185 protein-coding genes, 3 tRNA genes, 1 other RNA gene and 2 pseudogenes (2 of these 191 only partly in view) are annotated in these 230,686 nt (G+C 60.9%); 47 read left to right on the top strand and 144 right to left on the bottom strand.

All coding sequences use genetic code 11. The features are described from left to right. From rlmN to bcor_RS02975, 10 genes are all read right to left on the bottom strand, one after another. Positions 1 to 887, bottom strand: the 5' portion of a protein-coding gene (rlmN, locus tag bcor_RS03020) for a dual-specificity RNA methyltransferase RlmN (RefSeq protein WP_033490000.1). The gene continues 301 nt to the left of window position 1, outside the view; 887 of the gene's 1,188 nt are visible here — the first part of the coding sequence; it begins with the start codon at positions 885 to 887; the stop codon falls past the left edge of the window. A 97-nt stretch (positions 888 to 984) separates the two neighbouring features. Then, positions 985 to 1,974 (bottom strand): phosphatidate cytidylyltransferase, encoded by a 990-nt coding sequence (locus bcor_RS03015; RefSeq protein ID WP_033497090.1) that lies wholly within the window; start codon positions 1,972 to 1,974, stop codon positions 985 to 987. A 24-nt stretch (positions 1,975 to 1,998) separates the two neighbouring features. After that, on the bottom strand, positions 1,999 to 2,553 hold the full coding sequence (frr, locus tag bcor_RS03010) for a ribosome recycling factor (protein ID WP_033489998.1): 555 nt from the start codon (positions 2,551 to 2,553) through the stop codon (positions 1,999 to 2,001). Positions 2,554 to 2,655: 102 nt separating this feature from the next. Continuing rightward, entirely contained in the window at positions 2,656 to 3,468 is an 813-nt protein-coding gene (gene pyrH, locus bcor_RS03005; protein WP_081830771.1) for a UMP kinase, read from the bottom strand. Positions 3,469 to 3,698: 230 nt separating this feature from the next. Beyond that, the gene (tsf, locus tag bcor_RS03000) at positions 3,699 to 4,553 is read right to left on the bottom strand and encodes a translation elongation factor Ts (protein ID WP_033489997.1); all 855 of its coding nucleotides are present in this window, start codon (positions 4,551 to 4,553) and stop codon (positions 3,699 to 3,701) included. A 75-nt stretch (positions 4,554 to 4,628) separates the two neighbouring features. Then, positions 4,629 to 5,453, bottom strand: a complete 825-nt coding sequence (rpsB, locus tag bcor_RS02995) for a 30S ribosomal protein S2 (protein ID WP_033489996.1) — start codon at positions 5,451 to 5,453, stop codon at positions 4,629 to 4,631. Positions 5,454 to 5,686: 233 nt separating this feature from the next. Further along, a complete protein-coding gene (locus bcor_RS02990; RefSeq protein WP_033489995.1) occupies positions 5,687 to 6,169 on the bottom strand; it encodes a peptide deformylase in 483 nt (160 codons plus the stop codon). 5 nt (positions 6,170 to 6,174) lie between these two features. Next, on the bottom strand, positions 6,175 to 8,148 hold the full coding sequence (locus tag bcor_RS02985) for an AMP-dependent synthetase/ligase (protein WP_033497370.1): 1,974 nt from the start codon (positions 8,146 to 8,148) through the stop codon (positions 6,175 to 6,177). A 39-nt stretch (positions 8,149 to 8,187) separates the two neighbouring features. Next, positions 8,188 to 8,751, bottom strand: a complete 564-nt coding sequence (locus bcor_RS02980) for a hypothetical protein (protein ID WP_148303946.1) — start codon at positions 8,749 to 8,751, stop codon at positions 8,188 to 8,190. Positions 8,752 to 9,022: 271 nt separating this feature from the next. Further along, positions 9,023 to 10,147 carry a GuaB3 family IMP dehydrogenase-related protein gene (locus bcor_RS02975; protein ID WP_033497092.1) on the bottom strand — a complete coding sequence of 375 codons (1,125 nt, stop codon included), beginning with the start codon at positions 10,145 to 10,147 and terminating at the stop codon, positions 9,023 to 9,025. Positions 10,148 to 10,336: 189 nt separating this feature from the next. On the opposite strand from bcor_RS02975, the gene bcor_RS02970 reads away from it, so the two are divergent. Next, entirely contained in the window at positions 10,337 to 11,563 is a 1,227-nt protein-coding gene (locus bcor_RS02970) for an NADP-dependent isocitrate dehydrogenase (RefSeq protein WP_033497094.1), read from the top strand. A 192-nt stretch (positions 11,564 to 11,755) separates the two neighbouring features. Then, a complete protein-coding gene (locus tag bcor_RS02965) occupies positions 11,756 to 13,432 on the top strand; it encodes a type 1 periplasmic-binding domain-containing protein (protein WP_238548572.1) in 1,677 nt (558 codons plus the stop codon). Positions 13,433 to 13,479: 47 nt separating this feature from the next. On the opposite strand, the gene bcor_RS07640 is transcribed toward bcor_RS02965, so the two are convergent. From bcor_RS07640 to bcor_RS02895, 14 genes are all read right to left on the bottom strand, one after another. Next, entirely contained in the window at positions 13,480 to 13,803 is a 324-nt protein-coding gene (locus tag bcor_RS07640) for a M23 family metallopeptidase (protein WP_238548571.1), read from the bottom strand. Between the two features lie 697 nt (positions 13,804 to 14,500). After that, a tRNA-Asn gene (locus tag bcor_RS02955) sits at positions 14,501 to 14,573 on the bottom strand. 96 nt (positions 14,574 to 14,669) lie between these two features. Next, complete coding sequence (tsaD, locus tag bcor_RS02950) at positions 14,670 to 15,713, bottom strand: tRNA (adenosine(37)-N6)-threonylcarbamoyltransferase complex transferase subunit TsaD (protein ID WP_033497096.1); 1,044 nt, start codon at positions 15,711 to 15,713, stop codon at positions 14,670 to 14,672. Beyond that, entirely contained in the window at positions 15,706 to 16,197 is a 492-nt protein-coding gene (rimI, locus tag bcor_RS02945) for a ribosomal protein S18-alanine N-acetyltransferase (RefSeq protein WP_238548570.1), read from the bottom strand. Before rimI ends, tsaD begins: the two co-directional genes overlap by 8 nt. A gap of 11 nt (positions 16,198 to 16,208) precedes the next feature. Further along, positions 16,209 to 17,012, bottom strand: a complete 804-nt coding sequence (gene tsaB, locus bcor_RS02940) for a tRNA (adenosine(37)-N6)-threonylcarbamoyltransferase complex dimerization subunit type 1 TsaB (RefSeq protein WP_033497378.1) — start codon at positions 17,010 to 17,012, stop codon at positions 16,209 to 16,211. Between the two features lie 23 nt (positions 17,013 to 17,035). Further along, entirely contained in the window at positions 17,036 to 17,623 is a 588-nt protein-coding gene (gene tsaE, locus bcor_RS02935; protein WP_051875795.1) for a tRNA (adenosine(37)-N6)-threonylcarbamoyltransferase complex ATPase subunit type 1 TsaE, read from the bottom strand. An 11-nt stretch (positions 17,624 to 17,634) separates the two neighbouring features. Continuing rightward, the gene (gene holA / locus bcor_RS02930; protein WP_033497098.1) at positions 17,635 to 18,618 is read right to left on the bottom strand and encodes a DNA polymerase III subunit delta; all 984 of its coding nucleotides are present in this window, start codon (positions 18,616 to 18,618) and stop codon (positions 17,635 to 17,637) included. A gap of 41 nt (positions 18,619 to 18,659) precedes the next feature. Continuing rightward, the gene (locus bcor_RS07230) at positions 18,660 to 20,339 is read right to left on the bottom strand and encodes a ComEC/Rec2 family competence protein (RefSeq protein ID WP_158332623.1); all 1,680 of its coding nucleotides are present in this window, start codon (positions 20,337 to 20,339) and stop codon (positions 18,660 to 18,662) included. Positions 20,340 to 20,611: 272 nt separating this feature from the next. Further along, positions 20,612 to 21,379 (bottom strand): ComEA family DNA-binding protein, encoded by a 768-nt coding sequence (locus tag bcor_RS02920; protein ID WP_051875632.1) that lies wholly within the window; start codon positions 21,377 to 21,379, stop codon positions 20,612 to 20,614. Between the two features lie 117 nt (positions 21,380 to 21,496). Continuing rightward, on the bottom strand, positions 21,497 to 24,466 hold the full coding sequence (gene leuS, locus bcor_RS02915; RefSeq protein ID WP_033497100.1) for a leucine--tRNA ligase: 2,970 nt from the start codon (positions 24,464 to 24,466) through the stop codon (positions 21,497 to 21,499). 171 nt (positions 24,467 to 24,637) lie between these two features. Continuing rightward, positions 24,638 to 25,483, bottom strand: coding sequence for a glutamate ABC transporter substrate-binding protein (locus tag bcor_RS02910; RefSeq protein WP_051875631.1), 846 nt, complete (start codon positions 25,481 to 25,483; stop codon positions 24,638 to 24,640). A 7-nt stretch (positions 25,484 to 25,490) separates the two neighbouring features. Next, positions 25,491 to 26,441, bottom strand: a complete 951-nt coding sequence (locus bcor_RS02905) for a magnesium transporter CorA family protein (protein ID WP_033497102.1) — start codon at positions 26,439 to 26,441, stop codon at positions 25,491 to 25,493. Between the two features lie 185 nt (positions 26,442 to 26,626). Further along, positions 26,627 to 27,400 carry a DUF1287 domain-containing protein gene (locus tag bcor_RS02900; RefSeq protein WP_238548568.1) on the bottom strand — a complete coding sequence of 258 codons (774 nt, stop codon included), beginning with the start codon at positions 27,398 to 27,400 and terminating at the stop codon, positions 26,627 to 26,629. Between the two features lie 53 nt (positions 27,401 to 27,453). Beyond that, complete coding sequence (locus tag bcor_RS02895) at positions 27,454 to 28,455, bottom strand: D-2-hydroxyacid dehydrogenase (protein WP_051875794.1); 1,002 nt, start codon at positions 28,453 to 28,455, stop codon at positions 27,454 to 27,456. Between the two features lie 243 nt (positions 28,456 to 28,698). Between bcor_RS02895 and bcor_RS02890 the strand changes: the two genes are divergently transcribed. Continuing rightward, positions 28,699 to 28,771, top strand: a tRNA-Ala gene (locus bcor_RS02890). Between the two features lie 237 nt (positions 28,772 to 29,008). On the opposite strand, the gene bcor_RS02885 is transcribed toward bcor_RS02890, so the two are convergent. The 12 genes from bcor_RS02885 to bcor_RS02830 form a co-directional block, all read right to left on the bottom strand. Then, positions 29,009 to 30,094 (bottom strand): glycerol dehydrogenase, encoded by a 1,086-nt coding sequence (locus tag bcor_RS02885; RefSeq protein WP_033489980.1) that lies wholly within the window; start codon positions 30,092 to 30,094, stop codon positions 29,009 to 29,011. 131 nt (positions 30,095 to 30,225) lie between these two features. Beyond that, entirely contained in the window at positions 30,226 to 31,227 is a 1,002-nt protein-coding gene (locus tag bcor_RS02880) for a hypothetical protein (RefSeq protein WP_051875629.1), read from the bottom strand. 171 nt (positions 31,228 to 31,398) lie between these two features. Continuing rightward, a complete protein-coding gene (locus tag bcor_RS02875; RefSeq protein WP_033489978.1) occupies positions 31,399 to 32,130 on the bottom strand; it encodes a histidine phosphatase family protein in 732 nt (243 codons plus the stop codon). Further along, positions 32,127 to 32,615 (bottom strand): ribosome silencing factor, encoded by a 489-nt coding sequence (gene rsfS / locus bcor_RS02870; protein WP_033489976.1) that lies wholly within the window; start codon positions 32,613 to 32,615, stop codon positions 32,127 to 32,129. The genes bcor_RS02875 and rsfS overlap by 4 nt, the downstream gene beginning before the upstream one ends. A 135-nt stretch (positions 32,616 to 32,750) precedes the next feature. Next, positions 32,751 to 34,127 carry a bifunctional UDP-N-acetylglucosamine diphosphorylase/glucosamine-1-phosphate N-acetyltransferase GlmU gene (gene glmU, locus bcor_RS02865; protein ID WP_033497394.1) on the bottom strand — a complete coding sequence of 459 codons (1,377 nt, stop codon included), beginning with the start codon at positions 34,125 to 34,127 and terminating at the stop codon, positions 32,751 to 32,753. 14 nt (positions 34,128 to 34,141) lie between these two features. After that, the gene (locus bcor_RS02860; protein WP_033489974.1) at positions 34,142 to 34,939 is read right to left on the bottom strand and encodes an HAD-IIA family hydrolase; all 798 of its coding nucleotides are present in this window, start codon (positions 34,937 to 34,939) and stop codon (positions 34,142 to 34,144) included. A gap of 68 nt (positions 34,940 to 35,007) precedes the next feature. Beyond that, positions 35,008 to 35,078: transfer RNA gene (locus bcor_RS02855), tRNA-Gln, on the bottom strand. Between the two features lie 111 nt (positions 35,079 to 35,189). Further along, entirely contained in the window at positions 35,190 to 36,206 is a 1,017-nt protein-coding gene (locus tag bcor_RS02850; protein ID WP_033489972.1) for a ribose-phosphate diphosphokinase, read from the bottom strand. Positions 36,207 to 36,314: 108 nt separating this feature from the next. Continuing rightward, positions 36,315 to 37,007 carry a nicotinate-nucleotide adenylyltransferase gene (nadD, locus tag bcor_RS02845; protein WP_081870409.1) on the bottom strand — a complete coding sequence of 231 codons (693 nt, stop codon included), beginning with the start codon at positions 37,005 to 37,007 and terminating at the stop codon, positions 36,315 to 36,317. A gap of 29 nt (positions 37,008 to 37,036) precedes the next feature. After that, the gene (locus bcor_RS02840; protein WP_045921228.1) at positions 37,037 to 37,627 is read right to left on the bottom strand and encodes a hypothetical protein; all 591 of its coding nucleotides are present in this window, start codon (positions 37,625 to 37,627) and stop codon (positions 37,037 to 37,039) included. Beyond that, on the bottom strand, positions 37,624 to 38,958 hold the full coding sequence (locus bcor_RS02835; RefSeq protein ID WP_033497105.1) for a glutamate-5-semialdehyde dehydrogenase: 1,335 nt from the start codon (positions 38,956 to 38,958) through the stop codon (positions 37,624 to 37,626). The genes bcor_RS02840 and bcor_RS02835 overlap by 4 nt, the downstream gene beginning before the upstream one ends. 272 nt (positions 38,959 to 39,230) lie before the next feature. Then, positions 39,231 to 40,538 (bottom strand): serine hydroxymethyltransferase, encoded by a 1,308-nt coding sequence (locus bcor_RS02830; protein ID WP_033497107.1) that lies wholly within the window; start codon positions 40,536 to 40,538, stop codon positions 39,231 to 39,233. Positions 40,539 to 40,829: 291 nt separating this feature from the next. Between bcor_RS02830 and thrC the strand changes: the two genes are divergently transcribed. Next, positions 40,830 to 42,320 carry a threonine synthase gene (gene thrC / locus bcor_RS02825; RefSeq protein ID WP_033497400.1) on the top strand — a complete coding sequence of 497 codons (1,491 nt, stop codon included), beginning with the start codon at positions 40,830 to 40,832 and terminating at the stop codon, positions 42,318 to 42,320. Positions 42,321 to 42,360: 40 nt separating this feature from the next. Here the strand turns inward: thrC and bcor_RS02820 are convergent, their stop codons facing one another. The 13 genes from bcor_RS02820 to bcor_RS02760 all read right to left on the bottom strand — a co-directional run bounded on the left by bcor_RS02820 (position 42,361) and on the right by bcor_RS02760 (position 59,519). Beyond that, a complete protein-coding gene (locus bcor_RS02820; protein ID WP_033497109.1) occupies positions 42,361 to 43,026 on the bottom strand; it encodes an HAD family hydrolase in 666 nt (221 codons plus the stop codon). A gap of 171 nt (positions 43,027 to 43,197) precedes the next feature. Continuing rightward, positions 43,198 to 44,976, bottom strand: a complete 1,779-nt coding sequence (locus bcor_RS02815; RefSeq protein WP_033497111.1) for a DNA repair protein RecN — start codon at positions 44,974 to 44,976, stop codon at positions 43,198 to 43,200. Continuing rightward, a complete protein-coding gene (locus bcor_RS02810; RefSeq protein WP_051875628.1) occupies positions 44,976 to 45,899 on the bottom strand; it encodes an NAD kinase in 924 nt (307 codons plus the stop codon). Before bcor_RS02810 ends, bcor_RS02815 begins: the two co-directional genes overlap by 1 nt. A 122-nt stretch (positions 45,900 to 46,021) precedes the next feature. Beyond that, positions 46,022 to 47,383 carry an ATP-dependent Clp protease ATP-binding subunit ClpX gene (gene clpX / locus bcor_RS02805; RefSeq protein ID WP_033490830.1) on the bottom strand — a complete coding sequence of 454 codons (1,362 nt, stop codon included), beginning with the start codon at positions 47,381 to 47,383 and terminating at the stop codon, positions 46,022 to 46,024. A 160-nt stretch (positions 47,384 to 47,543) separates the two neighbouring features. Continuing rightward, complete coding sequence (locus bcor_RS02800; RefSeq protein WP_033497113.1) at positions 47,544 to 48,212, bottom strand: ATP-dependent Clp protease proteolytic subunit; 669 nt, start codon at positions 48,210 to 48,212, stop codon at positions 47,544 to 47,546. A gap of 7 nt (positions 48,213 to 48,219) precedes the next feature. Then, a complete protein-coding gene (locus bcor_RS02795; protein WP_033489959.1) occupies positions 48,220 to 48,837 on the bottom strand; it encodes an ATP-dependent Clp protease proteolytic subunit in 618 nt (205 codons plus the stop codon). A gap of 244 nt (positions 48,838 to 49,081) precedes the next feature. After that, positions 49,082 to 50,488: a trigger factor gene (tig, locus tag bcor_RS02790; protein WP_033497115.1), complete on the bottom strand. Its 1,407-nt coding sequence runs from the start codon at positions 50,486 to 50,488 to the stop codon at positions 49,082 to 49,084. A 49-nt stretch (positions 50,489 to 50,537) separates the two neighbouring features. Next, positions 50,538 to 51,860: an HRDC domain-containing protein gene (locus tag bcor_RS02785; RefSeq protein ID WP_051875792.1), complete on the bottom strand. Its 1,323-nt coding sequence runs from the start codon at positions 51,858 to 51,860 to the stop codon at positions 50,538 to 50,540. Between the two features lie 136 nt (positions 51,861 to 51,996). Beyond that, entirely contained in the window at positions 51,997 to 52,878 is an 882-nt protein-coding gene (gene pflA / locus bcor_RS02780; protein ID WP_033489955.1) for a pyruvate formate-lyase-activating protein, read from the bottom strand. A gap of 94 nt (positions 52,879 to 52,972) precedes the next feature. Continuing rightward, complete coding sequence (gene pflB, locus bcor_RS02775; RefSeq protein WP_033497117.1) at positions 52,973 to 55,348, bottom strand: formate C-acetyltransferase; 2,376 nt, start codon at positions 55,346 to 55,348, stop codon at positions 52,973 to 52,975. Positions 55,349 to 55,641: 293 nt separating this feature from the next. Beyond that, positions 55,642 to 55,854 carry a hypothetical protein gene (locus bcor_RS02770; protein WP_033497119.1) on the bottom strand — a complete coding sequence of 71 codons (213 nt, stop codon included), beginning with the start codon at positions 55,852 to 55,854 and terminating at the stop codon, positions 55,642 to 55,644. Positions 55,855 to 56,039: 185 nt separating this feature from the next. Then, a complete protein-coding gene (locus tag bcor_RS02765) occupies positions 56,040 to 57,722 on the bottom strand; it encodes an NAD+ synthase (RefSeq protein ID WP_051875627.1) in 1,683 nt (560 codons plus the stop codon). An 81-nt stretch (positions 57,723 to 57,803) separates the two neighbouring features. After that, positions 57,804 to 59,519, bottom strand: a complete 1,716-nt coding sequence (locus bcor_RS02760; RefSeq protein WP_051875626.1) for an MFS transporter — start codon at positions 59,517 to 59,519, stop codon at positions 57,804 to 57,806. Positions 59,520 to 59,850: 331 nt separating this feature from the next. Here bcor_RS02760 and bcor_RS07225 point away from each other — a divergent pair, with 331 nt between their 5' ends. The 5 genes from bcor_RS07225 (at position 59,851) to bcor_RS02735 (ending at position 63,211) form a co-directional block, all read left to right on the top strand. Continuing rightward, the gene (locus tag bcor_RS07225) at positions 59,851 to 60,579 is read left to right on the top strand and encodes a TetR/AcrR family transcriptional regulator (RefSeq protein ID WP_051875625.1); all 729 of its coding nucleotides are present in this window, start codon (positions 59,851 to 59,853) and stop codon (positions 60,577 to 60,579) included. Continuing rightward, positions 60,576 to 60,935, top strand: a complete 360-nt coding sequence (locus bcor_RS02750; protein ID WP_033497121.1) for a YccF domain-containing protein — start codon at positions 60,576 to 60,578, stop codon at positions 60,933 to 60,935. The genes bcor_RS07225 and bcor_RS02750 overlap by 4 nt, the downstream gene beginning before the upstream one ends. 192 nt (positions 60,936 to 61,127) lie before the next feature. Continuing rightward, entirely contained in the window at positions 61,128 to 61,667 is a 540-nt protein-coding gene (locus tag bcor_RS02745; RefSeq protein WP_033497123.1) for a peptidylprolyl isomerase, read from the top strand. Between the two features lie 15 nt (positions 61,668 to 61,682). Then, complete coding sequence (locus bcor_RS02740; protein ID WP_033497125.1) at positions 61,683 to 62,162, top strand: very short patch repair endonuclease; 480 nt, start codon at positions 61,683 to 61,685, stop codon at positions 62,160 to 62,162. Between the two features lie 2 nt (positions 62,163 to 62,164). Then, positions 62,165 to 63,211 (top strand): Gfo/Idh/MocA family protein, encoded by a 1,047-nt coding sequence (locus tag bcor_RS02735; RefSeq protein WP_033497127.1) that lies wholly within the window; start codon positions 62,165 to 62,167, stop codon positions 63,209 to 63,211. A gap of 17 nt (positions 63,212 to 63,228) precedes the next feature. On the opposite strand, the gene bcor_RS02730 is transcribed toward bcor_RS02735, so the two are convergent. Beyond that, positions 63,229 to 63,807 (bottom strand): haloacid dehalogenase-like hydrolase, encoded by a 579-nt coding sequence (locus tag bcor_RS02730; RefSeq protein WP_033497129.1) that lies wholly within the window; start codon positions 63,805 to 63,807, stop codon positions 63,229 to 63,231. A gap of 339 nt (positions 63,808 to 64,146) precedes the next feature. Between bcor_RS02730 and bcor_RS02725 the strand changes: the two genes are divergently transcribed. After that, on the top strand, positions 64,147 to 64,587 hold the full coding sequence (locus tag bcor_RS02725) for a MarR family winged helix-turn-helix transcriptional regulator (protein ID WP_045921211.1): 441 nt from the start codon (positions 64,147 to 64,149) through the stop codon (positions 64,585 to 64,587). Between the two features lie 203 nt (positions 64,588 to 64,790). Here bcor_RS02725 and bcor_RS02720 read toward each other — a convergent pair whose 3' ends face one another. Further along, complete coding sequence (locus bcor_RS02720) at positions 64,791 to 66,182, bottom strand: replication-associated recombination protein A (protein WP_033489941.1); 1,392 nt, start codon at positions 66,180 to 66,182, stop codon at positions 64,791 to 64,793. A gap of 328 nt (positions 66,183 to 66,510) precedes the next feature. On the opposite strand from bcor_RS02720, the gene bcor_RS02715 reads away from it, so the two are divergent. Both bcor_RS02715 and bcor_RS02710 read left to right on the top strand, forming a co-directional pair. Continuing rightward, a complete protein-coding gene (locus tag bcor_RS02715) occupies positions 66,511 to 68,019 on the top strand; it encodes an amino acid ABC transporter substrate-binding protein/permease (RefSeq protein WP_033497131.1) in 1,509 nt (502 codons plus the stop codon). Positions 68,020 to 68,063: 44 nt separating this feature from the next. Next, positions 68,064 to 68,858 (top strand): amino acid ABC transporter ATP-binding protein, encoded by a 795-nt coding sequence (locus tag bcor_RS02710; protein ID WP_081870408.1) that lies wholly within the window; start codon positions 68,064 to 68,066, stop codon positions 68,856 to 68,858. Positions 68,859 to 69,072: 214 nt separating this feature from the next. Here bcor_RS02710 and bcor_RS02705 read toward each other — a convergent pair whose 3' ends face one another. The 7 genes from bcor_RS02705 to hisS all read right to left on the bottom strand — a co-directional run bounded on the left by bcor_RS02705 (position 69,073) and on the right by hisS (position 78,887). Further along, complete coding sequence (locus bcor_RS02705) at positions 69,073 to 71,610, bottom strand: DEAD/DEAH box helicase (RefSeq protein WP_051875624.1); 2,538 nt, start codon at positions 71,608 to 71,610, stop codon at positions 69,073 to 69,075. A 203-nt stretch (positions 71,611 to 71,813) separates the two neighbouring features. Then, the gene (locus tag bcor_RS02700) at positions 71,814 to 72,989 is read right to left on the bottom strand and encodes an amino acid ABC transporter permease (RefSeq protein WP_033497133.1); all 1,176 of its coding nucleotides are present in this window, start codon (positions 72,987 to 72,989) and stop codon (positions 71,814 to 71,816) included. A gap of 5 nt (positions 72,990 to 72,994) precedes the next feature. Next, positions 72,995 to 73,672 carry an amino acid ABC transporter permease gene (locus tag bcor_RS02695; RefSeq protein ID WP_033497416.1) on the bottom strand — a complete coding sequence of 226 codons (678 nt, stop codon included), beginning with the start codon at positions 73,670 to 73,672 and terminating at the stop codon, positions 72,995 to 72,997. Between the two features lie 2 nt (positions 73,673 to 73,674). Beyond that, on the bottom strand, positions 73,675 to 74,526 hold the full coding sequence (locus bcor_RS02690) for a glutamate ABC transporter substrate-binding protein (RefSeq protein ID WP_414734081.1): 852 nt from the start codon (positions 74,524 to 74,526) through the stop codon (positions 73,675 to 73,677). 44 nt (positions 74,527 to 74,570) lie between these two features. Further along, positions 74,571 to 75,317 carry an amino acid ABC transporter ATP-binding protein gene (locus bcor_RS02685; protein WP_033489936.1) on the bottom strand — a complete coding sequence of 249 codons (747 nt, stop codon included), beginning with the start codon at positions 75,315 to 75,317 and terminating at the stop codon, positions 74,571 to 74,573. Between the two features lie 340 nt (positions 75,318 to 75,657). Next, complete coding sequence (gene aspS, locus bcor_RS02680; RefSeq protein ID WP_033497135.1) at positions 75,658 to 77,463, bottom strand: aspartate--tRNA ligase; 1,806 nt, start codon at positions 77,461 to 77,463, stop codon at positions 75,658 to 75,660. Between the two features lie 38 nt (positions 77,464 to 77,501). Beyond that, positions 77,502 to 78,887 (bottom strand): histidine--tRNA ligase, encoded by a 1,386-nt coding sequence (gene hisS, locus bcor_RS02675; protein WP_033497137.1) that lies wholly within the window; start codon positions 78,885 to 78,887, stop codon positions 77,502 to 77,504. Positions 78,888 to 79,010: 123 nt separating this feature from the next. Here hisS and bcor_RS02670 point away from each other — a divergent pair, with 123 nt between their 5' ends. Then, positions 79,011 to 80,546 (top strand): DUF349 domain-containing protein, encoded by a 1,536-nt coding sequence (locus tag bcor_RS02670; protein WP_420796644.1) that lies wholly within the window; start codon positions 79,011 to 79,013, stop codon positions 80,544 to 80,546. Positions 80,547 to 80,635: 89 nt separating this feature from the next. Here bcor_RS02670 and bcor_RS02665 read toward each other — a convergent pair whose 3' ends face one another. The 3 genes from bcor_RS02665 to bcor_RS02655 form a co-directional block, all read right to left on the bottom strand. Continuing rightward, positions 80,636 to 82,990: a RelA/SpoT family protein gene (locus bcor_RS02665; protein ID WP_051875789.1), complete on the bottom strand. Its 2,355-nt coding sequence runs from the start codon at positions 82,988 to 82,990 to the stop codon at positions 80,636 to 80,638. Between the two features lie 88 nt (positions 82,991 to 83,078). After that, positions 83,079 to 83,567 (bottom strand): dUTP diphosphatase, encoded by a 489-nt coding sequence (dut, locus tag bcor_RS02660; protein WP_033497141.1) that lies wholly within the window; start codon positions 83,565 to 83,567, stop codon positions 83,079 to 83,081. Beyond that, positions 83,567 to 83,860 (bottom strand): DUF4193 domain-containing protein, encoded by a 294-nt coding sequence (locus bcor_RS02655; protein ID WP_033490817.1) that lies wholly within the window; start codon positions 83,858 to 83,860, stop codon positions 83,567 to 83,569. Before bcor_RS02655 ends, dut begins: the two co-directional genes overlap by 1 nt. Before the next feature lie 152 nt (positions 83,861 to 84,012). On the opposite strand from bcor_RS02655, the gene sepH reads away from it, so the two are divergent. Next, positions 84,013 to 85,287 (top strand): septation protein SepH, encoded by a 1,275-nt coding sequence (gene sepH, locus bcor_RS07220; RefSeq protein WP_051875623.1) that lies wholly within the window; start codon positions 84,013 to 84,015, stop codon positions 85,285 to 85,287. A gap of 63 nt (positions 85,288 to 85,350) precedes the next feature. Here sepH and bcor_RS02645 read toward each other — a convergent pair whose 3' ends face one another. Further along, positions 85,351 to 86,574: an alkaline phosphatase family protein gene (locus tag bcor_RS02645; protein ID WP_033497143.1), complete on the bottom strand. Its 1,224-nt coding sequence runs from the start codon at positions 86,572 to 86,574 to the stop codon at positions 85,351 to 85,353. Positions 86,575 to 86,694: 120 nt separating this feature from the next. Between bcor_RS02645 and bcor_RS02640 the strand changes: the two genes are divergently transcribed. Continuing rightward, complete coding sequence (locus bcor_RS02640; RefSeq protein WP_033497145.1) at positions 86,695 to 89,313, top strand: DNA gyrase/topoisomerase IV subunit A; 2,619 nt, start codon at positions 86,695 to 86,697, stop codon at positions 89,311 to 89,313. Positions 89,314 to 89,540: 227 nt separating this feature from the next. Here bcor_RS02640 and bcor_RS02635 read toward each other — a convergent pair whose 3' ends face one another. The 3 genes from bcor_RS02635 to bcor_RS02625 all read right to left on the bottom strand — a co-directional run bounded on the left by bcor_RS02635 (position 89,541) and on the right by bcor_RS02625 (position 94,527). Next, positions 89,541 to 91,973 (bottom strand): DNA gyrase/topoisomerase IV subunit B, encoded by a 2,433-nt coding sequence (locus tag bcor_RS02635; RefSeq protein ID WP_033497147.1) that lies wholly within the window; start codon positions 91,971 to 91,973, stop codon positions 89,541 to 89,543. Positions 91,974 to 92,120: 147 nt separating this feature from the next. After that, complete coding sequence (locus tag bcor_RS02630) at positions 92,121 to 93,716, bottom strand: RNA polymerase sigma factor (RefSeq protein WP_033497149.1); 1,596 nt, start codon at positions 93,714 to 93,716, stop codon at positions 92,121 to 92,123. Positions 93,717 to 93,828: 112 nt separating this feature from the next. Beyond that, positions 93,829 to 94,527 carry a hypothetical protein gene (locus bcor_RS02625; RefSeq protein WP_051875622.1) on the bottom strand — a complete coding sequence of 233 codons (699 nt, stop codon included), beginning with the start codon at positions 94,525 to 94,527 and terminating at the stop codon, positions 93,829 to 93,831. 207 nt (positions 94,528 to 94,734) lie between these two features. Here bcor_RS02625 and bcor_RS02620 point away from each other — a divergent pair, with 207 nt between their 5' ends. Together bcor_RS02620 and bcor_RS02615 are read left to right on the top strand one after the other, a co-directional pair. Then, positions 94,735 to 95,946 (top strand): polyprenyl synthetase family protein, encoded by a 1,212-nt coding sequence (locus tag bcor_RS02620; RefSeq protein WP_158332622.1) that lies wholly within the window; start codon positions 94,735 to 94,737, stop codon positions 95,944 to 95,946. Between the two features lie 49 nt (positions 95,947 to 95,995). Then, the gene (locus tag bcor_RS02615) at positions 95,996 to 98,245 is read left to right on the top strand and encodes a Stk1 family PASTA domain-containing Ser/Thr kinase (protein WP_033497427.1); all 2,250 of its coding nucleotides are present in this window, start codon (positions 95,996 to 95,998) and stop codon (positions 98,243 to 98,245) included. Between the two features lie 37 nt (positions 98,246 to 98,282). Here the strand turns inward: bcor_RS02615 and bcor_RS02610 are convergent, their stop codons facing one another. Then, positions 98,283 to 98,972 carry a lysophospholipid acyltransferase family protein gene (locus bcor_RS02610; protein ID WP_033497151.1) on the bottom strand — a complete coding sequence of 230 codons (690 nt, stop codon included), beginning with the start codon at positions 98,970 to 98,972 and terminating at the stop codon, positions 98,283 to 98,285. Positions 98,973 to 99,020: 48 nt separating this feature from the next. Here bcor_RS02610 and bcor_RS02605 point away from each other — a divergent pair, with 48 nt between their 5' ends. Further along, positions 99,021 to 99,566, top strand: coding sequence for a hypothetical protein (locus bcor_RS02605; protein WP_051875620.1), 546 nt, complete (start codon positions 99,021 to 99,023; stop codon positions 99,564 to 99,566). Positions 99,567 to 99,588: 22 nt separating this feature from the next. On the opposite strand, the gene trpD is transcribed toward bcor_RS02605, so the two are convergent. The 4 genes and pseudogenes from trpD to hpf form a co-directional block, all read right to left on the bottom strand. Continuing rightward, positions 99,589 to 100,662, bottom strand: a complete 1,074-nt coding sequence (trpD, locus tag bcor_RS02600; protein WP_033497153.1) for an anthranilate phosphoribosyltransferase — start codon at positions 100,660 to 100,662, stop codon at positions 99,589 to 99,591. Positions 100,663 to 100,891: 229 nt separating this feature from the next. After that, positions 100,892 to 101,077 (bottom strand): annotated as a pseudogene (locus bcor_RS07770) (SEC-C metal-binding domain-containing protein); the annotation flags it as partial. A 233-nt stretch (positions 101,078 to 101,310) separates the two neighbouring features. Continuing rightward, positions 101,311 to 103,801, bottom strand: a pseudogene (gene secA / locus bcor_RS02595) (preprotein translocase subunit SecA); the annotation flags it as partial. Between the two features lie 280 nt (positions 103,802 to 104,081). Beyond that, complete coding sequence (gene hpf, locus bcor_RS02590) at positions 104,082 to 104,747, bottom strand: ribosome hibernation-promoting factor, HPF/YfiA family (RefSeq protein ID WP_033497155.1); 666 nt, start codon at positions 104,745 to 104,747, stop codon at positions 104,082 to 104,084. A gap of 249 nt (positions 104,748 to 104,996) precedes the next feature. On the opposite strand from hpf, the gene rnpB reads away from it, so the two are divergent. Beyond that, positions 104,997 to 105,368, top strand: an RNA gene (rnpB, locus tag bcor_RS07355) — RNase P RNA component class A. Between the two features lie 93 nt (positions 105,369 to 105,461). Here the strand turns inward: rnpB and bcor_RS07635 are convergent. From bcor_RS07635 to bcor_RS02555, 7 genes are all read right to left on the bottom strand, one after another. Then, the gene (locus tag bcor_RS07635) at positions 105,462 to 106,184 is read right to left on the bottom strand and encodes a regulatory protein RecX (protein WP_033497157.1); all 723 of its coding nucleotides are present in this window, start codon (positions 106,182 to 106,184) and stop codon (positions 105,462 to 105,464) included. Positions 106,185 to 106,187: 3 nt separating this feature from the next. Next, positions 106,188 to 107,363, bottom strand: a complete 1,176-nt coding sequence (gene recA, locus bcor_RS02580; RefSeq protein ID WP_051875619.1) for a recombinase RecA — start codon at positions 107,361 to 107,363, stop codon at positions 106,188 to 106,190. Positions 107,364 to 107,543: 180 nt separating this feature from the next. Continuing rightward, positions 107,544 to 107,777, bottom strand: a complete 234-nt coding sequence (locus tag bcor_RS02575; RefSeq protein WP_033497432.1) for a DUF3046 domain-containing protein — start codon at positions 107,775 to 107,777, stop codon at positions 107,544 to 107,546. 221 nt (positions 107,778 to 107,998) lie between these two features. Next, positions 107,999 to 108,496 (bottom strand): helix-turn-helix domain-containing protein, encoded by a 498-nt coding sequence (locus bcor_RS07630; RefSeq protein ID WP_033490810.1) that lies wholly within the window; start codon positions 108,494 to 108,496, stop codon positions 107,999 to 108,001. Positions 108,497 to 108,629: 133 nt separating this feature from the next. Further along, positions 108,630 to 109,184, bottom strand: a complete 555-nt coding sequence (locus bcor_RS02565; RefSeq protein ID WP_033497159.1) for a CinA family protein — start codon at positions 109,182 to 109,184, stop codon at positions 108,630 to 108,632. Positions 109,185 to 109,279: 95 nt separating this feature from the next. Continuing rightward, positions 109,280 to 109,915: a CDP-diacylglycerol--glycerol-3-phosphate 3-phosphatidyltransferase gene (gene pgsA, locus bcor_RS02560; protein WP_033489903.1), complete on the bottom strand. Its 636-nt coding sequence runs from the start codon at positions 109,913 to 109,915 to the stop codon at positions 109,280 to 109,282. A gap of 106 nt (positions 109,916 to 110,021) precedes the next feature. Beyond that, positions 110,022 to 112,796, bottom strand: a complete 2,775-nt coding sequence (locus bcor_RS02555) for an FtsK/SpoIIIE family DNA translocase (protein WP_033497161.1) — start codon at positions 112,794 to 112,796, stop codon at positions 110,022 to 110,024. Between the two features lie 119 nt (positions 112,797 to 112,915). Between bcor_RS02555 and bcor_RS02550 the strand changes: the two genes are divergently transcribed. Next, positions 112,916 to 113,629: a Fic/DOC family protein gene (locus bcor_RS02550; protein WP_033497163.1), complete on the top strand. Its 714-nt coding sequence runs from the start codon at positions 112,916 to 112,918 to the stop codon at positions 113,627 to 113,629. A 98-nt stretch (positions 113,630 to 113,727) separates the two neighbouring features. On the opposite strand, the gene bcor_RS02545 is transcribed toward bcor_RS02550, so the two are convergent. Genes bcor_RS02545 through miaB form a run of 4 tightly spaced genes read right to left on the bottom strand, consistent with a single transcriptional unit; the run spans position 113,728 to position 117,829 of the window. After that, on the bottom strand, positions 113,728 to 114,795 hold the full coding sequence (locus tag bcor_RS02545) for an alcohol dehydrogenase catalytic domain-containing protein (protein ID WP_033497165.1): 1,068 nt from the start codon (positions 114,793 to 114,795) through the stop codon (positions 113,728 to 113,730). Next, on the bottom strand, positions 114,792 to 115,331 hold the full coding sequence (locus bcor_RS02540; protein ID WP_081870319.1) for a MerR family transcriptional regulator: 540 nt from the start codon (positions 115,329 to 115,331) through the stop codon (positions 114,792 to 114,794). Before bcor_RS02540 ends, bcor_RS02545 begins: the two co-directional genes overlap by 4 nt. A 46-nt stretch (positions 115,332 to 115,377) precedes the next feature. Then, positions 115,378 to 116,397, bottom strand: coding sequence for a tRNA (adenosine(37)-N6)-dimethylallyltransferase MiaA (gene miaA, locus bcor_RS02535; protein WP_033497436.1), 1,020 nt, complete (start codon positions 116,395 to 116,397; stop codon positions 115,378 to 115,380). A gap of 4 nt (positions 116,398 to 116,401) precedes the next feature. After that, positions 116,402 to 117,829, bottom strand: coding sequence for a tRNA (N6-isopentenyl adenosine(37)-C2)-methylthiotransferase MiaB (miaB, locus tag bcor_RS02530; protein WP_051875618.1), 1,428 nt, complete (start codon positions 117,827 to 117,829; stop codon positions 116,402 to 116,404). 136 nt (positions 117,830 to 117,965) lie between these two features. Between miaB and bcor_RS02525 the strand changes: the two genes are divergently transcribed. Further along, positions 117,966 to 118,715 (top strand): GTP pyrophosphokinase, encoded by a 750-nt coding sequence (locus bcor_RS02525; RefSeq protein ID WP_420796643.1) that lies wholly within the window; start codon positions 117,966 to 117,968, stop codon positions 118,713 to 118,715. Positions 118,716 to 118,811: 96 nt separating this feature from the next. On the opposite strand, the gene bcor_RS02520 is transcribed toward bcor_RS02525, so the two are convergent. Next, positions 118,812 to 119,651, bottom strand: coding sequence for an aldo/keto reductase (locus tag bcor_RS02520; RefSeq protein ID WP_033497169.1), 840 nt, complete (start codon positions 119,649 to 119,651; stop codon positions 118,812 to 118,814). 366 nt (positions 119,652 to 120,017) lie between these two features. Here bcor_RS02520 and bcor_RS02515 point away from each other — a divergent pair, with 366 nt between their 5' ends. The 3 genes from bcor_RS02515 to bcor_RS02505 all read left to right on the top strand — a co-directional run bounded on the left by bcor_RS02515 (position 120,018) and on the right by bcor_RS02505 (position 130,337). Further along, the gene (locus tag bcor_RS02515) at positions 120,018 to 125,345 is read left to right on the top strand and encodes an RCC1 domain-containing protein (RefSeq protein ID WP_033497171.1); all 5,328 of its coding nucleotides are present in this window, start codon (positions 120,018 to 120,020) and stop codon (positions 125,343 to 125,345) included. 210 nt (positions 125,346 to 125,555) lie between these two features. Beyond that, entirely contained in the window at positions 125,556 to 126,548 is a 993-nt protein-coding gene (locus bcor_RS02510) for a Bax inhibitor-1/YccA family protein (RefSeq protein ID WP_238548567.1), read from the top strand. A 276-nt stretch (positions 126,549 to 126,824) separates the two neighbouring features. Beyond that, complete coding sequence (locus bcor_RS02505; RefSeq protein WP_033497173.1) at positions 126,825 to 130,337, top strand: RCC1 domain-containing protein; 3,513 nt, start codon at positions 126,825 to 126,827, stop codon at positions 130,335 to 130,337. A 61-nt stretch (positions 130,338 to 130,398) separates the two neighbouring features. Here bcor_RS02505 and acnA read toward each other — a convergent pair whose 3' ends face one another. From acnA to bcor_RS02445, 12 genes are all read right to left on the bottom strand, one after another. Continuing rightward, positions 130,399 to 133,113 (bottom strand): aconitate hydratase AcnA, encoded by a 2,715-nt coding sequence (gene acnA / locus bcor_RS02500; protein ID WP_033497175.1) that lies wholly within the window; start codon positions 133,111 to 133,113, stop codon positions 130,399 to 130,401. Positions 133,114 to 133,228: 115 nt separating this feature from the next. Beyond that, on the bottom strand, positions 133,229 to 135,718 hold the full coding sequence (locus bcor_RS02495) for an HAD-IC family P-type ATPase (protein ID WP_051875617.1): 2,490 nt from the start codon (positions 135,716 to 135,718) through the stop codon (positions 133,229 to 133,231). A 2-nt stretch (positions 135,719 to 135,720) separates the two neighbouring features. Next, a complete protein-coding gene (locus tag bcor_RS02490; protein WP_148303943.1) occupies positions 135,721 to 136,380 on the bottom strand; it encodes a type 1 periplasmic-binding domain-containing protein in 660 nt (219 codons plus the stop codon). 173 nt (positions 136,381 to 136,553) lie between these two features. Then, positions 136,554 to 137,831 (bottom strand): class I SAM-dependent RNA methyltransferase, encoded by a 1,278-nt coding sequence (locus tag bcor_RS02485; protein WP_033497179.1) that lies wholly within the window; start codon positions 137,829 to 137,831, stop codon positions 136,554 to 136,556. Between the two features lie 44 nt (positions 137,832 to 137,875). Further along, positions 137,876 to 138,655 (bottom strand): DUF3159 domain-containing protein, encoded by a 780-nt coding sequence (locus bcor_RS02480; protein ID WP_238548566.1) that lies wholly within the window; start codon positions 138,653 to 138,655, stop codon positions 137,876 to 137,878. A gap of 4 nt (positions 138,656 to 138,659) precedes the next feature. After that, positions 138,660 to 139,550, bottom strand: coding sequence for a DUF3710 domain-containing protein (locus tag bcor_RS02475; protein ID WP_033497180.1), 891 nt, complete (start codon positions 139,548 to 139,550; stop codon positions 138,660 to 138,662). A 79-nt stretch (positions 139,551 to 139,629) separates the two neighbouring features. Continuing rightward, positions 139,630 to 141,645, bottom strand: coding sequence for a dipeptide ABC transporter ATP-binding protein (locus bcor_RS02470; protein ID WP_033497182.1), 2,016 nt, complete (start codon positions 141,643 to 141,645; stop codon positions 139,630 to 139,632). A gap of 11 nt (positions 141,646 to 141,656) precedes the next feature. Continuing rightward, entirely contained in the window at positions 141,657 to 142,646 is a 990-nt protein-coding gene (locus tag bcor_RS02465; protein WP_238548587.1) for an ABC transporter permease, read from the bottom strand. Between the two features lie 31 nt (positions 142,647 to 142,677). Continuing rightward, positions 142,678 to 143,604: an ABC transporter permease gene (locus tag bcor_RS02460; RefSeq protein WP_033497184.1), complete on the bottom strand. Its 927-nt coding sequence runs from the start codon at positions 143,602 to 143,604 to the stop codon at positions 142,678 to 142,680. A 230-nt stretch (positions 143,605 to 143,834) separates the two neighbouring features. After that, positions 143,835 to 145,490, bottom strand: a complete 1,656-nt coding sequence (locus bcor_RS02455) for a peptide ABC transporter substrate-binding protein (RefSeq protein WP_038459147.1) — start codon at positions 145,488 to 145,490, stop codon at positions 143,835 to 143,837. A gap of 143 nt (positions 145,491 to 145,633) precedes the next feature. Continuing rightward, positions 145,634 to 147,328, bottom strand: coding sequence for a peptide ABC transporter substrate-binding protein (locus tag bcor_RS02450; protein WP_033497187.1), 1,695 nt, complete (start codon positions 147,326 to 147,328; stop codon positions 145,634 to 145,636). A gap of 208 nt (positions 147,329 to 147,536) precedes the next feature. After that, positions 147,537 to 148,478 (bottom strand): tyrosine recombinase XerC, encoded by a 942-nt coding sequence (locus tag bcor_RS02445; protein ID WP_033497189.1) that lies wholly within the window; start codon positions 148,476 to 148,478, stop codon positions 147,537 to 147,539. A 70-nt stretch (positions 148,479 to 148,548) separates the two neighbouring features. Between bcor_RS02445 and bcor_RS02440 the strand changes: the two genes are divergently transcribed. Beyond that, positions 148,549 to 148,866 (top strand): DUF6725 family protein, encoded by a 318-nt coding sequence (locus bcor_RS02440; protein ID WP_231570900.1) that lies wholly within the window; start codon positions 148,549 to 148,551, stop codon positions 148,864 to 148,866. Positions 148,867 to 148,870: 4 nt separating this feature from the next. Here bcor_RS02440 and bcor_RS02435 read toward each other — a convergent pair whose 3' ends face one another. The 18 genes from bcor_RS02435 to msrB all read right to left on the bottom strand — a co-directional run bounded on the left by bcor_RS02435 (position 148,871) and on the right by msrB (position 166,651). After that, entirely contained in the window at positions 148,871 to 149,908 is a 1,038-nt protein-coding gene (locus tag bcor_RS02435; protein WP_033497449.1) for a prephenate dehydrogenase, read from the bottom strand. An 86-nt stretch (positions 149,909 to 149,994) separates the two neighbouring features. Continuing rightward, positions 149,995 to 151,020 (bottom strand): prephenate dehydratase domain-containing protein, encoded by a 1,026-nt coding sequence (locus bcor_RS02430; RefSeq protein WP_033497191.1) that lies wholly within the window; start codon positions 151,018 to 151,020, stop codon positions 149,995 to 149,997. Next, positions 151,017 to 151,568 carry a hypothetical protein gene (locus bcor_RS07210; RefSeq protein WP_051875616.1) on the bottom strand — a complete coding sequence of 184 codons (552 nt, stop codon included), beginning with the start codon at positions 151,566 to 151,568 and terminating at the stop codon, positions 151,017 to 151,019. The genes bcor_RS02430 and bcor_RS07210 overlap by 4 nt, the downstream gene beginning before the upstream one ends. A 54-nt stretch (positions 151,569 to 151,622) precedes the next feature. Beyond that, positions 151,623 to 153,542 carry a translational GTPase TypA gene (gene typA, locus bcor_RS02420; RefSeq protein WP_033497193.1) on the bottom strand — a complete coding sequence of 640 codons (1,920 nt, stop codon included), beginning with the start codon at positions 153,540 to 153,542 and terminating at the stop codon, positions 151,623 to 151,625. Positions 153,543 to 153,662: 120 nt separating this feature from the next. Then, positions 153,663 to 154,391 (bottom strand): SMC-Scp complex subunit ScpB, encoded by a 729-nt coding sequence (scpB, locus tag bcor_RS02415; RefSeq protein WP_081870317.1) that lies wholly within the window; start codon positions 154,389 to 154,391, stop codon positions 153,663 to 153,665. Next, entirely contained in the window at positions 154,388 to 155,215 is an 828-nt protein-coding gene (locus tag bcor_RS02410) for a segregation and condensation protein A (RefSeq protein ID WP_033497453.1), read from the bottom strand. Before bcor_RS02410 ends, scpB begins: the two co-directional genes overlap by 4 nt. A gap of 8 nt (positions 155,216 to 155,223) precedes the next feature. Continuing rightward, entirely contained in the window at positions 155,224 to 156,063 is an 840-nt protein-coding gene (locus bcor_RS02405) for a ParA family protein (protein ID WP_033497194.1), read from the bottom strand. 82 nt (positions 156,064 to 156,145) lie between these two features. Beyond that, positions 156,146 to 157,051, bottom strand: a complete 906-nt coding sequence (gene xerD / locus bcor_RS02400; RefSeq protein WP_033497455.1) for a site-specific tyrosine recombinase XerD — start codon at positions 157,049 to 157,051, stop codon at positions 156,146 to 156,148. A gap of 70 nt (positions 157,052 to 157,121) precedes the next feature. After that, entirely contained in the window at positions 157,122 to 158,543 is a 1,422-nt protein-coding gene (locus bcor_RS02395; protein ID WP_158332621.1) for a sensor histidine kinase, read from the bottom strand. Next, positions 158,534 to 159,193, bottom strand: coding sequence for a response regulator transcription factor (locus tag bcor_RS02390; protein WP_033497457.1), 660 nt, complete (start codon positions 159,191 to 159,193; stop codon positions 158,534 to 158,536). The genes bcor_RS02395 and bcor_RS02390 overlap by 10 nt, the downstream gene beginning before the upstream one ends. A 166-nt stretch (positions 159,194 to 159,359) precedes the next feature. Then, positions 159,360 to 160,136: an ABC transporter permease gene (locus bcor_RS02385; protein WP_033497197.1), complete on the bottom strand. Its 777-nt coding sequence runs from the start codon at positions 160,134 to 160,136 to the stop codon at positions 159,360 to 159,362. Next, on the bottom strand, positions 160,136 to 160,897 hold the full coding sequence (locus tag bcor_RS02380) for a lantibiotic immunity ABC transporter MutE/EpiE family permease subunit (protein ID WP_033497198.1): 762 nt from the start codon (positions 160,895 to 160,897) through the stop codon (positions 160,136 to 160,138). Before bcor_RS02380 ends, bcor_RS02385 begins: the two co-directional genes overlap by 1 nt. Next, a complete protein-coding gene (locus tag bcor_RS02375) occupies positions 160,894 to 161,616 on the bottom strand; it encodes a lantibiotic protection ABC transporter ATP-binding protein (RefSeq protein ID WP_033497199.1) in 723 nt (240 codons plus the stop codon). Before bcor_RS02375 ends, bcor_RS02380 begins: the two co-directional genes overlap by 4 nt. A gap of 259 nt (positions 161,617 to 161,875) precedes the next feature. Next, positions 161,876 to 162,259: a 50S ribosomal protein L20 gene (gene rplT / locus bcor_RS02370; protein WP_033489862.1), complete on the bottom strand. Its 384-nt coding sequence runs from the start codon at positions 162,257 to 162,259 to the stop codon at positions 161,876 to 161,878. A 49-nt stretch (positions 162,260 to 162,308) separates the two neighbouring features. Further along, on the bottom strand, positions 162,309 to 162,503 hold the full coding sequence (rpmI, locus tag bcor_RS02365; protein WP_033489861.1) for a 50S ribosomal protein L35: 195 nt from the start codon (positions 162,501 to 162,503) through the stop codon (positions 162,309 to 162,311). After that, entirely contained in the window at positions 162,484 to 163,245 is a 762-nt protein-coding gene (gene infC, locus bcor_RS02360; RefSeq protein WP_081870315.1) for a translation initiation factor IF-3, read from the bottom strand. Before infC ends, rpmI begins: the two co-directional genes overlap by 20 nt. A 311-nt stretch (positions 163,246 to 163,556) precedes the next feature. Further along, positions 163,557 to 165,446, bottom strand: a complete 1,890-nt coding sequence (asnB, locus tag bcor_RS02355; protein ID WP_033497203.1) for an asparagine synthase (glutamine-hydrolyzing) — start codon at positions 165,444 to 165,446, stop codon at positions 163,557 to 163,559. 134 nt (positions 165,447 to 165,580) lie between these two features. Beyond that, complete coding sequence (msrB, locus tag bcor_RS02350; RefSeq protein ID WP_033497459.1) at positions 165,581 to 166,651, bottom strand: peptide-methionine (R)-S-oxide reductase MsrB; 1,071 nt, start codon at positions 166,649 to 166,651, stop codon at positions 165,581 to 165,583. Between the two features lie 223 nt (positions 166,652 to 166,874). Between msrB and bcor_RS02345 the strand changes: the two genes are divergently transcribed. The 5 genes from bcor_RS02345 to gap all read left to right on the top strand — a co-directional run bounded on the left by bcor_RS02345 (position 166,875) and on the right by gap (position 170,705). Then, entirely contained in the window at positions 166,875 to 167,624 is a 750-nt protein-coding gene (locus bcor_RS02345; protein WP_051875615.1) for an AzlC family ABC transporter permease, read from the top strand. Beyond that, positions 167,621 to 167,980 carry a branched-chain amino acid transporter permease gene (locus bcor_RS02340; protein WP_033497205.1) on the top strand — a complete coding sequence of 120 codons (360 nt, stop codon included), beginning with the start codon at positions 167,621 to 167,623 and terminating at the stop codon, positions 167,978 to 167,980. The genes bcor_RS02345 and bcor_RS02340 overlap by 4 nt, the downstream gene beginning before the upstream one ends. A gap of 53 nt (positions 167,981 to 168,033) precedes the next feature. Beyond that, positions 168,034 to 168,990: a thiamine pyrophosphokinase gene (locus tag bcor_RS07205; RefSeq protein WP_179943881.1), complete on the top strand. Its 957-nt coding sequence runs from the start codon at positions 168,034 to 168,036 to the stop codon at positions 168,988 to 168,990. Positions 168,991 to 169,046: 56 nt separating this feature from the next. Next, positions 169,047 to 169,460 carry an arsenate reductase family protein gene (locus tag bcor_RS02330; protein ID WP_051875613.1) on the top strand — a complete coding sequence of 138 codons (414 nt, stop codon included), beginning with the start codon at positions 169,047 to 169,049 and terminating at the stop codon, positions 169,458 to 169,460. A gap of 189 nt (positions 169,461 to 169,649) precedes the next feature. Then, the gene (gene gap, locus bcor_RS02325) at positions 169,650 to 170,705 is read left to right on the top strand and encodes a type I glyceraldehyde-3-phosphate dehydrogenase (RefSeq protein ID WP_033489855.1); all 1,056 of its coding nucleotides are present in this window, start codon (positions 169,650 to 169,652) and stop codon (positions 170,703 to 170,705) included. Positions 170,706 to 170,788: 83 nt separating this feature from the next. On the opposite strand, the gene bcor_RS02320 is transcribed toward gap, so the two are convergent. Together bcor_RS02320 and bcor_RS02315 are read right to left on the bottom strand one after the other, a co-directional pair. Further along, positions 170,789 to 171,388 carry a DedA family protein gene (locus bcor_RS02320; protein ID WP_033497207.1) on the bottom strand — a complete coding sequence of 200 codons (600 nt, stop codon included), beginning with the start codon at positions 171,386 to 171,388 and terminating at the stop codon, positions 170,789 to 170,791. Positions 171,389 to 171,555: 167 nt separating this feature from the next. After that, positions 171,556 to 172,677 (bottom strand): 4-hydroxy-3-methylbut-2-enyl diphosphate reductase, encoded by a 1,122-nt coding sequence (locus bcor_RS02315; protein ID WP_051875783.1) that lies wholly within the window; start codon positions 172,675 to 172,677, stop codon positions 171,556 to 171,558. Between the two features lie 301 nt (positions 172,678 to 172,978). On the opposite strand from bcor_RS02315, the gene bcor_RS02310 reads away from it, so the two are divergent. Both bcor_RS02310 and bcor_RS07730 read left to right on the top strand, forming a co-directional pair. Continuing rightward, positions 172,979 to 173,929, top strand: a complete 951-nt coding sequence (locus bcor_RS02310; protein WP_033490791.1) for an aldose 1-epimerase family protein — start codon at positions 172,979 to 172,981, stop codon at positions 173,927 to 173,929. Between the two features lie 95 nt (positions 173,930 to 174,024). Further along, positions 174,025 to 174,099, top strand: a complete 75-nt coding sequence (locus bcor_RS07730) for a 50S ribosomal protein bL37 (RefSeq protein WP_099327425.1) — start codon at positions 174,025 to 174,027, stop codon at positions 174,097 to 174,099. A 122-nt stretch (positions 174,100 to 174,221) separates the two neighbouring features. Here the strand turns inward: bcor_RS07730 and bcor_RS07480 are convergent, their stop codons facing one another. Both bcor_RS07480 and bcor_RS02300 read right to left on the bottom strand, forming a co-directional pair. After that, positions 174,222 to 174,512: a hypothetical protein gene (locus tag bcor_RS07480; RefSeq protein WP_232340052.1), complete on the bottom strand. Its 291-nt coding sequence runs from the start codon at positions 174,510 to 174,512 to the stop codon at positions 174,222 to 174,224. A 49-nt stretch (positions 174,513 to 174,561) separates the two neighbouring features. Beyond that, positions 174,562 to 175,197: a sigma-70 family RNA polymerase sigma factor gene (locus tag bcor_RS02300; RefSeq protein WP_033489853.1), complete on the bottom strand. Its 636-nt coding sequence runs from the start codon at positions 175,195 to 175,197 to the stop codon at positions 174,562 to 174,564. Between the two features lie 173 nt (positions 175,198 to 175,370). Here bcor_RS02300 and bcor_RS02295 point away from each other — a divergent pair, with 173 nt between their 5' ends. The 4 genes from bcor_RS02295 (at position 175,371) to bcor_RS02280 (ending at position 179,936) form a co-directional block, all read left to right on the top strand. Beyond that, on the top strand, positions 175,371 to 176,126 hold the full coding sequence (locus bcor_RS02295) for an exonuclease domain-containing protein (protein ID WP_033497209.1): 756 nt from the start codon (positions 175,371 to 175,373) through the stop codon (positions 176,124 to 176,126). A gap of 166 nt (positions 176,127 to 176,292) precedes the next feature. Next, a complete protein-coding gene (locus bcor_RS02290; RefSeq protein WP_033497211.1) occupies positions 176,293 to 177,897 on the top strand; it encodes a UDP-N-acetylmuramoyl-L-alanyl-D-glutamate--2,6-diaminopimelate ligase in 1,605 nt (534 codons plus the stop codon). A 75-nt stretch (positions 177,898 to 177,972) separates the two neighbouring features. Further along, positions 177,973 to 179,217: a carboxylate--amine ligase gene (locus bcor_RS02285; protein WP_033497213.1), complete on the top strand. Its 1,245-nt coding sequence runs from the start codon at positions 177,973 to 177,975 to the stop codon at positions 179,215 to 179,217. Continuing rightward, a complete protein-coding gene (locus bcor_RS02280) occupies positions 179,214 to 179,936 on the top strand; it encodes an aspartate/glutamate racemase family protein (RefSeq protein ID WP_033497215.1) in 723 nt (240 codons plus the stop codon). Before bcor_RS02285 ends, bcor_RS02280 begins: the two co-directional genes overlap by 4 nt. A gap of 181 nt (positions 179,937 to 180,117) precedes the next feature. On the opposite strand, the gene smc is transcribed toward bcor_RS02280, so the two are convergent. Further along, positions 180,118 to 183,762 carry a chromosome segregation protein SMC gene (gene smc, locus bcor_RS02275; protein WP_033497217.1) on the bottom strand — a complete coding sequence of 1,215 codons (3,645 nt, stop codon included), beginning with the start codon at positions 183,760 to 183,762 and terminating at the stop codon, positions 180,118 to 180,120. After that, positions 183,762 to 185,183 (bottom strand): bifunctional folylpolyglutamate synthase/dihydrofolate synthase, encoded by a 1,422-nt coding sequence (locus bcor_RS02270; protein ID WP_033497219.1) that lies wholly within the window; start codon positions 185,181 to 185,183, stop codon positions 183,762 to 183,764. The genes smc and bcor_RS02270 overlap by 1 nt, the downstream gene beginning before the upstream one ends. A 351-nt stretch (positions 185,184 to 185,534) precedes the next feature. Between bcor_RS02270 and bcor_RS02265 the strand changes: the two genes are divergently transcribed. Continuing rightward, a complete protein-coding gene (locus bcor_RS02265; RefSeq protein WP_051875781.1) occupies positions 185,535 to 187,094 on the top strand; it encodes an aminopeptidase P family protein in 1,560 nt (519 codons plus the stop codon). 3 nt (positions 187,095 to 187,097) lie between these two features. Continuing rightward, a complete protein-coding gene (locus tag bcor_RS02260; RefSeq protein WP_033497224.1) occupies positions 187,098 to 187,634 on the top strand; it encodes an NUDIX hydrolase in 537 nt (178 codons plus the stop codon). Positions 187,635 to 187,733: 99 nt separating this feature from the next. Here bcor_RS02260 and bcor_RS02255 read toward each other — a convergent pair whose 3' ends face one another. Continuing rightward, positions 187,734 to 188,969 carry an ROK family transcriptional regulator gene (locus tag bcor_RS02255; RefSeq protein WP_033497226.1) on the bottom strand — a complete coding sequence of 412 codons (1,236 nt, stop codon included), beginning with the start codon at positions 188,967 to 188,969 and terminating at the stop codon, positions 187,734 to 187,736. 248 nt (positions 188,970 to 189,217) lie between these two features. On the opposite strand from bcor_RS02255, the gene bcor_RS02250 reads away from it, so the two are divergent. Further along, a complete protein-coding gene (locus tag bcor_RS02250) occupies positions 189,218 to 190,723 on the top strand; it encodes a xylulokinase (protein WP_033497228.1) in 1,506 nt (501 codons plus the stop codon). A 184-nt stretch (positions 190,724 to 190,907) separates the two neighbouring features. Here bcor_RS02250 and xylA read toward each other — a convergent pair whose 3' ends face one another. After that, entirely contained in the window at positions 190,908 to 192,251 is a 1,344-nt protein-coding gene (xylA, locus tag bcor_RS02245) for a xylose isomerase (protein ID WP_033497230.1), read from the bottom strand. Between the two features lie 299 nt (positions 192,252 to 192,550). Between xylA and bcor_RS02240 the strand changes: the two genes are divergently transcribed. Continuing rightward, positions 192,551 to 193,765 carry an ROK family transcriptional regulator gene (locus bcor_RS02240; protein WP_033497232.1) on the top strand — a complete coding sequence of 405 codons (1,215 nt, stop codon included), beginning with the start codon at positions 192,551 to 192,553 and terminating at the stop codon, positions 193,763 to 193,765. Between the two features lie 154 nt (positions 193,766 to 193,919). Then, a complete protein-coding gene (locus bcor_RS02235; RefSeq protein ID WP_033497234.1) occupies positions 193,920 to 194,819 on the top strand; it encodes a carbohydrate kinase family protein in 900 nt (299 codons plus the stop codon). 182 nt (positions 194,820 to 195,001) lie between these two features. On the opposite strand, the gene bcor_RS02230 is transcribed toward bcor_RS02235, so the two are convergent. Then, positions 195,002 to 195,268, bottom strand: coding sequence for a hypothetical protein (locus tag bcor_RS02230; RefSeq protein ID WP_033497236.1), 267 nt, complete (start codon positions 195,266 to 195,268; stop codon positions 195,002 to 195,004). A 216-nt stretch (positions 195,269 to 195,484) separates the two neighbouring features. On the opposite strand from bcor_RS02230, the gene dtd reads away from it, so the two are divergent. Next, complete coding sequence (gene dtd / locus bcor_RS02225; protein WP_033497237.1) at positions 195,485 to 195,958, top strand: D-aminoacyl-tRNA deacylase; 474 nt, start codon at positions 195,485 to 195,487, stop codon at positions 195,956 to 195,958. A 4-nt stretch (positions 195,959 to 195,962) separates the two neighbouring features. Here the strand turns inward: dtd and bcor_RS02220 are convergent, their stop codons facing one another. The 12 genes from bcor_RS02220 to mraZ form a co-directional block, all read right to left on the bottom strand. Further along, positions 195,963 to 196,991: a cell division protein FtsQ/DivIB gene (locus tag bcor_RS02220; protein WP_238548565.1), complete on the bottom strand. Its 1,029-nt coding sequence runs from the start codon at positions 196,989 to 196,991 to the stop codon at positions 195,963 to 195,965. Beyond that, positions 196,988 to 198,664: a UDP-N-acetylmuramate--L-alanine ligase gene (locus tag bcor_RS02215; RefSeq protein ID WP_033497471.1), complete on the bottom strand. Its 1,677-nt coding sequence runs from the start codon at positions 198,662 to 198,664 to the stop codon at positions 196,988 to 196,990. The genes bcor_RS02220 and bcor_RS02215 overlap by 4 nt, the downstream gene beginning before the upstream one ends. Before the next feature lie 196 nt (positions 198,665 to 198,860). Then, positions 198,861 to 200,081 (bottom strand): UDP-N-acetylglucosamine--N-acetylmuramyl-(pentapeptide) pyrophosphoryl-undecaprenol N-acetylglucosamine transferase, encoded by a 1,221-nt coding sequence (locus bcor_RS02210; RefSeq protein WP_051875612.1) that lies wholly within the window; start codon positions 200,079 to 200,081, stop codon positions 198,861 to 198,863. Between the two features lie 14 nt (positions 200,082 to 200,095). Beyond that, complete coding sequence (locus bcor_RS02205; protein WP_033489838.1) at positions 200,096 to 201,325, bottom strand: FtsW/RodA/SpoVE family cell cycle protein; 1,230 nt, start codon at positions 201,323 to 201,325, stop codon at positions 200,096 to 200,098. Continuing rightward, complete coding sequence (gene murD, locus bcor_RS02200) at positions 201,309 to 202,742, bottom strand: UDP-N-acetylmuramoyl-L-alanine--D-glutamate ligase (RefSeq protein ID WP_033497239.1); 1,434 nt, start codon at positions 202,740 to 202,742, stop codon at positions 201,309 to 201,311. The genes bcor_RS02205 and murD overlap by 17 nt, the downstream gene beginning before the upstream one ends. Before the next feature lie 87 nt (positions 202,743 to 202,829). Further along, positions 202,830 to 203,933: a phospho-N-acetylmuramoyl-pentapeptide-transferase gene (mraY, locus tag bcor_RS02195; RefSeq protein ID WP_033497241.1), complete on the bottom strand. Its 1,104-nt coding sequence runs from the start codon at positions 203,931 to 203,933 to the stop codon at positions 202,830 to 202,832. 74 nt (positions 203,934 to 204,007) lie between these two features. Next, a complete protein-coding gene (locus tag bcor_RS02190) occupies positions 204,008 to 205,522 on the bottom strand; it encodes a UDP-N-acetylmuramoyl-tripeptide--D-alanyl-D-alanine ligase (protein WP_148303942.1) in 1,515 nt (504 codons plus the stop codon). A 9-nt stretch (positions 205,523 to 205,531) separates the two neighbouring features. Beyond that, positions 205,532 to 206,410: a hypothetical protein gene (locus tag bcor_RS02185; protein ID WP_033489835.1), complete on the bottom strand. Its 879-nt coding sequence runs from the start codon at positions 206,408 to 206,410 to the stop codon at positions 205,532 to 205,534. A gap of 47 nt (positions 206,411 to 206,457) precedes the next feature. Then, positions 206,458 to 208,242, bottom strand: coding sequence for a peptidoglycan D,D-transpeptidase FtsI family protein (locus bcor_RS02180; RefSeq protein WP_051875610.1), 1,785 nt, complete (start codon positions 208,240 to 208,242; stop codon positions 206,458 to 206,460). After that, complete coding sequence (gene ftsL / locus bcor_RS02175; RefSeq protein ID WP_033489834.1) at positions 208,239 to 208,706, bottom strand: cell division protein FtsL; 468 nt, start codon at positions 208,704 to 208,706, stop codon at positions 208,239 to 208,241. Before ftsL ends, bcor_RS02180 begins: the two co-directional genes overlap by 4 nt. Next, positions 208,706 to 209,821, bottom strand: coding sequence for a 16S rRNA (cytosine(1402)-N(4))-methyltransferase RsmH (gene rsmH / locus bcor_RS02170; protein WP_051875778.1), 1,116 nt, complete (start codon positions 209,819 to 209,821; stop codon positions 208,706 to 208,708). Before rsmH ends, ftsL begins: the two co-directional genes overlap by 1 nt. Positions 209,822 to 209,850: 29 nt before the next feature. Next, a complete protein-coding gene (gene mraZ / locus bcor_RS02165; RefSeq protein WP_033497245.1) occupies positions 209,851 to 210,393 on the bottom strand; it encodes a division/cell wall cluster transcriptional repressor MraZ in 543 nt (180 codons plus the stop codon). 507 nt (positions 210,394 to 210,900) lie between these two features. On the opposite strand from mraZ, the gene bcor_RS02160 reads away from it, so the two are divergent. Beyond that, complete coding sequence (locus bcor_RS02160) at positions 210,901 to 213,171, top strand: HelD family protein (protein WP_033497247.1); 2,271 nt, start codon at positions 210,901 to 210,903, stop codon at positions 213,169 to 213,171. A 77-nt stretch (positions 213,172 to 213,248) separates the two neighbouring features. On the opposite strand, the gene nrdR is transcribed toward bcor_RS02160, so the two are convergent. Together nrdR and bcor_RS02150 are read right to left on the bottom strand one after the other, a co-directional pair. Next, positions 213,249 to 213,728: a transcriptional regulator NrdR gene (nrdR, locus tag bcor_RS02155; RefSeq protein ID WP_033497249.1), complete on the bottom strand. Its 480-nt coding sequence runs from the start codon at positions 213,726 to 213,728 to the stop codon at positions 213,249 to 213,251. Between the two features lie 258 nt (positions 213,729 to 213,986). Next, on the bottom strand, positions 213,987 to 214,289 hold the full coding sequence (locus bcor_RS02150; RefSeq protein ID WP_045921737.1) for a LysM peptidoglycan-binding domain-containing protein: 303 nt from the start codon (positions 214,287 to 214,289) through the stop codon (positions 213,987 to 213,989). Between the two features lie 283 nt (positions 214,290 to 214,572). Between bcor_RS02150 and lexA the strand changes: the two genes are divergently transcribed. Then, positions 214,573 to 215,319, top strand: coding sequence for a transcriptional repressor LexA (lexA, locus tag bcor_RS02145; protein WP_081870403.1), 747 nt, complete (start codon positions 214,573 to 214,575; stop codon positions 215,317 to 215,319). 115 nt (positions 215,320 to 215,434) lie between these two features. Here lexA and bcor_RS02140 read toward each other — a convergent pair whose 3' ends face one another. The 3 genes from bcor_RS02140 to hflX form a co-directional block, all read right to left on the bottom strand. After that, positions 215,435 to 216,385, bottom strand: coding sequence for a cation diffusion facilitator family transporter (locus bcor_RS02140; RefSeq protein WP_033497251.1), 951 nt, complete (start codon positions 216,383 to 216,385; stop codon positions 215,435 to 215,437). 338 nt (positions 216,386 to 216,723) lie between these two features. After that, positions 216,724 to 217,686, bottom strand: a complete 963-nt coding sequence (locus bcor_RS02135) for an L-lactate dehydrogenase (protein WP_033489828.1) — start codon at positions 217,684 to 217,686, stop codon at positions 216,724 to 216,726. A 215-nt stretch (positions 217,687 to 217,901) separates the two neighbouring features. Then, entirely contained in the window at positions 217,902 to 219,374 is a 1,473-nt protein-coding gene (hflX, locus tag bcor_RS02130; protein ID WP_420796641.1) for a GTPase HflX, read from the bottom strand. Positions 219,375 to 219,653: 279 nt separating this feature from the next. On the opposite strand from hflX, the gene bcor_RS02125 reads away from it, so the two are divergent. The 3 genes from bcor_RS02125 to bcor_RS02115 are packed head-to-tail and all read left to right on the top strand — an operon-like array spanning position 219,654 to position 225,393. Then, positions 219,654 to 220,310, top strand: a complete 657-nt coding sequence (locus bcor_RS02125) for a class I SAM-dependent methyltransferase (protein ID WP_051875777.1) — start codon at positions 219,654 to 219,656, stop codon at positions 220,308 to 220,310. Continuing rightward, positions 220,307 to 224,497, top strand: coding sequence for an ATP-dependent RNA helicase HrpA (gene hrpA / locus bcor_RS02120; protein WP_033497253.1), 4,191 nt, complete (start codon positions 220,307 to 220,309; stop codon positions 224,495 to 224,497). The genes bcor_RS02125 and hrpA overlap by 4 nt, the downstream gene beginning before the upstream one ends. A 2-nt stretch (positions 224,498 to 224,499) precedes the next feature. Then, positions 224,500 to 225,393 carry a hemagglutinin gene (locus bcor_RS02115; protein ID WP_237742960.1) on the top strand — a complete coding sequence of 298 codons (894 nt, stop codon included), beginning with the start codon at positions 224,500 to 224,502 and terminating at the stop codon, positions 225,391 to 225,393. A 26-nt stretch (positions 225,394 to 225,419) separates the two neighbouring features. On the opposite strand, the gene bcor_RS02110 is transcribed toward bcor_RS02115, so the two are convergent. From bcor_RS02110 to bcor_RS02085, 6 genes are all read right to left on the bottom strand, one after another. Next, on the bottom strand, positions 225,420 to 226,757 hold the full coding sequence (locus bcor_RS02110; RefSeq protein WP_033497255.1) for a glutamine synthetase family protein: 1,338 nt from the start codon (positions 226,755 to 226,757) through the stop codon (positions 225,420 to 225,422). A gap of 46 nt (positions 226,758 to 226,803) precedes the next feature. Further along, entirely contained in the window at positions 226,804 to 227,535 is a 732-nt protein-coding gene (gene priA / locus bcor_RS02105) for a bifunctional 1-(5-phosphoribosyl)-5-((5-phosphoribosylamino)methylideneamino)imidazole-4-carboxamide isomerase/phosphoribosylanthranilate isomerase PriA (protein WP_033497257.1), read from the bottom strand. Between the two features lies 1 nt (position 227,536). Beyond that, on the bottom strand, positions 227,537 to 228,286 hold the full coding sequence (hisH, locus tag bcor_RS02100; RefSeq protein ID WP_033497259.1) for an imidazole glycerol phosphate synthase subunit HisH: 750 nt from the start codon (positions 228,284 to 228,286) through the stop codon (positions 227,537 to 227,539). Between the two features lie 31 nt (positions 228,287 to 228,317). Beyond that, on the bottom strand, positions 228,318 to 229,109 hold the full coding sequence (locus bcor_RS02095) for a hypothetical protein (RefSeq protein ID WP_148303941.1): 792 nt from the start codon (positions 229,107 to 229,109) through the stop codon (positions 228,318 to 228,320). Continuing rightward, positions 229,106 to 229,708, bottom strand: coding sequence for an imidazoleglycerol-phosphate dehydratase HisB (gene hisB / locus bcor_RS02090; RefSeq protein ID WP_033489823.1), 603 nt, complete (start codon positions 229,706 to 229,708; stop codon positions 229,106 to 229,108). The genes bcor_RS02095 and hisB overlap by 4 nt, the downstream gene beginning before the upstream one ends. Positions 229,709 to 229,835: 127 nt before the next feature. Next, positions 229,836 to 230,686 carry the 3' portion of a histidinol-phosphate transaminase gene (locus bcor_RS02085; RefSeq protein WP_033497261.1) on the bottom strand. The gene runs 298 nt beyond the window's last position, so only the last 851 of its 1,149 coding nucleotides appear in the window; its start codon lies off the right edge, out of view — the gene reads right to left on this strand; its stop codon occupies positions 229,836 to 229,838.

Genomic DNA, 230,686 nt, shown 5'->3' with positions numbered 1-230,686 from the left:
CTCGCCAGATAGTAATCGTGCGCCGCGTCCAGGACCTGGGCGGTGTTGAAGCGTCGGTTCATGGGAACCAGCTCATCACGAAGCTTGTCGCTGGGAGCATGGAGGGAGACAGCCAGGCGGACCGGAATCCCCTCGTTGATCAGCTTGCGGATACCAGGGACCACACCGACCGTCGAGACGGTGATATTCCTGGCCGAGATGCCGAATCCCTTGGGTGGAAGAGCGCTGATTTGCCTTACTGCAGAAAGGACGGCCTTGTAGTTCCCCATGGGCTCCCCCATCCCCATGAAGACGATGTTGCTCAGACGACCCGGACCACCGGCGACCTGGCCTGACTGCATCATCCGGGAGGCTGCCCTGACCTGCTCGAGGATTTCGCCTGTCGACATGTTCCTGGTCAGTCCCAACTGGCCGGTTGCACAGAAGGGGCAACCCATGCCGCAACCAACCTGGCTGGAGATACACAGGGTGGCCCTGGAGGGATAGCGCATCAGTACCGACTCGATCCGCGAGCCGTCGAAGAGCTCCCAAAGGGTCTTGATGGTCGTTCCCCGATCAGCTTCCTGTACAGTGACCGGGGTAATCAACTCCGGGAAGAAGCGCTGCGCGGCCTCTGCACGGCTTGCGGCCGGGAAATCAGTGAAATCAGCCGGGTCCGTGGAGAGATGATTGAAGTAATGGTTGGCAAGCTGTGAAACGCGGAATTTCGGCAGTCCCATTCCGGTACATACTTCCTGCCGCTCCTGCTCATCCATGTCCGTGAAGTGGCGCGGCGGTTTGCCCCTTCGGGCATGGTCCGCCGCCAGGACGTCTCTGAAGGCACCGTCCCTGCCTCCCGGGGTAATGCCGGTCTCAGGTTCGGTACCGGTCACCTCAAGGTCTGTCATACCTCTACCTCATCAAGTATCTGCTATTTACAAGGGTTGGTGCCGCTCACCCGAAGACACCAGGAGATGCACATGTGAATCGGACCATCTTTCCCGGTCACAGGCCGGTGACCAAAAGGACAAGGGTGATGAAGGGCGCAGACATAAGGATGGAATCCACCCTGTCCAAAACCCCGCCGTGCCCCTTGAGCAGATGGCCCATATCCTTGATGCCGAGGTCACGCTTGATCAGTGATGCACTCAGGTCGCCGACGGTGCCTGTCACTCCCACCATGACACCCATGACCAGAGCCACCCACCATATCCGGCCCCACTGCGCCGAGGGGTAGGTTGACGCAAAGATGACCAAGGCTCCTATCAGACAGCAGAGCATGGAACCGACCAACCCCTCCAAGGACTTGCTCGGTGAGATGCGGGGCGAAATTTTGTGCTTGCCGAAGAGGGATCCAAAGAGGAGACCACCGATGTCGCTCAGAGCCGGCAGGAAAATCACCATGAAGGCGTGCGCGGCAGGGTGCTCTCCTAAGGAGATCGGCAGGGTGATCAAACAGGCCAGAAGGGTGACGTAGACGACGGTCAGGATGGTGACACCCACGTTTGCGACTGTATTTGAGCTCGATGAGACCGTATCGTCATCATATGAGGCATCGGCCATCGTATCGGCATTCTTCCCCGACAACTTGGCATCCACGGCCTTGACCAGACGACCTCCAAGATGATGTTCGCGGGTGGCCGCGAGAGCCCCGACCAGGGCCGTGGTCAGGACACCAGCGGTCATGACTGCGACGTGATCCGATGCGTAGAAAGAGGCCAGCATGGTGGCAGCCGAGCAGACCCACAGCTCAACCACCGGTATGTGTAAGCCGACGGTGGCGAAGTCCACCCTGAGCTCCCACAGACCCAGGGTCATGAAGACGACGATCAGGTAGATGAACGCGTCTATACGAATCAGGATGCAGGCCAGGATGAGAATAACCAGAAGCGCACCCGTGGCCACCGCCTGCGGCATGTTGCGCCCGGTCCGCTTGTTCAGGGATGCGACGGCATCCTGCCCTGCCTTCTCGGCGGAACTTTCCTTAGTGCTCATGAACAGTGGATTCTCCCGAGTGGTTCAGACCTCGAGAATCTCCTTCTCCTTGGCTTCCAGCAGCTGGTCAATCGTGTCGCTTTTCTGCTTGGTGACGGTCTCTAGCTCCTTCTGGAGCCGGTTGCCCTCATCCTCGCCAAGATCCCCATCCTTGACCTTGGCTTCAAGATCCTCCTTGACCTTACGGCGGATATTGCGGACGGCGACCTTGCCTTCCTCCGCCTTGGTCTTGGCGATCTTGACATAGTCGCGGCGACGATCCTCGGTCAGCTCGGGCATGGTCACCCGGATTACGTTTCCGTCACGGTTCGGATTGACGCCCAAATCGGAATCCCTGATGGCCTTCTCCACCGCACCGGCCTGAGAAGCATCAAAGGGGGTCACAGCCAGGGTTCGGGGTTCAGGTACACCGATGGAGGCCAGAGCCTTGATCGGGGTGGGAGCACCGTAATAGTCCACCATGATGTCATTGAGGAAGGAGGGATTGGCCCTTCCGGTCCGTATACCCGCGAAGTTCTCCTTCGTGGCCTCGATGGTCTTGTCCATCTGGTCCTTGGCCTGATCCACCACTGTGGTCATGATCTGCTCCTTGCTGCTGGGTGCATTCCTGCTTATTGCAGGTTCTGCCTATCAACTACTGTAAGGCCTGTGGCCCTGCTGGGCCAAGGCGGCGGCCTGCCGTCAGAGGGCGACGTCCTCCCCGTTCATGACCAACGTGCCAAGCTCCTTACCCTGGAGGGCGCCCGTAACGTTGCCTTCCCCTTCCAGGCCGAAAACACGAATCGGCATAGAGTTGTCCCTGGCCATGGACAGGGCCGAGGCATCCATCACCGCCAGGTTGTCGACCAGGGCGCGCTGGTAGCTCAGGCGTGTGAACATGCTGGCCGAAGAGTCCTTACGGGGGTCGGAGGTGTAGACACCGTCAACGCCGTTCTTGCCCATGAGAACCTCGGAACAGTGAATCTCCAGGGCACGTTGGATGGAGACCGTATCGGTCGAGAAGTATGGAAGTCCGGCACCGGCACCAAAAATCACAACACGGCCCTTTTCCAAGTGCCTGATGGCCTTCAGGGGAATGTAGGGTTCAGCGACCTGGCCCATGGTGATTGCGGTCTGAACACGCGTGGCCTGCCCCTCCTGCTCAAGGAAGTCCTGAAGGGCAAGACAGTTCATGACCGTTCCCAGCATACCCATGTAGTCGCCTCGTGAACGCTCTATGCCTGCCTGGCTGAGTTCTGCACCACGGAAGAAGTTGCCTCCGCCGACCACAATCGCCACCTGGACACCGGTTCTGACGGCCTCAACAATCTCTTTGGCCACACGCTGAACGACTTCGACGTCGATGCCGACCTGTCCGCCGCCAAAGGCCTCACCCGACAGCTTGAGAAGGACCCTCCTGGGGGTTGTATGACCACCACTTTCAACATTGTCTACGATGCACCGCAAAGAACGTCCTCCGAACGATTCGCCTTCAAGTCTGCCAGATCGGGTCATGCAAGAACCATCCTTAATGCTGATATACCAGGCCTATGAACCGTCACTCAGGCTACCTTCAAAGACCGACAACACTGGGACGGACAGGGTTCTGAAGAGGCGGGCCGTAGAACACGGTCAGTAAAGGTCTACAAAACGAGCCCCGCCGGAATACAACAAGGGAGGCGACCACACGGGCCGCCTCCCTTGAGCGGAACATCCTATCGGGCCGAAGAGGCACCGGTCACGACTTACTCCTCGTCGTCACCCGTGCCGACCTCGATGCGGGCAAAGGACAGAGCCTTGCCGCCCGTTTCCTTGAAGAGGTCGCCGACAGTCTTGGAAGAGTCCTTCACATACTGCTGCTCAAGCAGAACACTCTCCTTGAAGAAGGCGTTCAGGCGCCCTTCGACAATCTTGGGGATGATCTGCTCGGGCTTGCCTTCAGCCTGTGACTTCTCAGTGGCCACACGACGCTCGGACTCCACCACATCAGCAGGGACGTCCTCACGGGAGAGCCACCTGGGGCTCATGGCCGAAATCTGCAGGGCAACCTCATGAGCTACCGAGGCGCCGGCCTCATCAGTGGCAATCATGGCCACGATGGACGGGGGCATCTCAGCCGACTTCCGGTGGGCGTAGATCTCGACGTGCGGACCCTCGACCCTGGCGACCTGACCGATCTTCACATGCTCATGGAAGAGGGCACCCGCCTCCTCAACGGTATCGTTGACGGTACCGGCCTTGGAGGGAGCCTTGGAGACCTGGTCGGCATCAGAGGCGTCGGCCTTGGCCACATCCTCGATGATTTCCTTGCCGAAGTCCACGAACTGGGGGGTCTTGGCCACAAAATCGGTCTCGGAATTGAGCTCGACTGCATAGCCGATCTGTCCCTGCCCACCATCAGTGATGGTGGAGGCGATCAGACCCTCCTGGGCCTTGCGACCCTCGCGTGCTCCTGCCGCCTGGATACCGGTGGCGCGGATGATCTCCTTGGCGCGGGCGATGTCACCATCGGCCTCGGTCAGGGCCTTCTTGACGTCCATCATTCCGGCGCCGGTCTGGTCACGCAGCTCCTTGATCAGTGCAGCGGTGATCTTTGCCATAACAACTCCTCACTAAACCGCCCCGACACCCGGTCGGGACGGAAAGAAACAATATGGTGGTTCAGGAAGCCCGTATCACTCGGCTTCGGCGGCAGGAGCAGCCGGGGTCTCCTCGGCAGGCTTATCCTCGCCTTCCTTGTTCTCGAGCAGGTTCTTCTCCCACTCGGCCATGGGCTGATCACCCGTCTCTTCGGCCTTGGCGGCCTTCCCGGAACGCTCCAGAAGACCATCGGCCACGGCATCCGCCATGAGGCTGGTCAGGAGCTCCACGCCGCGGATTGCATCATCGTTGGCGGGAATCGGGTAGTCGACCAGTTCGGGATCCGTGTTGGTGTCGACCAGGGCCACAACCGGAATACCCAGCTTCTTCGCCTCCGCGACCGCCAGGGCCTCCTTGTTGATGTCGACCACAAAGAGCACGGAGGGGGTACGGTTCATGTTGCGGATACCGCCCAGCTGGCGCTCCAGCTTGTCCTTCTCACGACGGAGCAGGAGCAGTTCCTTCTTGGTCAGACCGGAGCCACGGACGTCGTCGAAGTCCATCTCCTCAAGTTCCTTCAAGCGACCGACCCTCTTGGTGACGGTCTGGAAGTTGGTCAGCATGCCGCCCAGCCAACGCTCGGAGACGTAGGGCATGTTCACCCTGGTGGCCTGGGTCTTGATGGCTTCCTGGGCCTGCTTCTTGGTGCCGACGAAGAGGACGGTGCCGTTGTGGGCCACGGTCTCCTTGATGAAGTCGTAAGCCTTGTCGATCATGTCGAGCGACTTGAAGAGGTTGATGATGTGGATTCCGTTACGCTCCACCAGGATGTACTGCTTCATCTTGGGGTTCCAGCGACGGGTCTGATGCCCGAAGTGAACGCCGGCCTTCAACATCTCGCTCATGGTGATCTGTGCCATGTCATTGCCTTTCATTGTCGGTTATTGCCTGGTCATGCGCGCCTGCGTGCAGCTCTTGACAGGGCCGACCGACACAGGGCGTCGCGGACATGACGCGATTTATGCGTGCCTGGGTTGGGTACAGGATTGCGGAAGACCACCCGTGACAGCGACTTCCACCATATGGCACACTCTTTCCAGTGTACCACCCCAGGGCGATTTCAAATCAGGTAACCGACTAGCCGTTCAGACCGTCATCGACCTGAACGAAGTTCGCGCATGGCCTTCCGCCTGGCTTCCTTCTCAAGACGATCGATGTACACGTGCCCATCCAGGTGGTCGCACTCATGCTGAATCATCCTGCCCATGATTCCGCGACCCTCCAGGGTGACGGTCTGCCCATCCAGGTTGATTCCGTGCGCCTTGGCATATTCGGCCCTTCGGGTCGGATACCAGAGATTCGGAAGGGAGAGGCAACCTTCCTCACCGTACTGCTCCCCCTGGGTCTCATCGATGACGGGATTGATGATATACCCCACCTTGCCGCCGATGTTGTAGGAGAAGACTCGCAGACCGACCCCGATCTGGTTGGCCGACAGACCAGCCCTGCCTGGATCATCAACGGTGTCGACCAGGTCCTGCACCAGACTCCTCACGGCCGGTGTAATGGTCTTGACCGGATCGCAGGGGGTGCGCAACACCGGGTCGGGAACCACTCTGATCGTACGAATCGCCACTACTCTTACTCCTTGCTTGTATTCTCGTCCTGATTGTCGGAATCGGTCCTGGTCTCTACGCGGGCTGTGGTCTCACGGAATTTACCCGATACGCTGGCCAGTGAGTCGCTTACGGTTGTCTTCGCCTTGGTCACCAGGGGGTTGGCAGTCGGGGCCTTGCCTGTGCTCCTGGGGGCGTAAAGGACCTTGTCGATCACGTCGGCATACTGCCGAAGGACCTCTGGTCGAACGACTTTCATGCTCGGCGTCAGGGTCTTATCCTCTTCGCTGAAGTCCTTATCGAGGATGACGAACTTCCTGACCGATTCGGCACGGGAGACATCACTGTTGGCCTGGTCCACGTACTGCTGGATGAAGGCTCGGATGGCGTCGTTGCGGCTGGCCTCCTCCATGGTCATGTCGGCATCCAACCCCTGTGATGTCAGCCAGGATTTGAGCATCCCCTCGTCCAGGGTCAACAGGGCACCGATGAAGGGCCTTCCATCGCCGACGACCACAGCCTGTGAGACGATCGGGCAGGTGCAGATGGCATCCTCCATGGGGGCCGGACTCACGTTCTTACCACCTGCAGTGATGATGACATCCTTCTTGCGGCCGGTGATGTAGACGAAGCCCTGGTCGTCTATCTGGGCCAGGTCACCGGTGTGGAGCCAACCGTCCTTGTCCAGAACCGTCTTATTCAGCTCGGGGTTCTTGTAGTACCCCGAAAAGACGCTGGGGCCCTTGACCATGAGTTCGTCATCATCGCTCAACCTGGCCGTGATTCCCGAGCCGGGCCGACCGACCGAACCCACCTTGTTGGCATCCTCGAAATTGACGATGCAGGGGGCTGCCGTTTCGGTCATCCCATATCCCTGAATGAAGGTGATGCCATCGATTCCGTTGAAGAAGTGGGCCAGGTCGGCGTTCATGGGTGCGCCACCGCAGGCCAGGAAGCTTAGGTTGGAACCAAGGGCGGAGTTGATTGTGCTGCCTACCGTCTTGCTATAGAAAGCATGGGCCAGACGGGTGAGCGGCGAATGTCCGCGTCCCTCCTGTTCGTCCTTGGACCACTTGGTGAAATGTTCGGCGGCCTTGGCGAATACCTTGCCGGCCAGTCCGGTGCCGGCCTTCTGCGAGGCGGCGTTGTAGACCTTCTCGAAGACCCTGGGGACGCCCAGAAGGTAGGTGGGACGGAAGGTGCGCAAATCGCTCAGGAGGTGCTTTGATCCGGAGACGTATCCGACCACACCCTGGGCGCCGATGGCGACATATTGAATGTAGCGGGCGAAGCAATGGGCCAGGGGCAGGAAGAGCATCAGGCGGGACGGGGCCGCCAGCATATGGTAAAGCACGTCCCAACCGACGAAGACGATATGCATGAAGTTGCGATTGGTGAGCATGGCCCCCTTGGGCTCACCTGTGGATCCCGATGTATAGACGATGGTGGCCAGGTCGTCGGTCTTGATCTGGGCGATGGCCTGGTCGAGCTGCTCATCCGAGATGGACTGCCCGAAGTCGCTGACCGCGTTCAGGCCGCCCGCCTGGAAGTTGAAGACATACTTGAGCTTGGGTGATGAACCTCTGACCTGTTCCAGTATCTGGGAATGGTCGGAATCGCCCGCGAAGGCCAGGACGCAGTCCACATCCTGAACAATCTTCTGGGCCTGACGGGCTGAATCGGTCTCATAGATGGGAACCGAGACGGCTCCGATGGCGGCGCAGGCAAAGTCGGTCACCCCCCAGTCATAACTGGTCGGGGCGTAGATCACCACGGTGCTTCCCTTGGTTACCCCCAGGGCCAGCATTCCCTTGGCCACGGCGCGGACCCGCTCCGACATCTGCCCTGCTTTGACGTCATGCCAGTTCCTGGTCAGCGGGTCTTGCCACTGGGCTATCAACTCCTCCGGATCCCTGGCCGTACGATTGGCCAGAAGGGAGTAGATGGTGTCTTTGTCGGTCGTGGGATGTTGGATTTCGACCGTATATTCGCGCAACATAGGAACCATCATATGGCGGATACCTGCCAAGATGCTTCATTATCCCAAATCGAGTTCCGTACAGACCCACCGGGAGCCGAGCAATCTCACGACTTCAGTGGCAAGAATCGGCGATTCTCCTACCAAGAAGCCCAAGGTGACGCTGTACTCCCTGGGTGAAGAGCGGTAAATCTCCACAGTCCTGGGAACAAGCGGCAGATGTATCTCGGCTCCTTTGGCACCCACCTCGGCAACGCCCAATTTGGTGGCCCCCAGCAACCCAGCGAAGACACGCAAGCGTTTCCGACAGCCGTATGAGCAGATATGTTCCAAAGGGGCGAGAGGCAGCCGACCACGCAGGAATTCGAATGACCGCATGACCAGGGAACAGAGATTGGACACGAAGGTCTCCATGGTCCGACCTTCGGTGGCTTCTTCGGCACCGAAGTGATTGACGGTTCTGACATTGACGGGAATCTTCGACTCCCCTATCAGAATCGTCTCTTCATAACCACTTAACCTTTGCGGGGGCGTCCCCCACTTGCCCCTGTCGGCTGGTGTTTGGTTTTGCTTGTCTTCCCACACGGGAACAAGATCTATGGCGTTCGGATTTGTATTGAGCATAATAATCATGCGCTTGAGGCGCGGTCCTCCCCCGAGGAACAACTTCGCGGCATGGCCGCCCGGAGGATTCCGGATCGGTCGACAACACGAAACCAACGCTATGAAGGGGAAGAGGAAAAGTGAAGTGTGTGTCAGGTCACATTTACGGGCTTCCGAACAGAAACCTGCACATACCATCGGCGACAACCACGGCGCCAATGAAGTAACCCGTCATGGAAAACCGGCCGGAGCGCGCAAGCCCGGCCGGTTGATATCTGCAATCAGAAACGAATCAGACCTGCAGTCCTGCCGCCACAGCGACCTTGCAGCGCTGGAAGCTCTTCACGTCCACATACCCGGTCGAGGCCATGGCACGACGAAGGGCACCGATCATGTTGAGGCTCCCGTCCGTCCTACTGCTCGGGCCGAAGAGGATGTCATGCAGACTACCAACCCGGTCGACCCGTACACGACGGCCTCTGGGCAGGTCTGGATGGTGCGCCTCGGCACCCCAGTGCATCCCCCGGCCCGGAGCATCCGTCGACTTTGCGAGAGGGGTACCCAGCATGACCGCGTCCGCCCCCATGGCCAATGCCTTGATGAAGGATCCGGATGTACCGGTCTCACCGTCGGCAATGACCTGAACATACCTGCCGCCGGACTCATCCATGTAGTCCCTGCGTGCCTCGGCCACGTTGGCGATGGCCGTTGCCATGGGTGCCTGAATGCCGACGGTGGCACTGTCGGTGGACGAGGCGCCCCCACCGAACCCCACCAGGACGCCTGCTGCACCGGTACGCATCAGATGAAGGGCGGCCTGGTAGGTGGCTGCTCCGCCCACAATGACCGGGACGTCAAGGTCATAGATGAACTGCTTCAGATTGAGGGGCTCATGATTGCTTGACACGTGTTCCGCCGAAACGGCCGTGCCGCGAATCACGAAGAGGTCCACGCCGGCTTCCACCACCGTCGAGTAGAACTCCTGGGTCCGCTGGGGTGACAAGGCACCCGCCACGGTAACCCCGGCTTCCCGAATCTCGTGCAGGCGCCGAGTGATCAGCTCGGGCTTGATGGGTTCCCGGTAGACACTCTGCATGACCTTGGTGGCTTGGTCGGGATCGGCTCCGGCGATGCGCTCGAACTGCGGCCTGGGATCTTCGTATCTTGTCCAGAGACCTTCCAGATCCAGAACACCCAATCCTCCCAACTTGCCGAGCTCAATGGCAGTTTCGGGACTGGTGACCGAATCCATGGGGGCCGCGACAAGGGGGATATCGAATTCGTAGGCATCCACCTGCCAGGACGTGGATACGTCCTGCGGATCGCGGGTCCTCCTCGAAGGGAGGATGGATACGTCGTCGAGGGTATAGGCCACCGTGGCCTTCTTGCCGAGACCGATTTCAATTTCCTGTGTCATAGCCACCAAGGGTAATGCCCCTCTATGACCCCGAAGGCACCACTGTGGTCCTTCCCGACTCTTGCTACGGGCAGATTACGCCACTGTGACCGCGGGAAACAATCGTGGTCTAGATATGACAGGTAATGAGGCGCGTGTCGCGTACCCCGATCGGGTTGACGCCTCGGTTGCTCTGCAGAGGGAGTCTCAATGAAGAAAATCACGGTTAAAGGACGTATTGTCGAGCTGGATGGCGATGAGATGACCCGTGTCATCTGGAAAATGATCAAGGATCAACTGATCAGCCCGTATCTGAATCTGGATCTGGACTACTACGACCTGGGTATCGAAAACAGGGACGCCACCGATGACCGCGTGACCATTGAGGCGGCAAGGGCCATCCAGCGCGAACACGTAGGGGTCAAATGCGCGACGATAACTCCGGACGAGGCCAGGGTCAGGGAGTTCGGCCTGAAGAGGATGTGGAAGTCGCCCAATGGAACCATACGCAACATCCTCGGCGGCACCATCTTTCGTGAGCCGATTGTGATAGACAGGATCCCCCGTCTTGTTCCCGGCTGGACCAAGCCCATCGTCGTAGCCCGCCATGCCTTCGGTGACCAGTACAAGGCGACTGATTTCAGGATTCCAGGCAGGGGAAGCCTGACAGTGACCTTCACCCCGGAAGACTGCGGCCAGCCGATTGAACATCTGGTCTACGACTACCCCGGTGCCGGCGTTGCGCAGGTCCAATACAACCTTGACCAGTCAATCGCCGATTTTGCCCGAGCCTGCCTCAACTACGGCCTCATGCGGCATTATCCCGTATACCTGAGCACCAAGAACACCATCCTCAAGGCCTATGACGGCCGCTTCAAGGACATCTTCGCCCAGATATACCAGGAGGAATACCAGAAGCGGTTCGAGCAGGAGGGACTGACCTACGAGCATCGGCTGATTGACGATATGGTGGCTTCCTCCCTGAAATGGCCTGGGGGCTATATATGGGCCTGCAAGAACTACGACGGCGACGTGCAATCCGACTCGGTGGCACAAGGATTCGGCTCGCTAGGACTGATGACCTCCGTTCTGATGACAGCAGACGGGCGCACCGTCGAGGCGGAAGCTGCCCATGGCACCGTCACACGGCACTACAGACGTTGGGTCAAGGGCGAAGAAACCTCCACCAATCCTATTGCCTCCATCTATGCCTGGACGGGCGGGCTCAGGCAGCGCGCAAAGATGGATCGAACACCCGACGTGGAACGGTTCGCCCAAACCCTCGAGGATGTGGTCATCAGAACGGTAGAGTCGGGGAAAATGACCAAGGACCTGGCGGCACTGGTAGGACCAACCCAGACCTGGCTGAACACAGAGGATTTCATGGATGCCCTGACCCAAGGACTCGCCGTCCGAATCAGTCAGGACCAGGACTGAGTCCCTACCCACCAGCATCGGGGAATGCCCTTTGGGAATGAATGTGAATTGAACTGCTGCTTTTGCCATCCGGCCCTTGCCTACCCATACAATGGGAATCCGAGACCCGGCCCTCGCCAGGTCCGAATTGAATCTTAGGGAGCGGATGTGAAACGGTCGGGCGGTAAAAATCGTGCAATCAGTATCCTGTCATTGCTGGCTTCCCTGGCTCTGGTCCTGGCGGCAGGGGCCTGCAAAGACCAACCGACAGAACAATCGACAGCCACGTCAACCGTCACCAAGGCGGCAGACAGAGGAAACGTTGCCATCTTCACCCCCGCTGACGGAATCACCCTCTCCCAGCACACCCCTCTGAACAAGTGGGCCGCGCTGGTCCCTGAACTCGAAGAAGGGCTGTCCAAACACCACATCGACGGCAAGAAGATCTCAACCTTCACCGATTCCAGTCTTGACGAGCAGAGCAAGAATCTACAAGACTACGTGGTCTCGCATCTGGCAGGAGGCAAAAAAAGCGGAAAGGCCGTCTCTCCTACCACCCTGGTGATTGCCCCATTCACCTCGCCTGACTCCATCACCCGGCAGTACGGCGACTACGTCAGCCAACCTCGGATCGGGACCAAACAGGACGCAGCCAAAACAAAAAAAGCTGGAGAGGCGGATACATCCCAGAACAACTCTTCAAACAACCGATCGGAAAACGGCACGGCGGGCGATTCGGATTCCGCAAACCGAAATAGCGAGGTCAAAGCCCACGACCGGCTGGTTTCATCGATCAGGCTGGCCAAGGAGGCTGGGATGCATGTGGTTCTCCTGGCAAATGACATACCCGAGGTGACACCGGACCTGTTTGTCGATATGTCCAACGCCCGCAGCATCGGTGAACTCCAGGCGACCAAGCTGGCCAGCAAACTGGAACTGGATAAGGCCAGCAAGGAGAACCCCGCCAGAATCGAGGTCCTCCTGCCCAGGATGCCTCCTGACGGTGAAGCGGCAAATGCACAGACCGAGGAAGACGAGGAGGAAGACGAACCGACAACCGTCCCTGATACTGATTCCTTCCCCAGCCAGGCCTTCGCCGGCATCTGGCAGGTCCTGGGCCCTTACTTCAAAGACGGTCGCGCTGTCAGCCCCTCAGGCCTCCTCACTGAAGAGACCACCGAGAAGGACTGGGCAAATGTGGCCTTCGATCCAGGCAAGGATGCGACAGCCACCAAAAAAGAGGTCGCAGCGCGCCTCCACATGGACTCACAGGCAAAGGGCCATACGGCAGTGGACGGAATCCTGGCCATGAACGACTTCATTGTTTCTGGTGTCGTCTCGGAACTGAATGACCTCGGATACTCCGGCTCGGCCGCTGACATCAACCCCGAGATATCAATATCCGGCATTGTGGGATCCATGACAGGCAAGCAGGATCTGCATCGGAAGAGGGTGCCGAGACCGGCCCAGGGCGACGCTTCACGTCAAAGCACAGACCCGACACGGGGCGGAACGGAGTCCTCGGGCCAGCCGACCGATAAGGACGGGAACGCCGCAGAATCGGATGCGGACAGCGCCGACCATCCTGCTTGGCCCATCATCAGCGGTTATGGTGCCTACATCGACAACATCCCCCAGATTGTTGACGGGGAGCAGTGGATGACCGCCATCGAGGACCGGAAAGGTCTTGCCTCAGACCTGGCTACCGCCTGTGCGGGCCTGAACAAGAATGGTGTCCTGCCGGACAACCTCTCCTCCCTGGTGCAGGATGCCGGATCGGAACGCAAGGTGAATCGGCTGACTCGCCCCCTGGTGGCGGTATCGGCATCAAACCTGAAAAGCACCCTGATTGACACTAATTACATCAAGCCGGCCGAAGCCGGTCTATGACGGAATCCAGTCGATAGCCACCGCTTGGAGCAATCCCCACCAAGACCTCAGACCGGCTTCAGGGCGATGCGATGCCGGCCCAGCTTGGACATCGGATTCACATACTCCCTGTCCTTGGTCCGCAACCCCCAGTGCAGGCACCCATCATCACAGTGGTCCGAGTGTCCATGGACCGAGCCCCAGGCCGTGCCGCGTTCCACTCTGTCACCAGGATGCAGATGCGTGACCGCCGGTTCAAAGGTGGAAGTCAGATTTTCCTTGGGTTCATGGCGAATCGAAACCACCGATTTCCCTGCAACCTCGCCTGCAAAGATAATCGTCCCGGTTTCAGGTGCCAGGATATCCGCATCCTGTCCGGCTGCTAAATCCACCCCTCGGTGCCCAGGCAACCAATTATGAGCGGGTCTGTCGAAAGCCCTGAGCGGTTTCGGTGCCCCTCTTTCACCGTCCGTCCTGATCGGCGGTATCCATCCGCCCTGACAGCCCCTGACATCCGAAGACTGAGGTGTTGCGCCGGTGGGGTTTACCGTTGGGCTTGCCCCATGCCGAATAGCGGTTCCAGAATTCATCGTGGCACCTAAGGAATACCCTTCGGTAAGCGCTTTACAGGAAGTGGCCCCACACCGAGCAATCGAAGTGCCCTGAATCACGCCGGACAAGCGACCTTCTGACTCCAGGAAGGGGGCAAGCAGTAGACAGAGAAAGAAACTGACGGCAATCCTCCATGACCGAAGTCCAGCAGCGCATCGGCCGGCAGAGAGGAACCCTACAACCGACTTGATCCATACAGTTTTGATTTGCACAGTGACTCCTCAGCTTGACTATATTCCTATCATTCTGGAGCTCCCATGAAGACCCACCTGTGTCGTACACAAAGTGTGGTCAACTATGCCTTCGACAGATTCGCCAAAATCGGCAACACTCGAAGGAAACACCTGATTGGTCCACTCGTTCTCTCCTCTTGGGTGAAGCGGACCTAGATAGGCGTACAAGGCGATGAAGCAGGAAAACAGGACCGAGTTAGTTGAGAACAAAAGAAAAGCCGCCGGAGAACCGGCGGCCAATGTGCTCCCGCAGCTGGGCTTGAACCAGCGACMTTYCGATTAACAGTCGAACGCTCTGCCAACTGAGCTATGCGGGAATATCCCGTTCAACTCTCGCTGAACACAGTTTCTATATACTAGCCGCGAGGACTGTCCCTAGCAAATTGGCGTGTCGATACAGCCCGGCATGGGACTCACATGACGATTTTGTCCATGGGCATGGCCGAATCTATAGGAAAGTCCGGTGCAGAAGGTCGTATGCCGGCCCGTACCAGGTTGACGCCCAGCATGGCCACCATGGCTCCATTGTCGGTGCAGAGTTCAATCCGGGGAATACGTACCTTAATGCCCTCCCGTTCTCCTGCCTCCCGCAGCCCAGTCCTCAGCTGCGAGTTGGCCGAGAAACCGCCACCGACAATCAGGGTATCCGAATCAAACCGCTCGCATGCCGCCACTGCCTTTCGTGTCAGCACGCTGGACACGGAATCGGCCAGGGAGGCGCATACATCGTCCACGGGAATCTGACGCCCTGCTGCTTCCTGATTTTCGATCCAGCGCGCCACAGCCGTCTTGACTCCAGAGAAGCTGAAGTCATAAGGGTGTTCCGCACCTGCCTTGCCCTTGGTGAGACCCTGGGGCACCCGGATGGCCCCAGGGTTGCCAAGTCGGGCATGGCGGTCGATGTGCGGCCCTCCCGGGTAGGGGAAACCGAGCAGGCGGGCAATCTTGTCGAAGCACTCACCGGCGGCATCATCCAGCGTGGAACCAACTACGTCCACCTGCCTGGCGATATCCCGGACATGCAGGAGGGAAGTATGCCCTCCGGAGACTATCAGGGCAAGGGTATTATCCGGGAAAGGTCCAAATTGAAGCTGGGTGACTGCGATATGCCCAATTACGTGGTTGATGCCGTAGAGGGGCTTCTTTGCTGCCCAAGCCAGGGCCTTGGCACCGGAAACACCGACAGCCAGGCACCCCGCCAGCCCAGGGCCGGCGGACACCGCTATAGCGTCAACCTGCGCAAGGTCCATATCCGCCTCACAAAGGGCACGGGAGACCACAGGCACGAAAGATTCGGCATGTGCACGGGAGGCGATTTCGGGGATGACACCGCCATAGCGGGCATGCTGGTCCATGGATGAGGCCACCACGTTGGAGAGCAAGTTATCACCCTGAATCAAGGCGGCAGCGGTCTCATCGCAGGTCGATTCGATGCCCAATACCACCGGCTCACTCATTGTCCGTCTCGCTTTCCGTTCCCGGGTCATTCCTGTCTCCGCCTACCGGGCCGATACGCTTCGTCAGGTCCTTTACCATCGTATAGGCGTCGACTCCTTCCGGCTGATAGTATCCCCGTCTCAGGCCGATTCGCCGAAAGCCCATATCCCGATACAGATTCAACGCTGGGTCGTTGTCCACACGGACCTCAAGGAACATCCGATTGGCTCCTTGCTTTCGGGCCTGCTTGATGAGCTCCGCAAGGAGGGTCCTGCCCAGTCCCTTGCGGCGGGCCGAAAGAGCCACACCGAGGGTAAGCAGTTCAGCGTCTTCCCCATTGAACCAAAATCCTCCGTAGGCCAGGATATCCCCCTCCTCGTCCCAGGCCAGATAGGTCCGGGCAGAGGCATTCAGTTCCGACTGGAGCACGCCAAGGCTCCAAGCGGACTTGGAAAAGATCTCCTCCTCCATGCGGGCCAGGACCGGCAGGTCCTGTTCTTTCACCTGACGAAGCATCAGGATTTCACCACATGCTTGAGGGGGTTGGGGACGGACACATCCGGCCTCCGCAGATAGAGCGGTTCAACCAAATCACGCCCCGGGTTCGCCGAATCCCGGCTTCTGGCACAATCAACCATGAGGGCCAGCCCGGGAGCACCGCTATCAAGGAAGGACTCCCCCGAAACAAGGGCTTCGGGTAGCCGTGCCCGCCAGTTGTCCTCATACCGCCTTGCTCCGTGACCACTGATGACCACCTGGACCTCTTGTCCTGCGGCCTTCCGATCATCGACAATCCCGGAAACCCGTTCAGCTATCGCATCAGGATAATCGATATCCATCGGAGCAAGCGAACGGACGGAGTCGAACTCCTCACCAAAGTCATCAAAGAGCTGGAAATACAGCTGGTGCCGGCGAGCATCATTGACGGCCAGGGTCAGTATCCGCACCCCTTCACCCATCCGGGCCTGCCCGGACGTTGTTTCACCATATGCGGCAAGGGCCTGCTTATAGGCGAACCTGGCCTGCGGAAGAAGGATGTCCTGTCCCAGCAATTTCGCACCAGTGGCATAGGCCAGGGCCTTGGCCGTTACTATACCGGCCCTGAGACCGGTGAACGGTGCGGGCCCAAGTCCGACCACAACCGTATCCAGGTCGTCGGGAGCCAAGCCCGCATCGGCCATCACTGCGGCGATATTGACCTGAAGATGCTCCACGTGGGATCTGGAATCGGTTTCGACCCTGGGCTCGCGGCCCAGGACACCAACCGTCGAGCCGAACGAAGTATCAATCACCAGGACCGATCCGGTCGCCTCATCCATGGAGTCATGACCCTCCTGGCCACTCATGCCTGAACCGCCTTCCGCAGAGACCTCATTCTGGATTTCCATGACGAGCCTACCCCACGCAAGGTAACTTCACGCTTTCCGAGGCTGGTCGGGGGCTGATCGGGATTTACTCCCCCCTCCAGGGGGCGGTCGATGATGACCTCCAGACGCTGATTCGCCAGCACCGATGCCATCTGCTCCCCCCATTCCATCAGCACAACCGTCTCCTGGCCCGGCTCTTCCAACTCTTCGTCCAACCCCAGGGATTCCAGCTCATCGAGCAACCGATTCACACTGTCCTCCCCGGGGTCGTATCCATCCCCACCGAGACGATAGGCATCCACGTGAATCAGGTTGACCGGTCTGCCATCATTCAGACGGCCGTGGAGTTCGCGAGCAATCGTAAACGTAGGTGAAACCACGGACCCGTCCACCTCAAGGCCCTTGCCCAATCCCTGCGCGAAGGTTGTCTTCCCTGCCCCCAGAGGCCCCGACAGCAGCACAACATCACCGCCTCGAAGGCAGTCGGCCACCATACCGCCGAGCTCCTGCATGTCTGGACTCTCCGGGACGGACAGGCGCATTTCATCGATTTCGGCACCCATCAGTTTCAGACTCATGCCCTTGCCCTCCCCTTGGCGGCAATGAGCTCCACAGCCCGCTCCAACGCATACACAGCGTCACCACCGTTGGTCTTGCACTCTTCATCGGCAGCTGCCAGGGCTTCGAAGCAGGTCGCCAGTCCGTCAGAGGTCCAACCGCGCAGTTGCCTTCGGGCGTCACGCAGCTGCCAGTATGCGGACTTGGCTTCTGCCTGACTGATCGTACCCGCCTGAATAGCCGCTTGTTTGCCCAAAACCCTGAGCTTCAGGGCCAGGACACCTATCAGTGAGATGGGATCGTTGCCCTGCTCGATTGAGGACCGGAGCGCGACCACAGCCTGGGCGCTGCGACCGGCCAGGGCCATGTCGGCTACTGCGAACCCGCTGACGGCAGGATTGTCCGTCAGATATGCGTTCACGGTATCCAGAGTGAGTGGATTCTGGTCAAAATCATCGCATAACTGGGAGCACATGGAAGCCAGCTCGGGGGTCCGCTCCCCCAGGACGTCCACCAGCTGCTGGGCCGCCCGTGGTTCCACCCGTCTTCCGCGTTGTTCGAAGCGGGAAAGCACGAAGTTGACCTTCGCATCGAACTTCTTCAGGTCCGGCACCTGCTCCTTGACAGCTCCACCCTTGGTCATCTGATCAAGCAGACGTCTACCCTTGTTGCCTCCGTCATGGCGGCAGATGAGGATGCTGCTGTCTTGCGGATTCTTGACGGCTTCCTTGCAGAAGGCGATGAGCGTTTCACCCAGGGACTCGTCGGCGAGTTGCATATCGTCCAGAAGAACGACGGCCCGATCACTCAACAGGGAGGGGCTAACCGCCTCATCGAAGGTATAGGAGTCGCAGGTGGAAGCGTTAAGCTCCATGAATTCACAGTCCGGATTTGACTGACAGGCTTTGGCGCAGAGTTCCTTGACACGTTGCCCGTTAAGGAAGGTATCTCCGCCGACAACCATCATGACAGGCGCATTTCCCTGTTGAGCTTTCGTCATGATTCAAATCTCCCCGTATCGCTGGACATTGCGGGAGGTGTTCAGCTCCCCTTGTCGGGATTGCCTCGGGAAGCGAAATGCATCGAGGATACCTGCTCCCGTGTCTGACGAAGCCACCGTTCCGCCTTGAACCAGGTGGAAGGTCTGAACGGTACCCCGACTTCTTCCATGTCACCCTGATCAGGATCCAGCCCAAGCAGCCCGGTGAATCTGATCATGTGTACACAGAGGAGGATGCCAACCTCGACCAGCACCAGGGACAGGATGCCGAGACCACCCGGAGGCCAAGCCAGCGTGCCTATGTTGGATTCTCCCAACCAGGTTGCACCAACCTCCATGACTCCGGTTCCCCATGAGGACACCCAGGCCAGGAGGCGCCCCGCCCCCGGGCAAAACCACGAAATCATCATCCCGGCCAGGCCTGAGATGGTGGCAAAATCCACAACCGGGGCAACAATCAGATTGGCCAGGGGTGAAAAGAGCGATATCTGTTGGGACATGAGAATCTGTATGGGAAGGGTTCCGGCCTCGGCCGCCAAGGTCATTGCCAATGGCCCGGCCAGCAGAGTCGGCATATGGTCCACCAATCGATCCAATATGGCTTCTCCAAGCATGCTGATACCCAATACAGCGGCCGCAGACAAGGCAAATCCGAAACTGGAAGCCATGGAAGGTTTCAACACCAGCGTCAGGATGACGCACCAGGAAAGGGCATTGATGGATTGAGAACGCCTCCTGCATGCCGTGGCCATGGCAGCCATAAGCCCCATGGTCTGGGCCCTGAGCACGGAATCAGAGGGAACCATGATCAAGCCCAGCCCCAGATAGGATCCCACCAGAACCACACCCGTAAGCAAGGGCGGCGAGCGCAGAGCCCGCATCAACCGAGTCAGCCCTGCAGCCAGAAGCATGAAGTGCCCGCCGGATACCGCCATCAGGTGGAGAATGCCTGACCTCCTGAAGTCCTCTTTCAACCTGGCTGCATACACAGGTTCCACCACCTGTGCCGGCCTGCCATCGACCCACTCGTCGAACACTATGCCTTCACTACCCAGCATTCCCATGGTCAACCCGGGTACCAGCACCCTGCCCTGGTCGCTCAGCGGCCGAGTCTGCGCCAGGAAGGACTCCTGCATCCGATTGACCAGTCGGTGCAGGAATCCGGGGCGTTCCAGTTCCTCAGCCTTGGTCCCCTCTTGTACCTCCACCCACAGGGGCTCCTGACCGAACGTGGATGCAACCAGAAGCCCGGATACCCGATACCGTCCAGCCATGGCCATCTGGCATGACTTCCCTCTTGCATAGACGACTGCCTCCTCGGAAGTGGGCGTACCAACACCGTTTATCACGATGAAGTTCATGCCCAACTTCGCCCGACAATCCCATCCCCTTCGTTCCGATACCTTCACCGGCGACACCAGTCGACCTTGAATCTTCGCTTGGGCCTTACCACTCATGACCTGTCTGTATGCAGGTCCTGCCTGTTCGGAGACCTGCGAGACCAGGGTGACCACGGTCATGACCATCATTGCGGCACCGACGACCGCTATTCCAGGAAGGCTGGTCTTGACCCCACTCAGAGACCTGTCCAAATCAATGTTCCGCGCCTCCATAGCGGTGGAACGTGCCTTGTTCCTCCCCTCGGGTGACTTCCGCCTTCGGCCGCATGCGAATAGAAAGAACCCCAGGCTGAGCATGATCGCCAGCAGTAATCCGGTCATGCTCCACCAATATCCGCCCCGCAGGCTCTGGTTGGCGAGTCCGTCCGTTTGAGCAATTCGTGCGCTCTTCGACCCTGGCCTGTCCAGTCCGGGATGGGCTTGACGGAAGAAGGTCCGTACCAGGAGAACCGTTATCCAGGCGGTACAGGCTACTGGGAGGAGTCTCCAATCCCGACTACCTTGCTCCCGCATCCGGTATTCGGTTCCATGTCCTATAAGCGATAATCGGCATACCGAGGAGAAGAGGCCGGCGCTCCGCCCAGGTTGCCGCTTCACTGGACCACCAGGAAGGGTCGCAACTTATCGAGCGTCTTGGGCCCTATCCCCGGTATGTCCAGCAATTGATCCACCGAGGAGAATCGTCCTGTACGGTTGCGGTGCTCAACGATACGTTGAGCCATGACCGGACCTATCCCCTTGATTCCCTGCAACTGGTCGGCAGTTGCCGTATTGACATCAACCCGGCTCCCGGAGACTCCCCCTTGTGAGGTTGGTGTCCCGGCTCCCGGTGCCTCAACGGCATCCGAAGGAGAGACTGGCCCCGGTACGTTTCCAGCCCCCATCGCACCGTTCGCGGTTGCAGCGGGATCAATCCCACCCGCCGGCTCTGAGGCGAGGCCTGAGCCACCTGCCGGGGTCTTGATGCCCTTACCTGACCTCTGGCGCTTCCCACCTACAGGTTTTCCACCCGTCGCCCCGTCCGCAGCTTCGCCTGCCTGCGGTGCCGAACCCGCAAGCGAGATGGACTGCTGGACGAAGAGCGTCAGACTTGTGGCGAGAGCAAGGACCAGAACCAGGATGGCAGCCAGGGCATGACTCGGTTTGAAAATCAGTCTGGGGCGGTCCCTGATGATTCCGGCCGGCTCCGCTTTCGGGAGGGAGGATAGGGGCCGGCCAAGCAGAGGCGGCTCCGGAGGAGGCAGCCGGGGAGGCATATCCTTGGTGTCAGGATTCCCCGACCTGTGTTCACCGTGGACCGGGACCGGAGGAAGACCCCGTCTCCTGGCCCGCCGACCGTCGTATGCAGGATCTGTCTTCATTGGCCCATCCTGGCATGCAAAACCCCCTCCCCGATGTCGGGAAGGGGGATGTGGTCGAAGGTGGACCCGGTCAGGAACCGAGTCCACTCAATCAGGCGCTCCGCTGCCGGGGAATCCTCAGGCCGGAACCACCGATACGATCTTCGGCGCCTTGACGATGACCTTGCGCGGTTCCTTACCCCCCAGACGTTCCTGGATTGCCGGTAGGGCAAGGGCCTTGGCCTGGAGTTCCTCAGCCGAGATGTCGGGGCTGACCTCAAGCTTGCCGCGGACCTTTCCCTTGACCTGGACCACAGCCGTTACGGTGTCCTGCCCAAGATAACGCTCCTCCCAGGTAGGCCAGTCGGCATGGGCGATGGACTCCTGGTGACCAAGTCTGCTCCAGAGCTCCTCGCAGATGTGCGGGGCAATGGGCGAGAGCATGAGAATCAGGGGCTCGACGGCCGCTCGTGGTGTTGCCTCGAGCGATGTCAGATGGTTGTTGAGCACGATCAGCTTGGAAATGGCCGTATTCGGCCTCATTCCCTCCATCTCGATGGTCACATCGTGGATGGTCTGGTTGAGCAGCTTCAACGTCTTTTCATCCAGCTCGCCCTCCTCCACATGCACCTGACCTGTCGCCTCATCAACGACGTTGCGCCAGAGCCTCTGCAGGAACCTCATACCGCCCACGACGTTCCTGGTGTTCCAGGGGCGCGACTCGTCCAAGGGCCCCATGCTCATCTCATAGAGCCGGAAGGTATCGGCCCCATAGGTGCGGTACATGTCGTCCGGGGTGATGATGTTCTTCAGGCTCTTGCCCATCTTGCCGAACTCACGGTTGACCCGCTGTCCCTGCCAGGTATAGATGGTTTCCCCATCTTCCTCGCTCTCCTCCACCTCGGCGGCCGGGATGTACTGTCCGCGCTGATCGGTGAAGGCGTATGCCTGGATCATGCCCTGGTTGAAGAGTCTGTGGAACGGCTCCTTGGACGAGACGAAGCCCAGATCGTAGAGCACCTTGTGCCAGAAGCGGGCATAGAGCAGGTGGAGAACGGCGTGCTCGACGCCTCCCACGTAGAGGTCCACGCCACCTGATTCTCCGGCCGTGTCGTTGTGATTGGGCCCCAGCCAGTAGTCGAATTCATCGGATTCCACCATATGCTGGGCATCATGCGGGTCGATGTACCTCATGTAGTACCAGCAGGAACCAGCCCAGTTGGGCATGGTGTTGGTGTCCCGATGATAAACCTTGGGGCCATCGCCCAGGTCCAGGGTCACGTCGACCCAGTCCTGGTTTCGGCTGAGCGGAGCCTCGGGATTCGACTCAGAATCCTCCGGATCGAATGTCTTGGGCGAATAGTCCGGCACGTCAGGCAGGGCGACAGGCAGCTGGTCGTCGGGAATCAGGTGGGGCAGTCCCTGGTCATCATAGACAACCGGGAAGGGCTCACCCCAGTAGCGCTGACGGGAGAACAGCCAATCGCGCAGGCGGTAGGAGACGGTTCCCTTGCCGACTCCTGTCGATTCCAGCCAGGCCGTCACCTTTTCGATGGCCTGGTCAACGCGCAACCCATCGAGACTGAGGGCGCTCCCCTCCTCCTCGGTGGCTTCGGTTGAGGAGTTGATGACGATGCCGTCATGGGAGACGAAAGGCGCCTTCCCCTCGAATTCGGCCAGCTCCTGACCTGAACCCGGTAGGGGCTTGACCGTGTAGATGACCGGCAGACCGTACTTCGTCGCGAAATCGTAATCCCGCTGGTCGCCACCCGGAACAGCCATGATTGCTCCGGTACCGTAGTCCATCAGGACATAGTCGGCCGTGAAAATCGGAAGGCGTGCCCCTGTGATGGGGTTGACGGCGTAAAGACCAGTGAAGAGACCCGTCTTCTCACCGGCCTCATCCACCCTGTCCTTGGCCGTCTTGGCTTCGGCTGCCTGCCGATAGGCCTTGACAGCGGACTGCGGGTCAGGGTATCCGCCCTTCCAGTCCTCGGCGATACCCTCAGGCCACTGGTCGGGTACATGCCTGAGGAGGTTATGTTCGGGCGACACCACGGCGAAGGTGGTCCCGAAAAGAGTGTCGGGTCTGGTGGTGTACACCTCCATGGTCTCCTCGCCGTCCTGGACGGGAACCTTGAAGAGCACCGATGCACCATGCGATTCGCCGATCCAGTTGCGCTGCATGAGCTTGACCTTTTCGGGCCAGTCCAGGATGTCCAGATCCTCGACCAGACGATGCCCATACGAGGTGATCCGCATGGACCACTGCTTGAGCTCACGCTGGTAGACCGGGTAGTTGCCACGCTCCGACCGGCCCTCGGCCGTCACCTCCTCATTGGCCAGGACCGTACCCAGACCGGGGCACCAGTTGACCGGCGACTTGGAGATGTACGCCAGCCGGTGGTCATTGAGAATGTCCGAGCGCTCGGCCTGGTCGAGTTCATCCCATTTCCGGCCGGGATGACCTGGAATGGGGCGAGAACCGGATCTGAAGGCATCCTCCAGCTCACTGATGGGACGGGCCGAGCCCAGCCCTCCGCCCTTGCGGCGATAGTCGGGGTCATACCAGGATTCATAAATGCGAGAGAATATCCACTGGGTCCACCGAACATAGTCGGTGTCAATCGTGGCAAAGGAGCGGCGGTCATCGAAGCTCAGTCCGAGCCGATGAAGCTGCCAACGCATGTTGGCAATGTTCTGCTCGGTGGTCACCCGGGGATGCTGCCCGGTCTGGACGGCATACTGCTCTGCCGGAAGACCAAAGGCGTCATACCCCATGGCATGGAGAACGTTCTCCCCCTTCATCCTGTGATAGCGGCTGACCACATCCGTGGCGATGTAACCCAACGGGTGCCCCACGTGAAGCCCCTTGCCCGAGGGGTAGGGGAACATGTCGATGACGTAGTAGGGTTTGCGGCCATCGGCGTTCCTGCCTTTGGAATCCTTCAGGTCCCCAGCCACATTCGCGGCCCAGAAGGTGCCGTCCTGGTCCCATTCCTTCTGCCAGTGCTCCTCAATGGTCTGCGCCATCTGTGCATCGTAGCGGTACCTGGGTTGATCGGGTTCCTGGGGCCGGTCCTGGCCCCTGTTCTCATTCGCGTTCATAAGCTGAATTATCGCCATTCACATGGACACGAGCCACCTGAGGTCCATTTGTCGAGTCAGTCCGGCGACCGGGGCCGGCCCGAACCACTTGCGTCGCGACGAGCTCACGCCCCCATCAGATTCAATATTGGGTCGTGAGCATCACATGCCCACAAACCGCTGCCCGTCCGATCACTCTTGCGAAGGCGCCCCGTCCAACCGGTCTGGGCGGCGTGCAGCGGGGTCCGTCTTCAACCCTATGCTCCGGGCGGCACGCATAAGGGCCTGCTTCCATACCCCCTCGCTCATCATCTTCTCCAAGGCTGCGTTGATCGTTGCCACCAGTTCAGGGTCGTCCTTGCGTACGGCGATACCGTAGTGCTCCTGGGTGAAGGGGGCTCCCACCAGTCGTAGCTGATTGCCTCCTCGCACCTTGGCAAGGCCGGCCAAGGCAAAATCGTCACCACCCACGGCATCGGCATCTCCACTCAGAAGGGCCGTAATACACTCCGTGAACTGGTCTCTTTCCTCAACCTGAGCATTGGGGGCATGACGACTGACCACCTCGGCCGTGGAGGAGCCCCTGGCCACACAGACCCTCTTCGAGTCCAGGGAATCAACGCCTGTTATCTCATTCTGTTCACGCCGGACAAGCAGATCCTGACCGGCAAGCAGGTAAGGCCCTGCAAAGTCCACCAACTCCTGCCTGGCGCGGGTTATGGAATAGCCGGCCACGACCAAGTCGACCTTGCCTTCGACGAGCATTCGCTCACGGTCGACGGGCCGAACCTCCTGCCAGACGATCTGGGTATGGGAGTACCCGAGTTCATGGACCACATACTTGGCCACATCCACGTCAAACCCCTGATGGTCTCCTGACTGGACGAACCCAAGTCCCGGCTGGTCAAAGGAGACACCGACATGGATCTTGGGGCCTATCGAGCTGACATCGTATTGCGCTGCTGATTGCCCGCAACCTGCCAGGGGCAGTGCCATTACCAGGGCGACCAGGGATGCCAACAACTTGCGAGCTTTCATGGTTCTCCTACTTGAACATCTTGGAACGGGTCAGGAACCATGTGACCATTCCGGCGACCAGCATGGAGACGACGACCACCACCGCGAACCCCCAGGGCTTGTCGGTGAAGGGCATGCCGAACATACCCTCGTTGAAGTTCATGCCATACATGGAGAAAATCAGAGTGGGCACCGACATGCTGATGGAAATGATCGTGAAAATCCTCATGACGTTGTTCACGTTGTTCGACACGATCGAGGCGAATGCATCGGTCATGCCTGAAAGCACGCTGGAGTATATGTTGGCCATCTCGATGGCCTGCTTGTTCTCCGTGATGACGTCCCCCAGAAGATCCTCGTCATCGGGGTATTGCTTGATCCGTTCCAGGCTGGTCAGCTTTTCGAGGACGATTTCATTCGACTTGAGGCTGGTGGCGAAGTAGACCAGGGTCTTGTTCAGCTCCAGGAGCATCAGAATCTCCCGGTTCTGCATGGAATGGCGAAGCTTCAACTCCAACCTGTCGGACTCCCGATCGATGATGCGAAGGTAGCGCAGGTACATGGTGGCGTTCCGGTACAGTATCTGCAGGATGAACCGGGATTTCATGAAGGTGTTGAATCCGTGAATGGTCCCCTCCATGAAGGGGTGGAGGAGAACGGTGTCCTGCATACAGACCGTCACAATCAGGTTCTCGGTGACGATGATCGAGAGGGGGATGGTCTCATAGTAATCGCGTCCGTCACGTTCTTCGGCCCGAGGAATGTCAACGATGACCATCGTGTAGTCGTCTTCGGCATCAACGCGCGAGCGCTCCTCGTCATCCAGCGGTGCACGCAGGTCGGCCAGGTCGATACCAGTGCTTTGCGCCACATTGGCAAGTTCCACATCGGTCGGTGCTGAGAGGCATATCCAGGAGCCCTTTTCGCCCTGTTTGATTTGCTCAATCTGACCATTCATGGTGCTGAATACCCTCATCATCGCCATCACCGCCTCTCGCTCACCACCGTGCTCGTCTGCAGAAACCGATACTAACAAAGCCCCAACCGGTACCGATACCAATCATGCAGAATAGTCGTAACCACCCCCATCGCGAGTCCACGGGGAGGTCGCCCCGCGAAACTCGGGGCATCACCGGCGTGCACGGAGCAGGAAGTGACGGCCCGTCACCCGTTCCATGGTTTCAGAACGCTTTGGGGAATCCTGGAGGCGTCAAATCTGAAGTGACCCGTGATGATGCGGTGGGAATCGGATCCCAGGTAGTCGTTCTCACGGTGCTTCTGGGCCATGTTGTGCAGGAGGAGCGGCACGCCCTGCCTATCACGCCGGTCGGAAACCATGCCTATGTGCCACGAAGTGTCGAAGATGACGATATCCCCCTGCTGCCACTGGTCATGGGCTGCCGTATCGGTGGTCAGTTCCTGGGCATACCTGCCGAAAAACACGCCAAGTACATTGGTTCTGCGGAAGTCGATATTGGGATCAGGCCGTGTTATGACACCGGAATAGGCCGTAGGGTTCGCGGCGATATCCGCATCGACCATGGCCTTGAGATCGTAGCCGGCATGGCTGAAGTCGCGCCAGATTTCGTCGGTGCAGGCTCCCCTGTCGTCGGGAGGGTACCCTCCCTGGTAGTAGCCTGTGTCATACTTGCGATGCCGCTCGGCCCCTTCGTGGGCGCCCTGAACCAGGTCGGTATAGTCATCGATACCGTCATTGTCATAATCAACGCTTGATTTCAACCGGGGGTAGGCGGCGGTCTGTTTACGCGACAGACCGGGCGTATCGTCCCCCTCCTCCTTGTCGGATTGTCCACGACCAGCCGTCTCGGCCGTCTGGTCGGAGGTTGTGTCGAGACCACGATTGCGGAAAGCAGGCAGACCATGAACCAGACAGGCTCCAAGGATAACGAGGACCACAATGGCGGCAAGCCAGACCAAGAAGTGGTTCCCACTATGCCTCGGATGGTTCCTTCGGGCGTTTGATTCCATGGTTACCTCACTCGGTTGCGCAAAGGTTGTCCTGCCCGATAGCGACGCAGATTATCCAGGCATATTTCGATGATCTTATCGACGTTTGATGCCAGATGGGCCCCTCCGGCGACGTGTGGGGTAATCAGGCACCGCGGCTGGGACCAGAGGAGATGGTCCGCAGGAAGCGGCTCCGGTTCCGTCACGTCGAGTCCAGCACCCAGGATACGTCCGGCTTCCAGGGTTTCAGCCAAGGCCAAGCAATCGACGGCATCTCCTCTGCCTGCATTGACCAGGACGGCGTTCTGCTTCATCAGGGCCAGTCGCTCCTTGCTGATGATGTGGTGGGTTGCCGCCGAAGCCGGCAGAGCCAGGGCCACGATATCCATATCAGGCAGAAGCTGATCCAACCGGTCGGTGCCCGCCATGTGATCAAACCCGTCCACTTGCTTGTCGGGATGGCGGCGGATGCCATAGGTCGTGCCTCCTACGGCCTTGACCAATCGGGCGAAGCTCGATCCCAGGTCCCCCGTTCCCAAAACGAGTGCCTTGGCTCCCCGCGGCGAATAGACGGCTCCCCTGGGCTTCCATAGTCCCTTGTTCTGGTTGTCCCTGTATGCGGGCAGGTCCTTCATAAGCGCCCACATCATCGCGAACATCTCCTCGGAAACGGACTGCCCGTAGGCTCCCGAGGCACTGGTCAGAAGGGAGCCTTCCGGCATAAGGCCAGGTTGGAGATATGCGTCCACACCTGCACTCAAGGTCTGGAGCCATGCCAGGTTTTGGCAATCGGCCACCTGGTCGGCAGGTGGATTGCCGAAAATGATCGTTACCTCGTCCCTGTTCCCTTCCGGCAACCGCATCGGCCACTGCATCCGTCCACGCTGGGCAGGATCCAGGACGAATATCTGCCGCACACCGTCTGCGGCCTCTATGAACTCCCCCCGCTCCTCATCGGTCAGCGGCAAGCAATTCACAATCAGCGGTTCCGTCGCAGCGCTGTAGGCCCTCAACCTGTTCCCCATGGCTACGGCACCACCTTTCTTGCGATACATCAGGATTACGACCATGTACCTGCACGCTCACGAATCGGCGCAAGTGCCTGCTGTATGCCCCATCCTATCGTAGAAGGCCCTGCAAAGCCCTGATTCGGTCACTCCGATACCGGTTGCGCTACTTGTTTGTCCAATCCTTGGAAAATCAAGGCAACACACTGATTTGCTCATTTCTGCGACCTTGGTGTAATATAGCCAAGGCTTCACAAGCACGGGGCTATGGCGCAGCTGGTAGCGCGTCTCCATGGCATGGAGAAGGTCGGGGGTTCGAACCCCCCTAGCTCCACAGAAGTCAGCCGCCCGATTCAGTCGGGCGGTTTTTTATATCCGTAACTCCTGACACCATCCTGTCGGACAGTTATGTGAGCTTCAATCTCATCACCCTATCCTCAGCCAGCGTGAAGTAGCCGACCTTGAACCACTGACGTCGCATCCCATCCAGGCTCTACTTGTGAGAGTGGCCTCATACATACAGGAAAAGGCCACAGGCTCCACGCCTGTGGCCTTTCCATCAGATGGCGAATCAGAGGTTCTTGCCCACCTCGTCGGCGGCACGCAGGGCGTTGGCCACGTCGACAGGGGTCACCTCGAAGGGCATGTTGCCCATGGTCTCATCGGGGCCGCAAGCGAGCTCTCCGACACGGAGCAGGTCCTCGTCGGTGGCATCTCCTATGCCGATCTCTTCCAGGGAGGTCGGCAGGCCGACCTGACGGAAGAAATCGTAGACCTCTGCCGTTTCGTCCAAGGAGCGATCCTCCAGGACGAACTGGGCCAGGGTTCCGAAGGCCACCTTTTCGCCGTGAAGCATCTTGTGGGTACCTTCAAGAGCGGTCATACCATCATGGATGGCGTGTGCCGCAGCCAGACCGGAGCTTTCGAAGCCCAACCCGCTGAGCAGGGTGTTGGCCTCGATGATGTTCTCCAGGGCGGCGGTACGCACACCCGCTTTGGCGGCAGCGACAGCCTTGACGCCATCTTCCAGGAGGGTGTCATGGCAGAGCTTGGCCAGGGTGAAGGCTGCGTTGGTGGCGTGGCCGCCGGTCATGGTCACGGCGTTCGACCGAACGCAGGCCGCCGCCTCATAGTAGGTGGCAAATGCGTCACCAAGGCCGGACACCAGGAACCGCACCGGAGCCTTGGTGATGATGTCCGTGTCCATCAGGACAACATCGGGATTGGCAGGCAGGGGAAGATACTTGTCAAAGACACCATCTGGACGGTAGAGAACGGACAGGCGCGAGCAAGGTGCGTCGGAGGATGCTGCCGTGGGAACGATCATGACAGGCAGATTGGCATAGAAGGCCACTGCCTTGGCCGTATCCAGAGTCTTGCCTCCACCGATGCCGATGACCACATCATTGGATCCGATGTGCTCGCGATGACGGTTGACCTCTTCCGAGGAACACTCGCCCCCAAACTCCATGAGCTGGTAGGGCGTCCCCTTCGCATCAAACGATGAGACGATCTGATGGTGATAGAGCTTGTCGATCATCGGATCGACGATGATATGGGCGCCCTTGGAGCCGATGGCCGCATATTCGTCGGCCAGTTGTCCCATGGCGCCTTCCTGCTGGATATAGCTTCCGGGAGAGCAGAGAACCTTACGCATACAGTTCCTTTCGTAATAACATCCATCGGTCGAACCGACGTTGGTCGCTTAAGGGGATTTCGTTATCCGCCTAATTCGGACCATACCGTCAAGCCGTGACTGGAGATGACCCCACGAAGGACAAAACCGTCTTACTGTGCCGTTTTTTGAGGTGTCGGCGCAGAGGTCGAATCGGGAGAATCTCCTGGAGAGGGGGAAGTCTCCGGAACCTCAGGGGTGTGGGAAGTGGATGCCGACGGACTGGGCACCGGCTCCTGCTGTGTTGGAGTAGTGGTCTGCTGAGGCATCTGGGTCTGCTCATGACTGGGCTGATTGGTCATACCAGGCTGACTTGATTCACCCTGATTCCCATGGGTGTGAGTGGTCTCCGACGGTCTGTTTTCCTCGGGGGTCTGCACGACGGTTGATGGACTGACGACATTACGCACCACATGATCGGTGCCTTCACCCTTGGTCAGCAGGTTAATGGCAAGAGCGCTCAGGATGACCGCCACCAGGGCGCTGACGATGGAGACGATGACGATGTTGCGCTTCCTGCGCTTGATTTGCTCCGCGGAAGAGTTCGCCACATGGTCACCCTGGACGGCGCCATCAAGGCGATCGGCTGCCGTAGGGACTTTTCCACCATTGGAGGAGGCCACGGTCCTACCGGTCTGCGACTGCCCCGTCCCTGCCGGAACAGGCTCCATGACACTGGTGCCACCTATATCCGAACCTGTCGGCGACAGAACGGTTGTTTCACCATCCACCTGACCGCCCACGGGATGGAGCACTGTCGTTTCCTGCCCGACCTGGGGAATGGGCCTGGTCTCCTGACCTGCATAAGGGTCGTGATGGCCTCCCTGGGCAACCCGGGGAGTGACTTCGGTTTCCTCTTTTGATGCCATGCTCGTCGACCCCCCGGTATCGTCACCTTCGTCTCCGCCGATGACGGTCTCCTGCAACTTCTGCCCCGAAGCCTCAAGGACGTTCTTGTACAACTGTGACGCCACCGCAGAAACGATGGAGCCAATGGCCACACCGATGATGGACCCGGCGACACCGATTTTCGCAGCCAGCCAGAAGGAGGTCATGGCAGCAAGGGCTCCTGCAACAATCTGAGCCCACGATATGTCATGGAAGAAATTCTTCAAACCCCGGCTCCTTCATACCCATCAACCGTACCTACTGATGAATCATGATATCGCCGGCCTGTGTCGGACGTGTGATAGGCGCTCCCGGCACACCGGTTGCACTCGCGCAAGGCCGAATTCGAACAGAGCAGAATGCGGAACCCTCTCGTATTCTGCCGCATGGTCCAGTGGTCAGTCCTGAACCACCAGACCCATGGGACGATCCCAGTCGCCACGCATGGCTATGGCCGGCCCCCTGTTGAAATCGATCATGGACCAACGCAACTGACCGTCCAGCATGTCCCTGGCCACCAGCCTGGCCCAATGCGCGTTACGCATCGTAACCATGCCCACGTACTCAGGATAGGTCCTGGCCATACCCAGAAGGGCTTGGAGCGACTGGGAGATGAACGACCCATGGGAGAAGACGAACAGGTCGGTATCGGCATCGGCCGACAGGGTCCATTCATTGATGGCTTCAAGTCCGCGCCGACCCACCTCGATCTTGGACTCGGCACCGTGGTTGAGCTCACCGCCTCCGCCGCTCATCCATGAGGCATAGTCCTCAGGCCAACGCTCCATGGCCTCTTCGGTACTGACACCTTCCCAATCGCCGAATCCGCGCTCGCGCAGACGGGGATCGGGATGGACCTCCAGCCCCAGGGGGTCGGCAAAGGCCCGGGCCGTATCCATGGCCCGGCCCAGGTCGGATGCGATGACCAGTTGCTTCCGTCCCTCGGGAGCGGTATCGACATATTCGCGTCGCAGCTCCTCGGCAGAGCGCTCAACCTGCCAACGACCGACCGTGTTCAGGGGGATGTCGATCTGCCCCTGAACACGGTGCTTGGCATTGTAATCGGTCTGCCCATGCCTGACCAGGGTCAGGGAACTCACATGCGGAAGCGAACCGGCTCCCCCGCTCATGACCGCTTCCCCTCATCCTCTTCCTGACGGGCGAAGCGACTGCGCATGTCGGCATCGTCGAATCCGGCCATCAGGGAGTCGGAATCCTCCTCCTCGGATTGGTCATCATCCAGGGTGAATTGATGCTCCAGCTGGAGGTCAACCTGAGGGCAGTCCTTCCAAAGGCGCTCAAGGTCGTAGTACTTCCGGGCCTGCTTGTGCATGATGTGGATGACGAAGTCCCCATAGTCCAGCAGGATCCACTGCGCCTCTTCGACCCCCTCACGAGAGCGGGTGTCGCGTCCACACTGGATATGGAGCTGCTTCTCCACCTCTTCGGCGATGGCCAGGACCTGCCGCTCGTTTCCGCCGGTTGCCACCATGAAGATGTCGGTAATGGCGATCGGCTGGGAGACGTCGAAGGCGACGATGTCCATGGCCTTGATATCGTTGGCGGCTTGCGCGGCCACCCGTACCGCGTCTATGGAATCCTGCAATGCTGGCACTGAAACGCCTTTCGATCGGAAGTGTCCGAGGTTTCGAACACTGCTCTATGTACTGTATCCATCATTATTCCCCAAGCCTTGACCCTTTGGAGAAGGAGCCTGGCTTGAGATCGCGGGTTACCTCGGAGGAACGACTCAGCGCTCCCACTCCGGTTTCCAGTCCTCGACCGTGTGCTGGTCGTTGGTGGAATAGACCATGGCATCGTCAGGAACATCATGGCGAATCACTGTGCCCGCACCGGTCGTCACCTCGTCGCCGACCTGGACGGGGGCCACGAAGAGATTACCTGCGCCGACATGGACACCTGACCCTATTTCGGTCCGATTCTTGTGCACCCCGTCATAGTTGGCCGTGATGCTCCCGCCGCCGATATTGCTGTCATGACCGATATGGGTATCACCCACGTAGGAAAGATGGGGAACCTTGGTCCCATGGTCGATTTTGGCCTTCTTCATCTCGACGAAGGCTCCGGCCTTGGTGTCCTCGGCCAGGTCATTACCTGGTCTCATATAGGTCCACGGCCCGATATTGGCCCTGGCACCGATGTGGGTCTCCTGCACTCTTGAGCGTTCCACGGTGGCGTCCTGGTCGATGACGGCATCGATAAGGGTCGTATAAGGGCCAACCGTCGCATTCGAGGCGATGGTGGTATGCCCCTGAAGGAAGCAGCCCGGCAGAATCGTGGCGTCGGGCTCGATGGTTACGCCGTCCTCGATCCAGGTGGTCTCCGGATCCAGGATGGTCACCCCGGATCGCATCAGCTCGTGGCATACCCGTATGTTGTGTTTTTTGGACAGGGAGGCCAGCTGGACCCTGTCATTGACGCCTTCGACACTGAGTGGGTCAGGAGCCGTGAAGGCACCCACCGTGCCCGACTGGCGGGCCGTCTCCAAGGCATCGGTCAGGTAGAACTCCCCCTGGGCATTGCTGTCCTTGAGGCCCTTGATGGCCTGGCGGAGCACATCGACATTGAAGACGTAGACGGAGGTATTGACCTCCCTGACGGCAAGCTCGGTACCGGTGGCATCCTTCTGCTCGACGATGCGGAGCACCCGCCCATCCTGGTCCCGAATGATGCGACCGTAGCCGGTCGGGTCATCCAGACTCACGGTCAGGACCGTCGCCCCGTCTCCGGCCTGGATATGGTGGTCAATCAGCCCGCGAAGGGTGTTCGTGTCGAGAAGCGGCATGTCGGAAGCGGCAATAAGCACGTATCCATCGGGGTCGAGACTCCGGTCAAGCTGGTCCATGGCGCACTGGACTGCGCGGCCCGTACCGGGGCGATCATCCTGCTGGACGATACGGACCCGATCATCATACGAACGCGCTGCGGCGGCGACCTTTTCGGCCTGGAAATGGACCACGACAGCAGTCAGTCCCGGATCCAGGGCCGTGACCGATGCCATGACCCGCTCAAGGAAGGTCTTGCCTGCCAACTTGTGCAGGACCTTGGGACGGGAGGACCGCATGCGGGTCCCCTCACCGGCTGCAAGGATGATACCGGCCGTCAGGCCCGATTCCCGTGTCAAAACTCCACTACCCCGCTCTCGGCGACATCAATCAGGTTCTTGATCGAATCAACCACCTTATCCGGCCTGAAGGGGAAGGTCTCCACCTCTTCACGCTTGGTGATGCCGGTCAGGACCAGGAAGGTGTTGAGACCCGCCTCGACGCCGGCCACCACATCGGTATCCATCCTGTCGCCAATCATGGCAGTGGTCTCCGAGTGCCCACCGACGCGGTTCAGGGCGGTGCGGAACATGATGGGATTGGGCTTGCCGACGAAGTAGGGCTCGCGGTTGGTTGCCTTGGTCACCAGGGCGGCCACCGATCCGGCCGCAGGCAGAATACCGTTCTCGCTGGGCCCGGTCGCATCGGGGTTGGTGCAGATGAAGCGGGCTCCCCCAAGTATCAGCCGTATGGCCGTGGTAATCGATTCGAAGGAGTAGGTCCTGGTCTCGCCGAGGATGACATAGTCCGGATTGATATCGGAGAGGATGAATCCTGCCTCATGCAGGGCCGTTGTCAGACCGGCCTCGCCAATCACGTAGGCGGAACCGCGAGGAATGGTCCGGGCGACAAAGTCCGCGGTGGCCAGGGCCGATGTCCATATCCGGTCCTCGGGCACATCGATGCCGCTACGCCCCAGTCTGGCAGAGAGGTCACGCGGGGTGTAGATCGGGTTGTTGGTCAGGACCAGATACTGTCGATCATGTTCCTTCAGGGTCTCGATGAATTCGGCAGCTCCGGGCAAGGCGGTATTCTCATGCACCAGCACCCCGTCCATATCGGTGAGCCAGGTTTCGATCTTCTTGACTGCCAAGTCAGTTCCTTTCGGTTGATCACCGACCCCTTAAGGCCGTCTCCGACCGGAAAATCGGCGAGCGTAAGCTCCCCCACCTGGATTCGAACCAAGACTAAGGGTTCCAAAGACCCGTGTGCTGCCATTACACCATGGGGGAAGGGCGGAATCTAGCGACCCGCCAGGTTTTATTATGCCACAGACCAGCGATTGCGGCACGCCCGGTACAGACCGGGCGCCGTCCGGAACAGCCGAGTCGTCCGAGACCCTCTCAGGCGAAGAGGAATCCCTGACCGTGATGGGCAGGGTAGGTATCAAAGAGCTTGGCGACCGAGCCGTCCTCGAAGACCGCCCTGATGGCCGAGGACAGGAGCGGGGCGATGGAGAGCACCGTCAGTCCGTCCCAACGCTTTTCGGAAGGAATCGGAACCGTATCGGTCACGACCACTTCCTTGGCCTGGCAATCGCGGAGCCTCTGCACGGCAGGGCCGGACATGACGCCGTGGGTGGCCACGATGGTGATGGAGTTGGCGCCGGCATCGCGAAGCACGTTGCAGGCCTCGGCAATGGTGCCACCCGTATCGATCAGGTCATCGACCAGGACGCAGTCCAGTCCCTTCACCTCGCCGACCACACGGTGTGCCACGGCCTTGTTGGGCTGGGTCACATCACGGGTCTTGTGGATGAAGGCCAGGGGAACGCCCCCCAGTCGCTGGGCCCACTGCTCTGCCACACGGATGCGGCCGGCATCGGGAGAAACGACGGCAACCTTGGAGAGGTCCATCCGGTCGCGGACGTAATCCACCAGTACAGGCATGGCAATCAGGTGGTCCACCGGGCCGTCGAAGAAACCTTGGGACTGGGACGCATGCAGGTCCACCGACATGATTCGGTCAGCACCCGCAGCCTTGAGGAGATCGAACATGAGACGGCAGGAGATGGGTTCACGACCAAGGTGCTTCTTGTCCTGGCGCGAGTAGCCCAACAGGGGGCATACGGCGGTGATGCTGCGTGCGGAAGCACGCTTCAGGGCATCAATCATGATCAACTGCTCCATGATTGACTTGTTGATGGGATCGGCATGGCTCTGGAGAACGAAGACATCCGCTCCTCGCACCGATTCCGTATACCGTACGTACATCTCGCCGTTGGCGAAGTCGTAGGCCGTGGTCTCAAGAACATCGATGCCGAGTTGATCGGCCACATCCGCAGCAAGCTTCGGGTGGGTTCTACCCGTTACCAGTATGAGATTTTTGCCTGGTCTGCCTTCGAGGATTGCGCTCACCATATCTCCAAACGTTGTTGTCGCTGAAGCGGACAGGACCCATGATAATCGCGCACACTGACACTATCGGTAATTCGTGTTGCCCGGACCCGTTGCGCCCCTGACATGCCCTCAATCCGTTTCGGTCTCGCCGCCTCTGTGTCTGTAGAGCCCGTGCTTGTTGATGTACTGGACAACCCCATCGGGGACCAGATACCAGACGGGCATGTCCTTCACCGATCGGCGACGGATGTCCGTGGAGGAGATGGACAGAGCGGGGATCTCCAACATATCGACCTTATGATCGGGCACGTTCAGGGCGGGCAGGCTGGACGAGTACCCCGGTCGGGATACGGCCACGAAGTGGGCGAGATCCCACATGGTATCGGCATCCTTCCAGCGCATGATCTCGGCAACCGCATCAGCCCCGGTGATGAAGAAGAGATCGCTGTCGGGCCTCAGCCGCTGGATATCGCGGAGGGTGTCAACGGTGTAGGTGACACCCGGTCGGTCGATATCGACCCGGGAAACCGTGAATTTTGGATTGGAAGCCGTGGCTATGACCGTCATCAGATATCGGTCCTCGGCATTGGTCACGGCCTTGTCGAGCTTGAACACAGGCCGCCCGGTAGGCACGAAGATGACTTCGTCCAGGTCATAGACCCATGCCACCTCCGAGGCGGCGACCAGGTGCCCATTATGGATCGGATCGAAGGTTCCGCCCATGATCCCAACCCTGGTCCTCTTACCCGGCTCGGGAACATCGGTATGAAGCCGGGTAGGGTCCGTCGGCCCTGGCTGGTCAATCTTGGACAAATCGGACATTCTGCGGTCCCCGTCCGACTTTCCCGGATTCACCTGGCATCACCAGCCCCGTGCCCATCACCTGCTGATTCGCGGTTTTCCTGCCTGACAAGGGAGGCGTTCTCCTCCCTCTCGGCAATGACCTCCTCCTTGAGCTGCTCGGCACTGGGACTGACCCGATCGGAACCGATACGTTCCATATCGGCGTCCCATTCCTCTTGCACAACCCGCCGAATCTCGGCGAAGGTCGGCAGGGGAAACTCGGGCTGGTAGGCGCGGCGCACCTGTGCCACGCATTGGGTGATGATGACCAGGGAGGCCGCCAGATCGGCTATCTTCCCGTCCTGTTCCTGATTGCGGAAGGTAGGGACGTGATCCTCCATGACCGTAATCTGACGACGGACCTCGTTGAGCTCCTCCTCATTCAGATCATGTACCTGATCGGAATCCTCATCCGGCCAGCCAATCAAGACAGCATCGGCGTATTCAAGGCATGCCCGTTGCTCGGCATCGGGAATGCCGTCCTCTATCTGAACCAGGAAGACATATCTGAGTATGCTGAGCCGCTCTGATGCCACCCGAAGCCATATACGCGGATTGTCACGCTCTTGGCAGAACAGTTCCTCAACCTCTTCATTCACGGGCGCACCTGCCCCCTTCCGTAACCGACCCACTTGGTAGTTGTCAACTCCTGCAGGCCCATGGGGCCTCGCGCGTGGAGCTTCTGGGTGGAGATGCCGAGTTCGGCCCCCATTCCGAACTGGCCTCCGTCGGTGAACCTGGTCGATGCATTGACCATGATCACAGCAGAGTCCACCCGTTTGGTGAATTCCTCGACAGCCTCATAGTCCTCAGCCAGAATTGCCTCGGTGTGACCTGTGGAGTACCGGTTGATGTGATCGATGGCCTCGTCGAGGGAATCGACCACCTTGACCCCCATCTTCATATCCAGGTACTCGGTCCCCCAGTCCTCGGACTCCGCCTCCCGGAGCAGTTCCGGGGGTAGGTCGACTCCCTCGCCGCCATTGCCGGCGCCACGGGAACAGAGGATGTCCATGGAAACCGTATCCAGACGAAGTTCCACCTGGGCGGTGGTCAGGGCACGTGCAATACGGGGAAGGAAGTCAGCAGCCACATCGCGGTGGACAATCAGCTTTTCAGCGGCGTTGCAGACACCGACCCGTTGGGTCTTGGCGTTGACGATGACCGGGATGGCCTTGTCCAGATCCGCCGACCTGTCCAGATAGATATGAACGTTACCTGCACCGGTCTCGATTGTCGGTACCGTTGCCTGGGAGACGACGCTCTGGATTAGATCCTTACCACCGCGCGGAATCAGGAGGTCGATATGACCGCGGGCCTGCATCAGGGCCTGAGCACCCTGCCGGCCGAATTCGTCGACCGAGGCAACCAGGGACGGGTCCAACCCCTCTTGCTCCAATACCCCGCCAATCAGATCGACCAGGACCCGGTTGGTTCGTTCCGCCGCATGACCGCCACGCAGAAGAACGGCATTGCCGGATTTCAGGCAGAGGGAGACAACATCGATGGTTACGTTGGGGCGGGCTTCATAAATCATGGCTACGACCCCAAGAGGCACCCTGACCTGGTTGAGCCGCACACCGTTGGGCATTTCATGCCCCTGCACCAGGCTGCCAAGAGGATCTGGAAGGGCGGCCACCTGACGAACTCCCCTGGCGGCCGCAGCCACCCTGATCGTGTCCAGACGCAGCCTGTCAATCAGACCTGCCGACATGCCGGATTCGAAGGCTTCATCCAGGTCGGATCGATTGGCTGCCTCGATATCGCCAGCCGAGGCGATGAGGGCATCCGCCAGGGCCATAAGCAGGGCGTTCCTGGCCTCGCCATCCATCAGGGCCAATCCGGTCTGGGCCTGGGCTGCCCTGTCCGCCATGGCACAGATCCTGGCAGAGATATCCGACTGACTCAGGGAGGTCTGCTGATCACTCATCCTGTGGTCCTCTCGCAATCCAGGGCCGGGGCCCAATCTGGCTATTGCTCCGATTGTAACCCTGACGGCACGGTTGCCCGACTTTCCCACCCGTGGCACCCGTCACAGGAAGGCAGTGATTCCTTGAATCCCGAGAGGATGAATGAGTGGGGTTCCCCGATTACCTGCCCCGGCGAAGCGCCAGTCCCCGCCCACTGAGACAGCAGGAAGACCCGGCCAAGTCACGACCAGGTCTTCCAGTTACCGGGAATCGATGATTCCGAGTCTTCCAATCAGTGGGTCTGTTCGAGCCCGGGGTAAAGCGGGAACTCCTCGACCAGACGGTCCACGCGAGCCTTGAGGGCATCAACGTCGGCGTTCTTGCCTTGAGCAAGGGCGGTACCGATCACGTCGGCCACCTCTTCATACTGTGCGTCGCCGAATCCTCGGGTGGCCAGTGCCGAGGTGCCGATGCGCAGACCCGATGCCACGGAGGCCGGACGCGGGTCGAAGGGAACCGTGTTCCTATTGACCGTGATGCCGACGCGCGCCAGAAGGTCCTCACCCTGTTGACCATCCATTTCGCTGTCGCGCAGGTCGACCATGACCAGATGAACGTCCGTTCCACCGGTCAGGACGGTGATTCCATTTGCCGCCACATCGGGAGCCATCAGTCGCTCTGCGAGAATCTTGGCCCCATCCAGGGTGCGCTGCATGCGCTGCCTGAACTCGGGGGTTCCCGCCAGCTTGAAGGCGACGGCCTTGGCTGCGATGACATGCATGAGGGGCCCACCCTGGTTACCGGGGAAGACGGCGGAGTTGATCTTCTTTCCGTATTCCTGCTTGGCCAGGATGAAGCCTGAACGTGGCCCGCCCAGGGTCTTGTGGGCCGTGGAGGAGACCACATCTGCGTAGGGAACCGGACTCGGATGCAGTCCGGCTGCCACCATACCCGCAAAGTGGGCCATGTCCACCCAGAACTTGGCACCGACCTCATCGGCTATCTCTTTCATGGCCTTGAAATCCTCGATACGGGGATAGGCACTCCAGCCGCCGATAATCAGGGCCGGATGGGCTTCCTTGGCACGCTGACGGATTATCTCAGGATCGATGCGATAGGTCTCGGGGTTGACCCCATAGGCCTCAGCCCGATAGAAACGTCCTGAGAAGTTGATCTTCATGCCATGGGTCAGGTGACCGCCATGGTCCAGGGCAAGACCCAGGACGGTATCCCCCGGCTTGATCAGCGCCTGATAGACGGCGGCGTTGGCCTGGGCGCCGGCATGCGGTTGCACGTTGGCGTATTCGGCGCCAAAGAGCTCCTTGGCACGGTCGCGGGCCAAGGTCTCGACCTGGTCGACCCACTCACAACCGCCGTAGTACCGTCTTCCGGGATATCCCTCTGCGTACTTGTTGGTTAACACGGAACCCTGGGCCTGCAGAACGGCCTTGGGGACGAAGTTCTCGGAGGCGATCATCTCCAGTCCGCCACGTTGACGGTCCAACTCGCAATCCAGCAACCGGGCGATCTCAGGGTCGACCTGCGAAATCGAAGAGTTGAAGGCATCGTTTGATCGCTGTACCAGATTCTCTTCGACCATAGGTCTCTCCTTTTGTTTGACGCACAGCCACACGTATTCAAGGCTGGTTGGCAATACTGTACGCTGGACACCTTAACGGAATCGCCATTTCTCCTCGAATCTGTCCACATTATGAACCCACCTCTTGGCAGGCAGGAGCCTATAAAGCCCTGTCCGGCCTTGAACGAACAGGGTTGCGGCCCTTGGCCACAATAGGGCTTCCCGACCTTACCCAGGAATAGAATTGTGATGTACCTCCTTGTATTTCAAGGCGGACCATCAGGAGAGACCAGGGCGGAAGGGCACTACCGCATGAAGGTATTCCACAGCACACGCAGCACAGAACAGACCGTGACCTCCAAGCAGGCCATTCGTCAAGGAATCGCCCCGGACGGCGGTCTCTTCGTCACCGATCAACTGGCATCGATCCAGGTCGACCCAGCCTGCCTGGCCGGGCAGACCTACCGGCAGACGGCAGCCAGAATTTTGGGGCTGCTTCTGGATGACTACACGGCCGATGAACTGGACCGGTCGATTCGGGCAGCCTATGGCGAACAATGGTCCACCCCCGCGATCACCCCACTGACCCAGGTGGGCGATGACTATGTGCTCGAGCTCTTCAACGGCCCGACTTCGGCCTTCAAGGATGTGGCCCTCCAGATACTGCCCAGACTGATGAGCCAGGCCCTCCCCCAGGGAGACGACGACCAACGAATCATGATTCTGACGGCAACCTCGGGCGACACCGGCAAGGCTGCCCTGTCAGGATTCGCCGACACCCCGGGCACGGGCATCACGGTCTTCTACCCGGAAGGCAAGGTCAGCCAGGTACAACGGCTGCAGATGGTCACCCAGGCAGGTTCCAACGTTCGTGTCTGCGCCGTCCGAGGCAACTTCGATGATGCCCAGTCAGCCGTCAAGACCATCTTCGCCGACCGGGAGCTGGCCTCCACCTTGGCAAACGGAGCCGGAACCGCCCTGTCATCGGCCAATTCGATAAACGTGGGTCGTCTGGTCCCCCAGGTCGTCTACTACTTCCATGCCTACGGTTCCCTCCTTGATCAGGGTGCCATCAAGGCCGGGGACCCTGTGGAGTTCTTCGTGCCCACCGGCAACTTCGGAGACATCCTGGCTGGTTACTACGCCAAGATGATGGGGTTGCCGGTGGAACGGCTGACCGTTGCCTCGGATCGGAACAAGGTCCTGTCGGACTTCCTGACCTCCGGAGTGTATGACAGGAACCGCCCCTTCTACACCACCACCTCCCCCAGCATGGACATCCTCATCTCCTCCAACCTGGAGAGGATGCTCTACTACATGTCTGACGGCGACACGAAACTGATCGCCTCCCTGATGGAAGACCTCGCCACTACCGGCCGATATCAGGTCCCGTCCGGCCTCCTGAGACGAATCCAGTCCCTCTTTGCATGCGGCTGGGCCGATGAAGACGAGGTGTCTGCAGCGATACACGATTGCTGGCAGGACCACAACTATCTGATGGACCCCCATACTGCCTGCGGCTACCATGTAATGAACCGCAGGCACCGCCGCGACGGCATCCCCCGCATCCTTCTTTCGACCGCAAGCCCATACAAGTTCCCCCGTGTGGTCGGACAATCACTGGGGCTTGCCACCCAAGGCAGCGACTTCGCCTGCATGGATGTCCTCTCTGATGCGACCCACACCCAGGCACCGTCCAACCTGCGCAACCTGGAAACGGCCAAGGTTCGCTTCACGGACTGCATAGATATCGCGGAAATGCCGGCATACGTTCGCCGTGCCGCCATGGAAATGAACAGCTAGGGAACCCACCTGCCAGGACGCAGAGAGGAAGCAGCTTCTCTCAAAGTCGGAGCGGTGCCTGGTTGAAATCGCGAATGACTCCATCCGCTTCCTTGCGGATACGTTCCCAATCCCCTTGGGAGGATGCATCAAACATGGCCCAGACCTGCATTCTTACCGACTTTGCCGTACGGACAGCGATGAGTATATCCTCGAAAACCGTACAATCTTCAGGAGCCACACCGAGGTTCTTCGCAGTATAGAGGAAGATGTCGGGGCGTTCCTTGCCTCCAAGACCGGCGTCATCGACACTGCATACCACATCAAAGCAGTCCCTGATGCCTGCATGCAGCAGGGCGGCATCCCTCAATCTGGGTGCCAGGCTGGTCGCAACGGCCAAGTTGGCCCCGGTGCTGCGCAGGTGATGCAGGTACTCGAGTGCGTGCGGTTTCGTCCGGACCTGGTTCGCATACAATTCCTCTGCCGTATCAGTCCATTCCCGCATCAGGTCCTCTCTGTCCTCATCCAAGGAGAATCGCCTGATGGTGTAGTCGGCTATATCGCCTGACTGCATGGCCGCCACCGCATGGGCATAGTCGGGCGGCATGGAGATGCCACGGCGTTCGAAGAACAGCCTGTCCACTTCCTTCCAGACCCCCATGGAGTCCAAGAGGGTGCCATCCAAATCGAAAATGGCGCCCTTACCCTCATTGACGAGCTGTGTCATCACTACCGATCACCTTCCCGAGTTGTAGATCTGCGGCAGCCACTACAGGTTTGCAGGATGTTTGAGATTCTCTATGCAGGCGGATCTCTGGCTAATCCAGGTCACCCGCAAGACCGCTGGAGTGGAAAAGGCAGGTCACCCACCGGTTCCAGAGGCCTGACAGCGATTACCTCACAAGCGACTGGATACAAGAAGCTCCCGCGCATGTTCCAAAGAGGTCGTCGATTCGCTTCCCGACAGCATTCGTGCTATCTCACGCTGCCTGGTTTCGCCGGCAACCTCATCTACGACGGTTTCCACTCCCCCGGACTGGCCGTCATGCTTGGACACGACAAACTGGGCATCGGCCCAGGAAGCCACCTGAGGCAGGTGGGTGACCACAATCACCTGGGATGTGACCGCCAACCTGGCCAGGCGACGACCGAGCTCAACAGCGGCACGTCCTCCCACGCCGGCATCCACCTCATCAAAGATGAACGTCATGGATTCCCGCATGGCCTGATTCTGGTTCGGCAGAACATCCCCGCCTCCATCCGAGGCCTGGCCATTACCCGCACCGGGCTTCATGCCGGCCGTCCTTGCTTCAGCCGCCACCAGTTCCATGGCCAGCATCAAACGACTCAACTCACCACCCGAAGCACTCTTGCCCATAGGCAACTGGGGCGATCCCGGATAGGGGGTGAAGAGGAAGGATATGTCATCCAGTCCATGCTGGTCCAAGGCATCGTCGTCTTGCTGAACGACCTTGACCTCCAGGCCAGCCCCTGCCATTGCCAAGGATTCCAGCTCTTCGGAAACCCTGTCGCCCAGGGTATGACCTGCTGTGGCCCGGGCCCGGGAAAGTGCTCGAGCCGCCTTCAGGGCGGCATCCCTGTCATGGCTGCACTGGTCCTGCAGCTCCTGGAGCTTCTCAGGCGAGGCATCCATGTCTTCCAGATCCAACCGGGACTTGTCTCTCCAGGCCAGCACGTCATCTATGGTGGGGCCCCACCTCCTGGTCAGCTCTCCCAGGTCGTGAATCCGGGCATTTATCTTGTCCAGATCCCCCTCTTGAACCTCATCATCCATCTCACTGCTGAGGGTGAAGACCAGGTCCGACAGGTCCGTGTTCATTGAACGCAACCGTCGGGCGCTCTCCTGGAAGACGCCACCAATCCCGATTCCTTCCAGGGCTGATATGGCCTGCTCCAGCAGTCCCGACACCGACGGACCGTCACCGTCCGGATCCACCTGGGCGGCATCCAAGGCACCCAGGGCCATCCTCAATCCCTGGCTTATCTGGGCAGCATGTTCAATCCTGTCACGCTGCTGGTGAAGGTCCTCGTCCTCACCGGGATGGGGGTCAACCTGGTCAATCCTGTCGATGGACTCACGTAGGTAATCGGCCTGGGCCGCCAGACCTGCCTCCTGATTGCGCAGGGAATCAAGACGCTTCCGGCTGGACTGATAGCTGGACCAGGCCAGCCGAAACTCGGCCAGTTCGTGCTCATCCTGGGCATAGGCGTCCAGAAAATCGCGCTGACGACCGGGATTGGCCATCCTCATCTGATCAGTCTGCCCATGCACGGTGACCAGGTCGGAGGAAATCCCCTCCAGAAGTGACCGAGGGGCAGACCTCCCGTTGACGGCTGCCCGGGATCTCCCTCCGACGGGTATCGAGCGGGAGATGAAAACCTGACCATCATCTTCGGCAGGCAGCCCCGCCTGATCGATGATTCCAAGTACCGGCGCCCCCTCTTCCTGGGTGAATATGCCCTGCACCCAGGCCTCTTTGCTACCCGGTGACACAAGGTCACCCCTGGCCGGAACCCCGGAAAGCAGCCTTATGGCGTTGAGCAGCATGGACTTCCCGGCCCCGGTTTCACCGGTGATGGCCGTCATGCCGGTCGCAGGCTTCAACAGGGCATGATGGATCGGACCCAGATCACGGACCTCAAGCTCCTCCAACATCAGCGCCTCCCCTCAGATTGCCCTGGACCCGCGCCCCGCTGATTGGGCTTATGCTGCTCACGCCAGCCGACCACAGGCAGGTCGAACTTGGAAACCAGACGTTGGGTGAAGGGAACCCCGGAAAGACGCGCCAGACGCAGGATGTCTTCGGATTGGCGGACGACCACCCTTGACCCCGTGGGCACAAGCCGCTGCCTGCGACCGTCATTGCAGATCCATCCCGCGGACTGGGAGTCGTCAAGAACATCCAGGGTAAAGCGCGAATCCGGTCCGATGATGAGTGAACGGGCAAAGAGGGCGTGAGCCGCAATCGGCACCATTTGAAGGGAGTTGGCGTCGGGCCAGATGATGGGGCCACCCACAGAAAAGGCATATGCCGTGGACCCAGTGGGCGTGGACACAATCATCCCGTCGCACCCGAAGGAGCTCATCTCCACATCGTCAACCCGAACTGATACCTCAATCATCTTGCCCCGGTCGTAACGTTCGAGGGTCATATCGTTCAGGGCCCAGTCAGATATGGGCTCATCGACCCCGGGCAGCCACAGATCCACGTGAGCCAGCATCCGCTCGTCTATGGAGTAATCATGATCGGCCACCCGTCGGATGGCCTCGCCTATCTGGAAGCTCTCGAACTCCGCCAGGAAACCCACGTGCCCCGTATTGACACCGAGAATGGGGACCTTGGTGCCCTTGACCAGTTCGGCGGCACGAAGTATGGTCCCATCTCCGCCAAGAACGATGACGATTTCCGTATCATCGCTGACCTGCTGAGAGCCTTGCCCGAACTCTGGAGCCTCGATATTGTCTATGATGTCAACCTGGAACCCATCGGTCTGAAGCTGCTGGACCGCCTCATTGACCAGATTGCCACTGGAGCGCACACGTCTGTGCGTGACCACCACGGCATTTCGTTTGCCCATGGGCGTTCCTTCCGAAGACACCATTTGCGAACTGAGACGGGCATCCTATGCGGGACCCGCCTGTGTCCGCACCGGTTACCATCCTATCCGGCCCGGTCAACCGGGCACCCCGACCATTCCGATCAGCTCTTGCGACGACCGGTCCTGCCCGTCCCACCCTGTTCCATCACATACTGGGGGGGCCGCCTGCCTTCCACCGCGTCGGCATCGACCAGAACCTTGGTCACATCCTGCCGGTCGGGAATCTCGAACATGGCCCCTTCCAGGATCCTCTCGATGATGCCACGTAGTCCTCTGGCCCCCACACCGCGCTCCAGGGCGATCCCAGCCACCCGGTCCAGTGCCTCATCGGTGAATTCCAGATCCGCCCCATCATCCAGGAACATGCGGCGGTACTGGTTGACCAGGGCATCGTCGGGTTGCGTCAGGACCTGCTTCAGCTGGTCTACGGTAAGCGGGCGCAGGGTCGTCACCACAGGCAGGCGTCCGATGAACTCCGGGAGGAGTCCGAACTCCTCCAGGTCGTCGGCACTCACCTCCCCCAGGATGTCCTCATCCGCCACCCGCTTCTCCTGCTCCCTAGCGGCGGAGAACCCGCTCTCATGCACCCCCAAACGCCTACGGACGATATCATCCAGCCCCACAAAGGCTCCACCGCAGATGAAGAGTATGTCACGGGTGTTCATCTTGACCGTCTTGATCTCACCATGCTTACGGGTCCCCTCAAGGGGGACGGAGGCCATGGTCCCCTCGATCACCTTGAGCAGGGCCTGCTGGACCCCTTCTCCCGACACATCCCGGGTGATGGAGGTGTTTTCGCCCGATTTGCGGGCGATTTTATCGATTTCGTCGATATAAATGATGCCGTGCTGTGCACGGTCAAGGTCACCGTTGGCTTCCTGCAGGAGGCGCTGTAGGACGGTCTCCACATCGTCTCCCACATACCCGGCTTCGGTGAGTGTGGTGGCGTCGGTGATGACAAAGGGAACATCCATGATTTTGGCCAGGGTCTGGGCCAGGTATGTCTTCCCCACCCCCGTAGGGCCAAGAAGCAGGATGTTGGACTTATCCACCTGCGCATGCAGGGCAGGGTCCTCGTCCTGGCCCGCAGGCTCACTGCTCGGACCTTTGAGCGTCATGGCGCTCCGGCCACCATCCCCCGCAGTGGTCTGGAGATCGTTCAACTCCAGGTTGACTCGTTTGTAGTGATTGTAGACCGCCACCGAGAGGGTCCTCTTGGCGGAATCCTGACCAATCACATACCGGTTCAGATAATCGAATATGCGACTGGGCACCGGCAGGGACTTCCTGTCCTTGGCGGCATCCTTGGCCTGGTCCTCCTGGATGATCTGCGTGCAGAGTTGGATGCACTCGTCGCAGATGGCCGACGAAGGGCCCTTGACCAAACGACGCACCTGATGCTCGTCCTTGCCGCAGAACTCACATCTGCTCAGGCCGTCGTTATAGCTGACCACTCGTCCCATTCTCAACCTTCCCGTCGAATCGGTAAGGACCCGCAGAAATCCCACCGTCATATTTCATGATAGGCCCTGCCTGCCTCCAGGATATGAAAAATCCCCGACCTGCCCATCTTCATAGACCAGTCGGGGAATTGCCCTGCCCGGAAACCGGGTGGGACCGAATCTACTTGCGGTGTTCCAGAACCTCGTCCACCATGCCGTAGTCCTTGGCCTCCTGGGCCGTCAGGATCGTGTCGATTTCGATATCCTTGCGAATCTTCTCGACAGGCTGGCCGGTGTGCCTGGAAAGGGTCTCTTCCAACCAGGTCCGCATACGCAGCATTTCCTTGGCCTGAATCTCTATCTCCGTGGCCTTGCCGAAGTCCTGTTCCATGGCCGGCTGGTGAATCAGCACACGGGCATTGGGCAGAATCAGCCGCTTGCCCTCGGCGCCGGCAGCCAGGAGAATGGCGGCGGCCGATGCCGCCTGCCCAAGGCAGACGGTCTGCACGTCGGGCTTGATGTACTGCATGGTGTCATAGATGGCCGTCATGGCAGTCATGGAGCCGCCGGGCGAGTTGATGTAGATAATCACATCGCGATTGGGATCCTGGCTTTCCAGGACCAGCAGCTGGGCCATGATGTCGTCGGCGGAAGTGTCGTCGACCTGAACGCCCATGAAGATGATTCGATCATCAAAGAGCCTGGTGTACGGATCCTGACGCTTATACCCGTAAGGGGTGCGCTCCTCGAACTGAGGAAGCACGTACCTGCTCTGAGGCATGGCCGCAAGGCCGCGGGGACCAGCCAGACGCTGGGCCCGTGCCACGAATTTCGCTTCTTCTGATGCCATGAAAAGCTCACTTCCCTCCCTGGGCACCCATGGTACCCGGGGTTGTTACGATCTTGTCGACGAAGCCGTATTCCAGGGCCTGCTGGGCTGTGAACCAGTGGTCGTACTCGTTATCGCGGTAAATCTCCTCCACGGTGTGACCGGTCTGCTCTGCGGTCAGCTCCGAGAGAGTCTTCTTCATATCCATGATCAACTCTGCATTGATCCTGACATCGGTGGCCGTACCACCCACACCGCCCGAGGGCTGATGCATGAGAACCCTTGCATGCGAGGTGACGAAACGCTTGCCTTTGGCTCCGCTGGACAGGAGGAACTGCCCCATGGACGCTGCCATGCCAACCGCAACCGTGGCCACATCGGGCTCGATCAGCTGCATGGTGTCGTAGATGGCCATGCCGGCAGTGATGGAACCGCCTGGCGAATTGATGTAAAGCCAGATGTCCTTCTTGGGATCCTCGGCCGCCAGCATCAGCATCTGAGCGCAGATGACGTTGGCATTGGTGTCCTTAACCTCATCGCCCAGCCAGATGATCCTGTCCTTCAACAGCCTGTTGAAGATGGGGTCCGCAGGTGCAGCGGCCTCCCCCTCTTCCATGACAGGGCTGGTTGCAAGTGTATTGCTCACCGTGTCTCCTTCGATAAACGTGTCATGCCTTAGAGCCTAGCGCCCACAACCGACGCTTGGGGGAACTTCCGCTCTTTGCGCAACCATGGAAGGGCTAGGCCGGTCTACGGAGAATCCCTGGAGAGCGGCCGCAACAAAAAGGACGCCCGGCGACAATTCGCCGGGCGTCCTCTGATCAAACGGTCATATCACAGTAGGTCCGCAACCGCTCCTGAGAGCAGGTCCGACCCGCCGGATGAAGACGTCAGTCCTTGTTTTCCGCCTCTTCGGCCGAACCTGAATCCGAGAGTTCGTCGGCCACAGCGGCAGCGGCGGAAGCAGCCTGGACGCTCTCGTCCTGGTCTTCCATGGACTGTCCGTCCTCTTCATCACCACCCAGGAAGCGGGTCAGATCGACCTCGTTCCCTTCGGGATCCTTGAAGGTGACGGCACGCATGCCGGCGAGCATACCCTTGGAACGTCCGACCTCCTGAACGGCAGAACCCAGCTGACCGTTCTGGACGATGGAGTTGATGAAGGCGGAGGGGTCCATGCCGTACTGCTGGGCAATCGAAGCCAGGAAGTTGGTCACATCCACCTGGCTGACACTGACCTCCATCTTTTCGGCCAGGGCATCCAGGGTCATCTGGTCACGGAGTTCCTTCTCGACGTTCTTTTCGGCCTCGGCCTTCTCGTCCTTGGTGGCCTTCTCGGAATCCTTGCCGGTGTTCTTGAGCTGATCGGCGACCATGTTGGCCTTGATGCCCTTGGGGACCGGAATTTCCAGGCCGTCCTGAAGCTTGGCGATGAAGGCATCGCGGGCGTCGGTTGCCTGGCGGCCCTCGGCGTCGATCTCGCACTGCTTGCGCACATCGGCCTTGAGCTCTTCCAGGGTGTCGAACTCGGAAGCCTCCTGGGCGAACTCGTCATCCAGCTCAGGCAGCTCCTCGGCCTTTACCGAGTTGACCTTGACCTTGATCTGGGCCTTCTCGCCCTGGTGATCGCCGGCCTCCAGGGTGCCTTCGAAGGTGGTCTCCTCACCAGCGGAGAGGCCGTCAAGGGCCTCATCCAGACCATCGAGCATGGTGTTGGAACCCAACTCGTAGCTGATGCCCTGCTGGGAATCCACAGACTCCCCGTCGATGAGGGCATCCAGGTCAATGCTGGCGAAATCACCCTTCTTGGCGGGGCGATCCACGCTGACCAGGGTGCCGAAGCGCTGACGGAGGTTGTCCAGACGCTTGTCGACATCCTCATCGCTGACTTCGGGCTTGGGGACTTCAATCTCCATGCCGTCCAGGTCGGGCAGGTCGAACTTGGGGCGAATCTCCACCTCCGCGGTGAACTTCAACTTGGTCTCGTCCTTGGCGGACTGGGGAACATCCTTGACATCAATCTGCGGCTGGTCCATGGCGTGGAGCTTCTTCTCCGCCAGGGCCTTGGAGTAAATCTCGGGGACGCCGGCATTGATGGCTTCGCCTGCAACGCTGGCGAAACCGACACGCTGGTCGACGATGGGGCCGGGCACATGTCCCTTGCGGAAGCCGGGGATGGTGACCTGCTTGCCGATCTCCTTGCGGGCCTGGTCCAGGTACGGGTCCAGCTCCTCCGAATCGACGGTGATTGTGAGCCTGACCTTGGTGGGCTCGAGGTTCCTGACGCTGATTTTCACGCTGCGCTCCAATTCATCAAAACCGTTTGATCTGCCAGTAAGGCAACCGTTACATGATAGCGCGACTTAGGGACTCTGACAGGAGGGAAACCTGCCAGGGCCTGGCGCCCTGCTCTTCGAGGAAGTCGGCCACGTCCCTTTTTCCGGGCTCATCGGTCCAGCAGAGGTTACGCAGGTACTTGGGCTTTATCAGAACATCGACCGGGGTATTGGTTTCCTGCCCTATCCTGGCCACGGTCTTCCGAGCCGCTTCGAGCCTCGCCATACGCTCCGGATGGCGCTGCCGCCACACCTGCATGGACTTGGGGGCGTTGTTCTGGTCCGCCTGCGGTTTAGGCCCTACGGGGAGTTCATCAGCAGGCAGATCGAGCGCCTCCAAGATGGTCTCCCTCCAGACCTTCGGCCGAACCTTGCGCTGAATGGGAGCGTACCGTTCGAACATTCTGTCCTGCTCCCCACCCGCATGGATCCTCACCCGCTCATTCAAGGAGCGGATGGCACGGAACTGGGCGGCATTACGTGGTTTCGCCTGGGCGGCGGCGATGATGGACCTGTCGGTGAGGAGAAGGCTGGGAGCGATGTCATACTCCCTGCCCAGTTCCTCGCGCTTGGTCCATAGGGCCCTCGCAACAGCCAGGCCGCGTCGGTCCTTGCGGAGGGTACTGATCTGCGACAAATGCCGCCAGGGTTGCTCAGGTCTGGGCTTGCGCTGTGACCGCTTGTCCAGCAGCCAGACGAATTCCTGCCGGGCCCATTCTTCCTTGCCCTGCCTTTCCAGCTCCAGCAGCATGCGCTCACGCAGGGGAACCAGAAGCTCCACATCCAGGGCGGCGTAGTTGCGCCAATCCCTGGGAAGGGGGCGGTGCGACCAGTCGGCGGCGGAGTGTTCCTTGGCCAGGGAGAGACCGAGGAAGTGCTCGGTCACCGCAGAGAGACCGAAATGCCGGAGGTTCAGCATTCGCGCGGTCAACTCCGTATCGAACAACGATGAGGGCTTCATGCCCAGGTCGTGGAAACCGGGAAGATCCTGAGGTGAGTCATGGATGATCCACTGGGCACCATCAACGGCCCGGTTGAAATCGTCCCAGTCACATCCTGCACGGTTCAATGCCTGAGGATCCAGAAGGAAGATATCCGATGACCCGCGCTTGAACTGGACCAGGTAATCATCATGTCCATAGCGAAAACCCGAAGCCCGCTCGGCATCGGCAGCCAGAGGGCCGCGTTCCTGGGAGAGTTCACGGCATGCCCGCGCAAACCCCTGCGCATCATCGATGACCGGTGGGACACCACCCCTGGGTTCGGCCAGCAACCGGGCTGGTTCGGCGTCTGACTCTCCTTGACCTGGACGCTCTTCCTGGCGACCGGTCATGTCCTGCCGACGGGCACTATCCTCCATACCTGTTCTCTTTCCGGAGGTGCCTCACCCGGGTCCCTCGCACGGCAGAAAGCATAGCTCAACAAGAGGGCCCCGGCCAACTTCCCGGCCGGGGCCCTCCGTCATCTCATCAGTAGACCACGAAACCATGGGCTTCGAGCTGCTCGGTCACACGCTTCTTCAGTGAGGCCGAGGGGCCCTTGGCATCCTCCAGGGGGTAGGGTATGCGCAACTCATGCCACTTGGGTCTTCCCAATTGGTGGAAGGGCAGAACGTCGATGTGCTCGATGGCATCCTTGAACTGCTCACATACCTCGGCCACCTTTTCGACGTTCTCCTCCGAATCGGTCAGGCCGGGGACCAGGACGAAACGTACCCAGATCTTGCTGCCCCGCTCTGCCAGCCTCTTCCCAAAGGCGATTGTCGGAGCCAGCGTGCCTCCGGTGACCTCCTTGTATGTCTCCTCGTCACCCGACTTGACATCCAGAAGGCACAGATCGATGTCGTCTATCATGTCGTCCGTGTAGTTGCGGTTGAGGAAGCCCGAGGTGTCGAGACAGGTGTGGACACCCATCTCCTTGGCTGCACGGAAGACACGAGATACGAAGGCGGCCTGCATCATCGATTCGCCCCCACTGAAGGTGATGCCCCCGCCCGTCGCCTTGAAGAGGTCCTGGTAGCGCGCCACCTTGTCAATCATGGCCTGGAGGTACACGGGCTGACCGTCACGCATCTTCCAGGTATCGGGATTCTGGCAGTACTGACACCTGAGCGGGCATCCGCTCATGAATACGGTCATCCTGGTTCCGGGACCATCCACCGACGTATTGATGTCCCACGAATGCACAAATCCGATATCGCCCGTGCGCAAGGCCGCCATCCGGTCGTGCCGGTCCAGCCCGATGGGTGATTCGAATCCCGATAGTCCACCCATCAAAGTCTGGCTCTGGTATACCTTGGACTCCTTGAGCATGTGCGGCTGGGTGGTATGGAAGGTCATGGTATCCGTCATTGGAACCTCCTGATTACGAATTTGAAAGGGGCGGGGTGTCTTCCCCGCCCCCTTCGGCTCACCGTCTTTCAACGGATAGGACCACCGATGTCAATCAGTCGGTCACTGCTCCCTGATGGAAGGTGCGGGAGATCACATCGAGCTGCTGCTCGCGGGTCAGCTTGACGAAGTTGACCGCATAGCCCGAAACGCGCACGGTCAGATGCGGGTACTTTTCAGGATGCTCGACTGCGTCTTCAAGTTGCTCCTTGCGCAGGACGTTGATGTTGGCGTGATACAGACCGTGGCCATTGCCGGCATCCAGGATGCCCACCAGGTTGTTGATCCGTTCGTCCTCATCGCGGCCCAGGCCGTCAGGGGTGATCGTATTGGTCAGCGAGATGCCGTCGAGGGCATCGTCGTAGTCGATCTTGCCGACGGAGAACATGGAGGGCAGCATACCGTGGGAATCCATGCCGTTCTCGGGGTTCGCACCAGGGGCATACGGGGTGCCCTTCTTGTGGCCCGAGGGGAAGGAACCGGTGTTCTTGCCATACTCCACGTTCGAAGTGATGGTCAGGATGGACTGGGTGGGGACGGCGCCACGGTAGACGGGCAGGCGCTTGATCTGACCCATGACCGTGGAGACGGCCCACTTGGCCAGGTCGTCGGCGCGATCGTCGTCATTGCCGTAGACAGGGAACTCACCCACGGTCTTGTAGTTGACGATCAGGTCATCGGCAGCACCTTCGACATACTCCGGTGTACCCTCGGCATCCTTGTTGTAGATCGGGTAGACCTTGGCGTACTTAATGGCAGCCAGGGAGTCGGCCGCAATCGACAGACCGGACATACCGCAACCGAGGGTGCGGTAGACCTCCTTGTCGTGCAGGGCCATCTCGATGGACTCGTATGCATACTTATCATGCATATAGTGGATGATGTTCAGAGCCTCGACATAGGTCTCGCTCAGCCACTGCAGGGCCTTCTCGTAGTTGTCCTTGACTTCCTGGAAGTCCAGGGAGCCGTCCTCCTTGGGGGTGACGGGCTTGATGACACCCTCGTCGATGACCTGCATTCCGGTCATCTCATCGCGGCCACCGTTCATGGCGTAGAGCAGGGCCTTGGCCGAGTTCACACGCGCACCGAAGAACTGCATCTGCTTGCCGACCCTCATCGGAGAGACGCAGCATGCAATGGCGGCGTCGTCTCCCCAGTGGGCGCGGATGTCCTTGTCGGACTCGTACTGGATGGCCGAGGTGTCGATGGAGATACGGGCGCAGAAACGCTTGTAGCCTTCAGGCAGCTTCGGATCCCAGAAGATGGTGATGTTGGGCTCGGGGCCGGGTCCAAGGTGCTCCAGGGTCAGGGTTGCCAGCAAACGGAAGGAGGTCTTGGTGACCAGCGGGCGGCCGTCATCGCCGAAGCCTGCATCCGACCAGGTCGCCCAATAGGGGTCTCCGGAGAAGATGTTGTCGTAGTCCTTGGTACGCAGGAAGCGGACGATACGGAGCTTCATGACGATGTTGTCGACAATCTCCTGGGCATCCGTCTCGTCGATCAGGCCGCTCTGGAGGTCGCGCTCGAAGTAGATGTCGAAGAATGCGGACAGACGGCCGATGGACATGGCCGCACCATCCTGGCTCTTGACGGAAGCCAGGTAGGCCATGTAGGTCCACTGGACGGCCTCCTTGGCATTCTGCGCAGGACGGCTCAAGTCCAGACCGTATTCCTGCCCAAGCTTCAGCAGCTGCTTCAGGGCCTTGATCTGCTCGGAGTGCTCCTCGCGGAAGCGAATCCAGTGCTCGATCTCTTCCTCGGTGAAGTCGTTGCGGTAGGGAATCGAATCCTTGTCGGCCTTCTTCTGGGCGATCAGCTCATTGATGCCGTACAGGGCCACACGGCGGTAATCGCCGATGATGCGGCCACGACCGTAAGCATCAGGCAGACCTGTCAGAATCTTGTTGTGGCGGGCCAGCTTGATACGGCGGGTATACACGTCAAAGACGCCGTCATTGTGGGTCTTGCGATACCGGGTGAAGATCTTCTTGACCTCGGGATCGGGCTCCTTGCCGGCCTCCATGAGGGCCTGCTCAACCATGCGCCAACCTCCGTTGGGCATCATGGCGCGCTTGCAGGGAACATCGGTCTGCAGGCCTACGATGACGTTGTCCTGCGTCTCGTCAGCCGACTTGCCGTCGATGTATCCGGCGGGGAAGGCGTCGATTCCGGCAGGCGTGTGGGTGTCTACATCATAGATGCGCTGCTTGCGCTCAACGGCAAGGAAGTTGTCGTCGAGGTAGTTCCACAGGAACTTGGTCTTCTCGGTGGCAGGCGCCAGGAAGGATTCGTCTCCGGTGTAGGGGGTGTAGTTTTCCTGAATGAAGTCTCGGACGTCGATGTTCTTTTTCCAGTCTTCACCCTTGAAGCTGTCCCAAGCCTTGGCTTGCAGCTCCTCGGGAGAGACTGATGTGGTCTCAACTGCTGTCATACTCAACTCCTTGTTGATATGTCAATGGCGCTTCCTCACACCACTGTTACCACCAAGTATAGAGTTGGCGTCATTCCCGAAAGTCAGCCAGGGACGTGAGCTTTGTCACATTGAGCAAGCCGTTCTTGAAGATATGCGGAAATGGGCTTGCATCCGCCGCCAAGACCTACGCAACGAGCCCATGACATGCGCGGCAGGAGCGTTCCATCCACTCAGTCGGCGACGGAGATGGCGAGAGCCGAAACACAGTAATCAGCGGAGACTCCCCTACTCTTCCCATTCCTGATACCTCTCTATAAGGAGTCCGGGTCCCCCTCCCACTCCTGGCGCCAACGTCGGTCTTCCTCTTCCCAGGCCTTGTTGCGCTTTTTGGCGATTTCCCATGCATTGAGAGCTTCCTCGTAAGACTGATAAGGACCCATCCTGCGGTCGGCAGGTGACTGTTTGCCCAGCTCAGGCTCGCCCGTCACCGTGTTGAGAAACCACTCTGGCCTCCGCTCCGACATGATTGCCTCCTGGACATGATTCCTGTCACCGCATGCCGCCGGACCTGGTGGTGTCATGCAGCCGTATCCTGCGAGCGCCTACCAGCTCCGGTCTTCACAGCGGAAAAGACGAGGCCCCAGCAAAGGGGGATCCTTACTTCGCCATGCCGAAACCGAATCAAGCGGACTCGGTTTCGCCCTCGATGTCACTCCCTGAAAGCGTTGGTGATCGGGAGGCGACGATCCCGACCAAAGGCAAGCGATGTCACCTTGGGACCCAGGGGGTACTGACGCCTCTTCCACTCGGCCCGATCCACCAGACGCATGACCGTATTGACGGTCTCCGGGTCAAAACCGTCGGCCAAAAGGTCCTCGCGGCCGTGGGCCTTCTCGATATACGCCTCCAAGACACGGTCCAGAAGGGCATAATCAGGCAGGGAATCAGAGTCCTTCTGGCCCTCTCGCAACTCGGCCGAGGGCGGTTTGAGGATCGAATTGGCCGGAATGGGTTCAACCTGCCCCTGGCGCCTTGCCTCCTCATTGCGCCACCTGGACAACTCCCAGACCCTGGTCTTCAGAAGGTCCTTGATCGGAGCGTACCCGCCCACAGCGTCTCCGTAGATGGTCGAATACCCACAGGCGAGCTCGGACTTATTGCCGGTGGCCAGGGCCAGGAGGTTCCTGGAATTGGAATAGGCCATGACGATGACACCACGTATGCGGGCCTGTATATTCTCTTCGGCCACACCTTCCAGGTGCAACTCCTCCTGGAAGGCATCGAATTCGGGGCCGATGGCCTTCACCTCGTAATGCAGGCCCAGCCGCTGGGCCAGGTCGGCCGCATCGTCACGAGACCCTTCGGAGGAGTACCGGCTGGGCATGGAGATGCCCCATATGTTGGAGCCACCGCAGGCATCGGCGGCGATTGTGGCCACCAGAGCCGAGTCAATCCCCCCGGACAGTCCCAGACAGACCCCCGTGAAATGGTTCTTGACCATATAGTCCCGCAGACCGAGCACACAGGCCCGGTAGATTTCCTCATCTCCGGGAAGATCACCGATCAGGGCGGACTTGGACCGGGCAGCCGTCTCCCCCGCAACCCCCGATTCCGGCAGGGTCCAGTATCCCAGGTGCTCTATGAACTGGGGGGATCGTTCCAAGAGGGCACCGTCGGCACCTACCACGAAGCTCCCGCCATCGAAGACCAGGTCGTCCTGCCCTCCTACCTGATTGACATAGATGACCGGGGCATCAACCTGGCGAGCGCGCCTGGCCGCCAGATCGCGACGCACATGTCCCTTGCCCTCCTCGAAGGGGGAACCGTTGATGGTCACCAGGAGGTCAATGCCCTCTTGGGCCATCTCGCTGATGGGCCCGCCCTCCTGCCAGATATCCTCGCAGATGGCCAAACCGATACGTCGGCCTTTGATGTCGAGAATGACGCTCTCCTGGCCGGGAGTGAAGATTCGATATTCGTCGAAGACCCCGTAGTTGGGCAGGAAGTGCTTGTCATACCCGGCCCACACCAGACCGTCGTGAAGGACCACCATCCGGTTGCGCGGCCTGTCCTGTTCCCGGTCCGTGCCGACGGTACCGACGATGACGTATAAACCACCCAGCCCCTCATCCTGGAGACCCTTGGCCAACTGGTCGGCCTTGGACCAGGCTGCCCTGCGGAAAGTCGCCCGGAAGGCCAGGTCCTCGATCGGATACCCCGTCAGGGTCATTTCGGGGAAGACCACCAGATCGGCTTTCTTGGAGGCGGCTTTGCGGCAGTACTCCATGATTTTCGCCGCATTGCCGTCCAGGTCACCCACGCAGGTATCAATCTGAGCCAGGGCCACCAGGAGGGAGCCGTCGGATGAATGGTCGTGTTCTTCTATACCCATACTGGCGATTCTAAACCGAAAGCGGTGCCAGGCAGGGAAACCGCGCGTGATTCCCTGGTCGATTCCCCTCGCACAGCCCTGTCAGACCCGGTCGGCACCGGCCTTGCGTGCCGCCTGCCGCACCTTGATCGAGGCCACCAGACCCACCAGAAGGAGCACCCCCGCGAAGGCCATGGACAGTTGGGCCCCCTGGGTGAATCCTCGTGTCAAAGCTTCTGTGACTTGGGGTCCCAGCACGCCGAGTTGCCCCTTGGTGCCCTGCATCCTCATGGAGGATATGACATTGCCCGCCGATGACCGCACCGACTGGGTCAATCCCTGGGCAACACCGGTTGGCAGGCCGGGGATCGCCCCCAAGTGAGCCGGCATGACCATACCCACGGCGGCGGAAAGAACGCTGCCGGAAACAGCCGCCCCAAGGGCGGTGCCCCACTGTCGAATCGTCGACTGGGTGGCGGAGGCCTGGCCTGACTGGGCAACGGGTACGCCGGACAGGACCAGGCTGGTCAGCTGAGCGGACGCAAAGCCCAGGCCCGTCCCATAGATGACAAGGGTCACCAACATGGTCCAGAGAGGCATGGAGTCGCGCATGAGCAGGACCGAGGCGGCAACGCCGAGAATCTCCATACCCAGACCAAGCTGGACCGTACCGCCTGCCCCCAGACGAGCGGAGACCAGCCGGGCAAGCCCGCCGGAGACCACAGACCCCAGAGCCATGATGCCCAGGACCGATCCTGCCTGAAGAGGGCTGAGGCCACGGGCATTGATCATATAGAGGGGCAGGATGAAGATGACGGCGAACTGGCCTGCATTGATGATGGCCGCCGTCAGGTTTCCCCAACCGAAGGTACCGATGGTGAACATGGACACATCGAGGACAACGATACGGTCCTGCCTCTTGCGGCGAAGCTCCACCAGGGCAAAGCCGACCAGTAGGACCAATCCCAGGACCAGGCTGATCGGCACCAGTGATACTGGCGCGCTGTTCGACCAGACCAGCGGACCCAGGACCAGGGTGGACGCAGGCCTGACCCAGCCATAGGTCTGTCCCTCAATCAGGGCAAAGACAACAAAGGCCGAACCCAAAGCCGACAGGAGGATTCCCTCCCAGTCGCGGAGCAGACCGAAACGGTCGGCGGATCCCGCCGGCGACGACTTGGTCTCGGGTACGAAGGCCATCGAGGCGAGGATGACAACCAGCCCCAAGGGAAGATTGACCAGGAATATCCAACGCCAGCCAATCGTAGAGGTGAAGAGACCACCCAGGAAGGGTCCGACTGCTGCGGCACCGGACATGACGGCCCCCCAGACACCGAAGGCCGTGGCTCGGTACTTGCCTCGGAAGGTGGCCGACACCGATGAGAGGGTTGACGGCATGACCAGGGAGCCGCCTATGCCCTGGACGACACGTGCCATCAGAAGCCAGGACCCGCTGGAAGAGGTTGCCGCAAGAAGGGAACCCAGAATGAAGATGACGGTCCCGACCTGGAGCATCCGCTTCCTGCCGATCATGTCGCCCAGTCGTCCGGCGGGCAAAAGGAGGGCGGCCAGGACGATGCTGTAGAGTGCTGTGACCCACTGCGCCTCGGTCATGGTGATGTGGATGGCATTGATAATGGCCGGTATCGACACATTGACGATGGAAGAGTCGAGAACAATCATGGCCAGCCCCAGGGCCAGCACCCAGAGCGCCTTCCAGGGCGGTTTGCCTGCGCTCGCCTCCCCTACCGGATTCGTCCGTGCTTCTGTTGCGGCCCGGGTCCGCTCCCCCTCGTCGCCCTGATCTCGTCGGGTCATCCGACACCCCCTCATTGTCTGCCACCGGGAATCTTATGCGCTGATGTCCATTCAGCATCCCGATAACTCGTCTACGGACTTTTGAGACTATACGTCGCAAAAATTTCCCTGGCAAGCAGCGAGGCGGCAATCGCCAACAGCGGAACGGAAGAATCAGGACGGGGAATCGGGGCAGCATCGCAAAACGGCACCAACAAGCTGAGGCAACCAAGACCCGATGTCCACCAGCCGAAGTTGAGTCCATACACCCGGAGCCATATGATTCTTTGCAACGGGAAGAATCGCGGCCATATGCGATCGCATCATGCAGGAGCACAACCCCAGGAGGATCATGCCCAAGATCGAGGAAGCCAGTCTGGACGAGCACCGTTCCAGGACGCTCTCGCGCATCCTCACGGCAACCGAGCGGATACTCAGAACCTCTGGCCGGCGTGGTCTGACCATGGCCGCAGTCAGCAGAGGGGCAGGCATGGCGAGGAACTCCCTCTACCGGTACGCTGCCGACACCGACCAGCTCTGCGACATGGTCCTGGAGGCCCACCTGCCCGTCTGGTCCACGTCCCTGACCCAGGCCCTGAGTCAGGCGCACACGCCACAGGAGATCATCCTTGCCTGGACTCGGACCAACCTGATCCAGGCCGGCCATCACGGTCACAGTTGGCTGATGAACCTCTACGCCGACAGCAATGACACCCAGTTCCGAGACTCCTTTCTGTACGGGCAGCCCATCACACCCGACCAGAAGAAGACGGGCTCCACGGATAGGACCACGGGTGCCATGGTGGTCTTCCACCGTCAGGTGAACCAGCCCCTGATTGATGCCTGGCAGTCACTGCGGCCAGGAGATGCCCGGACCGGCGTGGAGGTCACCAGAGGCATCGTCCAATCCGGCATGCGACTGATTGACGCCTTGACTATGGAGGGCGGAAAACCCAGCCGCGACAAGGTCTCACGTATCGTCGAAGACATCACGGAATCCACGCGGGCCGTGATGGAAACCCTGTCCGTAGAACAATCACGGCCACATCAGAGGGACCGGGGCAAGGACAACCTCTCATGAGATTCCTGGGCAACATCATCTGGCTTCTTCTGGGCGGTCTGGCAATCTCACTGTGCTGGGCCCTGATCGGCATCATCCTCTGCTTCACAATCGTCGGCATTCCGCTGGGCGCACAGGCTTTCAAGATGGCCGGGCTGACCCTGTCGCCCTTCGGCCACTCAGTCACCTATCAAGGGCGGTTCGGATCCGCACTGGCCAATCTGCTATGGCTGGTCCTGGGTGGCTGGTGGTTGGCCCTGTCATACTTCGTGGCAGGCCTGATCAACCTCGCCACCATCGTCGGAATACCCTTCGGCATACAGTCTTTCAAGATGGCGAAATTGGCCTTGATGCCCTTCGGCGCCGTCATCCGCTGAACCAGGCGGAATCGCCAGGGCTCTGCGACAGCCCAACCCCCTCCCCTTCCCCTCTCGTCGAAACCGTACAAGGCGGAGCAATGAGCACACTTGGCCTTGCGGTCGTTGGCCTGCCCGAAACGAGAAGGACATTCGATTGAACAGGTCGCGCACCTGGGCTATGCGTCGGGCAGTCATGAAAGAATAAGAGGCATGACTACCATCATCATGCATACATCGGAAGGCGACATCCGCCTTGACCTCTTCGACGACAAGGCACCTGAAACCGTGTCCAACTTCCTGGATCTGGCCCAGGGCAAGAAGACATGGACGGACCCGGAGACCGGCCAGGAAAGGGAGGACCCCTTCTACGACGGTCTGACCTTCCACCGAATCATCAAGGACTTCATGATTCAGGGCGGCTGCCCCCTGGGAACAGGCACAGGCGGCCCCGGTTATGAATTCGACGACGAGATTGACTCCGAGCTGACCTTTGACCAGCCCTACAAGCTGGCCATGGCCAATGCCGGCCTGCGTCGTGACCCCGCCACGGGCAGGGCCCACGGCACAAACGGCTCCCAGTTCTTCATCACGACCGTACCCACCCCCTGGCTGGATGGTCACCACACCATCTTCGGCCAGGTTGCCGATGAGGATTCCAAGAAGGTCGTCGACAAGCTTGATGCCGTAGCCACCGACTCCGGCGACCGCCCCCAGGAACCGGTCTTCATCAACAGCATCGAAGTGCTCTGAGCATAGGGTCCGGGTATGCCTTCGAAGGTGGCTCCAAGCAAGTACAAACCCGGCACCCGCAGCTACACCATGTCCCGCATCAGGGGCAAGGAGACCTCCATCGAACGGTTGGTCCGGTCCTACCTCTTCGCCCGCGGACTCCGCTTCCGCAAGAACGACAAAAGGTACCCGGGCCACCCCGATGTGGTCCTGCCCAAGTGGCGGGCCATGGTCTTCGTCAACGGCTGTTTCTGGCATATGCATGAGGGCTGCGCCAAATTCTCCATCCCTAAATCGAACGTGGAATTCTGGACCACCAAGCTGACAAGGAACCGTCAGCGGGACCAGGAACAGGGCAGCAAACTGCGTGCCATGGGATGGAGGGTCTTCACGGTATGGGAATGCCAGTTGAATGCCACCCACCGCGATAAGACCCTGGACGAGCTGTATCAGGCCATCATCGACCCCGATCGCCAAGACGAATCGATAAAAGCACCAATCCAAACAAAGGAGTAAGGATGAGTAGATTGAACGGCAGGCGGCAGGAAGCCCAGCAAAAGGGAAGGCACGTCAACGTGGCTATTTTGGGGGCCGGCCGCATAGCCCACTCCCTGGCCAGGACACTGGTCATGATGACCAAGGATGAGCGCTACAGCCGACTTGTGGCCCCCTACGCCGTGGCCTCCCGGGACCGCGAGCGCGCCGGAGCCTTCGCAGCCCAGTATGGCTTCGAGCACCCATACGGTTCGTACCAGGAACTCCTGGAGGACCCCGAAGTCGACCTGGTCTACATCGCCACCCCCCATAATCTGCACGCGGAACAGGCCGTAGCCTGCATGGAGGCCGGCAAGAACGTCCTGGTTGAGAAGTCGTTCACAGCCAACGCCAAGCAGGCCAGGCAGGTGATCGAGACCTCGCAGAAGACAGGACTCCTCTGCACCGAAGCCATCTGGACCCGTTACATGCCTTCACGATCCATCATCGACCGCATCGTATCATCCGGCGATCTGGGCACCGTGCAGACGGTCACCGGCAATCTGGGCTATGTGACCACAGGAAAAGCCCGCATGACCGACCCCGCTCTTGCCGGCGGCGCCCTACTCGATGTGGGCGTCTACCCGCTCAACTTCATCGACATGATCATGGGGCCCAGGCCCATCGAGCGAATCACCACAGACTGGGTACGCAGCCCCGAAGGGGTCGACAGCCAGAATTCAACGACCCTGCTCTACCAGGACGGGTCCATGGGGGTGGCAACCAGTTCCATGGTTTCGAACAGTGACCGCTTCGGCTCCATATGGGGAAGCGAGGGCTACCTCATGTGCGGGAACATCAACAACGTGGAATCCCTGGACCTCTACGACAATACGCACGAAAAGATCCGCAGTTATCCAATCCCAGATCAGCTGACAGGATACGAATACGAGGTGGCCAGCGCCGCCGAGGCCATCCTGGACGGACGGACCGAGTGCCCGGAGATGCCCCACCACGATACCCTGCGCATCATGGAGCTGATGGACTCGATTCGCCAGCAATGGGGTCTGGTCTACCCATTCGAAGGCTGATTCCTTGTTCCGAAGGGTCACTTGATGCGGTGCACGCATCCCCTCTCAACCAGGTATGCCTTCCTGGCCAGCTGCACCATCGGGGCATCGAAGTCGCTGTCGGTGTAGAAGGAGTCAATCCGTGCACCGTCCCCGACCGCTTCCATGAAATGAACTGGTTTGCCCGGACCGAAGTTGAGATACCCGACCTCCAGGGTCTCCATATCGAGTGTCGAACCGATGCATCGGCCCACTCCCAGGCGGCGGCACGCCTCTCCCGCCACCACATCGAAACTCGCCGTCAGGATGACATCATCCTGACGGGGTCGGTACCAATCCATGATTTTGCTCATGTTCCTGTCCCAGAATTCGCTGACCAATCGATCCATATCAAAATCGGGACGGGACGTGAGCTGCTGTAGATACCTGCCGCCTATGCGGCGCATGGCCCTGTCGAGCTCTTCCAGGGTTACCCTGCCGAGCCGGTACCTGATGGCGTAGTACAAGGCGGCAGGGGCGAACCTCACCATGCTGCCGTACCGGCGCAGGGTGAAGAAGTAGAAGTCGAGCAGGCTCTCACCGTCATAGATGGTGCCATCGAAATCCAGTACCCGCATACCAACCTTCCTGACCAGGGCTCAGAACGAAGTGAACCCTAGCGTGCAGTAATGACAGGAGCGAGGGTATCTTTCCCCTTGAACCCAGACCTGGCAATCCGCACGTCCACCGGTAATCGAGTCCTGACATCTCCGGTAGGGCTCGTCAGATTACTTGCCAATCACTTGATTATTGTCATCGAGACTCCACGGTATGTACTATTGTCGCTATTCTGTCGGTTTTGCCATGGAAAACAGGGGGGTTGGCCATGTCGGAACATCGGCAGTAGACGAAAGGCAGCATGATACCCATGAGGGGGGGGGGCATGTTCGTATCGGTTAGGGAAAGGCAACTGAACCATGCTCAGGAAGAAGCAATACCACAACCTCAGTGGCTGCATTGCCGGCATTTACCGGCACTCAAGAAACAACATCAACAGGTACATCAAGAGCAACGGAATCAGGGGCACGCAAAACGACCTGATCATACACCTCTATGACCACCCGGGACTGAGTCAGCGGCAGATCGCCCGTGATCTCTGCGTCGACCCCAGCCTTCTGGCTCGTGACCTGAAGGCCTTGATTGAGCAGGGCCTGGTGAGCCGTGAGCAGAACCCCTCCGACCGTAGGGTGAATGTCATCACCTTGACCGAAAAAGGCTCCGATATCGCCCAGGACAGGATCAAGGCAATCAACGGTTGGTGGGCAGAGCTCTTCGATGAGAATCCTCAGATCGATCCCGAGGGCTTGTATAAGGAGTTGCGTTGCGTTTACAACCGACTCCTCACAGCCGATGCGTGAGGGCCACCGAACCACGGAAAAGGCTGTGCTCCTTCTTTGTGTCCGGGCACAGTCTTTTCCCTTATCTGCCGCAGAGGTCACCTGATACAAGGACTCTCACCCGGCATCGATGCCGTTCTCACAGCCAGAGAAAGCAACCAGGAAGAACAGGTTGCCTAGGCAGCGATCACCCATCCTCGATTCGCAGGCAAATCCATCACGACTTATCTGTCACCGGACCCGCTCTGTGAGCCATCAGCCTGATCCAGTATCCGCCTGATGGCCTCCAGCCGAGGCCCAAGCTGGTGTTCATACCCGCGGTCCTTGGGCTGGTAATAACGACGACCTACCAGATCGTCCGGCATATACTGCTGTGGCGCCACGGCACCCGGAGCATCATGGGCGTACTGGTAACCCTCGTGGTTGCCCAACTGCTTCATCAGTTTGGTGGGTGCATTGCGCAGGTGCAGGGGAACCGGACCGGTCCTGCCTGCATCAACATCGGCAAGCGCATCGTTGATGGCCATATAGGTGGCGTTTGATTTCGGGGCCGTCGCGACCGCAACGACCGCCTCAGCCAAAATCAGCCGGGCCTCGGGCATCCCCACCATGGCTACGGCCTGGGCCGCCGCCACCGTTACCTGAAGCACCTCGGGAGAGGCCATACCGACCTCCTCGGCCGAGGCGATCATAATCCGCCGGGCAATGAAACGGGGATCCTCCCCCGCCCTCAGCATCCTGGCCAGATAGTGCAGGGAGGCATCCACATCAGACCCTCGCATGGACTTGATGAAGGCCGAAGCCACGTCGTAATGGTCATCACCCTTTTTGTCGTACCGGACCGTGGCCACATCCATCACCGAGGAGACCACGTCGGCGGTGATAATGGGGCGCCTCGCCCCCTTCGCCCTGGGGCCGTCCTGAGTCACAGCCCCGGCCGCCGCCTCCAGAATGGTCAGCGATCGACGGGCGTCTCCCCCGGCGAAGCGGACAATCTGATCCAGGGCCGCAGGATCCATGCGAACCTGGTTCTTGAGTCCTCGCTCATCCTTCAGGGCTCGCTCGATCAGGGTTTTGACATCCTCCACATCAAGGGCCTCCAACTTGACAACCACGGAACGTGACAGCAGGGGCGCAATGACGGAAAAACTGGGATTCTCTGTCGTGGCGGCAATCAGGGTCACATCCCGGTTCTCAACACTCGGCAGCAAGGCATCCTGCTGGGACTTGGAGAATCGATGGACCTCATCGATGAAGAGGACCGTCTCCTGGCCACTGGTGACGAGTCGCTCGTGGGCCCGGGCAATGACGTCACGAACCTCCCTGACTCCGGATGTGACAGCGGAGAGTTCTTCGAAATGCCTTCCGGACTGACCGGCCACGATGTATGCCAGGGTGGTCTTGCCGACCCCGGGAGGACCGAAGAGAATGATTGAGCTGGGTGCAGTCAGCTTATTGGCCGGATCAGCCCGGGCCAGACGTTCCAGAGGTGTGCCGGGGGCGATGACCTTGTCCTGGCCCAGCACCTGGTCAAGTCTGGTCGGACGCATCCGTACAGCCAGGGGCAGGGTGTGATCCTGCGGAGGATCTGCCGCCTGAAACAGATCATCAACCATGGTGCACCTCTCTCATACGCTTACCTGATTCGTTTGCTCTGATGCTACTTCCAGCATAGGTGGTACCTCAGGCAGGCAAGGCGCGCCTGACCGACCGCAGCGATGGCAAATCGTATCGCCATACGCGAATTAAACGGTTCGTAACCATCGACGAGTAGAGTATTGCTCTACTTCACAGGCGTGAACAGAACAGATATGCCTTGATGTAGCTCGTGCCAAGCCCGGAAACCCCTACCGGGCGTACCATTCGGTACAGCACGTCTTGAAACGCACGTTTCATATCCATGCCCCCTGTGGGGCACAGTACAGTCAGGAAGGGATGCACGTGATGTCTCTGAGGAATGATCAAGGCAGGAGCCTGAACCTGCCCAGGTGGGTTGCGATCCTCCTGTCGCTGCTGTTGGGTGCCGCCACCCTGGCAGGAACCCTGGTGACGACCGGGGAGACGGCAGAGGCGTCCACCGTCTCTCAGGCGGTCGAGGGGAAGACCTTCAGAATCGCCACGGACACCACGTTCGCCCCCTTCGAGTTCCGCGACACCACAGGCGAACTGGTCGGTATCGACATGGACCTGATCCGGCAGATTGCCGAACGGGAGGGGTTCAAGGTTGAAATCCAGTCCCTGGGCTTCAATGCCGCCCTCCAAGCCTTGACCTCCAAGCAGGCTGACGCCGTCATCGCCGGCATGACCATTACCGAGGAACGCAAGCAGGTCTATGATTTCACGGACCCCTACTTCGATTCCGGCGTACAGATGGCCATTGCCAAGAGCAACGACGAGATCAAGGGATACAAGGACCTCAAGGGCGCGGTTGTCGCTGTCAAGACCGGCAGCGAGGGCGAAGCCTTCGCCAAGCGGAATGCAGACAAGTACGGCTACTCGATCAAGGCGGTCGATCAGTCTTCCACCATGTACGAAATGGTCAAGTCTGGCAACGCCCAGGCCGTCGTGGATGATTACCCCGTCCTGGCCTATGGCATAACCCAGGGCAACGGGCTCAAGACCGTTACCGAAAAGGTACCGGGCGGTTCATACGGAGTGGCCGTCAACAAGGGTGAGAACCAGGACTTCGTGGCCGCCTTCAATGAGGGTCTGGCCAAGATGAAGACCGACGGCAGCTATGACAAGCTCCTCAAGCAGTACCTGGGTCAGAGCGGCTCCGGAAAGAAAGCCGCAGCACCTAAACTCAGCTTCTTCGGCCTGGTCCGCCAGTCCTTCCCCTCCCTGATGCTCGGCCTGAAGAACACCCTGCTGATTACGGCCATGGCCTTTGTCATCGCCCTCCTGATCGGCGTTGTTCTGGGCCTGTGGCGAATCAGCCCCAACAAGATCCTCTCCTGGATAGCACGGATCTATGTGGCGATTTTCCGGGGTACGCCCGTCCTGGTCTGGGCCTTCTTCTTCTACCTGGGTGTTCCCCAGCTGATTGGCCATAAAATCAGCATCTGGCTTGCCGGTGCCCTGACCCTTGCCCTGAATTCCGGTGCCTACCTGGTGGAAATCGTCCGAGGAGCCATCCAGTCGGTCGATACCGGACAAATGGAGGGGGCTCGGTCCCTGGGGCTCACCCGGCGCATGGCCCTTCGCAGGGTCATCCTTCCCCAGGCTGTTCGCATCGCCACCCCGTCCATCATCAACCAGCTGGTCATCATGCTGAAGGACTCCTCGCTCCTCCTGGCCATCGGGTTCGGCGAGCTGCTCTACCAGGCCCAGCAGATATACGCGGCCAACTTCCGCGTTACCGAGACCCTCTTCATGGTGGGCATCATCTACTTCGTGGCCATAACCCTGTTGACATGGCTGGCCAATATCCTTGATAGGAGGATGAACCGATGAATCAGGCACTGAACCAGGCCATTGGCGGGCTTGAGGATTCCGACATGGACACCAGCCGGCTGACCCGGCGAATCCGTCAGACCCAGCAGAGCGACAAGCAGGGAAATACCGGAGTGGCCGTCAGAATCAAGGACCTTCACAAGCGCTACGGGAATACCGAAGTGCTCAAGGGAATCGACATGGAGGTGAAGTCGGGCGAGGTCATTTCGATCATCGGCCCCTCCGGCGCCGGCAAGTCCACCCTTCTGAGGTGCGTCAACGCCCTGGAGATGCCCAGTTCCGGATCGGTCACCGTCTACGGCATGGATCTATCCGACCCCAAGACCAACATCGACAAGGTCCGCGAGCATGTGGGCATGGTCTTCCAGCATTTCAACCTCTTCCCCAATATGAGCGTGGCGGAGAACATCATGCTGGCACCTTGCATGATTCACAAGACCCCCAAGGAGGACGCCTACCAGCAGGCGCTGGACCTCCTGGAGATTGTGGGACTCAAGGAGAAGGCCGATACGCGCCCCACCGACCTTTCGGGCGGACAGCAGCAGCGCGTCGCCATCGCCCGTGCCCTGGCCATGAATCCTGCCGTCATGCTCTTCGATGAAGCCACATCAGCACTGGACCCTGAAATGGTGGGCGACGTGCTGGAAGTCATCAGATCCCTGGCCGAGGGCGGCATGACCATGCTCCTGGTCACCCATGAGATGGGATTCGCCAGGGAGGTCTCATCCCGGGTCATCTTCACTGACGCAGGAGTGATCGAGGAGGAGGGAACACCCGAACAGATTTTCGGGAACCCCCAGAGCCCCAGGCTTCAGTCCTTCCTCTCCAAAGTGCTCTGATGACAAAACACCTCATTCACAGCCTCTGGCGTTCGTCCGAGAACCGTGCCAAGCCCTGACGAACACCAGACGGACACATGGACAGGGAGGCCCCTGCTTCGGGTTGCAGAAACCGAAGCAGGGGCCTCCCTGGTTTTTCAGTAGGAGGGCCTGCACATGTGACGGCCCGAACACCGGTTCACTCCATGCAGGGATGCCACTTGAACCGTCCGGGTCAGAGGGCCATGAGTTCTTCGATGGGCCCGACCCTATAGCCGCCGAATACCACCTGACCGCTTTCCTGGGTGGCTTCCAGGTCTACGATGCCGGCAATCCCCCAGTCGTGGTCTCCCTCCACGTCGTCGAAGATCTGGCGGACCTTCCAGGTGTGATTCCTGGATTCCCCCTGCTGGTTAATGCTGAAGTAGTCGGTGGACCGGGCCTGGGCATCCGTCCGTATCTCATCATGGGCCTCATAGAGGTCATCCAGCGTGTCCTGCCAAGCCCGCAAGCCGTAACCCCAGTCGGAGTCCAACTCGGCCAGACGCTCGGGTCTGTCGTTGGCGACCAGTTCCACCCGCTGGAACATGGCGTTACGGACCAGAACCGTCAGCCCTCGCCGGTCCCTGACCACCTGGTCGTCCTGGCTGGGCGGGGCTGCGTCCAGACCGCTCCCCTGGTCAGAGTCCGTACGTCCTGCGGCCTCCCACTCATCGACCAGGCTGGAATCGACCGATCGGACAATCAGCCCAAGCCAGGAGACGATATCCTCCAGGCGCTCGTCCAGGTACTCTTCGGGAACCGTCCTGTCCAAGGCCCTGTAGGCATCAGAAAGGTAGCGCAGGAGGGTCCCCTCCGACCGGGATATGCCATAGCGAGATATGTACCCGTTGAAGTCCGAGGCCGTCTCAACCATGTCGCGCAGGACGGACTTGGGGTGAATCTCATAGTCGTTGGCCCAAGGCACGTCCCTGCGATAGCGGTCAAAGGCCTCTGCCAGCATATCCCCCATCGGCATGGGGTAGGTCACCTCCTGGAGCCGTTCCATCCGATCCTCATATTCAAGCCCCTCCTCTTTCATCTCCTGAATTACCACATCCCTGGCCTGTCGCTGCTGGGCCTTGAGTATCTGCCTGGGATCCTCCAAGGTGGCCTCGACCATGGAAATGAGGTCCATATCGTACGAGGGATCATCGGGATCCAGCAGCTCCAGGGCGGCCAGAAGAAACGGCGAAAGAGGCTGATCCAGAGCGAAGTCCTCAGGCAGATCGACGGTGGTGTAGTAGTCAAGACCACCATCAGGGTTCCGCTCCGTTTCGATGACCTCGGTGTCGGTCAGGGTCTGGAATATCTCGTCGGCCCTCTCCTGGAGGTTCTCCTTCTGCTGGGGCGTTTGACGGGAGTCCTCAATGAGGTCTTCCACCCTGGCGCGGGCATCACCACCCTGAGCCACCTCGTTCAGGACCATGGCATGGGTGATTTTCAGGTGTGGTGTCAGGGTTTCGGGGCTGGCGTGGATCAGCTTGTCGAAGGTGCCCTCGCCCCAAGTGACGAAACCCTCCTGAGGCTTCTTCTTTTTGATTCGTTTCAGCTTCTTGGGATCATTGCCTGCCTTGGCCACAGCCTTGGCGTTTTCGATTTCGTACTCTGGCGCCTCGGCCACGACCAGGCCCTGGGTATCGAAGCCCATCCGACCCGCGCGCCCGGCTATCTGGTGGAATTCCCTGGCCCGGAGCCTGCGCATCCTGGCCCCGTCGAACTTCGTCAATCCTGTCAGCAGGACCGTATGGATAGGTACATTGATGCCGACTCCCAAGGTGTCCGTACCGCAGATGACGGGGAGCAATCCCTCCTGGGCCAGCTGCTCAACCAGTCGGCGGTAGCGGGGAAGCATGCCAGCATGGTGGATTCCCACGCCAGTGCGGAGAAGCCGCTGCAGTATTTTGCCGAAGGCCGTCGTGAACCGTGTTCCGGCCATGGCCTCCTTGACCCGATCACGCTGCCTTCGGTCCGACACCCCTGAACTGGACAGGGCCTGGGCGGTCTCCAAGGCAGCATCCTGGGAAAAGTGGACGATGTAGACCGGAGTGTCCTGATTCTCCAGCAAGGATTCGACCGTTGTCGGCAGGGGTGTATCAACGTATCTGTATGACAGCGGTACAGGTCGTGGGGCATCCGAAACGATGTCCACATCCGATCCTGTCTTCCGCTCCAGGTCATCGGCAATTTGGCTGACATCACCCAGGGTGGCTGACATAAGCAGGAACTGGGTGTCGGGGAGGGTCAGGAGCGGTACCTGCCACGCCCAACCCCTATCGGGGTCACCGTAGTAGTGGAATTCATCCATGGCCACACAGCCGATATCGGCATGACGCCCCTCGCGCAGGGCCTGGTTGGCAAGAATCTCCGCCGTGCAGCATATCACCGGCGCATCCGTATTGATATGGGTGTCACCGGTAATCATCCCCACCCGGTCACGACCCAGAACCTTGACCAGATCGAAGAACTTTTCAGAGACCAGAGCCTTGATGGGCGCCGTGTAGTATGACCGCCTCCCGGTGCAGAGGGCGATGTAGTGCATGGCGAGAGCCACCATCGATTTCCCTGAACCTGTCGGAGTGGCAAGAATGACATGATTCCCAGACACCAAAGAGAGGATGGCCTCCTCCTGATGGGGCCAGGGGGTGATGCCTCGGGATTCGACCCATTGGAAGAAGCGCTCATAGATGTCATCATCCGTCAGATTGCGCGGCTCTCCCCACTCCGGCACCATGTCGCCGAGGAGAAGAGGGTCCCCGGTTTGCTCCTTGGACGAGGTCTCCCCCGGTGTGGATGAGGTGGGTTGCACATGTTCTGACAAAGACATGACTCCCAGTCTATCCATCGGCAATCACATAGGGTGCCGGACTCATGGAAAAGCCCCCGCCTGCCAACATCGATCAGGCAGGGGCGGAGGCTCACTGACAGGAATCAGGTTCAGGATTTCCTGCTGGACGAATCGGAGGCGCCATTGGAACCGCGCCCCTTCTTCTTCCCCTTGTTCCTCTTGTCCTTATACGGGATAGGTGGCTTGAGGAAATCGGATATCTCCATGCTCCTGGGCTCGACCAGGGTATCCGGCTGGGTACGGTCGTATCCCTGGATGTACCGGGTCTTCTTCCAGTGCTTGATGGAGGCGTTGGACCCCCGATGATGCTCATGGTACTGCCTGGGAGCGCCACCGTACTTGTCCTCGTCGACCTCCTTGGCCACGGCGATCTGGTTCACATTCGAGGGATCCATGATGGCCAGGGGTGCCACCGGCTCCACAAAATCAGATGGGGCCGCCGTCCGTTCCTGCATCTTCCTGGGTAGCCAGCGCGCGAAATGCGAGAGAAGGAAGCAGACGAAGAAGTAGACCACGGCCGCAACCACCAGGGTCTGGAGGATGTTGAAGTACATGGATCCCAACCGCCGAGACTCCTGGAGCAGATCCGTATACATGATGATTGAACCGAGGGCCGTATCCTTAAGAACCACAACCAGCTGGGTCACGGCCGCAGGGAGCATGGCGTAGACCGACTGGGGCACCTCTATCTGCATCAGCGACTGGGTCCTGGTCAGACCGAGGGCCAGGGAGGCTTCACGCTGTCCGTTGGGCAGGTTGCCCACCCCGGAACGTATCAACTCGGCCACAACAGAACCGTTGTAGAGGATCAATCCCAGAACAACGGCCCAGTAGGAGGCTTCGCTGATGCCGGAGAAGGCGAACCACCGCCAGAAGAAAATCATCAGCATCAGAACGGGGACGGCCCTGCAGAACTCGACGATAAAACCGGAAACCGTTCGAACGATGACGCTGGGAAGGAGGCGTCCTATGCCGAAGATGAAACCGAAGAGGACTGAGCCTATCACTGCCAGGACCGCGGCCTTGAGTGTCAGCCATAGGCCCGGCAGGTAGAAGTCCGTCCAGGCCTCATAATCAAGTGCCGGCTTCCATAGATCCCAACTGAGCTGGTTCTCCCCGCCCGGGGGATTGTGCAGACGCATCAGAATCAGGACAATAACCAGTGCGAAAACCAACGCCGCGACGAAATTGGCGATACGAATGACGCGACGCCCCTTGGGACCGGGCTGGTCAAAGAGGAGTGAACTCTCGTTTGTCTGTGCCATCCCGTTCACCTCCTCACGGCTAGCTTGTTGGACAGGAAGGTGGTCAGGGCCCCGATGGGCAGAATCAGAACAACGTATCCCATGGCGAATATCAGGAAGATCGCCACGATGGAATTGGCATGGTACTCAATCATCTCGCTCATCAGGGAGGAGCTCTCCGAAGCCACCGACGCGGCTGCAGCCACCGTGGAGTTCTTCAGGAGAGCGATGAAGGTGTTCCCCAGAGGCGCAACCGATCCTCGGAAGGCCTGGGGCAGGATGATCTCAGAGGCCGACTGTATGAAGCTCAGACCAAGGGCTCTGGCTGCTTCCGCCTGACCTAGGGGAACCGTGTTGATGCCGGACCGCAGGGACTCGCAGACGAAGGCTGCTGTGTAGAAGGACAGTCCGACCACGGCCAGCCAGAAGAAGTTCACGGAAAAGACGTCCGAGAAACTCAACTTGAGCTGGGCAAAGGCACCCAGGACCATGAAGACCATGATGATGGTCAGGGGCATGTTCTGGAAGAACTCCACATAGGCCTTGCTGAAGATCCTCATTGAGGAGATCGGCGAGATGCGCATGACCACCAGGAGCACACCCAGAATGAGCGAGAAGAGGGCAGCCCAAAGCGTCAACTGGATATTGACCCAGAAGGCGCCCGGTATGTTGTACTCGGAGAATAGCTGAAGCACGGAACCCATGATCACTCCCCTTCCTGAGGCTTGGGCGGATTGAACTGGGGATTGGGCTTGTAATGGGTGCCCCTGGTGTTGTTGTCGAGGGCGCGCTGCCAGGAGCCGTTGGCCTCCATATCCACCAGAGCGGCGTTGATCTTCTTTGCCAGTTCCTTGTCGCCTTTCTTGATGCCCACCCCGTAACGCTCCTCGGTGAAGGGCTTGCCGACCAGCCTGAGCCGCCCGCGGGAGGCTGAGGCCAGGCCCGCCAGGATGATATCGTCCGTGGTAACGGCATCGACAATCCCCGAAAACAGCGCGGTGGCGCACTCGGCGTATCCGGGCTGCTCCATGAGCTGGACCTCGCTGGCGAACTTCTGCTTGACGGTGACGGCCGACGTAGAGCCGGTCACCGAGCAGAGGCGCTTGCCGTTCAGGTCCTCCGGCCCGTTGATCTGGTGGTCATCCGTCCTGACCATGAGGTCCTGCCCGGCCACAATGTACGGCCCGGCAAAACTGACCGCCTTCTTTCGTTCATCGGTGATGGAGTATGTGGCCAGAATCATGTCCACGTCACCGTTCTGAAGCATGGCCTCACGTTGCTTGGAAGGGGCCTCCTTCCAGACGATGTCGTCTTCCGAATACCCCAGCTTGTTGGCTATGTATGTCGCCACATCAACGTCGAAACCCACGTAGGTTCCGGACTTCTTGAATCCCATTCCAGGCTGGTCGAATTTGATTCCGATGCGAATCTTGCCGGCCCCCTTGTCCGACCCGCAGGCCGCCAGGGAGAAGAGACAAGCCATGGCGCACAGGGCCGCTGTCAGGTTGCGTAAGAACCGCCTGGCATGGACCACCATCCCTTGCATGTTGTCTTTCATTCCATGTTCTTTCTATGACTGTTCAAGTCTTGCCTTCACTCGACTCAGTGAGTGAGTATCTTGGAGAGGAAGTCTTGGGCGCGCTTGGTCTTGGGGTGGTCGAAGAAGCCATCGGGGGTGTCCTCTTCGAGGATGCGACCATCGGCCATGAAGACGATTCGATTGGCTGCCCTGCGGGCGAATCCCATTTCGTGGGTGACGCAGATCATGGTCATCCCCTCCTGGGCCAGCTGGGTCATAACATCAAGCACCTCGTTCACCATTTCAGGATCAAGGGCCGAGGTGGGCTCATCAAAGAGCATGATCTTGGGCTTCATGGCCAGGGCACGCGCAATGGCCACCCGCTGTTGCTGACCGCCGGACAGCTGGGAGGGCATCTTGGATGCCTGGGATTCCACTCCGACCCTGGCCAGGAGATCCATAGCCAGGTCCTCGGCATCCTTCCTCTCCATATGGCGCACCTTGATCGGCGCCAGGGTCATGTTCTCCAGGATGGTCTTGTTGGCGAACAGGTTGAAAGACTGGAAGACCATACCCACCTCGGCCCTCAGATTGGCCAGGTCCCTACCTTCCTGCGGCAGGGGTTCGCCGTCTATCCTGATGACACCGGAATCGATGGACTCCAGCCTGTTGATGGTCCGGCACATGGTCGACTTGCCGGAACCGGACGGACCGACCACCACCAGGACCTCCCCGGTGTTGACCTTCAGGTTGATGTCCTTGAGGACATGCAGGGACCCGAAGTGCTTTTCGACGTGGGACAGTTCCACCAAAGGCTTGGTGGCTGTCATGGCTGCTGAGACGCCATTACCGGCATGGCTTTCCACGGTAGGCGCTGTTCTTGTCTCGGTTTCACTCATAAACGGCAGTGTAGTCAAGGTTTGTTAGGAGGCAAGAAACGAGGTTGGTTCCAGATAGGCGTTGATGGTGCCGAATCGGATAATCCTTGGAAAACCGCTGAATAGCAAAAAGGGAAACGGGAAAACCAGTCTCGCATATTGAGCAGGAGCGTGTATTTCAGGAGGAGATGCGAATGAAACATGGGAATCAGCGGGAAGGATAACCCAGCACCCTGAAAAGCAATGGGGAGGGGCCGAAACAGATGGCCCCTCCCCTGCACGAAATCGACCGTCAGTCGGTCTCGTCCTCTGCATCCGGGTCGTAATCGACGCCGGTCTCGGCACGCTGGTCATCGGAGATGGGAGCCGGGGCACCGGTCATCGGATCCTGTCCGCCACCGGACTTGGGGAATGCGATGACATCGCGGATTGAATCGGCCCCGGACAGAATCTGCGCAGCCCGATCCCATCCGAAGGCGATGCCCGCGTGGGGCGGTGCACCATACTTGAAGGCCTCAAGCAGGAATCCGAACTTCTCCTGGGCCTCTTCCTTGTCGATACCCAGCACGTTCAGGACCCTGTCCTGGATGTCATCACGGTGGATACGGACGGAACCGCCGCCTATCTCCTCGCCGTTGCAGACGATATCGTAGGAATCACTCATGGCATGCTCGGGATCCTGGTCGAACCTGTCAATCCAGTCTGCCGAAGGCATGGTGAAGGGATGGTGCATGGAGGTCCACTTGGAGTGCCCCACTGCCACATCGTCGTCCTCCGGGTCATCCGTTGGCTTGAAGAGCGGGAAGTCGACAACCCAGGCAAGGGCGAACTCATCAGGCTTCAACAGCCCCTGACGACGGGCTATCTCGACCCTGGCGGCACCCAGGAGGGTCTGGGACACCTCACGCTGACCGGCGGCAAAGAAGACGGCATCACCATTCTCGGCATGGACGGCCTCCTTGAGCCCTTCACGCTCCTGGTCCGACAGGTTCTTGGCCACAGGCCCCTTGAGAACACCGTCTTCGGAGAACTGGACATATGCCAGGCCCTTGGCCCCACGCTGTCGGGCCCACTCCTGCCATGCGTCGAATTGACGGCGGGGCAGGTCGGCGGCGCCCTTATAGACCACGGCACCAACGTAAGGGGCCTGGAACACCCGGAAGGGGGTGTCCTTGAAGTAATCGGTCAACTCGACAATCTGGTTGCCAAAGCGCAGGTCAGGCTTATCGGAGCCATACTTATCCATGGCATCATGCCAGGAGATGCGCTGGATGGGGAGCTTGACCTCAAAGCCGGCTGCCTTCCAGACGGACGCGATGACCTGCTCGGCCATGGCCATGACATCCTCTTGCGAGGCGAAGCTCATCTCGATATCAAGCTGGGTGAACTCAGGCTGGCGATCGGCTCGGAAGTCCTCGTCACGGTAGCAACGGGCTATCTGGTAGTACCGCTCGAACCCGCCGACCATCAGCAACTGCTTCAGGAGCTGGGGGGACTGCGGCAGGGCATACCAGGAACCGGGAGACAGGCGGGCCGGCACCAGGAAGTCACGGGCACCCTCAGGAGTGGACTTGATCAGGGTGGGCGTCTCGATTTCGCAGAAGTCCATATCATCCAGGGCGGCACGGGCGGCCTTGTTCATCTTGGCCCTAAGTCGAATCGCCTGCTGCATGGAGGGCCTGCGCAGGTCCAGATAGCGGTACCTGAGGCGGACATCCTCACCGGGAAGCTTGTTCTCGGACTCGTTCTCCAGGGCCGTGGAGACCTGGAAGGGCAGGGCATCGGACTTGGAAAGCACCGTGATGGCATCGGCCACGATCTCGACATGACCGGTGGTGAGATGGTCGTTGTCGTTGCCTTCGGGCCTGGCCCGCACCATTCCTTTGACCTGGACGACGAACTCGCTCCGAAGGGGACGGGCGACCTCTTCGTCGTAGATGACGACCTGGACCAGACCTGAGCGGTCCCTCAGATCAATGAAGGCCACACCGCCATGATCTCGACGACGATCCACCCAACCGGCGACCGTAACCTCTTCTCCGATCCTGGCCTCGGTGACCTCCGTGGCGTAGCTGGTTCTGTAAGCCGAACGGCCCATGCTTCCTCGTTCCTCCATTGTGCTCGCCTGTCCCTGTGTCAGGCCTTGAATTCCACTGTCTGCCGGGCATATACGCTATCCGGCGTCCAAGACAGCAAATCAGCAGGTTCCTGATCTCCTGTGATGATGTTCTTGACCTGGTCGCCCTCTTCCCCGTCTTCCTGGGCCGGGAACCAGACATAGGGGATACCCAGATGGTCGGCGTACCGGATCTGCTTGCCTATCTTGGCGGCTGTCGGTGCCACGTCCGCCGCTATCCCCCTGGCCCTGAGGTCCTGGGCGATGTGGTTGCTGGCGGGGCGGTCATCCTCGTTCCAGACGGCCACCATGACCGATGCCGGGGAGACGCGCGAGGCCTGGGCCCCATGGGCCAGCAGGTACGACAGGAGTCGGGAGAGCCCGATGGACAGGCCCACACCCGGATAGGTCTTCTTGCCCTGGGAGGCAAGGTTGTCGTAGCGACCGCCGGAGCAAACGGAACCAAGGGACTCGGCCCCCTCAAGGAAGGTCTCATATACGGACCCGGTGTAGTAGTCCAGGCCGCGGGCGATCTTCAGGTCCGCGATGACCGCGCCGGGTCTGATCCTATCGGCCTCGTCAATGATCATAGCCAGGGTTCCCAGTCCCTCCATGGCCAACGCATAGGAGTCCGATCCCTTATCCATGCCTACCCTGTCGGCCAGGTCCTCGAACCGCTCGCGCAGCTGGTCGCCGTTCCGGGCGGTCAACTCGGCCAGATCCAGGCAGGCGCGGGCCTGTTCCCGGTCGGCACCGCACTCAGATACCAGAAGGTCGGCAACCTCGTCCGCCCCGACCTTGTCCAGCTTGTCGATCTCGCGGAGCACACCCTCGATGTCGGTCAGCCCAATGCCCCGATAGAACCCTTCGGACAGCTTACGGTTGTTGGCATGGACCGTGGGTTTGGGCAGGCCGAACGCGCGAAGCTCCTCCAAGGCGCTGAGCATGACAAGCGGCACCTCTACCTCGTAGTGGTCGGGAAGATCACCATTGCCCACCACATCCACATCCGCCTGGACAAACTCGCGGAACCGGCCTTCCTGGGGCCTCTCCCCCCTCCAGACCTTCTGAATCTGCCAACGCTTGAAGGGGAAGACCAGCTGCCCGCTGTTCTCGACCACGTACCGACTCAGGGGCACGGTCAGATCAAAATGGAGTCCGAGGCGGTTCTCGACCGGCACGTCCTTTTCCTGGCCCAGATCCTGAAGCCTGGAAAGGAGATAGATCTCCTTGCTGGTCTCACCCTTTTTGAGCAGACTGGCGCCCTGCTCCACGGCCCTGGTCTCTATGCCTATATACCCGTTGAGCTCAAAAACCCTGCGGAGAGTATCGATGACCCGCTGCTCAACCACCCGCTGGGAGGGCAGCCATTCCGGAAATCCTGATAATGATGCGCCTTTTGCCATAAGAACCTATAATAGAAGAAATCAAGGAAAACGCACCGTCGTATTCTGCGATCTCTCCAACACACAAGCTTAAAGGAGCTGGCCATGGCCGACGAGACTGCCACCACACCCGAGAACACCCAGATGCCCGAGGGGGAGCAGCGCACAGACAATGCGGTGGGCGGCAACGCAACCGCCGTCACCCCCCAGGTCGGCACCGAGCCCACTGCCACAGCCGAAGCTCCGACACCCTCCGAGCCTGAGGTAACACCCGAAGCACCGGCAGCACCGGTTTCCCCTGTTGCGGAAGCCGCACCCGCCTCCGCCGGAAAGCCCGTACCTGCTCCGGGCAAACCCGAAGGTCCTGCCCCCACACCGGCTGCTTTTGCGAAGAAGACCCCGCAGGTGGCCCCCGCTCCCGGCACACCCACATACTCCGATAAGGACATCAAAGAGGCCGAGAGTTTCGGCCGGGTGGACGACGAAGGCAATGTGTTCGTCAAAGAGGGTGAAACAGAACGCCAGGTAGGCCAGTTCCCGAACGCCACCAAGGATGAGGCGCTGAACCTCTATGCTCGCCGCTTCCTGGACATCAGGGAGAAGCTTGACCTCTTCGCAGCCCGGCTCAAGACCACCAAGATCAAGCCTCACGAGATTGACGAGTCGGTCAAGAGCCTGGGTGAGGAAATCAAGGAGCCTGAGGTCGTCGGCGACATCGCCTCCCTCCGGTCCCGTCTTGACGACCTGACCAAGCAGGGCCAGGCGAAGAAGGAGGAACTGGCCGAGGCCCGAAAGGCCGCCATGGCCAAGGCCATCGAAGAGCGCACAGTCATCGTTCAGAAGGCCGAGGAACTGGCCAATTCCCTGGATGAATCGACCAACTGGCGTTCCACGGCCGACAAATTCCGCTCCCTCTTCGAGCAGTGGCAGAACCACCAGCGCACCGCCATCCGCATCGATAAGGCCGAAGCGGATGTCCTCTGGAAGCGTTTCTCCTCAGCCCGGACCACATTCAATCAGGCACGCCGTAAGTGGGCCCAGCAGCGTGATGCCCAGCGTTCCGACGCCAAGCGCATCAAGGAAGAGATCATCGCCCAGGCCGATAAGATCAAGGATTCGACCGATTGGGGCGCCACCTCCCATGAGTTCAATGAGCTCATGGACCGGTGGAAGCAGGCTGGGCGCGCAGGCCGTCAGGATGACGACCAGCTCTGGGCCCGCTTCCGACAGGCCGCCGACGTCTTCTTCAACGCCAGGCAGGCCGACCGCGACAAGACCTCCGTCGATGAAAAGGACAACCTGTCCAAAAAGGAAGCCCTTCTGACCAAGGCGGAGGCCCTGCTGCCCGTCAAGGATGTCAAGGCAGCCAAGCAGGCCCGCCAGGCCCTGGCCTCCATCCAGGAGGAATGGGACCAGATCGGATATGTCCCCCGCGATGACGTCCGACGCATCGAGGGCCGGATGGATGCGGTGGACAGGGAGATCAAGTCCGTGGAAGATGCCGCTTGGAACCAGTCCGACCCCGAAACCGATGCACGCGTGTCCAGTTTCGAGGGGCAGCTCAGGGCCCAGCTGGAAGAGCTCAACCAGCAGATCGCCGCCGAGACCGACCCGGATAAGAAGCGTCAATTGGAGACCGAGAAGGCCACCAAGGAACAGTGGCTGAGCGCAGTCAAGTAATCGGCTCTCCTCGCCCGTGATTCAGGGCAAACCTAAAAGGGGGTCCGCACCGGTAGTAAGGTGCGGGCCCCCTTCACTTATGTCCTGTTCTAAAAACTGCGCATATGCGGGGTACCCGAATCCTTGGCGCCCGTCAGACGGTATGCGTCAAAGACCCCGTCAATCCTGCGGACGGCTGCCAGGAGGGTATTGAGATGCTGCGGGTCGCCCATCTCGAATACAAACTGACTGATGGCCACCCGGTCGCGACCGGTTGACTGGCTGCCGGACAGGATGTTGACGCCATGGTCCGAGAGGACCTGTGTGATGTCAGAGAGCAGATGCGGCCGATCAAGGGCCTCGACCTGAATCTGGACCATGAAGGTTCCCTGCTTGCTGGTCCAGGCCACCTCGATGATACGTTCGGGTTGCTTGCTCTTCAGGTCCAGAAGATTCTGACAGTCGGCCCGGTGAACAGAAACGCCCTGGTTCTTGGTGATGAATCCGACAATCCTGTCCCCGGGTACCGGGGTGCAGCAACGGGCCAGCTTCACCCAGACATCGTCCACGCCCTTGACGGAAATGCCTTGGGAGGACTCCGTGTGGGTGGTCTTGGTCACCTGGCCCAGGGGGATGGCCTCCTGCTCCACCTCGTCTTCCAGGTTGGACCTGCCGGCATCCTGGACCAGTCGTGAAATGACGTTTTGCGTGGATATCTGCCCGTCACCGATGGCGGCATAGACGGCTTCTTCGTTCGGGAAGTTCAGCTCGTCTGCCGCCCCGACCATGGCCTCCGGAGTCAGGAGGGTGTTGACAGGCAGATTGCGCTTGCGCATGGCCCTGATCAGGTCGTCCTTGCCCTCTTCAATGGTCTCGGATCGACGTTCCTTGCTGAACCACTGACGAATCTTGCTGCGTGCCCTGGGACTCTTGGCGAAACTGAGCCAATCCCTGGATGGCCCGTTGGTATCGGACTTGCTGGTCAGAATCTCGACCGTGTCGCCGTTCTGGAGCTTGGTGTCGAGAGGTACCAGGCGCCCGTTGACCCTGGCCCCCATGGTCCGGTGCCCGACCTCGGTATGGACCGAATAGGCGAAGTCGACAGGGGTCGAATCCGCAGGCAGGGAGATTATCTTCCCCTTGGGGGTGAAGACGTATACCTCCGAAGATCCCAGATCGTCCTTGAGTGATCCCAGGAACTCATCCGAATCGGGAGTCTCGCTGGTCCAGTCCGCCAGTTGCTGAATCCACTTGAGGTTGTCCTCCTGTGACAGCTCACTGACTTCTTCCTTTTCGCGCTTGACATCCGACTGGTCGGGTTGGGAGAGTTGCCTGCCGGCTGTCCCGTTCGCCTTGTACTTCCAGTGGGCGGCGATGCCGAACTCGGCCCTGCGATGCATCTCCCAGGTCCGTATCTGGATCTCGACCGGCTTGCCCCCGGGGCCAACCACCGTGGTGTGGAGGGACTGGTACATGTTGGTCTTGGGCATGGCTATGTAGTCCTTGAACCGGCCAGGAACCGGCGACCAACGGGCATGGACCGCGCCCAGTGCCGCATAGCAGTCTCGGATGGAATCGACGATGATCCTGACACCGACCAGGTCATAGATGTTCGCGAAGTCATGTCCCCGCACAATCATCTTCTGGTAGATGCTGAAGTAATCCTTGGGGCGGCCGGTCACCTGTGCTTCGATGCCCTGGGAGTCCAGATCCTCATGGATTTCGTCCAGTATCTGCCGCAGATAGACCTCACGCTGCCCCGCCCGCCTGGAAACGAGGACCACGATTTCGTCGTAGATCTTCGGGTAGAGGGTCTTGAAGCTGAGCTCCTCCAACTCGGTCTTGATGGCGTTCATACCCAGCCGATTTGCCAGAGGGGCGTAAACATCCAGGGTCTCACGGGCCTTACGTTGGGCCGATGAGGGTTTTACGTACCGCCAGGTACGGGCGTTGTGGACCCTGTCGGCCAGCTTGACCACCAGGACCCGAACATCCCGACTCATGGCCACGATCATCTTGCGGATGGTCTCGGCCTGGGCCGAATCACCGTAGTCCATCTTGGATATCTTGGTGACCCCATCGACCAGACCGGCCACCGTATCACCGAACTCCTCCCTGCACTCGTCAAGGGTGTAGTCGGTGTCTTCGACCGTGTCGTGCAGGAGACCCGCCGATACCACGGTCGGCCCCATGCCCAGGTCGGCCAGGATCTGTGCCACGGCAAGGGGGTGGATGATGTATGGCTCCCCCGATTTGCGCCTCTGGTCGGCATGTTGCCTGACCGCACGGTCATAGGCCTTCTGGAGCATGGAGAGGTCTTCGTCGGGATGGTGGGCCCGGCATATCCATCTGATGGGGGCCAGCGGATTGAGAGGATTGTCGCTCACCTCGCACCCCAAGGCGCGGGAAGACAGCTCAGACGGCCCCTTGCCGCTCACGTCATTGCCGCAGACGCTGCCTTCCATAGCGACCATCAAACCTCCAATGTCCGATAATGCACCAATCCTACACGCTTCAGGCGTGCCGGCCCCAACCGTGTCTACAGTCCCCGGGTCAGACTCCTGTGGAGCCGAATCCCTGCGTGGAGCGGGCCGAACCCGGCAGACGAGTCGCCGGCACGAACCGGGCCTGCACATAGCGCTGGATGACCAGCTGGGCAATCCTGTCACCCGGTTGGAAGCGGACCGTATGCTCGGGGTCCAGGTTGATCAGCGGAACCTTGATTTCACCACGGTATCCGGCATCGATGGTCCCCGGTGCATTGAGAACGGTGACACCCTGCTTGACGGCAAGGCCCGAACGCGGATGGACCAGGCCGACGTATCCGGCCGGGAGGGCCAGGGATATGCCGGTCGGCACCAGAGCGCGACTGAATGGTGCCAGCTCCACAGCCTCGCGGGTTCGCAGATCGGCCCCGGCATCACCCTCCAAGGCGTAGACCAGGGGGACGGACTCCTCCGTCCCCTCACCGTCAGGACCACCTACGGTCTTGATGAGGACCTCAATGGTTTCAGGTTCGTTGTACGCCTCATCCCAGGCCATCAGGCGGCGCACTCCTTGCAGACAGGCTGCCCGTCAGGAGTGGTGTAGGCCAACTGGCTACGGTGCTTGACCAGGAAGCAGCTCGAGCAGATGAACTCATCACCCTGCATGGGAATGACCGTAACCGATGAATCCTCGTTGCTCAGGTCCGCTCCAGGAAGTTCGTAGTCCTCAGCAATGGCGTTCTCGTCATCATCCAGGTCCGCCCCCGCGTCCTGGCTGGTCTTGCCGAGTTCCTGCAGGGATTCCTCATCTTCGTCCTTGTCACGGGGGGAATCGTAATCCTGTGCCATCATTACCCTTTCATTATTCATCCGGCCCTGTTCACCGATGAAGCGTATACGACATGTACTGCGCATAGGATACACGATTTCAAAAGCACGTAAAATACAAGCCATAGGGCACAATGGAATAAACCATGACAATCGAAGAGATAGGGGCATGAATGTCTGAGAATGGGATCAGGATGGCCCGCTTTGACCACGTAAGTGAGAAGGGCGAGCTGGTCTTTGTCTGCGACCATCGGCACTTTGCCGTGCCGGTCGATGATGCGCTTGATCATGCCATTCTCGAGGCCAAGCAGGTCAAGGAAGAGGAGGAAGGCGCACCCCGTCCTCAGGCATCCACGCCCCTGCCGGTCTCCTCTATTCAGGCTGCGGTCAGGGCCGGTGCCCGCCCCGCGAACGTAGCCCAGCAATTCGCTGTGAACGAAGCCATCGTTCGGCGTTTCGCGGCCCCTGTCGAAACAGAGAAGAAATACGCCATAGAACAGTTCCTGACCATGCAGGCCCCCAAGGGTTCCGCCGGACACACCAATCAGGACCTGATCGCCAAGGTGCTCAGGCAGGCAGACGCAAGCATGAAGGACCTGACCTGGGAGGCCACACGCCGGGGGTACGAACCCTGGATGATAAGCGGGGTCATCCAGCTCGACAAGCTGATCATCAACGCCCAGTGGTCCTGGAACATGCGCGACAACACGGTCACCTGCCTCAACGATGCCGCACGGACCCTGCTTGACCAGTCCAGCCTTACCGACCTCCTCGGCAACATGTCCTCACCGACGCAAACACAGCAGGCAGACCCCGAACAGGTTCCGGAGACCGAGCCGATTCAGCCTCAGCCTGAGATGACGGGGCCTCTGCAGGATTCCTTCGGAACGGAACAAGCCCTCCCGATTCAAAACACCGCTCCGATCGAGAACCCGATTCCGGTCGATAACCCCGTTACCAGCACTCCAATGACTGCCGCTGAAGCGATCGACAATGGGCCTCTGCCGACCGAGACGCACGAAAGTAAGTCCGCGTCCGGCAACGATGACCGACACTCCGCCCTCACCGCCTGGCTTTACGGGAAACCCTCCAAGGAGAAGGCCAAACCACGAGAGACCCCACGGCTTGAGAACACCCCCCAGGGGCTGGACGACGAAACCAAACACTCGTTAGGCCAACCCGCAGCGTCCGTCCCTCTCCAGGAGCCGATGGATGATGATGCGGCCACAAGGATTATGCCGACCCAGGAACCAGTCGCACCTCAATTCGCCGAAGCCGACACACCACAGCAGACGGAAGAGACCCAGGTCCTTCCCCGGCAAAACCAGATGCACCAGGTATCCAGGGAGCCGGAAGCACAGCCGAACCAGCAGGCAAGGGTGAGTCAGCGCAAGCACTCGGGACGTTCGGCCGTACCCAGCTGGGATGAGATTCTCTTCGGCGACTGATTCCGGCTGGGAAGAACTCCAGCCCCCAGGGCAATGATCCGGGCGGGCTGGAGACCCGGAGTGTCAGACCAGATCGATCAGGCAGGGAATCCGGGTCTCCAGAACCGTCGAAGATCCATGCACACCCGGCAAGCGCGTTGCTGCATCGATTTGGATCCTTGAATCCACCAGGGTCACGCGGTCATGGGCCAGAACCAGGAGGTCACCGATCATCGGCCTGACCCGATTATCGACCTCCCCGAAGAGTCCGGCACCAATGGCCTCCTCTCTGGTCATGACCGTGGCCAGGTCGCCAAGTCTGGTCCTCCATCGCTCTGCTATGGCTTCCGGGGCCACGTCTTTCCGGGCATACAGCATGACGGCTCTGGGCTCCCCGCCGACCAGCTCCACCCCCTCGTTCAGCACCGGTTCACAGGCGATGTCGATTCGCTGGGCAGGGTCGGCCGCGACCATGCCGTGGTCTGCCACGATCACGATCAGGGTGCCTTTGGGCAGACTTCGATGCAGGAGGGCCAGAAGGGCATCAGCGCTCTCCAAGGCCGCGATCCACTCCGGCGTGTCCCAGCCGTGATGATGCCCAACCTTGTCAACGTCACGAATGTAGAGGTAGGTCAGACCTGGTTCGCGAGCGGCCTTGGCCGTATCCAGAACACGCTGATGGGAGTGGTTTGCCGATTGGTAAACACTCCCCCGTAATGCCGCCCTGGTCAAGGCGGAATCACGGAATCGGGGAAGACCGCAGGAGGTCACCCTGACATCCTGGGCCACCAGCTGCTCGAACACCGTCGGCTGCCGTTGCAGGTCGAGTGGGTCGAGGGCATCCCGGAACTGAATCATCTGACTGATCAGACCGTTCTCAGGATTGAGCTGGGTGTAACCCGTCATTCCGGTCAGCCCCGGGCAGGTACCCGTGCCGAAGACGCCCATGGCGGCAACCGTGGTCGAGGGCAGGCAGGTGGTCAAGGGGCGCTGGTTCAGGGGTTCATTCAAAAGCGAGCGCAGATAAGGCACATGCCCAGCCCGGGTGGCCAGGTTCCAAAAGCCCAGTCCATCCACCAGCACCACCACGGCAGAGTCAGCATCCGGCAGATTGAGCGCCGCCTGGACACCCTCCGGCGAAGGATGGACGGGAGTCGCAATGGGATGCCCTATGGCCGAGCTCACCGCAGGCAGAACAGAAGAGAGATGCCGGGCCCCGCCGACTTTCCCTGTATCGTCCTGGTCCCCATATTGCAACGGCATGGTGGGGTGCAGCAGTTCCTTCATCTCCGGTACGTCCAGGCCCATGAGCCTCATTCAACCACGCTTTGCCGATATTCAGAGCGCCGCTCGATCCGTCGGAACCTGTTTTGGCGGACCATCCGGTTATCATGGGGCGGAACGTCAGGAAGCAGGAGAGCAGACAGCATGGCAAGGCAACGCAGGAGCAAGGCTGCCGGGTACGACCCCCGGGAGGTCAAGGAAAACATAGTCGAGACCCCTCTGAACGAGGAGATGAGCAAGTCCTTCCTGGAGTATGCCTACTCCGTCATCTACGCCAGGGCCCTCCCCGACGCCCGCGACGGCCTCAAGCCGGTGCAGCGCAGGATCATCTATCAAATGGGGCAGATGAACCTGACCCCTGACCGGCCCTACATGAAGTCCGCCCGTGCCGTGGGCGAGGTCATGGGCAAGCTCCACCCCCATGGCGACTCCTCCATCTACGAGGCCATGGTCCGTCTGGCCCAGCCCTTCGCCATGCGTCTGCCCCTGGTTGATGGTCATGGCAACTTCGGATCGCTGGATGATGGTCCGGCCGCCTCCCGATACACCGAAGCACGCCTGGCCCCGGCCGCACTGGGCATGAACGCCGACATTGACCAGGACACCGTCGACTTCAGCCCCAACTACGACAACAAGCTGAAGGAACCGGTTGTCCTCCCCTCGGCCATACCCAACCTCCTGGTCAACGGGGCCTCCGGCATAGCCGTGGGCATGGCCACCAATATGGTCACCCACAACCTGGGCGAGGTCGTGGCGGCCGCCAAGTACCTGATGGGTCACCCAGACGCCGGCCTTGATGATCTGATGCGTTATGTCCCCGGTCCCGACCTTCCCGGCGGGGGTGTCATAGTAGGACGCGACGGGATTCGCCAGGCCTATGCCAAGGGCCGCGGCGCCTTCGTGACCCGATCGGTGACCCACGTTGAAAACGTCACCGCCCGGAAGAAGGCCATCGTCGTCACGGAACTCCCCTTCATGGTCGGCCCTGAACGTGTCCTGGAACGGATCGGCGAAGGGGTCAAGAACCACAAGCTGGAGGGGATTTCCAGCGCCATCGATCTGACCGACCGCCACAACGGCACCCGTATCGTCATCGAGATCAAGACAGGGTTCGACCCGGGCAAGGTCCTGGGCAAGCTCTTCAAATACACACCGCTTGAGGATTCGTTCACCATCAACAACGTGGCCCTGGTGAACGGGCGGCCCCACACCATGGGGCTCAAGGAGCTTCTTGAGGTCTGGATCGAACATCGACGTACGGTAATCAGACGGCGCAGCGAATTCCGCAAGACCAAGGCCAAGGAACGCCTCCACCTGGTCGAGGGCATGCTCCTGGCTCTGGTCGACATCGACGAGGTCATCCAGGTCATCCGCACCTCAGAAAACGCCGATGAAGCCAAAAACCGGCTCATGGCGGTATTCGACCTGGATCAGATCCAGGCCCAGTACATCCTCGACCTTCGTCTGCGCCGCCTGACCAGGATGAGCCGGATTGAGCTGGAAAGCGAGAGGGACGACCTGCGCCGCCAGCTGGATGAACTGGAAGGCATCCTCTCATCAAGCGCCGCCCTGGACAGGGTGGTGATTGATGAGATGGACAAGGCCGTTGAGGAGTGGGGCAGCCCCCGGCGGACCGTGATCCTGGACCAGGAGCCTTCGGGCGAGTTGGCCCCGGTCACCGCCCAGGAGGATGAGGAGAGCGCCCAGAGACTGGCCAAGGCCACCAGGGCCCTTGCTGCGGCAGGAGAACCCGGCAAGAGTGGTACCGGAGCAGGTGCCGACCTCCAGCTTGAGGACCAGCCCTGTACCGTCATGATGAGCGCGACCGGTCTTCTGGCCCGGAGCACGGCTGGTGCCCTGGATGTCTGGAAGGGCAGGAGCAACGCGGACGGACGGGCGGCCGATGATCAGATACTCTCCATCTTCCCCACCACGACCCTTTCCTCCTACGGACTGATCACCTCCGCCGGCCGTCTGGTCACGGCCCAGGTGGCAGACCTCCCCCTGATACCGGCCACAGCCAGTCTCAGCCTGACAGGGGGTGTCCACGGGAGCGAGCTCCTGAACGGGACCCAGAGTACCGACCCCCTACCCGGGGAGGAGGCCATAACGGTCGTCGACCTCAAGGACACTACTCCCCTGGCCATCGGAACCAGGAACGGCATCGTGAAGCGGTGGAACCGTGAGGCGCCGACAACCATGGACTCCTGGCCCATCATTGATCTGAAGGATGGCGACGAGGTGGTCTTCGCCTCTCCTTGCGCAGACAAGGACCGACTGGTCTTCATCGCTTCCGATGCCAGCCTCCTCACCTTCCCAGCCGAGAAGGTCCGCCCACAGGGACGTAACGCCGGAGGCATGGCGGGAATCAGGCTGAACGAGGGATGTCGGGTCACCACATTCGCCGTAGTACCGGTCGGTGGACTGGCCTGGACCTACGAGGAGACGGATACCGGCCTGACCTCCCAGTCCGGTGCCGTGGTCCTGACCGTGGCCGGTGATTCCGAGGCCCTGCCGGGGACCGAGAACGGTGCCGCCAAAGTGACACCCCTGGAGATGTACCCCATCAAGGGACGAGGCACCGGCGGAGTGCGTTCCCAACGCTTCCTGAAGGGGCAGGACACCCTCCTGACGGCATTTGTGGGTTCCTGGCCGCTTCGAGCCTCCACGGCCGCTGGCACCCCCGTAGAACTCCCCGAAGTGGATATGCGCAGGGATGCCTCCGGTCAGGAACTGGCCGCACCCATTGCCTACGTGGCCTGAAAGCAGATCCGATTGTGTGAGGCTCCGGGTGGGAAGGTCCTGTTCCGGTAACACCGACTCTCCCGCCCGGGCCTGAACGGGCGAGTCCCCTAAGGCACGAGCGCATATCGGCCGCCTTGGTGCAGGAGGCATCCCGACGCCTGTGAACAGGAGCACCTGAGATGAATCGGGGGTAAACGCCCCCATAGACGTTTACCCTCGAACCGAACCGCCGGAATCAGAACCGATCAGGTATCGATCTTGCTCCGATCAAAGTCATCGGCATTGTCCACGATGAACTGCTTGCGTGGCGGCACGTCATCACCCATGAGCAGTGGGAATATGCCGGAAGCCCTCTCGGCGTCCTCCATACGGATTCTGCGGAGCATCCTGGTCCTGGGGTCCATGGTGGTGTCGGCCAGCTGGTCGGCATCCATCTCACCCAGACCCTTGTAGCGCTGCACATCGGGGTTGTAATCGATATGCTGCCTACGCAGGTCGGCCAGCTTCCCCTCCAGTTCATCGTCCGAATAGGTGTAGATGAACTCACCCTTGCGCTTGCCCGCCAGGGCGATTCTATGGAGGGGCGGCACGGCGGCGTATACATGACCGTACTCGATCAGCGGCCGCATGTACCGGTAGAAAAGGGTCAGCAGGAGGATGCGGATATGGGCACCGTCAACATCCGCATCAGTCATCATGATGACCTTGTTGTACCTGGACTGGTTGATATCGAAACTGGCTCCGGACCCGGCCCCGACCACCTGGATGATGGAGGCACACTCCTTGTTGGTCAGCATCTGGGAGAGCGAAGCCTTCTGGACGTTGAGAATCTTCCCCCTGATGGGCAGAAGGGCCTGGAACATGGAGTTCCTGGCCGCTTTGGCCGTACCCAGGGCGGAATCGCCCTCCACGATGAAGAGCTCGGCGATATCGTCGTTGCCCGGCATGGAATCCGAGAGTTTCGATGGCATCGAGGCGGATTCCAAGGCGTTCTTGCGCCGGGTGACCTCCTTGGTCTTTCTTGCCTGAATGCGGGCATGCATCTCGCCCACGATCTTTTCGAGGACCCGGCCCGACTGCTCCTTGAATCCCCGCCTTGAGCCGGTAATCATCTCACCGAACTGATCATCCGTCATTCGGGTCACCAGTGGCTTGACCTGCGCCGTTCCCAGGACGTCCTTGGTCTGACCCTGGAACTGGGGTTCGGAGATGCGAACCGTGACCACAGCCACCAACCCGGCCAGGACATCGTCACGTTCGATCTTGCTGTGGGAGTCCTTCAGGTTCACCTTGAGCTTACGGGCGTTGGTCTCGACGGCCTTGCGAACCTGGCGGGTCATGGCGTTGAGGAACCCATCCACGTGCATGCCGCCGCCGGGCGTGGCCACCACATTGACGAAACTGCGAATGACCGAGTCGTAGTCATTGACCCAGCGCAGGGCTATATCCACCCCGCAGGTTCGTTCCACCTGCTCGGCATGGAGCTCCCCGTCAGGACCTACCTTCTGGGTCTCTTCCTGGTAGGTGGACTCGCCGGAGATGTGCCAGACATCACTGACGGGCTCCCCCTTGGAAAGGAAGTCAACGAAGTCCTTGACCCCGCCCGTATGGAGGAACTCCTCCACGCGCCGGTGACCGGCCGATTCCATCGGCTCCAGCATGGCCTGGTCAGCCTGCTCGGTGGGGCCAATCTCCGCCCCGGCCTGCTCGGTCTCCCCTGCCTCGGCAGTCTTGGAAACCTCTACATCGGCCTCATCCTCTTCGTCATCACCAGGTAGAGCGGCATCGGAGAGTTCTGATTCCAGATTCAGCGAAGCCGCCGAATCGGATAGGAACCCAGCTGCCGAATCCGTGGTCTCGTCAGCGGATGGACCCGACTCGGAGGACACGGACTCGGAGGAACCCCTGTCAATCTCCTGCATGAGGTCCTGGTCCGGATCGCCTGTTTCCGGCACCTGCTCATCTATGACGGTTATCTTCAGACCGGGAACCAGGAAGCTGGTCTGCCTGGCCCTGTCTATCAACTGCTCATAAGAGAAGCGGGCCGTGGTATTGAAAATCTCGGGATCGGCCCAGTACCTGACCCTGGTACCGGTCTTGCGCTTGGAAACGCTTCCCACAACCTCCAGGGGGGTGGGCTTGTTCTTTCTGGTCCGCTTGAAGGGGGAATCCGGTGAGGGATGCTCAGGGTCGGCATCCTGGTAGACACCGGGATGACCCTGGTGGAACTGCATCCGATGGGTCTTGCCATCCCTGTCGACCTCAACATCCAGGCGGGAACTCAGCGCGTTGACCACGGACGAACCGACACCGTGCAGACCACCTGCAGCGTTGTATGAGGCGTTGCCGAACTTGGCACCCGCATGGAGCTTGGTAAGGACCACCTCGACACCGCTCAGGCCTGTCTTGGGCTCAATGTCGACAGGAATGCCCCGGCCGTTGTCCGCCACCTCGATGGAGCCATCCTGGTGGAGAGTGACCGTGATCTCTGTGCAGGCCCCGGCCAGAGCCTCATCGACGGAGTTGTCGATGATCTCCCAGAGGCAATGCATGAGCCCCTGGCTGTCGGTGGTTCCGATATACATACCTGGACGCTTGCGCACCGCGTCCAGACCTTCCAGAACCGTCAGACTATTGGCACCGTATGCACTGCCCGTCTCAGCCTTGCTGCCAGCCATTTTCCTCGCTGTCCACCTTCGAAACCGTGGGCGGCTCCCGCAGACCGGACCGGATTCCTCCGAGCCGACCCCAGTAGCCTGCCCTCACCTACCGTCAACCTTTTCTAGCAAGGGACCCCCGACAGTGCCGGGCTCCCCCGCTTGGCCTCACTGGTCCAGGAAGTCGCGCAGGGTCTGCGACCGTGAGGGGTGACGCAGTTTGGACATGGTCTTGGACTCGATCTGACGGATGCGCTCACGTGTAACCCCGTAAACCCTGCCGATGTCATCCAGTGTCTTGGGCTGCCCGTCCTCCAGGCCGTACCGCATCTTTATGACGCCGGCCTCTCTGGGGCTCAGGGTCTCCAGAACCTGCTTGAACTGCTCCTGGAGAAGGGAGAAGGCCACGGCATCCGAGGGAGCGATGGCGTCCGTATCCTCAATCAGGTCCCCGAACTCGGAATCACCATCTTCGCCCAGCGGGGTGTGGAGGGAGATGGGTTCGCGACCATACTTCTGGACCTCCTGTACCTTCTCGACAGGCATATCCAGTTCCCTGGCCAGCTCGTCAGGGGTGGGTTCGCGTCCCAGGTCCTGGAGCATCTGACGCTGAACGCGGGAGAGCTTGTTGATGACCTCGACCATGTGAACAGGAACACGGATGGTGCGGGCCTGGTCAGCCATGGCCCTGGTGATGGCCTGGCGAATCCACCAGGTGGCGTAGGTCGAGAACTTGTAGCCCTTGGTGTAGTCGAACTTCTCCACGGCTCGAATCAGACCCAGGTTGCCTTCCTGAATCAGGTCCAGGAAGAGCATGCCACGGCCGGTGTAGCGCTTTGCCAGGGAGACGACCAGGCGGAGGTTGGCCTCCAGGAGGTGATCCTTGGCCTTCTTCCCGTCGTTGGCGGCCCACTTGAGCTCACGCCGACGCTTGAAGTCCATTCCCTCATCATCGGTATCCAGCAGGTGCTGGGCATAGAGACCAGCCTCGATGCGTTCGGAGAGGTCCACCTCCTGCTCAGCGTTCAGCAAACTGACCCGGCCAATCTGCTTCAGGTAGTCCTTCACCGGATCCGCAGTGGCACCTGCAGTGACCACGCGACGTTTGGGATTGCCGGAGGGGGTGACGCTCTCGTCATCCTCGGAATCGTCTACAACGAAGGCCCCTTTGACCTTGGCGGCCAACTCGTGGGCGGCCTTTCGATCCTCCTCGGCCTCCTCGCTTACTTCGCGGGCCTCGTGCTCTTCCTCGTCGTCACTGCCGGGCTCGTCTTCCAACTGGTCCTGGTCCTTATCCAGTTCGTCGGACTCGGGGGTACCGTTCTCATCGATGTCCGTGACATCGAATTCGTCCTCGCCGGTCTGGTCCTCCAGGATTGCGTCGTCAACAGGCTTATTATCCGTCGTCTTACCGGCCTTGGTCGAGGTACTCTTACCGCTTGTTTTCTTGGTGGTCCCGGTCTTGGCTGCTGATTTTTTGGCAGAGGACTTCCTGGCTCCGGTCGACTTGGACTTCCCCGTTGATGAACCCTCTACGGACTCCTTCTCAGCAGTGGCTCCGCTCTTGTTGGAAGAGGCCTTGGCGGCGGCGGTCTTCTTCGCGGCGGACTTCTTGGTCGGCGTTGCCGTCTTGCCCTTGGCCCGGGTACCAGTCTTGGCCTTGTCACCCTTTTGGCTCCGGTCCTTACCGGAAGTCGAGGGGGTCTTGGCCTCCTCGGCGTCCACCTCGGCTGTCTTGACTGACTTGGTGTCCTTAGTGGCCAAATTATCCTCCTGCGGTATACCCACCTTGCGAACCGCCCTTTGGGCACAGTTATGGCAAGGTCAAATCTTTACTCATTAAGTGAACCATCTCAGGGGGACGATTATTCCCGATTCAGCCGAATTCCTTCCAAGCCGGCAGAATCGAGTGAACTGTCAGGTTGAGCACGATGGCCGCCAGACTGCACTGGGCATCATCGGCAAGGGCCTCCTCCGCCTTGGCAGCAGCCCCATCACCACCCATCCACCAGAGGGTATAGGCGGCCACCGCATGGGATTGGGCCTTATGCCCCAGGCGCATGATCCCCGCCATGCGGTCCAGCAGGGCCAGTCCCGCCCTGCACCGGGGAAGGTCCGGATGTGAATCGCCATCCTTGAATGCCGAGTCGAGGATATCGCAGAGCAGGGTGACGTTGTCGGCCTCGTGGGGATGTACACACAGGTCCAGGAGTCTGGGACAGTCCAGATTGCCCTTTCCGTATATCAAGGAAACAATCAACCCGTCACGGATGGGCAGGGTTTCACCAATCAGGACCGCCAGGACCGCCATCTGAGCCAGGGACATGCACCGATCCGAAGTCGGGGCTTCCGCCTGTTTCCCCTGGCCGCCACATTCTGACTCTCCGGCTTGTTCCAAGGCCTGAGACCAGGCACTGAGCGGGGACTGCAACCATGCCTTATCGGCTTCCGCAACCCCCGACTCCCGCCTGTCCGCCCGGTACTTCTCCAGGATCGACTCCTCCTGGGAGGCCGTCAGAGTCCCATCAGCCCCCATGACCTCGAACCGCGCCCCGTCTTGATTGAACCCTGTCATTCCCGGTACCTCCCGACCTGTTGATCTGCTGGTGGCACACGGGAGAACGACCGGAACCACCCGAACCACTTGGCTTCGTGACACAAGCCTGTCATCGATGTCCCATGAGGCACATGCCTCACAGACGGTGTGGTCGAATGTGGGCACACCCCATCTGCCCTGAGAAGAGCCTGACCCATGGGGACGTCTGTGGATAGGCTTATATCCATGGAAACCCTCACACCTGAGACCATCGAACAGCGGATGAGCGAACTGGTCGAGGCCTGTCGGCAGGACCACCTCGGCGAGCCGGAAACGGGCACAGACGGCATCCCGGCCCCGCTACAGGCCTTGAATGCCGTGTGGGACGAGGCCGGCCGGGCCGGCCGGGGCGGCAAACGACTGAGGGCACTCCTGCTCTGGGACACCTATTGGGCGATCGGAGCAGGCGAAGAGAACACCGACCAGGCAGTCATCGATCTGGCCTGCGCGCTGGAGGTCTACCAGACCAGTGCCCTGGTCCATGACGACATCATCGACAACTCCCCCCTTCGCCGCGGCAAACCGTCCTCCCATATGGTCCTGTCGAACCTGACAGGCCCCGAGGAGAACCCTGAACGAACAGACCTCGGAAATCCGATGCGTCAGGACCACCTCGGTGCCGGTCGAAGTTCAGAAGCGACAGCAGCCAGGGGGCGTGGGCTGGGCATCCTTCTGGGAGACCTGCTGTCCACCTCCAGCTCCGATCTGGTCTCCAGGGCGTCCGCCTCCCTCCCATCGGGCGAGAGCATCCTCCGGACCTTCTTCGGCATGCAGACCGCTGTGGAAACCGGGCAGGTCCTCGATATGGGCATGGAAATCATGCCCTTAGATGATCCCGAACAGCTGCGTCGTGAGGCATTCAGGACCATGGGATGGAAAACAGCCTCCTATACGACCATGGCACCCCTTGCCCTGGGACTGATGGCAGGCGGCATCGACCCGGACCGCACCCGTGCCCTGGCCTATGATCTCGGCCTCCATCTCGGTCTCCTCTTCCAGTTGCGAGACGACCTCCTCGATGTGGAGGGCCGCAGCGGTCAGACCGGCAAACCCCAGGGAGGGGACATCCTGGAGGGGAAGCGGACCGTACTCCTTGCCGATACCCTCTCAATGGCCTCTCAGGATGAGGCCGAAAGGCTCAGGGCGGCCTACAGGGCACCCCAACGCACACCGGATCAGGTGGCATGGGTCCGACGCCTGATGGAGACCAGCGGGGCTGTGGAGAAAAGCCGGAACCGTATGGATCGTCTGACCAGTTCGGTCTATGAGGAAATAGCCAACCTGTGCCGAGAGTTGTCACTGGATGACAGGCAGGGCTCCATCATCGAGCGGGCCTGCCGCCGTTTCATGCCCGATGCCGCGACTCCCGGGTATCATAGGCATGGAATTGACGGATAAGGAGGCCGAACCAGCCTCCCCAGCGACCAGAAGGCCATACGATACCAGCATGAGTGAAGCGGAAGATACGACCAGGGACCGAATCATCGACGGCCGCTACCGCATCCTGCGCAAGGTGGCGGAGGGTGGAATGGCCACGGTCTACGAGGCCCTGGATGAACGGCTGAACCGCCATGTGGCCGTCAAGGTCATGCATACGCAGTTGGCCCAGGGCCCACACCGCGCCCAGTTCGAGGAACGGTTCCGCCGCGAGGCCCAGTCGGCCGCGGCAATCGCCAACCCCCATATCGTCCAGGTCTACGACACCGGGCTTTTCGAGGGACTGGACTACCTGGTCATGGAGTATGTGCACGGCATCAGCCTGCGCCAGGAGATGGGCCGTCAGGTGACCTTCAACCTGCGGGAGACCATGCGTATCCTGGGTGAGATCCTCGATGGCCTCTCCTCGGCGCATCAGGCCGGAGTGGTCCATCGCGACATAAAGCCGGAGAACATCCTCCTCAACGACCGGGGCCACGTGGAAATCACGGACTTCGGCCTGGCACGGGCCGCCTCACAGGCCACCCTTTCCTCAACCGGCATGCTCCTAGGAACAGCCGCATATCTGGCCCCCGAAACCATCGAGAACAACCAGGCCACCCCCCAGGGCGATCTCTATGCAGTCGGAATCATGGCCTATGAGATGCTGACAGGCACGGTCCCATTCGCCAGCCAGAACCCCGTCACCATCGTCTTCAAGCACGTCCATGAGGATGTCCCCGCCTTGTCAAAGGTCTGCCCAGGCATTGACCCGGCCGTTTCCGACATGGTCACCCGTCTGACAAGTCGCTCCATCGCGGGAAGGCCCAAGGATGCCACCCAGGCCCTGCAGGAATTGAATCAGGTCCAACATGGGCTGAGCATGCAGGCGCTTCAGTTCATCATGCCCGCCCCCCGTGCTCCAGAGGCGACAAACAGCACCAACGGGGTCCAGCAGACATCGGACGCGACTGCCGACGGGTCTTCCCTACCTCAGTCCGATAAACATGACGCCACCACCGATATGGACCAGCCGGTCTCCCCCGCCCCGCCAGTGCCGGCGCCCCCGCAAACGCCCGGACGGGATGGAACCGACAGGGCGACTTCAGCGGAGACCCGCAGGTACATCCTGAACGATGTCAACCCCGAACAGACCCAGGTCATGTCGTCCCCAGCCACGAACCCGTCGGAGACCACCCGAATCGGCTCTGATCCCCTGGCACCAGGCCTCCAGAGCGATGCAGGACTGCCGGCAGAGGCCCAAGGCGAGGAGCAGCTCCCCTCAGGGTCGGGCAGCAGGAAAAAGGGGAAGCGGGCACTGATCATCGCACTCATCGTCATCCTCGTCCTTGCCCTGGCAGGGGGCGGAGGCGGTTCCTGGTGGTACTTCATGGGGCCCGGCAGCTATCACACCCTCCCCAAGCCTGATGATATTTCCTGCGCTGAAAACCAGGCCTGCAAGGTCATTGGTGCAGATTTCGCCAAGTACTCCCGCACTCTCAAGGTCGCCGGCATTGAGATGGAATCTGCTTATGACTTCAGCGATTCTGTGGCCAAAGGCGCCATCATGGCAGCGGATCCTGACACGGTGGGATCCCGCATCAGCAAGAGGATGGGTCGAGTCAAACTGACCGTCTCCAAGGGCGTCCGTGAGGCCACGGTGCCGGAAAACCTCCTCACAGCAGACACCGCCGAAGGCAAGGACCCATTGCAGGCCCTGAAAACAGCTGGGTTCAGTCGGATAGACCATGACCAGTCCAAGGATCAGTACTCGATGGACATACCCGAGGGAGCGGCGATTTCAGTGGACCCCGCCCCGGGAACCAGGACCCGCCACGACACCCAGGTCACCCTGGTTCTGTCCAAGGGGAAGATGCCGGTGGCCATGCCCGACATCGTCGGCAAGTCAAGAGAAGAAGCCAAGGCTGCCCTGGAGGCCCTTCGACTCACCGTCAACTACCGTGAGGACTGGTCGGACAAAGTGCCCCGCAACCGGGTGGTATCCGCCTCCCATCAGGCCCAGGAACAACTCCACTGGGGGGACACGGTCGACGTGGTGGTGTCCAAGGGACCGCAGGCCATCTCCATGCCTGATGTCAAAGGAAAAAGCCAGGACGAGGCCACCAGGATTCTGGAAGGCTACGGGCTCAAGGTCAACATCTCCGCACCCCTGGGCAACCTGACCCATACCGTGCGAATCCAGGACCCTGAACCAGGCAGTCAGGTCAAGGTGGTCAATGATGATGGCTCACCGGCAGTGGTGACCCTGACCGTGGTCTGATGACCTGCCCGCAGGCATCCTTCGGCAGACCGGAACGTCAGTCGAGCTCCTTCTTCGCCTGATGCGCCTTGATGACCTGGGCATATACATCCACATACCGCTGCCCGCTCATCTCCTGAATCTCCTGCATGATCCGATCGGTCAGGTTACGGACCTCTTCATGGGTGAGACTGTTGACGGGAGTGTAGGGCACGGGAATGGGCTTGCCGAAGATGACCTTTGTCCTGCCCCGGTGAGGAAACACACGACCAGGCTCCTGAAGTTCCCTGGTACCTATGATGGCTGCGGGAACCACGGTCGTCCCGGTCTCGAAAGCGAGACGCGCCACCCCGGTGTGCCCCCTGTACAGCCGACCGTCAGGGCTGCGCGTACCCTCCGGGTGAATACCAAAGATATGCCCGTGCTCAAGGATGGAACGCGCGGTTTCCATGGCTCCCAGCGATTTGGAACCACCCGACCTGTCAACGGGGAACACCCCGACCGAGCTGAACCACCACTTCTTGAATCTGCCCTTGAATCCCTTACCGTTGAAATACTCGGCCTTGCCCATGAAGTGAATCATCCTCGGGCAGGTGATGGGCAGGAGGGCATCGTCGATTACGGCCAGGTGGTTGGAGGCGATGATCACGGCCCCATCCTTGGGAATGTTCCCCGCACCTTCGACGGTCGGTCCGAACCAGGTACGGGCCAACGGACCAAGCAGTTTGACGAAGAACCAATACAGCACAAGGCCTCCTTGGTAGCGGATGCGTTCCGCCGAGGTTACGATGGTTACATGACCGAGCACAAGAATAACAACGCCGGGGAACAGTATAACAGCGATGAGGGAACCGGGTCCGCACAGGAGAATGGGGAGTGGGAGCACTTCCTGAACTCGCATGCAGACGAGTTGAATTCACTGGAGTCATCCAGGACGGCAAGGAAGTTCGAGAAAAAGGCTCGGAAGTCCGAGAAGAAGGCGGCTCTGAAGGCAGAGGATCTCAGGCAGGGCTCTTTTGTCGGCGGCGCCGGTCCACGCGATTTCCAAGGTAGGAGCTGGCTCGACACCGATGAGGTCATGGACGGGTCGTCGACCTTCACCCCGCCCGATCCCGATCTGAGCGACCTCGGCAGAAGCAGAATCGTTTACCTCATCATGACCGTTTTGGGCCTGGTCTGCTTTTTCCTGACCTTACTCATTCCCGGATGGTCCCGACTGACAGGCATCCTGGCTGGCCTACTTCTGTTGATCGGAATCTCTGGACTCATCATCGACAGGAAGAGCTTCCGTCAGTCCTCAAGCGGCCTCTTCGATGACGACGAACGTCTGTACCGGCGTTGAGGGCAAAGACCCTTCACGCACATCAGTCCTGCTCGTAGTGGGACCTTGCCGCCCGGGCCCCTTCCACCCAGGACGCAAGCAGGCTGGCGGCCCTGCCCTGGTCCACAGCCTCCTCTGCCAGGTGATAGGCCTGGGCAAAGCGGGAGGTCAGATCGGCCCCGGGGCCCATGTTGATTAATGATCCGTCCGCCACGATGGCGGATGCCGCATTGAGCAGGGCCGTGGAACGTGAGGGAACCGGCTTTCCTGCAAGGAAGTCCCTGACAGCGCCGGCGTTGAAGGCGGGATCACCGCCGCGCAGGTCATTGATATCAACGGGGTCGATTCCCAATTCACGAGTCGGATCGAAGGTCCTCTCCTCCACCTGTCCCCGGCGAATCTCCCAGATGGAGACCGGACCGGTCGGGGCCATCTCATCAAGACCTTCCGCCGATGTGTAGACCATCCCCTCCTGCCCCCGAGATGCATAGACCTGGGCCATCATGGGGCTGAGTTGGCGTTGGGCGCAGCCGATGGCCACATGGCTTGGCTGGGCCGGATTGGTCAGGGGGCCAAGCAGGTTGAAAACGGTCGGAATGCCCAGAGCCGAGCGGACTGGGCCCACAAAGCGCATGGCGGGATGGAAGGTCTTGGCAAAGGCGAAGGTGATGCCGAACCGATCAGCCATATCGGCCACATCACGTGGCTTCAGGTCCAACGGGAGACCAAGCTGCTCCAGGCAGTCGGCTGTACCACTCTTGCTGGAAGCGGCCCTGTTCCCGTGCTTGACGATCCTGACCCCTGCCGCGGCGGCGACGATGGCGCCCATGGTCGACAGGTTGACCGTTGCCGCCCCATCGCCGCCCGTACCGACAATGTCAGTCACGTCACCACTGACCTTCAGAGGCACCGCATGCCCCACCATGGCCCTGGCCGCCCCTTCAACCTCCTGGCTGGTCAACCCCAAAGCCGACTGCATGGACAGGACTGCACCCACCTGAACCGGGTCGGCGTTCCCATCCATCAGGTCGTTCATGTACCACTCGGTCTCATCCGCGCTCAGGTGTCGTCCGGACACCAGCGAGTTCAGGATGGATTTCCAGGTAAGTGGCCGCATGATGACTCTTTCCTTTGATCTGGGGCGTGAAGCATCCCTGTTTGCTCCAGGTTTACTCCCCCGTCCTCACTCCCGTGCAGGACCGTCCCGAATGATGGTCACCCCACGACCGGCATATGGAAAACGGCCACCGCCCTTATGGGCGATGGCCGCCAATCAAACCAGGAGCCCACGGAGGATTCCCGATTCGACCACAGGTCCTGAATTCAGTAACAGTACCTAGGGCACGTCACATTTCGTTCTGTCCGTGGCACATCTTGTATTTACGACCCGAACCACATGGGCAGGGGGCGTTCTTGGAGGTACCGGGGAAGGTCCTGCCGTCCGACCAGGGAGAGTGCTCCTCCTCGGCCTTGGGACGCTTGTTGACAGGGACCTTGCCATCGGCATGGCTCAGAGGCTCCGGACCAACCACGGCAGACCCTCGTTCGTCCTGGTCGGACAGATCCTCATTGCCGGACTTCTGACCGTCCACCTCGTCGATTTCCGCATCCTCATCCGCGGTATCGGGATCCTGAGGGGCCGTATAGCTGACCTCCTCGGAAGCGTCCTCCTCGGCATCCTGATCAGTCAGGTCTTCACCTTCCTGTTCGGATTCCTGCTTCCGGGCCAACTCCTCAGCCTCCTGGCTGGCGGCAATCTGGGCCAGATCCACATTGAAGAGGAGCTGAACACTCTCCTCCTTGATGGCATCAATCATGGAGTTGTACATCTGATAGCCCTCGCGCTGGTACTCGACCAGAGGATCGCGCTGACCCATACCACGCAGGCCTATACCGTCCTTGAGGTAGTCCATCTCGTAGAGATGCTCACGCCACTTGCTGTCGAGCACGGAGAGGACAACCTGGCGCTCCAGCTGGCGGGTGCCTTTTTCGCCCAGCTCCTCCTCGCGTTCACGGTAGATGCCTTCGGCATCATCAAGGACCTCCGTCAAGAGGGCCTTGACGGCCTTATCGCCCTTGCTGCCTTCCAGGGACTTCATGGTCTCGTCCTGGTCCAGGGTAATCGGATAGACCGAGCCAAGAGCCTTCCAGAGCCCATCGGCATCCCAGTCCTTGGGCTTGTCGGACCCCTTCTGAGCACCCCGAATGTAGGACTCGATGGTCTCCTTGATGAAGCGCATGACATCATCATGGATGTCCTCGCCCTGGAGAACCGCCTGACGCTCGGCATAGATGACCTTGCGCTGCTTGTTCATGACATCGTCATACTTCAACACGTTCTTGCGAATCTCGTAGTTGCGGGACTCGACCGACTTCTGGGCGTTACGCACACCCTTGGAAACGCTCTTGGACTCGATGGGCTCACCCTCGGGCAATCCGGAGGACATGACCCTGGCCACCAGCTGGGTGTTGAAGAGCCGCATGAGGTCGTCCTCCAGGCTCAGGTAGAAGCGGGACTCACCCGGGTCTCCCTGACGGCCGGAACGACCACGCAGCTGGTTATCGATTCTCCGGGACTCATGGCGCTCGGTGCCGAGTACATAGAGTCCGCCGAGATCGACGACCTCCTCGTGCTCGTCCTTCACCTGTTCCTTGACCTTGTCGAGGGTCTGGGGCCAGAGCTTCTCATACTCCTCCGGGGTGTCATCCGGTGAGTATCCCTGCTCCTTGAGCTGCTGGTCGGCCAGGAACTCCACATTGCCGCCCAGCATGATATCGGTACCACGACCGGCCATGTTCGTAGCCACGGTCACGGCGCCCTTACGTCCGGCCACTGCAACAACCGAGGCCTCACGTGCGTGCTGCTTGGCGTTGAGCACCTGGTGGTCGATTCCGGCCACGTCGAGCAGGGAGGAGACCACCTCGGAAGACTCCACGGAGGCGGTGCCCAAGAGGACCGGCTGCCCCTTGGCATGACGCTTGGCCACATCCTTGACGATGGCGGCCAGCTTCTCCTTCTTGGAACGGTAGATCAGGTCGTCCCGGTCCTTGCGGATCATCGGCTTGTTGGTGGGAATCGGGAGCACACCCAGCTTATAGGTGTTCATGAACTCGGCTGCCTCGGTCTCGGCCGTACCGGTCATGCCCGCCAACTTGTCGTACATGCGGAAGTAGTTCTGCAGGGTGATGGTGGCGAAGGTCTGGTTCTCGGCCTTGACCTCGACGCCTTCCTTGGCTTCGATGGCCTGATGAAGACCCTCGTTGTAGCGACGCCCATTGAGCAGACGGCCTGTGTGCTCATCGACAATCAGGACCTCGCCGCGCTGGACCACATAGTCGCGGTCGCGCAGGAAGAGCTCCTTGGCCTTGATGGCGTTGTTCAGGTAACCAATCAGGGCCGTGTTGCCGGGCTCATAGAGGTTGTCGATGCCCAGATAGTCCTCAACCTTGCTGATACCCGGATCCAGGATGCCGACGACCTTCTTCTTCTCGTCGACCTCGTAATCCTCATCCCGGTTCAGTCTTGGGGCCAGTTTGGCGAACTGCCGGTACCAACGGGTCACATCACCATCGGCAGGGCCGGAGATGATCAGCGGGGTACGGGCCTCATCAATCAGGATGGAGTCAACCTCGTCCACGATGGCGAAGTGGTGCCCACGCTGGACCAGGTCGGCCTTGTCCCAGGCCATGTTGTCGCGCAGATAATCGAAACCGAACTCATTGTTGGTTCCATAGGTGATGTCGGCCTCATACTGCTTGCGACGCTCCGCGGGCTTCTGGTCGGTGATGATGCAGCCGACACTCATTCCCAGGAAGCGGAAGATGCGACCCATGAGCTCGCTCTGATAGGAGGCCAGGTAATCATTGACCGTGACCACGTGGACACCCTTGCCCTCCAGGGCATTCAGATAGCTGGGAAGGGTGGCAACCAGAGTCTTTCCTTCGCCTGTCTTCATCTCGGCGATATTCCCCCAGTGCAGGGCGGCCCCACCCATAAGCTGGACATCGAAGTGACGCTGTCCGAGGGTCCTCTTGGAAACTTCACGTACGGTCGCGAAGGCCTCGGGCATCAACGAATCAAGGGACTCACCATTGTCCAGGCGCTCCCTGAACTTCGCCGTCTGGCCCTTCAGTTCTTCGTCATCCATGGCGGAGATCTTGTCCTCCAGGGCGTTTGTCGCGTCGGCGACTCCCTGAAGTTTACGGATCTGCCGTCCTTCACCCATACGAAGGACCTTGTCCAAGACTGCTACCACGTTGCGCTCCCTATACGTTCTTTCAATCCCCCGTCACACCATCATGAGCCGACGGAGGCCCAGACTTCCACCATATTACGCGAACGCACAGATTTTCACCATGCGACCTGCGTCAGCCTCGGCACGGCATCGGCAGGGTACCCGCAAGCCACCCTCAGAGACCCTGTCCCCACTTCGTTTCCATGGCCGTCGGAGACCCCTTGCAGAGGACATGAAAAACCCGCCGACCAGGACTTCCTATCCATCCGTCCGGGACCGGCGGGCCGACAATCGCTACAGCTCACTCCCTGCCGACATGCTCGGGGGTGTCAATCTCAAAGACGCCGTAACTCCACCCGTGCCTGCGGTAGACGACGGAGGGTCGGTTGGTCTCCTTGTTGACGAAGAGGAAGAAGTCATGACCGATCAGCTCCATTTCGTACAGCGCCTCGTCGATGCTCATCGGCTCGGCGATGTGCAACTTCCTGCGAATGACGATCGGGGTGTCCCCGACCTGGACCTCGACAGCCTCTCCTGGCCCGAGGTCGGATGCCACGGCATCCTGTGCACTGTTGTCCGGTTCCGGTGCCGCCACGTCTTGTGGGCGAGGCGTCTCCGCAAGCGGCACTTCGAGCGGCAGGGGGGCATGGTCCAGACCACGCCGGTGGTCCTTGCGCCGATCACGTGTGCGACGCAGACGCTGTGTCAATTTGTCTATCGCCATATCGAAGGCACTGAACTCGTCGGCGCTGGAAGCCTCAGCACGAATCACCGTCTTGCCGGCCTGAACGGTCAGCTCAACCCGCTGTGCGCTGTCGGCCTGGCGAGGATTGCCTTCATGGGTCAGCATGACCTGGATACGCTGAGCATCAGGAGCTATGGCCGTTACACGATTCATCTTGCTCTCGACGACATCACGGAACCGCTGCTTGATCTGGGTATGACGTCCGGTAATGACGATCTCCATGAGAATCTCCTTGCACTCGTAAGCGGTCAACCCGCTTGTGCGACGGTGAGGGAAAGTCACCGTCGACTGTCAATTCGATTGTAGCTGAAAGAAGCAGGCATTTGCTGATTGCAGGCTCACATTTGCATGTAGGCAATCTGAGTCCATTGGTCCGGTTCCTTGCATTCAGACCCGCTGCCGAAGGTTGCCCGCCCTCCAATCGACGAACCGGGGTGGCGACGGTCCCTCAGGTGGGATAAGCTGACCCCTCGAGACCTCTCGATGGCCGCGGCCATTCCTCTCGGGAATGGCTGAGGAACTTCCGGGCTCCATAGAGCACGATGGCGGATAACGTCCGCCCAGGGCGACCTGAGAGATAGCGCAACAGAGAACAGACCGCCTGCCCCTGGGGCAGGTAAGGGTGAAACGGCGGTGTAAGAGACCACCGGGCCGCTGGTAACAGCGGTCGCATGGCAAGCCTCATCGGGAGCAAGGCCAAGCAGAAGGCATTTAGGGGCTGCTCGTCCCGCCTTCGGGTAGGCCGCTAGAGCCTGGCGGTAACGTCAGGTCGAGATGGATGGCCATCCTCCTGTCGGACTCCGACGGATGACAGAACCCGGGGTATATGAGAGGTCTCATCCCACTTCATGCAGGGAACACGGCAGACACATGCCGCCATTGCGACCATTCCCATCACGTATCCGCCGAATAATCAAAGCCTACGGGGCGAGACTTTCACACGTCCGTATCGGAGTCGGCCAGGAGGTCATTGGCCACCTGGGTCAGGAGGGATGGGTTATGTCCCTTCCGGGAACCGGCACCCCAGAGGCGACGCCTGCGGATGTCGGGAGCGAGACCCTCTGTCCGCTTGGCAACCTTGCGACCCAGCTCATAGGCCGAGTCGACAAAGAGACCTTCTTCGGCAGCCCGCGCTATGACATCCTCCGACAGTGAGCGGTCAAGACCCTTTCGGGTCATCTCGTTGAGGGTGCCTCGCTCCCCCATGGTGCGGTGGAGGCACGAGCGGAGGAGGTCCTGAGCATATCTGCGGTCATCAAGAAGCCCCAGCTGGGTAAGTCTGGTTATGACCTGCTCGATGGTAGGTCCAGTAAACCCCTTGTTGGACAGACGCTGGGCCAGGGTTCCGCTGGACCGGGCCGAGGCATCCAGCAGGGTCAAGGCCGCCTCGCGGCAGGCATCCACACTGTCCGCATCAGGCCGAACCTCCTTGGCAGCCATATCGCTGGCACCAAAGCCTCCAGCCTTGGGCTGATGAACCGGATAAGCACGCCTGCCTTTGCGCTTGAATCTGGTTCGGCCCCTCTCCTGGCTGTCGATACGATTACCCTGGTCGCGGCTATCTCCGTCCCCGTCCTGAGCAGGAGCGCCAGGTTCCGGCTCCCCTGTTTCGGGGAGCCGGATCGGATTGGACTTAAGGAAGTCCTCTGCCGAAATCATCGATCATGCGGCCTGGGCCGTCATAGGGGCACCCTTACCCGGGTCCGCCTTGGCTGCTGACCCTGCAGCCGCCAAGGAACCGGCATCACCAGGCACGGACTTGCCTCCGTCCACGGATTGTTCGTCCCCCTTGGGCTCGGTCGCGAGTCCGAAAGCGGCCTTGACCTTATCTTCAATTTCCTTGGTCAGACCAGGATTATCCTTAAGGAACTGACGAACATTCTCTCGTCCCTGACCCAACTGATCGCCCTCATAGGTGAACCAGGATCCGGACTTCTTGATGATATTGGTCTCCAAGGCCATGTCAAGAACCGAGCCCTCCTCGGAGATGCCCTCACCGTACAGAATGTCGAACTCCGCAATCTTGAAGGGCGGAGCCATCTTGTTCTTGACCACCTTGACCTTGGTCCTGTTGCCGACTGCCTCGTCCCCGTTCTTCAGGGTCTGAATGCGACGGATATCGAGACGAACAGAGGAATAGAACTTCAGCGCCTTACCACCCGTGGTGGTCTCCGGGCTGCCGAAGAAGACTCCGATCTTCTCTCTGAGCTGGTTGATGAAGATGGCCGTGGTATTGGCCTGGGACAGGGCACCCGTCATCTTACGCAGGGCCTGGCTCATCAGCCTGGCCTGGAGACCGACGTGGCTGTCGCCCATATCGCCTTCGATTTCGGCCTTGGGGACCAGGGCGGCCACCGAGTCGATGACGATGATGTCCAAGGCGCCGGAACGAATCAGCATGTCCGCAATCTCAAGGGCCTGCTCACCATTGTCGGGCTGGGAAACAATCAGGGAGTCGGTATCGACGCCCAACTTCCGGGCATATTCAGGATCCAGGGCGTGCTCGGCATCAATGAAGGCCGCCACTCCCCTGTTGGCCTGGGAATTGGCCACTGCGTGTAGTGCCAGGGTTGTTTTGCCGGAGGATTCGGGACCGTATATCTCCACGATGCGCCCACGGGGCAGCCCCCCGATGCCAAGAGCCATGTCAAGAGCCAGGGAGCCGGTGGGAATGACCTCGACATCCTGGGCGGGCTTGTCTCCCAGGCGCATGGCCGAACCCTTGCCGAAGTTCTTCTCAACCTGTGCGAGGGCGGTGTTCAAGGCTGCCTGACGACGGGGATCGATTCCGTCCTCCTGCTCCTTCTTCGCCTTGCCACTGTTGCTCTGTCGTGCCATATGGCTCTCCTTTTCCATAACGTCCTTACGAACCTCATGCTATCCGTCTCAAATCTCCCGGGAGGAGATCCCGACCAATGTGGTCGAACGAGCAGATGACACCCGAATCATCTGTATGACAGTATAACCTGCCATGCGAACAAATGTTCGAAACCTCTTCGACAGGGGAACCAGATCCAATCAGACGGCCGGCATTGGCGGGGCGTTGTGGTCCCTTCCCCACCGGCGCGAATCGGGAATCTCCATCTGGTCACAGAGAACGTTCCAGACCACGCGGGGCTCCACCCCTTCGCCGAGCGCCTCCACCACAGTCATGGAGTCCAGTCGATCCAGCCGCTGGTCCCAAGCCAGGCTGCGCCCATAGACACGGCCGAAGACTTCCTCCAAGAGTTGCCAGAACTCCCGTTCACGCACAAAGACCACCTCCGCTTCAACTTTCTTCCAGCCCCGGGACCAAGGCGAACAACCCCGGAAACATGGAATGGCGCCCGGACCTTACGGACCGGACGCCACACTCATATTGGACAATCCTCAAGCCAACCCGAATCAGTACAGAGCAGAAATACAGCCGGGTCGATTCATCACGGCAGGTCAGCAGCAAGCCGACGGGAGCTGTCAGTCAACAATCCCGGAGCTCACTCCTGGGTCGATTCCAGGTAGTCGGCAACCATACGCAGGGTCTGGGGAACACCCAGACCCAGTGCCTCGGCGATGGAGCTGAGCAACTCGGAACTGGCCTCCTTCTGGCCTCGTTCCACCTCGGACAGGTACCCCAAGGAGACACCTGCCTTTTCGCTTACCTCGCGCAGGGTCTTGTGATCATTGGTGCGAAGCTCACGCAACACGTGCCCCAGTGCCTCACGCAGGGAAACCGTGTGCGAAACCGTCTGGGTCTCCTTTACCGAAGAGGCACGCTGCCTACCCGCCTCCATACCGTCTTCTTCCATCCACATCTTGTTCAGGCTGGCCTGGCGTTCTTCCTTGGCCTTCTTGGCGGCCCGGGCTTTGACCACCTGCTGCTGGGCGAAAACCACAGCCCGGCGCTGTGCAGGGGTCAGATCACGAACGCGGGCTTTGCACTCCGTCGCCGACGCTGCCGGCTTGGCGTCATACCTCGTATCATTCCTCGTCATCACGGTCTCGGTGCTGGCCATTGCAGCCCCTTTCGCAACTTCCTGCTTTTCGTATTCAATTACACAAGAACCAACCGGCACACCGGGGGATTATTCCAGCGGATGAACCGGACGGCGTTATCTGTGACCAAGGTCACGTATAGAGCATCAGAGTCTTGTTCAGTCTATCAAGCACCCGCATGACCGTTTCCCTTCTGACCTGCTCCCGGTCGCCTTCCAGGTGAAGCTCATAGGACAGGGTCCGGTAATCGTCGACCAGTTCACGGTGGACGGCCGTCGGCTCGATCAGCCGCCTGGGCAGCGCATACCCGATGTACACCAAGCCGGCAGGGTTGTCTCCATCAGGGCCGGGACCGGCAACCCCCGTGGTGGCCATGCCGATGACCCTGCCCTCGTAGTCATACTGGGTGTATAAACGGGCCGTTCCCAGAGCCATCTCCTCGGCCACTCGGGGATGGACCGCACCATGCATCTTGAGGAGATTCGGATTGACACTCAGAACGGAGGCCTTTGCGGCGATGTCATAGGTAACGGAGGACCCCAGAAAGACATCGGAGGCACCGGGAATCCTGACGAAGGCATCCGCCAAAAGCCCTCCTGTCAGCGACTCGGACGCAGCCAGGTAAAACCGGGAGTCTCGGCAGATGTCGATGACCCTGCCGGCCAGGTCATCGCAGCAATCCTGCATTCCAGTGTTCATCGGTCACCTCGCTACCCCAGGAAGAGCCGGGCCATACGTCGGACCAGGCCTGGGGCTATGCCTCACTATACCTCCGGCGTCCTTTATGAACGGGAAGAGGCCGCCCGCGATCCGCTACCGTAAACCCCTGCCAGATACTCTCCACCCGAATAGAGGCAGAGCACCAGGGCCAGGATGATGACCGCCCGCGTGATGGGCAGATACCAGGACCAGGACGACCCCAGGGGCACCATCAGCATCCCCAGACCCAGACACTGGAAGAGGGTCTTGTACTTGCCCGAATTGGAGGCGGCGATGACCGTCCCCCGCTTGTTGACCACCATGACCCTGAGCAGGGTGATGCCGATTTCGCGGACAAGGAAGAGGATGGTGACCCACCACCAGATTTCATGGTGGAGGGCGGCGATGATCAAAGCGGAACAGACCAGGAGCTTGTCAGCTATGGGATCCATCAGCTTGCCCAGCTCGGTGACCTGGTTATAGCGGCGGGCCATCCAGCCATCGAGTTTATCGGTCGAAGCGGCAATGATGAAGAGCACCGCCGCGGTCCAGCGCAGCCCCATATCAGCCTGCCCCCAGTCACCTGCCATGATGTCGAGGATGATGAAGACGATGACCAGCAGAATCCGGGTATAGGTGACCAGGTTGGGAGGGCTATTCCACCCGTCGAGAAGCGAGTGCTTCCCACCAGAGGTCGTAGACTCGGCATGCTCCTGCATTACCACTCCTTATTCGCAGCTCGTTTCATAGCCTTGCACGCGTCCCAGTGCCATGCTGTAGTGCCATCCTAACGGTAGACCACTCCATGCCTGACCTGGTTTAAGTTCAGCCATCCGCTTGCCCGTCGTCCTCGGAATCGGCCTGGGCCGGACCGATGGCCGCCTGATCGCCTCTGATGAAGGCCAGGGCCTCCTGAAGTTGGGATGGTTGTATCAGCACCTCACGGGCCTTGGACCCCTCGGAGGGTCCGACGATTCCCCTGGACTCCAAAAGATCCATGAGTCGGCCGGCCCTGGCAAAGCCCACGCGGAGTTTGCGCTGAAGCATGGAGGTGGAGCCGAATTGGGTGGTCACCACCAACTCCGCAGCCTGGAGGAGCTCGTCCATGTCGTCGCCGATCTCCTCCTGGATCTCGCTCTTCTTCTCCGCCGTATCGGCCATCTGCTCGATGTCCTCGCGGTAGTGGGGCTTGCGCTGGGTGCGCACATAGTCGACCGCCCTGCGGATTTCGGACTCGGAGACCCAGGCACCCTGGACACGGGTCGGCTTGGCCTGACCCATGGGCAGGAAGAGGGCATCGCCCTGTCCAATCAGGGTCTCGGCCCCGGTGGCATCCAGGATGACCCGGGAATCCGTGGAGGACGAGGTGGCGAAGGCCAGACGGGATGGAATGTTGGCCTTGATAAGACCGGTCACCACGTCGACCGAAGGGCGCTGGGTGGCCAGAATCAGGTGGACACCGGCCGCACGTGCCAGCTGGGTGATGCGCTGGATGGAACTCTCCACATCATTCTTGGCGACCATCATCAGGTCGGCCATCTCGTCCACCACCACGACCAGGTATGGGTACGGCGCCACCTTCCGGTTGGATCCGGCCGGGGCATGGACCTTGCCTTCACGTACCGCCTTGTTGAAGTCCTTGACATGGCGGAAGCCGAAGAACTGGAGGTCGTCGTACCGGGCATCCATCTCCTTGACCACCCACTCCAGGGCCTGGGCAGCCTTTTTGGGGTCGGTGATGATCGGGGTCAGCAGATGGGGAATACCCGCATAGGCGCTGAGCTCCACACGTTTGGGGTCGACCATGATGAGGCGGACCTGCTCCGGGGCGGCCCTCATGATGAGTGAGACGAGCATGGAGTTGATGAAGCTGGACTTGCCTGAACCCGTGGCGCCAGCCACCAGAAGGTGGGGCATCTTGGTCAGATCAGCCGTGACATAATGCCCTTCAACGTCCTTGCCGACGGCCGTCATCATCGGATTGTCGTCACTCCTGGCCTGGTCCGAACGCAGGACATCACCCAAATGGACAATCTCACGGTCCACGTTGGGAATCTCAATGCCGATGGCAGACTTGCCGGGTATGGGAGAGAGTATCCGCACATCTGAACTGGCCACAGCGTAGGCAATGTTGCGTTGAAGATTGGTGACCTTCTCGACCTTGACACCCGGGCCCAGCTCAACCTCATATTGGGTGACGGAGGGGCCGCGCAGGAAACCCACCACCTTGGCATCGATGTCGAACTGGCGGAACGTGGATTGCAGGGCCTTGATGACATTGTCGTTGGCCTGGGTCCTGACCGCATGGGGCTTCCCCTTGGAGAGAAGGTCGGGACTGGGCAGAACATAGGGACGGGATTCGTCGATCGGCTCGGCCGCGCTTTCCGGTTCCTCCGGGGAATCCTCCCCGTCCGCAACGGCCCGCGAATCGACCTTACCGAACTGAGCGGTATCGGCTGCGGCAGCCGCAGCAGCCCACGGGTCCGAAGCCCCCACCCCGGACAGGGCAGCAGGGCTCACCTGCAGCTGCCTTGTGGAGGAATCGACACCCGAATCACCATCGTGATCCAAAGAATCCGTCTCATCGACGGTTCCTCCGTTCATTGGCATGCCACCCATCTCGGGGTAATCGGCATCAGCCGAAGCTCCATAGGGGTCACCATCGGTGCCGTCAGGTAGATTGGCCGCCTGAGTAAAGGGATCATCGGCCTCGTAGTGCTCAAGGCGGTCATCATCCCCGCCAGACTTCCTACGACGGAAGAGGCGCTGGAACCAATTCCCCCCGGCGGATGCCTTGTCGTCTTCACCATCCTGACCACGCCCGTCATGGGTGGGGACGCCCGGGGCCATGTCCAGCGTGCCATCGTCGAATCTGACCTCGTTGGGATAGGCCTCGGTCTCCGCATCGTCCGAAGCGGTCTCACCCTTCCCATCGGAAAAGGCACGGACCCAGTCGAAGATGTCCCTGACATGAACCTGGAAAATCAACAGTAGGGCAAAGATGGCCACGATGACGAAGAAAATGGCTGCGAAGGTCTTGGAAAGACCCCAGGCCAGGGGCGACCCCAAGGCAAAACCAAGCAGGCCGCCGGAGGCTGTGACCGCCTGGAAGTCAAAACCGCGCTGGTCCGAAACCATGATGACGTCCAGAATCGAGCAGACCGACCAGAGGAGGACGAAGAGGCCACCGACCACATGGATGTTGCCGGATTCATGACCGGAGTACCTTACCAGCCGGTAGGCCACGATAAGAAGGACCACAGGCAGAATGACGCTGCACAACCCCAGGGATCCGGCAGCCACCACGTGCAGACCGCGCCCCAGGAATCCATCGACACGGAACCACTCGCTGGCGCAGAAGAACACCGCCAGGATGACCAGGATGAAACAGATGCCATCCTTGCGATATGCCGGATCATACTCATCACCGGTCTGGCCGCGAATCAGGGAGCCGATCCCCCTGGGCAAGGCAAGCAGGACCTTGTGCCATAAGGCTTCCTGGGGTTGATCCGACCCTGATGACCGGCCTGCGCTCTTGGTGCCTCCGGACTTCGACGACCCGGACCGGCCCTTCCTGTCTGTGTCTTGCTTTCGTGTCATAACGCCTTTCAGACTACCCAATACCCCACCCCACCGCTTGACGTCCAGCCAGCGTCCACAAAGAATTCAGACGGGTCATCCGGTGGCGAGGCAGGACGGGCGGTACTAGCATCGGTGGCATGACACCCGCCGAACGCGAGAGCGCAATCGCCTTCGCCCGCCGCAACCTTCTTATTGACGGATTGAGACCCAGTACGCATGCCATGGGTATGGCGGCAGCATATTCAGCGGGAAACATCGACGACGATGCTCTGATTGCACAGACCGGCAGCCAAACCACGGATATTGCCACCGACACCGTCTTCATTGCAACCATCCTGGTCTGCCGCCGACCTTGGGCGCCCACTTGCGACCTGGAAGAGCTCAGGGCCATCCACACCCGCCTCTTCGGACGGCTCGGCCCCTGGGCAGGTCGCCTGCGCGCCGCCGATGAGGCTTCACCACAGCCGGAAGGCTACTTCCCCGCCGGCCTCCTGAACCAGGGAGCCGCAAGCATCGGTGGTGGTCTGGCCGCAGAGCGGAACCTGACCAGCATGGACAGGCCGGATTTCGTCGACAGGCTGGCCTACTACTACGACGAGCTGGGCTTCCTTCACCCCTTTGACAGGGGCAACGCCATGACCCTGCGCGTATTCACATCCCGCCTGGCCCATGATGCCGGATGGGATCTGGACTGGGGCTCGGTGGACCGCCGCACCTATCAGGAGGCCACCCACCGGGCATATCTGGGCGACATATCGGGACTCAAGTCCCTCTTCGCCACCATCATCAGGCCGGTCAACCCGACCAGGATCTTCCTCATCGCCGGTTGGGATCAGGGACCCGCCCACTGATTTCCTGGTCGGACCTACCCACGACACACATGCGCAGACAGTCGCGGAAACAGGTAGACGGGCACAGGCCGCCGGGACACGGCAATTCGGTAATCGGGTCAGACCTCACTGACCTTGAGCAGGGATTTGATTGCCCTGCGCTGGTCCATGACCCGGTAGGCGTCATGAATCTGCTCCAGTCCGAAGTCTGCCGTAAAGACACGTCCCGGATTGATTTTCCCTTCAAGGACCCTGTCCAGAAGCCCGTTCATGTCATAGGTGCGCACCGTGGCAGGGCCGCCACGCACACCGATGTTGCGGTAGAAGGTCTCCTGCGCCGGGATGGTCACCCCATGGGGAACCCCTACCCTGCCCACAATGGCACCAGGACGGGCCATGGCGAAAGCGCTCTCGTTGGATTCCTTGGTACCCACGCATTCCAGGACGACATCGGCACCATACCCGCCGGTCAACTCCATGACACGACGCACACCCTCATCGCCGCGCTCGGCAATGATATCGGTGGCACCGAAGATCTTGGCCAACTCCTGCCTGTCCTCATGGCGACTCATGGCCACAACCCTGCCAGCCCCACGCATGCCAGCGGACAGAACCGCACAGAGGCCCACGGCACCATCGCCGATGACAACGACCATATCGCCCTGCCCCACCTCGGCACTTACCGCTGCGTGGTACCCGGTGGCCATCACGTCGGAAAGGGTCAACAGGGATGCCAGCATCTCTTCGGAGAAACCGCGCGCACGTTCCACTCCACCCGGAACCACCACCAGGGTCCCGTCAGCCTGGGGCACACGCAGATACTCGGCCTGGGCCCCCATACCCGGCTCGCCCCCGAAGAACCCGCCGTTGGGACAAGCCGATTCGAATCCTGCCTTGCAGATCGGGCAGCGGCCGCAACTGAAGGGGAAGGGAACGATGACGAAATCCCCCTTACGGACAGTGGCGACCTGGTCGCCGACCTCTTCGACGACACCTATGGCCTCATGACCCAGGGTGCTGCCGGGGGCGTTGGTGGTCAGCCCACGGTAGTACCAGAGGTCCGAACCGCAGACACAGGCCCGAACAACACGGACCACCACATCGGACGGCTCCTGAATCTCCGGCTTCGGAACATCCCTGACCACTAGACCGTCAGCCCCGGCCCCCTCGAAAATCACAGCCTTCATGATTGCCTTCCCCCTTCTGCCGGCTTATCTTCGACCGGCCGTTCCATGTTTGCCTTTTTGACCACACTGCACCGGGCCGCCTCGATGATGGAGGAGCCCTGGTCGAGAATCTGTGCCGCGCCATGCTCATCATGGTCTCGGATGTGCTGCCAGTACCGGACCTTGACCTCAACATAGCGACGTTGCGCCTGAAGGCGCTCAATCTCCGCATCCAGACGACGACCCTGTTCGGCCATCAATTCCATCTGCCGCCCGGCCCGCTCGGAACCGTGGCTCTGGTTGGCCAGATACTCCTTCATGTTCTCCAGCGACATGCCCGTGGCGCTGAGGCAGGAGACCGTCAGCAACAGGTCGATATCACCGTCGTTATAAGAGCGGTGACCACTGGAGGGATCCCTGGCGATGGGCGGAATCATGCCGATGGGCTCGTAGTATCTGAGCGTGGACTCCGGTAGGCCCGTCATCAGGGAGGTCTGTCGAATCGTGTACCACCGAGGAGCGCCCGATGGTGGTTCAACTTCCGTGGTGCTTGTCATATTCGCCACCCTATGAACTTCAAGCACTTGAAGTCAACACTGGGAGTCAGATGGATTCCCCGTCCAGAGAACCCAGAGGATGCCGGGTACCGTAAAGGCCTTCGTCCTGGTCCGCCTCACGGTCGGCTCCGTCGAAATCGCCATTGTCCGCCTGGTCCACCAGGTCCAATGCCCGACGGGTCAGATCGGGCGCCAGGGCATTCAACCAGTGGATCCTGGGGTCACGCCCGAACCACCCCATCTGCTTTCGGGCCAGACGCTTTGTCTTCTGGGCTATCAGGGAGAAGGCATCATCAAGATCGGTGCGTCCATCAAGATAGTCCTCCACCTGGGGGTACCCAAGTGCACGGGCTGCAGTGGTACCCAGATTGCCGCGAAGCCGACGGACCTCACCCACCAGGTCGTTGCGGCGCATGGCTTCGGTCCTGGCATCTATACGTCTGTCCAGCTCCTCCCGGTCCAGGTCCAGACCGATCTGGACAGCCGGCAGGAGGTAACGGTACCGGGGCAGGGTGGCGGAATAGGGACGACCTGTAATCTCCATGACCTCAAGGGCCCGGACCGTGCGCCGCACGTTTCGTGGGTCCATCCGAGCCGCCGCCCGGGGGTCCTTCTCCTCCAGCTCTTTGAACAGCAGACCGGCCCCCTCCTTCTCCGCCCGCTCCTCGATGCGGGACCGTACCGCCTGGTCGGTCCCGGGAAAGGACAGGTCATCGATGACGGCACGGGTATAGAGACCCGAACCACCCACCAGGATGGGCCTGACACCGCGCTCCCGCAAATCGTCTATCAGGCCCCTGGCCATCTCCTGGAATCGGGCCACGCTCATGGTTTCCCGGGGTTCGATTACATCGACCAGATGGTGGGGTACGGCGGCACGTTCCTCGGCCGTGGGTTTGGCCGTACCCACATCCATCCCCCGGTACATCTGGTAGGCATCGGCATTGATGATCTCGGCCTGTTCACCTCGTTGGCGCAGGGCCAGGGCAAGGGCCACCCCCAGACCCGTCTTGCCAGAGGCGGTAGGACCAACGATGGAAACGATGCGGAGTCCCCCGCCGCCCATTCCCTCACCTGACTTCATAGACCTGCCCGGCTTCCGGATCGGGGTCGGCAACAAGGTAGTGGGGACCGCAATCCGTAACGGTGCAGGTGACCAGGTCTCCGACCTTGGGCTCCGGGAACCCCTGAGGCCTGCCGACATGGACCAGGACACCCGTTCGCTCGCGCCCGGTCAGTCTATGGGTGGTCCGATCGTGGCGACCGTGGCCTCCTTCAATCAGGACCTCCACCTGCCTGCCGACAAAGCCACGCATCTGCTCCTGGGTGATTGCCTCCTGAAGGGATTGGAGACGTTCGAACCTGTCATGAACGACCTCCCTGGGCAACTGTTCCATCCCCGCGGCAGGGGTGCCGGGCCTGGGCGAGTACTCGAAGATGAAGGCGGATGAGAATCTAGCCTCTTCCACCACCCGCATGGTCTCCTGAAAATCCTCCTCGGTCTCACCCGGGAAGCCGACGATGATGTCGGTGCTGATCTGAGCATCGGGCATGACCTGGCGGACCTTGTCAAGGATGGACATGAAGCGCCCGGACCTGTATGAGCGGCGCATGGCCCTCAAAACCCGATCGGACCCTGACTGGAGAGGCATGTGCAGCTGATGCATGACGTTGGGTGTCTGGGCCATGGCGAGAATCACGTCATCGGTGAATGCAGCCGGATGGGGCGAGGTGAACCTGACCCGTTCAAGCCCATCGATCCGCCCGCAAGCCCTGAGTAGCTTGGAGAAGGCGAACCTGTCGCCTACAGACCAACCATAAGAGTTGACATTCTGCCCAAGGAGGGTGACCTGCCGCGCCCCTCCGTCGACACAGCGTCGGATCTCCCCCAAAACGTCATCCATGGACCGGTCCCGCTCCCTGCCACGTACAGCGGGGACGATGCAGAAGGTGCAGGTGTTGTTGCAGCCGACGGAAATGGAGACCCAGGCCTGCGAGCGCGATGCACGCACCGTCGGCAACTGGCTGGGAAAGACCATGAGGTCATCCACGACCTCCACCTGGGAACGCTCCGTCTCCTCGGCCTTCGCAAGCAATCCAGGTAAAGCGCCGATGTTCTTGGTTCCGAATACCGCATCAACCCAGGGGGCCGTTTCCGCGATCCGGTCCCTGTCCTTCTGGGCCATGCACCCGCCCACGGCGATCCGGGTATCGGGCTTGTGCTGTTTGAAGCGACGCCAACGCCCTATGGTCCCGTACATCCGCTGTGTGGCGTTGTCGCGCACTGCACAGGTGTTGAGCACCATCACGTCCACCTCACGGCGTTCCACCTGCTCAAGGCTGGCCGGCCTGTATCCCTGGGCCTCCAGGACCCCGGCGATGCGTTCGGAATCATGCTCGTTCATCTGGCATCCCAAGGTATGCACGTAGTAGACGCCACGATCGGCCACTCCCCCGTCCATGACCTTGGAGGGTTCCACGCTCTGTCCTGTCCTCATAAGCCCTGATTGTATCCACAGACGACGTCCAGGAAACCATCACGGCATGTGCGTACCATTGGGGTGTTCCTATTCAAGGACTGCTTGGGAGGTTTGCGTGATACTCGACCGGAACAGCACCATGAGCGCATCCGAAATGAGGCAACGCCTTTCGGACCTTGACGAAAAGGAACGCCCCAGACTGAGCAAGGACGACATCGTTGAATTCGTCAACCTCATGCAGACCTATGAAGGTGCCATGTATGAGATTTCCACCAAACTGGATGTACTCGACACCGAATTCCAGGTCAGGTTCAGCCACAACCCCATCCACCACATGGAGCGCAGACTGAAGAGCGTGGATTCCCTGATAGGCAAGCTCCACCGCAAGGACCTGCCGGTCTCGATCGAATCCGTTCGCGACCATATCTTCGATGTGGCCGGGGTCAGGGTCATCTGCAACTACCGCGACGACGTCTATTCGGTCTCCCGCTACCTTTCGGACCAGTCCGACATCCAGGTGCTCCGGGTCAAGGACTACATCCGCAACCCCAAACAGAACGGATACAGGTCCCTCCATGTCATTTACGCGGTGCCGGTCTTTTTGACCTCCGGTCCCCACTACACCCCGGTCGAGGTGCAGTTCAGAACGATCGCCATGGATTACTGGGCCTCTCTTGAGCACCAGCTCCGGTACAAGTCGGATCTGCCGGACAACCGCCTGGCTGAGCACTCCCAGACACTGCTGGATTGCTCTCGGTCCCTGCAGAACATAGAGGTACAGATGCAGTCCATCCACCGCGACATCTCGGGATCACCGCAGGAACAGGAGTCGGACGATGCCACCATCCGTGCGGCCAAGTCCAATCTTGCCAACGGATTCGATACAGGTTTCGACGGGAACTGAACCAGCCCATCCTTGGCAGGCCCCGTCCGCATGTGTCCGGAAGCACCGAATCCGGGACCGGGCGGAGAGCATGTCTCCGAGCCCGGTCCTCCTGAATCAGAAGTCGAAGTTATCCGGGTCCGCACCGGCACGGATGCCGGAGTCCATAGCCGAGATGGCCTTCATATCGTCCTCATCCAGGGTGAAATCGAATACCTGGGCATTCTGCTCGATCCGCTCCTGATGGGTGGATTTGGGGATGACGATCAGCCCACGCTGTATATGCCACCTGAGGACAACCTGTGCCGGAGACCTGCCGACCTTCCTGCTGATGGACTCGAGCCTTGGATCAGAGAGCACGGAGCCGCCGGTGCCGCCGAGGGGACTGTATGCTTCCACATCGATCCTGAGTTCACCGTGGCAATAGTCGATCAGTTCCTGGTTCACGAACTGGGGCGAGGACTCAATCTGATTCACGGCAGGCTTGGTGGAGCTGATGGAATGAAGCTCCTCCAGATGGTGCTGCTGGAAGTTGCAGACCCCGATTGCCCGGACACGCCGCTGCCTGTAGAGCTCTTCCATGTCCTGCCATGCCTGCTGCCACCCCTGGGCCGGCCAGTGAATCAGATACAGGTCAACATAGTCGGTGCCCAGCCTGTCCAGACTCTCCTCGAAAGCCTCTTTGGCCCGACCGGACCGGATGTCATCGTTCCAGAGCTTGGTGGTCAGGAAGACATCGCGGCGTTTCAGCCCGGAATCGCGTAAGCCCTGACCAACGGACTCCTCATTGCCGTAAATCATGGCTGTGTCGATGTGGCGGTAGCCTGCCTGCAGTGCCCAGGTGACCGCCTGACTGGTCGCCTTTCCGTCCGGGGTCTGGAAGACACCCAGTCCCAGCTGTGGAATCTGAACCCCGTTATTCATGGTCAATGTAGTGTCGGTGACGTTTTCAGTCATATGGTCTGCTCCTTGATCGGTTGCCCGTTATGGCCTTATCCTCATCGTAGGCCTGGCGGAGAGCCCCAGGAAGACGAATCTCCGAAAGTTGGTCTTCCCTTAGTCACCGATGTTTGCGCCCGACACCCCGATGCTCAGAGCCTTCCACACTAGGTATGCCCTCATTTTATGCTGCCTCTGGCAAGGGTACGGACACGCAGGCTGTCGCACCCTCGGGAAGCATGGTAAACTTTTCTCGGTTTGATTGTTGGGATCATCCTTACTCTTGTCCGATTCCGTCATGGGGGTGGCGGGATTCCGTTTTAGTTGGGTTTGCTGTTGTTCGGACGACAGTAGGGGTGGATTGTTGGGGAGGTAGCTACGCGTATGCGCAGTTCCGTCGTGTCCGGGCGTCGTTTCTTGCGTCCCGTTCTGGGTATCATGGCCGCCCTGTCCCTTGCGGGGCTGGGACTGGCAGCGGGAGTCCGGGCATCGGGGGCCGAACAGGACCAGGTGGATTCCGTCAGCGTCTCTCCTGCCCCCTCGGCCTCTCCCTCTGTTATGCCCTCCCCCTCGGCTTCACCATCACCTTCGGTTTCGGCTTCGCCGTCTTCGGCAGCTGCACCAAAGCAGCAAACCGCCCCCTCCCCGCTGTCGACGCCCAGTCCGCTGGCTGACGCGGGGCGCCCTGCAAGCAGGGCTCGGGGCAACCATACCGTGACCTTCTCTTCCGTGGCAGGCACTCAGAGGATGCCGTCCGAGCAGACCGTGGCCGACGGAAAACCAGCCGCCATTCCACATGACAATCCCACCCGTGCGGGCTGGACCTTCAACGGCTGGTTCGAGGGCGATGTGGCCTACGACTTCACCAAACCCGTAATCAGGGACGTGACCCTGACCGCCAAGTGGGGCGGTTCGTTCTCCACCAGCCCAACCGAAGGCCCCCATCTGGGCGGCACCGACGTGACGGTGACGACGCCAACCGATCAGGTCCGCCTTGCCCAAGTGTCCACAGGTAACGGGTTCTCACTGGCGGTGGGCAGCGACGGCAATGCCTACGCATGGGGTGACAACGAATACGGCCAGTTGGGTGACGGCACCACAACCCAGCGCAACATTACACAGATGGTCGCAATGCCCGAAGGTATCAGGATCGCACAGGTGTCCGCCGGGGGCGACTACGCCATGGCCCTGGACCTGGACGGCAAGATATGGACCTGGGGACACAACCAGTGGTACGGTAACCTGGGGCAAGGCTCAAGCACCGAGGGGGCCATCTCCACACCCGGCTTAATCGCCGCACCCGAGGACGTGACCTTCACTGCGATTGCCGCTGGCACTGCACATTCCCTGGCCCTGGACCAGAATGGACGGATTTGGTCCTGGGGAACAGCTGGTCAAATTGCTCGCAGCACCCAAAAATACCGTCAGCAAACACCTGGATTGGTGGAAGAGAACATACCATCCGAGGGGATTGTATTCTCAGCGATCAGTGCCGGGAAGGCCCACTCCATAGCCCTGACGGAAGACGGTGTCGCCTGGAGCTGGGGCGACTTCAGCAACGCTCTCGGTACTGACAGAGTCCCTAACGACAATGGTATCTACCCCAGATTTCCGCCAGCCCCGGTCGTTACCGATCTACGATTCACCGCAGTCAGCGCAGGCGATCGTCATTCAACGGCCATAGCCGAAGACGGGACCATTTGGACATGGGGCGACACGGCGAACGGGAGACTGGGCCATACCACCGATAAGGACAACCCCGCCGACAGACCAGGCCGTGTGCCCGGCCTGACCGGGGCAACCGGTGTCAGCGCCGGAGCCGGCCGCACCGTAGCCGTTACCGACACCGGTGTCTGGACCTGGGGAAGCAACGACCGGGGCCAACTCGGCAACGGAACCACCCAGGATGCGGTCGCGCCCGTCCAAGTCTCCACCCCGGGCAAAGTGCCTGCCGGCTTCGGATACATCTCCATCCCGAGCGGATCAGCGGGCACCCATACTCTACTCGTCGGCACCGATGGCAACACCTACGCCCATGGCGATAATACATACGGTCAGTTGGGATACAACACCGCAAACAAGACTGCCAACCCTCTCCCGGGGATGGTCTGGCAGGTCGCCAACACCCAGCTCACCGACCTTCCCTTCGATGAATCACGCAACTCAGCCGGCCCCTATCGCAAGGCCGACGGGTGGCATGTCACCGCCCCCAGGCACGGCCTGGGCACCGCCAGCCTCACCATCAAATCCACGATTGACCGTGTCGCCCAACCCGACGACACCAGTCAGCGTTTCACCTACACCGGCCGCACCGTCACCGTCACCTTCAAGACCGAGCATGGATCCTCTACGCCCGCGCAACGCGTCGTCGTCGGTGACACCGTGCGTTTCCCCGACGACCCGACCTCGGACGGATGGACATTCAACGGCTGGTTCCAGGGCGATGTGGCCTACGACTTCTCCAAACCCGTAATCGGGGACGTAACCTTGACAGCCCGTTGGGGGCAGAGGGTCACCACCCCCAACGAGGGTCCCTGGCGTGGTGGCAGCGACGTGCATCTGGCTTCACCCACCGCACCTGTCAGGTTCGCCCAGGTGTCCACAGGGTTACACCATTCTCTGGCCCTGGGCAGCGACGGTAATGCGTATGGTTGGGGGGCCAACCACAGCGGACAGGTCGGCGACGGCACCACTGCCGAGCGTTTGACCCCGGTGATGGTTGCCATGCCCGAAGGCGTGAAGTTCACCCAAGTCCAGGCAGGCTACTGGCACTCCGTAGCACTGGACCGCGACGGCAGGGTCTGGACCTGGGGCAACAATCAGCAGTTCCAACAGGGCCGCCCAAAAGACGACAACCACCCCTACGAACGACCTGGCCTGATTGACGTGCCCGCGGATGTCAGGTTCATCGCCATCGGCGTCGGCATGAGCCATACGCTGGCCCTGGATCAGGATGGCAATATCTGGTCTTGGGGACTCAACCATAACCGTCAGCTGGGACGCTACCTCAGCTGGGACGGCCGCGGTTGGGGCTACACCGCCGAGAAGGTGCTCATACCCGAGGCAGCTTTCACCACAGTTGGCGGAGCCGATTCTCATTCCATGGCCCTGACCAGTGATGGGACGGCCTGGACCTGGGGCGCCGATGACAACATGAGCGCCAACCCTGTGGATCCTGATGCTGTACTCGGCCACGTCGGCGCTGGACCGGCACCCGTCGACACCCGGCTGCGGTTCACCGCCCTCGCCGGCGGCTACGCCCAAACCATCGGAATCGGCCGGGACGGTAACGTTTACACGTGGGGGGATGAGCCGAAAGCCGCATTGGCCCGCACCACGGACGCGACCAACCCCGCCAATCGACCCGGCCGCGTACCTGACCTGTCCGGGGCAACTGAGATAGGTGACTCGGGGGCAAAGTCCATGGTCCTCACAAACACCGGCGTCTGGGCTTGGGGCGATAACTGGTACGGCGAGCTGGGCACCGACACCAATATTGGCCGCGACGAACCCCCTGTATCCAACCCCATCCGCGTCCCAATCCCCAAAGGGACACCGAAAGGATTCAAGTACGCCCGCCTCTTTACCATGAGCGGCGGCGGCTGCGACCACACGATAATCATCGGTTCGGACGGCGACGCGTACGCGTTCGGGGAGAATGACCGGGGTCAGCTTGGCATCAACACCGACCGTTATGACCACAACGAACGAGCCCATACCGATCCGGTCATGGTGTGGCGCCCGGTGGACGGTCGAATCACAAGTGTCCTGTTCGGCCCCAAGACGAATCTCGGGGATATGCGGCGCAGGCCCGACGGCTGGCATGCCTATTCGCCACGGCACCGGCCCGAGACCGTCTCGCTGACCATCCGGACCCTGCCCGGCGTCCAGGGGGACGACGACTACGAAGAATCCCAGCACGTCGAGGACACGAGCCAGCAGTTCACTTACACCGGCGACATGGCCACCCTCACCTTCACCACCCCACACGGTCACGCCCCCGACCCGCAGCAGGTTCCGGTCGGCGAGCCCACTCAACGCCCGGTTGACCCACACGAGGACGGGTGGACGTTCGACGGATGGTTCGACGGTGACGTGGCCTACGACTTCACCCGACCTCTGGAGCATGACCTGACCCTGACCGGTCGGTGGCACCGAGCCGGTCGGTGGGTCCTGAGCCCGGACCACGGCAGCGAGTACGGCGACGAGACCCTGACCCTGACCGCACCCGCCGCGCCCGGTATCCGCCTGGCCTCAGTGGACACGAGCGGATCGTCCGCTTTGGGCATCGGCTCGGATGGCAACCTGTACGCCTGGGGTGACAACACTTACGGGCAACTCGGGGACGGCACCCTCACCCGGCGCACCTCCCCGGTCCTGATTACCCGACCCGACGGCACCGGCGACGAGTTCACCTGGGTGAAGGCCGCATCCGGGCGCACCCACAGCACCGCAGTCGGCTCCGACGGCAACCTCTACATCTGGGGGTCGCTACCCAGCGGACTTGGAGATAGGGACTACAGCACCAGCAGCGCCAGGCCCGTCAAGGTCCTCACCCCTGCCGATGCCGAAGACCCCGAATTCACCTGGGTCTCCACCGCCGCCGGAGACGGTTTCGTCATCGGGCTCGGATCCGATGGCACCATGTACACTTGGGGAACCATGCCAGAAGGGCTCGGCGACCCATACGGGAGCACCAAAAGCGACATCCCTCTGCTCGTGCACGTCCCCAAGGGGGCACCCCCGGCGTTCCGTTACGAACAAATCGCTGCGGGCGATCGGCATGCCCTGGCAATCGGATCGGATGGGAACCTGTACACCTGGGGGTCCAATACACACGGCCAGCTCGGCCACGCCGACACCGATGCCAACGTTGACGAAGACGATGAAGACGATGAAGACGAGGACACCGGCACCCCCATCGCCGCCGCTGCACCCGACCCGCAACAGCCTACAGGCTATGTCCAGGCCAGCGCGGGAGGCGATCACACCCTGGCCATCGACCAGCAGGGACGCCTCTGGGCCTGGGGAACCCTCGCCGACGGCACCGACACCGCAACCCCCGTACGCATCCAGCCCGCAGGCACGGCCGACACATACCGGTTCACGCACACCTCCACCGGGCGCGCCCACTACACCGCCACCGGACAGGACCACCGCACCTGGACCTGGGGGGACAACACCAACGGACAAGCAGGCCATGACACCTCCACTCCGTTGCAGCCCACGGTCGTACCCGGCCTACATACCACCGTCACCATTGCAGGCGGTGACACCACCATCGCCATCGACACCAACGGCGACACCCAGGCATGGGGAGACAACACCGACGGACAAGCAGGCCACGGCGACACCGACCCCACGCCAACGCCGCACAAGGCCACCGTCCCCCCGCAGCCCACACCCACCAGCCTGACCATCGACAACGCCACACTCCCCCTGCGACGGACAGGACCGAACACCTGGCAGGTCACCACCACCGTTCACGACCCGGGACCTGTACCCGTGCGCGTCCGGTGGACCCTCGCAGGGCAGGACCAGCCCGACGACACCACCAACACCTACACCTACCGGCACACCGGCATCCTGCCGAACGCGGGAGGCACCGGCATCATCCTTCTGATCATCGCCGGCATGCTCACCCTTGCCATCACCAATGCCAACCGGCACCGGCACACCCCACCAACCACTACCAATACTTCACCTGAGTAAGAGGCCATTTCGGGCATCCCAAAGCCCATGGCCATCGGAGGCGGCTCACTCAATTCCCCAGGGGGCCGCCTCCATTTTTCTCCCATAGGGGTAACCAGCCAATACGTCACGCATAGTACGGAGACTGATATCGCATACACCTAGTTTCCAAACGTGTAGAATTGACCGAACGGTGCCTAAACCAGTCTCAGGCACTTCAAGGAGAACCTTATGGCACTCAACGGTCAGCCCCAAGAAAGCAATGACTTCAATCAGCAGGGCATCCAGTACAGGCAGCAGAACCCCCAGATGCAGGCCTCGCCTCAGGCGCAATACACGCCACAGGCCCCCTACCCAGGACAGACCCAGTACGCCCCGCAAGGTCAATATGCCCCACAGGGTCAGTACGCCCCACARGGWCAGTAYGCYCCACAAGGACAGTATGCTCCGCAGGCCCAGTACGGCCAGACGATCTATGCTCAGCCACCGGCCATGCCGATGCCCCAGCCTCAATCCACACCGCCGATGAACAGCCGCGCTGCCGCTTCCCTGCGAAGAGCCGAGAATATCTCCATGTCCCGCGCGTACGGGGAAATGGCCGTCGGTCTGCTTGTCACGGCTGCTGTTGCCTACCTTACGGCCGTTTCCGGTCTCCTGTACGCCTTCATCATGGCCACGGGAATGTGGGGTTGGATTGGCTTGTCAGTTGCCCAGGTACTCTTCGCCGTCTTCCTGGGCACCAGGATCATGACGATGAAGACAACGACCGCCAGGGTCATGTTCTACCTCTATGCAGCCTTGATGGGCTTCACGCTGAGTTCCATATTCGTGGCATACTCCCTCCCGAGCATCCTGTTGACCTTGGTGATTTGCGCCGGGTTCTTCTTCGTTCTGAGCATGCTGGGACTCACCACGCGCAAGAACCTGATGGGCATGGGCAGCATCCTCCTGGTCGCCCTGATCTTCCTGATCGTGGTCCAGGTCGCGCTGATGTTCCTGACTCCCTCGAACACGGCCCTCAGGATTGTGGCAGGCATCGGCATCGTCCTCTTTGCGGGACTGACCATCTATGATGTCCAACAGACGAAGCGCATCTTCGCCGCTTACCAGAATCAGGGAACCGAGGTCATCAAGAAGGTCTCCATCCTTTGCGCACTGAACCTCTATCTTGATTTCGTCAATCTCTTCCTGTACATCCTGGACATGGTCGGAAACAGTGACTGATTGGTAGACCACCGGCTCAAGGCCGGAGCGGCTGGAACACCAGCTGCTCCGGCCTTTTTGATATATGAAACCCGCCTCCTTGCCGTCCCAATCGGGAAAAGAGACCGAGGTAACAAATCCTGTGTCGTGTCGTTTCTTCGAAATCAACGGATTCCAGGGTTGCATTCCCTACAGTGGATGATTCAGAGCTTATCGAACTTGCAGTAACGGATAAGCGCCATGCTCGATTGCGCGCCCTTGTTCTCTTGAGAAGAGGAGCACGACAAGGAGGCCCTCGTGTCCATAGGCAGACGTGCTTCTTCTACCCTGACCACACTTCTGGCTGCTCTGGTCCCGATTTTCCTTATCGTGCCCTTGATTACGACCACGGAAGTCGCGACGGCCAGCGAGGCCGGCTACCAGGTTGAGTTCGATGCCACACAGGGGCAACCGGCCCCCTCCCCCCAGACCGTGCCGGCCAGTGGACTGGTCACCAGGCCCACCAATCCGCAACGCGAAGGGTATCATTTCGACGGCTGGTTCGCGGGTGGTGTTGCATATGACTTCAGCAAGCCGGTAACCTCCCCATTGACTCTGAAAGCAGGCTGGACCCCTGAAAAGAACTGGTCCATGAATCCCGACAGCGGCGACCCGGCAGGTGGCACCCGGATCGTGCTGACGCCCCTGGCACCGGACGGAACCAGATTCAGCAAAATAAGCGCAGGATCCTGGCGGACATTCGGCCTCGGCAGCGACGGCGACATCTACGCCTGGGGCGACAACCGCGACAACACACTTGGCGGAGACTTCGACAACCCCACCACCTCCCCCGTCCGGCTGAAAGGAATACCCGCGGGAACAGCAACCGACATAGCCACCGGTGACTACACCACAATTGCCCTGACCGCAGAAGGGAAGGCCTGGGCCTGGGGACATAACGACCGGGGCCAGTTGGGCGACCCCACCAAACCCTATGGATGGGGCAAGCCAGTCCCCGTTCAGCTCCCCTCGGACCTGACCCTGGCGCAGGTAAGCGCCGGAGCCAGCCATATGATCGCCCTTGGTCGAGACGGCAAGGTCTATACCTGGGGCGACAACCAGTATGGACAGCTGGGCAGGACCGATCTTCCCACCGGTCATGGGGAGGCGAGCGCCTTGAGCAAGACGCCTGTGGAGGTGCAGGGATTACCGTCGGGCACGGTACCTGTTTCCATCAGTGCAAGAGGCAACTTCAACATCCTCCTGGATTCCAGCGGGAGGGTGTTTACATGGGGCAGCAATGCCCACGACCAACTGGGCAATCCCTCAGTGCCCTCAGGATCGGACCGGGATGATTCCTGGTCCGCCGCACCTACCGAGGTGAAGGGATTCCCCGAAGGCACCAAAATCGTATCCGTCAGCGCAGGTTCCGAACACGCCCTGGCCTTGGACGACCAAGGCACGGTCTGGGCCTGGGGGGTCAATACGTCGGGGGAACTGGGTAACGGTCAGTCCTCCTCATCCAACTCCTCCCCCACCCGCGTGTCCATGCCCAGCGGGATGAAATGCGTTGCAATCAGCGCAGGTTACGGGCACTCCACCGCAATCGGAGGTGACGGCAAGGTCTGGGCCTGGGGTTACGGCGGTGGCGGGGAGATGGGCAACGGCACCACCACGACCACCAATAGGGTCCCGGTCCAGGTCCAGGGCCTACCCAGCCAGGTGCAGGCAAATTCCATCAGCGCCGGACGGGCGCATACCCTGGCTTTGACCACCAACGGCAGGGTCTATGGGTGGGGCGCCAATGGTTTTGGACAACTGGGCGGAGGCAACGGGGATCAGGCAGTTACCGTGGCCACCGAAACCCCCTTCCCCCTCCCTCAGGTCATCGATTCGGTCACCTTCGACGGGCAGGCGGGAACGGACCTGTCCAGGCTGTCTGACGGCTCCTGGACAGTCACCACACCCCCTCATCCTTCGGGAAGGGCCGTCGCCCTCCTCCACCTGACCCGATACGGGGCATCAACCACCACCGCCCTGCCTTACCTCTACACGGGAGAGACCGCCAAATACCAGGTCACCTTCGATACCGGTCAGGACGGCCCTACAGTCCCGGAACAAACCTTGGAGCCGGGGCAAAGGGTCGCACGACCGAATGACCCGGTCCGTTCCGGATACCGCTTCGACGGATGGTTCATCGGAAAAGTGGCCTATGACTTCAACCGCTCCGTCATCGGAGACACGACGTTGACCGCCCGATGGACCGGTCAGGACGGTTGGAAGATGCAGCCAGCCAAGGGTCCGGACACCGGCGGCACCCGGGTTACCCTGACACCCCCGGCACAACGGGGGGTCAGATTCAGCCAGGTCAGCGCCGGCGGTAGCCATTCCCTGGCCATAGGGTCGGACGGGAAGATCTACGCCTGGGGCTCCAACGCCGAAAGCCAGTTGGGACGGACCCAGGCCGAGGGCGATTCCCCGGTACCGGTGGAGGTCAGGGGGTTTCCAAGCGGAGTGACCCCCGTCAAGGTCTGCGCCGGCAGCAACCACTCCCTTGCACTCGGATCGGACGGGAAGATCTATGCCTGGGGCTCCAACGAATTCGGCCAACTGGGACGTAGTGACATCCCAACCGGGAGCTCCGTATCCGTCGCAATGAGCCCCACACCCAAGCCGATACAAGGGCTGGCCTCAGATATAACGGTGGTTGATATCTGCGCCGGTTACTTCCACAACCTGCTCCTGGACAGCAAGGGAAGAGTCTGGGCCTGGGGGAAGAACGGGCAGGGCCAGCTGGGCAACACCTCGGTCCCCACAGGCGATGGCAATGCGGCCGCCCTGAGCACCACCCCCGTACGCGTTCAAGGACTGTCGGAAGACGTCGGCGTGGTTTCCATCAGCGCAGGCAACAACCACAACGCCGTCCTGGACAGGTCAGGCAAGGCCTACCTCTGGGGCATGAACGGGTCCGGGGAGTTGGGTAATGGAGGCACTACCTCCAGTCCGACAGCTGCGCCGCTCATTGGACTACCGGCAGGTACCGTCCTGACCAAGATCCTGGCCACGTACGGCCATACAACCGCCATGGATTCCAACGGCAGGGCCTGGACCTGGGGATTCGGCGGATCGGGTGAGATGGGCAACGGTTCCGAAAACCGAACCAACCCACAGCCCCTTCAGGTTCCTCTCCCTTCGGGTGTTGTCCTGACCGACATCGAGACCGGCTACGGGTTCAACATGGCCCCGGCAACCGACGGAAAGACCTACTGCTGGGGGTGGAACGGCAGCGGGGCCCTGGGAGTTCCGTCCATTCCAAACGACTGGAACGATCAGACCTCCAAGGCCCTGACCCCGACCACGGTTCAGGGCCTGCCCGAAAACGTATCCTTGACCCAGGTGAGTTCAGGATTCCTCTTTTCCATCGCCATCGGCAGTGATGGGCAGACCTATTCATGGGGCCGCAACACTGAGAACCAGCTGGGACTGGGCGCCATCAACCAGACATTGGTCCTCACGCCGACGACTATGCCCTTCCCCGGAAGGGTGGATCTCACCTCCGTGGCCTTCGACGGCCGGAACGGCATCGATCTGAAGGCGGAGAACGACGAAACCTGGACGGTGACCACACCGGCCCATCCGGTTGGAGTCGTCGACACCACAATCGTATGGAAAATCAACGGAATCAAGCAGGACGACGCTATCCTCCCCTATGAGTATCTCAGTATGCTTCCCCATGCCGGCGGGCCGGGAATCATCGTGTTCCTGGTGGTCGGCGGTCTGGTCATGGCCTTGGTATCGGCAAGCTCATGGCTGAGACGCCTGAAGCGATAGACAACTCAGGGGCCATGGCCCCCGAACCCAGACGGCAGACCTCGTTCCCACCGGCAGCGGCCTAACGCCCATCCATCAGATTGCGCAGCACATACTGGAGGATGCCGCCGTTACGGTAGTAGTCGGCCTCGCCGGGGGTATCTATGCGAACCTTGGCCTTAAAACTGACGGTGCAACCGTCATCACGGCGGGCGGTGACCCTTATCGTATCGGGTATCTCCCTGTTGATGGCCTCAATTCCCTCAAATCCATAGGTCTCCGTCCCGTCCAGACCAAGACTCTCGACCGATTCCCCCTGGGGGAACTGCAGGGGAAGAACGCCCATACCGATGAGGTTGCTGCGGTGAATACGCTCGAAGGATTGGGCAATGACCACCCTGACCCCCAACATCAGGGTCCCCTTGGCGGCCCAATCACGCGAAGAACCGGTTCCGTATTCCTTCCCGGCAAGAATGACCAGAGGGACACCCTGCCCGGCGTAGTCCCGGGAGGCTTCGAAGACCGTGGTCGGTTTGCCGGACAGGAAATCATAGGTGAACCCACCCGGACGGACCTCCAGCCCGACCGAGGCCAGGAGCTGGTTGCGCAGACGGATATTGCCGAAGGTGCCGCGGACCATGACCTCATGGTTGCCGCGCCGGGACCCATAGGAGTTGAAGTCCTTGGGGGCTATGCCGTGTTCCTCCAGGTAGAGCCCTGCCGGGCCATCCGTCTTGATGGCACCCGCTGGCGAGATGTGGTCGGTGGTGACCGAGTCTCCCAGGAGCGCCAGGACCCTGGCTCCCTCGATGTCGCCGAGGGGGGCCGGGGTTGCCGTCAAACCATCGAAGAAGGTCTGCCTGCGTACATAGGTGGAATCCGGATCCCAGGTGAACAGTTGCCCGGAGGGAACATCCAGGCCCAGCCAGCGATCATCACCCTTGAACACCTGGGCATAGTCCTTCACATACATGTCGCGGTCCAAGGTACGGTTGATGACCGTTTGAATCTCCTCGTTGGAAGGCCAGATGTCGCGAAGGTAGACCGGACTGCCGTCAGGGGACTCCCCCAACGGGTGGTTGACCAGATCCACGTCCATGGAGCCGGCCAGGGCGTATGCCACAACCAGGGGCGGAGAGGCCAGGTAGTTCATCTTCACGTCGGGACTTATCCGGCCTTCGAAGTTCCTGTTCCCCGAGAGGACAGCGGTCATGGTCAGCTCGTGCTCGTTGATGGCCTTGGATATGGCGGGATCCAGCGGACCGGAATTGCCTATGCAGGTGGCGCAGCCGTACCCCACAAGTTCAAATCCCAAGGCATCGAGATCCTCGGTCAGCCCGGCCTTTTCCAGATAGTCCGTGACCACCTGGGACCCTGGTGCCAGGGAGGTTTTGACCCAGGGTTTGGGACTGAGTCCCAAGGCACGCGCCTTACGGGCCAGGAGGCCAGCCGCCACCATGACCGAAGGGTTCGAGGTGTTGGTGCAGGAGGTGATGGAGGCGATGACCACGGCCCCATTGGTCAGGTCGAAGTCCCCGTGCGTCTCCGTGTGGACCGGGACCGGCTCCCGGTCGGCATCAGGCGCCTCGTAGTCGGGAAGGGCCGTCCTATAGGCACTCCTGGACTGGTCCAGGGCGATTCTGTCCTGGGGACGTTTGGGACCTGCAATCGAAGGCCGGACGGTGGAGAGGTCCAGTTCCAGGGTCTCGGAGTACACAGGCTCCGTGTAATTCGGGTCGTCCGGGTTGTGCCAAAGTCTGTTGGCCTTGGCGTAGGCCTCGACCAGGGACACCTGGTCCTCACTACGGCCGGTCAGCCGCAGGTAGTCCAGGGTCACCTCGTCAATCGGAAATATGCCACAGGTAGAACCGAACTCTGGGCTCATGTTGCCCAGGGTGGCCCGATTGGCCAGGGGGACCTGACTCAGCCCCCGGCCATAGAACTCCACGAACTTGCCGACCACTCCATGGTCACGGAGCATCTGAGTTACGGTCAGGACCACATCGCTGGCCGTCACCCCTTCGGGAATGGAACCGGTCAGCCTGAAACCGACCACCCGGGGAACCAGCATGGAAATGGGTTGGCCCAGCATGGCCGCCTCGGCCTCGATACCGCCCACACCCCAACCCAGAACGCCCAGGCCATTCACCATGGTGGTGTGCGAGTCCGTGCCCACGCAGGAGTCCAGATAGGCCAGAGGCCGTTCGCCCTCCCGCCCGGGTTCCTTCTGCATGACCACCTGGGCCAGGTACTCGATGTTGACCTGGTGAATGATGCCGGTTCCCGGAGGCACCACCCGGAAATCCCTGAAGGCCTGCTGCCCCCAGCGCAGGAACTGGTAACGCTCCCTGTTGCGCAGGTACTCCACGTCCATATTGTGCTCGATGGCACCGGGCACCCCGGCCAGGTCAATCTGGACCGAGTGATCGATGACCATCTGGGCCGGCACCTGGGGGTTGATGACCTCCGGGTCACCGCCCAGGTCCCTGACGGCATCACGCATGGTGGCCAGGTCGACGATGCAGGGGACTCCGGTGAAGTCCTGCATGACCACCCGGCTCGGAGTGAACTGGATTTCATGGCTTGGTTCCGCATCAGGGTCCCAGCCCAGAAGGGCGTCCACCTGCTCGTCGGTGATATTGATTCCGTCACGGTTTCGGACCAGGTTCTCCACCAGGACACGCAGGCTGTACGGCAGCCGGTCAAGACCGGGAAGGTCGGCAATACGGTAGTAGTCGAACTCCCGGCCTCCCACACGAAGCTTGGACAGCACCTGTCCTGTCGGCCTATCGCTCATGGGCATATCCTCTCGCGCAGCCCGGCAAGCCCTGTCGGCACGGTCCGGATAAGACACAAGAACCGGCTCATACGGTTGCCCGGGAAACGGACACCATCGGAATATGCTCCCTGTTTTACCGCCTGCTTGTTAACTGGGATATGAACCGCGCACATGGCGGATAGGCCAGAACCGCCAAGGCCATGAGAGCACCCCCAGCCACGACGGAGACCGCGGTCACCGCCAGCGCTCGCCCCTGGGGAATAGTGATGGCGAAGAAGCGCGCCACCAGGGGGATGCAGGCACCGATGACCCCGGCCAAGGCAAAGACCAGGACCAGGAGGCCACGCCAGGAGCGCAGGGGACGGGCCACCTGAGCAAGAACCAGAACCCCCATGAAGAAGAGGATGATGGCACAGATCGACCGCAGGGCGTTCAAATCCGAAGAATCACCCCTGTCCAGACCCAACAGAGTCGGCATGAACCAGGCGGCGGCCAGGATCGTCAGCCCTGTGGCAAACCCGGAGGGGAGAGCAAAAGCGACCACCCGCTTCAGGAAACCGGGACGATAACGTCTGGTATTGGGGGCCAGGGCCAGGAAAAAGGCTGGGGTACCGATGGTCAGGGCACCAATGTAGGTGATGTGACGCGGAAGATAGGGGAAGGGAATACCCGTCAGGACCACACCCAGGGAGATGAGAGCCGAGTAAACGGTCTTGACCAGGAAGAGACCTGCCACACGTTCCATATTGGCCATGACCTGGCGGCCTCTGGCCACGACGTCAGGCAGGTGGGAGAATCTGGAATCCACCAGGACCACCTCGGCAACCGCCTTGGTGGCCGGAGCGGCATTACCCATCGCGATCCCCAGGTCGGCCTCTTTCAGGGCCAAGGAATCATTGACCCCGTCCCCCGTCATGGCAACGGTGTGACCACTCAGGTGAAGGGCCTGGACTATGGCCTTCTTCTGGTCCGGCAGGACACGCCCCAGGACATCCACCGATTCAAGGGCGCCAGCCAGCTCCTCCAAATTCTCAGGCAGGTCCCGGGCATCCATGGCACGCGGTTTGGCCGCACCTGTCAAGCCGACCTTATCGGCTATGGCTGCGACCGTGGCAGGATTGTCGCCGGAGATGACCCGGCAACGAACACCCTGTTCCCTGAACCAGGCCAGTGTGGGTGCAGCGTCCTCTCGGATATGCTCCGAGCAGGAAATCAGAGCCCTGGGAATCAGATCCGCAGGCAGGGCCTCAGCCTCCTGGAAGTAATCCTGATCTGCATCGGACCTCCGAACCGTTCCCCCATCCGCCAGCATCAGAACCCTATGGCCCCTGTTGGCCAGGTCGGTCACCTGAGCCTCCACTACGGGATGTGCTTCGGCCTGGGAGGCCAGCAAGACCTCAGGAGCGCCGAAATACCAGAGCCTGCCTGACCGGTCAAGGATGGCACTCCACTTCCTCGCCGAGGAGAAGGGCAGGCGGGCCCTGACGGTTCCGGACGGGGATACCTGAGGCAGGCCCGCCATGATGGCCGTACCGGTGGCGTTGGGATTCTCCTCGGCGCAGACATCAACCAGGGGCTGGGCCAGGGCATCCTGGTCGCTCTCCCCTGATGGGTCAAGGGGATAGACGGACTCGAAGACTATGCCCCCATCGGTGATGGTTCCTGTCTTGTCCAGGTTGAGGGCATCAACCCGGGCAAGGGTCTCCACCGACTCCATCTGCTGCACCAGGGTTTGCTTCCTGGCCAGCCGAATGGCTGCCAGGGCGAAGTTCAGTGAGGTCAGGAGCACCAGCCCCTCGGGAATCATCCCGACCACCCCGGCCACGGCAGAAACGACGGCCTGCCGCCAGGATCCGTTCGACAAGGCGGTCTGGAGCCCGCCTACGGTGCGCATCTGGGTGAAAATCAGAAGGATGCAGAGGGGTATGACCACCACGGTCATGACCTTGAGTATGGTGTTGATTCCCTCGTTCAGGTCAGAGTGGACCTTTTTGAAGACCTTGGCCTTGGCGGTAAGCCTGGCAGCATAGGATCCCACCCCGACGGCCGTGACCTCTGCCAGGGCCATGCCTGAAACAGCGGTCGAGCCCGAATAGGCCTGGTCGCCCGGCTCCTTGCGGACCGTTCTGGACTCCCCCGTCAGCATGGACTCATCCAGCTCCAGCCCGTACGACTCGACAATTCGGGCATCGGCGGGAATCTGATCGCCGGAGCGAATCCAAAGCATGTCATCACGGACGATGGCATCATGGGAAACGCGCTGATTGGATCCGTCCCTACGGACGTAGTAATCCGAGGCCACCAGGATGGAGAGGCTGTCAAGGGTGTGCTTGGCCTTGAGTTCCGTAGCGATACCGATACCGGTGTTGATGATGATGACCAGTCCGAAGACGGCATCCTTCCACTGGCCCGTCAAGAGGACCACAACCATGGCCCCCAGGATGATGGCGTTGAAAAGAGTGAAGACGTTGGCCCTGACTATCTGCCCCAGGGTCCTGGACGACCTCTCCTGGCTCGTGTTGACCTGCCCGGCATCCCTGCGTTCCTGCACCTGGGAGCTGGTCAGACCGGGTTCATCGACCTGGGGAAACGTGGGGATGCTTCCGTCTTTGCGTTCACTCATGCCTATTCCCCCGCCTGACCCAGGGTGACCCGTATGGTTCGGGTATGAGGGCCGTCATCGATGATATTCTGCAGGGCGTCAGCCAAGAGCACCGGGGTGCCCTTCCCTGTGCCTGTATCCATGCTGAGAGTGGCGGCATAGTAGATGCCATCAGGACCATCTTCCCAGGCGGCCCCCCTCTCCGGCATGACCGCCACAGGTATGCCAGCCTTCCTGGCCTTGGCAAGGGAGGGTGTCCAATCCCCTTGTGCCGGGGCATGAACAAGAATCAGGTCGACCTCGCGATTGACCGCATCCTCCACACCCGCCTGCTGGTCGCCGAAGGATGCCGCCTGCGAGTAGTACCCGTCCATCCGTTGGCCCTTCAGGGAGGCCAGGATGCGACCATCCTCCTCATTGGCTCCCGCATCCGTGGGCTTGGAGGGACTCCCGACCAGCGCCACCATGATATCGGAGCGGTCAACCCCATCATGGTCAACGGTTGAAGGGTGCCAGGTATCGCCCACGGCCTGGCTGGATGGGGTGCAGGCCGTCAGGACAGTCGCCAGAATCAGGGTCAGGGACAGGGCCATCAGGGCTCGCGGAATCCGCTGCCTGCCGAAACGCAGGGTTGAAATACCGAACACGTCTGGTTCGCCTGAACCTCTCGTCATTCCTGCCATCACCGGTATTGTAGACGAAAACCACCATTTCCACCCGCAAGGCGCCGACTGCTGGGGCCATCGAGTCAAAAGATGACACCTCCGCCACCGACCTCTGGGCGACCACGGCAAGGCGGGGCGTCAACACGGCCCGAAAAATCCACGGATGCAAGGCAGGGGCCATAACCGCGAACCTACCTGGTAAAGACCGCCATGGTCTCCACATGATGGGTCATCGGGTAGATGTCGTAGGCGTGAATATCGGCCAGCTCGTAGCCAAGCGAGAGCAGGGTTCCCGTATCCCTGGCCAGACTGGTGGGGTCACAGGCCACGTAGATGATCGTCGAGGGGGCCGCCTGATTCAGAAGTCTGCATACCTCGGCCTTGGCACCCGCACGTGGAGGGTCCAGGAGGACAAGGTCAGGATGGGCCAGTGCCTTGGGCACTCCATGCCTGAGCACGCGCCCCACATCGCCCCGCCTTACCTCAGCATTGGTCATATCCGCAGCCGCGAGGTTTTCCCTGGCCCTGGTCACCGCTCCGGCAGCACCCTCCACTGCCAGAATCCGTGACCGCCCTCCGAAGGCAGCGGCCAGGGGAAGGGTGAAAAGACCAGCACCGGAATAGAGGTCCCAGACAACCGGAGCCTTCTGCTCGCTAACGCGTCGTCTCGCCTCGGTCAGGACCGCACCCGAGAGCAGGGAGGGAGCCAGTCTATGTATCTGCCAGAACCCGCCGGCATCGACCCTGTACGTGAATGTGTCCTCATCCGGGCGACCGGTGTTCGGCCGTATCCGCTCGGTCAGGGGGTCGCTCCCCTTCTCGGTTCTTCCATCAACCTGCAGGGCAAAGTTCCCATCCGTGCCTTGACTGTCCAAGGGTTCCGGCACGGCCATTCTGATTCTGCTGCCCGGCTTGAACCCGCCGTTCCAGAGGCCGAGTTCATCGGCTTGGTCGAGAAGTCGTCGTGAAGCCAGCGGCATGGACTCCAAGGCCACCCGCTCGTGGGAGCCTCGGCGCCGCATTGAGGGTCTGCCCTGGTCGTCGGCAACCAGATCTATGCGGGTCCTCCAATGCAGACCATCCGGGCAGGTGTCGTCATCGGGGCGTGCAATAGGCACATCTTCGAGCCGGATGCCACCCAAGCGTTCCATCTGCTGGCGAATCAGGTCGGCTTTCCAGGTCAGTTGCCCGGGCAGGGAGACGTGAATCAGATCGGCACCGCCCAGACCGCCTCCCCATGCCAGTGGGCCTGCCATCGGCCAGACCGGCTCACGTCGGTCAGGGCTGGCCTCCAGGACCTCTATCACCTCGCCCGTGCAATACCGGTCCTGTCGCTTGTGCGGTTCATCCAGTCTGACCCGAACCAGCTCCCCCGGCAGGGCAAAGCGTACGAAAACCACTCGCCCGTCCAGATGGGCCACACACCGGCCCTGGTCCGCATATCGTTCAATGCGAAGTTCAACGTCCATATTCGCCTTTCTTACAAGCCAAGGGGTATCCCATCCTGACGGAATCAGCCCTTGGACCGCCCGGCACCATTCGCACCTGCATCAATGCCGTCAAGCTCTTCCGTTTCAGCACCCTTGTTCCCTGGCACAGCGTGGAAGGCATGGAAGGGATCGCGCATCATCAGCCAGGAAACCCAGATGGCCAGGGCGAAAAAGGGGACGCCGAGCACCAGTCTGGCCCCGCCCAGGAGACCGACTGATCCCGCAAAGTACAGGGGAACCTGCACGGCCAGACGGATAACGAAGACCAGTATCCAAACCAGGGTGACCCTCGTATAGGCCCGAAGCAGCACAGGGTCGGACCGCCAGGATTTCAACCAGGCCCGAAATCCTGAAAGCACGGGTTCGCGCACATACTCCACCAGGACACCTATCCCCGGAATCCTGACCAGCAGGCTGACGCCCAGTACCAGGATCCAGAACGAGTTAATCAGGAAACCCGGCAGATAGTAGTTCCTGGCATCCTTGCTCAACCAGGCCGAAATCAGACAGATGCCAACCCCCAGCAGGCCGGTCAGGGCTCCCAGGAAGGATCCTCCTTGGAGGAGTCTCAGTATCAGCTGTACCAGGGCAAGGGCACCCGATGCCATGATGGTCCAGGTCAGGCTCCCCGTTATGAGGAACACAACCAGGAACACCAGGCCCGGCAACAGGGACTCCACAATGCCGCGCCATCCGCCGATGGCCTCGTAGACCGAGAAGTCCTCATCGGCCAGGGCCGCCAGGCCGGTGTGCTTCCCATCGCCCCGATCAGTGGACCGGTCATCCCGCCCCTGCACGCCCACAGACTCAGCGCACCTCGGTGAACATGGGGCCGCGTGAGAGGGTGGTCTTCACCTCGGTCTGCTGGTCAGAATCGAAAGGCCCCTCGGGCTTGTCGGGAATGGTGTCCTTGGACTTGCCGTCCTCGTCCCCGTCCTGTTCAGGAGTGACCGGGGCATGCATGGGGATCAGGTCACGCGGAGCAAGGGGCTCATCCCCCCTGACCACGACCAGGTCGGCCAGATATTGGTTGAGCAGGTCCTTCTCCTTGCCCTTCGTTGCCGCAGGGCCGGAGAAGATGCCTCGCAGCATCCAACGCGGCCCGTCGATACCCACGACGCGGGTCATCAACTTCTTGCCACGGACCTCGACGGGAAGGGTCAACTCGCGACCGAAGACCCCATCCACTTCCTTGGACTTGGGATTGGCCTTGTGGATGTCGGCACGGATCTCCTCCCAGAGACCCAGGGACTTGGGTGCCGCGAAGGCTTCCAATTCCAGGCTGGAGGACCCATACGTCACAGTGGCACCCAGGATCTCCCCCGTCTTCCCATTGGACTTGAGCCTGAGCTGACTGCCCTGGAGGAAGGGAAGCAGCAAGGAACCGATGTCGAGGTAATCGTCATAGTCGACGGCATCCTCATCTTCGCTGTCCCAGGGACCGTGATCCACACCACGTTCGCCTTCGGTCAGGCTCACGTCAACCCGTTCATCATGAGCTGACTTCTGCCTGGTCTCGCCGGTTTCCTCCGACTGGGCAGGGGCATCCTGGTCCTGTGGGTTCCGGTTTTCGCCAACCTGGTCGGAACCCTTATCCTGGCTCTTCAGGGCTTCGGAATCAGACGTTGAGGTTTCCTCATCGCGACCCTCAAGTACCTGATCCTTCTTGTGCTTCCTGCCGAAACCGAACAGTCCCATGATGCCTCGTTTCCTCAGTGACGCCAATCCGGCGCCTTCATAGCCGGCCCCTGCAACCCGTCACAGGAGCCGGCCGATGTTAATCGAGACCCAGACGAAGCTTGCCGCCGGGAATGGCGTCAAGCAGGTCACGGGTGTACTGACGCTGCGGGTGGTCGAACACCTCATCGGTGGTGGCGTGCTCAACCAACCTGCCATGCTGCATGACGACCACCTCGTCGGCGATCTGCCTGACCACGGCAAGGTCATGGGTGATGAAGAGGTAACTCAGACCACGCTCTGCCTGAAGGTCATTGAGCAGACGCAGAACCTGGTCCTGGACCAGAACGTCCAGGGCGGAAACGGCCTCATCGCAGATGATGACATCAGGATTCAAAGCCATGGCACGGGCGATGGCGATGCGCTGACGCTGACCACCGGAGAGCTCGTTGGGGTAACGCCCCATAACCGACTCCGGCATCTCCACCATGTCAAGAAGTTCGCGGACACGCTCCTCCCTGGCCTTGCGGTCTCCGATCTTGTGGATGCGCAGGGGCTCCTCGATGGACCGGAAGATGGAGTACATGGGATCAAGGGATCCGTAGGGGTTCTGGAACACCGGCTGCACATGCCTACGGAATTCCAAAAGCTCCTTGCCCTTGAATCCGGAAATGTCCTTGTTTTCGTAGGACACCTTGCCCGACGTGGGATTCAGCAGGTGGAGGACCATGTTGGCCACGGTCGACTTGCCCGAACCGGACTCCCCCACTATGGCCAGGGTGGTTCCACGCTTGACCGAGAAGGAGACGTCATCGACGGCCTTGAAGAGTTCCCTCCGCTTCGGAAGCTTGAACTCCTTGGTCAGGTGCTCCACCGTGATGATGTGCTCGCTGCGTTCCAGGGTCGATTCACCCTTGACGTGGTGCTCCATCAGACTCTCGGCATCCTGCCCCCGCTCCTTGGCGGAGATGATGCGCTGGGAGGCCAGGGACGGAGCGGCCTGAACAAGCCGCTTGGTGTAGGGGTGCTGCGGGTGCTGCAGGACGTCCAGGCTGGGGCCGGATTCGACCACCTGACCCTTGTACATGACCACGATGTGCTGGGCACGCTCTGCGGCCAGACCCAGGTCGTGGGTGATGAAGAGCACGGCCGTACCCAGGGAGTCGGTCAGACCCTGAAGATGATCGAGGATCTTCTTCTGAACAGTCACATCCAGGGCGCTGGTCGGTTCATCGGCAATCAGAAGGTCAGGCCTGGAAGCCAGACCAATGGCGATCAGGGCACGCTGACGCATACCACCCGAGAACTCGTGCGGATACTGACGGGCGCGGGTGGCCGCCTCCGGCAGGCCCGCCTCGGAGAGGAGACCTGCAATACGGTCGTTCATATCCGAACCGGTCACGTGGGCCTTGGCCAGGGACCAGGCCTCGTCCTCGCTCAGACCGGCCCTGATCAGGGAGCTTGCAACCCCCCACCTGGTCTCGGAGCCTACATCCCATTCGGATTTGAGGGACTCCATGATCTTGTCGACATCCTTGACGCCGGCCCTGTCCAGGGCCGTCTTGGCGGCATCGAGGAGACCGGGCAGGTCAGCTGAGGAAATGAAGAGCTCATCATCTGAAGACTTGAGCTTGACCTTCTCGGTCTCCGCCAGCCGTTGGGCCAGCTTGGAACGCTTCTCACGGGAAACGTCCATCTTGTTGGCGACCAGGGCCTCCTTGACCTGTGTTCCGATCTTCCAGACCGGATTCAGGTTGCTCATCGGATCCTGGGGTACCAGGCCAATCTGGGAACCACGGAGGTCCTCATACTCCTTGGAGCTCAGCCCGACCAGCTCTCGGTCGTGCAGTTTGATGCTGCCGCCGACCACCCTGCCGGTGCCGGGGAGAAGGCCCAGCACACCCATGGCGGAAGTGGACTTACCCGAGCCCGACTCCCCCACGATGGCAACCCACTGCCCCGGGTAGACGCTGAAAGAGGCGTTGCGAACCGCATGGACATCCCGCCCGTCCGAGGTGAAGTCGACCTTGAGGTCCTTCACCTCCAGGAGAGGACTGGAGGCTTCAGGGGTTGCCTGCTCAGCCTGTTGATTTGCAAAGCTATCTTCTTGACTCATGCTTCCTCCACTCAGGCCGTTCTGCTCTTCGGATCCAATGCATCCTTGACCGCATCACCCATCATGATGAAGGCCAGGACCGTAATGGCCAAGGCTGCGGACGGATAGAAGAGGACCGAGGGATTGGTGGTCAGAAGGCTCTGTGCCGTCGAAATGTCGCCGCCCCAGGAGACCACGCTTGAGGGCAGACCCACGCCCAGGAAGCTCAGTGTCGCCTCGGAGACGATGTAGGTACCCATTGACGTGGTGGCCATGACGATGATAGGGGCCAGGGAGTTGGGCATGATGTGCCTGAAGAGGTTGCGCACCGGAGTGGAGCCCAGGGCCGTCGAGGCCGTGTTGAACTCCAGGTTCTTCGCTTCCATGACCGCACTCCTCGTTATGCGGGCCATGTTGACCCACCCGAACAGGGTCAGGGTGAAGATGATCTTCCACAGGGAGGTGGAGGTGCGGAACATCTGCAGGAGGACGATTGCGCCCAGCAGCATGGGGATGGCGAAGAAGATGTCGGTGATTCGGCTCAGAAGGCCATCGACCCAGCCTCCGAAGAAGCCCGCCAATGCACCAACCAGACCGCCGATCAGCGTGACCAGGATGGTGGTCATGATGCCGATGGAGACCGAGGTTCGGGCCCCATAGACCACACGGCTGTACACATCGCATCCCTGAAGATCGAACCCGAAGGGGTGGCCTGCGCGGCTAGGCTCAAGGGAGTCGTTCAGGTTGCAGACAACCGGGTCCTGCTTGGTGAAGAGCGAGGGGAAGAGGGCCACAACGATTACGAAAATGGCCAGAATCGCCGAGATGATGAAGAGGGGGTTCCTCCGCAGGGTCCTCCAGGCATCCACCCACATGCTGGTGGGCGGAACATCGTCATCCACGGAGTCCACCGCACGCAGGGGTGTCTCCTCGGTGGGTGCGACGAAGCGTTCCTGTCCAGGCAGGGGATCCGGGAAGAAGACCTCGGCCTGACTCTCGTTCATTGACTCGAATTCGTTCATTGTCATATCAGTCATATCAACCATGGCCCTTTCACGCGTACCTGATACGCGGGTCGAGGACCGCATAGAGCATATCGACCAGGAGGCTGCAGACCACGAAGATCATGACCAGGATGGTGACCAGGGAGACCACCAGGGTCCCCTCACCACGTGTGATCGCCTGGAACAGCGTGTTGCCCACGCCCTGGATGTTGAAGATTCGTTCCGTGATCATGGCGCCTCCCATGAGTGCGCCGATGTCGGCGCCCAGGTAGGTCACAACCGGAATCAGGGAGTTGCGGAGAACATGGCGGCCGATGACCTTGGAGTTGCTCATACCCTTTGCCCTGGCCGTACGTACGTAATCCTCGGAGATGTTCGAGGTGATCTCGGTTCTCGTCAGTCGGATGATCGAAGCCATGGATACCGATCCCAGCACCACCGCAGGCATGAGCAGATCGACGAAACCGGGTGAGGCCCCGGCTGTGACCGGAAGGATGCGCCACTTTACACCACAGAGATACTGCAGGATGAAGCCGGTGACGAAGGTGGGCACCGAAATCAGGAGGAGTGAGAGGACCAGGATGACGCTGTCGGACCACCGACCCTTGTTCAGGCCACCGATGATGCCGAAGACGACGCCGAAGACACCCTCGAAGACGAAAGCCATCAATGCGAGCTTGATGGTCACCGGGAAGGCCCTGCCGATGACGGCGATCACGGGCTGCCCCGAGAAGGTGTTGCCGAAGTTCAGGGTCAGGGCGTTCTTGAGGAAGAGGACGTACTGAACGATGAACGGCTTGTCGAGATTGTACTCCGAACGTATCTGTGCAGCCACCGCCTGATTGACCGGCTTGTCTCCGAACATGGCGGCCACGGGGTCGCCGGGAAGCGCAAAGACCAGTGCGTAGATCAGCAGGGTGGTGCCGAGAACGACGGGGATCATCTGCAGAATACGCCGCAGAAGATATTTACCCATCGGCTTTTCTCCTTTATAGTCCGCGACCTGGGCTGACATTGGGACCCGGTCGCCTCAAAAATACTTGTACGAGTCTACCAGTACACCTCAACAGGGCCTGCCGAGACCCCATCCGGCCGGCTGTGCCGGGGTGCTGGATGGAAAAACCGGTGCGGACATCACTCATCCGCACCGGTTCAGACCGCTTTCCTGTCGACTGTACCGATCAGGGAAACAGTATCAGACCAAAATCACTTGCTGAGCTCGGAGTATTCGGGGACGCCCTTCCAGTTGAAAGTGAAGCCCTGAATATCCTTGGCGGCAATGCCGTTGGCGTTCCTGTAGTACAGCGGGATGGCGGGCAGGTCCTCGAAGAGGATCTGCTCGGCCTGCTGATAGATCTTGTTGGCTTCGTCAAGGCTCTTGGCGGAGGCCGCCTTGGTCAGCAGCTGGTCGAACTCGGAGTTCTTGTAGTCGCCATCGTTGGATCCCCTGCCATCGGCAGCCGAGGAAGCGAAGTTGCTCAGCAGGTAGGACTCGGGCGAGGGGTAATCGGGCTGCCAGCCGGAGCGGAAAGCCGAATCGGTGAACTTGCGGTTCTGGACGTTGCTGCGGAACTCGTTGAAGGTGGGCAGGGGGTTGCCGGCTGCGTTGATCTTCAGCGTGTTCTTGATGGAGTTGGTGACAGCGTCGTAGACCTCCTTGTGGGCACCATCGGCGTTGTAGGCGATCTTGAAGGAGTCGGCCTCGGTCCAGGGGCTGATCTTGTTGGCCTCTTCCCAGAGCTCGTTCGCCTTGTCGGGGTTGTACTTCAGCACGTCGGAGCCCTTGATGTCCTTGGAGTAACCGGGGATGACGGGCGAGGTGAAGTCGTGCACCTCCTGGCCGGTGTCGGCGAGCACCTTCTTGATGATCGCGTTGCGGTCGATGGCCATGGAGATGGCCTGACGGCGGAGCTTGCCTTCCTGGTCCTCACCGAAGTGCTTCATGTAGGTCGGCACGGTGAACATCTGAAGGACCGAACCGGGATCGTTGATGGCCTGAACGGAGCTGTTGGTCTGGAAGGTCCTGCGGTCGGAAGACGGGATGGTATCCAGAACATCAAGATGTCCGGCCTCCACGTCGCGGAATGCCGCGGTCGGGTCGAGGTAGGCACGGAACTCGATTCCGCCGTTCTTCACCTTGATGTCGCCCTTGTAGTTCTCATCCTTGACGACCTTGATGAACTTGTTGTGGCTCCAGGAGTCGAACTTGTAGGGGCCCACGGTCACCGGCTTCTCGCCGAAGGCCTTGGKGTCCTTGTAGAAGGACTCGGGCAGGGGTGCGAAGGCGGTGTAGCCGACCTGGACCGGGAAGGTGGACGAGGCCTCGTTCAGATCCACGGTGAAGGTCTTGTCGTCGACGACCTTGAGGCCGGAGAGCTGGGCGTCAGGTGCGACATCATCGCCCTGCAGCTCGTCATAGCCCTTGATGTCCGTGAAGAAGCTCGACCCCAGCTGCTTGTTGGCAGCATTGGCGGCAAACGACCAGGCCTTGGTGAAGGACTGCGGCGTCACAGGGGTGCCATCGGAGAACTTCCATCCGTCCTTGAGCGTGACGGTGTACTGCGTGTTGTCGTCGTTGGCCTTGATCTCCTTGGCGATCTCGTTCTTCGGCTTGCCCTTGTCATCAAACCGGACCAGCTTCGAGAAGAGGATATCGATGGGGTTGCCACCGCCTACCTCATTGGTCATGCTGGGGATCAGGGGGTTGGCGGGTTCTGGGTTGAACACACTGATCATGGTGTCGTTTCCGCCCTTGGCATCTGCGTTGCCAGCGGAATCGCCCGAACCACCGCAGGCGCTGAGCAGGAGCGCCATGGAGCACATACCTGCAGCAGCAATGGTAAGAACCGATTGCTTCTTCATAAACTTGCTTCTTCCTTTGTATTCCTGTTGGTACGAGGCGAGAAAGGAGATTTTGTCCTCTTCCCCGCAACGAATAATAATCTAAATCACGTAACGCCTATGTGAGCGAGGTTATCCAACATAGCGGACGGATGTGGTCAGAATCAATTATCCCGCTCTTCCCTGGACAGGTCCCAGAAGGAGGGCCACCCGTTCCATCCCGGTACCATCCCCCGCACCCTTCTGGACCCTGCACCGACATTGTTGACGGTGAAGAGCGGGATGGACGGAAGGTCCTCCAGGAGGGTCTCTTCCGCCTCCTGATAGAGCCTATTCGCCTCATCGACCCCCTGGGCCTCGCCGGCCTTCTTCAAGAGGTTTTCGAAAGCCGGACTGGCATACCCGGAAAGGTCTCGGCCTTGCAGAACCTCCGGACCGGCCGGGGATCTCCTACCATCACCGATTGCCACGAACCCTTGATTCAGGTAAGCCTCCGGCGAGGGATAGTCAGGCAGAATCCGGACCGGGAAGGCGACCTGACCGTACTCCCCCTTGTCAAGTCCAGACAGAAGCGCGGCCCTGGTGGGAACAGTCCTGACTTCAACATCGATGCCCAGGGCATTCCGAACCGATGCCGCCAGTCCCTCGTAAAAGGCTCCGGTGCCCTCCTCGGTCACGCAGATCAGGGGCAGGGAACGGTCGTGTGGCCACATCCTGATGGCATCGGCCTGGGACCAGGCTTCCCTGGCGGCCTCGGCACGGTACCTCAGATGCTCCTCCCCCTTCAGATCCTCGGACCAGCCGGGGATTGTCGGAGAGGTGAAGTCCGTGGGCTGCTGGGCCAGGTTGTCCAGGGTCTCCTCGATCAGTGTTCGCCTATCTATGGCCATGGAGATGGCCCGACGGCGCAGACGTCCTTCCCTGTCCTGCCCGAAGTGCTCCATACCGTTCGGAATGGTCAGCAGTTCAAGACCGGACCCGGCCTTGTTGTAGGACTGCAGACTGGAGTCCTCGACGAAACTCTTGCGTGCCGAGTCGGGGACCGTGGTGATCACATCCAGTCTTCCGGCCTGTACATCCGACAAGGCCGAGGCCGGATCGGAATAGACCAAGAAATCCACACCTGCATTCCTTATACCGATATCCCCGGTATAGGTGGCACTCCTGCGGATTTTCACCACTTTCCGGTGGGCCCAGGACTCGAAGCGATAGGGGCCGGAGGTGACCGGCCGACTGCCGAAGGCCACGGGATCCTTGTAGAAGGATTGCGGTAGGGGTGCATAGGCCAGGGCCCCTACCAGGATGGGGAAGGTCGCGGAGGGAGCGCTCAGGTCGACCGTGAAGGTCAGGTCGTCGACAATCTTCAGGCCGGAAAGCTGGGCATCCTTGGAGGTTCCGGCCTGCTGCAGGTCCTCATACCCCCTGATGTTGGAGAAGAGCATGGATCCGGCCTGCCCGTTGGCGGAATTGGCCGCCCAGGACCAGGCCCTGGTGAAGGAGGAGGACCTGACCGGACTTCCGTCCGAGAAGGACCGGCCGTCGACCAACCTGATTGTGTAGCGCGTCATCCGCTCATTGTGGGTGATTTCCTCGGCAAGGTCATTCTGCGGTTTGCCCTTGCTGTCGAACCGGACCAGACGGGAGAACATGGCGTTGACCAGCTGACCACCGCACTCGTCCGCCGTGTCGCTCGGAATCAGGGGCCTTGAGGGCTCGCATCCATATACCTTGATGATTGTGCCGGGGAGGGGCTGTTCGGTGGTCTGGGCGAGGTCCTCCGCATCAGTGCCGCCACACCCACCCAAGGCAAGGGAACAGGCCATGGCCGCAACAAGTGCCTTACCGATTCTCTTCTTCATCACACACCACTCCTGCCCACTGTAACCAGCAAGTAAAAACATGACCCTGCCCACATGATTGGCTACAGCGACCACCCTGCCCGGAGCTTTGACACCCCCGCATGCAGCACCGTTCATTGCTTTGCGGCTGTGGGCCTTTCGCAAAACGCCTCCACCACTGAACCTTAAAGGAAGCCCCATCCATATCGTCAGGCCCGGCCATAAACGTTCAGGCTCTGGGAAAGGCCAACCGATAGCGCTGACGCAGCTGCTCGATGGAAACATGCGTATAGCGCTGGGTGGTCCGCAAGGAGGAGTGCCCCAGCATCTCCTGAACCTCACGCAGATCAGCCCCGCCGTCCAGCATCTGGGTGGCAGCCGTATGGCGCAGGGAATGAGGGGCGATGTCGGGAACCTGGGCCCGGTCGGCGGCATCATGGACCACCTGTCGTACCTGACGCTGGCCTATCCGGCGACCGCGCACACCAAGGAAGAGGGCCTGATCATCATGAACCTCCCCTCCCCCACCGGTGCGTTCAATCAGTCGCGGCCTCCCCCCGTCAAGCCATCCATCCAGGGCCCGTTCGGCGGGAAGTCCGTAGGGCACTACCCGCTCCTTGCGCCCCTTGCCCAGGACCTTGACGGTCCGAGACCGGGGGTTCAGGTCGACCAGGTCCAGCCCGCACAACTCGGCAACCCGCATCCCGGTCGCATATAGCAGTTCCAGCATGGCTGCATCCCTGAGCTGGATGATTCCGGTCATGTCCTCATCCGCACCGTCCTCGACCGGGGACTCATCCACACGGTCCATCAGACGCTCGGCCTGGTTCCCGGTCAGAACCCGGGGCAGATGCTCCGACTGTTTGGGGGTCTTCAGTCCCTGGGCCGGGTCCGCCTCAATCAGGTCATGGTCGGCCAGGTAGGCGAAGAAGGAACGGATGGCTGCGGTCTTCCGAGCCATGGTGGACCGGGCATGGGACCGTGTTTCATGAGCCAGCCAGGACCGGAGGGTGGAGAGGTCCGTTTCGTTCAGATCCCTGATGCCCCGCAGTTCCATCAGGTGCAGGAAGGACGCCACGTCGGTCCGGTAGGAACGAACCGTATTCGGGCTCCGTCCCTGGATCTGGTCCAGATAGCGGGTGTATCCGTCCAGTTCTCGTTCAAAGGCCATCTGACACCTCCCATCCGGCCCAACCTAGTCTACCCGGGGCGGGACGCATATACTGGTCCCGGAGGTGACCATGCACTTGCCGAAAGAGATACCACCTGGTGTCCGTATTGTGGCCAGGACGGTCGAAGGGCGGGACCCGGAGGATGGGCGCCTCAAATTCCGCGACTACATAGGCCATGTCATTTCCTGGGACGGAACCACTCTGGACCTGAGCAGGGACCCGTCGGCCAACGGTTCGCGCGAAGCCCAGAAGGTTCGGTTGACGGCCACTTCGATAGTCGGGCTCAAACCCATTCCTGAGCGCAGATACCCTGCGGGGCACCATGACATGGATCAGGCGGGACTCAGTGACACCAATCCGGTCCAGGACCAATCGAACGAGGATTGAGGTCTCAGTCACCGATGGTCGGGAGCTGGACGACCCTGGCCTGGTGGGTGGTCAGGAAGACCTCGACCTCCTGTCCCCGCCTCGCTGATTCCAAGAGCTCGGATCGCCAGCCCTCATCACTGAGTGCCAGCTCGAACCTGTTATCCTCCTGGTCTGCACCGGCCAGCTCCGCCTTGTAGTCCCTGAAGGGACGGGCCTGGGTGAAGAAGTCATGGATGCCGGACCTGTTCCACCCCTCCGAGCCCCGGAGATTCTTGGCCACGGCACTCAGTCTGATGGCCATATCGTCCAGCAGGCCGGCCACCTGATCGGCATCCTCATCCACCATGGCCTCGGTCCTGTCGGGATCGGTCAGGGCCACCCGGGTCATGTCACGCCAGGACCCTGCCGCCAGGGCAGCTGCTATATTCCTGTCGTCCGAATCCACGAGGAGGTTGGCCAAGGCGATGGCCACCACGTGGGGCATGTGCGATATCAGAGCGGCCGCCCTGTCATGTGTCTGGTCATCAAGGGCAATCAGTCGGTTCCCCAACCCCTGGGTGACCATATCCGCCACGGTCAGGAAACGGCCGTAATCAGTGTTCTCATCTACGGTCAGGGCCCAAAGCGCCCCCTCAAGAAGACCAGGATCGGAAGCCTCATAGCCGGAGAACTCGCTACCCGCCATCGGGTGCCCACCCACATACCGGTCGGACAGGCCGGCTTCACGAACCTGCTGGCGGACCAGGCCCTTGACGCTGCCCACATCGGTCAGGGTGGTTCCGCGTGTCAGGACCGGGGCCAGACGACCCAGCATCTCAGGCATGGCCTTGAGCGGGGTGGCCAAAACCAGCACATCAGGCTTGCCCTGGGCCAGCTCCTCCAGGGTCTCCACGCAGTGGATGCCCTCGGACCTGGCTGCCTCGTATGGGCGGTCCGTATGATTCCAGGCCACCACGAACCTACCCTGCCGCGCCAGGCGTCTTGCCAGCGACCCGCCGATCAGCCCCAGACCGGCAATCGCGATCTTGTGGGCCGATGTCAGAATGGGCGATGCCGTCATACCAGCCATGGGGTGCATTGCATCCGGCCCGGTCGCAAGGTCATCACCGTGGGCATGGACGGACCCCGCCTGCAGCTGTTGGTCCTCTACCATAACAACTCCTTATCAACCCCCGACTTGTCCAGGTTACGTTCCCTCCAGGCACCTGCCCTGGGCAGCATCCAGTCCGGTATGGGAGGATCGGGGCGCTCCATCCGGGGATATACGGCCAGGGTTTTGATCCAATCCCCCAGGTCCAGAAGGTCCTGCATGACACCACCCAGGGCAGGCTCCCAGGGGGCAGCATCGATGGTGGCGATGAAACTGTACGTCCCGTCGTTGCCTTTGATGGGGCGGGACATGAAGGAGGTCATGTTCAGCCCCGCATCGCGGAACCTATCCAGGAGGTCGGCAAGAACACCCGACCCGGTATGGAGCGGAATGAAGGCGATGATGGACTCGAACTCGCGTAAGGGCCTGGACCCGGCACCTTCGCCTGCACCGGCACCCTTCGCACCTTCGGCCTGAGATCGCCCGAACATGGCCTTGGCCAGACCGGGCACCTCCTCACGGGGGGCCAGAAGAAGGAAGTCGGTGCGGGCGCCCTGGTAGTCCTGAACCTCGCTCTTGTAGGTCTGCAAACCGTACAGGCCCCCACAGAGTCTGGGCCCCAGGGCCACCTGATCCTGCCCCAGGTCACGGCAGGCCGCTGCATTGGAGGATGCCGCCTCCTCCGCCAACCCGATGTCACGAATGAATCCTCGGCACTGTGCCAGGCCATGCGGATGGGCGCTGACCGCGCTCAGCCTCCCATGGTCAGGGCGTACAAAGGCATCAAATACGATAGGGAGACTTGTCCTGCCGAACCCGGCCACATTCGTGGAATCGATCAGGGCATCCATGTTGGGGATGACATGACCCTCAACGTTGCTTTCCCAGGCGATGATTCCCCAGCATCCGCCGGATTCCACCGCTTCGACGATCCGGGTGGCCCGGTCGCAGGGCACCAGATCGACCTGCCGCCCCAGGGAGGCTTTCAAGGAGACGGAGGCCTCAACAGCGGCCTGATGGGTGAACGACCCTTGGGGGCCGAGATAGCACAACCCGACTGAAGAATTCCGATCGGAGCTCATGCCTTGACTTCTTTCGTGGAGGCGGTTCCTGCTACCTGATGCCCATCATGGTCCTGACCAGCTTCCTCCCCGGGTTCGGAGACCGGCCACTCCCTGATGATCCCATCATCGAACCAGGTCCTGGGAAGGCAGAGCGCCAGGAACTGAATCAGTACCAGTCCCCCCATCCAGAGGAACACGGCGTACTTGGCAAAAAAGCTCGGGAAGTCGGCATAGGGCATGAGTACATCCCCACCGGGCCCTCTCATGGACAGGGCCCAGACGACCATCGTGGAGGCCACCAGGTGGAGGGACAGGCCCAGGGTGCCGGAATCGTTACGGACCCACCAGGAGGCCAGGGCCACCAGAAGGTAAGCCAGGGCCATCCCCCAGGGAATGCCGGCGGCCGCCCCGGATCGTTGGACCAGAGTGCCCAGTGTGCCCACCAAAACACCAATGACCAGGGCCAGAAGATACCGACTGGGTCGGATCGCCTGACGCCTGGTCACCTGCTGCTTCCCACCGGCATCCTCATCATCGGCATGGATTGTGTCATGCTGTCTTGCCATGGGAATCAGCCTAGTCCGACCCGGTCACCGAAGCCTCGACCGGGTCGGGTCGTGTCACTTCTTGTTGGCGCGACGCTGGCGGGCATTCCACTTGTACCAGGCGTCACGGTCCAGGATGATCTTGCGCACGCGGATGGACTCGGGTGTTACCTCAACGCACTCATCGTCATTGGCGAAGTCCAGGGACTCCTCCAGGCTCATCTGGATGGGCGGGGTCAGGGTCTCCAGAACATCAGCCGTGGCGGAGCGCATGTTGGTCATGTGCTTCTCCAGGGTGATGTTGATATCCAGGTCCCCGGGCTTGTTGTTGATGCCGACGATCTGTCCCTCGTAAACCGGCGACTGCGGATTGACGAAGAAGTCACCACGGGCCTGGAGCTTCTGCATGGCGTAGGGGCTGGCCTTACCCGAGCGGTCTGAGACCATGGACCCGTTCTGACGGGTCTTGATCTCACCGGCCCAGGGAGCATATCCGGCCGAGATGGAGGACGATATACCCGTGCCGCGGGTGGCGGTCAGCAGGGCCGTACGGAAGCCCAGAAGGCCGCGGGAGGGAACGGTGAACTGCATTCGCACCCAGCCGGATCCGTGGTTGGTCATCGTGTCCATCCGGCCCTTGCGGTCAGCCATGAGCTGGGTCACGGCACCCATATACTCCTCGGGCACATCGATGGTGTCGGACTCCATGGGCTCCTGGACCTTGCCGTCGACCGTCTTGGTGACCACCTGGGGGCGGCCCACGGTCAGCTCATAGCCTTCACGGCGCATCTGCTCGGCCAGAACGGCCAAGGCCAGCTCACCGCGGCCCTGAACCTCCCAGGCATCCGGACGGTCGGTGGGGATGACCTTGATGGAGACGTTGCCGATCAGCTCGCGGTCCAGACGGTCCTTGAGCATGCGGGCGGTGAGCTTGTGGTCCTTGCCCTCGGTTCCCGCCAGGGGCGAATCGTTGGTGCCGAAGGTCATGGAGACGGCCGGGTCGTCAACGTGAATCAGGGGCAGGGGCTTCGGGTCGCTCTGGTCGACGATGGTCTCGCCAATCATGATGTCATCGACACCTGCAACGGCCACGATATCGCCGGGGCCTGCCTCGTCCACGGGGAACCGATCCAGCCCTTTGGTGCGCAGAATCTCGGTCAGCTTGAAGTTCTCGATGGAGCCGTCCACGCGGGAGAGCCCATACTGCTTGCCCTTGAGCAGGGTTCCGTTGTAGATGCGGACCAGTCCCAGACGGCCCAGATAGTCCGAAGCGTCGATGTTCGTCACATGGGCCTGAAGGGGGGCGCCCTCCTCGTACTCGGGGGCCGGGATGTTGGTCAGGATGGACTCGAAGAGCGGCTCCAGATCATCATTGTCGGGCACATCGCCGTCGGCGGGCTGGTTGAGCGATGCCTTACCGGCCTTTGCCGCGCAGTAGATGACAGGGAGGTCCAGGAGGGAATCCAGATCGAGGTCCACTCCCTCCTCGCTCACATCCTGGGCAAGACCCAGAAGGAGGTCGGTGGACTCGGAGACCACTTCGGAGATACGCGCATCGGGACGGTCGGTCTTGTTGATGACCAGGATGACGGGCAGCTTGGCCTCCAGGGCCTTGCGCAGGACGAACCGGGTCTGGGGCAGGGGGCCTTCCGAGGCATCAACCAGCAGGACAACACCATCGACCATGGAGATGCCGCGCTCCACCTCGCCACCGAAATCGGCGTGGCCGGGGGTATCAACCACATTGATGGTGATGCCATCCGGCTGCCCGAGCTTGGGGGCAAGGGGACCGGTGTACTTGACGGCGGTGTTCTTAGCCAGGATTGTGATGCCCTTCTCGCGCTCCAGGTCATTGGAGTCCATGACCCGGTCGGGCACCTCCTCGCGATCGGAGAAGACGTGCGACTGCTGGAGCATGGCATTGACCAGGGTGGTCTTGCCGTGATCAACGTGTGCCACAATCGCAACATTTCGTATATCGCCGCGTACCGCCATCAATACCTCATTCTCGTAAGTGCTTCATCTCATGTCGCCGGGATTCCAGGGCCGGAACAAACAGCCGCCGAAGACTCCCCAAACGGGCATGGTCCAAGGATTGGACAAACAGAGACAATACTAATCGTCTTTGCTGACAGGACCATGAAGACCCTCACCCTGAGCGGAAACCACCCGATCCGCGCCCTGGGGCAGGGCCTCCTGGACCTGGGCAAGGGCCGACTTCTCGTCGGGTAGGAAGGGGGCCAGGGAGGGCAACTCCTCCAAGGAGTTCAACCCCATCTTCTCCAGGAAGATGCTCGTGGTGACCAGGCGGGCGGCGTGGGTATCCGGATCGACTCCATCCTCACGGACCAAACCACGGACCAGGAGGGAACGGATGACCCCGTCGGAGTTGACCCCACGGATCTGCCCCACCTCGGAGCGGGTCATGGGTTGGCGATACGCCACAATGGCCAGGGCCTCCAGGGCGGCCTGGGAAAGCCTGTCCGTCTGCCCATCCTTGACGAATGCGGCAACGACGGGTTGATAGTCCGGGCGACTGTCCAGCTGCCACCCCCGCGTGGTCTCCCTGAGCTCGAATCCCCTTCCCTGATAGGACTCCGCCAGGGCCTGTAGGGCCGTCTGGGCCTGATTCGGTTCGACGGCGAGGACCCTTGAGAAATCCTGGCTGGTCAGGGGTTGGTCCGTGGCCATCAGAATGGCCTCCAGGCATCCCGCCAATCCGCCCGGGAAGTCGTCTACATCGAAATCCACATACTCCGGTCGGGTATCGGGATGTGTGACGGGAACCTGCCCCTCCTCCCCCGGCAGTCCATCCGCCTGGGTCTCTGGTTTGTCCTGGCTCATGCGAAGTCCCCCTCACTGATCCCTTGGAGATCTTCCTTCTCGGTACCGCCCACCCAGCGAAGATAGAGAGGCTCGTATGGCCCTTCCTGCTTGTACTGAATCAGCTGCTGCTTGAAATAGACCAGAACGGCCAGGAATCTGGCCACAATCTCGAGGTTCCCTTCAGCCGAGGCGATGATGGACGCGAATGCCACCGGCTGTCCGGGAGTGGCCACCAGGGCCTCACGAACCAGATCAGCCTGCTGGTTCAGGTCGACCAGGGGCACGTGAAGCTGCCCCAGTGAAACCTGGGAAGCCGGGGCATTGGCCAGGGCTGTGGCCGCCAGAAGGGCCAGGTCCCCGGGGCTGGTGACCCAATCAAGTTCAGGCATGAGGCTGGCCAAACCGTCATCCAGCCGCCCCGGATGAGCGTACCTGCCCGAGTTCGCCGCCAGAATGGCCCGGAAATCCTCACCGGCCTCTTTGAAGGCGCGGTATTGCAGAAGCCTGGCGAAGAGGAGGTCACGCTCCCTCAAGGCTTCCATGGAGGCCTGATCGCGCAGGGACTCATCCTCAACCGGCAGGAGAGCGGCGCTCTTGGCCTCCACCAGGACGGAGGCGACATCAAGAAAGGCGCTGGCCTGATCCAGACTGGTCTGGAAATCCAAGGTGCTCACATAGGACAGAAACTCGCCGGTCACCGCAGCCAAGGAAACCTCGGTCAACTCGAGCTTCCTGTTGGCCAGAAGGCTCAGGAGCACATCAAAGGGACCCTGGTAGACATCCAGGGCGACCGAAAACCCCTCGCCCGATTGGTCGATGGACTCCGCAGGGGATTCTGCCACGACCCCGTTCACGCCACGATGCCGCGGGAGATCAGCTCCCTGGCAACCTCCCGATACTCCTTGGAGGTCTTGTGCTCGGGAGAGAACATAGTGATGGGCTCGCCCGCCACCGTGGCATCCGGCAACTTGATGGAACGGGAGATGACGGAGTGGAGGACCCTCCCCTCGAAGGCCTCGTGAATACGCTGGAGAACCTCCTCCGAATGCAGGGTGCGGGTGTACATGGTGACCAGTACCCCATAGACCTCCAAATTCGGGTTGATCCTGCTCTGCACCTTCTCGATGGACTGCATGAGGAGCGCCACGCCACGCAGGGCGAAGAACTCCGCCGCCACCGGGATGACGACCCCATCCGCCGCAGTCAAGGCGTTGACCGTCAGGAGACCCAGGGAGGGCTGGCAGTCGATGATGATGGCATCGTATTCATTGAGGAGGGGCCTGATGGTCGAGGCAAGGACCTGCTCGCGCCCCACCTCGGTGACCAGCTGAACCTCGGCAGCCGACAGGTCGATATTGGCGGGGATGATGTCAAGCCCCGGGAAACGGGTGTGGTGAACCACCTCATGCACGTCGAGGGATGAATCGAACATAGCCGTGTAGATGGTGTGGTCAACGCTGTTGGCATTGATACCCAGACCCACCGTAGCGGCCCCCTGGGGATCGAAGTCGACAATCAGGACCTTGCGCCCATAGAGACTGAGCGCACCGGCTATGTTGATGGAGGAAGTGGTCTTGCCCACGCCGCCCTTCTGGTTGCACATGGCGATGACACGGGCAGGGCCGTGCTGTTTCAAAGGCTCAGGGGCTGCGAAAGTCTCATACTCGCGCCCTAACAAATCCGTAGGCATACCTCTAGCCTACCAACATCCGGGAATCATCCGCTCAGGGCGGGTTTACCGGCAGGGTGTGACGTTTCCGAGACACCTTCCCTCAACGGGCGCGGGGGTGCGCCGTCTGGTAGGCCTCAATCAGTCCTTGAGGGCTCACGTGGGTATATATCTGCGTCGTGGTGACCGAGGAGTGTCCAAGAAGCTCCTGAACGGACCTGACATCGGCGCCACCCTCGATCAGATGGGTGGCGAAGGAGTGCCGGAGGGTGTGCGGGTGCAGGGGCCGCTGGATTCCCGCCCGCTCACCGGCCTTGCGCACCACCTCCCAGACGGATTGCCTGGTCAGGCGCTTTCCGCGTTTGTTGAGAAAGACGGCCGTCAGCTCCCTTCCCCTGGTGGCGCGGCCCTGCAAATCCGGACGACCAAGGTTCAGGTATGACTCCAACGCCGTGCAGGCGTACGAACCGACCGGGACCAGGCGCTGCTTGTCGCCCTTGCCCGTCAGGCGAACCACATGCTCGTCCAGATCCAGATCGTCCAGGTTGGCACCCACTGCCTCCGATACCCGGCAACCCGTTGCATACATGAACTCAAGGAGGGCCTTGTCCCTGAGTACCACCGGGTCCTGCGACCCACCCATGGCGGCGGCGTCCAGGAGTCGGGCGACCTCGTCAACGGTCAGGACATCAGGCAGGGAGGTCGTTCCCTTGGGAGCTTTGACCCCCCTCGAAGCGTCCTCACCTGTCACCCCCTGCTGCAGAGCGAATTTGTGCCACTCATGGACAGCGGCCAGACGGCGGGAACGACTTGCCGGGCTCTCCGACGAGAGTCCGGCAAGGAAGCCCTCCACATCCCCCTTGGTTACCTGGTCAAGGCTGCGGATACCCTGCTTGGAGAGCCATCCCGCATACATACTCAGGTCCGACCGGTAGGCCTTGACCGTCGCCGGCGCCAATCCCCGTTCCACACCCGTATAGGCAAGGAACTGGTCCAGCAGGTCCGCCATCGCCTTCGGAAGGTCATCGGGGATGGTCCTGCTCCCCTCCCGGTCGTGCTGGCTGGTCATAGGCGGTATTCTATCCCCTCCGACCTTCCGTCCGGAATGTCAGGACGACCTTGGCCCCACCCAGATCGGCCGAGCTCCCCAGGCTGATATCGCCACCCTGCTCACGGGCATCACGTTTGGCCACGCTCAGCCCCAGTCCGAAGTGATGCCCCGACCTGCTGGGGTCACCCATATACGACTGCTCGGTGGCCCGCTCGAGATCCTGCCGGGTGAATCCCGGGCCGCTGTCCTCCACTGTGAATACCAGGCAACCCGGTTGTTTCATCATCTGCCGGTCGGGAGCATCAAGCTCGACCCCGATCCGGATACGCCCCTGGTCGGGGGTGTGCTCAACGGCGTTGACCAGGACGTTGCCCAGGGCCTGCACGGTCAGGTCGGCATCGAGATTCACCTCGTCCGCTGTGAACTCCCCGACTTCAAGATCGATGGACTTGTCGAGGACCTGGCCCCTGACCATATCGTTGACCGCGTTTACGAGTACCGACAGGTCGCAGTATCTTCGCTCGGGTCCGGCCTCCGGTGTGCAGAGGGAGGATTGAATCAGAGCCGAGGTCAGCTCCTCCAACCTCTTCTCCTCCGAAGCGAGCCTGTTCAGGTATTCCGTCTGGTCCGCATCCAGGTCAGTCTCCCCCAGGAGGTCCGCCCAACCTGCGATGCCCGTGAGGGGAGTCTTGAGATCATGGGCCAGGGCGGCCGTCCTCTGCCTGCTCTCCTCCTGGGTCCTCCACTCACTTTCCAGGGAGGAGCGAAGGTTGGTCTTCATCACGTCCACGGACCCCAGCACCTGGTCGAATTCGCGAACGGTGGATGATCCTACGGCGAAGTCCAGGTTCCCGGCTCCGATGTAATCCACGGCCCGGCTCAGGGGGGCCACCCCCCGGCGCAGATACCTCCCCAGAAGAAGGATGCCTACGACAGCGACCAGGATGACGTTGACGGCCATGCAACCGTTCAGAACGGTCTCAGGCGAGGGCAGCGCACGATTCAAGCCATCCTCGGCATAACGGGCGCCCATCTGATAGGAAATGACCACGTACCCCTTCTCCTGCGGAATCACGACGAAGCTCCCCGCCGCCTTCATGCCACTCGCCGATATGAGGTCCAGGATCCTTGAACGGGTCCGGGCATCCATATTCGAGGATTGCACCTTGAGGCGGGAATCAAGGACCATGTATGCACTGCAGGAGGGCAAATCACTTGGGCGGAAGGTGGTGTCCCCCATCAGGGTCATGGCATATTCGCCAACGGACTCCTCGCATGAGTTCGCCGGCAGGATGAGTCCCGTATTCACGCCGACCGCCAGCCCCAGGATGGGAAGCCCAAGACCAAGGGCTTCCGCAGCCGTGAACATGACCAGAAACCACCCCAGAATCGTATTCAGCTTTCTTCCGTGGCCGCGCTGAGGGACTGCGCCGGGATTCTTCACACCCACAGGTAACCCACCCCCCATCTGGTATGAATCGGAGCCATTCCTACCTCCTGAAACTTGGCCCTGATGTTGCCTATATGGGTGGCTACGGCGGCAGCCTCCCCACGCGGATCAAGGCCGGATACCTCCCGGTGTATCTGCTCCTTGGAATAGACATGCCCACGGTTGACGGCCAGGAACTCACAGATGGCGTACTCGGTCGGTGTCAGGTTGATGGCACGGTCCCCGCAGGTGAGTTCCTTGGCGGACATGTCGAAACGGAACTCACCCAGGGTCAGCACCTGCGAGCGCGCCCGACCTTCCCGGCGCAGGTGCGCATCGACCCTGGCGCGCAGCTCATCCAGGTGGAAGGGTTTGGTCAGATAGTCATCCGCACCGAGGCCGAGGCCGCGAACCACATCCGCCTGGTCCGTCCTGGCGGTCAGGAAGATGATGGGAACCCCGGTGGCCTCACGGAGCCTACTGACCAGCTCGAATCCATCCATACCGGGCATCATGATGTCCAGGAGGACCAGGTCGAAGTAGTCCAGGTGAAGCATGTCCACCTTCCGCGGGTCACTGACTGTGGAAACCTGGTGCCCCTCCTTGCCCAGTCCGATGCGGATGATGTCCAGGATGGACTCCTCATCATCCACCGCGAGAATCCTGGCCATGACTACCTCCTTACAGCACCCGGCCGCGCAGACCGCCTGACCTGCCTCAATGCCAGACCTATACGCATGGACCGCATCACCTGCGACCAGGATGCCATCCATCCCTCACGTTGCGTCATATTCCTTTGGCGCGGTCACGTATTGCGGTAAGTCTCCGTCCATCTTCTCATTCGTTCCGCTCATAGCCGGGCCGACAGGCCGACACCCAGATCATCGCCAAGAGCCAGGAGGCACATGTCAGCAGGATGCCCATCCCCCATCCCAGGTTCTGCTGGATGCTATAGGCCGCAAAGGCCGTCTGGCCCGTGCCACCGGTCTGAGCAGCCTGGACCAGGGCTGCAACCCCCACGGGGAGTCGTGAAGGCAGGGCGGGGAGCAGAAGCCACCATATGCCGTCACCCAACCCGGTCTGAAGCAGGAAACCCATAAGACTGCCGAACACCCCGACCAGTATGCCGACCTGACGCCCCCACACCATAGCAACCACCATGGTCAGGGGAATCAATGCCGCCCCACCGAGAACGAGTCCCAGCAATATCAACAGCCACGAATCCTTCCCCATCGGGTTCTGTCCGAGGAGGTCCATACCCAGAGCGAAAAGACAGACTGCAACCGCACAGACCAAGGCGTAGAGGAGTTCGAGATACGTCAGGATTCCGGCAAGGGCCAAGCGCCGAGAGGGCACTCCCATAAGGGCCGCATAGTTGCCGGCCCTGAACTCCCTTTCGGATATGAAACCGCAGACCAGTCCCACAACCAGGGGCAGGATTCCTCCTATTGCCTGCAGGTATCCCGTCACCTTGTACCAGGGCTCATAGGGGGTCACGGCAAAGTAGGCGAGGAAGAGGAGCACACCAACAAACGTGATTACAAGAAGGATGGGGGTGAACCATGAATGCCGTTGACGGATCGCCTCCGCTCTGATTGACCCGATCAGACTCATCAGACCGTCTCCCTCTTGGAAAACCACCGAGAACCAAGCACGGTCAGGGCCAGGAAGAGGCTCACGGAGATGACCAGGGACAGGGCCGATTGCACACCGAAGACCTCGAGGGGACTCTCCGCCCGCATGGGCAGCCCATTGGGCAGGACCCCCAGCACCGGTGCAGTTGTGGTCAGTGAGGATGCAGATGGCACCAGCCACCAGATCGGGCTATCCCAGGCCATGCTACCTGCATACTCCAAGAAGAAAGGCAGGGCCATGCCGAAAATCGGCCCTACCGCGGCTGTACCCAGCAGGCCCAGAGGGATCAACCAGGCGGACGTGGCCAGATTGAGCATGAAAGCCGCAAAACCTGCCTGAAGAGGGGTACCCCCCAGACCCAGCATCCCAGGCAGTACGGAGGCAAGCAGGAACACGACCAGATTGGATACCACACTCCACAGGAGAACCACCGCCGTCTTTGCAAGGAAGGCCAGACCAGGATCCCGCGGAAGCAGGAGAAGGGAACGAAGACGCTGCCGGGTGTCCTCCCCCATTACCGTGACAGCCAGGAGGGCAAGAAGGGCAGGCTGGAGAATGGAGCCCCACCAGTTCCATATCTCACTGACCATAACCTCGGTTCCCGGACCTGCGGGCATGAGGAGGATCAGAAGAAGCGCAAGAACCAGATCAAGAACCGGCATGCCCAACCCCAACCAGGGCAGGGCGGAGTGGCGGCTTTTCAGCAGCTCGGCTCGGATTGCAGCCCCAAGCACCCTCATCGTGCACCTGCCTCTGCGGATACGCGCCGGCATTCCCGCATGAACAGCTCCTCCAGATCAACGGAGTGGTCCAGACTGTGCTCATAGACCAATCGACCCTGGGCTATGATGCCGATGTGATCCGCCACCTGGGATATCTCGCTGAGGATATGGCTGGAAATGATGACCGTGGTGCCTCCGGCGGCCAGGGTGCGAATAAGGGCACGGAGATCCTCGATACCCATGGGGTCCAGACCATTGGTGGGTTCATCCAGGATGAGCAGCTCCGGATCCGACAGGAGGGACAGGGCGATGCCCAGCCGCTGCTTCATCCCCATGGAGAAACGACCTGCCTGCTTGTTTCCCGTGTCGACGAGACCAACGGTCCGCAAGGCCCGGTCCATGGTGGAGGGGTCCAATCCAAGAAGGGTGGCCCTGACCCGGAGATTCTCACTGGCGGTCAGGTTGGGATAGAGGGGCGGACTCTCAATCAGAGCACCGATTCGGTAGAGGTCCTCCCTGGTCCAGGGGTGTCCTTGGAAAAGGATGCTGCCCTGGCTGGGGCGGAGCATGCCCGTCAGCATCTTCAATGTTGTGGACTTGCCGGCGCCGTTGGGGCCAAGCAGACCGTATATCTCCCCCCGTCCGACATGCATATCGATCCGATCGACCGCCTTTCTGCGGTTATGCCCCCTACCGAACCATCTGGTCAGCCCCCTGGTTTCGATGACATAGGTCATGATTCATCCTTTCTCGACTCCTATCGGTCAAGGATGGATCAGAGATTTCAAGAATTCATCAAGATAGGCTGAGCTATACCTCATTGACCGAGATACGACGACACGAGGTTGAACTCAAAAGGCATCGACACAGCTTCAAGGCTCCGGAAAGACCATCGCCGGATACGAAAGAACCCCGCCGTAGCGGGGTTCTACAAGAATGCAGTCACAGGCACCAAGTCAGCCGATGACTCGGCGACGGCACCCGGAAAGACCGGACTCAGGCCTCGACGGGGGCATTCACGTCGGCGGGCAGAGCCTTCTTGGCCTCGTCCACAATGGCATTGAAGGTATCGATGTCATTGACGACCAGGTCGGCCAGGGCGCGGCGGTCCAGCTCGATGCCGGCCAGGCGCAGGCCCTGGATGAAGCGGTTGTAAGTGATGCCCTGAGCGCGGCATCCGGCGTTGATGCGCTGGATCCACAGTTTGCGGAAGTCACCCTTACGGGCCTTGCGGTCGCGGTAGTTGTAATTGAATGAGTGGAGCAGCTGCTCCTTGGCCTTGCGGTAGAGGCGTGAACGCTGACCGCGGTAGCCGGAAGCCCGCTCAAGGACGACCCTGCGCTTCTTGTGCGCGTTGACTGCCCGCTTGACTCGTGCCATAGATATTCCTCAGCTTTCTAAAAATCTAGTTCAATGACCAACGGCCCGCTCAGCGGCCCAGCATCTTCTTCATGTTCTTGGACTGGCTCGGAGCAAGCACCTGATCGGTGGAGAGGTGGCGGCGCTTCTTGGCCGACTTGTGCTCCAGATTGTGGCGCATACCGGACCCGGCGGCCATCAGCTTGCCCGTGCCGGTGACCCGGACTCGCTTGGACGCGGCAGAGTTACTTTTCATCTTCGGCATTGCTGCCCTCCTTGGATTTCATCTTCTTCGGGGAAGTAGTGGTTGACTTGGGAGCCTTGGGAGCGGGAGCGGCGTCGATCTTCTCGACGGTCTGCTCGGCCTCGTCCTCGGCCTGCTTCCTGGCTTGGGTCTCATCGGACTTGGCGGCCAGACGTGCCGCCTGCCTCGCCTGACGCTCAGCCCTGGCCTGGCCGCCCCTGCGGCGCTGCTCGGACTGGGTGTGGACCTTCTTGCCCTTGGGGGCCAAGGTCATGATGATGTTACGACCCTCCTGCTTGGGGGCGAACTCGATGGAGCCCAGATCAGCGACATCATCGGCCAGCTTACGGAGGAGTTCCACGCCACCGATGGGCCTGGACTGCTCCCTGCCACGCAGCATGATCGTGACCTTGACCTTGTCTCCGGCGGACAGGAAGCGGCGTACGTGCCCCTCCTTGACCTCGAAATCATGGTCGTCGATCTTGAGACGGAAACGAATCTCCTTGATCTCCGATGTGCTCTGATTGCGACGGGCCTCACGGGCCTTGATCTTCTCGTTGTACTTGAACTTGCCGTAATCAATGAGCTTGGCGACCGGAGGTTTGGCCTGGGCTGCCACCTCGACCAGGTCCAGGTTCGCCTCCTTGGCCAGATTGAGTGCGACCGAGGTTGCGATAATCCCGACCTGTTCGCCGTTCGGGCCGATCAGGCGTACCTGAGATGCTCGTATCTCGTCGTTAATCCTTGGTTCGTCGCTAATGATGACTCCTTTTCAAATTCACACAACACCCACTGCAGGCGGACAACCATCAGGAACCGCAAGCGACGAATTCACAGCATGAGCCGGCGGAATCCTCCATCCGGAGGGCAAACCGCATTACTCCTCGTGGTCAGGCAACCAATATCACGGAGCCAAACCCACAATGTGAACCCGAAGCCATGGGAGGCTCCCAGGTGGGATTATCCACTTTCTTGATTTCTCAAGCCAAAGGACACTATACCACAGAACCGGAGACATGCCCACGGGAACGGACCGCAGCAAAACACCCGCAGCGCGCCGGTCCGTGCAGGGGCCTAGTCCGCCAGGTCGAGAAGCTCCGGCTTGGTGCCGTCGTGGATGAAGTAGTCGTCGTACCAGGTCAGGAAGGAGTAGATGGTCCAGATCTTGCGCCGGGCATCGTTCCTGCCGGCATAGTTGTCGTCAATCATCTGCAGGAGGGCCTCCTGGTCGAAGAACTCCCCCACGTAATCCCGCTCGAAGACCGAACGGACCAGACGATAGTACTTTTCCTGGCGAAGCCAATCCTTGATGGGGACCGGGAAGCCCAGCTTCTCGCGGTCGGACCACTCCCGCGGTATATGCCGGTCAGCGGCCTTGCGGAAGGCGAACTTGGTGTTCTCGTCCGTAATCAGATACCTGGTGGGAACCTTCTCGGCCACATCCATGAGGCGCGTGTCGAGGAGCGGCACACGCAACTCCAGGGAATGGGCCATGGTCATCTTGTCGGCCTTGAGGAGGATGTCACCGGGCATCCACTGATGCATGTCCAGATACTGCTTTTTCTTGAGCTCGGACAGGTTCTGTCCTCGGAGACGGGCATAGGTCCGGTCCACGATCTGCTTGACCGAAGGCGCTTTGCGGTACTCGGGCCGAAGGATGCGCCCGGCCTCGTCCTCCTCGAAGACCTTGGCCTGGCCGATGAAGTTCTCCTCGGCCGGAGCCAGGTTGGCATAGAGATGCCAGGCCCCGGGGAAACGCTTCCCCTTGGCCCAGCGCCCTATGGCATAGCGGGCCTTGCGGGGCAGGTGCCCCAGAATCCGGGTGGCCACCTTGATGACCTTGTACCGGGTGTGCACCCCGTAGTCCACATAACCCGCGAAGAGCTCATCGGCCCCCTCCCCGCTCAGGACCACACGCAGATCGCGGCTGGCCAGCTCCGAGAGGAAGAAGAGAGGCACACAGGAGGGGTTGGAGTCCGGCTCGTCCAGATACCACTGGATCTGCGGGAAAAACTGGAAGGCCTGGTCGCCGTCCAAAGATTCGGTGGTGTTGTTGAGCTTGAGGAGGGAGGCCAGTTCCCCCGCCTGGTCGGACTCGTTATAGGTGCCCTTGCCGAAGCCGATCGAATAAGTGTGCTCCGGGCGGGCAACCGCGGCGACATAGCTGGAATCCACTCCGGAGGAAAGGAAGGAGCCCACCTCCACATCGGCGACCTGGTGGGCCTTGACGGAATCCTCCACGGTCTTGTCGATCGAGTCGACCAGGTCGGCCAGATTCTGGTCGCTCTCACCAAAGGCCGGATCATAGTACTGGTGAATGTCCATCTTCCCGTCCCGGTAGGTGAACCAGTGGCCTTCGGGCAGTTTGAATACGCCCTTGAAGAAGGTCTCGGGCAGGGCCGGGTACTGGAAGGTCAGGTAGGGCCGCAGCGCTTCCTTGTTGAGTTCCTTATGGAAATCGGGATGCTGGATGAGGCTCTTGATCTCCGAACCATACATGAAGGTGCCGCTCATGATGGCGTAATAGAAGGGCTTGATGCCGAAGTGGTCACGGGCCCCGAAGAGTTCCTTGCGGTTGCTGTCCCAGATGACGAAGCCGAACATGCCGCGAAGACGGGTCAGCACGTCTTTGCCCCACTCCTCGTACCCATGCAGGATGACCTCGGTGTCGGAGTCGGTGGTGAAGGTGTGCCCCTTCTCGATCAGGACCTCGCGCAGCATACGGTAGTTGTAGATCTCACCGTTGAAGGTGATGGCCATGCTGGAGTCCTCGTTGAAGATGGGCTGGTCACCGCCCTGGAGGTCGATGATGCTCAGCCTGCGGAAACCCAGGGCCACCTGCTCGTTGACGAAGTGCCCCTCCTGATCAGGACCTCGATGGGCGATGATATCCGTCATCCGCTTCAGGACGGCCGTCTTCTCCTCGATTGGGGCATCAGAGACGAACCCGGCTATTCCGCACATTGGCAGCACTCCTTATAGATTCAGACCAGCAATCAACGATAGCAAAGGCATGTGTCTGAACTGTGCCCGCGCGGAACCATCGGGCGCGGGCACAGTCATGACGGTCGGGGATTCAGACCCGGCCACGACGGGATTCAGTCGGCCCGCCCACCGGCCTGGCCATCCACCAGGGGCAGATAGTCCCCGTAGCCTTGGGCCTCCATCTCATCCCTGGGCACGAATCGAAGAGCTGCGGAATTCATGCAGTAGCGGCGACCGCCCCGGTCCGCCGGACCGTCGTCGAACACGTGCCCCAGGTGGATGCCTGACCGGGCCGTCCTGACCTCGATCCGGGGTCTGCCCAGGAGTTTGAAATCGTTCCGGTTGACCAGGAGGTCAGGGTCGATGGGCTTGGAGAAGGCCGGCCACCCGCAGCCCGAATCATACTTGTCCGCCGAGGTGAAGAGCGGCTGACCATCGACCACATCCACATATATCCCCGGGCGGAACTCCGCATCGTACTTGTTTGTGAAGGGCGCCTCCGTGGCAGCGTGCTGGGTCACCTCGTAGCTCTCCTGATCCAGGGCCCAGATCCGTTCGATGTACCGCTGCCGCTTGGGGGCTGCCGCGATGGCATCCAGGGGGATGTGGCAGTACCCGTCAGGATGCTTGATCAGATAATCCTGGTGGGATTCCTCAGCCGGGTAGAAGTTGCTCAGGGCCTCGACCTGGACCGCAGGATGCCGCCCCGTCCGCTCCTCAAGTTCGCGGATCGCCCTGCGGAAAACAGGCTCCTGTTGATCGCGCCGTCCGGCCTCCCAGTAAAGTCCACTCCGATATTGGCGACCCCGGTCATTGCCCTGTCTGTCTACGGAGAAGGGGTCGATCATATCCAGCAGGAGAAGGGTCAGGGTGCGCAAGGTGACCCTGCCCGGATCATAGGTGATCCTGACGGCCTCGACCGCATCGGTGTTGCCGGTGCAGACCTCCTCATACGAGGGGTTCTCCACCTTGGACTGGGCGTACCCAACCTGGGTATCGGTGACACCGCTCACTTCCTGAAAGAAGCGTTCCACCCCCCAGAAACACCCCCCGGCAAGGACGAGGGTTTCGGCCCCGCCAGGAGCCGCCTGCCGACCATCCGAACCCGTCGGCCCCTCGGCGACCACAGCCGGGGACTGCATCCGAGTGTGCTTCATCGTGAACATATCGCCTGCTCCTGTCATGATTCCTCGCATCGTCCACCTCATTACACTCGGTCCAACACGTGCTCGAACCGGCCTATTCCTACGTGGCCATCCATATGTTCCGCTTCTCACAGTTCCGACACCCTGCCTTGGCACCACTCCCCACTGCCGGTTACCATCGAGCCGGTATCCAAGCCATCCAGGTCCGTCTGGGCGGTTCGGAGAATCGGCGGTGGAAGCGTGGAAAGGTCGAAAAGAGACGATGAAGCAGGTCAGGGAGGGCTCGGCTGTGAGCAAGGCGTTCAGGGCGGCCCTGCCGTTGACCCTGCCTATTCTGGCCGGTTTTCTCTTTCTGGGCATCTCCTACGGATTCCTGATGACCAGCAAGGGGTTCCCCATCATCTACCCCCTGGCCATGAGCGCCCTGATATTCGCCGGGTCCATGGAGTTCGTCACCGTTGAACTTCTCCTGTCGGCCTTTGACCCCCTCGGCGCCCTTGTCCTGACTCTGATGGTCAATGCCCGCCACCTCTTCTACGGGTTGGCCATGCTGCCCCGGTTCAGAGGGACGGGATGGAAGAAACCCTACCTGATATTCGGCATGTGTGACGAGACCTTCGCCCTTATCTCCTCCAGCAAGGAACCGCCCGGAGTCGATCGAGGATGGTTCATGTTCTTCATCACCCTCCTCAACCACGCTTACTGGGTCAGCGGGGCCGTAGCCGGTGCGGTGCTGGGGAACCTGGCCCGATTCGACGCACGGGGACTTGAGTTCGTCCTGACGGCCATGTTCGCGGTCCTCTTCATCGACCAGTGGATGAGGACGAAGACACACTCCCCTGCCCTTATCGGCCTGACGGCCTCGCTGGTCTGCCTCCTGGTCTTCGGACCGGACCACTTCATCATTCCCTCCATGGTTCTTATCGTGGCGGCTTTCGCCATCGCCGACCAGACCCTTGGGAGGCACCGGAAAGACCAAGGCGACTCCGAAGAGACAGGGGCGAGCGCATGACCACCCTGCAAAGCGTCCTCACCATCGCCATCGTGGTTCTTGGCACCATGTGCACCCGGTTCCTCCCCTTCCTCATCTGGCCCGAGGGACGCAAGCCACCGGCATTCGTCATCCGCCTGGGGCAGGTGCTTCCCGCCGCAGTCATGGGGATGCTGGTGGTCTACTCCCTGCGCAACACCTCCCTGACCGGCGGAGACCACGGCATATACGAGGGGGTATCCCTCCTGGTTACGGTCCTGGTGCACTGCAGAAGGCGGAACATGATGGTCAGCATCGCCTGCGGGACCCTGACCTACATGGCCCTGGTCCAGGGTTGGATTCCCCTGGCGGCGCAGGCACTTGGCCTAGGATGGTGACCAAGCCCGGCAGGATCGGCCAAGAAAAGGCGGCCAAGGAAAGGCGGACAAGGATGAAGGAACCGGTTGAAGACACCTCCCCCCGTATCTGCCAGATCTGGGGGGCCGGTCAGTATTACGGCCACGAAACGGCATCCTCTGATGCCGACATCATCATCGCCGCCGACGGCGGGGCGGACGAAGCGGCCTCAGGGGGTGTCACCCCCGACCTGGTGGTGGGCGACTTCGACTCCATCACAACCGACAGATCTGCAACTGTGGACCACGGCGGAAACGACGGTGATTCTGCACATTCACCAGGCACGCCCGCACCGGACGAATCCCGCTCCTCGTCAACCGATTCGCCCTCATCCATGAGACGACCTTCCTCGCAGGGTGCAACCACCTCACCGGAATCACCGTCCCCGACCAGATACCGGCGGCTGCCGGCCGAGAAAGACGACACCGACATGCTGGCCGCAGTCAAACTGGGTTGGGAGGCCGGCTGCCGTATCTTCCGTATCTATGGTGGTCTGGGCGGACGGATGGACCACACCTTGGCCAACCTGAACATGATCTCCCTGGTGGCGGCCGCCGGAGGACGAGCCAGCCTATATGGCGACGGCATAATCGTCACCGCCATCAGCCGGGGTTTCCTCTCGTTCGCCCCCTGGCGGTCCGGAGAGCGGGCCATGGTCTCGGTCCTTTCGGCCTCCGACCGGTCGGAGGGCATCAGCGAGCGCGGTCTGAAATACCAGGTCGAGGGAATGACCATGACCAACCTGGAACTGACCGGCGTCAGTAACGAGTTCCTTCCGAACACCCCCGCCCGGATCGGTCTGGACAGGGGAATCATCTACGTCACCTATCCGGACGCGGCCCCCATGCCAAGTTGGCACACGGACATCACCCCCGCCACATCCCTGGGCCACCTCGATACCCGACCCTCCCGCTGGCTGACCCGACCAGGACGGGACCAGGTCGAAGAGGAAACGGACCCGACCACCTCCCCGGTTCAGGGCAGCGAATGAACCCGCACGGTGGAGGAAACGCCCGGAGGCAATGCCGAGAGAGAAAGGTCAGCATCATGTCGGATACATCCACGGAAAACCCAGTGAACAAGCCGATTTTTGTCTGCTACAAGCCCTGTTCGACCTGTGCCAAGGCGCGTACCTGGCTCAGGTCTCAAGGGATCGATTTCCTCGAACGTGACATCAAAGGAGAAAATCCCACGTTCGAGGAGCTGGACACATGGCAAAGGCTGAGTGGACTGCCGGTAAAGCGGTTCTTCAACACATCCGGGCAACTCTACCGATCCATGGGACTGAGTGGGAAGCTGCCGGAAATGAGCAGGGAGGCGGCCCTGCGTCTCCTGTCCACCGATGGGATGCTGGTCAAGCGCCCTATTCTGGTCGACGGGTCCACGGTGCTGGTCGGGTTCCGTCAACCACAGTGGGAGCAATGGTGGACCGATACGAACGAGAATCCTCACAAATCTTGAGCGGTTTGGTTGGATAGTGTACAACAATTTCTAACATTGCAGATGTTCGTTTTTGGCCCGACATTCCCCGGCCTTCCGCTTGGTTAAAGTACACACGACCCACTAAAGTATGAGATGTTATCAGTAAGTGGACGTGTACAGTCCCGAGTCACTTGTTCTGTATACGGCCGGTCTCCAAGGGAGAAATCAATGACAGTAAAGATTGGCATCAACGGCTTCGGTCGTATCGGTCGTCTGGCTTTCCGTCGCATCTTCGAGCTGCAGGCCCGCGGCGGCGACGCCTCCGAGATCGAGGTGGCAGCCATCAACGATCTGACCACCCCGTCGATTCTGGCCTACCTGCTCAAGTACGACAGCACCCAGGGCAACTTCCGTCATGACGACGGCACCCCGGTCGAGGTTTCCGCCACCGACACCGCCATCGTGGTGGACGGCAAGGAATACCCCGTGTATGCCGAGAAGGACGCCAACAACATCCCGTGGGTCAAGAACGACGGCGTGGACTACGTGCTCGAGTGCACCGGCTTCTACACCTCCGCCGAGAAGTCCCAGGCCCACCTGAACGCCGGAGCCAAGAAGGTCCTCATCTCCGCTCCCGCCAAGGACGACACCACCCCCACCGTGGTCTTCGGTGTCAACCAGGACATCCTCAAGGCTTCCGACAAGATCATCTCCGCCGGTTCCTGCACCACGGGCTCCATGGCCGCCATGGTCAAGATGCTGGATGACAACTTCGGCATCCGCATCGGCTACATGACCACCATCCACGCCTACACCGGCTCCCAGATGCTCCTGGACGGCCCCAAGGGCAGCAAGCCCCGTGGCACCCGTGCAGCCGCCATCAACACCATCGAGCACTCCACCGGCGCCGCCAAGGCCATCGGCAAGGTCGTCCCCACCGTGGACGGCAAGCTGCAGGGACATGCCCAGCGCGTGGCCGTCCCCTCCGGCTCAGTCACCGAGCTGACCACCGTCCTCAACAAGAAGGTCACCATCGACCAGATCAACGAGGTCGCCAAGAAGGCCTTCGAGGGCACCGAGTACTACGGCTACAACGATGAGGGCATCGTCTCCTCCGATGTCATCGGCGATACCCACGGCGGTATCTTCGATGCCACCCAGACCGATGTCAACACCCACGGCGACGACCAGCTGGTCCGCACCGTTGCCTTCTACGACAACGAGTACGGCTTCACCAGCAACATGATTCGCACCCTGCTCTACTTCGCCGAGCTGGGCGAGTGAGCATCATTCCGATGCGGTGAATAGTCGGGGGCCACTCCTCCAATCGGGGAGTGGCCCCTTTTTCATACCCGGAGACCGTCTCCTCAACGAGAACGCGAAACGGTTTTTATGAGTATGTCGCAAAGAAAGCCGACCACCATACCGACCAGGAAACCCAGGGCCATCACGGTCAGGGGGTTATTGGCAAGCCAGGCGGAGGCCAGATAACCAAGTGTCCACATGTATATGCCCCAGAGGCCTCCGGCCAGGGCCGACAGGGGGATGTATCGGCTCAGCGGGTAGTGGGCCGCACCTGCGGTCAGGTTGATGATGGTACGCCCAGCAGGCACGAACCGGGAGGCCACGGTGAAGAACCCTCCCCCGCGCTCAAAAGCCCTGTGAGCCCATGAAATCACGGCCTTTCCGGCTGCACCCCGGAAGAAGACGATCTGTCGTAATGGCACCAGTCTGCCCAGCCAATAGGTGCAGACATCCCCGAGGGTGAAGGCCAGGACGCAAACCAGGATCACCCAGATGGGCAGGGGGGATCCGCCCGCCCTGAAAGCCGTGGCCGTGGCCAGCACCACCAGCTCGGTGGGAATGGGGATGATCAGGGCATCAAGGAAGGCCGCCAGGAAAAGGGACCAGAGACCCCATCCGCCGGAAACGGCGGCAAGCAGCCAGGCGTTGATTGCCTGCATCATGGGGCCACCAACCTTTCTTCCTCTTGACATCGCCCGATGGAACAGACCCAAGGATAACCTGACCTGGGGTCGTCAAGCACAGAACCGTAAGAGCGGGGAACGAGCTGAAAGGCTGAAGTGCCGGGAATCATCCACTCCCGAAAGGCACAGGCACATCGGAACGGGAATCAGTCCCGCCGCTCCGTGGCTGAGGCGGGAGACGAAGCCCCTGTCTTCCTGTTGCCGGCTGCACCCCGAGAACGCAAGGCCGAGGGCAGAACAAAGTGCATGGTCTCCTTGATGGTCTCCGCGTAGGAGACCCTCCCGTAGCCCCATTCCGCCAAGGCATCCAAGACACCCTGGACCAGGTCTTCGGGAACCGACGCGCCCGATGAGAGTCCGACCTTGGTGACCCCCTGGAACCAGGAGGGGTCCAGATCACCGGCATCATCGACCCGATGCGCCCGCCCCGGTCCGGAACCCTCGGCACCTGCATCACCGGCGGCGAACCGTTCATTGAGCACGTCCTGCGCAACTTCGACCAGCCTGACCGAATTCGAGGAGTTTGCAGACCCGACGATGACCACACATTCGGCATGCCCGGCCACCAGCTTGACGGCATGTTGCCTGTTCTGGGTGGCATAGCAGATATCAGACCCGGGAGGCTCTTCGATCCAGGGAAAACGGCAGTGAAGGGCCGCAACGATATCGGCGGTCTCATCCAGACTCAGCGTGGTCTGGGTCAGCATGACCAGCTTGGTCTCCGAGGTGAAGTCAAGCCCATCAACATCGGCCTCATGCTCAATCAGGTGAACGTGCTCCGGAGCCTCGCCCACCACGCCGATGGCCTCATCATGGCCACGATGGCCGATATACACGATCTGATACCCGTCACGGACGAAACGATGGACCTCCCGGTGCACCTTGCTGACCAGGGGGCAGCTTGCATCGACCACCTCCATCCCCCGCCTCCGGGCCTCGTCCTGGACCGCAGGTGCAATGCCGTGGGCCGAGAAGACCACAGGCACCCCGGCCCGGACGGCACGGTCGGGAATCTGGTCCAGCTCGTCGACGAAAACGGCCCCGCGGTCGGAAAGGTCTTCGACCACGTGACGGTTGTGCACAATCTGGCGTCTCACATAGACCGGCGGCAGGTCGGCATCATCGGCCTCCCCGTCAGGCGGAGTCCAGGCGTCCAGGATGGTCTCCACGGTCTGGATGGCCCGGTCAACTCCGGCACAGAACCCCCTGGGGTCGGCAAGGATGACCTCCCGGTCGTCCCGGAGGGCCTGGGTATCGGACTGATCCAAGACCTGCCCGACGCCGGTTGCTCTGAACCCTGACACTGAAGACTCCTTACAGAACCGCAATCACACCCTTACCCGAACCAAGGGTCGGGCAACGACTACTCCCGGGCCACACCCTGGCCGATAGGCCTGAACCGATCGCCCGGGTGCGACTTCCGGTACAAGCACATGGTAGGTGGTCCGACCCCTCCCTGCCATGCGGGGAGCCACTCTTTCACCAAGAACCCCAAGAAGGGTGTCACCAGGTAGGATTGTGAGGGAAAGTCGCAAACACTACGGAAGTGAAGCTATGCATAACAGTGAGATGGCAGGCCAGGCAATGCCGCGTACAGGTCAGCAATACTGCATTCACCATGGGGATTACTCGGCAGTAGTGACCGAGCTTGGAGCCACCCTGCGTGTACTGAGGTACCAGGACCAGGATCTGATTGCGTCCTTCGAGCCCGACGGACTTGTCCCCTGCTCCAACGGATGCGTGCTGGTCCCCTATCCCAACCGAATCGAGGACGGGGAGTACACCTTCCAGGGCAAGACCTATTCCATGCCCATCGACGAGCACGGCAGGCGGACCGCCATCCACGGTTTCGGATACCGCTATTACTGGAAGCTTGAGCGCCTCAGCGAGTCCTCGGTGACCCTGGTCTGGCGTGTACCCGACCTGGCCTCCTACCCCTTCGACGTCCTGGTCGGCGTCACGTACACCCTGGATGACCGTGGACTGACCATGACCACCACGGCCACCAACATGGGCGATGAGGCTGCACCCTGGGCCTTCGGAATCCATCCCTGGCTGGCCAACGGGGCCAACGGGAAGGGCGATGCCATTCAGGAGGACAACGGCAGGTGCTCCCTCTCCCTGCCGTGCAGGACCCATATCATCGCCAGCCCAGACCGGCTCCTCCCCCAGGGCAAGGAGCCCGTTGAGGGACGTACGGATCTCAGGGAAGGCCCAAGCCTGGAGGGACAGGCCTTCGATGACGCCTGGACCGATGTCGACCGGGCCGGTGACGGAACCTGCACGGCCGTCTTCACCCGCCCCGACGGGATCCGGATTCAGCTCTGGGGCGACGAGACCATTACGTCCTGGCAGGTCTGCACCGGCACCGGTTTCGATGCCTCCTTCCGGCCGGCCGGCGTTGCCGTGGAACCCATGACGGCCTATGCAAACGCCTTCCGCACCGGCGAGAATCTGGTGGTTCTCCAACCGGCATCGGTATATACCACCCAGATCGGGTACAGGGCGGAACGGGTCTGAACCGGCGGCCGGGACGGGTACAATCTGAGAATGGTCAAGTCGGTGTGCGATAATCGACAAGGCTTATAAGACCATCAGTAGCAAAGGAGTCCATTATGGGCATGCGCGGACGTAAGCGCAGGGATCGCCGCAAGAAGGCCGCCAACCACGGCAAGAGGCCGAACACCTGATCGTTGGCCCCGGTACCTATTGGTACCGGGGTTCTTTTTTATGCGGACCCTCCCTGCATGGAAGCAACCGGACCTGTGTGGTCATCGAAGACCCACTACCACCAAGAGAACCTCTGGATCGGCTAATTCCGACGGGCGGTGTCGCCTTCCTTCACCGAAGCATCCTCCAGTTGATCGAACATACGGCGCAGACGGTCAATCAGGCAGGCCGGCGCAGACTGGGGACGCAGATACTCCCGCAACTCCTCGATCAGGAGACGTTCCCGCTCATCGCAACAGGTCTCCGGGTCGAAGCAATCATCCACGGGTGCCATAGGGGTCTCATCGTGAATATGCAGGCTGGCGCTGGTGATGCTGACGGTCCCACGACTGTCGTCAGAGACGTACTGACTCACTTCAATGCGTCTATCCATCGCGATTCCCTGCTTCCTGAACAGTATCGGGGAACTCCATGCTCCCTGTTCAGCGGCCCCTGGTCGCTGTCCCTGACTTCATACTAGGACGGGCGGCACCTTCGCCGCCAGGTTCTGCTGAGGGCTTGCCCGGACTGGCCTTACCGGACCTGGACCCGCCAGATCCGTATCCACGCTCCTTGGCATAGCGTTCCAACTCCTGACGGAGCTGGGACCTGGCCCGGTTCAGCCGGCTCATGACCGTGCCTATCTTGATGCCCTCTTCATCCGCCACCTGCTGATAGCTCTTCCCGTCGATGGCGGCATCGATGAAGACCCGCCTGCGCTCCGGGCTGAGCCGGTCGAGGGCGGCCATGATCTCCTGGGGGGCGAAGGTCTCCAGATATTCCTGCTCCGCCGATTTGAGCCCCTCGGAACCATGCTCCGATGCGGAGTAGATATCCCAGTCGTTGTATTCACCGGTCGAGTCATTGGCCCGCTTGGGACGGCGCTTGGCCTTGTGATACTGGTTGAAGTAGGCGTTGCGTTCGATCGTGGTCATCCATGCCTCGAAGTTGCTGCCCGGCTCGAACCTGTCGAAGGCCTTGAACCCCCGCTCGAAGGTATCCTGCACCAGGTCCTGGGCATCATCGGGGTTGTTGGTCAGTCTCATGGCCTGACGGTAGAGCACATCCACAGCCGGCATGGCGAGCTCTTCGAACCGACGCTTCCTGTCTTCGAGCTCTTGTTGATCTGCCACGCCTCCATTCTGCCATTCGGCCGACCGGTACGGGGTTACGACATGGGTACCCCTTGCAGAAACTACCCAACCGAGAAGACCCTCGGCTACCATGTTCCCTGAAGGGAAGGTTTGCAACCATGAGCACCGTTCTTACAGCCTTGCACGAAGCGCTTGACTCCGCGCCTGAACAGGATATGACGACCAGGCTTGACCAGTCCTGGCTCCTGGGTTTCGACACGGAGACCACGGGCACCAGCCCCAATCGGGACAACATCGTATCGGCCAGCCTGGTACTGCGTAACCCCCGAACAGGGTATGAGGGTGATGCCGTGGCCGAGTGGATCATCAACCCAGGCCGGCATATCAGCGAGGGAGCCAGCCGGGTCAATGGCTTCACCGACGAATACCTGGCCGAGAACGGAAGTGAACCCGCCGAGTCGATAGAACAGATCGCCGGGTTGATCATGACGGCCCAGAGCAAGCACATACCGCTCCTGGCCTACAATGCCCCCTTCGATGTACGTATGCTCAACGGCGACATTCGCCAATGGTGCTCAGGCAGGATGGAACCAATGCCCGAGAGGGAGCTCCTGGTGGTCGATCCGCTGGTCATCGACAGGGCCATTTCGCACCGCTCCGGGCGGCGGACCCTGACCTATACGACCGAATACTATGGGGTCGTTCCTCATGGGGATTTCCACGACGCAACCACCGACACGGTGGCCTCGGTGGATCTGATCGAGCCTATGACGACGCTCTACCCGCAGGTAGGCAGCATCACCCTGGGCGAGCTCATGGACTGGCAGCGTGATGCGCACAGAACCTGGCTGGAGCAGTTCAACGAATGGCTCGCCTCAAAGGGAAGCCGCCCGGCAATCGATACCTGGTTCTGAAACCTCCCCTCCCCCGCCCGGGGCTTTTGTCCATTCGGTCAAGGCGATGCCCCGCCAGGAGATTTCCGCCCCTTGCCGATATAGACTTGGCTTCTGGTCGCGCCCGAGGCATTCCCGCCTACCGGCACAATCGACCAGATTCCCAATGGGTGAAGGGAGAGACGGCATGGCTCTGACGATGACTTCCGCACTGGATCTGCTGGGCAGGCACCACCTGCTCCGCGAGGTGATTCAGGGCGGGGACTGGTCCCTGGATGCTCCGAACCAGGACGGCGAGCCTGCCGAGTTCAAGACGCTGACCTACGACACCCGCCAGGTGGAACAGGGCAGCCTCCTCTTCTGCAAGGGGAATTTCAAGCCCGAATACCTGGACGGATGCGACCAGGCCGGGATGGCTGCCTATGTGGCAGAGACGGACCTGTCCGAACGGTGCCAGGCCCCGGGCATCATCGTTTCCGACGTGCGCAAGGCCATGAGCCTCCTAGCTGCGGCCCACTACGGATACCCGCAGGATGACCTCACCCTGGTCGGCATCACCGGAACCAAGGGGAAGACGACCACCGCCTACTTCCTCCAGAGTATGCTCAACCAGCTTTCGGATGGACGGGCGGCCCTCCTTTCGTCCGTCGACAACTGCCTGGACGGGCAGCACTACCGGGAGTCCGAACTGACGACCCCGGAGTCCCTGGACCTCTTCCGGATGATGCGGCAGGCCGTGGATGCCGGCATGCGCTACATGGTCATGGAGGTCTCCTCCCAGGCCTACAAGGTGGACAGGGTCTATGGGTTGACCTTCGACCTGGGCGCATTCCTCAACGTCTCCCCTGACCACATCAGCCCCATTGAGCATCCCACCTTCGAAGACTACCTGTTCTGCAAGCGTCAGCTCACCTACAACTCCAGGAAACTGGTCCTGGGGGCCGACTGCGCCCATGCCGACCTGATCAGGCAGGATGCGGCAGCCGCAGGCACACCGTTGACCACCTTCGGCATGGACAGAACCGAGGCGGGATCCCGGCCGCGACAGGATGCAGATTTCCTGGTCCGGTTCGGGGAACGTCACGAGGATGGCCCGGCGGACTCCTATTTGATTGGACCGGCCTCGGGCCCCATGACTGCGATCAATCCGTCCATGGACGGGGACTTCAATGCCCTGAATGCGTGTGCCGCCTTGGCCATGGTTCAGACTCTCGGCCTGGAACCCGACCAGGAGGCCCTGAAGGCCATGGAGGAAGTCAGAATCGCCGGAAGGATGGAACACTTTGCCTCCGGCAATCGGGTGGCTTATGTGGATTACGCCCATAACCAGGCTTCGGTCAAGGCCCTCCTGGACTTCGTGGATGAGCAGTTCGGCAACCGCAACCCGGCTGTCACCCTGGTCTCCGGCTCAGCGGGCGACAAGGCCATCGACCGCCGCCAGGGAATCGTCCAGGCCGCCCAGAACAGGGTGGATCGGCTCATCATCACCGGCGACGATGAAGGCACGGAAGGAGCCGACCGCATATGCCGACAAATGTTGGGCTATGTGACCAATCCCGATCTGGACGTCTCGATCATCCTCGACAGGACCCAGGCCATCACCACGGCCATCCAGGAGGGGGCGGGCGACGGCACCGGGCTCCAGGTCATCCTGGTCATCGGCAAGGGTGAGGAGCGCTGGATCAAGGTTGGTCACCAGCAGGTCCCCTACGAGGGCGATGACCGGATCGTGGCACGCCTCCTGGGAACCCGCAGCCATGACCTGGGTGCCACAGGCACACCCCGGGGATGAGCGGAGGGCGGGCTATATGATAGAAATCCGTACGAGTATTCCAACCGAGGTCAACACAGCAGGTGGTCCACACAGATGAAACGATTTCAGCCGGTCATTTTAGGTAGCGATATCAACGCCTACGGCATGGCCAGGGCCTTCCATGAGGCCTACGGACTGGTTTCGACCGCCTTCGCCCACTTCCAGCTGTCGCCGACCAAGTACAGCCGAATCATCGACGTCCATCTCGTCAAGGACTTCACCAAGCCCCAGGTCTTCGTCCAGGCTTTGACGGACTGGGCCAGGGAATACCTGCAAAAGCACCCCGGAACCACCCTCATCCTCCTACCCTGCGGGGATACCTACGCCAACCTTCTGGATCAGGTTGGCGCACCCCTCCGCCGGTATTTCGCGTTCAACGCCATCGATGCGGATCTGAACCGCAGGCTGAGCCTGAAATCCTCCTTCTACGACCTTTGCGAGGAATATGACCTTCCCCATCCGCTGACCAAGAGCGTGGACAAGGCCGGCGTGGAGGCCGGTGAGCATCGGAACCTCCCCTTCGACTACCCGGTGGCTATGAAGCCCGCCGACAGCGACGAGTGGCTGGGTATCGATTTCCCCGGACGCAAGAAGGCCTTCATCATCCAGGACCCGGAGGAGCTGGATACCCTGATACGCCGTGCCTACCAGGCGGGGTACACCGGCAGGATGGTCATCCAGGACTTCATTCCCGGCGGCGATGAGAACATGCGGGTGCTCAACGCCTACGTGGACCAGCACCATCGGGTGCGGATGATGTTCCTGGGGCACCCGTTGCTGGAGGACCCGACCCCTGAGGCCGTGGGGAACTATGCGGCCATCATCCCCGATTACAACCAGGGCATCTTCGACCGGATCAAGACGTTCCTGGAGGATATCGGCTACTGCGGGGTGGCCAACTTCGATATGAAGTACGACCCGCGCGATGATACATACAAGCTCTTCGAAATCAACCTCCGCCAGGGACGAAGTAGCTACGTGGTGACCCTGAACGGATTCAACCTTGCCCGGTACTTCGTTGAGGACCTGGTCGAGGACTCGGCATTCGACGGCCGCACCGTCTTCGGCCGGGGACACAGGCTATGGATGGAAATCCCGCAGGACATTTTCCAGACCTACACCCAGCCGTCCAAGGACAAGGACAGTGCCCTGTCCATGATCAAGCGCGGCGACTGGGGAACCACCCTGGAGTACAGGCAGGACAGGAATCCGCTGCGCTGGCTGATGGTGCGGCATATGTTCTCCATCTACCGCAAACGCTATGCCCAGTACTTCAGGGACAAGGGAGGCCTGGCATGAGGAACTTCTTCGCCGTTCTGGGCGGCATGGGAACCATGGCCACCGAGAGCTTCGTGCGCGTTCTCGACAAGGAGACACACGCCACCCGCGATCAGGAGTTCCTGGACTATGTGGTCTTCAACCATGCCACGGTCCCGGACAGGACGGACTTCATTCTGGGGCGGAGCACGAATGACCCCTACCCCTACCTGGCCGAGGATGTGGACCAGGCCACCCGGATGGGTGCCTCCTTCATGGTCATGGCCTGCAATACGGCCCACCTGGTCCTGCCCCGCCTCCAGGACCGCACCACGGTACCCATCCTGAACATGCCCCAGGAGACCATCGACTGGGCCGTGGAGCACTTCCCCTCCTCCACCCACCCCCGGATGGGGTACATGGGGACGGAAGGGTCCCGACATGCGGCCATCTACCACAGCCCTGCCAGCAAGGCAGGCTACGACCTGGTAGACCCGGACCAGGCCCTCCAGGACAAGGTCAACGCCCTGATCTACCAGGATGTAAAGGAGGGCAGGTTCGACCGGGACCGGTATCTGGCCGTGGTCCAGGAGTTCCTGGAACATTACCACTGCGACACGGTATTGCTGGGCTGTACCGAGCTGTCGGCCCTGAACGAGGTTTACCCCATGCCCGACCTGCCCATCGTGGACTCTCAGGCCATCCTGGCCCTATCCACCGTGCGACGGGCCAAGGAACTCCGGGCGGAATCATCCCACTGATCGACCCTATATCCGCGTAATCGCAGGAATAAGCAGCAGCAGAAGCGATTCAATCAAAGTTGTCGAAGAGCCTCTTGGGAACATGGTTCACTCCGCCCCAGCACGCTGACGGCTTTGGGCCCGCACGGGCGGGCCCGGTCCGAAGTGGTTCACGGCGTTCCGTGTCGATGACCGATGAACCCTACCCTTCGTCCTGCTCCCTGTCGAGCTTTTGGGAGATGACGGACGTGACACCATCCCCACGCATGGTGATGCCGTAGAGCGAATCGGCGATGCTCATGGTCCGCTGCTGATGGGTGATGACAATCAGCTGGGCATGCTCCCGCAGCTGGTTGAAGGCCTTGATCAGCCTGGTCAGGTTCACGTCATCCAAGGCCGCCTCGACCTCATCCATGACATAGAAGGGGCTGGGGCGCGCCGTGAAGATGGCAAAGAGGAGAGCCAGGGCCGTCAGCGAGCGCTCCCCACCCGAGAGGAGGGACAGCTGTCTGACCTTCTTCCCGGCGGGACTGGCCTCGACCAGCACCCCCGTGGTCAGGAGGTCATCCGGGTTCTCCAGACGCAGCCTGCCGGTGCCACCGGGGAAGAGGGTGCCGAACATCCGCTCAAAGGCTTCGGCCGTGTCGTCAAAGGCCTCCTTGAAGACCTGGACCATGGTCTTATCCAGGTCCTTGACCAGCCCCATCAGGTCGTCCCTGGATTTGACCACGTCATTGCGCTGCTCGTTCAGGTATCGGTTACGGGTCTGTAGGGCATCATATTCCTCGGTGGCCAGGGGATTGACCTTGCCCAGGGCGGCCAGGTCCCGTTTGGCCTTTTCGAGTCGTTTGACCTGCTCGGCACGAACATAGGGTACGGTCTTGCAAAGTCGGGCATCGGTCACCGACTCCGGAGATGAATCGGAGTCGGCCCCGTCCGCATCCAGGGGCACGGGGTTGCCCTCGTCATCAAGGACCGGTACCGGTCTGTCCGGTCCGTATTCGCGGATGAGCTCATCGACCTCCATACCCAGGTCGTCATGAATCCGTTGCCTGAGCTGACCATCCTCAGTGGCCAGGCGTTCACGGTTCAGGTCCAGGGTGTGCTCACGTTCCTGGAGGGCGGCCACCTCGGGCTCCAACCCATCCCGTTCCTTGCGCAGACCGATCAGCTCCTGATCCTGAGCGGAGACCCGCTCCTGGAGGCGTTCCCGTTCCTGTGTGGCCGCCTCCATGCTTTTGGTGACCAGGTCGGACAGAAGCATGGATTGGGAGCTGATGCTTCTGAGTGTTCCGACCTCCTGGCGACGCAGCTCGTTTTCCTTCTGCTGACGTTCCCTGCGTTGCTGCGCCTGATTGGCCTGATCCATGAGCAGTTCCACCTGCCGGGTCAGGGAACCGGCCTTCCGGTCGGCCTCCTTCCAGGTCAACCGGGCCTCCATCTCCCGGGACCGGGCCTGGTCCAGGGCACCTTCCAACTCCCCCGACCGGCGGTCCATGTCATCCAGGTCGACCTGGTCGTCCCCGTTGGCCTCCGCCTTGGCCAGGCTTGACTTGAGGTCTTCCAGCTTCAGGGTGTGCATATGGATCTGCTCCTGAGCCTGATCCCTGCGCTCCCTCAGGTCCTGGAGCCGCGCTTTGACCTGCGCCGCCTGGGTCCTGGCCCCTTCCAGGGCACGGGCGGACTGTTCGGCTTTGAGCCTTGCCTCGGTCTGTCGGTTCCGGGCCTCCTCCACCTGCCTGATAGCCAGATCCAGGGTCTTCCGGGCCTCCTCCACCTTGGGTGTGAGGGCTTCCGACTCCCGGGCCAGCCCTTCGGATTCCGCCAAGGCCCTGTCCCGGCGGGCCACCAAGGCCAGGTCGCTGGTGGCCGGGGATGAACCGCCTACGGCCCCCACCCGGTCGAAAAGATCTCCATCCCGGGTCACGGCCTGATCCCAATCTCCCGTTTCCAGAGCTTCCAGGGCGGCTCGACCGTCCTCTACAGCTGCCGTTCCGGCAAGCAGAAGGCGGATGGCCGCCAGAACCCTGTCGGCCTGGCCGCTTTCACCCTCCGAGACTGCTTTGCGTGGTCCGACCAGCGATGCTGCGGACCTGTGGCCTTCGCCTTCCCCCGCACACTTCTGAATGGCATCGTCCTGCACTACGTCACTCGGCACAAGCAGGGCCGCCCTACCCAGTCTGTCATCACGGGCACGGTCCAGGGCCTTGAGCAGGGTATCGGGGCCGTCCACGACGATTGCTCCGGCATAATCACGCAAGGCATGGGCCAGAGGTTCCTCCCAACCCTCCTCGACCTGAATGAAATCGGTGACGGAACCCAGGGAAACCAAGTCGTCCTGACCGGTCAGTTTGTCCGAGGCGCTCCTGCTCTCGATGGTGTCGGTCAGGGCATCGGCCTTGGCCTTGAGGGAGATGATCCGGGCATCGAGCAGGCGCTGCTGCTCTTCCAGGGCGTCCAGTTCCTGACGGGCCTTCGATTTGGCTTCCTGGGCCGATTCGATGCCCTGGGGATCTTCCTGGGCAGGCTCCCTGGACTCCTCCTCCAGAAGGTCCAGACGCTGCCTGGCCTGGTCCTGCTCCTTGACCAGCCCCACCTCCTGCTGATCGAAGTCGTCCGTACGTCGCTGGGCCAGATCCAGGGCCGATTCCTCCTTGGCCACCATCTGTCGCAGGTCGCCCAGCCTGGCATCACGCCGCCGAGCGTTCTGTCGCAGCTCGGTCAGGGTTTGGCGGAGGGCCGCCAGCTGCTTCTCCTGGTCGGCCCTGGACTGCACCGCCTTGTCCAGGGCGATACGGGCATTGGACACCTGCGTTTCCTGGGCCTCAGCCTGATCTTCAAGCTCTTTGGCTCGTTTGCGCAGTATCTCCGGGTCGTCTCCCGGATGATCGATGATGCGTCCCTGGAGGGAGCGCGCCCGCTCGTCGGCCAAGGAGGCCATCGACCGGAACCGTTCCTGAAGCTGGGTCAGGTCATGCCATACCTGATTGATTCGCTCCATTTCAGGGTTCGATCTGCTGGAGACCGACTCAGCCTGTTCGATTTTCAGCTTGACCCGGGCAAGATCACGCTGACGCGAGGTCAGGTCCTGGCGGACACTCCCCATCTCCTGGCGGACCGAGACCAGCCCCTCCTTTGATTTCAGGGCATCCTCGGCATCGATCCTGGCCTGGGCGTCCCGCAGGGAGACCTGTATCTTGTCGGCCCGACGGGAAACCTTCGCCTGGCGGCCCAGCGGCCCCAGCTGGCGGTGAATCTCCCCTATCAGGTCATCAAGGCGCGACAGGTTGGTTTCCGTGTTGGACAGCTTGCGCAGGGCCCGCTCCTTGCGCTTGCGGTGCTTGAGTATCCCGGCGGCCTCCTCGATAAAGGCACGGTGCCCGCTCGGATCGGCCCTGAGAATCTCGTCCAGGCGCCCCTGCCCGACAATGACATGCATCTGCTGGCCCAGGCCCGTATCGCTCAGAAGGTCCTGGATGTCCAGGAGACGGCAAGCGGATCCGTTGATGGCGTACTCGGAACCACCGTTGCGGTAGATGGTTCGCGAGATGGTCACCTCGGTATAGTCGATGTCCAGGGCATGATCGGAGTTGTCGATCGTCAGGGTCACCTGTGCCCGTCCAAGCGGCGGCCTGGAGGAGGTGCCTGCAAAGATCACGTCCTCCATGGAGGAGCCACGCAGACTCTTGGCCCCCTGCTCCCCCATCACCCAGGCCAGGGCATCCACGATGTTGGACTTCCCCGACCCGTTCGGGCCCACCACGGCCGTGATGCCGGGCTCGAACCGGAGGGTGGTGGCCGAGGCGAAGGACTTGAAGCCCTTGAGCGTCAGCTCCTTCAGGTACATCAGGCACGCTCCGATTTGGGCTTGTCCAGATCGGGGTTGTGATGCTCCTTGAGAAGGGTACGGGCGTCGCCTGCGGTGACGAAGCTGCCGCAGATCAGCACACCCCTGCCGTATCCCAGACCGGTCTCATCCTCGGCGTCGACCATATTGACGGCCTCCTGGATGGCGTCGGGAAGGGAGTCCCTCCTGATGACCCGGTCGGGACCAAAGACCTGCTTGGCGATCTTCTCCAGGTCTTCGGCGGGCATGACCCTGTCACGCCAGGAGTTCTCGGTGACGATGATCTGGTCCATGATCGGCTCCAGAACACCCAGATAGTCCTCGACCTGTTTGTCGGCCATCATGGCCACCACCCCGACCAGCTGTTCGAAGTGGTAGTTCTCCTCGATGGCTTCCCTCAGGGACTGGGCGGCGTTCAGGTTGTGCCCGCCGTCGATGATGATGGTGGGCGAGTTGCGTATCTGCTCGATGCGCCCCGGAACGCCGACCTCGCTCAGGGCCTCGTCCACCAGATCCTGATTGAGGGTTCCGCTGACCGGGATGACGATTTCGGCTGCAGCCAGGGCAGCAAGGGCGTTGTGGGCCTGGTGGGCTCCGAACTTGTCGATGGGAACCTCGGTGTACTCCCCGTTGGGAGTGCGCAGGGTGGCCACCTGACCACCCACGGCGGGCATCCGGGACACCACCTCCAGCTCCTGCCCGTCATGGAGGACCCGGGCTGCACCACGCTCACGGGCGGCCGCCTCGATGATTGGCATGACAGCCTCCTCATGGGGCTGCGGCCCTACGATGACGGTGGAACCCTCCTTGATGATTCCCGCCTTCTCGGTGGCTATCTGTTCGACCGTGTCGCCCAGCCACTGCATGTGATCCAAGTCAACCGGACCGATGACGGCAACATCCGCACTCAGGACGTTGGTGGCGTCCCAGAGTCCGCCCATGCCGACCTCAACAACCGCCACATCCACGGGGGCGTCCGCAAAGGCCCAGATGGCCATGGCCGTCAGGACCTCGAAGAAGCTCATCGGCGGCCGCCCCTCCTTGGCGAACCGGTCGTCGACCATCGTGATGAAGTCCTCAATCTGCCGGTATACATCCACGAAGCGCTCATCCGACAGCTCCTGCCCATCGATGGCGATCCGCTCGTTGATCCGCTCCAGGTGGGGGGATGTATAGAGGCCCGTCCTCATGCCGTAGGTGCGGGCGATGGCTTCAGCCATCCGGGCCGTTGACCCCTTCCCGTTGGTTCCGGTGATGTGGATGACACGGAAGCTCTGCTCCGGATGCCCCAGGAGGTCCAGTATCAGGCTCATCCGATCCAGGTCCAGATTGGTGGTGTTGTGCTCGGCAGGGCGCGACATGATGGCACGCTCCACCTCACGGATATCCTGACCATCGCTGTTGGGTTCTTCGAATGACATACTCAGCCCTTGCTCCTGCTCCCGTACGATACTAGCCCTACCTATTCTATGCGTCAGGGCGGTCCGGGCAGGCCTTCATCCCAAGGCCGAGATGCATCCCCCGTCCACCGTTCGCACAGCCCCGCCCACCCTGCCGGGCAGACCCCGCCTCCTCCACATGCCGCCCTCGTGTTCTTCAGCGCCGGGCACTAGCATGGAACCACAGCACAAGAGATCCCTCTTCCTTCGCGTCTCAGACGCGGACTCGGCTCATTGAGAGGGATTACGGACTGGATTGACCCAAGGAGGCAGAGGATAGTGACGACACCCGCGGAAAAGGTTGCTCAGGACAAGGGACGGGACGATACCGACCTGAGGAATGTCGACGTGAACGAGCAGGACATGAGCGATCGGGTGAACAACCGCACCCTCAGGCCCAACTCCCCTGCCTTCCAGAAGTTCATGACCACCGGATGGCAGGCCCAGGAGCCCGATATGGAGCCTTTGGAATCCAGCAGGTTCATCGGCCGCCGCCTGGAGGAGCTGGGACGACGCTTCCCCGGCGAGCGCCTGGTCATCCCCGCCGGCGACTTCAAGACCCGTAACAACGACAACGACTATGCGTTCCGCCCCGACACCACCTTCGCCTACTACACGGGGCTTGGCGAGGACTTCGAGCCGGGATCGGTCCTGGTCCTGGAGCCCGTGGCCCCCGATAGCGAAGAGGCCGGTGCAGGAAGGACGCATACGCCCGAACTCTTCGTCCACCCCAGAGCGGACCAGTCCACCTCCGACTACTACTGTTCGTCCCAGTACGGGGAATACTGGGTCGGCCCCAGGGCTGGTCTGAAGGAACTGTCCGTCATGACCGGCATCCCCACCCGCGACATCGCCTCCTTCCCCGATGCCATCGCCAAGGACCTGGGCCCGGATGACGGAGCGGTCAGGATCCGTGTGATTCGCACCGCCGACACCGAGGTCTGCAACCAGGTGGAGGCCGCCCGCAAGGCCAGCGGAATAGGCGGACCCGACAGGAACCAGGCGGCGGATGAGAAGCTGGAGGAATTCACCTCAGAAGCCCGTATGATCAAGGATTCCTATGAGGTGGGCGAGATGCGCAAGGCCATCGCCGCCACCAAGGACGGATTCGACAAAATCCTGACCCGCCTCCCCCAAGTGGTCGGCAAGCCCCGTTCCGAGCGGATGCTGGAGGGTGTCTTCAACGCCAATGCCCGAGAGGAGGGCAACGATGTCGGCTATGGATCCATCATCGCCTCCGGCAGCCATGCCCCTGTTCTCCACTGGATGCGCAACAACGGAACAGTCAAGGAGGGCGACCTCCTGCTGATTGATGCCGGAGTCGAGGTGAACAGCCTCTATACGGCGGACATCACCAGGACCTTCCCGGTAGGCGGCACCTTCAGCCCCCTTCAGAAGCGAATCTACGAGACCGTTCTCAAGGCCCAACTGGCCGGATTCGAGGCAGCCAAGCCCGGTGCCACCTATTCGGACATCCACCATGCCGTCATGCGGGTCCTGGCGGAGACCCTCCATGAGTGGGGCATCCTCAAGGTCAGTGTGGAGGAGTCCCTCTCCCCCGAGGGGCAGCAGCACCGGCGTTGGCACGCTTGTGGATGCGCCCACCACCTCGGCCTGGATGTGCACGACTGCGCCGAGGCCCGCTATGAGTCCTATCAGGGAGCGCCCATCACACCCGGCATGATCTTCACCATCGAGCCAGGCCTCTACTTCAAGGAGAACGATCTTCTGGTGCCGCCCGAGTTCCGCGGCATCGGCGTTCGGATCGAGGATGACGTGCTGATGACGGAGGATGGCCCGGAGTGGCTTTCCGCCGCCATCCCCAAGACCGTTGAGGACGTCCAGCAATGGATGGCCCGGCAGGCGACCCAGAGCGGACAGGACAGGGACTGACCCATGCCCACCCCGGACTTCGTGTTGAACCTGCGGCACTCCATCGGCCACGACCTGCTCTGGCTGAATGGGGTGACCGGGTTCGTGGAGGATGAGCGGGGTCGCATCCTGATGGGGCAACGTGCGGATACAGGCCAATGGGCCCTGGTCTACGGGATCAATGAGCCCGGCGAAGACCCGGCCGACACCGTTGCCCGCGAAATCAAGGAGGAGACCGGGGTGGACGTCGTCGTCACCGATCTGGTGGCGGTCACATCTTCCCGGGAGGTTGTCACCTACCCCAACGGCGACCGGGCCATGTACATGGACCACCTCTTTATCTGCAAGCCCGACCCTGATGGAAATAAGGACCCCTTCGTGGGTGATGAGGAGAGCCTGTCAGTGGGTTGGTTCAGCCCCGACGACCTCCCCACCCCACTCGCCGACAGCACCGTAGAGCGCATGGCAAGGGTCCGCACCTACAAGGCGCGCCTACATGCCGGTGACGCCCGCGCCCTCTTCGTGTTCAACGGACGGGAGAAACCCTCCGTCGACGATTAGGCATGGCAGGGCTCACCCGATTGTTCATCTTCTTGATTTCGCGTTAGGAGCCCTTCCTCCGCCGATCTGATGATCTGAAGCGTGCGAGTCCCACCGGCCTCAGTCGTCAAAGAACCCCAGAGGATTATCGATGAACCTGCGCAGACCTATCAAAGCCGCCCCGCTCAGGGCCGGATTGGGGGTCCTTGAGGGGATGAGGACACGAACATGCACGGCATCCCGGCCCAGGGTCAGCTGATTCAGACGATTCTGAAGCCGCTGGGCGAGGTCCCCGCCGAAATTCGACCAGAACCCACCCAGGATGACCGTATCGACATCCACGATATTGATGGCCGTGGCAATGACCGAGATCATTGCATCCACACCCCGATCTATGGCATCGACGGCCTTGGGGTCATCCTGCTGCCATCGCCGATACAGCTCGTCCATGGCCTGTGAGGAAAGGGCCTCGCTGCCGGCGGCGATACCGGCGGCCTCCACCAGGGCCTTCCGTCCTGCATAGGTCTCCAGACACCCACGGCGCCCGCATCGGCAGGTCGGTCCGTTGAGATCGACGGATGCGTGACCCAGCTCACCGGCGAACCCATGGTCTCCCGCCTCGATGGCCCCATGGCGCACCACCGCACCGCCGATACCGATGTCGGTTGATATGTACAGGAAGGAATCCGTCGGGCCAAGAAGGTCATTGCCGCCACCGGTGGAGCGCTGGGTGGCATAGCCGGGAATCTGCGAAAGCGCGGCCAGACGGGCCTCGTTTCCCGCGATTGGGTCAAGACGCTGCACCAGATCGAACCTGGACAAGTCCAGCCTCTCCCAGCCGAGGTTTCTGGCCATCAACAGGGTCATATCATCGGTAACCAGGCCAGGCAGGGCCAACCCGGCTCCCACCACCCGGTACCGTTTACGCTTCAGTTTCGCCTCCAGAGGCCTGACCAGGGCATCCAGACTGGAGAAGACATGATCGGGGCGCGCCTCATGCATGTCATCGTGGATCCAGGCCGAATCAATCAGGCTACCGTCCAGGTCCATGGCCAGACAGCCGTACCCATCGGTATTGATCTGCAGGCCCACACCAGCCCAGCGACCATGGGAGATGGCGAGGGGGGTGCTGGGACGGCCATACGTGATCTGCGAGGTTTCCGGATTCCCCTCCCGGACCACCCGGTTCTTCAAGAGCAGGGCACCCAGTAGGGACATGGTCGCCTTGGTCAGACCGGTGGCCTTGGCAAGATCGGCCCGGCTCAGCGGCATAGGCGAACGCAGAATGGTATCGATGATGACCGAGAGGTTGTGATTCCTCAGATCATCCTGATTAATCGAGCGTAAGGCAGTCACTGGTCGACCTTCCAAAATAACTCACAGTCCCCTGATCCGGGTTCCATGACTTCCCAGTATCACATGACGACCGCCCAAACATGACAAAGGCGCACCCCGCTTTCCAGTACGGGATGCGCCTTGCAGCACACCTCGCTTTTCTCGACCCGGAAAGACGATGCACCGTTTTTCCATTTTAGTATTTTCATCTAATAAACTGGGTTAATATGGAGCGAGGACGCTACGAGCACCCATGCAAGGAGGCAGGCATGAACGAGATTCTGGTGGCGGGGATTGATACCTCGACCCAATCCTGCAAGGTCAGAATCACCGAAGCCAGAACCGGCCGGATGGTCCGGTTCGGCAAGGCCCCCCACCCCGATGGGACCAGCATAGATCCTCAGGCCTGGTGGGAGGCCTTCCAGGAGGCTGCCCGCCAGGCGGGCGGCCTGGATGACGTCTCCGCCATATCGGTCGGCGGTCAACAACACGGGATGGTCCTCCTCGACGATTCCGGTCAGGTGATTCGCGATGCCCTGCTTTGGAACGATACCCGTTCGGCACCCGAGGCTGATGACCTGATCGCCCGTCTGGGTCGTCCTCCCCGCCGGGCCGACGAGGGCGACCTGGACGCAGACACCATGATGCGTGGACGGCAGCGCTGGGTCAGGGCCGTAGGGTCATCGCCCGTGGCCTCCATGACCATCACCAAGGTGGCTTGGGTGAGCCGCAACGAACCCGACAAGGCCAGGTCAATCGCCGCCATCTGCCTGCCCCACGACTGGTTGAGCTGGGCCATTGCCGGGCATGGTCCCGCCGCCCAAGGCAACGGGAACGCGGGACTGGAATCCCTCTTCACCGACCGGTCCGACGCTTCGGGCACCGGCTATTTCGACTCCGCAACCGACACATACCGACGAGATCTCCTAGCCATGGCCCTACCGGAGGGGATGGCCGACACAGTGATGCTCCCCCACGTACTGGCACCCCACGAGATTGGCGCCAAGGCCGACCCACGCATCGCCGGCAAGGATGTTCCAGGAGGCTGCATCATCGCCCCGGGAGGTGGCGACAATGCCATGACCGCCCTTGGGCTCTCCATGCAGGTCGGCGACGTATCCATCTCCCTGGGCACCTCAGGAGTGACCGCAGCCATCAGCCCGGTTCCCGCCTACGACATGACCGCCTCGGCAACCGGCTTCGCCGACGCTACCGGACACTGGCTCCCCCTGGCCTGCACCATCAACGCTTCCAGGATCCTCGACGCCGGTCGTACCGCCCTGGGCGTCGACTATGACGAACTGGCCGACCTGGCCGACCAGTCGGAACCCGGCGCGGCCGGCATCACCCTGATACCCTACTTCGACGGCGAGCGCACACCCAACCGCCCTGACGCCAAGGCCAGCATCCATGGTCTCACCCTGGGTAACACAACCAAGGCCAACCTGGCCCGCGCCTTTGTGGAAGGACTGCTCTGCTCCCAGCGGGACTGCCTGGAACTGCTGAAACGACTGGGAACCGAGACAAGACGGATCCTCCTTGTAGGCGGAGGTGCCAAATCCCGAGCAGTCAGGGCGTATGCACCGCAGATCCTGGGTAAGGACGTGGAGCTGCCCAAGCTCGACGAGTACGTGGCCATCGGAGCCGCCCGCCAGGCCGCCTGGGTCCTCTCCGGGGACAACCAACCTCCCGAATGGCCCATCGAGGTCGAGGAGACCCTGACGGGGGAACCCGAGGAGGAAACCTATCGCCAGTACCGGTCCTGGCGGAAGTAAGACCAGACAAGGGCCTCCTGTGAGCACTGCCGCAGGAGGCCCTTCCCGTTCCCCGACCCGGACGTTTCCGCCCCCAGGTGACGCGGGCTACTCCCCCGTCCGATTCGAATCGGCATCGATTACAACGAAAGACCCTGCGCGATGCCGAAGCACCGCGCAGGGTCTGCAATGTGGCGGTCGATAATCAGACTGCTGAGAGGGTATCGACAATGTAGTTGTTGATCGTGGCCTTGACCACCTCAAGATGATCCGACCTGTCGGCGGCAATCAGCTCGGACTGCGGCTTGTCGATGCTGTACTCCTCCAGGGAGGCCAGGGAGGCGGAGCCGTCCTCGATGCTGGTGCCGATGCCGGAATCGAAGGAGGAGTATCGCTCCTCTTGGAGATTCTCGATATATCCGTCCTTATGCATCCTGTCGGCGATCAGCAGACCGGCCGCGAAGGTATCCATACCGACGATATGCGTCTTGAAGAGATCCTCGGGCAGGAAGGAGGTGCGACGGGGCTTGGCATCGAAGTTCAGTCCACCATGGGGTCCGATTCCTCCGGCGGCCAGCACCTCCCACATAACGGCCGTCGCGTCGTAGAGGTCGGAGGGGAACTCATCCATGTCCCAGCCGACCAGCTTGTCGCCCTGGTTGGCGTCCAGAGAACCCAGGAATCCGGCCTCGCGGGCCACGCGAATCTCATGCTGGTAGGTATGCATGGCCAGGTTGGCATGATTGCCCTCGAGATTGAGCTTGAAATCGTCCTGCAGACCATAGGTACGCAGGAAGTTGATGGTGGTGGCCGCATCATAGTCGTACTGATGCAGGGTCGGCTCCTTGGGCTTGGGCTCAATCAGGAACTGAGCATCGAAGCCGATCTCCTTGGCGTAGTCCACACACATATGGAAGAGCTGGGCCATGTGGTCCTGTTCGCGCTTCATCTGGGTGTTCCAGAGGGATTCATATCCCTCGCGCCCACCCCAGAAGACATAGTTCTCGGCGCCAAGGCGCTTGCCTATCTCAAGGCTGTGCTTGAGCTGGCCCGCGGAATAGGCGTAGATGTCGGCGAAGGGCGAGGTGCCCGCGCCGGCTTCGAACCGGGCGTTGGTGAAGAGCGAGGAGGTGTTCCAGAGCAGCTTGACCCCGGTGTCCTTCATGTTCTTCTCGATCCGGTCGACCACCTTGTCAAGGTTGGCATTGGACTCACGAAGGGTGTCGCCCTCGGGGGCCAGGTCGCGGTCATGGAAGCAGAAGAACTCCACACCGAGCTTGGTGAAGAGCTCAAAGGCATAGTCCACCTTGGCCAGGGACTGGTCCATGGGGTCGGTGTACTTGTAATACGGACGCTGAGCCGTCGGATCACCGAAGGGATCCACCAGACCCTGGTTGAAGGTGTGCCACCAGGCCACGGCAAACCGCAGCCAGTCCTTCATCTTCTTGCCGGCCACCACCTTGTCCTTGTCGTAGTAGCGGAAACCGAGGCCTTCCTTTTCGCCCTGCCGTCCGACGTACTCGATCTTGTCGACATCCCACAGACCCATCAGATTGCTCCTTTGCGTATGAAACTGTATTCAGCGGAAGTCAGAACTCCCCCTATCGGACAACGGTAAAGCAGTCGAGTTAATTTGTCAAACCGTTAAATTAAATACCGGGCGTTCGAATCCGTCTATGGGAAGCCCCCGCCTACATGGAGACAGGCCGGCGGCCGCCTTGCTGCAAGCAAAGCGACCAGCCGGTCGACAGTTTGCCTAAACGGTGTTAATCTATAAACGTCGTTAATTCGTCTGGACCAGAAAACCATGAGCGGTTTCCGTTGGCCCGACTCAAGGAGGAGGCAGACATGCGCCATACCAGACCTGCCAGCACCCCTGCAGCCATGTCCGAACTCAACCAGTCCAGGATTGTGCACAGCCTGCATGCCGATGGAATCAGCTCCAGGGCCGACATCGCCAGGAAACTCAACCTCACCGCCCCGGCAGTGGGCAAGCTGGTCGGCCGACTCATCGACGCCGGCATCGTCAGCGAGACCGGTGAAATGACCTCCGGAGGGCATGGCCGATCCATTGGACTCAAGCTGAATGCAAAACGCTACCAGGTCATCGGAGTCAAATTCGCCCGCAGTCTGGTGCAGATTGCGGTGTTCGACATCGGTGGACACCTGCTGAGCATGGAGGAACTGCCTCCAGTCGCCGACGAGGACGTGGAGGACTGCGTCGAGGAGGTTCGCGAACGCATCCGAGGTCTGCTTGACGAAGACCCTTCCATTGTGGCCGTCGGTATGGCTGTACCCGGCCCCTATCTACGCGACGAGGGGCGAATCGCGGTTGTCACCAGCATGCAGGGCTGGCGCGGCATCAACTTCATCAAGGAGTTCGGCAAAGCCTTCCGGGTCCCCACCTTCATTGAGCAGGACGCCCGGGCCGGAGCCATGGCCGAGAGTCTCTTCGATTCCCGCATCGGAGATTCCAGCCTGGCCTATTACCTGGTGGGCGAAGGCGTCGGCCTCGGAGTCATCGACCAGGGCAACCCGGTGGATGGAAGCCTGGGAGCCGCCACGGAAATCGGCCATGTCAGCATCGACATGAACGGAACCGCCTGCGAGTGCGGCAATCGGGGATGTCTGGAGTGCTACTGCTCGGCCGTGGCCATACACACCCTGATGGGCAGAACCAACCGGGAGGACCACTTCCCCGGCCTGGCGGCCATGACCCACAAGGAGGCCTGTGACCTCCTCTTCACCATGGCCCGCCAAGGTGACAGGACTTCCATGGCGCTCCTCGACCAGGTGGCCGACTACGTTGGCTACGGATGCGTCACCATCGTCAACGCATATAATCCCGCGCAGATCATCATCGGCGACCTGGTGGCACAGGCTGGCCAACCCCTGCTGGACCGGGTCAAGAGCCTGGTGTCCGCACGGGCCCTCCCCCAGGTACGGGACCACACCGAGATTCTGCTGTCGGACCTCCCCGCGGATGCCACACTGACCGGGTCCGCCGCCGTGGCCGCCAACCAGTTCCTGGAGCACCCCTCAAGCCTGGGAGGAATGGGATGAGAAACCATGCGGAGCCATTCTTCGCGACATCTACTGCTCCGACCGACAGAGGGGCTCAAACACGAACATCGCCCCCAGCCGGCGCCTACCGTACAAGCACCATCCGTAAGAAAAACACCATCAATCTGAAGAACACCATCAGGAAGGGAAGACCATGGCCGCAAAACCAATAGTCCTCAGCATCGGCGAACTCCTCTGGGACGTACTGCCTTCGGGGAAGCGCGCAGGAGGAGCCCCCGTCAACTTCAGCTATCACGCCACGAAGAACGGTGCTGACGGGTACGCCTTCAGCGCCGTGGGCAATGATGACTTGGGACGGGAGCTGGAAGAGGCCGTCAAGGAGGCCGGGGTCAAGGCCATCCTGCAACACAACGATCATCCCACCAGCACGGTCGAAGTGGAACTGAATGAGGGCATCCCCCAGTACATCTTCAAGCCGGACGTGGCCTGGGACCATCTGAGGTGCACCGACGAGCTCTCCGACCTCGCCAGGAAGGCCGACTCGGTCTGCTACGGAACCCTGGCCCTGCGCAGCGACGAATCCCGTAAGGCCGGACTGGAAGCCCTGAAGGTCACCCGCCCCGATGCCATGCGGTTCTTCGATATCAACCTGCGTGGCACCTTCTACTCCCAGGACCTGATTCAAGAACTGCTGAACATGGCAACGGTCTTCAAACTCAACGACGAGGAGCTGGTGCTTCTGCGCGACATGTTCAAGACCCCCGGGGACACCGATGCCGAACTCTGCCAGTGGTTCATGGACGAGTACCACCTGAACACCATCGTTCTGACGGCGGGCAGCGACTACAGCACCATCTACCTTTCGAACGGCGAGACCTCCCGCATCCAGACCCCCAAGATCAAAGTCGCCGATACGGTCGGTGCCGGGGACGCCTTCTCCGGCACCTTTGCCATCAACCGTCTCCTGGGGGCCTCGCTGGTCCAGGCGCACCGAGCTGCCGTCAACACGGCGGCCTTCGTCTGCTCACAGCATGGGGCCTGGCCGGAATACCCCGACCAGATTCCCGATTACCTGGCCCAGGAAGGGCGCTGAATCCTGACGAACCACTCCCCGACCTGCCTCTTGTAGCCGGGTCGGGGTGGCAAGGGCTGCCACCGCTTCGTCTTTCACTTGGCTCTGCCTCTCTACCCTTGGCCGACGGGAACCCTATCCCGTCGAATCCAACAGTCCAAGACCGCCCGATGGATTCCCCGCCCCTACGTGCCCGAGCGAAGTCATGCGTATTTCCGTTCGAGTTCAGCACAGAGGGATTCGCGGGCGTCCAGCCTGATGGACTCGATATCGGCCTTTATCTGACGGTACTGGGCGACCAGACTGTCGCGGCGTGGTGGGGTCAGGCTGGGGTCATCGAGCTGGTAGAGCACTTGATCCTTGCGCTTTTCAAGTAAGGTACGTATGCGGGCATGGTACTGATCGGGTGACTCAGGGCCGGAATAGCGGGGCGAGCGCAGGACGACATCTGCCGGATCCTGGTATTTCATGGGGTCAAACTTACCCATTCGTGGATAAATACAAGTTATTTCTCACCAAAGGCATAGCCGAAACGAAGCCACCAAAATCGTCGAAACCACTGACACCCACAGTCAGAGATGCCGACACGGACACCGGCATCGCTATCAGCAACGTCAGTTCACCGGATGCCCTCCCCTGCAGGCCCCAGCCGACGCGGTCGGGCGGCGGCCCCTAGACTGGTAACCATGAGAATCGTCATTCAGCGGGTTACCCGGGGTCGCGTGGACGTAGTGGATGAGCAGGGCCAGCCAGACACCGGTTTTGCTCCACAACAGATCAACCAGGGGCTCCTGCTCCTGGTGGCGGTCAGCGATCAGGACGGCCCGGACCAGGTGGCATATGCAGCCAGGAAGATCGTCAATATGAGGATCTTCGAGGACGAGCAGGGCAAGATGAACCGGTCGGTACTTGACTGCCGGGGGCAGATTCTGTCGGTCTCCCAGTTCACGCTCTACGGCGATATCCGCCGTGGCAACCGCCCCAGCTTCATAGCAGCCGGCAAGCCGGACCACGCCAAGGCGGTCTGGGAGGATTTCAATCAGGCCCTGTCGGCCTACGGGGTCAAGGTGTCGACCGGCAGTTTCGGCACCCATATGCGGCTTGACTTCATCAACGACGGCCCTGTGACCATCCTCCTGGACACCGACGAACTGATGTAGGCACCTATCTGACTATGGGCCTGAGGGGCGCGGAGACATCGAGCTGGTGCTTGTCTCCGATTTTGCTGGGATCGTTGATGATTTTATCCACGACGGCCAGCTTGAGTTTCAGATCGGAGCTGTCGCCCCAGACAATCACGCGCTCACCATTATTCAGCTCGGTGGTGATGGAATCCTGGGTGTCGGCCGTCACCTTAGTCACGGAGTGGCGCATCGTTTCAGGCATGGCGGAGAGTATCCGAAGGGTCTGTTTGACCACCAGGTCGCTCTTGCCGTGTTCCAGGTTGGACACCTGGATGATGGGAATATCATTGACCGGCTTGTCGACTGTGTTGAGCACCCGCCCCTCCCGGTCCACGGCAGTCATGGTGTCGTTGGAATCCTTGAGGATTGCAGTGGGCTCCTGGGCGTTGAAGGTCACACGAAGACCGTGGGGGAAGTGCTTGTGCACCTGGGCGTCGGTCACTCCGGCCATACCGCCGATGTCCCGCTCGATCGCCCCCGTCGAAATCAACAGGAGGGACCGGTCACCCTGCCCTTTGACGATTGTCTCCACCCGTTCGTTGTTCACCCAGGCATTGCCGCCCGAAACCTCGATGTCCTCGGCATGTAGCCTGAAGACGGGCGAGATGAAGAGAAGCCAGATCAGGGCGGCAACAAGGGCCAGCACCAAGACGGAGATACCGGTACGGATAAGGATGACCCGGCGATTGACCGATTTCTTTTCTTGGACCCTGGCCTGGAAATCAATGACCTTGGGACGGACGAAGACCCCCATGCCCTGCTGATCCTGGTCGGCCCCGATACGGTTCGATACCGCCTGGTTGGAGGGCATGTTCCTGGCGTCGACGAAGTCGTCGGTCTTGCTTTTCTTGGTTGAGCTGATGGTGCGGACGGACGACTTGTCGATATCAGCCGGTGTCTTCCCTTTGGTTTTCCCCCGGCGGGAAATCAGTCCTCCGGACTTGACCGACCGCTTGGACCCCTCTTGCCCCTTCGGGTCCTGTGAGCTGATGACTCTGCGGGTTGTCACCGTACGCCCTCTCTCCGGTCCCGGCCCTCGGACCTGGAGGCCAGCCTGTCAAGGATGACCTGCCCCATGGTTGTGATGTCACCGGCCCCGACCGTGATGATGACATCACCGGGCTGAGCCCGGTCAGCGACATCCAGAGCCGCCTGGTTCATGTCCTCACATGCGTGGAAGTCGGCCTGGTGCCCCGGTGCATCCTCCGCCTTCGCGGATCGTCGGGCCCGGAGGATGGTATCAGGGCCAACCTCCGGGTAGTCCTCCTGGCGCTCCCGGGCAGGGAAGATACCGGTCACGGTCACATCGTCCGCCTGGCTCAGGGCTGCCGCGAACTGGTCGGCGAAGATCCGGGTCCTTGAAAACAGGTGGGGTTGGAAGAGCACCCGGATGACCCGATTCGGATACCGCCTGCGGGCGGCATCCAGAAGGGCTGCGATTTCGGTGGGATGATGGGCGTAGTCGTCCACCAGGGTCACGCCGCCTATCTCCCCCCTGACTTCAAACCTCCTGGAAGCGCCACGGAAGTCCCCCGCCGCCCTGGCTGCGGCCTGGGGATCCATACCCAGAAGGGTGCAGGCAATGATGGCCGCAGCGGCATTCCTGGCATTGTGCAGGCCGGGTATGGCCAGGTCGACGGGGATGTCGACCGTCCGGTCCGTCGAATCCCCCCGGCCTGCGGAATCACCTGAACCGCCGGACCTCCCCGTATCGGTTCCCGACCCGCCTGCATGCAGGTCCAGGAGATTGGAAGGAATCCGCAGGGTGCAGCGTTCACGCCCGGATCCACTGGCCTCCGACTCGGATACGATTCTGACCAGACTGGCCCCCTTCAGGGTCTCCTCCCCCAGCTGCGAACGCGTCCCGGTCGAGTAGACCACAATCCTGGCCCGGCAATCCCCATCCAGGTCCCTGAGAACATCCAATCCCCCTTGGTCGTCACCGCAGATGACCAGGTACCCCTCGGCACGGCGGGCATAGTCGACGAAGGCCTGGCGGAAGGCGGTCGGCGTTCCATAATGGTCCAGATGGTCGGGTTCCACATTCGTAACGATGGCAATGGTGGGGTGGTATTTGCTGAAACTGCCGTCCGACTCGTCCGCCTCTGCCACAAGCACGTCACCCTGCCCGACATGTCCACCGTCGATGGCCCCCTGTGCCGACTGGATGGAGCTCCCGATGGCGTAGCTTGGATCGGCGAGCCGACCTGTTCCGGCCTCAGTCAGGATATGGGCGGTCAGGGCGCTGGTTGTGGTCTTACCGTGAGCACCTGCGACGGTCACGGAACGCCGCGAGGCCATCAGGAGGGCGAGGATGTCGCTGCGATGCAGGATCCTGGAGCCCTGAGCACGGGCCACCAGAATCTCAGGGTTATCCGGCTTGATGGCACTGGACCAGACCACGGTCCGGGCACCCAGCACATTCTCGGCCTTCTGACCTATGTGAACCGTAATGCCCAGCTTCTCCAGACGCTCGGTCTTCTCGCTGGCCTGCCTGTCGGAACCCGAAACCTGGACACCGGTCTCATGGAGCATCTCGGCCAGAACACTCATACCGGCTCCCCCGATACCGATGAAGTGGGTCGCACCCAGGGCCCGAGGGTCGGTGATTCCCGATCCGACCAGTGAATCACGGGTCGGATCCAGCCCTGCCGAGCCGGCACCCTGAGCGCCTTGCGTCACACCCGAGCACAGGGACGGAGAATCCGAAGTCGGCACCGACGAGTCCATGGCCTGAGCCGACTGGTTCCCTGTGGCTGGATTCCTACGATCATTGCTGGGCAAGATACATCTCCTCGGACGATTCATACTGACTTCATTATGGCGGCAGACCTGTACGCAGGGGAAGCCGTTTCCAGGCATGGACCTGGGGTGGCCATCAGCCCTTCCCGGCCGTGGATAGGATCCGGGAAGCCATGACCTGAGCGGCATCACGGATACCGTATTCCCATGAACGTCGTCGCATGGTCCGAAGCGCGTCCTCATCGGCCAGGAGGCCGGGTACATGGTCTTCAATCCAAGCAGGAGTCAGGTCGGCATCGCCCACCATCACCCCTCCCCCTGCCTCGACCACAGGCTGGGCATTGAACCGCTGTTCTCCGTTGCCGATCGGCAGAGGAACGTAAATCGCAGGCAGTCCCAGAGCCGTCAATTCACTGACGGAGCCTGCACCGGACCGGCATATCACCAGATCGGCACAGGCAAAGGCCAGGTCGATGCGCTCCAGATACTCGGCCATGTGGTAATCACCGGACCCACGATGCGCCGGATCCAGATCGGTGACCACTCCCTCACCCAGGTCGCCGACCACACGCCTGCTCACTTGTTCCGCCTTGCCGCGACCGGTCAGGTGAATCACCTGCCCCAGCTCCAGAAGCCTCCCTGCGGAAGCGGATACGGCCTTGTTGAGACTGGCTGCTCCCAGGGAGCCACCCGTCACCAGAATCACCTTCCGGTCCGGATCCAGGCCCAGCCGTGTCGCTGCCTCGACCCGGACGGATCGGGGATCGCGCTCCATCCTGTCGACCAGATCCGCAATGGCCGGCCTCAGGGGCAGACCGACACGTTCGACCGGAGCGCCGGGGCAGGCCTTGATGCCCGTGTGCCCGTATGCGGTTCCCACATAGTCTGCCCAGCGGGCTCCCAGCTTGTTGGCCATGCCGGCCCGGGCATTCTGCTCATGAATCAGGATGGGGATGCCCATCACCCTGGCCGCCCGGTATACCGGTGCCGCGGCGTACCCACCGAAACCGACAACCAAATCGGCCGATTGGCGGCGGAGAATCTTCTTGACCCTACCGACCTCCCTGCACCAACGCACAGGGAATCTCAGGGCATCCAGGTTGGGCCGACGGGGAAAGGGCACCTTTTCGATTACTTCCAGGGGGAATCCCGCAGCAGGGACCAGTTCATGCTCCAGACCCACGGCGGTGCCGATGACGCTGATGTGCGCCTGGGGACATTCCTTCCGCAGGGCAGCTGCCACACTCAACAGGGGGTTGACATGCCCGGCAGTGCCGCCTCCGGCCAAGACCACATGAGGCCCTTTTCCGGCCTCTTTCCTCTGCTCTGCCACTTCAGTTCGGTCCTCGTCAATCATGGTGAAGATTCTACTCATTCCCCCGTAGCAATGGCATTGACATCCGGTTGGGTACGAATCATGCTCAGGGCCACTCCGGCCGAAACCAGACACATGATCAGAGCCGTACCGCCTGCGGAGACGAAGGGTAGCGGCAGACCGATGACCGGGAGAAGTCCGAGGACCACACAGATGTTGATCAGGGCCTGACCCACCAGCCATACATCCAGGCAGACCAGGACCATACCGGCATACCTGTTTTCGGTGGTCAGGGCGATGCGCAACATGCACCATCCCATGGCGATGAAGACCACGATGACCAGGACTGCACCGAAGAAGCCCAGCTCCTCGCCGATCACAGCGAAGATGAAGTCGTTATGCGCCTCGGGCAGGTAATTCCACTTCTCCCTGGAATTGCCGAGCCCTACACCGGTGAGTCCACCGGAGGCCATGGCATAGAGTCCATGTATGGATTGGTAGCAGATTCCCTGAATGTCATCGGCCGAGCACTCCCCGTAGGCCGCCAGGATGCGCTGGGTCCTGTTGCCGTTCCCCATGACGGAGAAGCCGACGATTCCGGCCAGGCCGAGCGTGGCCAGACTCAGGAGCCACTTCAGGGGGAAACCAGAAACCAGGAAGGCCACGAAACCTATAATGACGATGATCATGGCCGTACCCAGGTCCTTGCCCAGCATGATCAGGCCGAAACTGAGTACAAATCCGATAATCGGCTTCAAATATGGTGTCCAGGGATGGGCGGGATCCTTCCCGTCACGAATCTCGTGCTGCGCCACTATCAGCGCCTGGGGAAGCCAGATGCACAAGGCCAGCTTGAGCATCTCGGCCGGCTGCATGGAGATGCCGCCGATTGATATCCACCCCTGATTGCCGTTTGCCGAGCGCCCCAGTGGGGTACGTGTCAGAAGCTGTGTAAACTGGCTGAAAACCAGGAATGCCATCGACCAACGTTGATAACTCTCCACCTTGATGCGCTGGGCAACGAAGGCGCAGGCCAGGCCGACCAGGCAGTAGATGGCCTGTCGAATCACCTGGCTCCAGGGAGAACTGCCCTGGGCCACCAGATCGACCGAGGACGAAGAGAAGACCATCATCAGACCGAAGACCGTGGTGGCCATGACCGAGGTAACGAACCCGTTATAGCACCAGACCGGATTCAGGATGGCCCGCCAGCCCCGATACGGGTCGCGTGCCCCTCCCTTGCCCTTGCTCCTGTCGTCCTTGTTCGGGTCAGCGGTTTTCGCCATGAGCCTTCACCCACCTCCTGGCCTGGTCAGCGAATTTCCGACCACGGTCGGCATAGGACTTGAACTGGTCCATGGAGGCACAGGCCGGTGCCAGGAGGACCACCTGACCGGGGTGGGCGTAATCCCCGGCGGCCCGAACGGCCCTGCCCATGACATCCTGTTCGGAGTCCGGGTCGATGATGGTCAGGGGGATATCCGGAGCCTCGGATTCGAAGGCCTGAAGCATGGTGGTCTGGTCCTTGCCGATGATGACGGCGCCTGCCATCCGTCTGGCTTGGGTCCGCACCAGGTCCTCGAACCGACCTCCCTTGGCCAGGCCGCCGGCAATCCAGACCACTGAGCCGTCCGGATAGCTGGACAGGGAGGCCTTGGCAGCGTGGGCGTTGGTGGCCTTGGAATCATCCACAAACCTGATGGCCTCCGCCCCGGACCCCAGGCTGGCCACGGTCTGGATTCGATGGTCTCCTGGCGCGAAGACCCGCATGGCCTCCAGGGCGGCATCCCTATCGGCGCCCGCACCCAGGCACAGGGCCAGGGCACAGAGGGCATCAGCCAGCAGATGCGGATAGACGGTCCCGTCCGGTTCGCACAGGTGTGTCAGGTCGGCAAGGGCGACCAGGCGCTCGGCCAGTCCCGGCTGACCTCCACCGAGACCGCTCATGTCGACGACCCAGCCGCCGTCCACGCCGATCTGGCCTGACTCGGGGGCACCAAGAGTGAACCCCACCTTGGCACATCCGGGAGCGGGATGGGCCTGGTCGGCCAGGGCACACACCCGGTGATCATCGGCGTTGTAGACCAGGGCCTTACGCACACCCTCGTAAATCCTGGCCTTGTCGGCGGCATACTGCTCGAACCCGCCGTGCCAGTCCAGGTGGTCGGCGGCCAGGTTGGTGATGGCCGCGCACTCCAGGGCCGGCGATTCGGTGAAATGGAGTTGGAAGGAACTCAACTCGACGCACAGCACATCATTTGCAGGATCAAGAACAGCCTGCGAGACGGCCTTGCCGATGTTGCCGACCGCTGGTGCCCGCATGCCCGATGACTCCATCATGGCCGAAACCATCTGGGTGGTCGAGGTTTTCCCGTTGGTGCCCGTGATGCCTATCCAGGGTGCCGGGGCTCCGGTCCGCGTACTGTTCACCCGCACACGCCATGCCGCCTCGACTTCGCTCACCACCGGAATGCCCCGCCTTTGCGCTTCCAGGATGAAGGGAGTGCGCGGGTTGAAGACCGGTGAAGTCACAACCAGGTCGGTCTGGCCCCAGTCGATGGACTCGAAGTCCCGGAGGTCGGCCTCGGCCACGTTCTGGTCCAGGGTGGTCACGGCGGCCACACATCCCCGAAGGGCTTCGGCCACACTTCTGCCGGAGATGCCCAACCCTACGACCAGTACCCGCTTGTCGCTCATGTCCATGAAGGGAAACACCCCGTTTCACTCGACCGGCGGTTCCTGGGTGTGGTTCCGGCCGCCGGTGGACCGATACCCTGCAATTTCAGCCGCTCAGATGGGCAGGCCGGACCGGGCCACCCAGTCCACGTAGAAGAGGACCAGGGCCAGGAGGACGAAAATCAGGTCGATCATCCAGAACCGGACCACAACCTTGGACTCCTGCCATCCCAGCAATTCAAAGTGGTGGTGGATGGGTGCCATCTTGAAGACCCGCTTGTGGGTCAGTTTGAAATACCCCACCTGGATTACATCCGAAGCGGTCTCGATCACGAAAAGTCCGCCCAGGATGACCGCCAGAAGCTCGGTGTGGGTCGCGATGGAGAGGGCCGCGAAGAGCCCGCCCAGGGCCAGGGATCCCGTGTCGCCCATGAAGATGGAGGCCGGGTTGGTGTTGTACCAGAGGAAGCCGAAGCAGGCCACGGCCGCACAGCAGGCGATGATGGTCAGGTCCAGGGGGTCCGAAACAGCATAGGAATGGCCGGGATGCCCTGATCCCTTGAGGTGGTAGCTCTCCCAGAAGGCGATGATGGTGTACCCGGTGAAGGCGATCATGGAACTGCCCGAAGCCAGGCCGTCCAGGCCATCGGTCAGATTGACGGCATTGCTCCAGGCCGTCATCAGGAGGTTGACCCAGATGATGAAGAGGATGATGGCCACCACATGGCCCGCCGCCTCGAAATTGATGATGGGATGCTCCACGAAGGATATCCCGGCCTGGGCGCTGGGGAAGCCGTTCTTGGTGGGGAGCTGAAGGGCCAGGATGGCGTAGATCGTGGCCAGGATGAACTGCCCGGTGAACTTGGCTTTGACGGAAAGACCCAGGTTCTGCTTCTTGCGGACCTTGGCGAAATCGTCGATGAAGCCCAGCCCGCCCATGGAGAGCATGGCGAAGAGGACCAGCATGGCCGAAAGGGATGGAGTCTCTCCCCTCGACAGATAGCGGTAGAGCGCGGAAGCGGCCCACCCGAGGAGGATGGCCAGGTTGATGACCACTCCTCCCATGGTCGGAGTCCCCCTCTTGATCTGGTGGGATTGGGGACCGTCCTGACGGATGTACTGCCCGTAGTGAAGACGGTGCACCAACCTGATCAGCAGAGGGGTGCCAGCCAGCGTGACCACCAGGGAGACCAGAATTCCTATGATGAGGGCTATCACTGTGTGTACTCCAACTCTTGGATCATGTCCGTGAACGATTTCGCCTGAAAACCGGTCTCCAGCTTACCCATACCTCAGCCCTGCCACCTGTCTGCCAGGGCCGAAAGGCCGGACATGTGCGACCCCTTCAAAAGGACCAGGGCTCCGGGATGCTCTGCAGCCAGACTCTCTACCGTCTCTCCGGCCCGGTTCGCATCGGGCGTATAGATGACCCGCATGGGTACATCGGACCCCCCGGTCTCTCCGCCGGCCCCCCGAACCATGGCTTGAACCAGGTCGTTTGCCGATGCGTCATCACAGCCCACGGCGACCAGGGCATCCAGATCGATCCGACGGCAGTAAGCACCGATCTGCTCATGCAGTTGCGCCGCCTGGTCACCAAGTTCCAGCATGACGCCCAGGACCGCGATCCGGTAGGGTTTGCCCTGGTTCCCGGCTCCCTGCCAGGTGGACAGGGCATCCAGCCCGGCCCGCATGGAATCGGGATTGGCGTTGAAGGAGTCATCAATCAGGGTGAATCCCGCCCTGTCGGTCCATACTGTTCCCACAGCCATGCGGTGTGGGCTGATCCTGGCATCCCGGCCCAGACCCTCGGCAATGGCATCGGGGTCCAGACCCAGATGATGGGCTACCGCAGCCGCAGCCAGGGCGTTCATCACATTGTGCATGCCCGATATGCCCAGGTGGACGCGGACGGGATCGGCTCCGGCGAAGGTCAGCGTGAAAGAGGGGCGGTCCAGGCCATCCCTGACCACATCGGTCGCACGGGCATCCAAATCAGACGACTCCTCGTTCATGCCAAACCTGAGGACACCGCCCGGAGAGAGAGGCGCCATGGCAGCAACACGTGAATCGTCGGCGTTGAGCACGGCCAGCCCTCCAGGGACCAGTCCTTGGACCATCTCGCTTTTGGCCTGGGCTATGCGGTCCACCGAGCCGAACTCGCCCAGGTGGGCCACACCCACCTTGAGGACCAGGGCCAGGTCAGGGGGAACAATCCTGGTCAGATGTGCTATCTCACCAATATGGTTGGCCCCCATCTCGGCCACCAGGAACCGCGTCCCCTCACCCACCTGCAGGGCTGTCAGCGGCAGTCCTATCTCATTATTGAAGGAACCGACCGGAGCCACGACCGTCCCCAGTGCTGACAGCAGGGAGGCCAGGAGGTCCTTGGTCGTGGTCTTACCGACAGAACCGGTGATGCCGATAACCGTGAAATCAGTACCCGCCGCCCGGCGCAGTTCAATATTGCGCTTGGCCAGGAGCCCCAGAGCCTCGATGGTGTCATCCACCAGAATCTGCGGCAGGTCAGCCCCGGAAACCGGGTGGTCCACCAGGGCGGCGCACACTCCACGGGCACCCATCCCGGGCAGGAAATCATGCCCGTCCACCCGTTCTCCACGGATGGCCACAAAGAGGGAGCCCTCCCCTGCCTGCCGTGAATCTGAGACCACCCGGAGCGATACGGACTGGGCGGCGCCACCTTCAATCGGCTCCGAACCTTCGACGGGAATCAGACGGCCCGACACACTCCGAGCTACCTCCTGCAGGGTCATGGGCATGGTCCCTGCCTGAACACACTGACTCATCCTCACCTCTCAGGACATTTCGCGGGAGACACGCAGGGCGCTCCTGATGTTGTTGCGCTTGACCCCGGCGGCCATGGTCATCGCTATGCACAGGGACAAATCCTCGAAGGGCGATCCCGGGAGCACCGACTGCCTGGCCAGGGAATCCGAATCGTCGGTTCGCCGTGCCACAGTGGTCCGCCCGCCCAGGCCGAATCCGAATCGTCGGGCATGGGAGAGCATCCTTGCACGTCGCAGATCGCTGGCGGAAGCCTCTTGCTCACCCAGGGCCACCACGTCCATGTCGACAGACCGGAGGGCATCCTTCTGCAGGGTCTCCTCCCCCACCGATATGACAACCGCGGCGGCGCCATCCTCAAGGTATATGGACAGACAACGCTGGATGTCGAACATGCTCAGCGGGTAGTCCAAATTCAGCTCGCGATCGAGGGAATAGGAACCGTGGGCGCTGATGACCCCCACCGGATTGCCCAGGACATGCAGGAATTCGGCCAGGGTATCCACCCCGCCGTACACATCAGACCCGACCAGGCCGAAGACGGCCAGGGAACTGGAAGGATCACCCGCCACAGTGGAAAGGAGCTGTCCCATTTGGGAAGGAAGCATATTGCCAAACAGGAGGGGAATCTGAGCATTTCGTATCTTGTGCCGATCCGTGGAGGGCAGGAGGGCGGCATAGGCACCTCTGCGCTCGGCCTCGTCCACCATGCCCTGGTCTGCCTCCCCATCCGGCACATAGAGGCTGCCGGGACGCACTGATACCAGGTCATTGGCCAGGGATGTGACCGTGACGGGTTCCGCAAACGAAGGAATCAGGGTCAGCCCATACCTCCCCTTGAGCTGTCCCAGGGTCATTCTTCGGGAGATTGACTCGCTCAACGCGCTCATTCTTCAATCTCTCCTTTGCTCGGGAATTCGACGGTGGCCCGCCGGTGTCACCATTCTACCGGGATAGCATCGGTTCTCGGCGAGGAGGCGGGGACCCGGTATTTCTGCATAAGGAATTCACCGATTTGGGCGAAGACCGGGCCGGCCGTGATGCTACCGAAGACACCGTCGCTGCTCTTGGGGTTCTTCAGGACCACGGTGACCACAAAGTGTGGGTCGTCGGCCGGGAGGACTCCCACCCAGTCGCTGATGATGCCGGTCAGCTTACCTGAGTCATCGGCCACCTCGGCCGTACCGGTCTTTGAAGCCACCCGGTACCCCTCGACCTTGGACGTGTTCTGATAGAGCTCGGCCACCGATTCCATGCCGTTCATCAGCGAGGCGGCCACCGCCTCATCGACCACCCTGACCTGGTTGGCGTTGGTTTTCCCCTCGCTGAGGATGATGGACTGGTCGGAGCGCACCCCCTTGTTGGCCAAGGTGGCGACTGCGTTGGTCAGCTGGATGGCATTGGTGGCATAGCCCTGACCGAAGAGAACGGTGTTGCGCGTACGGCGGTCCCAGGTCTGAGGCGTGGTCAGCAGGCCCTTGGACTCGCCGGGCAGCCCCAAAGCGGAAGGCTGGCCTATGCCGAACCTGGTCAGGTAGTCATAGCGTTTTTGGTCAGGGTACTTGTCGCCTGCCATGACCATGCCCACATTGGAGGAATTCTGGAGTATGCCAGCCAGGGTCCAGTGTTCAGTGGGATGGTCGAAGGCGTCCTTGTACTGCTGGTTGTCGACGGTGATGTGGTCCGGCACGGTGAACTTGTCGGACATGGTGTGCAGCTGTTCCTGGAGCATACCCGATATGGCGATGGTCTTGCCGATGGAACCAGGCTCGAAGGTCTCGGCCACGGCACGGGATGAGTGGATTTTGGCATCATCGCTGCCTGCCAGATAGTCATCGGTGTCGGCCAAGGCCACGATTTGGTTGGTATGGGTATCCTGAACCACGGCCAGAGCCCAGTCCGCGTGGAATCGATCACGACCGGTTTTCAAGGCCTGGCGGACGTACCACTGCACATCCTGGTCGATGGTAAGCCGTACATCCTTACCGTTCTCGGGCGGATTGGACCTGGTCACGGTGCCGGGAATCTGCTGGCCCAGCATCCCCTGCTGGTAGACCTCGTATCCATCCTTGCCCGTCAACTGTCTGTTTTCGAGCTGCTCCAGGCCGGCGACACCCTTGCCCTCGGCGTCGATGCCGCCTATCAGTGAACCCATCAGGTCGGCATGCGGGTATGTGCGCTCGCTGCTGAGCTCGGCCGTGATGATACCGGCCAGCCCCAGCTTGTCGATGGAGCGCTTGACCTCGGGGGTGACCTGCTTGGCCAGAATCACATAACGCCCGGGCACACTGAGCTTGCCGCCAAGCTCCATGGCATTCATGTTCAGCTCGGGCGCAAGAAGACGCGCCACGCCTGCCGCTCCATCGGCCCCAACCGGGTTCCCGCCGATACTGTGGCAGTTCTCCTCGGTCTTCTTGGTGCAGTCGATGGGGACGAAATCAGCCGCAGCCTTCGGATCGCCCGCAATCGTGTACCGCTCCAGACTCTGGGCCAGCACCCGCCCATTCACATCCAGAATCCGCCCCCGCTGAGCCTTGATGGTGTGCGGAACCGTGCGGCTTTCAGCCGCAGCCTGGGCCATGGACCGACCGTCGAACAGCTGGATATAAGCCAGCTTGCCAAGGGCCGCCAGCGCAACAATCACCAAGACCAGGCCCACCACCACCGACCTGCGGTAGAAAGGACGACGCCACGAGATGGACGTACCCGATCTGCGGCTCACTGCTGACCGCCCGTCGCGTCTATGGAAGGAGCCTGGTATCCCTGAAGATCGATGGAATTCAGGCCCTGCTGAGGCTGCATACCGAGTTCTTGGGCCTTATCGGGCAGGGAAGCCTGGAGCTGGTCCAGTTGGTTCTGGTCGTCCTGGACATCCTGGGTCAGGTTGCTGATCGAGTTCTGGACCCGGGTGGCCTCAAAGGAGTTCTGGATCATCTGGGTACGGAGCATCAGGGATCCGAACATGGAGGCGGCCAGGAAGATGACCGCCACCAGGATGTGCATCATGGGAGTACCACGGTTGCGGGTCCAGGAGATGACCTTCCTGGCCCCCTCCGCCACGCTCCTGTCGTCGGACCGGCCACCCTTGATCAGACTGAGTTCAGGACGGGTAGAAATGGGTTGCGATTGCGGGTGACCCTTGCCCGGTGTCGCCTTGGAGCGCACGGTACGAGCTGCCGATGCCATCACAATCCCCTTCTGTAAGCGTGTACGGACCCGGCGGGGCCCGAACGGCCCCTTCCCTTCCCTTTCCGGGTCTTGGAGTCAGCGAAGTCAGTGTGTTTGGACAGGGCTTCCATTTCCCTGCGCCGTTCCTCGGGAATGGGGCCGGTCAATTCCACGGCCCGCAGTCTCACCGAAGCGGAACGTGGGTTCATGTCGAGTTCCTGACGGTCAGCCTTGATGGCACCGTGGGTCAGATCCTTGAAGAAGGGCTTGGCCTCTTCAGGGACCACAGGCAGGCCGGCAGGCAGGTCCACATGCAGACCGGCCCCCATGAACCTCTTGACGGCGCGGTCCTCCAGGGAGTGGTAGGACTCCACAACCAAGCGCCCTCCTTGGGCCAGTCTCAGAGCAGCCTGCGGAAGGGTCCGTTGCAGCTTGTCCAGCTCACCGTTGACTTCGATTCGGAGAGCCTGGAAAACCCGCTTGGCCGGATTGCCCGGAGCCCTGTGGGCCTTGGGCACGGTCCTGTCGACCAGGTCATCCAACTGCGCCGAGGTGGTCAGGGGTTCCTTGTCCCTCGCATCAACGATGGCCCGGGCTATGCGACCGGAGAAACGTTCCTCCCCGTAGGCGCTGAAAATCCTGGTCAGGTCCTCCTGGCTGTATTCGACAAGAATCCGACTCGCGGTCAGATCCTGGTCGGTGTCCATACGCATATCCAGGGGGGCATCCTGGCGATAACTGAAACCCCGGTCCTGCTGGTCTATCTGCAGAGAGGAGAGGCCCAGGTCCATAAAGACCAGATCGACCTGACCGATCCCGGCCTCCGACAAGACCTGATCCAGTTGGTCGAAGGCGGCATGGACCGGAATGAACCTGTCGGTCAGACCCGCATCGTGCATCCTGCCGGTGGCCAGGTCCAGCGCCTCCCTGTCACGGTCGATGCCCACCAACCTGGCCTGGGGGCAAGCCTTCAGGAAGGCCGTGGCGTGTCCGGCCAATCCCAGTGTGCAATCCACCGCCGTGGCTCCGGGATGGTCCAGAGCAGGGGCGGCAAGGTCGAGGCAGGTCTGGAGGAGCACAGGCTGGTGCACCTGTCCCCTGTCAACAGCCTCCTGGTCGGGCCTGCCGGTCATCTGTCGCCGGTTCTCTTCCATGGCGCCCATCAGAAGTCCACCGCCGGCAGAACGTCGTCTGCAATGTCGGAGTACCCCTGCTCCTTGCTGTCCAGATAGGTCTGCCAGGCGTCCTGATCCCAAATCTCGGCCCTGGTGCCCACACCGATCACGACCACCTTCGAGGTGAGCCGTGCATAATCGCGGAGCATGGGCGGCACGAGAATGCGACCCTGCCTGTCCGGGGTCTGGTCGACGGCACCCGAAAGAAAGACGCGCAGATAGTCCCTGGCGGCCTTGTTGCCCATGGAGGTGCGCTGGATTCTCACGGCCATCCGACGGAATTCGTCCACGGGAAGGAGGCTGACGCATCGCTCCTGCCCCCTGGTCATGACCAGACCCTGACCCAACTCGGTCCTGAACTTTGCCGGCAGGGCCATGCGGCCCTTGGCATCCATCTTGGGCGTGTAAGTGCCCAGCAGGAGGGGCGGCAGGGCCGCGCCCTGCAGTACATCCTGATCATTTCCGTTGCCATTTCGGCCTGTTTCCAGGTCCTGGACCGGTGGGGTCGCTTCAAGTGGCCTGTCAGCCATTTCCCCACCTCCTATGCAACGAGCACCGAGGGGACTCCCCATTCAGAAAGGCGCCCCGATTCACAACGTTCCCCACTTTACCCCACGAATCACCATGAATCACCACCAATATGCCAAATGGACACCGAATTAGGGTTTTGACACCAAAATTGACTTCACACGGCGTTTCTTCCCGATTCCTGCAAGTCGTGAAAACCGAGGCGGAACAGCTCCTCCTACCGGTCCCGGACAATCGGATTCCCGGCTCCGATGGGGGAATCCACGACGGCGATTTTCTCCTGCACCTGCTGTGACCGTCCCGCTCGATGCTCATATAGCGGTGGCGAGCTTCCCCAGGCAACCAATGGGGATACCCACGCCACGGAGACCAGCCTCGTAGGCTCATGTCGATTCCGGCCAAAAGGTGGCGGAATACAGGGAAAGGTAGAGGTCAAGCGGTATATTTAGTAGCCCGGTTTTTTGATTACCGGCGGTCTACCCGCAAATTCGCCACAGAAATGGAAGCACATGTCAAGCTATTCCTCACAGCTGCATGAAGAGCAGGAAGCGGTGGACAAGGCCTACGGACGGTTGGACGACCTGCGGAAGCAGGCTCAGACCCGACTGGATGCGGTCAGGGCGGCAGGTTCACACGGATCACCCACCCAGCGAACCGAGCGCGATTCGTTCGCCACCATGTACGAGGACAGGCTGACCCAGCTCCGGGCGGTTGAGGACCGCCTGGTCTTCGGGCGTCTGGACACCACCGAAAACCAGCGTCGATACATCGGACGGCTGGGACTGCTCAACAAGGAGCATGAGCCCATTCTCACCGACTGGCGCGCCGAGGCGGCAAGACCCTTCTATGAAGCGACCCCATCCAACCATGGCGATATCGTCATGCGTCGTCACATCACGCTGAATTTCCGGAAGGTCACGGGCATCGAGGACGAGATTCTTGACCTCCAGGCACCTGAGGTGGGCCAGGCAGCCGACAGGGGGACCCTGGCCGGAGAGGGCGCCCTCATGGCCTCGCTCTCCAGCCGCAGGACCGGGCGGATGACCGATATCGTGGCCACGATCCAAGCGGAGCAGGACCGAATCATCCGATCCGACATGAATCACCCCCTGGTGGTCCAAGGCGGACCGGGTACCGGCAAGACTGCAGTGGCCCTCCATCGTGCCGCCTACCTGCTGTATACACATCGGCGCATGCTGGAGCGCTCAGGCGTGTTGATGGTCGGCCCGAGTTCGGCCTTCCTGCATTACATCGACCAGGTTCTCCCCTCTCTGGGTGAGACCGGCGTACTGAGCAGGACCATGGCGGATTTGATCCCTGGCATCAGCGCCAAGGCCCATGATTCCCCTCGGGCCGCCATGCTCAAGGGCGATCACAGAATGGCCCAGGTGGTGGCCAGAGCCGTTGCCGCACGGGAACGGGTCCCCAAGGACCTGCCAAAGGTCATGGTGGATGGGGTGTCGGTGCCCATGCTTGCCATCGATCTGGAGGAGGCCCTGACCGATGCCCACCGGAGCCGTCAGCCGCATAACCGGGCCCGAGCCACATTCGTCCGGTCGGCTCTAGCGGCCATGACCAACCGCTATGCGGAACGTTTGGATTACAAGCCCAAGGAGGACGAGCTTGCCCGGGCCACCTCCCTGCTCAGGATGAACGACAAGGTCCGCCGTACCCTCAACCTTGCCTGGCTGCCCATGAACCCCCTCTGGCTGGTGGACAACCTCTGGTCACGTCCGGACCGGCTGCGCAGGTTCGCCCCATGGCTGAGCAACGATGACATATCAGAGCTGACCCGGCCCAGCGGATCGGAACTCACCGTTTCGGACATCCCCATTCTCGATGAGGCCATGGAACTCCTCGGTCCCGACCCCAGAGAAGATGAACGCCGCCGGGCCGAGGAGGCACGCAAGGAGGAGGAACGTCAGTTCGCCCGCGACACCCTGGCCCAGAGTGGAATCGGTTCGGGCATCGTCACATCCCAGATGCTCCTGGACTCCATCAACGGCTCAGAAGAAGCCCTGGCGGCCCAACAGGCTGCCGGCGACCGCGAATGGGTCTTCGGTCATATCGTTGTTGACGAGGCCCAGGAACTCACAGCCATGGACTGGCGGATGCTGATCAGGCGGTGCCCCTCGCGATCCTTCACCATCGTCGGAGACGTGGCTCAGACCGCGGCTCTTGGAGGGACCAGATCCTGGCAACGGACCATGGATCGACTGTTCGGCCCCGAGGAATGGGACCTGCGCCAGCTCACCATTGACTACCGCAATCCCAGCCAGGTCTCTCAGTTGGCTTCAGACTTTGCCAGGTCCGAGGGTCTCGAGGTATCCACGCTGGAAGCCGTTCGCCAGGTTGATCACGCCGTCGAGCGGGTGCGGGTCGACACCCTGGACCAGCTCATGGAAGTGGCCCGCGATCGCATATACTCCCTGGCAGGGGAATATGTGAGCAATGACGGAACAGGTCGTCTCGCGGTCATAGCACCCGACGACATGGTTCAGCCGCTCCAGCGCCTGGTCGATCAGATCACTGCAGCCAACCCGGAATACGCCGCCGTACAGGATCAACCCCTGTGGGACCGCCAGATCCTGGTGACCGAAACCAACCAGACCAAAGGACTGGAATTCGATGCCGTGGTCCTGGTCAACCCCGGACGAATAGAAGACGACGCCCCATCAAGGCTCACGGCCGCGGCCGATCTCTACGTCGCCATGACCCGCCCCACACAGAAGCTGGTCGTCATACAGACCAGCGAGGACGCGCAGTCCCTGGACCTGTAATCAGATAAGGCCGGTTAGGCAGCACCACGCAGCATGGTCGTGCAGTCAGTGGGTTCGACCGCACGACCATCCCGGTTTCAGGCGGATATTGATTCCTGTCGGTCCGCGGATTCGTCTTCTTCTCGCAAGGAGTCAATAGCGGACTGGAAATCCGCCAATCCAGCGAAGTTCTGATATACCGAGGCGAAACGAAGGTAGGCAACCTCATCAAGCTCTCGAAGTGGTTTGAGGATGGCCTTGCCAACCTCTTCCGAGTCGACCTGTGCGAGACCTCGCGACCTGAGATCCTCCTCGACCTGCTGGCCCAGTTGCTTGAGGTCATCCTCATCTATGGGCCTGCCTTGGCATGCCTTTCGAACACCCGTGATGACCTTGTCCCTGTCGAAAGGCTCGGCATTACCGGACCTCTTCATCACCAGGAGTATGGAGGTCTCGACCGTGGTGAAGCGCCGGGAGCATTCCGGGCATTCACGGCGACGTCTGATGGCGTGACCATCTTCACTGATACGGGTATCCACAACCTTCGTATCCGGATTCTGACAGAAAGGACAATGCATGCCTGCCAGTTTAGCGCCTGCATGCCCAGAAATAAGGCAGTGAGCCGACACTGGACACTATCACCATAACCTTCGACTTCCATCACGCGGGCCTGCAGGAGCCGCCACATCTTATGTTCGGCGATTGGAGCACGCTCACTCCATCCATACCGCCGTCCGCAAACAACCCCATTCAATCGAAAACAAAGCGGGCATCGGCAAGCGAGGAGATGCCTCCTCACCGGCAAGAGAACGGCCGGATAAGCAACGAAAAGGACATCAGGCCTGATTGTCCGGGACCAGTATTCGGTCACCGACCTGAAGTCTGGGAGAGGACAGATTATTCATCTGCATGATTTGGTCAACCGAAGCACTGACGTCCCCTCCGGCTGGAGTGACCGAGGCTGCATAAGACCAGATTGTGTCACCCGGACGAACCGTGTAGGAGATGACCTCCTGGGGACCCGTGGTCGACTCGGCATGTTGGACACCGACACTGAGCCCCGCAAAAACGAGCGCCACACTCAGGAGGAAGGTGATAAGCCTGCCTCTTGCGTTCAGTCGAATCCTCCTTGATTCCACCTTATGACCGGCTGGCTTCAACCCATTGAGCCGGTACAAGGATGACCGACCCGACGCAGAGGACGGCACGAGAACCCTAGTAGCACTGCAAGCTGTCATCAGAAGCCCCTTTCGAACAAATGTTCTATCGAACAGATGTTCTCATTGTGCCATGGGTCGGAGAACTTGGCAAGCCCCATTCGAACATTTGTTTGATTTTTGCTTTTTGCTGAGATAGGATTACCGGCAGCAACTAAGAAAGGAGCCTGCCGTGAGCACCGTCCCATACAGACCCGAGACAGGCATGGGTTCACTCCCCGGTCAGACAGCGGCCGAGGAAACCAGCGCCACGCATGACGGGATTACGGCTCCGTCTCCCGATGTACAAGATCAGCCCCAGCTCACGGACCGTCAGGAGCGGGTGCTCCAGGCCATCAAAACCCACCTGTCCGAGCGTGGCTTCGTTCCTTCCTATCGTGAAATCGGCAAGAACGCCGGGCTGAAAAGCACCTCCTCGGTAAAACACCAGCTTCAGGTTCTGGAAGATCTGGGGTACATCCGCCTTACGGCCAACAAGGGCAGGGCCATCGAACTGGTCCACGACCAACCCGAGCAGGAACAGGCATCATCCACCGTCATCCCCTTCCCGGACCAGTACACGGACGAGGCCATTGCCGGTTCGCACGACGTTCCCCTGGTGGGCAGGATTGCGGCCGGGCAGCCCATCCTGGCCGATCAGCATGTTGACGATGTCATGCGGCTGCCCGAGCGATTGACCGGTACCGGGCAGCTTTTCATGTTGGAAGTGCACGGAGACTCCATGGTGGATGCAGCAATCTGCGACGGTGATTTCGTCGTGGTGCGCCAGCAGCAGGAAGCCGAGAACGGCGATATTGTGGCTGCACTTCTTGACGATGAGGCCACTGTCAAGACCTTCCGGCGCGAGAAGGGCCATGTGTGGCTCATCCCCCATAACCCGTCCTACTCCCCCATCGACGGCACCCATGCCAAGATAATGGGCAAGGTGGTAACCGTCCTGCGCAAGGTCTGACGAGATAGAAGATTGGCCCCCTCCGACCATTGTGGTCGGAGGGGGCCAATCTTACGGGTACAAGGGAAATCAAGGACCGTCTTGGAACACAACCTGGAACGGCACCGGATCTCACTCACATGCTCAGGCGTTCACCACTCAGGTCCTGGTGACCCTGGGGCTCAATCTGGAACGTGGTGTGCTCGACGGAAACCGGGAAGTGGGTTCGCAGACATTTCTGCATACTGGTCAGTATCTGCTCGTTTTCATCAGTGGTGGAGTCGGTATTCACAATCACATGGGCGGTGAGCTGGGGCAAACCGCTGGAGACGCTGTTGGCATGCAGGTCGTGCACCTCAAGAACACCAGGCACCTTTTCCAGATGCTCTCGGACATGATCCATGTTCAGTCCCTGGGGAGGCTCCTCAAGGAGGACCCTGATGCTCTTCGAAAGCAGTGAAAGGGCACGCGGTATCATCAGGATGGCAATGAGACCACCAGCAACGGCATCGAACCCGTTCCACCCCGTCAGGAGCATGACCACAGCCGAAATGATGACGGCCACGGAACCCAGCGCATCGTTCATGACCTCCAGGAAGGCCGCCTTCATATTCAGGTTGTCGTCATGACTGGACGACAGAACGAAGATGGACCCCAGATTGGCCGCAAGTCCCAGAACACCGAAGAACAGGAGGAGCCCCATAGCCTCCACCTGGTCCTGATTCGGCACAAAGAGGCGTATCCCGGCCTCGACGATGGCATAGATTCCCACCAGGAGGAGAACAATTGCGCCCCCTGCCGAGGTGATGACCTCCAGTCGCGACCAGCCCCAAGTCCTGTTGGAGGTCGGGCGCCGCTCCATCAAGATGGCGGTCACCGTGGATGCAATAAGGACGGCCATATCGGTCATCATGTGACCCGCATCGACCAGAAGGGCCAGGCTGTTGGTGACTATCGCCCCGACCACCTCTGCCAGGAAGACGCTCCCCGTCAGGGCCAGGGTCATCAAGAGTTGTTTGCGGTGTTTGGCACCGGCAGGAGCCTGGTGCCCATCGTGGAACCCACTGGATACAGCATCTTCAGCCATCGAACACCTCCAAATATAAGCCTCACGACGCCCGAACCCCAGGACGCCGTATTGCAGCGGCACCAGCCACCGAGCGAAACAGTCAGATGTCAGCCGGTGCCCAACTTCATCAGATACCTACGAGGGTCTGTTAGCAATGAACGGATGACCCCAAATCGGTGCCATCCTATCATCGTCGACCAGGAGGCAGGAATATCTTCACCTAAGCGCCGAACGATAAAGAAAGAACCAGGACAAGGTAAACAAACCCATGTCCTGGTCCTCGCTAAAAGCCGACAGGCGCTATCAGTCGCCCGAATCCGACAGGTGAACCGGTACAGGAACGGACGGTACAGAAATCAGAAGCCGAACTTGGCGGCCGTCTCCTTCAGGGTCTCGGCGGACCGCTTCAGGGCTGCCAGTTCGCCGTCGCTAAGCGGGGTATTGATGTGGGTGTTGACGCCCTGGCGGTTCAGGACGCTGGGCACCGACATGCATACGCCGGAGATACCGTGGAAGTCTTCAAGCATGGAGCTGACCGGCAGGATCCTGTTGGTCCCGTTCAGGATGGACTCGATGATGTCGACACCCGACATGGCGATGGCGAAGTTGGTCGCACCCTTGCCCTCGATGATCTGGTAGGCGGCGTTCTTGACCCCCTGATGAATCTCCTCGCGCTTGGCTGCATCCAGGGGTTCGTGACCGGGCATTTCCTTCCAGTCGCACATGGGAACCCCGCCGATGGTGGCGGAGGACCAGAGCGGAACCTCGGAATCCCCGTGCTCGCCGGCGATATAGGCATGGACGTTCTTCACATTGACACCGGTCTGCTGGGCAATCAGGTAACGCAGACGGGCGGAATCCAGGTTGGTGCCCGAGCCGAACATCTGGTTCGAAGGCAGCCCCGACAGATCCAGGGAAACCCTGGTAACGATGTCGACGGGGTTGGTGATGAGCATGAAGATGGCGTTGGGGGCGACCTCAACCATCTGCGGAATGATGGACTTCATCATCTCGATGGTCGCGCCGGCCAGGTCGAGCCGGGTCTGCCCAGGCTTCTGACGGGCACCGGCGGTGATGACCACCATGTCGGCCCCGGAACATATCTGCGGGTCATCCGACCCATCGATGGAAACAGTCGGATAGAAGCTGGAGCCGTGCTGCATATCGCGCACCTCAGCCTCCACGCGCTGCTTATTGACATCCTCAAGCACGATCTCGCGTGCAACACCACGCTGGGCAGCTGAAAATGCCAGGGTGGAGCCCACCGCCCCAGCTCCTACAATCGCAAGCTTGGTTGGCTTAATTGGTGATTCCGCCATAGTTTTTATTGGACCTCTCTCATCGGAACCCGGAAAAGACGGGTTTGCCGCATTCAACAGGTTCACTGTATCCGCAGTATATGACCTTCGGAAGCGAATCCTGTAGGGTGAACGATTGTTCGGTAACCCAGGCCACGAAAGCTGGCGACCGGGGCCTCGAGACATCCCGCAAGAACGGCATGAATCGGTCAATCAAGTCAATGATACCAGCAGTTTCAGTCTATTGATTCCTTCAGGATGGCGGCCGCCAGTCCGTCGTCCACATCGGCACTCAGCATGATGCCATCAGATCGATAGTCCAATCCCGTCACCCGGCCAAATTGCCTGACCCGGGCCAAGAGGGATCCGCTGGTATAAGGCATAAGCGCTTCCACGTGGACCTCCGGCTTGGGCAGAAGGTCCTCCACCCGCTCACGCAGGTCATCGATACCGGTTCCACTACGAGCCGAAACCAGGAAGGCATCCGGTTCCAGATTGGATAGCCTGTCTCGGGCGGCCCCTTCCATCAGATCGACCTTGTTGAAGACCAAAATCCTGGGAATGGACCCCACGCCTTCTATATCGGCCAGGACCTTGTCAACGGCGCGAATCTGCCCGAAGGGATCAGGATGCGATCCATCCACCACATGGAGAATCAGGTCGGCCTGGGCGACCTCTTCCAGGGTGGACTTGAAAGCCTCAACCAGCTGGGTAGGCAGGCGGCGCACAAAACCGACCGTATCGACATATACGTAGAGTCTTCCGTCCCTGGCCTTGGTGCGTCGTACAGCCGTATCCAGGGTGGCGAAGAGGGCATTCTCGACCAGCTCGCTGGACCCGGTCAACCTGTTGGTCAGAGAGGACTTACCCGCATTGGTATAGCCCACTACGGCCACGGTCGGCAGGCCGAAGCGCTGCCGCGACCCTCGCTTGACCTCTCGGGAGGGTGACATCTGGGCGATCTGCCGCTTCAGGCGGGTAATACGGTGACGAATGACGCGGCGGTCGGTCTCGATTTTGGTTTCACCCGGACCTCTCGACCCGATACCACCGGACTGTCCAGCTGCCTGACCACCGGCCTGGCGGGAGAGCGATCCGCCCCAGCCACGCAATCTGGGCAGCATGTACTCCAACTGGGCCAACTCCACCTGGGCCTTACCCTCGCGACTGGTTGCGTGCTGAGCGAAGATGTCAAGAATCAGGGCGGTCCTGTCCACCACCTTGACCTTGGTCACATCCTCCAGTGCACGCCGCTGGGAGGGATGGAGGTCGTCGTCGGCGATGATTGTATCCGCCTCAAGCCCGGCAACGATATCCGCCAGTTCCCTGGCCTTGCCCGACCCCACATAGGTGGCCGGGTCGGGCTTGGCCCGCTGCTGGAGGAGACCATCCAGGACCTCTGCACCAGCTGTCTGCGCCAGCGCCGCCAACTCACGGAGGGACTCCTCGGCCTCCTCCACCCGAGTCCGGGCATTGGACCATACGCCAATCAGAACGACCCGTTCAAGGCGGATCTTCCTGTACTCGACCTCGGTTACGTCCCTGAGTTCACCCAGTCCCTCAACATGTCTGAACTGATTGCGTCGCTCGCGCTCCTCCCATTCCACCTGGTCCACGGTCTGGGGTGCATCCCCGGCGGACTGCTCCAAGAGAACGTCCGAACGCCCGGTCAGACGGTCAACATGTCCCGGAGACGAGGGTGAGTACACTTCCTCGAACTGCGGCACGGACGATTCCGGGCGGTCGGTCTTCCCGATGCCCGTGCTGTCTTCGCTGGAATGGTTCTGGGTCAAAGGCACCTCTGCACAGATAGATGATGGAATCAGTCCGGAATCCGGTATAAGCGGAATCAAGGCATGGTCTTTATTATCATCGTCTTAGCAGACATTGAGAAGCCCTGAGCCGAGTCGGGGGCCGGGCCTTCCGGGAGAGAGATGCAGGCGGATGGTGACAGGGCGGACAGGATGGATGGAATGGACGGGACGGGTATGACGGACAAGAACCAGGAAACACCCACGGACGGGCGGCGGACTTCAGGCCGGAGCGAGCAGTACTTCACCGCATTACCGGCCTCCCCCGACGAGCGCAGGACCATACAGGTCAACCTGGCAGGCCATCAGATTCCGGTGCAGGTCTCCAACGGGGTGTTTTCCGCCAACAGACTGGACCTTGGCACCTCCGTCCTCCTGAAGAAGGTCCCAACCCCTCCGCCGACCGGCGACTTCCTCGACCTGGGCTGTGGATGGGGGCCCATCGCCCTCAGCATGGGACTCCTCTCCCCCGAAGCAAACGTCTACGCCGTGGATGTCAACGAGCGGGCCCTTGACCTGACCCGGCGCAATGCCGAATCCAATGGGCTGAAGGGCATCCAGGCGGTCCTCCCCGACCAACTGCCGGACGACCTTATGTTCGACCTGATCTGGTCCAACCCACCCATTCGTGTCGGCAAGGAGGCACTGCACGAACTCCTGATGAATTACCTGCCCCGCCTGAAACCCGAGGGCCGGTCCTACCTGGTCGTCCAACGCAACCTGGGTGCGGATTCCCTTGTTCCCTGGCTGTCCAAGAACCTCGGAGATGGCTGGACCGTGACCAAGGCCGCTTCGGCAAAGGGCTTCCGAATCATCGAGATAGGCCGGGCATGAGGTTCCAATACCCTGTGGAGCTGCCGGTCAGTGCAGCCAAGGACGACATAGCGCAGGCCGTCAGAACCTCGCAGGTGGTCATCGTCTCGGGGCAGACCGGGTCGGGCAAGACCACCCAGATACCCAAGATCCTCCTGGAAATGGGGAGGGGAACCCACGACCACCAGATAGTCCACACCCAGCCCAGGCGCATAGCCGCCAGGACGGTGGCGGAGCGAATCGCATCCGAGACAGGGGTGCGGTTGGGTGAGGAAATCGGTTACCAGGTCAGGTTCACCGACCAGTCCTCCAAACGCACCCGTCTGCGGGTGGTAACAGACGGCATCCTGTTGGCCCAGATACAGGGTGATCCCCAGCTGCGGGCCTACGACACGATCATTATCGACGAGGCCCATGAACGCAGTCTGAACATCGACTTTCTTCTGGGGTACCTGACGGCTCTACTGCCCAAACGCCGTGATCTGAAATTGATCATCACTTCGGCCACCATCGACTCGGTCAAGTTCCGAGACCACTTCGCCAAGGCCCTCCATACGCAGGTCCCGGTCATTGAGGTCTCAGGCCGCACCTACCCGGTCCAGACCCTTTACGAACCCGCCGGATCCCCACCCGCCCTTATGCGGACGGTGCCCGGTTTCTCTTCCGGAGGATTCCTCCAGGAAGGTGACGGGGACCAGGATGACCTGGACGTACCCACCGCCGTTGCCAGAGCATGTGCCGAACTGGTCATCCATTCCACGCATGTGAACGGTCCACGTGACATCCTGGTCTTTGCGGCCGGCGAGCGCGACATCCGCGAGTACGAGACCGCACTGAGGCGCCACTTCGGCCCCAGGGCTTCGGATATGCAGCGCACCGATGCCATAGAGCTGGTTCCCCTCTTCGCCAGGCTTTCGGCCAAGGAGCAGCACCGGGTCTTCGAACAGCACAACCACCAGCGCATCGTCATCGCCACGAATGTGGCCGAAACCTCCCTGACCGTACCCGGCATCCGCTATGTGGTGGACCCGGGCATGGCCAGGATCAGCAGGTATTCCAAGTCGGCCAAAGTGCAACGGCTTCCCATCGAACCCATTTCCCAGGCATCCGCCGACCAGCGGGCCGGGCGCTGTGGACGCGTGGCCGATGGCATTGCCATCCGCCTGTACAGCAAAGACGACTACGATACACGACCCAGATTCACGGATCCGGAGATTCTGCGCACTTCCCTGGGGGCGGTGGTTCTCCATATGCTCTCGGTAGGCGTGGCAAAGACCGCCGAGGATGTAACCGGTTTCGGGTTCATCGACCCACCGGACACAAGGGCGGTCACCGACGGCTTCAACGAACTGACCGAACTCCAGGCTGTGGCCCGGACCCGGGGCGAGGTCAGACTGACCCCCTTGGGCAGGAAACTGGCCCGGATCCCCATCGACATCCGCCTGGGCAGGATGGTTCTCCAGGCGGGCCAGGACACCACGCCCGACACCCTGGCGGCGGTTCTGGTGGTCGTCGCCTTCCTCTCCCTCCAGGATCCGCGCGAGCGCCCCGAGGAGAAACGGGAAGAGGCCGATCGCCTCCATGCCCGGTATGACGACCCGACGAGCGACTTCCTGACCGCCCTGAATATCTGGCACCGCTTCTTCCCGGAGGTGAAGCAGTCCTCCAACTCGGTCCTGCGCAAGGCTTGCAAGCAGGAGTTCATCAGCTTCATGCGGATGCGGCAGTGGCACGACCTCTACCAGCAGCTGGTACAGATGTGCCAGGGAATGCACATGCAGGTGGGGACCCCTAAGCCCATCAAGGCACCGGACAAGGGAATCCTGAACCTCCCCCAGGCCCAACAGGCCGCCCACTCCCTGGTATGTTCCTGGGACGACCAGGGGATCCACCGCTCCATGCTCTCCGGTCTCCTGTCCAGTATCGGCATGCAGGTCATCCATGAACCCAAGGCCTCGGACTTCACCGGCCTCAAAGGTGCCGCCAGAGCCAAGGCCATGAAACGTGCCCAAAAACGCTCCAAGAACGAGTACCAGGGCGCCAGGGGCACCCACTTCGCCATCTTCCCCGGATCGGCCGTCTCCAAGAGCACCCCCGCCTGGATCATGTCGGCCGAACTGGTGGAGACCTCCCGGCTCTGGGCCCGGTACTGCGCCGCCATCGACCCGGCCTGGGCGGAACCCCTGGCCAGGTCCCTGACCCGGACCACCTATGCGGAACCCCACTGGTCAGCCTCACGCGGTGCGGCCGTGGCATCCTCCAAGGTCCTCCTATATGGCCTCCCCATCGTTCAGGATAAGACCGTCCAATGGGGCTCCATAAATCCCACCCAGGCCCGGGAGTTCCTGGTGCGTCAGGGGCTGGTCGAAGGCGACATACGGCAGAGGTTCCCCCACGATGACTTCATCCGGGCCAATCGTGACATCCTCCGGGAGGCCGACGATCAGACCAGCCGAACCCGCCAAGTGGCCGACACCATCAACGAGACCGACCTGGCCGACTTCTACTTCGAACGGCTCCCCCATGAGGCAACCTCCGTGGCAGCCCTCGGAAACTGGTGGAGGCACAACCATGACCAGGATCCGCACCTCCTGGACTTCGACCCCGGCAAGGTGGAACGACTCAGCCAGAATGAGGAGGGATACCAGCCAGGCGACTATCCCAACCACTGGCACACCCTGGGCAGGGACGGGAACGAACTGGACCTCCCCCTGACCTACGTCTACAACCCCAGCGACCCGAACGACGGGGTCACAATCCACATACCGGTCGGCACGCTCTCACAACTGAACCCACAAGAGTTCACCTGGAACGTGCCCGGACTCCTGGATGATCTCATCGTCTCGACCATCAAATCCCTCCCCAAGACCCTCCGTGTCCAGTTCGTTCCCGCACCCGACACGGCCCGGGCCATCCGCCGGTGGATCGACGGGCACTACGCCACCCTCCCCGGGTCCGATTACAGCGGGGCAGGGCAGGAACCCGTGTACGGGTCGGCCACCGCTTCCGGATCAAACGCGAACGGGAGAGGCAAGGCAGCCGACCAGGAATCGACGGTTGGAACCTGGCCTGATTTCACCCATGTCTTCACCGCCGCCGCCATCGATGTGGTCGGCGCGCAGATCCACCCCGAGGTATTCGACCAGGCTCAACTCGACCGATTGCCTCCCTACCTGCGAATGACCTTCCAGGTCGAGGAGGAACCCAGTCGTCATCGCAAGCATGGTCGCGTCAGGAAGGGCCGCCCAGATCCGGTCGCGTCAGGCCAGGACCGTCCGGGTGCCGATAGGCCGAGTGCAGGGCAACCAGCTCCGGAACAGCCGAAGGTGCTGGGGCAATCCAAATCCCTGTCCGAGCTTCAGTCACGCCTGGCCGGACTGGCCAGGGAGTCCGCCCGGACCGTGGTCGGAAACAGGGCCTCGCAGGCCGCCAAGGAGGGGAAGGCGGTCAGGCGTGCCGACCTGCTCCATAAGGCAGGAGCCACAACCGAGTCCCGGAAGGACATGATATGGCAGGCCGCTCTGGAGAAGCTTGAGCTCCCCTCCCAACGCATATCCTCCCGCTGGTTGAGCCGCGAATCACTGATGCTGGCCTCAGCCCCCTACCGCAATACGGATGCCCTGACCAAGGACCTTCAGTTGGCGGCCGTGAAACGCCTGATTCCCGAAACCGAAGCCATCACCGATGACCAGACCCTACAGGAGACGGTGTCCGGGCTGGGGCAGGTCTTCGAAGACACTGTCTACCAGGTGGCCAAGGATGCGATTGCCATCCTCCAACGCTACTCGGAGGTCGACAAGGCCGTATCGGGTCCTGCCGACCTCCCCCTCCTTTCCGTTCTGCAATGGATACGGCAGCATGCATCAACCCTGGTGCAGAAAGGGTTCATCGGGGTTGATCCTCCCTATGCCCTGCCCCGCCTGCAGACGTATCTCCATGCCGACTTGATGCGCCTGGAGAAGGCCCGCAGGGACAAGGACCGGGATGTGCGATGGGCCTGGCAGGCCCAGACCGCCCAGGACAAGGTGGACAAGGCACGGAAGACGGCCTCGGCACTCCCCAACGGTCCCGCCCGTGATGCGGCCATGGACAGGATTCAGCGGGCCAGGTGGATGCTTGAAGAGTACTATGTCTCCATCTGGGCCCAGGAGCTGGGTACAGCCACGGCTGTGAGCCTGCAGCGTATCGAGAAGGTCTTGGAGGCCTGAGCATGGGGAAGACACCGGGCAAACGACATACCAGCAGCAATCTGGCCAGGACCTGGAAGCGGATGGGGACCACCCGCCGCGTCGAGGCCGTTGCGGCGACAGTGATGGCTCTGGTCCTTGTGGTCGCCCTGGTCATCGTGTCTTTGCACTTCGTCTCATATCGGGAGCTGGTCGGCAGGACCCGGGAGCATCAGAACGAGATGGCCAGGCAGTATGAGTTCAACCCGGGCAGAATCATCACCGATCAGCGTTTCCATGACACCACCAGCATGAATGCCGAGGATGTCCAGGTCTTTCTGGACCAGAAGGGGGCCGACTGCACCGGGGACTCCTGCCTGAGAACCATGAGGGTGGACACCCCCAGTCCTGACGGGGATGGGCTCTGTGACCCCTACCAGGGTGGGAAGGGACAGACTGCGGCACAGATCATCGACGGAGCGGCAAGATCCTGCGGCATCAGTCAGAAGGTACTGCTGACCATGCTCCAAAAAGAGCAGCACCTGGTCACGTCCAAGAATCCGGACCCCACCCAGATCCGGTCGGCCATGGGACTCTCCTGCCCAGACGATGCTGCCTGTGATGCCCGATATGCCGGCTTTTTCAACCAGGTCTACGGAGCCGCCAAGCGCTATCGGTACTATGAGACCCACCGATCCGACTATCAGTTCCAGACAAGGGCCATCAATCAGGTCAGGTTCAGTCCCGAAGCCTCCTGTGGTGCCTCTGATGTCTATATCGAGAACGATGCCACGGCGCTGCTCTACATCTACACCCCCTACCAGCCCAACACCGCAGCCCTGGCAGCCGGTGACGGTGAGGGCGACTCCTGTTCCAGCTACGGGAACAGGAACTTCGTCATCATCTACGACGCCTGGTTCGGAAGGGCCGACGAGTAGGGGGCTACCGCCTGACGGCAGGGGTCCTAGAGGCGCGGCAGGTAGTACTCCAGCTCGTAGGGATTGACCTGCCTGCTGTAGCTGTTCCACTCCTTGTGCTTATTGCGCAGGAAGTACTCGAACGTGTGTTCTCCCAGGACATCGGCCACAAAGTCCGATTTCTCCATCAGTTTCAGGGCGGAGTCCAGAGAGTCCGGCAGGGGTGCGATTCCCATGGCCTGCCGCTCCGAATCGGTCAACTCCCAGACATCGTCACTGGTGGGCTCCCCCAGGGTCATCTTCTGCTCGATCCCATCCAGGCCGGCAGCCAGGAGGACGGAGTATGCCAGATAGGGGTTGGCCCCCGGATCCAGGCCGCGGAACTCCATCCTGGCCGAGTTCCCCTTGCCGGGCTTGTACTGAGGTATGCGCAGGAGGGCCGAGCGGTTGTTGTGGCCCCAGCATACATAACTGGGGGCCTCAGCCCCTCCCCAAAGCCTCTTGTAGGAGTTGACGTACTGGTCGGTCACCGCGCAGATTTCGGCGGCGTGGGCCAGAATGCCGGCCGCGAACTGACGCGCGGTCTGCGACATGTTGAACTCCTGGCCCACCTCGTAGAAGGCATTGCTGTCGCCCTCGAACAGGCTCAGATGGGTGTGCATGCCCGATCCCGGCTGATCGGTGAACGGCTTGGGCATGAAACTGGCGTAAATCCCGCGTTCCAGGGATATCTCCTTGACCACGGTGCGGAAGGTCATGATGTTGTCGGCCGTGGTCAGGGCATCGGCGTAGCGCAGGTCGATTTCGTTCTGACCCGGTCCGGCCTCATGGTGGGAGTACTCCACCGAGATGCCCATCTGCTCCAGCATGTTGACGCAGGCCCTGCGGAAGTCCATCCCCGGGCTGCGGGGAACATGGTCGAAATAGCCGCCTTCATCGATGGGAACCGGGGGCTGGGACCAGTCCTCCTGGTTCTCAAAGAGGTAGAACTCGATCTCGGGATGGGTGTAGAAGATGAAACCCTTGTCCTTGGCATGGGCCAAGGCACGCTTCAGTACGTGTCGTGGATCACCGCTGCTGGGCTCGCCGTCGGGCGTGAGCACGTCGCAGAAAATCCTGGCGGTACCCTGGGGGCCTCCCCTCCAGGGAAGAATCTGGAATGTCGAAGGATCCGGCTTGACGATCATGTCATCCTCGGAGACCCTGGTCATGCCCTCGATCGCGGACCCATCGAAACCAAGTCCCTCCTCGAAGGCCACTTCCAGCTCAGCCGGTGCTATGGCCACCGATTTCAGCGTGCCCAGAACGTCCGTGAACCAGAGTCGAATGAACCGAACATCGCGCTCCTCGACAGTGCGCAGCGCAAATTCCTCTTGCTTATCCATAGAGCTCATGCTCCCATTCCTATATTTCGCCGACTTGCCTATCGCGTTAACAATGCCCGGAAACCAGGTCCAGAGCCTGCTCCAGGGTAAAGGCCCCCTCATAGAGGGACTTGCCCAGAATGGCGCTGTCCACACCCCGATCGGACAACCCGGCGATGTCCCTGAGGTCATTGAGGCTGGAGATGCCCCCGGAAGCGGTTACCTTGGCCGGAGTCCGACTGGACACCTCACCCAGCAGGTCCAGGTTGGGGCCGGTCATCATCCCGTCCCGGGCCACGTCGGTGACCACGTACCGACCGCATCCATCATCATCCAGTCGCTTCATGGTCTCGAAGAGATCCCCGCCCTTGCTGGTCCAGCCTCGGGCGGCCAGGGTGTGCCCACGCACATCCAGACCTACACAGACCCTTTCCCCATAACGACTCAGGACCCGACTGGTCCAGTCCGGGTTCTCCAGGGCGGCCGTACCGATGTTGACCCGGGCCGCACCGGCTTCCAGGGCGGCCTCCAGGCTGGCATCGTCTCGGATTCCACCACTGAGCTCCACCTTGACCCGGTCTCCCAGCTCGTTGACCAGGGCGGCCAACTTGTCACGGTTGTCTCCAGTACCGAAAGCCGCATCCAGATCTACCAGGTGGAGCCACTCGGCACCCTGATCCACCCAGGCCTTGGCGGCATCGGCGGGTTCCCCGTAGACCTTCTCGGAACCGGAGACACCCTGCCTGAGGCGGACCGCCTTCCCGTCGCGGACATCAACTGCTGGTAAGAGTGTCAGCATCTCATTCACCTTTCTCGGGTGCAGGGGCGGAATTCCCCGATAGGGTCCGCACCCAGTTGGTCAGCAATCGCGCACCCGCCATGGCCGACTTCTCGGGATGGAATTGGGTGGCACTCAATGGGCCACACTCATAGGCCGCCACGAACCTGCTGCGTCCGTAACCGGCCCATGTGACCAGCGGGGCGGGAGCATTTCCGGACCGCTCCATCCGCTCACAGTCCTTCCGGTCCCGTCCGGACACGGGAACCAGCAATGACAGGTCAGGGCCCGCTTCCCGTCCATCACCGTCCCCTTGCGCAGCCATGGCCGCGTAGGAGTGGACGAAGTAGAAGCGCTGGTCCTCGACCCCGACCATGAGTTTCGAGCCTTGGGGCACCTGCACCTCGTCCCACCCCATATGGGGCACCACATCGGCATCCAACTTCGTTACGCGTCCGGGAATCAGCCCCAGACCGGGCTCATCATGACCATCCTCGTCCCCGGCCTGAAACATGACCTGAAGACCCACGCAGACACCGAGAACCGGCAGACCCAGGGCGATACGGTCGCGGATTATGCGGTCTCCGCCGACGGCGCGCAGCCCCGCCATGCAGGCTCCATATGCCCCCACACCGGGGATGACAAGGCCATCGGCGCTCATGGCCAGGTCCGTATCGGCGCTGAGCTCCGCATCGATCCCAAGCTGGGAGAAGGCGTGCACCATGGACCGTACGTTGCCGAACCCGTAGTCAAGCACCTGTATCCTGGTCATGTTCCTCCTTGCAAGGTCCTCTGCCCGATGTCTATTCGACGCGACCCTTCCGAGCCGATCCCCCGGCCCCGAACCTGGTGTGCGCGGCGATGATGCCCATGGCCTTCTCGCGGTTGTACTCCCCCGAGTCGAAGATGGTGGCCCCTTCCTCACGCAACCTGTCCACTGTGGTGGTCCCGATCATCAGATCCTCCACGAAGTCGGCGGTGGAGGCGAAGAGCATGGGGGGCGCGAAGGTCTGGCCCGACTGCCCGTTGATCCAGAGGGTCGATTCAAGCTTGTCGGCCCGGTTGACCGCCAGGATGGCACTAAGCCCCGAGACGACGGTGGTCAGGTCGCGGATGGCCGCTTCGGGTCCATCCCCATCCAGGTTTCTCAGAACCGCCACGGCACCCTCACGGGCCTGTATGCACCAGGCCGAGATATCGGAGATCTGGCAGAACGCCGCCAGAAGCTCGGCCGAGGCCAGACGGGTCACCATGACGGCGGCCTTGGCCCGGTTGCCAATCAGCCCTTCAAGCTCCTGATCGAAGTCGGCAACACCATCAAAGTTCCCGTTCTGCTCCATAGGCTGTTCGCCGGTCGGCCCGGTTTCATCACCGGCCTCGGCTTCCGTGCCGGATTCGGAATCCATATCCGACTCAAATCGTGAGTCTTCCTTGGAATCGTCATCGGTGTTCCGATCGGTCCGATCCCGGCCCTCACCGAACTCGGCCTCAAAGCCGGCCAGGGCCCGCTCGATCTCCTCGTCACTCAGATGGTGGCCGAAATCGGGCAGACCATTGTCCTTCCGGTCCTTGTCCTCATTCCCGTCCCCACTCATAGCGATCCCTTGGTACTGGGAATGCCGTCCACCCTGGGATCCGGCTCCACGGCGAAGCGCAAGGCCCGGGCCAGGGCCTTGAACTCAGCCTCGGCGATATGGTGCGGGTCCCTTCCGGCCAAGAGGGTCAGGTGAAGGCAGATTCCCGCATGCATGGCGATGGATTCCATGACGTGCCTGACCAGGGAGCCCGTGAAGTGCCCGCCAATCATGGCATACTCGAACCCTTCCGGTTCTCCGGTGCAGACCGCATATGGCCTGCCGGATATGTCGACCACAGCTCGGGCCAGGGCCTCATCCAGGGGCACGGTGGCATCAGCGAACCGTTTGATGCCACGCTTGTCACCCAGGGCCTGGGCCAGCGCCTCACCGAAGACGATCGCCACATCCTCGACGGTGTGATGAACATCAATCGGGGTGTCCCCGCTGGCCTTGATGGTCAGGTCGATCAGGGAATGCCTGCCCAGGGCCGTCATCATGTGGTCGTAGAAAGGCACCGAGGTGTCGATATTGGTCGCCCCGGTACCATCCAGGTCCAGACTCAGACTCACCTTGGATTCACTGGTCTGGCGTGTGATGGTGGCTGTTCTGCCTGCCATTGCTGCTCCTCTGCTCTTGCCGCACACCGTTCTGCACCGCGGGCCATCGACCACTGTCGGTCCACACTGTGGGTTCGCGCACGGCCTCTAGACCACCAGCATAGCCGTGCCGCTGGTCCGTATACCCCTAGAACCGCTTCAGGACATCGACCAGGGTTCCACGGAACCGTTCCATCTCCGCATCGGTGCCCATGCATACCCTCAGGTAGCCTTCGGGGCCTACGGCCCTGATCAGCACGCCGGCCTCTTTCATGGCCCCGAAGATGGCATTTCGGTCAGGGAAGATACCGAAGAGGATGAAGTTGGATGCCGACGGAACCACAGTCAGTGGTTGACCGTGGTACTCCTGCTCCGACAACCATCCAGCGGTCTTCCGGCGGGTCTCACGAAGCTTGCCCACACGAGCCAGCTGGAGGTCGGTGTGCTCCAGGGCGGCCAGGGCGGCGGCCTGGGTGAGGGCGCTCAGGTGGTAGGGCATCCGGACGATGCGGACCGCGTCGATTATTCCCCGTGATGCTGCAAGGTAGCCGACCCTGGCACCGGCGAAGGCAAAGGCCTTGGACATGGTTCGGCTGACCGCCAGATGGTCGTATCGCCCAATCAGGCTGACCGCCGAAGGGGTGCCGGGGTCACGGAACTCGATGTATGCCTCATCTACGACCACAATGGGACGGGCCGACTGGTCCGCACCCGATACATGGACTTGTGAGCAGACCTCCAGAAGCCGGGTCAGTTCCTCCATGGGCAGAGGGGTTCCCGTGGGGTTGTTGGGGCTGGTTACCAGGACCATGGCGGGCCCAAGGGCCTTGATTCGCTCGATGGTCGTTTCCATGTCCAGGCTGAAATCAGGAAGACGGTGAGCCAGTTCCCAGTCCGTAAAGGTATCCCTGGCATACTCGGGGTACATGGAGTAGGTCGGATCGCAACCCAGCACGGTCCTGCCCGGCCCGCCAAAAGCCTGGAAGAGCTGAAGCATAA

Origin of the sequence: Bifidobacterium coryneforme (assembly GCF_000737865.1) — a bacterium.
Classification (GTDB): Bacteria; Actinomycetota; Actinomycetes; order Actinomycetales; family Bifidobacteriaceae; genus Bombiscardovia; species Bombiscardovia coryneformis.
The sequence above is the reverse complement of the archived record's forward strand: the minus strand, read 5'-3'. Positions and strand labels throughout refer to the sequence as shown.

Coding starts and splice junctions, on each gene's coding strand:
- bcor_RS03015 (WP_033497090.1), bottom strand. CDS start 1,974: ATGAGCACTAAGGAAAGTTCCGCCGAGAAGGCAGGGCAGGATGCCGTC.
- frr (WP_033489998.1), bottom strand. CDS start 2,553: ATGACCACAGTGGTGGATCAGGCCAAGGACCAGATGGACAAGACCATC.
- pyrH (WP_081830771.1), bottom strand. CDS start 3,468: ATGACCCGATCTGGCAGACTTGAAGGCGAATCGTTCGGAGGACGTTCT.
- tsf (WP_033489997.1), bottom strand. CDS start 4,553: ATGGCAAAGATCACCGCTGCACTGATCAAGGAGCTGCGTGACCAGACC.
- rpsB (WP_033489996.1), bottom strand. CDS start 5,453: ATGGCACAGATCACCATGAGCGAGATGTTGAAGGCCGGCGTTCACTTC.
- bcor_RS02985 (WP_033497370.1), bottom strand. CDS start 8,148: ATGTTGCGCGAATATACGGTCGAAATCCAACATCCCACGACCGACAAA.
- bcor_RS02980 (WP_148303946.1), bottom strand. CDS start 8,751: ATGCTCAATACAAATCCGAACGCCATAGATCTTGTTCCCGTGTGGGAA.
- bcor_RS02975 (WP_033497092.1), bottom strand. CDS start 10,147: ATGACACAGGAAATTGAAATCGGTCTCGGCAAGAAGGCCACGGTGGCC.
- bcor_RS02970 (WP_033497094.1), top strand. CDS start 10,337: ATGAAGAAAATCACGGTTAAAGGACGTATTGTCGAGCTGGATGGCGAT.
- tsaD (WP_033497096.1), bottom strand. CDS start 15,713: ATGAGTGAGCCGGTGGTATTGGGCATCGAATCGACCTGCGATGAGACC.
- tsaB (WP_033497378.1), bottom strand. CDS start 17,012: ATGGATGAGGCGACCGGATCGGTCCTGGTGATTGATACTTCGTTCGGC.
- tsaE (WP_051875795.1), bottom strand. CDS start 17,623: ATGGGTGCCGAAATCGATGAAATGCGCCTGTCCGTCCCGGAGAGTCCA.
- holA (WP_033497098.1), bottom strand. CDS start 18,618: ATGACGAAAGCTCAACAGGGAAATGCGCCTGTCATGATGGTTGTCGGC.
- bcor_RS07230 (WP_158332623.1), bottom strand. CDS start 20,339: ATGACCGGATTACTGCTGGCGATCATGCTCAGCCTGGGGTTCTTTCTA.
- bcor_RS02920 (WP_051875632.1), bottom strand. CDS start 21,379: ATGAAGACAGATCCTGCATACGACGGTCGGCGGGCCAGGAGACGGGGT.
- leuS (WP_033497100.1), bottom strand. CDS start 24,466: ATGAACGCGAATGAGAACAGGGGCCAGGACCGGCCCCAGGAACCCGAT.
- bcor_RS02910 (WP_051875631.1), bottom strand. CDS start 25,483: ATGAAAGCTCGCAAGTTGTTGGCATCCCTGGTCGCCCTGGTAATGGCA.
- bcor_RS02905 (WP_033497102.1), bottom strand. CDS start 26,441: ATGATGAGGGTATTCAGCACCATGAATGGTCAGATTGAGCAAATCAAA.
- bcor_RS02895 (WP_051875794.1), bottom strand. CDS start 28,455: ATGGGGAACAGGTTGAGGGCCTACAGCGCTGCGACGGAACCGCTGATT.
- bcor_RS02885 (WP_033489980.1), bottom strand. CDS start 30,094: ATGCGTAAGGTTCTCTGCTCTCCCGGAAGCTATATCCAGCAGGAAGGC.
- bcor_RS02875 (WP_033489978.1), bottom strand. CDS start 32,130: ATGAGCGGGGGAGCCGGTTCGCTTCCGCATGTGAGTTCCCTGACCCTG.
- bcor_RS02850 (WP_033489972.1), bottom strand. CDS start 36,206: ATGGTGAGCGCAATCCTCGAAGGCAGACCAGGCAAAAATCTCATACTG.
- nadD (WP_081870409.1), bottom strand. CDS start 37,007: ATGTCCGATTTGTCCAAGATTGACCAGCCAGGGCCGACGGACCCTACC.
- bcor_RS02835 (WP_033497105.1), bottom strand. CDS start 38,958: ATGAGTGATCAGCAGACCTCCCTGAGTCAGTCGGATATCTCTGCCAGG.
- bcor_RS02830 (WP_033497107.1), bottom strand. CDS start 40,538: ATGGTCGAAGAGAATCTGGTACAGCGATCAAACGATGCCTTCAACTCT.
- thrC (WP_033497400.1), top strand. CDS start 40,830: ATGAAGGTATTCCACAGCACACGCAGCACAGAACAGACCGTGACCTCC.
- bcor_RS02820 (WP_033497109.1), bottom strand. CDS start 43,026: ATGACACAGCTCGTCAATGAGGGTAAGGGCGCCATTTTCGATTTGGAT.
- bcor_RS02815 (WP_033497111.1), bottom strand. CDS start 44,976: ATGTTGGAGGAGCTTGAGGTCCGTGATCTGGGTCCGATCCATCATGCC.
- bcor_RS02810 (WP_051875628.1), bottom strand. CDS start 45,899: ATGGGCAAACGAAATGCCGTGGTGGTCACGCACAGACGTGTGCGCTCC.
- clpX (WP_033490830.1), bottom strand. CDS start 47,383: ATGGGACGAGTGGTCAGCTATAACGACGGCCTGAGCAGATGTGAGTTC.
- bcor_RS02800 (WP_033497113.1), bottom strand. CDS start 48,212: ATGGCATCAGAAGAAGCGAAATTCGTGGCACGGGCCCAGCGTCTGGCT.
- bcor_RS02785 (WP_051875792.1), bottom strand. CDS start 51,860: ATGACCGGTCGCCAGGAAGAGCGTCCAGGTCAAGGAGAGTCAGACGCC.
- pflA (WP_033489955.1), bottom strand. CDS start 52,878: ATGACGGATACCATGACCTTCCATACCACCCAGCCGCACATGCTCAAG.
- pflB (WP_033497117.1), bottom strand. CDS start 55,348: ATGACAGCAGTTGAGACCACATCAGTCTCTCCCGAGGAGCTGCAAGCC.
- bcor_RS02770 (WP_033497119.1), bottom strand. CDS start 55,854: ATGTCGGAGCGGAGGCCAGAGTGGTTTCTCAACACGGTGACGGGCGAG.
- bcor_RS02765 (WP_051875627.1), bottom strand. CDS start 57,722: ATGGGTATAGAAGAACACGACCATTCATCCGACGGCTCCCTCCTGGTG.
- bcor_RS02760 (WP_051875626.1), bottom strand. CDS start 59,519: ATGACCCGACGAGATCAGGGCGACGAGGGGGAGCGGACCCGGGCCGCA.
- bcor_RS07225 (WP_051875625.1), top strand. CDS start 59,851: ATGCCCAAGATCGAGGAAGCCAGTCTGGACGAGCACCGTTCCAGGACG.
- bcor_RS02750 (WP_033497121.1), top strand. CDS start 60,576: ATGAGATTCCTGGGCAACATCATCTGGCTTCTTCTGGGCGGTCTGGCA.
- bcor_RS02745 (WP_033497123.1), top strand. CDS start 61,128: ATGACTACCATCATCATGCATACATCGGAAGGCGACATCCGCCTTGAC.
- bcor_RS02740 (WP_033497125.1), top strand. CDS start 61,683: ATGCCTTCGAAGGTGGCTCCAAGCAAGTACAAACCCGGCACCCGCAGC.
- bcor_RS02735 (WP_033497127.1), top strand. CDS start 62,165: ATGAGTAGATTGAACGGCAGGCGGCAGGAAGCCCAGCAAAAGGGAAGG.
- bcor_RS02730 (WP_033497129.1), bottom strand. CDS start 63,807: ATGCGGGTACTGGATTTCGATGGCACCATCTATGACGGTGAGAGCCTG.
- bcor_RS02725 (WP_045921211.1), top strand. CDS start 64,147: ATGCTCAGGAAGAAGCAATACCACAACCTCAGTGGCTGCATTGCCGGC.
- bcor_RS02720 (WP_033489941.1), bottom strand. CDS start 66,182: ATGGTTGATGATCTGTTTCAGGCGGCAGATCCTCCGCAGGATCACACC.
- bcor_RS02715 (WP_033497131.1), top strand. CDS start 66,511: ATGTCTCTGAGGAATGATCAAGGCAGGAGCCTGAACCTGCCCAGGTGG.
- bcor_RS02710 (WP_081870408.1), top strand. CDS start 68,064: ATGGACACCAGCCGGCTGACCCGGCGAATCCGTCAGACCCAGCAGAGC.
- bcor_RS02705 (WP_051875624.1), bottom strand. CDS start 71,610: ATGGTGCCGGAGTGGGGAGAGCCGCGCAATCTGACGGATGATGACATC.
- bcor_RS02700 (WP_033497133.1), bottom strand. CDS start 72,989: ATGGCACAGACAAACGAGAGTTCACTCCTCTTTGACCAGCCCGGTCCC.
- bcor_RS02695 (WP_033497416.1), bottom strand. CDS start 73,672: ATGGGTTCCGTGCTTCAGCTATTCTCCGAGTACAACATACCGGGCGCC.
- bcor_RS02690 (WP_414734081.1), bottom strand. CDS start 74,526: ATGAAAGACAACATGCAAGGGATGGTGGTCCATGCCAGGCGGTTCTTA.
- bcor_RS02685 (WP_033489936.1), bottom strand. CDS start 75,317: ATGACAGCCACCAAGCCTTTGGTGGAACTGTCCCACGTCGAAAAGCAC.
- aspS (WP_033497135.1), bottom strand. CDS start 77,463: ATGGGCCGTTCGGCTTACAGAACCAGCTACGCCACGGAGGTCACCGAG.
- hisS (WP_033497137.1), bottom strand. CDS start 78,887: ATGGCAAAAGGCGCATCATTATCAGGATTTCCGGAATGGCTGCCCTCC.
- bcor_RS02670 (WP_420796644.1), top strand. CDS start 79,011: ATGCCCGAGGGGGAGCAGCGCACAGACAATGCGGTGGGCGGCAACGCA.
- bcor_RS02665 (WP_051875789.1), bottom strand. CDS start 82,990: ATGGAAGGCAGCGTCTGCGGCAATGACGTGAGCGGCAAGGGGCCGTCT.
- dut (WP_033497141.1), bottom strand. CDS start 83,567: ATGGCCTGGGATGAGGCGTACAACGAACCTGAAACCATTGAGGTCCTC.
- bcor_RS02655 (WP_033490817.1), bottom strand. CDS start 83,860: ATGGCACAGGATTACGATTCCCCCCGTGACAAGGACGAAGATGAGGAA.
- sepH (WP_051875623.1), top strand. CDS start 84,013: ATGTCTGAGAATGGGATCAGGATGGCCCGCTTTGACCACGTAAGTGAG.
- bcor_RS02645 (WP_033497143.1), bottom strand. CDS start 86,574: ATGGGCCTGGACGTACCGGAGATGAAGGAACTGCTGCACCCCACCATG.
- bcor_RS02640 (WP_033497145.1), top strand. CDS start 86,695: ATGGCAAGGCAACGCAGGAGCAAGGCTGCCGGGTACGACCCCCGGGAG.
- bcor_RS02635 (WP_033497147.1), bottom strand. CDS start 91,973: ATGGCTGGCAGCAAGGCTGAGACGGGCAGTGCATACGGTGCCAATAGT.
- bcor_RS02625 (WP_051875622.1), bottom strand. CDS start 94,527: ATGACAGGGTTCAATCAAGACGGGGCGCGGTTCGAGGTCATGGGGGCT.
- bcor_RS02620 (WP_158332622.1), top strand. CDS start 94,735: ATGGAAACCCTCACACCTGAGACCATCGAACAGCGGATGAGCGAACTG.
- bcor_RS02615 (WP_033497427.1), top strand. CDS start 95,996: ATGAGTGAAGCGGAAGATACGACCAGGGACCGAATCATCGACGGCCGC.
- bcor_RS02605 (WP_051875620.1), top strand. CDS start 99,021: ATGACCGAGCACAAGAATAACAACGCCGGGGAACAGTATAACAGCGAT.
- trpD (WP_033497153.1), bottom strand. CDS start 100,662: ATGCGGCCACTTACCTGGAAATCCATCCTGAACTCGCTGGTGTCCGGA.
- hpf (WP_033497155.1), bottom strand. CDS start 104,747: ATGGAGATCGTCATTACCGGACGTCATACCCAGATCAAGCAGCGGTTC.
- bcor_RS07635 (WP_033497157.1), bottom strand. CDS start 106,184: ATGATTTCGGCAGAGGACTTCCTTAAGTCCAATCCGATCCGGCTCCCC.
- recA (WP_051875619.1), bottom strand. CDS start 107,363: ATGGCACGACAGAGCAACAGTGGCAAGGCGAAGAAGGAGCAGGAGGAC.
- bcor_RS07630 (WP_033490810.1), bottom strand. CDS start 108,496: ATGACGAGGAATGATACGAGGTATGACGCCAAGCCGGCAGCGTCGGCG.
- bcor_RS02565 (WP_033497159.1), bottom strand. CDS start 109,184: ATGCAGGATTGCTGCGATGACCTGGCCGGCAGGGTCATCGACATCTGC.
- pgsA (WP_033489903.1), bottom strand. CDS start 109,915: ATGCAGGAGCATGCCGAGTCTACGACCTCTGGTGGGAAGCACTCGCTT.
- bcor_RS02555 (WP_033497161.1), bottom strand. CDS start 112,796: ATGACACGAAAGCAAGACACAGACAGGAAGGGCCGGTCCGGGTCGTCG.
- bcor_RS02550 (WP_033497163.1), top strand. CDS start 112,916: ATGACACCCGCCGAACGCGAGAGCGCAATCGCCTTCGCCCGCCGCAAC.
- bcor_RS02545 (WP_033497165.1), bottom strand. CDS start 114,795: ATGAAGGCTGTGATTTTCGAGGGGGCCGGGGCTGACGGTCTAGTGGTC.
- bcor_RS02540 (WP_081870319.1), bottom strand. CDS start 115,331: ATGACAAGCACCACGGAAGTTGAACCACCATCGGGCGCTCCTCGGTGG.
- miaA (WP_033497436.1), bottom strand. CDS start 116,397: ATGGGCGGCGGGGGACTCCGCATCGTTTCCATCGTTGGTCCTACCGCC.
- miaB (WP_051875618.1), bottom strand. CDS start 117,829: ATGAGGACAGGACAGAGCGTGGAACCCTCCAAGGTCATGGACGGGGGA.
- bcor_RS02525 (WP_420796643.1), top strand. CDS start 117,966: ATGAGGCAACGCCTTTCGGACCTTGACGAAAAGGAACGCCCCAGACTG.
- bcor_RS02520 (WP_033497169.1), bottom strand. CDS start 119,651: ATGACTGAAAACGTCACCGACACTACATTGACCATGAATAACGGGGTT.
- bcor_RS02515 (WP_033497171.1), top strand. CDS start 120,018: ATGCGCAGTTCCGTCGTGTCCGGGCGTCGTTTCTTGCGTCCCGTTCTG.
- acnA (WP_033497175.1), bottom strand. CDS start 133,113: ATGAGCGATAGGCCGACAGGACAGGTGCTGTCCAAGCTTCGTGTGGGA.
- bcor_RS02495 (WP_051875617.1), bottom strand. CDS start 135,718: ATGAGTGAACGCAAAGACGGAAGCATCCCCACGTTTCCCCAGGTCGAT.
- bcor_RS02490 (WP_148303943.1), bottom strand. CDS start 136,380: ATGGCAGGAATGACGAGAGGTTCAGGCGAACCAGACGTGTTCGGTATT.
- bcor_RS02485 (WP_033497179.1), bottom strand. CDS start 137,831: ATGGACGTTGAACTTCGCATTGAACGATATGCGGACCAGGGCCGGTGT.
- bcor_RS02475 (WP_033497180.1), bottom strand. CDS start 139,550: ATGGGACTGTTCGGTTTCGGCAGGAAGCACAAGAAGGATCAGGTACTT.
- bcor_RS02470 (WP_033497182.1), bottom strand. CDS start 141,645: ATGAGTCAAGAAGATAGCTTTGCAAATCAACAGGCTGAGCAGGCAACC.
- bcor_RS02465 (WP_238548587.1), bottom strand. CDS start 142,646: ATGAACGAATTCGAGTCAATGAACGAGAGTCAGGCCGAGGTCTTCTTC.
- bcor_RS02460 (WP_033497184.1), bottom strand. CDS start 143,604: ATGGGTAAATATCTTCTGCGGCGTATTCTGCAGATGATCCCCGTCGTT.
- bcor_RS02450 (WP_033497187.1), bottom strand. CDS start 147,328: ATGAAGAAGAGAATCGGTAAGGCACTTGTTGCGGCCATGGCCTGTTCC.
- bcor_RS02445 (WP_033497189.1), bottom strand. CDS start 148,478: ATGGCCTTTGAACGAGAACTGGACGGATACACCCGCTATCTGGACCAG.
- bcor_RS02440 (WP_231570900.1), top strand. CDS start 148,549: ATGCACTTGCCGAAAGAGATACCACCTGGTGTCCGTATTGTGGCCAGG.
- bcor_RS02435 (WP_033497449.1), bottom strand. CDS start 149,908: ATGACGGCATCGCCCATTCTGACATCGGCCCACAAGATCGCGATTGCC.
- bcor_RS02430 (WP_033497191.1), bottom strand. CDS start 151,020: ATGAGCTCCGATCGGAATTCTTCAGTCGGGTTGTGCTATCTCGGCCCC.
- bcor_RS07210 (WP_051875616.1), bottom strand. CDS start 151,568: ATGGCAAGACAGCATGACACAATCCATGCCGATGATGAGGATGCCGGT.
- typA (WP_033497193.1), bottom strand. CDS start 153,542: ATGGCGGTACGCGGCGATATACGAAATGTTGCGATTGTGGCACACGTT.
- scpB (WP_081870317.1), bottom strand. CDS start 154,391: ATGAGCCAGGACAAACCAGAGACCCAGGCGGATGGACTGCCGGGGGAG.
- bcor_RS02405 (WP_033497194.1), bottom strand. CDS start 156,063: ATGCCTACGGATTTGTTAGGGCGCGAGTATGAGACTTTCGCAGCCCCT.
- xerD (WP_033497455.1), bottom strand. CDS start 157,051: ATGGCGGACCTGCTGGACCAGTTCCTTGCCTATACGGGTGTGGAACGG.
- bcor_RS02390 (WP_033497457.1), bottom strand. CDS start 159,193: ATGGCCAGGATTCTCGCGGTGGATGATGAGGAGTCCATCCTGGACATC.
- bcor_RS02385 (WP_033497197.1), bottom strand. CDS start 160,136: ATGAGTCTGATCGGGTCAATCAGAGCGGAGGCGATCCGTCAACGGCAT.
- bcor_RS02380 (WP_033497198.1), bottom strand. CDS start 160,897: ATGAGGGTGCTTGGGGCTGCAATCCGAGCCGAGCTGCTGAAAAGCCGC.
- bcor_RS02375 (WP_033497199.1), bottom strand. CDS start 161,616: ATGACCTATGTCATCGAAACCAGGGGGCTGACCAGATGGTTCGGTAGG.
- rplT (WP_033489862.1), bottom strand. CDS start 162,259: ATGGCACGAGTCAAGCGGGCAGTCAACGCGCACAAGAAGCGCAGGGTC.
- rpmI (WP_033489861.1), bottom strand. CDS start 162,503: ATGCCGAAGATGAAAAGTAACTCTGCCGCGTCCAAGCGAGTCCGGGTC.
- asnB (WP_033497203.1), bottom strand. CDS start 165,446: ATGTGCGGAATAGCCGGGTTCGTCTCTGATGCCCCAATCGAGGAGAAG.
- msrB (WP_033497459.1), bottom strand. CDS start 166,651: ATGACAGGAGCAGGCGATATGTTCACGATGAAGCACACTCGGATGCAG.
- bcor_RS02345 (WP_051875615.1), top strand. CDS start 166,875: ATGAAGCAGGTCAGGGAGGGCTCGGCTGTGAGCAAGGCGTTCAGGGCG.
- bcor_RS02340 (WP_033497205.1), top strand. CDS start 167,621: ATGACCACCCTGCAAAGCGTCCTCACCATCGCCATCGTGGTTCTTGGC.
- bcor_RS07205 (WP_179943881.1), top strand. CDS start 168,034: ATGAAGGAACCGGTTGAAGACACCTCCCCCCGTATCTGCCAGATCTGG.
- bcor_RS02330 (WP_051875613.1), top strand. CDS start 169,047: ATGTCGGATACATCCACGGAAAACCCAGTGAACAAGCCGATTTTTGTC.
- gap (WP_033489855.1), top strand. CDS start 169,650: ATGACAGTAAAGATTGGCATCAACGGCTTCGGTCGTATCGGTCGTCTG.
- bcor_RS02320 (WP_033497207.1), bottom strand. CDS start 171,388: ATGATGCAGGCAATCAACGCCTGGCTGCTTGCCGCCGTTTCCGGCGGA.
- bcor_RS02310 (WP_033490791.1), top strand. CDS start 172,979: ATGGCAGGCCAGGCAATGCCGCGTACAGGTCAGCAATACTGCATTCAC.
- bcor_RS07480 (WP_232340052.1), bottom strand. CDS start 174,512: ATGGATAGACGCATTGAAGTGAGTCAGTACGTCTCTGACGACAGTCGT.
- bcor_RS02300 (WP_033489853.1), bottom strand. CDS start 175,197: ATGCCGGCTGTGGATGTGCTCTACCGTCAGGCCATGAGACTGACCAAC.
- bcor_RS02295 (WP_033497209.1), top strand. CDS start 175,371: ATGAGCACCGTTCTTACAGCCTTGCACGAAGCGCTTGACTCCGCGCCT.
- bcor_RS02290 (WP_033497211.1), top strand. CDS start 176,293: ATGGCTCTGACGATGACTTCCGCACTGGATCTGCTGGGCAGGCACCAC.
- bcor_RS02285 (WP_033497213.1), top strand. CDS start 177,973: ATGAAACGATTTCAGCCGGTCATTTTAGGTAGCGATATCAACGCCTAC.
- bcor_RS02280 (WP_033497215.1), top strand. CDS start 179,214: ATGAGGAACTTCTTCGCCGTTCTGGGCGGCATGGGAACCATGGCCACC.
- smc (WP_033497217.1), bottom strand. CDS start 183,762: ATGTACCTGAAGGAGCTGACGCTCAAGGGCTTCAAGTCCTTCGCCTCG.
- bcor_RS02270 (WP_033497219.1), bottom strand. CDS start 185,183: ATGTCATTCGAAGAACCCAACAGCGATGGTCAGGATATCCGTGAGGTG.
- bcor_RS02260 (WP_033497224.1), top strand. CDS start 187,098: ATGCCCACCCCGGACTTCGTGTTGAACCTGCGGCACTCCATCGGCCAC.
- bcor_RS02250 (WP_033497228.1), top strand. CDS start 189,218: ATGAACGAGATTCTGGTGGCGGGGATTGATACCTCGACCCAATCCTGC.
- xylA (WP_033497230.1), bottom strand. CDS start 192,251: ATGGGTCTGTGGGATGTCGACAAGATCGAGTACGTCGGACGGCAGGGC.
- bcor_RS02240 (WP_033497232.1), top strand. CDS start 192,551: ATGCGCCATACCAGACCTGCCAGCACCCCTGCAGCCATGTCCGAACTC.
- bcor_RS02235 (WP_033497234.1), top strand. CDS start 193,920: ATGGCCGCAAAACCAATAGTCCTCAGCATCGGCGAACTCCTCTGGGAC.
- bcor_RS02230 (WP_033497236.1), bottom strand. CDS start 195,268: ATGAAATACCAGGATCCGGCAGATGTCGTCCTGCGCTCGCCCCGCTAT.
- dtd (WP_033497237.1), top strand. CDS start 195,485: ATGAGAATCGTCATTCAGCGGGTTACCCGGGGTCGCGTGGACGTAGTG.
- bcor_RS02210 (WP_051875612.1), bottom strand. CDS start 200,081: ATGATTGACGAGGACCGAACTGAAGTGGCAGAGCAGAGGAAAGAGGCC.
- bcor_RS02205 (WP_033489838.1), bottom strand. CDS start 201,325: ATGGCGAAAACCGCTGACCCGAACAAGGACGACAGGAGCAAGGGCAAG.
- murD (WP_033497239.1), bottom strand. CDS start 202,742: ATGGACATGAGCGACAAGCGGGTACTGGTCGTAGGGTTGGGCATCTCC.
- bcor_RS02190 (WP_148303942.1), bottom strand. CDS start 205,522: ATGAGTCAGTGTGTTCAGGCAGGGACCATGCCCATGACCCTGCAGGAG.
- bcor_RS02185 (WP_033489835.1), bottom strand. CDS start 206,410: ATGAGCGCGTTGAGCGAGTCAATCTCCCGAAGAATGACCCTGGGACAG.
- ftsL (WP_033489834.1), bottom strand. CDS start 208,706: ATGGCATCGGCAGCTCGTACCGTGCGCTCCAAGGCGACACCGGGCAAG.
- rsmH (WP_051875778.1), bottom strand. CDS start 209,821: ATGACCGGCAGGCCCGACCAGGAGGCTGTTGACAGGGGACAGGTGCAC.
- mraZ (WP_033497245.1), bottom strand. CDS start 210,393: ATGGCTGACAGGCCACTTGAAGCGACCCCACCGGTCCAGGACCTGGAA.
- bcor_RS02160 (WP_033497247.1), top strand. CDS start 210,901: ATGTCAAGCTATTCCTCACAGCTGCATGAAGAGCAGGAAGCGGTGGAC.
- nrdR (WP_033497249.1), bottom strand. CDS start 213,728: ATGCATTGTCCTTTCTGTCAGAATCCGGATACGAAGGTTGTGGATACC.
- lexA (WP_081870403.1), top strand. CDS start 214,573: ATGGGTTCACTCCCCGGTCAGACAGCGGCCGAGGAAACCAGCGCCACG.
- bcor_RS02140 (WP_033497251.1), bottom strand. CDS start 216,385: ATGGCTGAAGATGCTGTATCCAGTGGGTTCCACGATGGGCACCAGGCT.
- bcor_RS02135 (WP_033489828.1), bottom strand. CDS start 217,686: ATGGCGGAATCACCAATTAAGCCAACCAAGCTTGCGATTGTAGGAGCT.
- bcor_RS02125 (WP_051875777.1), top strand. CDS start 219,654: ATGACGGACAAGAACCAGGAAACACCCACGGACGGGCGGCGGACTTCA.
- hrpA (WP_033497253.1), top strand. CDS start 220,307: ATGAGGTTCCAATACCCTGTGGAGCTGCCGGTCAGTGCAGCCAAGGAC.
- bcor_RS02115 (WP_237742960.1), top strand. CDS start 224,500: ATGGGGAAGACACCGGGCAAACGACATACCAGCAGCAATCTGGCCAGG.
- bcor_RS02110 (WP_033497255.1), bottom strand. CDS start 226,757: ATGGATAAGCAAGAGGAATTTGCGCTGCGCACTGTCGAGGAGCGCGAT.
- priA (WP_033497257.1), bottom strand. CDS start 227,535: ATGCTGACACTCTTACCAGCAGTTGATGTCCGCGACGGGAAGGCGGTC.
- hisH (WP_033497259.1), bottom strand. CDS start 228,286: ATGACCAGGATACAGGTGCTTGACTACGGGTTCGGCAACGTACGGTCC.
- bcor_RS02095 (WP_148303941.1), bottom strand. CDS start 229,109: ATGAGTGGGGACGGGAATGAGGACAAGGACCGGAAGGACAATGGTCTG.
- hisB (WP_033489823.1), bottom strand. CDS start 229,708: ATGGCAGGCAGAACAGCCACCATCACACGCCAGACCAGTGAATCCAAG.